Origin of the sequence: Streptomyces sp. A2-16, from assembly GCF_018128905.1 — a bacterium.
Taxonomy (GTDB): domain Bacteria; phylum Actinomycetota; class Actinomycetes; order Streptomycetales; family Streptomycetaceae; genus Streptomyces.
Genome location: NZ_CP063808.1, coordinates 9,000,637 through 9,227,080, shown reverse-complemented (window position 1 = coordinate 9,227,080; position 226,444 = coordinate 9,000,637). Strand labels below are relative to the sequence as shown.

General features: G+C 71.3%; 205 protein-coding genes, 2 tRNA genes and 2 pseudogenes (2 of these 209 running past the window's edge). 120 read left to right on the top strand and 89 right to left on the bottom strand.

The features are described 5' to 3' along the window. The 3 genes from IOD14_RS41335 to IOD14_RS41325 form a co-directional block, all read left to right on the top strand. Nucleotides 1-652, top strand: the final stretch of a protein-coding gene (locus IOD14_RS41335; protein WP_212672951.1) for an FAD-binding and (Fe-S)-binding domain-containing protein. The gene continues 2,243 nt to the left of window position 1, outside the view; 652 of the gene's 2,895 nt are visible here — the last part of the coding sequence; its start codon lies off the left edge, out of view; the stop codon is at nucleotides 650-652. Nucleotides 653-695: 43 nt separating this feature from the next. Continuing rightward, the gene (locus IOD14_RS41330) at nucleotides 696-1,202 is read left to right on the top strand and encodes a GNAT family N-acetyltransferase (protein ID WP_123990019.1); all 507 of its coding nucleotides are present in this window, start codon (nucleotides 696-698) and stop codon (nucleotides 1,200-1,202) included. Nucleotides 1,203-1,311: 109 nt separating this feature from the next. Further along, entirely contained in the window at nucleotides 1,312-2,262 is a 951-nt protein-coding gene (locus tag IOD14_RS41325) for an EamA family transporter (protein WP_212672950.1), read from the top strand. A 9-nt stretch (nucleotides 2,263-2,271) separates the two neighbouring features. Here IOD14_RS41325 and IOD14_RS41320 read toward each other — a convergent pair whose 3' ends face one another. Further along, nucleotides 2,272-3,015, bottom strand: a complete 744-nt coding sequence (locus IOD14_RS41320; protein WP_212672949.1) for a class I SAM-dependent methyltransferase — start codon at nucleotides 3,013-3,015, stop codon at nucleotides 2,272-2,274. Nucleotides 3,016-3,277: 262 nt separating this feature from the next. Next, nucleotides 3,278-3,781 carry a GtrA family protein gene (locus tag IOD14_RS41315; protein WP_123990016.1) on the bottom strand — a complete coding sequence of 168 codons (504 nt, stop codon included), beginning with the start codon at nucleotides 3,779-3,781 and terminating at the stop codon, nucleotides 3,278-3,280. Between the two features lie 253 nt (nucleotides 3,782-4,034). Between IOD14_RS41315 and IOD14_RS41310 the strand changes: the two genes are divergently transcribed. Genes IOD14_RS41310 through IOD14_RS41275 form a run of 8 tightly spaced genes read left to right on the top strand, consistent with a single transcriptional unit; the run spans nucleotide 4,035 to nucleotide 14,010 of the window. Beyond that, nucleotides 4,035-4,829, top strand: a complete 795-nt coding sequence (locus IOD14_RS41310; protein ID WP_212672948.1) for a TIGR03084 family metal-binding protein — start codon at nucleotides 4,035-4,037, stop codon at nucleotides 4,827-4,829. Next, nucleotides 4,826-6,502: an acyclic terpene utilization AtuA family protein gene (locus IOD14_RS41305; RefSeq protein ID WP_212672947.1), complete on the top strand. Its 1,677-nt coding sequence runs from the start codon at nucleotides 4,826-4,828 to the stop codon at nucleotides 6,500-6,502. The genes IOD14_RS41310 and IOD14_RS41305 overlap by 4 nt, the downstream gene beginning before the upstream one ends. Then, complete coding sequence (locus IOD14_RS41300) at nucleotides 6,499-8,097, top strand: carboxyl transferase domain-containing protein (protein ID WP_212672946.1); 1,599 nt, start codon at nucleotides 6,499-6,501, stop codon at nucleotides 8,095-8,097. The genes IOD14_RS41305 and IOD14_RS41300 overlap by 4 nt, the downstream gene beginning before the upstream one ends. 10 nt (nucleotides 8,098-8,107) lie before the next feature. Then, nucleotides 8,108-9,949, top strand: a complete 1,842-nt coding sequence (locus IOD14_RS41295; RefSeq protein WP_212672945.1) for a biotin carboxylase N-terminal domain-containing protein — start codon at nucleotides 8,108-8,110, stop codon at nucleotides 9,947-9,949. Between the two features lie 11 nt (nucleotides 9,950-9,960). Further along, complete coding sequence (locus tag IOD14_RS41290) at nucleotides 9,961-11,091, top strand: acyl-CoA dehydrogenase family protein (protein ID WP_123990011.1); 1,131 nt, start codon at nucleotides 9,961-9,963, stop codon at nucleotides 11,089-11,091. Nucleotides 11,092-11,108: 17 nt separating this feature from the next. Next, nucleotides 11,109-12,677 (top strand): 4-coumarate--CoA ligase family protein, encoded by a 1,569-nt coding sequence (locus tag IOD14_RS41285; RefSeq protein WP_212672944.1) that lies wholly within the window; start codon nucleotides 11,109-11,111, stop codon nucleotides 12,675-12,677. Then, on the top strand, nucleotides 12,674-13,408 hold the full coding sequence (locus IOD14_RS41280) for an enoyl-CoA hydratase family protein (protein WP_212672943.1): 735 nt from the start codon (nucleotides 12,674-12,676) through the stop codon (nucleotides 13,406-13,408). Before IOD14_RS41285 ends, IOD14_RS41280 begins: the two co-directional genes overlap by 4 nt. After that, nucleotides 13,396-14,010 (top strand): TetR/AcrR family transcriptional regulator, encoded by a 615-nt coding sequence (locus IOD14_RS41275; protein ID WP_123990008.1) that lies wholly within the window; start codon nucleotides 13,396-13,398, stop codon nucleotides 14,008-14,010. The genes IOD14_RS41280 and IOD14_RS41275 overlap by 13 nt, the downstream gene beginning before the upstream one ends. Before the next feature lie 31 nt (nucleotides 14,011-14,041). Here IOD14_RS41275 and IOD14_RS41270 read toward each other — a convergent pair whose 3' ends face one another. Next, nucleotides 14,042-15,160, bottom strand: a complete 1,119-nt coding sequence (locus tag IOD14_RS41270) for a citrate synthase 2 (protein WP_123990007.1) — start codon at nucleotides 15,158-15,160, stop codon at nucleotides 14,042-14,044. Nucleotides 15,161-15,287: 127 nt separating this feature from the next. Between IOD14_RS41270 and pdxH the strand changes: the two genes are divergently transcribed. The 3 genes from pdxH (at nucleotide 15,288) to IOD14_RS41255 (ending at nucleotide 18,297) form a co-directional block, all read left to right on the top strand. Continuing rightward, a complete protein-coding gene (gene pdxH, locus IOD14_RS41265) occupies nucleotides 15,288-15,959 on the top strand; it encodes a pyridoxamine 5'-phosphate oxidase (protein ID WP_123990006.1) in 672 nt (223 codons plus the stop codon). A gap of 401 nt (nucleotides 15,960-16,360) precedes the next feature. Next, the gene (locus tag IOD14_RS41260; protein ID WP_249126338.1) at nucleotides 16,361-16,780 is read left to right on the top strand and encodes a GNAT family N-acetyltransferase; all 420 of its coding nucleotides are present in this window, start codon (nucleotides 16,361-16,363) and stop codon (nucleotides 16,778-16,780) included. Nucleotides 16,781-16,896: 116 nt separating this feature from the next. Continuing rightward, a complete protein-coding gene (locus tag IOD14_RS41255; protein ID WP_212672941.1) occupies nucleotides 16,897-18,297 on the top strand; it encodes a PAS domain-containing protein in 1,401 nt (466 codons plus the stop codon). A 24-nt stretch (nucleotides 18,298-18,321) separates the two neighbouring features. Here the strand turns inward: IOD14_RS41255 and IOD14_RS41250 are convergent, their stop codons facing one another. After that, nucleotides 18,322-19,098 (bottom strand): SIS domain-containing protein, encoded by a 777-nt coding sequence (locus IOD14_RS41250; protein WP_123990003.1) that lies wholly within the window; start codon nucleotides 19,096-19,098, stop codon nucleotides 18,322-18,324. Between the two features lie 206 nt (nucleotides 19,099-19,304). Here IOD14_RS41250 and IOD14_RS41245 point away from each other — a divergent pair, with 206 nt between their 5' ends. Both IOD14_RS41245 and IOD14_RS41240 read left to right on the top strand, forming a co-directional pair. After that, on the top strand, nucleotides 19,305-19,997 hold the full coding sequence (locus IOD14_RS41245) for a metal-dependent transcriptional regulator (RefSeq protein WP_057608532.1): 693 nt from the start codon (nucleotides 19,305-19,307) through the stop codon (nucleotides 19,995-19,997). A gap of 556 nt (nucleotides 19,998-20,553) precedes the next feature. Further along, the gene (locus IOD14_RS41240; protein WP_212672940.1) at nucleotides 20,554-21,492 is read left to right on the top strand and encodes an alpha/beta hydrolase; all 939 of its coding nucleotides are present in this window, start codon (nucleotides 20,554-20,556) and stop codon (nucleotides 21,490-21,492) included. Nucleotides 21,493-21,553: 61 nt separating this feature from the next. Here the strand turns inward: IOD14_RS41240 and IOD14_RS41235 are convergent, their stop codons facing one another. From IOD14_RS41235 to IOD14_RS41225, 3 genes are all read right to left on the bottom strand, one after another. Beyond that, nucleotides 21,554-23,143, bottom strand: a complete 1,590-nt coding sequence (locus IOD14_RS41235; RefSeq protein WP_212672939.1) for a transporter — start codon at nucleotides 23,141-23,143, stop codon at nucleotides 21,554-21,556. Next, nucleotides 23,140-23,913: an ABC transporter ATP-binding protein gene (locus IOD14_RS41230; RefSeq protein ID WP_123990000.1), complete on the bottom strand. Its 774-nt coding sequence runs from the start codon at nucleotides 23,911-23,913 to the stop codon at nucleotides 23,140-23,142. Before IOD14_RS41230 ends, IOD14_RS41235 begins: the two co-directional genes overlap by 4 nt. Nucleotides 23,914-23,975: 62 nt before the next feature. Continuing rightward, nucleotides 23,976-24,638, bottom strand: a complete 663-nt coding sequence (locus IOD14_RS41225; protein ID WP_123989999.1) for a bifunctional DNA primase/polymerase — start codon at nucleotides 24,636-24,638, stop codon at nucleotides 23,976-23,978. Between the two features lie 294 nt (nucleotides 24,639-24,932). On the opposite strand from IOD14_RS41225, the gene IOD14_RS41220 reads away from it, so the two are divergent. Next, nucleotides 24,933-26,318: a transcriptional regulator gene (locus IOD14_RS41220; RefSeq protein ID WP_123989998.1), complete on the top strand. Its 1,386-nt coding sequence runs from the start codon at nucleotides 24,933-24,935 to the stop codon at nucleotides 26,316-26,318. A 170-nt stretch (nucleotides 26,319-26,488) separates the two neighbouring features. Further along, complete coding sequence (locus IOD14_RS41215) at nucleotides 26,489-28,330, top strand: hypothetical protein (protein ID WP_212672938.1); 1,842 nt, start codon at nucleotides 26,489-26,491, stop codon at nucleotides 28,328-28,330. Nucleotides 28,331-28,366: 36 nt separating this feature from the next. On the opposite strand, the gene IOD14_RS41210 is transcribed toward IOD14_RS41215, so the two are convergent. Next, nucleotides 28,367-29,707: an ABC transporter substrate-binding protein gene (locus IOD14_RS41210; protein ID WP_212672937.1), complete on the bottom strand. Its 1,341-nt coding sequence runs from the start codon at nucleotides 29,705-29,707 to the stop codon at nucleotides 28,367-28,369. 118 nt (nucleotides 29,708-29,825) lie between these two features. Between IOD14_RS41210 and IOD14_RS41205 the strand changes: the two genes are divergently transcribed. Beyond that, nucleotides 29,826-30,326 carry a hypothetical protein gene (locus IOD14_RS41205; RefSeq protein ID WP_123989995.1) on the top strand — a complete coding sequence of 167 codons (501 nt, stop codon included), beginning with the start codon at nucleotides 29,826-29,828 and terminating at the stop codon, nucleotides 30,324-30,326. A 46-nt stretch (nucleotides 30,327-30,372) separates the two neighbouring features. Then, the gene (gene purU, locus IOD14_RS41200) at nucleotides 30,373-31,242 is read left to right on the top strand and encodes a formyltetrahydrofolate deformylase (RefSeq protein ID WP_123989994.1); all 870 of its coding nucleotides are present in this window, start codon (nucleotides 30,373-30,375) and stop codon (nucleotides 31,240-31,242) included. A gap of 166 nt (nucleotides 31,243-31,408) precedes the next feature. On the opposite strand, the gene IOD14_RS41195 is transcribed toward purU, so the two are convergent. After that, a complete protein-coding gene (locus IOD14_RS41195) occupies nucleotides 31,409-32,716 on the bottom strand; it encodes a maleylpyruvate isomerase N-terminal domain-containing protein (protein ID WP_212672936.1) in 1,308 nt (435 codons plus the stop codon). A 365-nt stretch (nucleotides 32,717-33,081) separates the two neighbouring features. Continuing rightward, entirely contained in the window at nucleotides 33,082-33,663 is a 582-nt protein-coding gene (locus tag IOD14_RS41190) for a sigma factor (RefSeq protein WP_123989993.1), read from the bottom strand. A 315-nt stretch (nucleotides 33,664-33,978) separates the two neighbouring features. On the opposite strand from IOD14_RS41190, the gene IOD14_RS41185 reads away from it, so the two are divergent. Next, nucleotides 33,979-34,359 carry an STAS domain-containing protein gene (locus tag IOD14_RS41185; RefSeq protein ID WP_123992709.1) on the top strand — a complete coding sequence of 127 codons (381 nt, stop codon included), beginning with the start codon at nucleotides 33,979-33,981 and terminating at the stop codon, nucleotides 34,357-34,359. A 185-nt stretch (nucleotides 34,360-34,544) separates the two neighbouring features. Continuing rightward, nucleotides 34,545-35,057 carry an EF-hand domain-containing protein gene (locus IOD14_RS41180; protein WP_212672935.1) on the top strand — a complete coding sequence of 171 codons (513 nt, stop codon included), beginning with the start codon at nucleotides 34,545-34,547 and terminating at the stop codon, nucleotides 35,055-35,057. On the opposite strand, the gene IOD14_RS41175 is transcribed toward IOD14_RS41180, so the two are convergent. Continuing rightward, nucleotides 35,036-36,544 (bottom strand): AMP-binding protein, encoded by a 1,509-nt coding sequence (locus tag IOD14_RS41175; RefSeq protein ID WP_212672934.1) that lies wholly within the window; start codon nucleotides 36,542-36,544, stop codon nucleotides 35,036-35,038. The two genes, IOD14_RS41180 and IOD14_RS41175, sit on opposite strands and share 22 nt — an antisense overlap. 130 nt (nucleotides 36,545-36,674) lie before the next feature. Here IOD14_RS41175 and IOD14_RS41170 point away from each other — a divergent pair, with 130 nt between their 5' ends. The 3 genes from IOD14_RS41170 (at nucleotide 36,675) to IOD14_RS41160 (ending at nucleotide 39,672) form a co-directional block, all read left to right on the top strand. Continuing rightward, nucleotides 36,675-37,808, top strand: coding sequence for an acyl-CoA dehydrogenase family protein (locus IOD14_RS41170; RefSeq protein ID WP_123989990.1), 1,134 nt, complete (start codon nucleotides 36,675-36,677; stop codon nucleotides 37,806-37,808). Nucleotides 37,809-37,829: 21 nt separating this feature from the next. Continuing rightward, nucleotides 37,830-38,702: an acyl-CoA dehydrogenase family protein gene (locus IOD14_RS41165; protein WP_212672933.1), complete on the top strand. Its 873-nt coding sequence runs from the start codon at nucleotides 37,830-37,832 to the stop codon at nucleotides 38,700-38,702. 508 nt (nucleotides 38,703-39,210) lie between these two features. Further along, nucleotides 39,211-39,672 (top strand): ATP-binding protein, encoded by a 462-nt coding sequence (locus IOD14_RS41160; RefSeq protein WP_123992708.1) that lies wholly within the window; start codon nucleotides 39,211-39,213, stop codon nucleotides 39,670-39,672. A 316-nt stretch (nucleotides 39,673-39,988) separates the two neighbouring features. Here the strand turns inward: IOD14_RS41160 and IOD14_RS41155 are convergent, their stop codons facing one another. After that, on the bottom strand, nucleotides 39,989-40,915 hold the full coding sequence (locus tag IOD14_RS41155) for a cyclase family protein (RefSeq protein ID WP_123989987.1): 927 nt from the start codon (nucleotides 40,913-40,915) through the stop codon (nucleotides 39,989-39,991). A gap of 85 nt (nucleotides 40,916-41,000) precedes the next feature. Between IOD14_RS41155 and IOD14_RS41150 the strand changes: the two genes are divergently transcribed. The 3 genes from IOD14_RS41150 (at nucleotide 41,001) to IOD14_RS41140 (ending at nucleotide 44,176) form a co-directional block, all read left to right on the top strand. Beyond that, nucleotides 41,001-41,870, top strand: coding sequence for an SDR family oxidoreductase (locus IOD14_RS41150; RefSeq protein WP_123989986.1), 870 nt, complete (start codon nucleotides 41,001-41,003; stop codon nucleotides 41,868-41,870). A gap of 105 nt (nucleotides 41,871-41,975) precedes the next feature. Next, a complete protein-coding gene (locus IOD14_RS41145) occupies nucleotides 41,976-43,127 on the top strand; it encodes an acyl-CoA dehydrogenase family protein (RefSeq protein ID WP_212672932.1) in 1,152 nt (383 codons plus the stop codon). After that, nucleotides 43,127-44,176: a Zn-dependent alcohol dehydrogenase gene (locus IOD14_RS41140; RefSeq protein ID WP_123989984.1), complete on the top strand. Its 1,050-nt coding sequence runs from the start codon at nucleotides 43,127-43,129 to the stop codon at nucleotides 44,174-44,176. Before IOD14_RS41145 ends, IOD14_RS41140 begins: the two co-directional genes overlap by 1 nt. Here the strand turns inward: IOD14_RS41140 and IOD14_RS41135 are convergent. Continuing rightward, nucleotides 44,173-45,150: a helix-turn-helix domain-containing protein gene (locus tag IOD14_RS41135; protein ID WP_123989983.1), complete on the bottom strand. Its 978-nt coding sequence runs from the start codon at nucleotides 45,148-45,150 to the stop codon at nucleotides 44,173-44,175. The two genes, IOD14_RS41140 and IOD14_RS41135, sit on opposite strands and share 4 nt — an antisense overlap. Before the next feature lie 71 nt (nucleotides 45,151-45,221). Here IOD14_RS41135 and IOD14_RS41130 point away from each other — a divergent pair, with 71 nt between their 5' ends. After that, a complete protein-coding gene (locus tag IOD14_RS41130) occupies nucleotides 45,222-46,553 on the top strand; it encodes an MFS transporter (protein WP_123989982.1) in 1,332 nt (443 codons plus the stop codon). Between the two features lie 49 nt (nucleotides 46,554-46,602). Here IOD14_RS41130 and IOD14_RS41125 read toward each other — a convergent pair whose 3' ends face one another. After that, the gene (locus tag IOD14_RS41125) at nucleotides 46,603-47,181 is read right to left on the bottom strand and encodes a flavin reductase family protein (protein WP_123989981.1); all 579 of its coding nucleotides are present in this window, start codon (nucleotides 47,179-47,181) and stop codon (nucleotides 46,603-46,605) included. An 80-nt stretch (nucleotides 47,182-47,261) separates the two neighbouring features. Between IOD14_RS41125 and IOD14_RS41120 the strand changes: the two genes are divergently transcribed. Next, a complete protein-coding gene (locus IOD14_RS41120) occupies nucleotides 47,262-48,143 on the top strand; it encodes a hypothetical protein (protein WP_249126195.1) in 882 nt (293 codons plus the stop codon). Nucleotides 48,144-48,146: 3 nt separating this feature from the next. Here the strand turns inward: IOD14_RS41120 and IOD14_RS41115 are convergent, their stop codons facing one another. The 5 genes from IOD14_RS41115 to IOD14_RS41095 all read right to left on the bottom strand — a co-directional run bounded on the left by IOD14_RS41115 (nucleotide 48,147) and on the right by IOD14_RS41095 (nucleotide 55,947). After that, complete coding sequence (locus IOD14_RS41115; protein ID WP_123989980.1) at nucleotides 48,147-48,938, bottom strand: enoyl-CoA hydratase-related protein; 792 nt, start codon at nucleotides 48,936-48,938, stop codon at nucleotides 48,147-48,149. Further along, nucleotides 48,929-51,154, bottom strand: a complete 2,226-nt coding sequence (locus IOD14_RS41110; protein WP_212672931.1) for an acetate--CoA ligase family protein — start codon at nucleotides 51,152-51,154, stop codon at nucleotides 48,929-48,931. The genes IOD14_RS41115 and IOD14_RS41110 overlap by 10 nt, the downstream gene beginning before the upstream one ends. Before the next feature lie 105 nt (nucleotides 51,155-51,259). Then, nucleotides 51,260-52,777 (bottom strand): FAD-dependent oxidoreductase, encoded by a 1,518-nt coding sequence (locus tag IOD14_RS41105; protein WP_212672930.1) that lies wholly within the window; start codon nucleotides 52,775-52,777, stop codon nucleotides 51,260-51,262. A 148-nt stretch (nucleotides 52,778-52,925) separates the two neighbouring features. Then, nucleotides 52,926-54,131 (bottom strand): NAD(P)/FAD-dependent oxidoreductase, encoded by a 1,206-nt coding sequence (locus IOD14_RS41100; RefSeq protein ID WP_212672929.1) that lies wholly within the window; start codon nucleotides 54,129-54,131, stop codon nucleotides 52,926-52,928. Nucleotides 54,132-54,354: 223 nt separating this feature from the next. Then, entirely contained in the window at nucleotides 54,355-55,947 is a 1,593-nt protein-coding gene (locus IOD14_RS41095; protein WP_212673506.1) for a subtype B tannase, read from the bottom strand. A 192-nt stretch (nucleotides 55,948-56,139) separates the two neighbouring features. Between IOD14_RS41095 and IOD14_RS41090 the strand changes: the two genes are divergently transcribed. The 4 genes from IOD14_RS41090 to IOD14_RS41075 are packed head-to-tail and all read left to right on the top strand — an operon-like array spanning nucleotide 56,140 to nucleotide 58,510. Then, on the top strand, nucleotides 56,140-56,586 hold the full coding sequence (locus tag IOD14_RS41090) for a DoxX family membrane protein (protein WP_212672928.1): 447 nt from the start codon (nucleotides 56,140-56,142) through the stop codon (nucleotides 56,584-56,586). Further along, nucleotides 56,586-56,993: a Zn-ribbon domain-containing OB-fold protein gene (locus IOD14_RS41085; protein WP_123989975.1), complete on the top strand. Its 408-nt coding sequence runs from the start codon at nucleotides 56,586-56,588 to the stop codon at nucleotides 56,991-56,993. Before IOD14_RS41090 ends, IOD14_RS41085 begins: the two co-directional genes overlap by 1 nt. Nucleotides 56,994-57,001: 8 nt before the next feature. Further along, the gene (locus tag IOD14_RS41080; protein WP_212672927.1) at nucleotides 57,002-57,598 is read left to right on the top strand and encodes a GNAT family N-acetyltransferase; all 597 of its coding nucleotides are present in this window, start codon (nucleotides 57,002-57,004) and stop codon (nucleotides 57,596-57,598) included. Nucleotides 57,599-57,637: 39 nt separating this feature from the next. Further along, complete coding sequence (locus tag IOD14_RS41075) at nucleotides 57,638-58,510, top strand: GNAT family N-acetyltransferase (protein ID WP_212672926.1); 873 nt, start codon at nucleotides 57,638-57,640, stop codon at nucleotides 58,508-58,510. Here the strand turns inward: IOD14_RS41075 and IOD14_RS41070 are convergent. The 5 genes from IOD14_RS41070 to IOD14_RS41050 all read right to left on the bottom strand — a co-directional run bounded on the left by IOD14_RS41070 (nucleotide 58,489) and on the right by IOD14_RS41050 (nucleotide 65,823). After that, entirely contained in the window at nucleotides 58,489-59,154 is a 666-nt protein-coding gene (locus IOD14_RS41070) for a pyridoxal 5'-phosphate synthase (protein ID WP_212672925.1), read from the bottom strand. The genes IOD14_RS41075 and IOD14_RS41070 overlap by 22 nt on opposite strands. 3 nt (nucleotides 59,155-59,157) lie before the next feature. Beyond that, nucleotides 59,158-59,583, bottom strand: coding sequence for a pyridoxamine 5'-phosphate oxidase family protein (locus IOD14_RS41065; RefSeq protein WP_123989971.1), 426 nt, complete (start codon nucleotides 59,581-59,583; stop codon nucleotides 59,158-59,160). Between the two features lie 111 nt (nucleotides 59,584-59,694). After that, nucleotides 59,695-60,696 carry a helix-turn-helix transcriptional regulator gene (locus IOD14_RS41060; protein ID WP_212672924.1) on the bottom strand — a complete coding sequence of 334 codons (1,002 nt, stop codon included), beginning with the start codon at nucleotides 60,694-60,696 and terminating at the stop codon, nucleotides 59,695-59,697. Nucleotides 60,697-60,780: 84 nt separating this feature from the next. Beyond that, nucleotides 60,781-64,458 (bottom strand): S8 family serine peptidase, encoded by a 3,678-nt coding sequence (locus IOD14_RS41055; RefSeq protein ID WP_212672923.1) that lies wholly within the window; start codon nucleotides 64,456-64,458, stop codon nucleotides 60,781-60,783. A gap of 195 nt (nucleotides 64,459-64,653) precedes the next feature. Further along, a complete protein-coding gene (locus IOD14_RS41050; RefSeq protein ID WP_212672922.1) occupies nucleotides 64,654-65,823 on the bottom strand; it encodes an acetyl-CoA acetyltransferase in 1,170 nt (389 codons plus the stop codon). An 81-nt stretch (nucleotides 65,824-65,904) separates the two neighbouring features. Here IOD14_RS41050 and IOD14_RS41045 point away from each other — a divergent pair, with 81 nt between their 5' ends. Then, on the top strand, nucleotides 65,905-67,137 hold the full coding sequence (locus tag IOD14_RS41045; RefSeq protein WP_212672921.1) for an acyl-CoA dehydrogenase family protein: 1,233 nt from the start codon (nucleotides 65,905-65,907) through the stop codon (nucleotides 67,135-67,137). Further along, the gene (locus IOD14_RS41040) at nucleotides 67,134-67,604 is read left to right on the top strand and encodes a nitroreductase/quinone reductase family protein (protein WP_212672920.1); all 471 of its coding nucleotides are present in this window, start codon (nucleotides 67,134-67,136) and stop codon (nucleotides 67,602-67,604) included. The genes IOD14_RS41045 and IOD14_RS41040 overlap by 4 nt, the downstream gene beginning before the upstream one ends. Nucleotides 67,605-67,676: 72 nt before the next feature. On the opposite strand, the gene IOD14_RS41035 is transcribed toward IOD14_RS41040, so the two are convergent. Beyond that, nucleotides 67,677-68,312, bottom strand: coding sequence for a TetR family transcriptional regulator (locus IOD14_RS41035; protein ID WP_123992705.1), 636 nt, complete (start codon nucleotides 68,310-68,312; stop codon nucleotides 67,677-67,679). Between the two features lie 135 nt (nucleotides 68,313-68,447). Between IOD14_RS41035 and IOD14_RS41030 the strand changes: the two genes are divergently transcribed. The 3 genes from IOD14_RS41030 (at nucleotide 68,448) to IOD14_RS41020 (ending at nucleotide 72,228) form a co-directional block, all read left to right on the top strand. Next, entirely contained in the window at nucleotides 68,448-69,191 is a 744-nt protein-coding gene (locus IOD14_RS41030) for a VOC family protein (protein WP_212672919.1), read from the top strand. 171 nt (nucleotides 69,192-69,362) lie between these two features. Next, on the top strand, nucleotides 69,363-71,714 hold the full coding sequence (locus IOD14_RS41025; RefSeq protein ID WP_212672918.1) for a serine/threonine-protein kinase: 2,352 nt from the start codon (nucleotides 69,363-69,365) through the stop codon (nucleotides 71,712-71,714). 73 nt (nucleotides 71,715-71,787) lie between these two features. Beyond that, nucleotides 71,788-72,228, top strand: coding sequence for a hypothetical protein (locus IOD14_RS41020; RefSeq protein ID WP_249126194.1), 441 nt, complete (start codon nucleotides 71,788-71,790; stop codon nucleotides 72,226-72,228). A gap of 3 nt (nucleotides 72,229-72,231) precedes the next feature. Here the strand turns inward: IOD14_RS41020 and IOD14_RS41015 are convergent, their stop codons facing one another. The 4 genes from IOD14_RS41015 to IOD14_RS41000 are packed head-to-tail and all read right to left on the bottom strand — an operon-like array spanning nucleotide 72,232 to nucleotide 75,568. Beyond that, nucleotides 72,232-73,200: an alpha/beta hydrolase gene (locus IOD14_RS41015; protein WP_212672916.1), complete on the bottom strand. Its 969-nt coding sequence runs from the start codon at nucleotides 73,198-73,200 to the stop codon at nucleotides 72,232-72,234. A gap of 37 nt (nucleotides 73,201-73,237) precedes the next feature. Beyond that, entirely contained in the window at nucleotides 73,238-74,023 is a 786-nt protein-coding gene (locus IOD14_RS41010) for an enoyl-CoA hydratase/isomerase family protein (RefSeq protein ID WP_212672915.1), read from the bottom strand. Further along, nucleotides 74,008-74,415: a Zn-ribbon domain-containing OB-fold protein gene (locus tag IOD14_RS41005; protein WP_123989960.1), complete on the bottom strand. Its 408-nt coding sequence runs from the start codon at nucleotides 74,413-74,415 to the stop codon at nucleotides 74,008-74,010. The genes IOD14_RS41010 and IOD14_RS41005 overlap by 16 nt, the downstream gene beginning before the upstream one ends. Before the next feature lies 1 nt (nucleotide 74,416). Continuing rightward, a complete protein-coding gene (locus IOD14_RS41000) occupies nucleotides 74,417-75,568 on the bottom strand; it encodes a lipid-transfer protein (RefSeq protein WP_123989959.1) in 1,152 nt (383 codons plus the stop codon). A 105-nt stretch (nucleotides 75,569-75,673) separates the two neighbouring features. On the opposite strand from IOD14_RS41000, the gene IOD14_RS40995 reads away from it, so the two are divergent. Continuing rightward, complete coding sequence (locus IOD14_RS40995; protein WP_212672914.1) at nucleotides 75,674-77,224, top strand: FadD3 family acyl-CoA ligase; 1,551 nt, start codon at nucleotides 75,674-75,676, stop codon at nucleotides 77,222-77,224. Nucleotides 77,225-77,307: 83 nt separating this feature from the next. Here IOD14_RS40995 and IOD14_RS40990 read toward each other — a convergent pair whose 3' ends face one another. From IOD14_RS40990 to IOD14_RS40980, 3 genes are all read right to left on the bottom strand, one after another. Then, nucleotides 77,308-77,496: a hypothetical protein gene (locus tag IOD14_RS40990; RefSeq protein ID WP_123989957.1), complete on the bottom strand. Its 189-nt coding sequence runs from the start codon at nucleotides 77,494-77,496 to the stop codon at nucleotides 77,308-77,310. A 519-nt stretch (nucleotides 77,497-78,015) separates the two neighbouring features. Then, the gene (locus IOD14_RS40985) at nucleotides 78,016-81,000 is read right to left on the bottom strand and encodes a BTAD domain-containing putative transcriptional regulator (RefSeq protein ID WP_212672913.1); all 2,985 of its coding nucleotides are present in this window, start codon (nucleotides 80,998-81,000) and stop codon (nucleotides 78,016-78,018) included. A gap of 274 nt (nucleotides 81,001-81,274) precedes the next feature. Then, nucleotides 81,275-81,511 (bottom strand): hypothetical protein, encoded by a 237-nt coding sequence (locus IOD14_RS40980; protein WP_212672912.1) that lies wholly within the window; start codon nucleotides 81,509-81,511, stop codon nucleotides 81,275-81,277. A gap of 247 nt (nucleotides 81,512-81,758) precedes the next feature. Between IOD14_RS40980 and IOD14_RS40975 the strand changes: the two genes are divergently transcribed. The 7 genes from IOD14_RS40975 to IOD14_RS40945 all read left to right on the top strand — a co-directional run bounded on the left by IOD14_RS40975 (nucleotide 81,759) and on the right by IOD14_RS40945 (nucleotide 89,837). Further along, complete coding sequence (locus IOD14_RS40975) at nucleotides 81,759-83,000, top strand: amidohydrolase family protein (protein ID WP_123989954.1); 1,242 nt, start codon at nucleotides 81,759-81,761, stop codon at nucleotides 82,998-83,000. Then, a complete protein-coding gene (locus tag IOD14_RS40970) occupies nucleotides 82,997-83,914 on the top strand; it encodes an LLM class F420-dependent oxidoreductase (RefSeq protein WP_249126193.1) in 918 nt (305 codons plus the stop codon). The genes IOD14_RS40975 and IOD14_RS40970 overlap by 4 nt, the downstream gene beginning before the upstream one ends. 11 nt (nucleotides 83,915-83,925) lie before the next feature. Next, on the top strand, nucleotides 83,926-84,696 hold the full coding sequence (locus tag IOD14_RS40965) for an SDR family oxidoreductase (protein ID WP_212672911.1): 771 nt from the start codon (nucleotides 83,926-83,928) through the stop codon (nucleotides 84,694-84,696). Between the two features lie 118 nt (nucleotides 84,697-84,814). Beyond that, the gene (locus IOD14_RS40960) at nucleotides 84,815-85,933 is read left to right on the top strand and encodes an LLM class flavin-dependent oxidoreductase (RefSeq protein ID WP_123989952.1); all 1,119 of its coding nucleotides are present in this window, start codon (nucleotides 84,815-84,817) and stop codon (nucleotides 85,931-85,933) included. A gap of 14 nt (nucleotides 85,934-85,947) precedes the next feature. Next, a complete protein-coding gene (locus IOD14_RS40955) occupies nucleotides 85,948-87,678 on the top strand; it encodes a D-aminoacylase (RefSeq protein WP_212672910.1) in 1,731 nt (576 codons plus the stop codon). Nucleotides 87,679-87,734: 56 nt separating this feature from the next. Beyond that, entirely contained in the window at nucleotides 87,735-89,168 is a 1,434-nt protein-coding gene (locus IOD14_RS40950) for an aldehyde dehydrogenase family protein (RefSeq protein ID WP_123992703.1), read from the top strand. Between the two features lie 132 nt (nucleotides 89,169-89,300). Further along, complete coding sequence (locus IOD14_RS40945) at nucleotides 89,301-89,837, top strand: DUF3455 domain-containing protein (RefSeq protein WP_123989950.1); 537 nt, start codon at nucleotides 89,301-89,303, stop codon at nucleotides 89,835-89,837. Between the two features lie 68 nt (nucleotides 89,838-89,905). Here IOD14_RS40945 and IOD14_RS40940 read toward each other — a convergent pair whose 3' ends face one another. After that, nucleotides 89,906-90,298: a nitroreductase/quinone reductase family protein gene (locus IOD14_RS40940; protein WP_123989949.1), complete on the bottom strand. Its 393-nt coding sequence runs from the start codon at nucleotides 90,296-90,298 to the stop codon at nucleotides 89,906-89,908. Nucleotides 90,299-90,392: 94 nt separating this feature from the next. On the opposite strand from IOD14_RS40940, the gene IOD14_RS40935 reads away from it, so the two are divergent. Continuing rightward, the gene (locus tag IOD14_RS40935) at nucleotides 90,393-91,211 is read left to right on the top strand and encodes an endonuclease/exonuclease/phosphatase family protein (protein WP_174269313.1); all 819 of its coding nucleotides are present in this window, start codon (nucleotides 90,393-90,395) and stop codon (nucleotides 91,209-91,211) included. 98 nt (nucleotides 91,212-91,309) lie between these two features. Then, nucleotides 91,310-91,666: a DoxX family protein gene (locus IOD14_RS40930; protein WP_123989948.1), complete on the top strand. Its 357-nt coding sequence runs from the start codon at nucleotides 91,310-91,312 to the stop codon at nucleotides 91,664-91,666. A gap of 13 nt (nucleotides 91,667-91,679) precedes the next feature. Here IOD14_RS40930 and IOD14_RS40925 read toward each other — a convergent pair whose 3' ends face one another. Both IOD14_RS40925 and IOD14_RS40920 read right to left on the bottom strand, forming a co-directional pair. After that, a complete protein-coding gene (locus tag IOD14_RS40925; protein ID WP_212672909.1) occupies nucleotides 91,680-91,844 on the bottom strand; it encodes a DUF397 domain-containing protein in 165 nt (54 codons plus the stop codon). Nucleotides 91,845-91,854: 10 nt separating this feature from the next. Then, a complete protein-coding gene (locus IOD14_RS40920) occupies nucleotides 91,855-92,706 on the bottom strand; it encodes a helix-turn-helix transcriptional regulator (RefSeq protein WP_212672908.1) in 852 nt (283 codons plus the stop codon). A gap of 207 nt (nucleotides 92,707-92,913) precedes the next feature. Here IOD14_RS40920 and IOD14_RS40915 point away from each other — a divergent pair, with 207 nt between their 5' ends. The 3 genes from IOD14_RS40915 to IOD14_RS40905 are packed head-to-tail and all read left to right on the top strand — an operon-like array spanning nucleotide 92,914 to nucleotide 93,848. Further along, the gene (locus IOD14_RS40915) at nucleotides 92,914-93,345 is read left to right on the top strand and encodes an ATP-binding protein (RefSeq protein WP_212672907.1); all 432 of its coding nucleotides are present in this window, start codon (nucleotides 92,914-92,916) and stop codon (nucleotides 93,343-93,345) included. 50 nt (nucleotides 93,346-93,395) lie between these two features. Beyond that, a complete protein-coding gene (locus tag IOD14_RS40910; protein WP_123989945.1) occupies nucleotides 93,396-93,671 on the top strand; it encodes a hypothetical protein in 276 nt (91 codons plus the stop codon). Further along, complete coding sequence (locus IOD14_RS40905; RefSeq protein ID WP_160160152.1) at nucleotides 93,672-93,848, top strand: hypothetical protein; 177 nt, start codon at nucleotides 93,672-93,674, stop codon at nucleotides 93,846-93,848. A gap of 11 nt (nucleotides 93,849-93,859) precedes the next feature. Here the strand turns inward: IOD14_RS40905 and IOD14_RS40900 are convergent, their stop codons facing one another. Next, a complete protein-coding gene (locus tag IOD14_RS40900; RefSeq protein WP_212672906.1) occupies nucleotides 93,860-94,435 on the bottom strand; it encodes a DUF4352 domain-containing protein in 576 nt (191 codons plus the stop codon). 321 nt (nucleotides 94,436-94,756) lie between these two features. Between IOD14_RS40900 and IOD14_RS44670 the strand changes: the two genes are divergently transcribed. Further along, complete coding sequence (locus tag IOD14_RS44670; protein WP_249126191.1) at nucleotides 94,757-95,239, top strand: excalibur calcium-binding domain-containing protein; 483 nt, start codon at nucleotides 94,757-94,759, stop codon at nucleotides 95,237-95,239. Nucleotides 95,240-95,271: 32 nt separating this feature from the next. On the opposite strand, the gene IOD14_RS40890 is transcribed toward IOD14_RS44670, so the two are convergent. After that, the gene (locus IOD14_RS40890; protein ID WP_212672905.1) at nucleotides 95,272-96,435 is read right to left on the bottom strand and encodes an NAD(P)/FAD-dependent oxidoreductase; all 1,164 of its coding nucleotides are present in this window, start codon (nucleotides 96,433-96,435) and stop codon (nucleotides 95,272-95,274) included. Between the two features lie 248 nt (nucleotides 96,436-96,683). Between IOD14_RS40890 and IOD14_RS40885 the strand changes: the two genes are divergently transcribed. From IOD14_RS40885 to IOD14_RS40875, 3 genes are all read left to right on the top strand, one after another. Then, entirely contained in the window at nucleotides 96,684-97,526 is an 843-nt protein-coding gene (locus tag IOD14_RS40885; RefSeq protein WP_123989943.1) for an LLM class F420-dependent oxidoreductase, read from the top strand. Between the two features lie 58 nt (nucleotides 97,527-97,584). Then, complete coding sequence (locus IOD14_RS40880; RefSeq protein ID WP_123989942.1) at nucleotides 97,585-100,197, top strand: bifunctional FO biosynthesis protein CofGH; 2,613 nt, start codon at nucleotides 97,585-97,587, stop codon at nucleotides 100,195-100,197. 92 nt (nucleotides 100,198-100,289) lie between these two features. After that, nucleotides 100,290-100,853: a hypothetical protein gene (locus IOD14_RS40875; RefSeq protein WP_212672904.1), complete on the top strand. Its 564-nt coding sequence runs from the start codon at nucleotides 100,290-100,292 to the stop codon at nucleotides 100,851-100,853. Here the strand turns inward: IOD14_RS40875 and IOD14_RS40870 are convergent. Then, nucleotides 100,846-101,361: a DUF2165 domain-containing protein gene (locus IOD14_RS40870; RefSeq protein WP_123989940.1), complete on the bottom strand. Its 516-nt coding sequence runs from the start codon at nucleotides 101,359-101,361 to the stop codon at nucleotides 100,846-100,848. The genes IOD14_RS40875 and IOD14_RS40870 overlap by 8 nt on opposite strands. A gap of 89 nt (nucleotides 101,362-101,450) precedes the next feature. Between IOD14_RS40870 and IOD14_RS40865 the strand changes: the two genes are divergently transcribed. Both IOD14_RS40865 and IOD14_RS40860 read left to right on the top strand, forming a co-directional pair. Further along, the gene (locus IOD14_RS40865) at nucleotides 101,451-104,792 is read left to right on the top strand and encodes an ATP-binding protein (protein WP_212672903.1); all 3,342 of its coding nucleotides are present in this window, start codon (nucleotides 101,451-101,453) and stop codon (nucleotides 104,790-104,792) included. 116 nt (nucleotides 104,793-104,908) lie between these two features. Next, nucleotides 104,909-106,027, top strand: coding sequence for an ADP-ribosylglycohydrolase family protein (locus IOD14_RS40860; protein ID WP_123989938.1), 1,119 nt, complete (start codon nucleotides 104,909-104,911; stop codon nucleotides 106,025-106,027). Between the two features lie 38 nt (nucleotides 106,028-106,065). Here IOD14_RS40860 and IOD14_RS40855 read toward each other — a convergent pair whose 3' ends face one another. Continuing rightward, a complete protein-coding gene (locus IOD14_RS40855) occupies nucleotides 106,066-107,643 on the bottom strand; it encodes a sodium:solute symporter family protein (protein ID WP_123989937.1) in 1,578 nt (525 codons plus the stop codon). A 126-nt stretch (nucleotides 107,644-107,769) separates the two neighbouring features. Continuing rightward, complete coding sequence (locus IOD14_RS40850; protein WP_212672902.1) at nucleotides 107,770-108,558, bottom strand: SDR family oxidoreductase; 789 nt, start codon at nucleotides 108,556-108,558, stop codon at nucleotides 107,770-107,772. Between the two features lie 97 nt (nucleotides 108,559-108,655). Between IOD14_RS40850 and IOD14_RS40845 the strand changes: the two genes are divergently transcribed. Beyond that, the gene (locus tag IOD14_RS40845) at nucleotides 108,656-109,483 is read left to right on the top strand and encodes a hypothetical protein (protein WP_212672901.1); all 828 of its coding nucleotides are present in this window, start codon (nucleotides 108,656-108,658) and stop codon (nucleotides 109,481-109,483) included. A gap of 17 nt (nucleotides 109,484-109,500) precedes the next feature. On the opposite strand, the gene IOD14_RS40840 is transcribed toward IOD14_RS40845, so the two are convergent. After that, on the bottom strand, nucleotides 109,501-111,354 hold the full coding sequence (locus IOD14_RS40840) for an MFS transporter (RefSeq protein ID WP_123989934.1): 1,854 nt from the start codon (nucleotides 111,352-111,354) through the stop codon (nucleotides 109,501-109,503). A gap of 155 nt (nucleotides 111,355-111,509) precedes the next feature. After that, nucleotides 111,510-114,041: a D-alanyl-D-alanine carboxypeptidase gene (locus IOD14_RS40835; RefSeq protein ID WP_212672900.1), complete on the bottom strand. Its 2,532-nt coding sequence runs from the start codon at nucleotides 114,039-114,041 to the stop codon at nucleotides 111,510-111,512. Nucleotides 114,042-114,277: 236 nt separating this feature from the next. On the opposite strand from IOD14_RS40835, the gene IOD14_RS40830 reads away from it, so the two are divergent. The 3 genes from IOD14_RS40830 (at nucleotide 114,278) to IOD14_RS40820 (ending at nucleotide 116,659) form a co-directional block, all read left to right on the top strand. Beyond that, on the top strand, nucleotides 114,278-115,033 hold the full coding sequence (locus IOD14_RS40830; RefSeq protein WP_031039640.1) for a GPP34 family phosphoprotein: 756 nt from the start codon (nucleotides 114,278-114,280) through the stop codon (nucleotides 115,031-115,033). A 363-nt stretch (nucleotides 115,034-115,396) separates the two neighbouring features. After that, nucleotides 115,397-116,266 carry a helix-turn-helix transcriptional regulator gene (locus tag IOD14_RS40825; protein ID WP_123989932.1) on the top strand — a complete coding sequence of 290 codons (870 nt, stop codon included), beginning with the start codon at nucleotides 115,397-115,399 and terminating at the stop codon, nucleotides 116,264-116,266. A 201-nt stretch (nucleotides 116,267-116,467) separates the two neighbouring features. Beyond that, a complete protein-coding gene (locus tag IOD14_RS40820; protein WP_123989931.1) occupies nucleotides 116,468-116,659 on the top strand; it encodes a DUF397 domain-containing protein in 192 nt (63 codons plus the stop codon). A 196-nt stretch (nucleotides 116,660-116,855) separates the two neighbouring features. Here the strand turns inward: IOD14_RS40820 and IOD14_RS40815 are convergent, their stop codons facing one another. Both IOD14_RS40815 and IOD14_RS40810 read right to left on the bottom strand, forming a co-directional pair. Further along, a complete protein-coding gene (locus IOD14_RS40815; protein ID WP_123989930.1) occupies nucleotides 116,856-117,359 on the bottom strand; it encodes a glutathione peroxidase in 504 nt (167 codons plus the stop codon). Continuing rightward, entirely contained in the window at nucleotides 117,356-118,360 is a 1,005-nt protein-coding gene (locus IOD14_RS40810) for a helix-turn-helix domain-containing protein (protein ID WP_123989929.1), read from the bottom strand. Before IOD14_RS40810 ends, IOD14_RS40815 begins: the two co-directional genes overlap by 4 nt. A gap of 73 nt (nucleotides 118,361-118,433) precedes the next feature. On the opposite strand from IOD14_RS40810, the gene IOD14_RS40805 reads away from it, so the two are divergent. Beyond that, entirely contained in the window at nucleotides 118,434-119,651 is a 1,218-nt protein-coding gene (locus tag IOD14_RS40805; RefSeq protein ID WP_212672899.1) for an MFS transporter, read from the top strand. Here IOD14_RS40805 and IOD14_RS40800 read toward each other — a convergent pair. Then, the gene (locus IOD14_RS40800; protein WP_212672898.1) at nucleotides 119,623-120,765 is read right to left on the bottom strand and encodes a DUF2235 domain-containing protein; all 1,143 of its coding nucleotides are present in this window, start codon (nucleotides 120,763-120,765) and stop codon (nucleotides 119,623-119,625) included. The genes IOD14_RS40805 and IOD14_RS40800 overlap by 29 nt on opposite strands. Nucleotides 120,766-120,887: 122 nt before the next feature. Further along, nucleotides 120,888-121,805, bottom strand: coding sequence for an N-acetylmuramoyl-L-alanine amidase (locus IOD14_RS40795; protein WP_123989927.1), 918 nt, complete (start codon nucleotides 121,803-121,805; stop codon nucleotides 120,888-120,890). Nucleotides 121,806-122,013: 208 nt separating this feature from the next. On the opposite strand from IOD14_RS40795, the gene IOD14_RS40790 reads away from it, so the two are divergent. Continuing rightward, nucleotides 122,014-122,790, top strand: a complete 777-nt coding sequence (locus IOD14_RS40790) for an SAM-dependent methyltransferase (protein ID WP_123989926.1) — start codon at nucleotides 122,014-122,016, stop codon at nucleotides 122,788-122,790. A gap of 178 nt (nucleotides 122,791-122,968) precedes the next feature. On the opposite strand, the gene IOD14_RS40785 is transcribed toward IOD14_RS40790, so the two are convergent. Together IOD14_RS40785 and IOD14_RS40780 are read right to left on the bottom strand one after the other, a co-directional pair. Further along, nucleotides 122,969-123,643, bottom strand: coding sequence for a polysaccharide deacetylase family protein (locus IOD14_RS40785; RefSeq protein ID WP_123989925.1), 675 nt, complete (start codon nucleotides 123,641-123,643; stop codon nucleotides 122,969-122,971). Continuing rightward, nucleotides 123,643-124,311, bottom strand: a complete 669-nt coding sequence (locus IOD14_RS40780; protein ID WP_123989924.1) for a glycoside hydrolase family 11 protein — start codon at nucleotides 124,309-124,311, stop codon at nucleotides 123,643-123,645. The genes IOD14_RS40785 and IOD14_RS40780 overlap by 1 nt, the downstream gene beginning before the upstream one ends. 306 nt (nucleotides 124,312-124,617) lie before the next feature. On the opposite strand from IOD14_RS40780, the gene helR reads away from it, so the two are divergent. Beyond that, nucleotides 124,618-126,783 (top strand): RNA polymerase recycling motor ATPase HelR, encoded by a 2,166-nt coding sequence (gene helR, locus IOD14_RS40775; protein ID WP_212672897.1) that lies wholly within the window; start codon nucleotides 124,618-124,620, stop codon nucleotides 126,781-126,783. A 20-nt stretch (nucleotides 126,784-126,803) separates the two neighbouring features. Here the strand turns inward: helR and IOD14_RS40770 are convergent, their stop codons facing one another. The 3 genes from IOD14_RS40770 to IOD14_RS40760 form a co-directional block, all read right to left on the bottom strand. Continuing rightward, complete coding sequence (locus IOD14_RS40770) at nucleotides 126,804-128,048, bottom strand: hypothetical protein (RefSeq protein WP_123989922.1); 1,245 nt, start codon at nucleotides 128,046-128,048, stop codon at nucleotides 126,804-126,806. Nucleotides 128,049-128,221: 173 nt separating this feature from the next. Further along, nucleotides 128,222-129,844 (bottom strand): MFS transporter, encoded by a 1,623-nt coding sequence (locus IOD14_RS40765; protein WP_212673504.1) that lies wholly within the window; start codon nucleotides 129,842-129,844, stop codon nucleotides 128,222-128,224. A 297-nt stretch (nucleotides 129,845-130,141) separates the two neighbouring features. Beyond that, complete coding sequence (locus IOD14_RS40760) at nucleotides 130,142-130,360, bottom strand: hypothetical protein (protein ID WP_212672896.1); 219 nt, start codon at nucleotides 130,358-130,360, stop codon at nucleotides 130,142-130,144. 125 nt (nucleotides 130,361-130,485) lie between these two features. Between IOD14_RS40760 and IOD14_RS40755 the strand changes: the two genes are divergently transcribed. Together IOD14_RS40755 and IOD14_RS40750 are read left to right on the top strand one after the other, a co-directional pair. After that, nucleotides 130,486-131,481, top strand: coding sequence for an Lrp/AsnC family transcriptional regulator (locus IOD14_RS40755; RefSeq protein ID WP_212672895.1), 996 nt, complete (start codon nucleotides 130,486-130,488; stop codon nucleotides 131,479-131,481). A gap of 110 nt (nucleotides 131,482-131,591) precedes the next feature. Continuing rightward, nucleotides 131,592-133,010 carry a DUF234 domain-containing protein gene (locus IOD14_RS40750; protein WP_123989919.1) on the top strand — a complete coding sequence of 473 codons (1,419 nt, stop codon included), beginning with the start codon at nucleotides 131,592-131,594 and terminating at the stop codon, nucleotides 133,008-133,010. 943 nt (nucleotides 133,011-133,953) lie between these two features. Here IOD14_RS40750 and IOD14_RS40745 read toward each other — a convergent pair. Beyond that, on the bottom strand, nucleotides 133,954-134,403 hold the full coding sequence (locus IOD14_RS40745; RefSeq protein ID WP_212672894.1) for a hypothetical protein: 450 nt from the start codon (nucleotides 134,401-134,403) through the stop codon (nucleotides 133,954-133,956). A gap of 305 nt (nucleotides 134,404-134,708) precedes the next feature. Here IOD14_RS40745 and IOD14_RS40740 point away from each other — a divergent pair, with 305 nt between their 5' ends. Beyond that, complete coding sequence (locus IOD14_RS40740; protein ID WP_212672893.1) at nucleotides 134,709-135,143, top strand: hypothetical protein; 435 nt, start codon at nucleotides 134,709-134,711, stop codon at nucleotides 135,141-135,143. Nucleotides 135,144-135,233: 90 nt separating this feature from the next. Then, nucleotides 135,234-135,530, top strand: a pseudogene (locus IOD14_RS40735) (tyrosine-type recombinase/integrase); the annotation flags it as partial. A gap of 55 nt (nucleotides 135,531-135,585) precedes the next feature. Here the strand turns inward: IOD14_RS40735 and IOD14_RS40730 are convergent. Further along, nucleotides 135,586-135,661 (bottom strand) — tRNA-Arg (locus IOD14_RS40730). Nucleotides 135,662-136,234: 573 nt separating this feature from the next. On the opposite strand from IOD14_RS40730, the gene IOD14_RS40725 reads away from it, so the two are divergent. After that, nucleotides 136,235-136,873 (top strand): TetR family transcriptional regulator, encoded by a 639-nt coding sequence (locus tag IOD14_RS40725; RefSeq protein ID WP_174269157.1) that lies wholly within the window; start codon nucleotides 136,235-136,237, stop codon nucleotides 136,871-136,873. A 315-nt stretch (nucleotides 136,874-137,188) separates the two neighbouring features. Here IOD14_RS40725 and IOD14_RS40720 read toward each other — a convergent pair. After that, a pseudogene (locus IOD14_RS40720) lies at nucleotides 137,189-137,362 on the bottom strand (MFS transporter); the annotation flags it as partial. Here IOD14_RS40720 and IOD14_RS40715 point away from each other — a divergent pair. Together IOD14_RS40715 and IOD14_RS40710 are read left to right on the top strand one after the other, a co-directional pair. After that, the gene (locus tag IOD14_RS40715) at nucleotides 137,309-137,713 is read left to right on the top strand and encodes a hypothetical protein (RefSeq protein ID WP_212672892.1); all 405 of its coding nucleotides are present in this window, start codon (nucleotides 137,309-137,311) and stop codon (nucleotides 137,711-137,713) included. The pseudogene IOD14_RS40720 and the gene IOD14_RS40715 overlap by 54 nt on opposite strands. 76 nt (nucleotides 137,714-137,789) lie before the next feature. Beyond that, entirely contained in the window at nucleotides 137,790-138,416 is a 627-nt protein-coding gene (locus IOD14_RS40710) for an XRE family transcriptional regulator (protein WP_212672891.1), read from the top strand. Nucleotides 138,417-138,716: 300 nt separating this feature from the next. On the opposite strand, the gene IOD14_RS40705 is transcribed toward IOD14_RS40710, so the two are convergent. Further along, a complete protein-coding gene (locus IOD14_RS40705; protein ID WP_123989888.1) occupies nucleotides 138,717-140,327 on the bottom strand; it encodes an IclR family transcriptional regulator C-terminal domain-containing protein in 1,611 nt (536 codons plus the stop codon). Nucleotides 140,328-140,440: 113 nt separating this feature from the next. Beyond that, nucleotides 140,441-141,718 (bottom strand): M6 family metalloprotease domain-containing protein, encoded by a 1,278-nt coding sequence (locus tag IOD14_RS40700; protein ID WP_212672890.1) that lies wholly within the window; start codon nucleotides 141,716-141,718, stop codon nucleotides 140,441-140,443. A 259-nt stretch (nucleotides 141,719-141,977) separates the two neighbouring features. On the opposite strand from IOD14_RS40700, the gene IOD14_RS40695 reads away from it, so the two are divergent. After that, nucleotides 141,978-142,622, top strand: coding sequence for a TetR/AcrR family transcriptional regulator (locus IOD14_RS40695; RefSeq protein WP_123989886.1), 645 nt, complete (start codon nucleotides 141,978-141,980; stop codon nucleotides 142,620-142,622). 96 nt (nucleotides 142,623-142,718) lie between these two features. Continuing rightward, nucleotides 142,719-144,260 carry an MFS transporter gene (locus tag IOD14_RS40690; protein WP_123989885.1) on the top strand — a complete coding sequence of 514 codons (1,542 nt, stop codon included), beginning with the start codon at nucleotides 142,719-142,721 and terminating at the stop codon, nucleotides 144,258-144,260. 105 nt (nucleotides 144,261-144,365) lie between these two features. Here the strand turns inward: IOD14_RS40690 and IOD14_RS40685 are convergent, their stop codons facing one another. Continuing rightward, on the bottom strand, nucleotides 144,366-144,875 hold the full coding sequence (locus IOD14_RS40685; protein WP_123989884.1) for a MarR family transcriptional regulator: 510 nt from the start codon (nucleotides 144,873-144,875) through the stop codon (nucleotides 144,366-144,368). A 137-nt stretch (nucleotides 144,876-145,012) separates the two neighbouring features. On the opposite strand from IOD14_RS40685, the gene IOD14_RS40680 reads away from it, so the two are divergent. After that, nucleotides 145,013-145,804 (top strand): class III extradiol ring-cleavage dioxygenase, encoded by a 792-nt coding sequence (locus IOD14_RS40680; protein WP_123989883.1) that lies wholly within the window; start codon nucleotides 145,013-145,015, stop codon nucleotides 145,802-145,804. A gap of 16 nt (nucleotides 145,805-145,820) precedes the next feature. Here IOD14_RS40680 and IOD14_RS40675 read toward each other — a convergent pair whose 3' ends face one another. Beyond that, nucleotides 145,821-146,351 (bottom strand): GNAT family N-acetyltransferase, encoded by a 531-nt coding sequence (locus IOD14_RS40675; protein ID WP_123989882.1) that lies wholly within the window; start codon nucleotides 146,349-146,351, stop codon nucleotides 145,821-145,823. Between the two features lie 193 nt (nucleotides 146,352-146,544). Here IOD14_RS40675 and IOD14_RS40670 point away from each other — a divergent pair, with 193 nt between their 5' ends. Beyond that, entirely contained in the window at nucleotides 146,545-147,543 is a 999-nt protein-coding gene (locus IOD14_RS40670) for a sigma-70 family RNA polymerase sigma factor (protein WP_123989881.1), read from the top strand. Nucleotides 147,544-148,008: 465 nt separating this feature from the next. Here the strand turns inward: IOD14_RS40670 and IOD14_RS40665 are convergent, their stop codons facing one another. After that, the gene (locus tag IOD14_RS40665; protein WP_123992697.1) at nucleotides 148,009-148,980 is read right to left on the bottom strand and encodes a YafY family protein; all 972 of its coding nucleotides are present in this window, start codon (nucleotides 148,978-148,980) and stop codon (nucleotides 148,009-148,011) included. Between the two features lie 62 nt (nucleotides 148,981-149,042). Here IOD14_RS40665 and IOD14_RS40660 point away from each other — a divergent pair, with 62 nt between their 5' ends. From IOD14_RS40660 to IOD14_RS40640, 5 genes are all read left to right on the top strand, one after another. Then, the gene (locus IOD14_RS40660) at nucleotides 149,043-150,569 is read left to right on the top strand and encodes an MFS transporter (RefSeq protein ID WP_123989880.1); all 1,527 of its coding nucleotides are present in this window, start codon (nucleotides 149,043-149,045) and stop codon (nucleotides 150,567-150,569) included. A 177-nt stretch (nucleotides 150,570-150,746) separates the two neighbouring features. After that, nucleotides 150,747-151,508 (top strand): DeoR/GlpR family DNA-binding transcription regulator, encoded by a 762-nt coding sequence (locus tag IOD14_RS40655; protein WP_123989879.1) that lies wholly within the window; start codon nucleotides 150,747-150,749, stop codon nucleotides 151,506-151,508. Further along, nucleotides 151,505-152,452, top strand: coding sequence for a 1-phosphofructokinase (gene pfkB / locus IOD14_RS40650; protein ID WP_123989878.1), 948 nt, complete (start codon nucleotides 151,505-151,507; stop codon nucleotides 152,450-152,452). The genes IOD14_RS40655 and pfkB overlap by 4 nt, the downstream gene beginning before the upstream one ends. Before the next feature lie 598 nt (nucleotides 152,453-153,050). Further along, nucleotides 153,051-155,105: a fructose-specific PTS transporter subunit EIIC gene (locus tag IOD14_RS40645; RefSeq protein ID WP_212672889.1), complete on the top strand. Its 2,055-nt coding sequence runs from the start codon at nucleotides 153,051-153,053 to the stop codon at nucleotides 155,103-155,105. A gap of 99 nt (nucleotides 155,106-155,204) precedes the next feature. Further along, complete coding sequence (locus tag IOD14_RS40640) at nucleotides 155,205-155,459, top strand: hypothetical protein (protein ID WP_123989876.1); 255 nt, start codon at nucleotides 155,205-155,207, stop codon at nucleotides 155,457-155,459. An 18-nt stretch (nucleotides 155,460-155,477) separates the two neighbouring features. Here the strand turns inward: IOD14_RS40640 and IOD14_RS40635 are convergent, their stop codons facing one another. The 4 genes from IOD14_RS40635 to IOD14_RS40620 all read right to left on the bottom strand — a co-directional run bounded on the left by IOD14_RS40635 (nucleotide 155,478) and on the right by IOD14_RS40620 (nucleotide 160,430). After that, nucleotides 155,478-156,224, bottom strand: a complete 747-nt coding sequence (locus IOD14_RS40635; protein ID WP_212672888.1) for a DUF6227 family protein — start codon at nucleotides 156,222-156,224, stop codon at nucleotides 155,478-155,480. A 177-nt stretch (nucleotides 156,225-156,401) separates the two neighbouring features. Continuing rightward, on the bottom strand, nucleotides 156,402-157,628 hold the full coding sequence (locus tag IOD14_RS40630) for an Ig-like domain-containing protein (protein ID WP_123989874.1): 1,227 nt from the start codon (nucleotides 157,626-157,628) through the stop codon (nucleotides 156,402-156,404). A gap of 522 nt (nucleotides 157,629-158,150) precedes the next feature. Beyond that, nucleotides 158,151-159,191 (bottom strand): P1 family peptidase, encoded by a 1,041-nt coding sequence (locus tag IOD14_RS40625; protein ID WP_212672887.1) that lies wholly within the window; start codon nucleotides 159,189-159,191, stop codon nucleotides 158,151-158,153. A 39-nt stretch (nucleotides 159,192-159,230) separates the two neighbouring features. Further along, nucleotides 159,231-160,430, bottom strand: coding sequence for a low temperature requirement protein A (locus tag IOD14_RS40620; RefSeq protein ID WP_212672886.1), 1,200 nt, complete (start codon nucleotides 160,428-160,430; stop codon nucleotides 159,231-159,233). A gap of 162 nt (nucleotides 160,431-160,592) precedes the next feature. Here IOD14_RS40620 and IOD14_RS40615 point away from each other — a divergent pair, with 162 nt between their 5' ends. Then, on the top strand, nucleotides 160,593-160,775 hold the full coding sequence (locus tag IOD14_RS40615; protein ID WP_123989871.1) for a hypothetical protein: 183 nt from the start codon (nucleotides 160,593-160,595) through the stop codon (nucleotides 160,773-160,775). A 22-nt stretch (nucleotides 160,776-160,797) separates the two neighbouring features. Here IOD14_RS40615 and mscL read toward each other — a convergent pair whose 3' ends face one another. The 6 genes from mscL to IOD14_RS40585 all read right to left on the bottom strand — a co-directional run bounded on the left by mscL (nucleotide 160,798) and on the right by IOD14_RS40585 (nucleotide 166,402). Beyond that, nucleotides 160,798-161,253, bottom strand: coding sequence for a large conductance mechanosensitive channel protein MscL (gene mscL / locus IOD14_RS40610; protein WP_123989870.1), 456 nt, complete (start codon nucleotides 161,251-161,253; stop codon nucleotides 160,798-160,800). Between the two features lie 138 nt (nucleotides 161,254-161,391). After that, complete coding sequence (locus IOD14_RS40605) at nucleotides 161,392-161,928, bottom strand: hypothetical protein (RefSeq protein ID WP_212673503.1); 537 nt, start codon at nucleotides 161,926-161,928, stop codon at nucleotides 161,392-161,394. Between the two features lie 133 nt (nucleotides 161,929-162,061). Continuing rightward, nucleotides 162,062-162,895, bottom strand: a complete 834-nt coding sequence (locus IOD14_RS40600; protein WP_123989869.1) for an S-methyl-5'-thioadenosine phosphorylase — start codon at nucleotides 162,893-162,895, stop codon at nucleotides 162,062-162,064. Nucleotides 162,896-162,995: 100 nt separating this feature from the next. Then, a complete protein-coding gene (locus IOD14_RS40595) occupies nucleotides 162,996-163,325 on the bottom strand; it encodes an FmdB family zinc ribbon protein (protein ID WP_123989868.1) in 330 nt (109 codons plus the stop codon). 67 nt (nucleotides 163,326-163,392) lie between these two features. Continuing rightward, a complete protein-coding gene (locus IOD14_RS40590) occupies nucleotides 163,393-164,658 on the bottom strand; it encodes an MFS transporter (protein WP_212672885.1) in 1,266 nt (421 codons plus the stop codon). Nucleotides 164,659-164,866: 208 nt separating this feature from the next. Next, nucleotides 164,867-166,402: a potassium/proton antiporter gene (locus IOD14_RS40585; RefSeq protein ID WP_123989866.1), complete on the bottom strand. Its 1,536-nt coding sequence runs from the start codon at nucleotides 166,400-166,402 to the stop codon at nucleotides 164,867-164,869. A gap of 242 nt (nucleotides 166,403-166,644) precedes the next feature. Here IOD14_RS40585 and IOD14_RS40580 point away from each other — a divergent pair, with 242 nt between their 5' ends. Further along, the gene (locus tag IOD14_RS40580; RefSeq protein WP_212672884.1) at nucleotides 166,645-169,482 is read left to right on the top strand and encodes a penicillin acylase family protein; all 2,838 of its coding nucleotides are present in this window, start codon (nucleotides 166,645-166,647) and stop codon (nucleotides 169,480-169,482) included. Nucleotides 169,483-169,526: 44 nt separating this feature from the next. Here the strand turns inward: IOD14_RS40580 and IOD14_RS40575 are convergent, their stop codons facing one another. Next, nucleotides 169,527-170,150, bottom strand: a complete 624-nt coding sequence (locus tag IOD14_RS40575; protein WP_212672883.1) for a 5-formyltetrahydrofolate cyclo-ligase — start codon at nucleotides 170,148-170,150, stop codon at nucleotides 169,527-169,529. Nucleotides 170,151-170,242: 92 nt separating this feature from the next. Between IOD14_RS40575 and galU the strand changes: the two genes are divergently transcribed. The 7 genes from galU (at nucleotide 170,243) to IOD14_RS40540 (ending at nucleotide 175,820) form a co-directional block, all read left to right on the top strand. Further along, nucleotides 170,243-171,145 (top strand): UTP--glucose-1-phosphate uridylyltransferase GalU, encoded by a 903-nt coding sequence (gene galU / locus IOD14_RS40570; RefSeq protein WP_123989863.1) that lies wholly within the window; start codon nucleotides 170,243-170,245, stop codon nucleotides 171,143-171,145. Nucleotides 171,146-171,149: 4 nt separating this feature from the next. Further along, nucleotides 171,150-172,472 (top strand): gephyrin-like molybdotransferase Glp, encoded by a 1,323-nt coding sequence (glp, locus tag IOD14_RS40565; protein WP_123989862.1) that lies wholly within the window; start codon nucleotides 171,150-171,152, stop codon nucleotides 172,470-172,472. A 62-nt stretch (nucleotides 172,473-172,534) separates the two neighbouring features. Then, the gene (moaC, locus tag IOD14_RS40560) at nucleotides 172,535-173,014 is read left to right on the top strand and encodes a cyclic pyranopterin monophosphate synthase MoaC (RefSeq protein WP_020137770.1); all 480 of its coding nucleotides are present in this window, start codon (nucleotides 172,535-172,537) and stop codon (nucleotides 173,012-173,014) included. Next, entirely contained in the window at nucleotides 173,011-173,553 is a 543-nt protein-coding gene (locus IOD14_RS40555; RefSeq protein ID WP_212672882.1) for a MogA/MoaB family molybdenum cofactor biosynthesis protein, read from the top strand. The genes moaC and IOD14_RS40555 overlap by 4 nt, the downstream gene beginning before the upstream one ends. Continuing rightward, on the top strand, nucleotides 173,550-174,188 hold the full coding sequence (locus tag IOD14_RS40550) for a GNAT family protein (RefSeq protein WP_123989860.1): 639 nt from the start codon (nucleotides 173,550-173,552) through the stop codon (nucleotides 174,186-174,188). Before IOD14_RS40555 ends, IOD14_RS40550 begins: the two co-directional genes overlap by 4 nt. 197 nt (nucleotides 174,189-174,385) lie before the next feature. Beyond that, complete coding sequence (glpR, locus tag IOD14_RS40545) at nucleotides 174,386-175,657, top strand: gephyrin-like molybdotransferase receptor GlpR (RefSeq protein ID WP_123989859.1); 1,272 nt, start codon at nucleotides 174,386-174,388, stop codon at nucleotides 175,655-175,657. An 89-nt stretch (nucleotides 175,658-175,746) separates the two neighbouring features. After that, a tRNA-Ala gene (locus IOD14_RS40540) sits at nucleotides 175,747-175,820 on the top strand. Nucleotides 175,821-175,880: 60 nt separating this feature from the next. Here the strand turns inward: IOD14_RS40540 and IOD14_RS40535 are convergent. After that, a complete protein-coding gene (locus IOD14_RS40535; protein ID WP_123989858.1) occupies nucleotides 175,881-176,357 on the bottom strand; it encodes a GNAT family N-acetyltransferase in 477 nt (158 codons plus the stop codon). Nucleotides 176,358-176,386: 29 nt separating this feature from the next. Here IOD14_RS40535 and IOD14_RS40530 point away from each other — a divergent pair, with 29 nt between their 5' ends. Continuing rightward, a complete protein-coding gene (locus IOD14_RS40530; RefSeq protein WP_174269156.1) occupies nucleotides 176,387-177,190 on the top strand; it encodes an exodeoxyribonuclease III in 804 nt (267 codons plus the stop codon). On the opposite strand, the gene IOD14_RS40525 is transcribed toward IOD14_RS40530, so the two are convergent. Next, nucleotides 177,187-177,831 carry a MerR family transcriptional regulator gene (locus IOD14_RS40525; protein WP_123989856.1) on the bottom strand — a complete coding sequence of 215 codons (645 nt, stop codon included), beginning with the start codon at nucleotides 177,829-177,831 and terminating at the stop codon, nucleotides 177,187-177,189. The genes IOD14_RS40530 and IOD14_RS40525 overlap by 4 nt on opposite strands. A 129-nt stretch (nucleotides 177,832-177,960) precedes the next feature. Between IOD14_RS40525 and IOD14_RS40520 the strand changes: the two genes are divergently transcribed. The 4 genes from IOD14_RS40520 (at nucleotide 177,961) to IOD14_RS40505 (ending at nucleotide 181,589) form a co-directional block, all read left to right on the top strand. Continuing rightward, entirely contained in the window at nucleotides 177,961-179,514 is a 1,554-nt protein-coding gene (locus IOD14_RS40520) for an NAD(P)/FAD-dependent oxidoreductase (RefSeq protein ID WP_212672881.1), read from the top strand. Further along, nucleotides 179,511-180,428: an alpha/beta hydrolase gene (locus IOD14_RS40515; protein ID WP_212672880.1), complete on the top strand. Its 918-nt coding sequence runs from the start codon at nucleotides 179,511-179,513 to the stop codon at nucleotides 180,426-180,428. The genes IOD14_RS40520 and IOD14_RS40515 overlap by 4 nt, the downstream gene beginning before the upstream one ends. Continuing rightward, on the top strand, nucleotides 180,425-181,309 hold the full coding sequence (locus IOD14_RS40510; RefSeq protein WP_123989853.1) for an SDR family oxidoreductase: 885 nt from the start codon (nucleotides 180,425-180,427) through the stop codon (nucleotides 181,307-181,309). Before IOD14_RS40515 ends, IOD14_RS40510 begins: the two co-directional genes overlap by 4 nt. Nucleotides 181,310-181,397: 88 nt before the next feature. Further along, the gene (locus tag IOD14_RS40505; RefSeq protein WP_123989852.1) at nucleotides 181,398-181,589 is read left to right on the top strand and encodes a hypothetical protein; all 192 of its coding nucleotides are present in this window, start codon (nucleotides 181,398-181,400) and stop codon (nucleotides 181,587-181,589) included. 118 nt (nucleotides 181,590-181,707) lie between these two features. On the opposite strand, the gene IOD14_RS40500 is transcribed toward IOD14_RS40505, so the two are convergent. Continuing rightward, the gene (locus IOD14_RS40500) at nucleotides 181,708-184,914 is read right to left on the bottom strand and encodes a S41 family peptidase (protein ID WP_123989851.1); all 3,207 of its coding nucleotides are present in this window, start codon (nucleotides 184,912-184,914) and stop codon (nucleotides 181,708-181,710) included. A 185-nt stretch (nucleotides 184,915-185,099) separates the two neighbouring features. On the opposite strand from IOD14_RS40500, the gene IOD14_RS40495 reads away from it, so the two are divergent. Both IOD14_RS40495 and IOD14_RS40490 read left to right on the top strand, forming a co-directional pair. Continuing rightward, on the top strand, nucleotides 185,100-185,705 hold the full coding sequence (locus IOD14_RS40495) for a TetR/AcrR family transcriptional regulator (RefSeq protein ID WP_123989850.1): 606 nt from the start codon (nucleotides 185,100-185,102) through the stop codon (nucleotides 185,703-185,705). Nucleotides 185,706-185,810: 105 nt separating this feature from the next. Beyond that, nucleotides 185,811-188,021 carry an MMPL family transporter gene (locus IOD14_RS40490; protein WP_212672879.1) on the top strand — a complete coding sequence of 737 codons (2,211 nt, stop codon included), beginning with the start codon at nucleotides 185,811-185,813 and terminating at the stop codon, nucleotides 188,019-188,021. A gap of 54 nt (nucleotides 188,022-188,075) precedes the next feature. Here IOD14_RS40490 and IOD14_RS40485 read toward each other — a convergent pair whose 3' ends face one another. Then, the gene (locus IOD14_RS40485; RefSeq protein WP_123989848.1) at nucleotides 188,076-188,705 is read right to left on the bottom strand and encodes a GNAT family N-acetyltransferase; all 630 of its coding nucleotides are present in this window, start codon (nucleotides 188,703-188,705) and stop codon (nucleotides 188,076-188,078) included. An 85-nt stretch (nucleotides 188,706-188,790) separates the two neighbouring features. On the opposite strand from IOD14_RS40485, the gene IOD14_RS40480 reads away from it, so the two are divergent. From IOD14_RS40480 to IOD14_RS40455, 6 genes are all read left to right on the top strand, one after another. Continuing rightward, nucleotides 188,791-189,300, top strand: a complete 510-nt coding sequence (locus IOD14_RS40480; RefSeq protein WP_212672878.1) for a YbaK/EbsC family protein — start codon at nucleotides 188,791-188,793, stop codon at nucleotides 189,298-189,300. Then, the gene (locus tag IOD14_RS40475; RefSeq protein WP_212672877.1) at nucleotides 189,297-190,142 is read left to right on the top strand and encodes a DMT family transporter; all 846 of its coding nucleotides are present in this window, start codon (nucleotides 189,297-189,299) and stop codon (nucleotides 190,140-190,142) included. Before IOD14_RS40480 ends, IOD14_RS40475 begins: the two co-directional genes overlap by 4 nt. Before the next feature lie 183 nt (nucleotides 190,143-190,325). Next, nucleotides 190,326-191,270, top strand: coding sequence for an ABC transporter ATP-binding protein (locus IOD14_RS40470; RefSeq protein ID WP_212672876.1), 945 nt, complete (start codon nucleotides 190,326-190,328; stop codon nucleotides 191,268-191,270). Beyond that, nucleotides 191,267-192,622, top strand: coding sequence for an ABC transporter permease (locus IOD14_RS40465; RefSeq protein ID WP_212672875.1), 1,356 nt, complete (start codon nucleotides 191,267-191,269; stop codon nucleotides 192,620-192,622). The genes IOD14_RS40470 and IOD14_RS40465 overlap by 4 nt, the downstream gene beginning before the upstream one ends. Nucleotides 192,623-192,626: 4 nt before the next feature. Beyond that, the gene (locus IOD14_RS40460; RefSeq protein ID WP_212672874.1) at nucleotides 192,627-195,356 is read left to right on the top strand and encodes an alkaline phosphatase family protein; all 2,730 of its coding nucleotides are present in this window, start codon (nucleotides 192,627-192,629) and stop codon (nucleotides 195,354-195,356) included. Nucleotides 195,357-195,460: 104 nt separating this feature from the next. Then, nucleotides 195,461-195,736 carry a DUF1876 domain-containing protein gene (locus IOD14_RS40455; protein ID WP_123989842.1) on the top strand — a complete coding sequence of 92 codons (276 nt, stop codon included), beginning with the start codon at nucleotides 195,461-195,463 and terminating at the stop codon, nucleotides 195,734-195,736. A gap of 4 nt (nucleotides 195,737-195,740) precedes the next feature. On the opposite strand, the gene IOD14_RS40450 is transcribed toward IOD14_RS40455, so the two are convergent. From IOD14_RS40450 to IOD14_RS40425, 6 genes are all read right to left on the bottom strand, one after another. Further along, nucleotides 195,741-196,901 (bottom strand): serine hydrolase domain-containing protein, encoded by a 1,161-nt coding sequence (locus IOD14_RS40450; RefSeq protein WP_212673502.1) that lies wholly within the window; start codon nucleotides 196,899-196,901, stop codon nucleotides 195,741-195,743. A 34-nt stretch (nucleotides 196,902-196,935) separates the two neighbouring features. Further along, a complete protein-coding gene (locus IOD14_RS40445; RefSeq protein ID WP_123989840.1) occupies nucleotides 196,936-197,382 on the bottom strand; it encodes an organic hydroperoxide resistance protein in 447 nt (148 codons plus the stop codon). Nucleotides 197,383-197,489: 107 nt separating this feature from the next. Beyond that, nucleotides 197,490-197,951, bottom strand: coding sequence for a MarR family transcriptional regulator (locus tag IOD14_RS40440; RefSeq protein ID WP_123989839.1), 462 nt, complete (start codon nucleotides 197,949-197,951; stop codon nucleotides 197,490-197,492). Further along, nucleotides 197,948-198,709 carry an ABC transporter ATP-binding protein gene (locus IOD14_RS40435; protein ID WP_123989838.1) on the bottom strand — a complete coding sequence of 254 codons (762 nt, stop codon included), beginning with the start codon at nucleotides 198,707-198,709 and terminating at the stop codon, nucleotides 197,948-197,950. The genes IOD14_RS40440 and IOD14_RS40435 overlap by 4 nt, the downstream gene beginning before the upstream one ends. Then, nucleotides 198,697-199,458 carry a cobalt ECF transporter T component CbiQ gene (gene cbiQ / locus IOD14_RS40430; RefSeq protein ID WP_123989837.1) on the bottom strand — a complete coding sequence of 254 codons (762 nt, stop codon included), beginning with the start codon at nucleotides 199,456-199,458 and terminating at the stop codon, nucleotides 198,697-198,699. Before cbiQ ends, IOD14_RS40435 begins: the two co-directional genes overlap by 13 nt. Before the next feature lies 1 nt (nucleotide 199,459). Then, on the bottom strand, nucleotides 199,460-200,500 hold the full coding sequence (locus tag IOD14_RS40425) for an energy-coupling factor ABC transporter permease (protein WP_123989836.1): 1,041 nt from the start codon (nucleotides 200,498-200,500) through the stop codon (nucleotides 199,460-199,462). 168 nt (nucleotides 200,501-200,668) lie between these two features. Here IOD14_RS40425 and IOD14_RS40420 point away from each other — a divergent pair, with 168 nt between their 5' ends. Further along, nucleotides 200,669-201,016, top strand: coding sequence for an SsgA family sporulation/cell division regulator (locus IOD14_RS40420; RefSeq protein ID WP_123989835.1), 348 nt, complete (start codon nucleotides 200,669-200,671; stop codon nucleotides 201,014-201,016). 23 nt (nucleotides 201,017-201,039) lie between these two features. Here IOD14_RS40420 and IOD14_RS40415 read toward each other — a convergent pair whose 3' ends face one another. From IOD14_RS40415 to IOD14_RS40405, 3 genes are all read right to left on the bottom strand, one after another. After that, the gene (locus tag IOD14_RS40415; protein ID WP_212672873.1) at nucleotides 201,040-202,725 is read right to left on the bottom strand and encodes a penicillin-binding transpeptidase domain-containing protein; all 1,686 of its coding nucleotides are present in this window, start codon (nucleotides 202,723-202,725) and stop codon (nucleotides 201,040-201,042) included. Between the two features lie 96 nt (nucleotides 202,726-202,821). Continuing rightward, nucleotides 202,822-204,444 carry a penicillin-binding transpeptidase domain-containing protein gene (locus tag IOD14_RS40410; protein ID WP_123989833.1) on the bottom strand — a complete coding sequence of 541 codons (1,623 nt, stop codon included), beginning with the start codon at nucleotides 204,442-204,444 and terminating at the stop codon, nucleotides 202,822-202,824. A gap of 124 nt (nucleotides 204,445-204,568) precedes the next feature. Then, nucleotides 204,569-206,308 carry a phospholipid carrier-dependent glycosyltransferase gene (locus IOD14_RS40405; RefSeq protein WP_123989832.1) on the bottom strand — a complete coding sequence of 580 codons (1,740 nt, stop codon included), beginning with the start codon at nucleotides 206,306-206,308 and terminating at the stop codon, nucleotides 204,569-204,571. Nucleotides 206,309-206,393: 85 nt separating this feature from the next. On the opposite strand from IOD14_RS40405, the gene rsmI reads away from it, so the two are divergent. The 8 genes from rsmI (at nucleotide 206,394) to IOD14_RS40365 (ending at nucleotide 214,878) form a co-directional block, all read left to right on the top strand. Next, nucleotides 206,394-207,242 carry a 16S rRNA (cytidine(1402)-2'-O)-methyltransferase gene (gene rsmI, locus IOD14_RS40400; RefSeq protein ID WP_212672872.1) on the top strand — a complete coding sequence of 283 codons (849 nt, stop codon included), beginning with the start codon at nucleotides 206,394-206,396 and terminating at the stop codon, nucleotides 207,240-207,242. 246 nt (nucleotides 207,243-207,488) lie between these two features. Further along, nucleotides 207,489-207,878 carry a hypothetical protein gene (locus IOD14_RS40395; RefSeq protein ID WP_123989830.1) on the top strand — a complete coding sequence of 130 codons (390 nt, stop codon included), beginning with the start codon at nucleotides 207,489-207,491 and terminating at the stop codon, nucleotides 207,876-207,878. A gap of 44 nt (nucleotides 207,879-207,922) precedes the next feature. Beyond that, complete coding sequence (locus tag IOD14_RS40390; protein ID WP_212672871.1) at nucleotides 207,923-208,807, top strand: TatD family hydrolase; 885 nt, start codon at nucleotides 207,923-207,925, stop codon at nucleotides 208,805-208,807. 118 nt (nucleotides 208,808-208,925) lie between these two features. After that, entirely contained in the window at nucleotides 208,926-210,281 is a 1,356-nt protein-coding gene (locus tag IOD14_RS40385) for a resuscitation-promoting factor (RefSeq protein WP_212672870.1), read from the top strand. A gap of 44 nt (nucleotides 210,282-210,325) precedes the next feature. Next, nucleotides 210,326-211,207, top strand: coding sequence for a 16S rRNA (adenine(1518)-N(6)/adenine(1519)-N(6))-dimethyltransferase RsmA (gene rsmA, locus IOD14_RS40380; RefSeq protein ID WP_212672869.1), 882 nt, complete (start codon nucleotides 210,326-210,328; stop codon nucleotides 211,205-211,207). Next, nucleotides 211,204-212,103, top strand: a complete 900-nt coding sequence (locus IOD14_RS40375) for a 4-(cytidine 5'-diphospho)-2-C-methyl-D-erythritol kinase (protein WP_212672868.1) — start codon at nucleotides 211,204-211,206, stop codon at nucleotides 212,101-212,103. The genes rsmA and IOD14_RS40375 overlap by 4 nt, the downstream gene beginning before the upstream one ends. Nucleotides 212,104-212,152: 49 nt before the next feature. After that, the gene (locus IOD14_RS40370) at nucleotides 212,153-213,955 is read left to right on the top strand and encodes an ABC-F family ATP-binding cassette domain-containing protein (RefSeq protein ID WP_123989825.1); all 1,803 of its coding nucleotides are present in this window, start codon (nucleotides 212,153-212,155) and stop codon (nucleotides 213,953-213,955) included. Nucleotides 213,956-214,173: 218 nt separating this feature from the next. Further along, a complete protein-coding gene (locus IOD14_RS40365) occupies nucleotides 214,174-214,878 on the top strand; it encodes a response regulator transcription factor (RefSeq protein WP_123989824.1) in 705 nt (234 codons plus the stop codon). Between the two features lie 426 nt (nucleotides 214,879-215,304). Here IOD14_RS40365 and IOD14_RS40360 read toward each other — a convergent pair whose 3' ends face one another. Together IOD14_RS40360 and IOD14_RS40355 are read right to left on the bottom strand one after the other, a co-directional pair. After that, nucleotides 215,305-215,622, bottom strand: coding sequence for a hypothetical protein (locus IOD14_RS40360; RefSeq protein WP_212672867.1), 318 nt, complete (start codon nucleotides 215,620-215,622; stop codon nucleotides 215,305-215,307). 21 nt (nucleotides 215,623-215,643) lie between these two features. Then, nucleotides 215,644-217,341, bottom strand: a complete 1,698-nt coding sequence (locus IOD14_RS40355; protein ID WP_123992695.1) for a sodium:solute symporter family protein — start codon at nucleotides 217,339-217,341, stop codon at nucleotides 215,644-215,646. A gap of 111 nt (nucleotides 217,342-217,452) precedes the next feature. Here IOD14_RS40355 and galT point away from each other — a divergent pair, with 111 nt between their 5' ends. From galT to IOD14_RS40335, 4 genes are all read left to right on the top strand, one after another. Continuing rightward, nucleotides 217,453-218,514: a galactose-1-phosphate uridylyltransferase gene (galT, locus tag IOD14_RS40350; protein WP_123989822.1), complete on the top strand. Its 1,062-nt coding sequence runs from the start codon at nucleotides 217,453-217,455 to the stop codon at nucleotides 218,512-218,514. Continuing rightward, a complete protein-coding gene (galE, locus tag IOD14_RS40345; protein ID WP_123989821.1) occupies nucleotides 218,511-219,479 on the top strand; it encodes a UDP-glucose 4-epimerase GalE in 969 nt (322 codons plus the stop codon). The genes galT and galE overlap by 4 nt, the downstream gene beginning before the upstream one ends. Continuing rightward, on the top strand, nucleotides 219,479-220,636 hold the full coding sequence (gene galK / locus IOD14_RS40340; protein WP_123989820.1) for a galactokinase: 1,158 nt from the start codon (nucleotides 219,479-219,481) through the stop codon (nucleotides 220,634-220,636). Before galE ends, galK begins: the two co-directional genes overlap by 1 nt. Before the next feature lie 88 nt (nucleotides 220,637-220,724). Continuing rightward, nucleotides 220,725-221,513 carry a hypothetical protein gene (locus IOD14_RS40335; RefSeq protein ID WP_212672866.1) on the top strand — a complete coding sequence of 263 codons (789 nt, stop codon included), beginning with the start codon at nucleotides 220,725-220,727 and terminating at the stop codon, nucleotides 221,511-221,513. Here IOD14_RS40335 and IOD14_RS40330 read toward each other — a convergent pair. Beyond that, nucleotides 221,503-221,961, bottom strand: coding sequence for a GNAT family N-acetyltransferase (locus tag IOD14_RS40330; protein WP_123989818.1), 459 nt, complete (start codon nucleotides 221,959-221,961; stop codon nucleotides 221,503-221,505). The two genes, IOD14_RS40335 and IOD14_RS40330, sit on opposite strands and share 11 nt — an antisense overlap. Before the next feature lie 273 nt (nucleotides 221,962-222,234). On the opposite strand from IOD14_RS40330, the gene IOD14_RS40325 reads away from it, so the two are divergent. Continuing rightward, nucleotides 222,235-223,002: a response regulator transcription factor gene (locus tag IOD14_RS40325; protein ID WP_031042132.1), complete on the top strand. Its 768-nt coding sequence runs from the start codon at nucleotides 222,235-222,237 to the stop codon at nucleotides 223,000-223,002. Here IOD14_RS40325 and IOD14_RS40320 read toward each other — a convergent pair. Continuing rightward, complete coding sequence (locus IOD14_RS40320; RefSeq protein WP_007382615.1) at nucleotides 222,961-223,458, bottom strand: MarR family transcriptional regulator; 498 nt, start codon at nucleotides 223,456-223,458, stop codon at nucleotides 222,961-222,963. The genes IOD14_RS40325 and IOD14_RS40320 overlap by 42 nt on opposite strands. A gap of 89 nt (nucleotides 223,459-223,547) precedes the next feature. Here IOD14_RS40320 and IOD14_RS40315 point away from each other — a divergent pair, with 89 nt between their 5' ends. The 3 genes from IOD14_RS40315 (at nucleotide 223,548) to IOD14_RS40305 (ending at nucleotide 224,933) form a co-directional block, all read left to right on the top strand. Next, entirely contained in the window at nucleotides 223,548-224,342 is a 795-nt protein-coding gene (locus IOD14_RS40315) for a trans-aconitate 2-methyltransferase (RefSeq protein WP_212672865.1), read from the top strand. Then, nucleotides 224,342-224,695 (top strand): VOC family protein, encoded by a 354-nt coding sequence (locus IOD14_RS40310; RefSeq protein WP_123989816.1) that lies wholly within the window; start codon nucleotides 224,342-224,344, stop codon nucleotides 224,693-224,695. Before IOD14_RS40315 ends, IOD14_RS40310 begins: the two co-directional genes overlap by 1 nt. Before the next feature lie 64 nt (nucleotides 224,696-224,759). Continuing rightward, complete coding sequence (locus IOD14_RS40305) at nucleotides 224,760-224,933, top strand: CsbD family protein (RefSeq protein ID WP_123989815.1); 174 nt, start codon at nucleotides 224,760-224,762, stop codon at nucleotides 224,931-224,933. Between the two features lie 76 nt (nucleotides 224,934-225,009). Here the strand turns inward: IOD14_RS40305 and IOD14_RS40300 are convergent, their stop codons facing one another. Together IOD14_RS40300 and IOD14_RS40295 are read right to left on the bottom strand one after the other, a co-directional pair. Further along, nucleotides 225,010-225,300 (bottom strand): hypothetical protein, encoded by a 291-nt coding sequence (locus IOD14_RS40300; RefSeq protein ID WP_123989814.1) that lies wholly within the window; start codon nucleotides 225,298-225,300, stop codon nucleotides 225,010-225,012. Continuing rightward, nucleotides 225,301-226,444, bottom strand: the 3' end of a protein-coding gene (locus IOD14_RS40295) for a hypothetical protein (RefSeq protein ID WP_249126189.1). 2,453 nt of this gene lie beyond the right edge of the window; 1,144 of the gene's 3,597 nt are visible here — the last part of the coding sequence; the start codon falls outside the window, past its right edge; the stop codon is at nucleotides 225,301-225,303. It abuts the gene before it with no gap.

Below are 226,444 nucleotides of genomic sequence, written 5' to 3'. Positions count from 1 at the left end.
CCCGGTGTCCCTGCTGCGCGGCCGGGGCCGGGTCTGCTGCGGTCTGACGTACGTCTCGACGGGCCAACTCGACCGCGCCCGTACGGTGTTGCGCCGCACCCTCGACCTGATGGGCCCGGTGCTGGAGACCTCGGCCCCGGTCGTCGTCCTGGAACCGAGCTGCGCCGCCGCGCTCCGCAGCGACCTCCCGGAGCTGCTGCACGACGACCCGCGCGCCGCCCTTCTCGCCTCCCGGGTCCTGACCTTCGCGGAGGCCCTCGAGCGACTCGCCCCCGGCTGGCGGCCACCGGTCCTGGGCCGCCCGGTCGTCGGCCAGACGCACTGCCACCAGCACGCGGTCCTCGGCGACGCCCCCGACCGCCGGCTGCGCGAGGCCGCCGGCCTCACCGGCGAACTGACCGGCGGCTGCTGCGGCCTGGCGGGCAACTTCGGCTTCGAGAAAGGGCACTTCGAGGTCTCACGGAGCTGCGCGGAGGAGCAACTGCTCCCGTCGGTGCGCGAGGCCCCCGAGGACGCGGTGCTGCTGGCCGACGGCTTCTCCTGCCGCACCCAGCTGGAACAACTCGCGGGGCTGCGGGGGCGGCATCTGGCGGAGGTGCTGGCGGACGCGTTGCAGGACGCGTTGCCGGAGGGAACCGACCCGGGGCGGTGAGCGGGCGGACTCAGGAGGATCCGTGGCTTGAGAGACTCCGGCCATGGATACCAGCACGTGGACCCTGCGTCCCGCGGAGCAGGACGATGTCGAGCCGATCGCCGAGCTGCGGGCCGTGGTGATGCGCCCGGACCTGGAGCGGCTGGGGCGGTTCGACGAGCACCGGGTGCGGCAGCGGTTCCGGGACTCCTTCGTCGCGGCGCACGCGTCGGTCATCCTGGCCGAGGGCCGCTTCGCGGGGTGTGTCGCGCTGCGCCCCGCCGAGGACGCGCACTGGCTGGAGCACTTCTTCCTCGACCCGGACCTCCAGGGCCGCGGCCTCGGCTCGGCCGTCCTGCGCACGCTGCTGGCCCGCACCGACGCCACCGGCGGGACCGTCCGCCTGAACGTCCTCCAGGGCAGCGCGGCCAGGCGGCTGTACGAGCGGCACGGGTTCACCGTGGAGAGCGAGGACCCGGTGGACGTCTTCATGGTCCGGCGGCCGGGCGCGGGGCCCGTCCGGGCGGGTGGCCCGGGGGCCGATGTCTCATGCCCCGAGACAGTGGCATAAGGAGTTTACGCGCCTGACGTAGTCCATTACTCTGGACTGCTAGGTGCATCCTGGTGGACAGCGGGGTGCATCGCACCGGACCACTCCGAGCCGAGCAACTGGACCGCACGTGACTACGCCCGACACCGCCACCCCGGCCCGCGTCTCCCCGTCCCCGACAGCGGCCGCCGCCGTCGGCACGCCCCGGCGCCGTACCTCCCTGGGTCCCGTCGGGCTGGTGCTGGCCGGCGGGGTCTCCGTGCAGTTCGGGGCCGCGCTGGCGGTCCTGCTGATGCCGAGGGCGGGGGCCCTCGGTGTGGTGACGCTGCGGCTGATGGCCGCCGCGGTCGTTCTGCTGATCGTGTGCCGCCCCCGGCTGCGTGGCCACTCCCGCGCCGACTGGGGCACGGTCGTCGTCTTCGGTCTCACCATGGCCGCGATGAACGGCCTCTTCTATCAGGCCGTCGACCGCATCCCGCTCGGCGCCGCGGTGACCCTGGAGGTCCTGGGCCCTCTCACGCTCTCCGTGCTGGCCTCCCGCCGTGCGGTGAACGCGGTCTGGGCCGGACTCGCGCTCGCCGGGGTCTTCCTCCTCGGCGGCGGGGACTTCGGTGCCCTGGACCCGTGGGGCGTGGTGTTCGCCCTGGCCGCCGGTGCCATGTGGGCGACGTACATCGTCTTCAGCGCGCGCACCGGCCGCCGCTTCCCGCAGGCCGACGGCCTCGCCCTGGCGATGGCGGTCGGCGCGCTGGCCTTCCTGCCGCTGGGCATCGCGGAGTCGGGCGCCAAGCTCCTCGACCCGGTGACCGTGGGTCTGGGAGCGGCGGTGGCCCTGATGTCCTCCGTGCTGCCCTACACCCTCGAACTCCTCGCCCTGCGCACGCTGCCCGCGTCCGCCTTCGCGATCCTCATGAGCCTGGAACCGGCCCTGGCCGCCCTGGCGGGCTTCCTGATCCTCGACCAGGCGCTGTCCGCGGTCCAGGCGCTCGCCATCGCGCTCGTGATCGCGGCGAGCATGGGAGCGGTCCGTACGCAGGTGGGACGCGGTGACCGGGGAACTCCCCGGGAATCCCCGCGGTAGCGGGGCCGATCAGCCGGCGGGCTTCTCCCACACGGAGACGTGCTGCCGGCTGTCGTGGGTGAACGGCGTCCGCCCCCAGTCCTCCCACCGCTCCCGCAGCCGCATGCCCGCCAGCCGGGCCATCAGGTCGAGCTCGGCGGGCCAGACGTACCGGAAGGGGATGGACCAGAAGGAGCCCTGGCCGTCCTCCGTGACCTTGACGTGGTGCGAGGACATGGCCTGGGTCGCGAGGTCGTACGTGTCGAACCCGAGGCGGCTGTCGCCGACGTGGAAGGGGACGGTGTTCTGTCCCGGTGGCAGTTTCCGCAGATCGGGGACCATGACCTCGACGACGAAGGTCCCGCCCGGTGCCAGGTGCCGGGCGGCATTGCGAAAGCAGTCCACCTGGGCGTCCTGGCTGGTCAGATTCATGATCGTGTTGAAGACCAGGTAGGCGAGGGAGAAGCTTCCGGGCGCGGTGGCCGTCGAGAAGTCCCCGAGGGTCACACCGATCGCGTCCCCACCGGGCTTGTCCCGCAACCGGTCCGCCATCGCCCGGGACAGTTCGATCCCGTGCACCTCGACACCCCGCGCGGCCAACGGCAACGCGATGCGCCCGGTGCCGATGCCCAGTTCCAGGGCCCGCCCGGCACCGGCCAGCCCCACGAGCAGATCCACTGCGGGCGCCACCGCGTCCGCGGCGAACATGTCCGCGAGCGACTCGTCGTAGGTCGCGGCAATCGACTCGGGGAAGTAGCCGTCTTGATCGGTCACCGCAGGACGGTACTGCGCGGGAGGGGACGGCCGCGCGCGAATTTCCGCCGACAGGGGCGGGGAGGGGACCGCTCCTGGTGTGTAAGGTTCGTCGGTTGTCGATGGCCCGGTGTCGTCGCGGACGGGCTGGGGCTTGCGGGCCCCGGTCACCGATTCGCGTACCTCGGTCACCCCGGCGAGACCGTCCGCGCGGGGCGGGTGCCGGGGCCCGGCCCGCGCGGACGGGCCGGGCCGACGTGGCCGTGCCGGTTCTCCGGGTGCCCTAGGCCGCGAGCAGGACCGGTGCTGTGGCCGATGCCTGGTCCTGCCGCGGCCCCGCCTCCTCGCGGCGCGCGGCGAAGACGTACACCCGCAGGACCGCGAAGCGCCCCACGCCCGCGAGGCCGGACGCGCCGAGGTAGACAAGCTGTTCCGTCAGCAGGCCGGGGGACGACTGCGCCAGGTGCAGGACGAGCACGGCGATGCTGGTCACCGCGTACGCGGCGGTGGCCGAGCCCGCCGACTGCCAGTGCTCGCGCCAGCCGGCGCGGCGCCCCCCGCCGAAGGTGAAGCGGGCGTGCAGTTCGGTGCACAGCAGGGTCGAGACGACGGTGACGACCGCGTTGGCGAGCGCCCACGGCGCGGCCATGGCCAGCAGGGGTACGGCGAGACCGGAGAGGACTCCGACCCCACCCCCCAGGACCACGAACCGCAGGAATGCGGCGAGGGGGCCCGGCGTGGCCGGTGCCGCCGTCACGGCCTGCTGCTGTGCGAGCGGTGACTTCACCAGGGACTCCTTCCGCGTTGCTGTTTCCGATGTTGGAAAAGCTACGTTGCGTTTATGGAGTTGGCAACTTATTTATCGCGCACAACCTGAATATATGCAGGTGAAAGCAGCAATTTCATTGCAACGGCTGACCGATTAATGCAACGTCGCCCCGGTCGATCATTGCAATGAGCAAGCGGTGAACGCTATGTCCTGGCGAAGAATTAATGCAAGCACGCTTGCTTGTTTTGGGGCCCGCTGCCATCCTCGCCCCATGGCCGACCCCACCCCCGTCATCGACGACCTCTGCGCGGAGAGCGACGAACTCGACCTGCTCGTGGCCGAGTTGAGTGCCGAGCAGTGGGCGCTCGCGACCCCCGCCCCCGGCTGGACCGTCGCCCACCAGATCGCCCACCTCGCCTGGACCGACCACTCCTCCCTGCTGGCCGTGACCGACCCGAAGGCCTTCTCCCGCGAGGTCGAGAAGGCGCTCGCGGCACCCGGGGACTTCGTGGACAACGGCGCGGAGGAGGGCGCGGGAAAGCCCCCCGCCCGGCTGCTCGCGTACTGGCGGGCGGGACGCGAGGACCTGGCGGAGGCCCTGCGGAACGCCCCCGAGGAGGCCCGTTTCCCCTGGTACGGCCCGCCCATGTCGACCGCCTCCATGGCCACCGCCCGTCTCATGGAGACCTGGGCCCACGGCCTGGACGTCGCCGACGCGCTGGGGGTGAGCCGCGCGCCGACCGACCGGATCCGGCACATCGTCCGCCTCGGCGTCCGCACCCGGGACTTCTCCTTCGGCGTGCACGCGCTGACGCCGCCCTTCGAGGAGTTCCGCGTCGAACTGACCGCCCCCTCGGGCGCGTTGTGGGCCTACGGTCCCGAGGACGCCGCCGACCGCGTCACCGGCCCCGCCTTCGACTTCTGCCTCCTGGTCACCCAGCGGGCGCACCGCGCCGACCTCGCCCTGACCGCCGCCGGGGAAAACGCCGACCGCTGGCTCGACATCGCCCAGGCCTTCGCGGGCCCGCCCGGCAAGGGGCGCGCACCCAAGGGGACGGCCGGGTGACCCCCCTCCGCATCGGCAACGCCTCCGGGTTCTACGGCGACCGCTTCGACGCCCTGCGCGAGATGCTCACCGGCGGCGAACTCGACGTCGTCACCGGCGACTACCTCGCCGAGCTGACCATGCTCATCCTCGGCCGGGACCGGCTGAAGGACCCCGAAGGCGGATACGCCCGCACCTTCCTGCGCCAACTCGAGGAATGCCTCGGCCTCGCACACGAGCGGGGTGTCCGGATCGTGGCCAACGCGGGCGGCCTCAATCCCGCCGGACTCGCCGCCCGCACAAGGGAGTTGGCTGACCGGCTCGGCCTGCCGGTCCGGGTCGCCCACGTCGAGGGCGACGACCTGACCCGCGCACACCCCGGTTCCCTCGCGGCCCACGCCTACCTCGGCGGCTTCGGCATCGCCGCCTGTCTCCGGGAGGGCGCCGACGTCGTGGTCACGGGAAGGGTGACGGACGCCGCCCTGGTCACCGGGCCCGCCGCCGCCCACTTCGGCTGGTCGCCGACGGACCACGACCGCCTCGCGGGGGCCGTCGTCGCCGGACACGTCCTGGAGTGCGGCACACAGGCCACCGGCGGCAACTACGCCTTCTTCGCCGAGGACGGGCACGATCTGCGGAGGCCCGGCTTCCCCCTCGCCGAACTCCACGAGGACGGCACCGCCGTCATCACCAAGCACCCCGGCACCGGCGGCTTCGTGGACCTCGGCACGGTCACCGCGCAGCTGCTCTACGAGACCCAGGGCGCCCGGTACGCGGGTCCCGACGTCACCACCCGCCTCGACACCGTCCGGCTCACCCAGGACGGCCCCGACCGTGTCCGCATCTCCGGCACACGCGGCGAACCCCCGCCCCCCACCCTCAAGGTCGGCCTCAACCGGCTGGGCGGCTTCCGCAACGAGGTCGCCTTCGTCCTCACCGGCCTGGACATCGAGGCCAAGGCCGCCCTGGTGCGGGAACAACTGGAACCGGCCCTCGCCAAGGTCGCCGAGGTGCGCTGGGACCTGGTCCGCACCGACCGCCCGGACGCCGGCACCGAGGAGACCGCGAGCGCGCTGCTGCGGCTGGTCGTCCGGGACACGGACCAGGAGTCGGTCGGGCGCGTGCTCAGCGGGGCCGCCGTGGAACTGGCCCTGGCCAGCTACCCCGGGTTCCATGTGCTGGCACCACCCGGAAAGGGCTCGCCCTATGGGGTCTTCGAGGAGGTGTACGTCCCCCATGGGGCCGTGGACCATGTGGCCGTCCTCTACGACGGGCGACGGATCCCGGTGGCGCCGGCCCAGGAGACCGCCGTACTCGAAGACGTCCCCCGGCCGCCCCTGCCGGAGCCGTTCGCCGAAGGGCCCGTGGTCAGGGCTCCGCTCGGGCTGGTCATCGGTGCCCGCAGCGGCGACAAGGGCGGGAACGCCAACGTGGGGGTGTGGGCCCGCACGGACGAGGCGTGGCGGTGGCTCGCCCACACGCTCACCGTCGACCGCCTGCGCGAACTCCTGCCGGAGACAGCGCAGTTGAACATCAGCCGGCACGACCTCCCGCACCTGCGCGCCCTGAACTTCGTGGTCGAGGGGATCCTCGGCGAGGGCGTCGCCGCCCAGCACCGCTTCGACCCGCAGGCCAAGGCCCTCGGCGAATGGCTGCGCTCCCGCCACCTGGACATCCCGGAGGCCCTGCTGTGACGATCCTGCCGACCACCCTCGACACGACCGGCCCCGACTACCGGGCGAACCGCGAGGCCATGCTCGCGAAGCTGGACCAGCTGACCGCCGAACACGCCAAGGCGCTCGCCGGCGGCGGCGAGAAGTACATCCAACGGCACAGAAAGCGCGGCAAGTTGCTCGCCCGCGAGCGCATCGAGCTGCTCCTCGACCCCGACACACCCTTCCTGGAACTGTCCCCGCTGGCCGCCTGGGGCAGCGACTACGCGGTCGGCGCCGCCCTCGTCACCGGGATCGGGGTGGTGGAAGGCGTGGAGTGCCTGATCACCGCCAACGACCCGACCGTGCGCGGGGGCGCGAGCAACCCCTGGTCGCTGAAGAAGGCCCTGCGCGCCAACGACATCGCCCTCGCCAACCGGCTGCCCTGCATCAGCCTGGTGGAGTCGGGAGGAGCCGACCTGCCCTCCCAGAAGGAGATCTTCATCCCGGGCGGTGCCGTCTTCCGGGACCTGACGAGGCTGTCGGCGGCCGGCATCCCCACCGTCGCCGTCGTCTTCGGCAACTCCACCGCGGGCGGCGCGTACGTCCCCGGCATGTCCGACCACGTGATCATGGTCAAGGAGCGGGCCAAGGTGTTCCTCGGCGGCCCGCCCCTGGTCAAGATGGCCACCGGCGAGGAGAGCGACGACGAGTCCCTCGGCGGCGCCGAGATGCACGCGCGCGTGTCGGGCCTCGCGGACTACTTCGCGATCGACGAGCGGGACGCGCTGCGGCAGGCCCGCCGGGTCGTCGCCCGCCTCAACCACCGCAAGGCGTACGGCGATCCGGGCCCCGCCGAACCACCGAAGCACGACCCCGACGAACTGCTGGGGATCGTCCCCGGCGACCTCAAGGTGCCGTTCGACCCCCGCGAGGTGATCGCCCGGATCGTCGACGCCTCCGACTTCGACGAGTTCAAGCCGCTGTACGGGACGAGCCTGACGACCGGCTGGGCCGAGCTGCACGGCTATCCGGTGGGCGTGCTGGCGAACGCCCGAGGGGTCCTGTTCTCCGAGGAGTCCCAGAAGGCGGCCCAGTTCATCCAACTGGCCAACCAGCGCGACATCCCGCTCCTCTTCCTGCACAACACCACCGGCTACATGGTGGGCAAGGAGTACGAGCAGGGCGGCATCATCAAGCACGGCGCGATGATGATCAACGCGGTCTCCAACTCGAAGGTCCCGCACCTCTCCGTCCTGATGGGCGCCTCCTACGGCGCCGGCCACTACGGCATGTGCGGCCGCGCCTACGACCCCCGCTTCCTCTTCGCCTGGCCCAGCGCCAAGTCGGCCGTCATGGGCCCCCAGCAGCTCGCCGGCGTGCTCTCCATCGTCGCCCGCCAGTCGGCCGCGGCGAAGGGACTGCCGTACGACGAGGACGGCGACGCCGCCCTGCGCGCGATGGTGGAGCAGCAGATCGAGTCCGAGTCGCTGCCCATGTTCCTGTCCGGGCGGCTCTACGACGACGGCGTCATCGACCCCCGCGACACCCGGACGGTCCTCGGCATGTGCCTGTCCGCGATCCACACCGCGCCCTACGAGGGTGCGCGCGGCGGCTTCGGCGTCTTCCGGATGTGAGGGAAACCCAGTGATTTCTGCACTCCTCGTGGCCAACCGGGGCGAGATCGCCTGCCGGATCTTCCGCACCTGCCGTGACCTGGGCATCCGGACGGTCGCCGTGCACTCGGACCCGGACGCGGACGCCCTCCACACGCGCGTGGCGGACACGGCCGTACGACTCCCCGGAGCCGCCCCCGCCGACACCTATCTGCGCGCCGACCTGATCGTGAAGGCGGCGCTCGCCTCCGGCGCCGACGCCGTGCACCCCGGCTACGGCTTCCTCTCCGAGAACGCCGACTTCGCGAGGGCGGTCCTGGACGCGGGCCTGGTCTGGATCGGACCGCCGCCGTCCGCGATCGAGGCGATGGCGTCCAAGACCCGCGCGAAGGAACTGATGGGGCTGGCCCCCCTGGGCGAGGTGACGCGGGCCGACCTGCCGGTGCTGGTGAAGGCGGCCGCGGGCGGCGGAGGCCGCGGCATGCGCGTCGTACGCCGTCTCGAGGAGCTGCCCGCCGCCCTGGAGAGCGCCCGCGCGGAGGCCGCGAGCGCCTTCGGCGACGGTGAGGTCTTCTTCGAGCCGTACGTCGAGGACGGCCGCCACGTCGAGGTCCAGATCCTCGCCGACACCCACGGCACGGTGTGGGCCCTGGGCACCCGCGACTGCTCCCTCCAGCGCCGCCACCAGAAGGTGATCGAGGAGGCCCCGGCCCCCGGACTCCCGCAGGACCTCACGGCTCGGCTGCACGAACTCGCCGTACGGGCGGCACGAGCCGTCGACTACGTGGGCGCGGGCACGGTCGAGTTCCTCGTCTCCGGCACCCAGGCGCACTTCCTGGAGATGAACACCCGCCTCCAGGTCGAGCACCCGGTGACGGAGGCGGTGTTCGGCATCGACCTGGTCGCGGAACAGATCCGGGTCGCCGAAGGGCACGAGCTGGGCGACAAGCCCCCACACGCGCGTGGCCACGCGGTCGAGGCCCGCCTCTACGCCGAGGACCCCGCACGGGAGTGGACCCCGCAGACCGGCACCCTGCACCGCCTCTCGGTCCCCCCGTCCGTCCGCCTCGACACGGGCTACGAGGACGGCGACGACATCGGCGTCCACTACGACCCGATGCTCGCCAAGGTCGTCGCCCACGCACCCACCCGTACGGAGGCGGTCCGCAAACTGGCCGGCGCCCTGGAGCGGGCGACGCTCCACGGCCCGACCACGAACAGGGATCTGCTGGTGAACTCCCTGCGCCACAAGGAGTTCACCTCGGCCCGCATGGACACGGGCTTCTACGACCGCCACCTGCCCGAGCTCACCGCGGCCGCCCCCGACCCGCTGGCCCCCCTGGCGGCGGCCCTCGCGGACGCGGTCGGCCGCTCCCGCTTCGGCGGCTGGCGCAACCTGCACTCCGCCCCGCAGACCAAGCGCTACGAGATGGCGGGCGAGGAGCACGAGGTCCACTACCGCCACACGAGCAGGGGCCTGGAGGCGGACGGGGTCAGGGTCGTGCACGCGGACCCGAGCGCGGTCGTCCTCGAAGTGGACGGCGTGCGGCGGACGTTCGAGGTGGCGCGGTACGGCGACGAGCTCCATGTCGGCGGCACGGCCCTGAAGCCCCTGCCCCGCTTCCCCGACCCGACGGCCCAGCACGCCCCGGGCTCCCTCCTGGCCCCCATGCCGGGGACGGTCGTCAGGGTCGCGGACGGCCTGACGGAGGGCTCCGCCGTGGAAGCAGGCCAGCCCCTTCTGTGGCTGGAGGCGATGAAGATGCAGCACAGGATCACGGCACCGCACACAGGAACGCTCAGCGAGCTGAACGCAGTCGTCGGCCAACAGGTGAAGGTCGGCTCCCTGCTGGCAGTAGTCCGGTCCACCTGAAGGAGCCACACATGCCCACGATCGAAACGAACGAGCACAAAGCCCTCCGGACAGCTGTGTCCGCCCTCGGCAAACGGCACGGCCGCGACTACGACCGAGAGGCCCTGTGGGCCGAGGCGGCCAAGCTCGGCTACCTGGGCGTCAACCTCCCCGAGGAGTACGGGGGCGGAGGCGGCGGAATCGCCGAACTCTCCATCGTGCTCGAAGAGCTGGGGGCCGCGGGCTGTCCCCTCCTCATGATGGTCGTCTCCCCGGCGATCTGCGGCACCGTGATCGCCCGCTTCGGCACCGACGCCCAGAAACAGGAGTGGCTGCCCGCCCTGGCGGACGGCACCCGCACCATGGCCTTCGGCATCACGGAACCCGACGCGGGATCCAACAGCCACCGGATCACGACGACAGCCCGCAAGGACGGCTCCGACTGGCTGCTCACCGGCCGCAAGGTCTTCATCTCCGGCGTGGACCTGGCCGACGCCACCCTCGTGGTCGGCCGCACGGAGGACTCCCGCACCGGCCGTCTGAAGCCCGCCCTCTTCATCGTCCCCCGCGAAGCCCCCGGCTTCACCCGCCGCCGGATCGACATGGAACTCCAGGCGGTGGAGAAGCAGTTCGAGCTGACCCTCGACGACGTACGCCTGCCCGCCGAAGCCCTCGTGGGAGACGAGGACGCGGGCCTCCTCCAGCTCTTCGCCGGACTCAACCCCGAACGCATCATGACGGCCGCCTTCGCGATCGGCATGGGCCGCTACGCGCTCTCCCGGGCGATCACCTACGCCAAGGACCGCACGGTGTGGAACACCCCCATCGGCGCCCACCAGGCCATCGCCCACCCCCTCGCCCAGGCGCACATCGACCTCGAACTCGCCCGTCTGATGACGCAGAAGGCCGCCCACCTCTACGACGAGGGCGACGACGCGGGTGCCGGAGAGGCCGCCAACATGGCGAAGTACGCCGCGGGGGAGGCCTGCGTGAAGGCCGTGGACCAGGCCGTCCACACCCTCGGCGGCAACGGCCTCACCCGGGAGTTCGGGATCGCCTCGCTGATAACGGCCGCGCGCGTGGCTCGTATCGCACCGGTCAGCAGGGAGATGATTCTCAACTACGTCTCCCACCAGACCCTGGGCCTGCCCAAGTCGTACTAGGCCGTCATGGAGGAACCGTGTTCCGCAGCGAGTACGCAGACGTCCAGCCCATAGAACTCCCCATCCACGACGCCGTGCTGGCCCGCGCCGCCGAGTACGGTGACGCGCCCGCCCTGATCGACGGCACCGACGGCACCACCCTCACCTACGCCCAGCTCGACCGGTTCCACCGCAGGGTCGCCGCGGGCCTCGCGGAGGCGGGCGTCACCAAGGGGGACGTGCTCGCGCTGCACAGCCCCAACACGATCGCCTTCCCCACCGCGTTCTACGCCGCCACGCGCGCGGGTGCCTCCGTCACGACCGTGCACCCGCTGTCCACGCCGGAGGAGTTCGCCAAGCAGCTCTCCGACTCCGCGGCCCGCTGGATCGTCACCGTCTCCCCGCTCCTCGAGACGGCCCGCCGGGCGGCCGAACTCGCTGGCGGGGTACGGGAGATATTCGTCTGCGACAGCGCTCCCGGCCACCGCTCGCTGATCGACATGCTGGCCTCGACGGCCCCCGAGCCGGACATCGCCATCGACCCGGCGACGGACGTGGCGGCACTGCCGTACTCCTCGGGCACCACCGGCACCCCCAAGGGCGTGATGCTCACGCACCGGCAGATCGCCACCAACCTCGCCCAGCTGGAACAGCTGATGTCGGCGGGCCCCGAGGACCGCGTCCTCGCCGTGCTGCCCTTCTTCCACATCTACGGCCTCACGGCCCTCATGAACGCACCCCTGCGCCTCGGCGCCTCGGTCGTCGTCCTGCCCCGCTTCGACCTGGAGACCTTCCTCGCCGCCATCCAGAACCACCGCATCACCGGCCTGTACGTGGCCCCGCCGATCGTCCTCGCCCTCGCCAAGCACCCGCTGATCGAGCGGTACGACCTCTCGTCCCTGCGCTACATCGTCAGTGCCGCCGCCCCCCTGGACGCCGAGCTCGCCGCCGCCTGCTCGGCCCGGCTCGGTCTGCCGCCCGTCGGCCAGGCGTACGGCATGACGGAACTCTCGCCCGGCACCCACGTCGTCCCCCTGTCGGCCATGCGCGAGGCACCGCCCGGCACCGTCGGCAAGCTCATCGCCGGCACCGAGATGCGGATCGTCTCCCTCGACGACCCCGACAAGGACCTCGACATCGGCGAGCCCGGCGAGATCCTCATCCGCGGCCCGCAGATCATGAAGGGCTACCTCGGCCGCCCCGACGACACCGCCGCGATGATCGACCCCGACGGCTGGCTGCACACCGGGGACGTCGGCCATGTCGACGCCGGCGGCTGGCTGTTCGTCGTCGACCGGGTCAAGGAGCTCATCAAGTACAAGGGCTTCCAGGTGGCCCCCGCCGAACTGGAGGCCCTCCTGCTCACCCACCCCGGCATCGCCGACGCGGCCGTCATCGGCGTGTACAACGACGACGGCAACGAGGTCCCGCGCGCCTACGTCGTCCGCCAGCAGGCCGCGGCCGGACTCTCCGAGAGCGAGGTCATGATGTACGTCGCCGAACGCGTCGCCCCCTACAAACGCGTCCGCCAGGTCACCTTCATCGACCAGGTGCCCCGGGCCGCCTCCGGCAAGATCCTGCGACGGCAGCTCAGGGAGCGCCCATGACACTGATCGCCCGCACGCGCGCGCGTGCCGTTCAGACCCTCACCCTGGACTCCCCGCACAACCGCAACGCCCTGTCGGGGGCGCTGGTGGGGGAGCTGGCGGCCGCGCTGACGGACTGCGCCGAGGAACCGGACGTCCGCGCGGTCGTCCTCACCCACACCGGCAACACCTTCTCGGCGGGCGCCGACCTGAAGGACCCCCCGGACCCGGACGCCCTGGTCGGGCTCCTGCGGCAGATCGTGGAGCTCGGCAAACCGGTCGTCGCCCGCGTCACCGGCCACGTCCGCGCGGGCGGCCTCGGTCTCCTCGCCGCCTGCGACATCGCGGCCGCCTCCACGGAGTCGACCTTCGCCTTCACCGAGGTACGCATCGGAGTCGCCCCCGCGGTCATCTCCCTGACCCTGCTGCCCCGCACCGACCCCCGCGCCCTCGCCCGCCACTACCTCACCGGCGAGCGCTTCGACGCGGCCGAGGCCGCCCGCACCGGCCTGGTGACGGCGGCGGGCGACGACGTGGACGCCGTACTCGAACCGATCCTCGACGGCCTGCGCCGGTCCGCCCCGGAGGCCCTGGCCGAGACGAAACGGCTGCTCACGGCTAGGGTGCTGGAGACCTTCGACCGGGACGCGGCCCACCTGACCGCGCTCTCGGCCCGGCTGTTCGCCTCGCCGCACGCGCGCGAGGGCATGACGGCCTTCATAGAACGACGGGATCCCTCATGGGTGGTGTGACCACGATCGGCGACCGCGCCGACCGCGTGCCCAAGCAGGACCGCAGCCGGGCCACCCGGCAGCGCCTCCTCGAAGCCGCCGTGGCCTGCCTCGCCGAACACGGCTGGGCCGGCTCCACGGTTGCGGTGGTCGCCGAACGCGCCGGTGTCTCCCGGGGCGCCGCCCAGCACCACTTCCCGACCCGCGAGGACCTCTTCACGGCCGCGGTCGAGTACGTGGCGGAGGAACGCTCCACGGCCCTGCGCGCCCTGTTCCCGCAGGGCGCGGCGGATGACCGGCGGGCGGTCATCTCGGCCTTGGTCGACCTCTACACCGGCCCCCTCTTCCGCGCCGCCCTCCACCTCTGGGTCGCCGCCTCCAACGAGGAACAGCTGCGCCCCCAGGTGACGGAGCTGGAGGCGCGGGTGGGCCGGGAGACCCACAGGATCGCGGTCGACCTGCTCGGCGCGGACGAGTCGAAACCGGGCGCCCGCGAAACGGTCCAGGGCCTTCTGGACATGGCGAGGGGCCTGGGCCTGGCGAACCTGCTCACCGACGACCACGCTCGCCGCGAGAGGGTGGTCGCGCAGTGGGCCGTACTGCTGGACGAGGTGCTGCCCTAGGCCTTCCGCCCACGCACCCTGGGCACCCGACTCAGTGGGCGATCCCCTCGTACCCCTCGATGTCCCCGGGATTCCGAGAACTCGGCCCCACATACCGCGCAGAAGGCCGCACCAGCCGCCCCGTCCGCTTCTGCTCCAGAATGTGCGCCGACCACCCCGCCGTCCGCGCGCACGTGAACATCGACGTGAACATGTGCGCCGGCACCTCCGCGAAGTCGAGCACGATCGCCGCCCAGAACTCCACGTTCGTGGCGAGCACCCGGTCCGGCCGTCGCGCGTGCAGCTCCGCCAGCGCCGCCTTCTCCAGCGCCTCCGCGATCTCGAACCGGGGCGCCCCCAGCTCCCGTGCCGTACGGCGCAGCACACGCGCGCGCGGGTCCTCGGCCCGGTACACCCGGTGCCCGAACCCCATCAGCCGCTCACCGCGGTCCAGCGCCTGCCTGACGTACGCCTCGGCGTCCCCGGTCCGTTCGATCTCCTCGATCATCCCGAGCACCCGCGAGGGCGCCCCGCCGTGCAGCGGCCCCGACATCGCGCCCACCGCCCCGGAGAGCGCGGCGGCGACGTCCGCGCCGGTCGAGGCGATCACGCGCGCGGTGAACGTCGACGCGTTCATGCCGTGCTCCGCGGCCGACGTCCAGTACGCGTCCACGGCCGCCACGTGCTTCGGGTCCGGCTCACCGCGCCACCGGATCATGAACCGCTCCACGACCGACTGCGCCTTGTCGATCTCCCGCTGCGGCACCATCGGCAGGCCCTGCCCGCGCGCGGACTGGGCGACGTAGGACAGCGCCATCACGGCCGCCCGGGCGAGGTCGGCACGCGCCTGCCCGGCATCGATGTCGAGCAGCGGTTTGAGCCCCCACACCGGGGCGAGCATGGCCAGCGCCGACTGGACGTCCACCCGGATGTCCCCGGAGTGCACCGGGATCGGGAACGGCTCGGCGGGCGGCAGACCGGGATTGAAGGCGCCGTCGACCAGCAGCCCCCACACGTTGCCGAACGAGACATGGCCGACCAGATCCTCGATGTCGACGCCCCGGTACCGCAGCGCGCCGCCCTCCTTGTCCGGTTCGGCGATCTCCGTCTCGAACGCGACGACTCCTTCGAGGCCGGGTACGAAACCGCGGCCGGGGTCGAGGTCGGACATCAGGCGGCTCCTCATGATGTGTACGACGGATGACGCCACGATATCCCCGAGTGCCACCTTTGGGGAGAGCAAGCGGCACTCAGTGCCACCGTCCGTGGAGAAGCGATCCGTACGGCAGGATGACGACGTGACCGACGCCGCACACGCCGTCTCCCCGGACCCCGCCTCCATGCGCAAGCAGTACCGCGCGGAGGGTCTCGCCGAGGCCGACCTCGCCGCCACGCCCGTCGAACAGTTCGCGCGCTGGTTCAAGCAGGCGGCCACCGAGGCGCACCTCTTCGAGCCGAACGCCATGGTCGTCTCCACCGCGGACGCCGAGGGCCGCCCCAGCTCCCGCACGGTCCTGCTCAAGCAGTTCGACGAAGAGGGCTTCGTCTTCTACACCAACTACGGCTCCCGCAAGGCGACCGACCTCGCCCGGAACCCGTACGTCTCGCTGCTCTTCCCCTGGCACCCCATGGCCCGCCAGGTCATCGTCACCGGCCTCGCCCGCCGCACCGGCCGCGACGAGACCGCGGCCTACTTCCGCAGCCGCCCGCACGGCTCCCAGCTCGGCGCCTGGGCCAGCGCGCAGTCCTCCGTGATCGACACCCGTGAGCGGGTGGACACCGCCTACGCCGAGCTGGCCGCCCGCTACCCGGAGGGCGAGCAGGTTCCGGTCCCGCCGCACTGGGGCGGCTTCCGGGTGGCGCCGGAGACGGTCGAGTTCTGGCAGGGCCGCGAGAACCGCCTCCACGACCGCCTGCGGTACGTGGCGGAGCCCGACGGGAGCTGGCGGGTGGAGCGGCTGAGCCCCTGAGCCGAGGCCCCCTGGAACGCAGGCGACCCGCGAGCTCTGGATCCCTCCGCCTGACGGCGGGGGAGCCGGCCGGACGTACCGGCGAGCTCGCGGGTCGGGTGACTGCTGGGATTGGGCCGGCTGCACACATCCTTCGCGTGCTGGTCCGGCACCGCACTGAGTGTGGTGGCGAGCCGCTAGCCCGCAGTCACCTCACGCGTCCGGTATTCATACATCTGCCGAACCACCTCCCTTCTCGTGTAGCCAACACACTAGGAACCGACGCCCGCCCGATCAACCACTTTTTTCGGGGGCCGAGATCATTTAGCGTGCCGCGCACGAGGAACGACGAGCGGTCCTCGTGCGAAGGGGGAGTGGTGATCGTGACTGACCTGCGGATCGAGCCGGTCGTCGGGGACGACATGGCCGAACAGTGGCGGCACGTGCACAACGTGATCGTTCCGCCGGCCGCCATGAGCACCGAGGACGTGCGTGAGCGCGTCGGGCGGAACCGGCTGGAGAACGCGTATCTCGGGGACACGCTGGTGGGCTGCTCGACCGTCCGGCCCCCGAGCGGGGACGACGCCGTGGCGACCGTCATCGCGCGCGTGCTGCCCGATCACCGGGGACGGGGTTTCGGGACGGCTCTGTACGAGAAGGGTCTTGATCATGCGCGTGTGCTCGGCGCCCGGGTGATCGAGACGTGTGTGCTGGCCGTCAACGGCGACGGAGTGCGGTTCGCGCTGGCGCGCGGGTTCGTGGAGGTCGACCGGTATGTGCTGGACGGCGGGAGCGACGAGTGGATCGACCTGCGGCTGGAGCCGGACAGGTGGACCGCTTAGGGGGATTCGGCACGTTTCCGGCGTACAACGATTCCCTCAATCTTGCAGGAACCCGGTGTGTGCTGCGTCACGTTCGAGTTGAATGATTGTTAGTGAGCGGCTGGCAGGGGGTCCAGGTGAGTGCTTCCCGGCGTAGTGGGACCACCGACGAGCTGGGGCCGGACGGCCCCGGGCCGGAGGGTCCGGGCGGTTCGGATCTGCTCGCCGCGTTGCTGGACGGCATGGACGCGGCACTGTGTGCCTTCGACGCGGACGGCGTGGTCACCCATTGGAACCGCGAGGCCGAGCGGATCCTCGGCTGGACCGCGGCCGAGGCCGTCGGACGGCACGGGTTCGCCGGGTGGGCCGTGCGGCCGGCGGACGCGGAGGAGGTCGAGGGGCGGCTGATGTCCGCCATGCGGGCGCCCGGACGGCAGGTGCACGAGTTCGCACTGCTGACCAAGGAGGGCGGCCGGGTCCTCGTACGCACCCAGTCCGCGGCCGTTCGCGGACCCGACGGCCGGCCCGCCGGGCTGTACTGCGCCTTCAGCGAGGTGCACACGCAGATCGACCTGGAGCGGTCGATCGCGCTCAGCGAGGCCTTGTTCGAGGACGCCTCGTGGGGTGTCGTGCTCGTCGACGCCGACCTGCGGCCCGCCGTGGTGAACGCGCACGCGGCCCGGTCCCTGGGCATCGGCCGCACCTCCGTGCTGGGGCGGCCCCTCGGGGAGCTCCTCGCGCAGGGCGTGGAGGAGCTGGAGAGCGCGCTCACCCATGTACTGGCCGAGGGCGCGCCGCCGGCGCCGGCCGAGATCTGGGTCGGGGTGCGGACCCCGGACGGCGAGAAACGGCGCTGCTGGCGCTGCGGGTTCGTACGGCTGGCCTCGCCGCTGGCGGAGGAGCCGGTGCCGTTGGGCGTCGGCTGGCTGTTCCAGGACGTCACCGAGGCCAAGCAGAGCGAGCAGGAGGCCTCGCTGCTGCGGTTCCGGACCAACCAGCTGCACCGTGCGGCCCGGGCGGCCGCGGAGTGCGAGGACCCGGCCGAGGCCGCCGTCGTCCACCTGGACTTCGCCCTGGCCGGGTTCGCCGACCACGCGCTCATCGACCGAGTGGCCGGGGGCGCGGTGGCCGACGGCGAGGAGACCGGGCCGGTCCGTCTCGTGCGGGTCGCCGCCACGCCCTCCGGGGCGCCCGGACCGAGTCTGCAGGCGTCGGGCGCGGCCGGACTGCCCGTGCGGTACGGGGAGGGCCATCCGGCGTTGCAGTGCGTGGACCGGGTCGGGGCGGTGCGGGCGAGTGTGGGGTCGGTGCCGGGGGACCGGGCCCGCGAGTGGGCGGAGGCCCGCCAGTGGCCCTCGGACGCGGTGCACGCGCTGTGCGCGGTGCTGCGCAGCCGGGGGCGGACGCTGGGCGTCGTGACGTTCCTGCGGGGGTCCGGGAGGGGCCAGTTCGAGCGGGGCGACGCGGTGTACGCGGAGGACGTCGCGGTCCGGATCGCCTCGGCATTGGATCTGGGCGGAGTGGTGAAGCGGGCCTAGGACTGCTGCCGGACCGCTGCCGGACTACTGCCGGTAGAAGATCCGGTCCCCGTACTCCTCGAACACCCGCTCGTTCCACTCCAGCCCGCCGTCCACGTTCCCCGACCGCAGCAGCGGCGGCTCGATCCCCCGGTCGGCCAGGCAGCCCGCCGCGGTCGCCATCACGGCCTGGAGGAGCGCCGAGGTCACGACCGTGGAGGCGGGGGCGAAGGGGGCCGGGACGGTGTCCAGGGAGAGCTCCGCGTCACCCGGGGCGATCTTGGAGTCGAGGACGACGTCGCAGTGGTCCTTGAGGAAGGTGCCCGAGCTGTGGCGGGGCTCGGTCGCCGTGGTGTACGCGACCGAGGTGACACCGATGACCTTCACGCCGAGGGCGCGGGCGCTCATGGCCATCTCCACGGGAAGCGCGTTGCGGCCGGAGAGGGAGATGATCACCAGGGCGTCGCCGGCGCGGAGGGGCGAGCAGCTCAGGACCGTGCTCGCGAGGCCGTCGACCCGTTCCAGGGCGGAGCCCAGGGTCGCCGGCATGACGTCGACGCCCACGACCCCCGGCACGGTCAGCAGGTTCATCAGGGCGAGTCCGCCGGCCCGGTAGACGAGGTCCTGCGCGGCGAGCGAGGAGTGCCCGGCGCCGAAGGCGAAGAGGCGGCCCCCGGCGGCGACGGTGTCGGCGAGGAGCTCGCCGGCCGCCGTGACGGACCCGGCCTCCTCGTCGCGGACCCTTCGCAGCAGCCCGATCGCGGCGTCGAGGAACTGTCCCGACAGCTTGCCTTCACCGCTCGCGGAGCCCGTCTCGCCCATGCGTCGTCCAACCCTTCGTCGCCGTGTCGCGGATCACCGTGCGGTCTGGACCAGTGGGATGTCAATACGGCCGCGCGCCTGCTCGTAACCCCCTGGTTTCAACGGCGCGGCACGCTTGTCAGTGGCATCCGGCAGAATTGATGCCAGGGCCAGCGCACGAGCCGGGAAGCTGTCGTGCTTCCGGCAGATCTCATCAAGGGGCACGTATGTCCGGACTGATCGACACCACGGAGATGTATCTCCGCACCATCCTCGAGCTGGAGGAGGAAGGTGTGGTCCCCATGCGCGCCCGGATCGCCGAGCGACTGGACCAGAGTGGGCCGACGGTCAGCCAGACCGTGGCGAGGATGGAGCGGGACGGACTGGTGTCCGTCGCCAGCGACCGCCACCTGGAGCTCACGGACGAGGGCCGGCGGCTGGCCACGCGCGTGATGCGCAAGCACCGGCTCGCCGAGTGCCTCCTGGTCGACGTGATCGGCCTGGAGTGGGAGCAGGTCCACGCGGAGGCGTGTCGCTGGGAGCACGTGATGAGCGAGGCGGTGGAGCGCCGGGTGCTGGAGCTGCTGCGCCACCCCACCGAGTCGCCGTACGGCAATCCGATCCCCGGCCTCGAGGAGCTGGGCGAGAAGGACGGCGCCGACCCGTTCCTGGACGAGGGCATGGTGTCGCTGGCCGAGCTGGACCCGGGTCTCGACGGCAAGACGGTCGTCGTACGCCGTATCGGCGAGCCGATCCAGACGGACGCGCAGCTGATGTACACGCTGCGCCGGGCGGGCGTGCAGCCCGGTTCGGTGGTGAGCGTGACCGAGTCGGCCGGCGGGGTGCTGGTGGGCAGCGGTGGCGAGGCCGCCGAGCTGGAGTCGGACGTCGCCTCGCACGTGTTCGTCGCCAAGCGCTGAGCTCGCCCGGAGGGTCGATCGCCGGTTCCCGCAGGGCGGTTGGGGTTTCTCGGGGCCTCGTGTCCCGGCCCGCCCGGGGGCTCGTCGATCCGAGATTCCCCGTGCGGAATCGCAGCGCTTCGACGCTTGTCGTGCGAGGCTGTCGCGTGAGGCATATGACCTGAGGGGGGCGGGCGGATGTGCCGTAGACGTATGGATGGCCCCGGCACCCTTCGGTGCCGGGGCCGGTCCTCCCCTGTGCTGACCCGGAGCCCCGAGCTCCCAGGGTCATTCCCCTCGGACCGATTTCCCCGAGCGGTCCGCCTCCCGCTGAAGATCTCCCCTCGGTCGCGGCGATCATTCCTTGAGCGAGGTCACTCGAACGAGGGGTGTTGGCGGCCGAGGACCCATTTTCGAATACGCATTCGATAGCCTGTGGGTGACGGGGCGCGGGGGACGTGCGCTGCAGAGGTGTACGGAAAGCAACGACGGACAGGACAGGCACGGCAGTCAGGACACGGTTCACAGGGCGGCCCGAGCGGGAGCGGACGGCCCGAGCGGAGCTAGGGGGGTGCCAATGGCGCGGCGCATCGACGTGACCGGGGCGGACGGCGTCCGTCTTGCGGCCTGGGAGTTCGGTGACCCTCCCAAGACCGACCCGACGGATCCGGCGCGGGAGACCTCGCACGCCCCGGAGAAACGATCACCCGGGGTGCTGTTACTCCACGGCCTGATGGGCCGTGCCTCGCACTGGGCGTCCACCGCCCGCTGGCTCTCCGAGCGCTACCGGGCCGTCGCGCTCGACCAGCGAGGTCATGGCCAGAGCGACAAGCCCCCACGGGCCGCCTTCACCCGTGACGCGTACGTCGAGGACGCCGAGGCCGCCCTCGAACAGCTCGGCCTCGCCCCGACCGTCCTCATCGGCCACGCGATGGGCGCCCTCACCGCCTGGCAGCTCGCCGCCCGCCGACCCGACCTGGTCCGCGGAGTGATCATCTGCGACATGCGGGCCTCCGCACTCGGCGCAGCCTCGCAGCGGGAGTGGGGCGAGTGGTTCCGCGCCTGGCCCGTCCCCTTCGCCACGCTCGCCGACGTACGCAAGTGGTTCGGCGAGGACGACCCCTGGGTGGAGCGGCCCAACCCGGCGCGCGGCGAGTTCTACGCCGAGGTGATGGCCGAGTCCCCCGACGGCTGGCGTCCCGTCTTCGAGCCCGAGCAGATGCTGTCCTCCCGCGAGACCTGGGTCTACGACGCCCACTGGGAGGAACTGACCCAGGTCAGGTGCCCCGCCCTCGTCGTCCGCGGCCTCGACGGCGAGCTGGGCCGCGCCGAGGCCCAGGAGATGGTCCGCGTCCTGCCCCGCGGCGAGTACGCCGAGGTCGCCGACGCCGGCCACCTCGTCCACTACGACCAGCCGGAGGCATGGCGGGCGGCCATAGAGCCCTTCCTGGACGGACTGGAAGGACTGGACGGCCCGGACGGCCCGGCCACCGAGAACGCCGAGAGCACCGGCTGAGGACCGCCGGGTCCGCGCCCCACCACCCCCTGCCGCGTGGCCCGTGCACCCCGCCCGGGAGTCAGCCCTTGCTGACCGCCATCAGGATCTCCGGCAGTTGCCGGGCCGTGCGGGGGGCCGCCAGTCGTAGCCCCGCGAAAGTGATCGCGGCTCCGTACAGCGTGCCGACGGGCAGCAGGACCCAGCTCCATTCGTCGCCGTTCGCGCTGACGTTGGCCCAGATCGTCAGGGCGATCACGGGGGCGCACAGCAGGGCCGCCGAGACCATCCCGCCGACGACCGCGGCGGCGGCGAGTCCGGACTGCCCCGGGGCCACGTTCTTGTAGCCCTCCTGCGGAATGGAGTACGGAAAGCGCGCCGACGTCCACGCCCCGGTCGCCAGCATCGCCCCGAGCAGCGCGAAGGACACCCCGAGCACCTCGGGCAGCTTCGGCCAGTCGTCGATGAGCGCGGTGGTGACCACGGTGACGAGCGTGGCGTACGGCAGGGTGATCACCAGCAACGCCAGCGCACGCCCGCGCAGTTCGACGTAGGCGTCCCGCGTGGAGGAGATCGTCATCGCGACCATCCAGAACGCGGAGGTGTCCTGCCCGAACTGGTTGTACATCTGCACGCCCAGCATCCCCGCGGCGAAGCACGCGAAGTAGATGGACCCGGTGCCCTGCACCGCGTTGAACACCGGCACGATCAGGCCGATGGCCAGCGACGTCACCCACGCGGCCTTGGTTTTCGGGTCGCGCCACACATAGCGCAGACTCCGCTCCATGACGGTGCCGGTGCGTCCGGCCGGCAGCAGCCGGGCGAGTCCCGTGGAACCCCGCTCCCGGGCGGCCCCCTCCGCGGAGGGGAGCGTCGAGCCGTCGGGCGAGGTCATCAGCCGGGTGAGGTGGCGCGACCACAGGGCCAGCAGGCCCGCCAACGCGAGCACGGACAGGGCGAGTTGCAGCACGGCGATCCCGTACGACCCCTCGCTCGCCGAGTCGACCGCCCCGATCGCCGACGCGGGCGGCACCCACTTCAGCACATCGGCCGGACCGTCCAGCTGCCCCAGGCCGCCCGAACCGAGCCGCTGCGCACCGAAGTTCACGACCTGCGCGCCGACGGCGATGACGAGTCCGCTCAGGACCGCCAGATCGCGGCCCTTGCGGCTGGTCAGCAGCCGGATGTTGGCGACGGCGACGGCCCGCGCGAGGGCCACGCAGACCAGCAGCGCGAGGACCACACCGAGCACGGCGAAGACGTACGCCGTCCCGCCGTGCGCGACCGAGACGACCGACCCGACGAGCATGCAGAGCGTGAACACCGGCCCGATGCCGACCAGCGAGGCCACGAGCAGGGCCCGCACCAGGGGCCGGGGCCGCAGCGGCAGCATCACCAGGCGGGTGGGGTCGAGGGTCTCGTCACCGCCGGGGAAGAACAGCGGCATCACCGCCCAGCCGACCGCCAGCACGGCGACCAGCGGGACGACGACGGAGGCCGCGTGCTCGTTGCCGCGCAGGGCGATGAGACCGAGCAGCTGAAGGGCGGAGAAGAGCAGCACGGCGACGGCCGAGCCGATGTAGGCGGCCCGCCGCCCGCCCGACTGCCGCAGTCCGTTCCTGAGCAGCGACAGCTTCAGCCGTACGACGACCGGGGTGATGTCCGTCGTCATCGGGCCCCGCCGCCGCCCAGCCAGTCGAGGTTCGCCCCGGCGTCCTGCCCCTGCGCCCCCACGAGTTCGAGGAAGGCGCGCTGCAGGGAGGGCGCGGCCCCGCGCACCTCCTCGAGCGGCCCGTGGGCGCGGATGCGGCCGGCCGCCATGACGGCCACCCAGTCGCACAGGGACTCCACGAGCTCCATGACGTGCGAGGAGAAGACGACGGTGGCGCCGGAGGCGGTGTACCGCTCCAGCACTCCCCGGATGGTCTGCGCGGAGACGGGGTCGACGCCCTCGAACGGCTCGTCGAGGAACAGCACTTCGGGATTGTGGAGCAGGGCGGCCGCGAGCCCGATCTTCTTCCGCATCCCGGTCGAGTAGTCGACGACCAGCTTGTGCTGGGCCCCCGCGAGATCGAGTACGTCCAGCAGCTGACCGGCCCGCTTGTCCACCTCGGCACCGGGCAGCCCCCGCAACCGCCCCGAGTAGGCGAGGAGTTCCCGCCCGGAGAGCCGCTCGAACAGCCGTAGTCCTTCGGGCAGGACGCCGATCCGGGCCTTGACGGTGACCGGGTCCCGCCACACGTCGTGCCCGACGACCTCCACGCTGCCCTGATCGGGGCGGAGCAGCCCGGTCACCATGGAGAGGGTGGTGGTCTTCCCCGCCCCGTTGGGCCCCACGAGCCCGATGAACTTACCGGCGGGCAGCTCCAGGTCGATCCCGGCGACAGCGACCTGCTGCCCGAACCGCTTCCAGAGCCCACGCACACTCACAGCCGACGTCATGAACGTCAACCTTAGGGGCGCCTGGCTGTGCTCATGAGCGGCCGCCGCCGCGCGGGCGTCCGCTACCTGTCCCTGCCGCACGCGTAGGCGAGCGGCGAGATCAGCTCCTCCGCGTCCGGCAGCCAGCGGTTCGCGGGCGTCGGACGGCACGCCCACTGGACGGCCCCCGAGGAACCGAACCGCGTGGGAGGCGCCGCGACGTACGCCCCCTCGCCGAGCGCGACCAGATCGAGGGACGAGGGGGCCCAGCCCAGCTTCCGAATGAGGTCCGGCAGCTTCACCGACGCCCCCGGCAGCACGAAGAACTGCATCCGGCGGTCCGGTGTCAACGTCACGGGCCCCAGCGTCAACTCCATCCGCTCCATCCGCGCGAGCGCCAGGAACCCGGCGGTCTCCGGGACGGACACCGCGTCGAAGGTCCGCCCCGTGGGCAGCAGGATCGACGCGGTCGGCTGCTTCTGCCACATCCGGCGCGCAACCGTCGCACTGCCGGTGGCCTGCGTCGCCCAGTCCTCCCGAGCGGGATGCGCCCCCGGCGCGGCGCACGCGGTCTCACCGCAGGAGCACCGCTGGACCCCGTCGTCGGCTTCCAGCCAGGTGCCGGGGAAGACGTCCCAGTGGCGCTCCTCGGCGTATCGTACGGCTGTCTCCAGCAGCGATTCCCCGCGCTGCTTCGGAATCTGAGCGGCTTCGGTACCCGCGATCGTCTCTTCCACGCAGAGCACAACTCCCGCACCCACCTCGGGTTACGGCCAGGCCAGGACCTGCGCGCGCGGGGGAAGCGCATCGATTTCGCATCCGGGGCGCATGGATGCATGTGTGGGGGCGCAGAGGGGGAACCGCGACGTGAGCTGGGTAGCCACGTGTGGGGTCGGTACGAGTCTTTACCCCGGCAATCCTCGCATGCCTCGCATTTTCGACACGTTGGCGGGGCATTGATCTTCACGGCCGGAACTTTTCGGTGGAAGACACGTCAACTCGGTGCGTGGGCAGGCACCGCAGCCACAGGGGGTACGCCAATGGCCGCAAGGCCGCTCGTCGCGCGGCAGCCGAACGAAAGGCTGCAGGCGCTCATCCAGGAGGCGGGATGCTCGAACGCCGGGCTCGCCCGCCGCGTCAACATGTGCGGCGCCGAGCACGGCCTCGACCTGCGCTACGACAAGACGTCCGTGGCCCGTTGGCTGCGCGGACAGCAGCCGCGGGGCCGGGCGCCCGCCATCATCGCGGAGGCCCTCGGACGCAAACTCGGCCGTACGGTCACGATCGACGAGATCGGCATGGCCAACGGCAAGAACCTCGCCTCCGGCGTCGGGCTCCAGTTCTCGCCGACCGTACTGGGCGCCATCGAGCAGGTGTGTGAGCTGTGGCGCAGCGACGTGGGACGCCGGGACTTCCTGTCCGGCTCCTCGGTCGCCGCGTCCGCGCTGGTCGAGCCGAGCCGCGACTGGCTGATCTCCTCGCCCGACTCGCAGGTGGCACGCCAGGCGGGCCCGCGCGTGGGGCAGTCCGACGTGGCCGCCGTGCGCGCGATGACCCAGGCCCTCGTCGACCTGGACCACCAGTACGGCAGCGGGCATGTGCGCCCGGTCGTCGTGCACTACCTCAACAGCGTGGTCTCCGGTCTGCTCGCGGGGTCGTACCGCGAGGCGATCGGGCGGGAACTCTTCGCCGCCGTCGCCCGGTTGACCGAGCTCGCCGGGTACATGGCCATCGACACCGGCCAACCGGGCCTGGCCCAGCGGTACTACATCCAGGCGCTGCGGCTCGCGCAGGCGGCGGGCGACCGCGGGTACGGCGGCTATGTGCTCGCCGCGTCCATGAGCCACCTGGCCGCACAGCTCGGGAACCCGCGCGAGATCGCCCAATTGGCGCGGGCGGCGCAGGAAGGGGCGCGAGGCCGGGTGACACCGCGCGCGGAGGCGATGTTCTACGCGGCGGAGGCCCGCGGGCACGCGCTCATGGGCGACGTGCGGGCCACCCAGGCGGCGTCCGGGCGGGCGGTGCACGCACTGGAGGCGGCCGACCCCTCCTCCGGGGACGACCCGGCGTGGATCGCGCACTTCGACGAGGCCTACCTCGCCGACGAGTTGGCCCACTGCCACCGCGACCTCGGCCAGGCCGACGCGGCGGCGCGGTGCGCGCAGGAGTCGCTGGACGGACTCCCCGAGAACAAGGCGCGCCGGCGGGCCATCGGCCTGGTCCTCCTGGCCTCGGCGCAGGTGCAGCAGCGCGAGATCGAGCAGGCCTGCAACACCGGCCTGAAAGCGGTGGAGTTGTTGGAGACCGTCCGCTCCAACCGGGGCGCGGAGTACCTCGACGACTTCCAGCAGCGCCTGGAGCCGTTCCGGGACGAGGCCGTCGTCCGGGAGTTCGGGGCCCGGCTGGACCTTCAGGCCGCCGCGTAAAGGAGGACATGTACAGCGGACACGGGCCCGGAACTGTCACGTGATCTCCCGGGATTTGTTACTGCGGTCACAGGGACGCAGGTCACGTCCTGTGCTACGTGGCACCGGGCTCGGAGGACCCGGTAGCGTGAGCCGACGATTCCGAAGTTCCCCCATAAGTAGGAGTCCCGGTGACGCAGAGTGGACAGGGCGAGCAGCCCTCGGCGCGCGAAGCGCGCGAAGGCATCGTGCTGCCCTCCGACGGCGGGGAACCCCTGCTGCCGGGACAGACGGGTGGACGCGGCGGTCCGCAGCCCGGATACGGCCCCCCGCAGCAGGGCGGCTACGGCGGCCCCGCGCAGGGCGGCTACGGCAGCCCTCCGCAGACCGGTCAGTCCGGTCCGGTCGCCGACCCCGCCTACGGCCAGCCGCCCGGCGCCCAGTCCTGGGGCACCCCGTGGGGCCCCGACCCGCAGCAGGGCCAGGCGCAGCCGCAGACCCAGGTCTGGTCGCAGCCGCCCGCCCAGGACTGGGGCACACCCCAGCAGCCCGACGCCAGACCGGCCCAGGCCCAGCCCCAGTCGCAGCCGTTGCCGCCGCAGCAGCCCGCGCAGGGCTACGACACCAACGAGCCGACCTCCTACTACCTGCCGCCCGTGGGCCAGTCCGCCCCCCAGGCCCAGCCGCAGTCGCAGCCGCTGCCCCCGCAGCAGGGTCAGGTCGCGTCCTACGAGGCTCCCGGGACCGGCGCGCAGCAGCAGCCCGCGCAGGGCTACGACACCAACGAGCCGACCTCCTACTACCTGCCGCCCGTCGGCCAGCCCCTTCCCTCGGCCCCCGGCACCCCCGCCTCCGCGCCGCTGCCGCCCGCCGACGAAGGCGCCACCCAGTTCATCCCGCCGGTCACGGCCGCCCCCGCCGGTCCCGAGGGAGCCACCCAGTTCATCCCGCCGGTCACGGCCGCTCCCGCCGGCCCGGAGGGAGCCACCCAGTTCCTGCCGCCCGTGCGCCCCGGCGCGCTCCCGCCCGAGGTGTCCGCCGAGGCGGCGCACTTCCCGGGACAGCACCCGCAGGCCCCGTACGGCGGTCGGACCGGCCCCGACGCCGAGGCCACGCAGTTCATAGCGCCCGTGCCCGGACAGGCTCCCGGCGCGCCCTACGGCGGGGAGCGGCAGCCGCCCTCCGACTTCGACAACCTCTTCCGCGGCGGTGACGGCGGGGCCGCGTCCACACAGCAGATGCCGCGGTTCGCCCAGCCCGAGGCCGTACCGCCCGCGTACGGGGCCCAGCAGCCGTCGTACGGGGCCCAACCGTCGTACGGCGCCCAGCAACCTCCGTACGGCGCCCAGCCGCCGTACGGCCCGCAGGGCGGTGACGTCCACGACGAGGGCGACCGGGGCGGCCGCGGACGCTCGCGCGTGCCGGTCATCGCCGCCGTGGGCATCGGCATCGTCGTGCTCGGCATCGGCGCGGGCGCGCTGCTCGCCGGGGGCGGGGGCGGCGACGGGGGCGACAAGAACCAGACCGTGTCGGCGACGGCCCCCGCGACCGAAGGCTCCGCCTCGCCGTCCTCCGACGCCGCGAAGCAGCAGGCCGTCGAGCTGGACAAGCTGCTCGCCGACAGCGGCAACAGCCGTTCCTCGGTGATCAGCGCGGTGGCGAACGTGAAGTCCTGCAAGAACCTCGGCCAGGCGGCCAACGACCTGCGGGACGCGGCCGCCCAGCGCACCGGCCTGGTGACCCGGCTCAAGGCGCTGTCCGTCGGCCAACTGCCGGGCCACGCCGAGCTGACCGACTCCCTCACCAAGGCCTGGCAGGCGTCCGCGTCCGCCGACAACCACTACGCGGCCTGGGCGGACCAGGCGGCCGGCCGCAAGGGCTGCAAGAAGGGCCAGGCCCGCGTCACGGGCCAGACCCAGGCCGGCAACCGGGACAGCGGCACCGCGAGCACCGAGAAGGCCAGGGCGGCCCAGCTGTGGAACGCGATCGCCAGGAAGTACAGCCTGACCGAGCGCGCGGCCACCCAGCTGTGAGCGGTTCGCGGGGGGCGTCGAGGCGCCCCCCGCGGGTCAGTTGACGTCCGCGTTCTGGAGGGTCTTCGTCACGTCGGTGAAGCCCTGGTGCGCCGCCACGAGCTGGCCCTGGCGCACCACCTGGAGCGTCACATGGGCGTTCACCATGCGCGGGAAGCCGACCGAGGCGAGGTCGTCGGCGGAGCTCCAGGTGTCGCGGGTGGTCCACTGGAGGGTCGGCGTCAGACCGCCGGTCGGGATCTTGAGACCGTCGTTGAGGGTGGCGCGCACGCTGTCGGCGGACACCTCGCCGCCGCCGAGCGACTCGACGGCCTTCGTGAACACGGTGTAGGCGATCCAGGTGGTCTGCACCCCCGCGTCCGCCGAGTCGATGCGGTTGTCGCCGAATGCCTCCGCGTTGATGACCTTCTTCATCGCGTCCCAGCGGGCGTCGCTCTCCACCGGGTACCAGCCGGTGATGTACGACCCCTCGTAGGGCCCCGACGCCCCGCCGGAGGCGTCGATCACCGTCTGGTCGACGCTGCCCATCGCCATGGCGGTGCGCACGGCCGGGTAGTCCTCGCGGGCGCGCCGGAAGGAGTCCATGAAGGTGCTGGTGCGGTCGCCGAGGGCGGGTACCACACACCCCTTCTTGGCGGACCCCGAACCGGGGGCACCGGACGTGGAGCCGTCGAGTGCCTTCGTCGACTGCGCCGAGTACTCGGTGGCGTCGTCCGCCGCCGGCACGTCGCTCGCGGCCCGGTGCCCGCCGGTGGTCAGCCCGGAGTCCAGCAGCACGGGCAGTTCGTCGCCCACGATGGTGTCCGGCCGTACCAGGGTGACGTTGCCGCAGGCCGCGGCGAGCTCCTTGCCGAGGCCGGCCAGCAGGGTGGGCTGGCCGCCGTTGACGGGGTAGGACAGCGGGCTGGTGAACTCGTCGTTGGTGACGCCGTAACCGCCGATGTAGGGGATGCCCGCGCCCTCCAGCGGCGGGAAGAAGGAGTCGCCGTACTGGCTGTAGGAGCCGACGACCGCGACGACGTTCTCCTTCACCGCACGCCGGGCGCACTTCGCCGCGGAGACGCCGTCGTTGTGGTCGTTGCAGGTCAGGACGGTGAGCTTGCGGCCGTTGATACCGCCCCTGGAGTTGATCCAGCGCGCGTAGGCCTGGGCGAAGGCGGGCATGCCGGGCTTGTTGGTCGACTTGGTGTCCGACGGGGCCCAGGTCATGACCTTGATCGGGTCGCCCCCGGCACCCCCCGTGGTACCGGGGACGACCCCGCAGCCGACGGCGAGCGAGGCACAGGTCACCAGCGCCCCAGCCGCGAGGAGGGTGGCTCTGACGGGCCGGTGGTGCCTGAGGAGGAAGGTGCTTCGCATGAATCGCCTGCCAGTCATGGGCACACACGCTTCCGTCACATCGCCAACTCGAATGTGACCCTCGGTCAACGGATGGTGACGTGAGAGTGAACAGCGGGGGCCTGCGCGGCACGTATGGGGGAAGAACGTACGATCGGTGACCGTGCAAGGTTCGGAGAACTCTTCCCGTCGCGGCCGTCGCTCCTCCACCATGGGCGGCATGCCACTCAACGACATGCCGTGGTGGCGCTGGCGCAGCAATGTGCGCTCCGCGCTGCACATGCTCTCCGACCCCACCTTCCAGCAGAACGTCTGGCTGGCCGGCGTCGAGGGGTACGGGGACGTCACCGACGCCGTGTACCGCCTCGTCGAGGACACCTGGCTGGACAACTGGTCCGCCGAGAAATACGTCGGCACGATCTTCCGGGACTCCCAGGAAGCGGCCCTCGTCGACACCGCCGTCCTCAGGGTGCTGCGGATCATGCACCAGGTCGGTCCCGACGCCCCCGTCTCCGTGTACATGGAGAACCCGGGGTGGCCGGACGCGGTGCGGGCGGCGCGGGACGCGCACGTACGCATGGCGGTGGCCGACGGGGACGATCCCGACGCGCCGCCCCGCACGCTCCAGGTGCTCCAGATCATGACCCGGTCCGCGTGACGGACGCGGTGTGGGGCGCGCGGGCGGATATGCGACCCTGTCCTGCATGAATGCGCAGTCCGCCCCCGCCGAGCAGTACGTCCTGACCCTGTCCTGCCCCGACAAGCAGGGCATCGTGCACGCCGTGTCGAGCTACCTCTTCATGACCGGCTGCAACATCGAGGACAGCCAGCAGTTCGGCGACCACGACACGGGTCTGTTCTTCATGCGCGTCCACTTCTCGGCGGAGCCGCCGGTCACCGTGGACAAGCTGCGGGCGTCGTTCGCGGCGATCGGTGACTCCTTCCACATGGACTGGCAGATCAACCGGGCCGAGGACCGGATGCGGGTCGTGCTGATGGTCAGCAAGTTCGGGCACTGCCTGAACGACCTGCTCTTCCGCGCGCGCATCGGTGCGTTGCCGGTGGAGATCGCCGCGGTGGTCTCCAACCACACCGACTTCGCCGAGCTCGTGGGGTCGTACGACATTCCCTTCCACCACATTCCGGTGACGCGGGAGAACAAGGCCGAGGCGGAGGCGCGACTCCTCGAGCTGGTGCGGGAGCAGGACGTCGAGCTGGTCGTGCTCGCCCGGTACATGCAGGTGCTCTCCGACGACCTGTGCAAGCAGCTGAGCGGGAAGATCATCAACATCCACCACTCGTTCCTGCCGAGCTTCAAGGGTGCGAAGCCCTATCACCAGGCTCATGCGCGGGGGGTCAAGCTGATCGGGGCCACGGCGCACTACGTCACCGCGGATCTCGACGAGGGGCCGATCATCGAGCAGGAGGTCGAGCGGGTGGGACACGACGTGACGCCGGACCAGCTCGTGGCGATCGGGCGGGACGTGGAGTGCCAGGCGCTGGCGCGGGCCGTGAAGTGGCATGCGGAGCGGCGGATTCTGTTGAACGGGCGGCGGACGGTCGTGTTCGCCTAGGAGCTCGGGGGTGTTCGGCGTCGGGCGGCTGCGGGCGAGTGGGGGCCGGTCGCGCAGTTCCCCGCGCCCCTTGAGCGAGTTCAGCTGAACGTGTTTTTCAGGGGCGCGGGGAACTGCGCGAGCAACCACCCACCATCCGCAGCCGCCGACGAACCGCAACCAGCCCCTACATCCGGCTCAGGCTCGCCGCCGCGTACAGGACGTCCCTGATCGCCTCACGATCACCCCGCTGCCCCGCCGCCGCCTCCGCCGGAGGCACATGGCCCGCCGCCAGCCGGCAGAACTCCACGCCGTCCAGCGCCACATGCGCCACCTCGTGGTCCGCCGAGCCCACCGCCGCGGGGGAGTCCAGGGGGATCAGCCACTCGCCGCCGCCCAGGCCCTCGATCTCCAGGCGCAGTGTGCGGCCGGGATTCCCCGCGCTCACGAGATGCCGGCCGAGGGCCGGTGACGCCAGGCCCCGCCGGCGCCGTTCCGCCAGCACAGCCGGCAGCATCCTCGCCCCCAGGTCGATCATCTTGTTGAGGTGGCGGGGGGACGGGGGGTCGTAGGGGTAGTCGACCGCCTCCGCGATGTCCTCCGCGTGGACCCAGCACTCGAAGGCGCGGTCCAGCATCGCGTCGTGGAGGGGGAGCGTGAAGTCGCCGTAGGCCACCTCGAGTTTGCCTGCGGTGCCGCCGGTGAACGACACCGTGCGGACCAGGTCGTGGCTCTGCTCGCGCCAGGGGGCCCGCACGGAGCGGGTCGGCGGGAAGTGCGAGGCGCGCCAGTACGCCTCGGTGCGGCCGGCCGGCGTGGGCGCGTCCGCGGGGACCTCGCCCATCGGGTCGTCCAGGCCCAGCGCGACCGCCACCAGGCCGTCCACCGACAGCAGGTGGGCGATGACCCCGGCGACCGTCGTACGGCGGCTCGTGGCCTCGTCGGCGTCGAACCAGCGCAGCCTGACCGGGGCGTGCCACTCGGCGTCGCCGAAGTCCTGGAGCAGGGCGTCCAGACGGGCGGTCTCGGCGTCGTACGGCTTCGCCCACGCGGGAATCGGGATGCGCGGCGGGCGCCGGTCGAGGCAGCCGTCGAGGACGCGGGTGCGCAGGCCGGGGTCCAGGTCGAGGCTCTCCGGCCGCTGCAGCAGGCCCACCGCGCCACGCAGCCGCAGCGCCTCGTCGGCGCAGGGGCCGCAGACGCCGAGGTGGTCCTCCACGGCGGCCGTCTCCTGCGCGGAACACGCGGCCAGCGCCCATGCCCCGAGCAGCGACTTCAGCACCCGGTGCTCCAGGACCAGGGGAGCGGGCGGGGGCGGCTCGTCCAGTTCCGGAAGGGGGCGGCCGGTGTCCTCGACGGAGGCGCGGGGGAGGGGTATCCGGGGCGGACGGCCGGGTTCGGCTCCGCCGCCATGGCCGGCACCGGGGTCCCCCGGGCCGTCGTCGCCCGCGCCGGGGCGGTTCGACCCGCCGAGGCCGGCGTCCGTACCGCCCATGCCACCGTCACCGTTCCCGCCACCGCCCTCGTTCCCGAGGCCGCCCGTGTGCCCGGTGTCCCCGGATCCCGGGACTTCCCCGTGCCCTTGGGCTTCTCCGGGTTCTTGGGCTTCCCCGTGTCCTTGGGCTTCCCCGGATCCCTGGGCTTCTCCGGGTCCTCGGCCTTCTCCGGGTTCTTGGGCTTCTCCGGGCCCTCGGCCTTCCCCGAGTCCCCGGCCTTCCTCAGTCCCCCGGGATTGCCCGGTGCCCCGGCCTTCCCCGGTACCCCCGGTGCTCGCGGCACCGTCGGGTTCACCGGTCCCCCCGGGAGAGGTCCCGTGGCCCGCGTACCCGTCCCGCTCCTCGTACGCCTCGAAACGGTCGCTCACGCCGCGCCCCCGTATCCCGGTGGAGCACCGGGCGCTCCGGTGTCGTGGGCCGTGGACAGGAGCTGGAGGCCCAGGCGGAGGCGGCGGCGGGCCTCGTCCTCGGTGATGCTGAGGTCGGTGGCCGCCTGGCGGTAGTCGCGGCGCTGGAAGTAGGCCAGCTCCAGGGCGGCCCGCAGCGGGGTGGGCATGGACTGGACGATGTAGTCGGCGCGGGCGGCGACCGAGGCGTGCCGCACCTTGCGCTCCAGCTCCTCGGCGGAGCCCTCGCCGCCCCGGTCGAGCGCGGCGGCCTCGGTGGCGCGCAGCCGCTGCACGGCCAGGCGGTGGGTCAGGCCCGCGACCCAGGAACGCAGCGGGCCCTGCTTGGGGTCGTAGGCCTCGGGGTGCTCCCAGACATGGGCGAAGACGTCGCGCGTGATGCCGTCGGCGGCGCGCTCGTCTCCGAGCACCCGGTGGGCGAGACCGTGCACCAACGAAGCGAAACGGTCGTAGAGCTCGCCGAGGGCGGCCGCCTCACCGCGTGCGAGCCGCTGCTGCATCTTGCGGTCCCAGCGGGGCGGTGCGTCCTTCTTCGCCATGCGGCCCCCTCACCCCTGGAAGTGTCCGGGTCAAGCCTGCGCCGACCGTCTTCTCGAATGTAGTCGGCACCTCCGACAGCGCACGCCCCTTTGTTCCAATGCGCGCCCCCGGAGGGGCCGCAGGTGGTAGTGGACCTTCCCCTACCCGGTCACTCATTGATCAGACCTGATCGAACAGGATCGAAGCCGACTAAAACAAGCCTCTTTCGAATGGTTTCCGTTTCTCGGTCTGTGTTTCAGGGAACCGCCGCTGGGCAGCCACGCTGCAAGGAAGCGAAAGCAAGGCTTCCGGTTGCTTTCCGGCGAATGAAGGGCATGGTGGTGGCGTTCAATGTGACCGGCGACGAGCAGGGCGACTGGACCGTGCTCAGTGTGTCGGGCGAGCTGGACCTGGTGACCTCGCCGGTGCTCCGCCAGCGGGTGCACGACGCGGTGGCCGAGGGCCGCCACAGTCTCGTCCTCGACCTCTCCGAGGTGTATTTCTGCGATTCCAGCGGTGTCGGCGTCCTCATCGCCTCCCGCCGCCTGATCCGCTCCTGCCGGGGCGACCTGCGACTGATCCTCCCGGCGCAGGGAGCCGCCGACGGCTCCCACGTCAACCGCGTCCTCGGCGCCCTGGGCGTCCGCCGGCTGTTCGAGGTCCATCCGGACCTGGACTCGGCGACCGACGAGGAGGCGGGACCACTGTCCGCCTGAGCCCGGACACCCGTACCCGTTCCACTCCGCACGGCTGTGACCCGGGGCACCCCGACTGCCACATCGTTGTCCCAAAATTCCCCCGGTCCTGGCACAAGCGCCGTCTTCCGGTCCCCGGGGCGTCGCTCGCGTCGTACGCTCCGTGCGAGATGCACCCGACGTGATGTGAGGCGGCCCGAAAAGACATGGTCAGCAGCGAGTACGAGCGCAGGATCGCCGGCCGGTTCGCCACCTTCGACCAGGACGGCAACGGCTACATCGACCGCGAGGACTTCAACGTGGCGGCCAAGGCGCTGCTCACGGAGTTCGGTACGGCGGCACGCTCCGACAAGGGACAGGCGCTGTATCTCGGCGCGGAGGCGTTCTGGCAGGGCATGGCCGGGATCGCCGACCGGGACGGCGACCAGCGGATCACCCGCGACGAGTTCGTGAACGGCGCGCTCAAGCGGCTGCGCGACAACCCGGACCGGTTCGCCGAGATCGCCCGCCCCTTCCTGCACGCGGCGATCGACGTCGCCGACCAGGACGGCGACGGACGCGCCACCGTCGAGGACACCGCGCGCGTGCTGCGCATCCTGGGCGTCAGCGAGGATCTCGCGCGGGCCGCCGCGGCCACCCTGGACGCCGACGGCGACGGCAAGGTCGGCGAGGCCGAGATCGTGCCCGCCTTCGCGCGCTACTTCACCGTCCCCGAATAGCGCTCCCGCAGCTTGTACTTGAGCACCTTGCGCAGGGTCTCGTTGCGCGGGAGGGCGTCCACCACCTCCAGCTGCTCCGGCAGCTTGTGCGGGGACAGCCCTTCCGCGCGCAGATGGTCCGTCACGGCGTCCAGGGTCAACTGTCCGGCCCCTTCGGGCTGTTCCACGACGGCACACACGCGTTCCCCGCGCTCGGCGTCCGGCAGCCCGATCACCGCCACGTCCCCGACATCCGGATGCGCGGCCAGCAGGTCCTCGATCTCCTTGGCCGAGATGTTCTCGCCCTTGCGGATGATCACGTCCTTGAGGCGGCCGGTGAGCACCAGATGGCCGCTGTCCGTGAGATGTCCGAGGTCACCCGTGCGCAGGTACCCCTCCGCGTCGAAGGCCTCGGCCGTCTGCGCCGGATCCAGATACCCCTGACAGACCGCCTCCCCCTTCAGCCGCACCTCACCGTCGACGATCCGCACGGACATCCCCTCCGGCGGCCGGCCCTCGGTCGTCGCCAGGTTCTCCACCGTGTCGTCCGGGGCTCCCATGGTGATCATCGGCACCTCGGTCATGCCGTACCCGTGCGTCAGCTGCACCCCCAACTCCCTGACGACGGCGTGGTAGACCTCCGGGGGCTTGGGCGCCCCGCCGCCGGCGAGCAGTCGCAGCGAGGGGATGACGGGCACGCCGGGCTGCTTGCGCTGCTCGGTGAGGAACATCGAGTAGAACGCCGTCGAACCGCCCGCCACCGTCACCCCGTGCCTGCGGTAGCCCTCCAGCGCGTCCGGCAGCGCGAACTGCTCGAACATCACCGCAGGGAAGCCGTACAGCAGCAGCATCACGGTGTAGTCCGGGCCCGCGATGTGCGCGTACGGGAAGGCCATCGACCCCACGTCGTCCGCCGTCAGGCGCAGCGCGTGCGCGAGGCAGGAGCCGCCCGCGATCAGTGAACGGTCCGTGTGCAGCACGCCCTTGGGGTCGGAGGTGGTGCCCGAGGTCCAGTAGATCCACCGTACGGAGGTGCCGTCGGCGGGCGGGGCGGGCAGCACGGCCGGATCGCCGTCCGGGAGGTCGTCGTACGCCTCGAAGACACCCTTGGCGCCGAGCCGCCGGGCCATCTCCGTGTGGTCGAAGCCGCGCCAGAGGCCCGGTACCGCGAAGAACTCCGCCTTCGACTCCCTGAGGGCGAAGCCGACCTCGCGGTCCCGGTAGAAGGGGATGACCGGCGACTGCACGGCACCGAGGCGGGCGAGCGCGAAGGAGAGCAGGGCCGTCTCGATACGGGTGGGCAGCTGCCAGGCGACCACCGTGCCGGGGCGTACGCCCATGTCGTACAGGCCGGCCGCCACCCGCTCGCCGCGCGTGCGCAGCTCGCCGAAGGTGAGTGTGCGCTCGTCCTGCAGGAGGACCGGGCGGTCGGGGGTCAGGTCGGCACGGCGGGCGACCAGCTCCCAGAGGGTGCGGGACGCGCTGAGCGCGTGGGCGGTGTCGGTCACGGCGGCCCCCTTGTGGAACTGACGGACAGTCAGATCGTGGGCAGAGCGTAGGGCGGGACGCCTTGTCGGTCCAGGGGTGCGGGACTTAGCCTTCCAGAATCTGACGGCTCATCAGATAGGGGCGGCTGTCATGGACCTCGCGTACACGCCGGAGGAGGAGGAGTTCCGCGCGCGGCTGCGCGAGTGGCTCGCCAAGGCGCTCCCCGCGCTGCCGCCGAAGCCGTCCCCGCTGGACTGGCCCGGACGGCGGGCGTACGACCTCGGCTGGCAGCGCATGCTCCACGACGCCGGGTACGCGCACGTGCACTGGGACGCCTCCCCCACCACACGGCTGATCTTCCTGGAGGAGACCGAGACCGCGGGCGCCCCCTATGTGGGCGCAGGGTTCGTGGGACTCCTCCACGCCGGCCCGACGATCGCGGCCGAGGGCACCGCCGAGCAGCGGGCACGCTGGCTGCCCCCGATCCTGCGCGGCGAGGAGGTCTGGTGCCAGGGGTTCAGCGAACCGGACGCCGGCAGCGACCTCGCCTCGCTGCGCACACGCGCGCACCGAGAGGGCGACGACTACGTGGTGAGCGGCTCCAAGATCTGGACCTCGCACGCCGAAGTCGCCGACTGGTGCGAGCTGTTGGTGCGCACCGACCCGGCGGCTCCGAAGCACAGGGGCATCACCTGGCTGGCGATGCCCATGTCCGCGCCGGGGGTCGTGGTGCGGCCTCTGCGCACGCTCGCCGGATCCGCCGAGTTCGCCGAGGTGTTCCTCGACGAGGTGCGGGTGCCGGTGGCGAACCGGGTGGGCGCGGAGAACGACGGCTGGCGCGTGACCATGGTGACGCTGTCCTTCGAGCGCGGGACGGCCTTCGTGGGCGAGGTGGTCGCCTGCCGGCGGGTGCTGGGCGAACTCGCCCGTACGGCGAGGGAGAACGGGCGCTGGGACGATCCGGTGCTGCGGCGCAGGCTCGGGCGGCTGAACGCCGAGTTCCGGGCGCTGTGGCGGCTGACGCAGTGGAACGTGAGCGAGGCGGAGGCCAGTGGCGGGGTGCCGGGGGTGGGGGGTTCGGTCTTCAAGCTCCGGTACTCGCACGCCAGGCAGGAGCTGTACGACGCGGCGGCGGAGGTCCTGGGCGCCGAGTCGCTGGACCTCGAACGGTCCTGGGTGCTGGACCGGCTGTCCTCGCTGTCGTACACGATCGCGGCCGGGACTTCGCAGATTCAGCGGAACATCGTGGCCGAGCGGGTTCTCGGGTTGCCGAAGGGGCGCTAGCGGTCGGGAGGAGGACGTGACGTGCGGTTCCAACTGACTGATGATCAACTGGCGTTGCGGGAGGGAGTGCGTGGGTTGCTCGCGCGTCGGTTCGACGGCGCGGCACTGCGCGCCGCCATGGACGCTCCCGGGCTGGACCGTGCGCTGTGGCGGGAGCTCGGGGCCGCCGGGTTCTTCGCACTGCGGGTGCCCGAGGCGGGCGGCGGCGTCGGACTCGGGCTGCCGGAGGCCGTGTTGGTGTTCGAGGAGGCCGGGCGGACGCTGTTGCCGGGGCCGCTGGTGGCGACCCACCTCGCGGCGGGTGTCGTGGACGGGGCCGCCGAGGGGGAGACCGTCGTGGCGGACGTCGATCCCGGCGGGCTCGTGGAGTGGCTGGAGGAGGCCGATGTCGTCCGGGGGGAGGCCGCCGGGGCCGTGTCCCTGAACTCGGTGGATCCGCTCACCCCGCTGCACCGGGTGCCCGACCCGCCGCCGGCCGCCGTGGACCCGGCCGCCGTGCTCCTGACCGCCGCCGAGCAGCTGGGCACCGCCACGCGCGTGTGTGAGCTCGCCGTGCAACACGCGCGGACGCGAGAGCAGTTCGGGCAGCCGATCGGGGCGTTCCAAGCGGTGAAGCATCTGTGCGCGGGGATGCTGGTGCGGGCGGAGACGGCCCGGGCGGCGGTGTACGCGGCCGCCGTGACCGCCGACCCGGTGGACATCGCCGCGGCCCGGCTGCTGGCCGACGAGGCGGCCGAGCGGGGTGCCCGGGACTGTCTCCAGGTGCACGGCGGGATGGGCTTCACCTGGGAGTGCGAGGTGCACCTGCATCTGAAGCGGGCCTGGGTGCGGGCCCGGCGGGGCGGCGGCGGGGCGGAGAGCGAGGAGTTGCTCGCCGTCGATCTGTCGGCCTGAGGCGCCTCGGCCGGCCCGCTCCGGGGCACGCCCCGAGCGGATGTCGCGGATTGTGGCATACCGGAATCACGGAGCGTTGATATCGGGTTGTGTCCTATGTGTGACTCGTCACGTCCTGGAGTCGGAGTCCGGCTCCGGTACCTTGTGTGGGATGCGAGGGGTTCCGAGCACGAGCCATGCCGGTGTTGCCGATGAGGCGGCCCCGGGTCCGGCGGTGCGCGCCGCTGCTCGCAGGGCGGGAAGGCCTGTGTCCACCGCCTGTTCGACTCCCTGCGGCGAGCGTCGCACAGTATCCCGCACGGGTACTCCTTCGCGCTGGAATATGCCCGAAGCGCTTGTTGGCGTGACTGTACGTCAACCATGCTGTCCCGTAAGGGATTCACGTTCTGTGACCCCGGCTTTGGTCGTTGTTCTGGTCATGCAAAAAATGGCTACGATCGTGGCCCTCGTGAGGCGCGAGGCCATGTGCCCGCCGGTTCGGATGGTGTGAGCGGTGCAGGTGCTTCAAGTGCAGCTGGAGATCCGGCCCGACCCCGCGGAAGTGGGGCGAGCCCGGCGGTGGGCCCGCTCGCGGCTCGCCGTGTCCGGGATAGGGGTGGACGAGCCGCTCGCGGAGACCCTGATCCTGCTCGTGTCCGAACTGGTCACCAACGCCGTGGTGCACACCGGCCGTCCGGCCGTGCTGCGGCTGTCCCTGCCGGGCGCCGAGGCGGAGTCGGCCACCGTCCGCCTGGAGGTCGCCGACCGCAGCGGCCGGGCCCCCGTGCCGCGCTGTGTCGACGGTGACGCCACCGGCGGCCGCGGCCTGGCCCTCGTCGACGGGCTCGCGGACCGCTGGGGCTGGAGCCCCGAGGGCGCGGGCAAGAGCATCTGGTGCGAACTCGACCGCTGCGAGCAGCCGCGGCGGGGCGCACAGGCCTGCGGCATCGACGCCTCGGCCTACGAGGGCCTGGCGTTCGAGGCGGTGTGACCGGCGCACGGTCGCAAGGGTCCCCCGCACCCCGCCTCGGTGAAGGGGCGGTGCGCCGGGATGTGCACCTGTGCGCGGTCGTGACAAAAGGGTCGTAAGCAATAAATCCCCGTAGGGGTGTTGACGCAGCGTGTTCGATTGATGACGCTGGTGGTCAGCGATTCGCCGCGAGGGGACGCCGAGGGGTTCGGTGACGGAAGCCCTCGACGAGTGCGGATCGTGACGCGGTGTCGATTTCCTCAGGGCGGAAGGAAGTCGATGACGGCGGCGCGCGATGCCGGGCTCGGGGCGGCCCTGCGCGCCGCCGGCCGACCTTTCAGAGAACGGCCACCGGGGCCACGGGCGTTCCGGTGCCGCCGACGAAGGGCTCGGGCATCGCCGACAGCAGGAAGGCGTACCGGCCGACTTCTCCACAGGCTGTGGACAACTCTTCGAGGTTCCAGTTCTGGCCCTGCAGCATCCCCATCTCCACCAGGTCCAGCGCGTGCACCGGCAGCCACAGGTCCTCGATCTCGGGCGGGAAGATCTCGAACGTGAGCGTGTCGTTGGCGACCGCGGCCACATCGCGCGCGTGGAACCACTCCGGAGTGCGGACCGACAGACCCGGCGACGGATAGGCGTACGCTTCCTTGTCCCCGGCGAGATACACCTGGACCTGCCCGGTCCGTACGAGCACGACGTCCCCGGCGCGCACCCGTGTGCCGGCGAGTTCCTCGGCCGCCTCCAGGTCCTCCGGGGTCACGGCGTGCCCCCCGTCGAGCCGCTCCACGCCCCGGGCGCGGGCCACGTCGAGCAGCACCCCGCGCGAGACGACGTGCCGCGCCTTGTCGATGCCGCTGAACTCGGCACCGCCGTGCGCGGTGATGGTGCCTGCCGGACGGCCGTTGTAGAGCAGGCCCGAGTGCGAGACATGGGTGAGCGCGTCCCAGTGGGTGGCTGCCTGCAGGCCCATGGTCACCGCGTCGTCGCTGCACGCGACGGTCCCCGGGCCGAAGAGCTCCTGGTTGATCTGCACCATCGTGTGCAGCGGGTTGACCCGGCCCGGCATCATCCCGGTCTGCACGCCGTCCTGCCGCAGGGGCAGGGCGAGCGGGATGCGGCGGCCCGTGCGGACGGTCGCGGCGGCCTCCCGGACGACCTCGTCGGTGATCAGGTTCAGGGTGCCGATCTCGTCGTCCGCTCCCCAACGGCCCCAGTTGTTCACGCGCTTGGCAATGTCGTGGAACGCGGCCGGAAGTGACATCGGGCCCTCCCCGGGGCTTGTGTCCGCACATCTGACGGGTCATAAAATCTAACGGTCCGTCAGAAACCGCGGGAAGGGGCCGGGCGTGGGGAACTTCTTGGCAGGCAGGGTCGTCGCCGTGACGGGCGCGGGACGGGGGATCGGGCGGGCGGTCGCGGTGGCCGCGGCGGCGGAGGGCGCGCGGGTCGTCGTCAACGACTACGGCGTCTCCGTGGACGGGGCCTCTCCCACCAGTGACGTGGCCTCCGGTGTCGTGAAGGAGATCGAGGCGGCCGGCGGCGAGGCCGTCGCCGTGGCCGACGACATCTCCACGATGGCGGGCGGGCAGCGGGTCGTCGATGTCGCGCTGTCCTCCTACGGGCGGCTCGACGGTGTGGTCTGCGTCGCCGGGATCCTGCGCGAGCGCATGTTGTTCAACATGACCGAGGACGAGTGGGACCCGGTCCTCGCGACCCATCTGAAGGGGACGTTCACCGTCTTCCGGGCGGCTTCCGCCGTGATGCGGCAGCAGCGGGCGGGGACACTGATCGGGTTCACCAGCGGCAACCATCAGGGGTCCTACTCGCAGGCCAACTACAGCGCGGCGAAAGGCGGGATCATCTCGCTGGTGCGCAGTGCGGCCCTCGGGCTGCACAAGTACGGGGTGACCGCGAATGCCGTGGCGCCCGTCGCCCGTACGCGGATGTCGGCGAACGTGCCCTTCGACCTGGCGGAGATCGGGGAGCCGGAGGACGTGGCCGCGATGGTGGTCTATCTGCTCTCCGAACGGGCCCGGGAGATCACCGGGCAGGTGTACACGGTGGCGGGCGCGAAGATCGCGGTGTGGGCGCAGCCCCGGGAGTTGCGTGCCGCGTACGCCTCCGGCGGGTGGACCCCCGAGACCATCGCGGAGTTCCTGCCGGGGAGCGTCGGGGTGGATCCGATGCCGTTGCTATCGGGGCCGGGCGCCCCATAGCTCGGCGGTGATTGATGTGGGGCGGCTGCGGGTCGCCCGTGGCTTGTCGCGCAGTTCCCCGCGCCCCTGGGCAGTTCACCGCGACCGGTATGGAGAGGAGAACCCGTGGACTTTGCATTCGCCGCTGAGGATGAGGCGTTTCGGGGGGAAGCTCGGGAATGGCTCGCCGGTCATGCTGACGGGACCCAGGACCGTCGTACCTGGGAGCGCACCCTCGGCAAGTCCGGATGGATCGGGATCGGCTGGCCGGAGGGCGGCTACGGAAACCGCACCGCCACGCTCACCCAACAGGTCGTGTGGGCCGAGGAGTACGCGCGGTCCGGGGCGCCCGCGCGGTCCGGGCACATCGGGGAGAAGCTGCTCGCGCCCACGCTGCTCGCCCATGGCACCGACGAGCAGAAGGCCCGGTTCCTGCCTCCCGTCGCCGCCGGGGAGGAGCTGTGGTGCCAGGGGTACAGCGAGCCCGGCGCCGGGTCCGATCTCGCCGGGGTGCGGACGAAGGCCGCACCTGGCGGGGACGGGACGTACCGGATCAGCGGGCAGAAGATCTGGACGTCCCTCGCGCACGAGGCGGACTGGTGCTTCGTGCTCGCCCGGACCGACCCCGATTCGACCCGGCACCACGGGCTGACCTTTCTCCTCGTTCCGATGGACCAGCCGGGGCGCATCGAGGTGCGGCCGATCCGGCAGATGACCGGGACCAGTGAGTTCAACGAGGTCTTCTTCGACGGGGCGCAGGCACGCGCGGACCATGTCGTCGGGGGCGAGGGGAACGGCTGGCGGGTGGCGATGAGCCTGCTCGGGTTCGAGCGGGGGGTTTCCACGCTGGCCCAACAGATCGGTTTCGCACAGGAGTTGACGCAGGTGGTGCGGGCCGCCGTACAGACCGACGCGGTCGCCGATCCCGTCGTACGCGCCCTGCTCGTGCGACAGTGGGCCGAGTTGCGGGTCATGCGGTGGAACGCCCTGCGGACGCTGGGGGGTTCGGGGGACGCCGGGGCCTCCAGCGCGGCCAAGCTGCTGTGGGCCGGGTGGCACCAGCGGCTCGGGGAGCTGGCGATGCTCGTACGCGGGGAGCGGGCCACGGTCGGGCCCGGGGAGTGGTCGGCCTCCTCGCCGTACGAACTCGACGCGCTTCAGCAGCTGTTCCTGTTCTCGCGGGCCGACACCATCTACGGCGGCTCGGACCAGGTGCAGCGCACCATCATCGCCGAGCGGGTGCTCGGTCTGCCCAGGGAACCCAAGGGGGTCGTCTGATGCGCGGCGTGCTGTTCGACGGGAGGCAGATCCAGGTCGTCGACGATCTGGAGGTGCGGGAACCCGGGCCGGGCGAGGTGCTGGTCGCGATCTCGGCGGCCGGGTTGTGCCACAGCGATCTGTCCGTGGTGGACGGGACGATTCCGTTCCCGGTCCCGGTGGTGCTGGGGCACGAGGGCGCCGGTGTGGTGGAGGCGGTGGGGGAGGGGGTCACGCATGTCGGGCCCGGTGACCACGTGGCCCTGTCCACGCTCGCCAACTGCGGTGCCTGCGCCGACTGCGACCGGGGGCGGCCGACCATGTGCCGCAAGGCCATCGGGCGTCCGCAGCGGCCCTTCTCGCGGGGCGGGGAGAGGGTGTTCCAGTTCGCGTCCAACTCCGCCTTCGCGGAACGGACCGTGGTGAAGGCCGTGCAGGCGGTCCGGATCCCGAAGGGCATCCCGCTGCCGTCCGCCGCGCTCATCGGGTGCGGGGTGCTGACCGGGGTGGGAGCCGTGCTCAACCGCGCCCGGGTGGACCGGGGGGAGAGCGTGCTGGTGATCGGGACCGGCGGGATCGGGCTCAACGTCATCCAGGGCGCGCGGATCGCGGGGGCGTCACGGATCGTGGCGGTGGACGCCAACCCGGCGAAGGAGGCGATGGCCCGGCAGTTCGGGGCGACGGACTTCCTGACCTCGGCCGACGGGGCGCGGGAGGTGCTGCCCACGGGGGCCGACCACGCCTTCGAGTGCGTGGGCCGCGTGGAGCTGATCCGCCAGGCGATCGACCTGCTCGACCGCCACGGCCAGGCGGTGCTGCTCGGCGTGCCCCCGGCGGGGGCCGAGGCCTCCTTCCTCGTCTCCTCCCTCTACCTGGACAAGTCGATCCTGGGCTGCCGCTACGGCTCCTCCCGCCCGCAACGCGACATCCCGCTGTACGCCGAGCTCTACCGGCAGGGCCGCCTCCTCCTCGACGAACTGGTCACCGAGACCTACCCGATCGAGGACTTCGAGAAGGCGGTGGGGGACGCGGAGGCGGGACGGGTGGCCCGGGGCGTGCTGACCTTCTAGCGGAGGACCCCCGCCCGGAACGTGCGCCGGTACGCGGTCGGGGTGACTCCGAGGGCGGTCTGCAGGTGCTGGCGCATCGACTGGGCGGTGCCGAAGCCCGCGTCGTGGGCGACCTGGTCGACCGAGAGGTCGGTGGACTCCAGGAGGTGGCGGGCGCGTTCCACGCGTTGCTGGGTGAGCCACTGGCCGGGGCTGACGCCCACCTCCTCGCGGAAGCGGCGGGTGAAGGTGCGCACGGACATGGCCTCCTGCTCGGCCATGTCCCGCAGCTGGATCGGCTCGTGCAGCCGGCCCAGCGCCCAGGCGCGGGCCGAGGTGGTGGTCGACTGCTGGGGGTCGGGCACCGGACGGTGGATGTACTGCGCCTGACCGCCGTCGCGGTGCGGCGGCACGACGGTGCGGCGGGCCACCTCGTTGGCGACGGCCGTGCCGTGGTCGCGGCGCACCATGTGCAGGCACAGGTCGACGCCCGCGGCGACGCCCGCGGAGGTCAGCACGTCACCGTCGTCGATGAACAGGACCTCCGGGTCGACCCTGATCTGCGGGAAGAGCCGCTGGAGGCGGTCGGAGTCGGCCCAGTGCGTGGTGGCGGGGCGGCCGTCCAGGAACCCTGCGGCGGCCAGGACGTAGACGCCGGTGCAGATGGAGGCGAGCCGGGTGCCGGGGCGGATGTGGGCGAGGGCGGCGGCCAGCTCCCCGGTCAGCACGCCCTGCTCGAAGACCGGGCCGAGTTCGTACGACGCCGGGACGATCACGGTGTCGGCGGTGGCCAACAGCTCCGGGCCGTGCTCGACCTGGATGGCGAAGTCCGCGTCGGTCTGCACCGGGCCCGGCGGGCGGATCGAGCAGGTGAGGACCTCGTACAGCAGACGCCCCTCGGCGTCCCGGGGGCGGCCGAAGATCCGGTGCGGGATGCCCAGCTCGAAGGGCAGGACCCCGTCCATGGCGAGGACGACCACGCGGTGCGGCTTCATGGCCCGATCCTAACGAATGCTGTCCTTCGGGCCAATGGAACCGGGAAGCCGCAGGCTGCACGCTCTATGTCGTGACCCAGACAACCGAAGCCGCCGTGCAGGCAGCCCACCCGGAGAAGCAGCCGACCTCTCGCCCGCGGCGGAGCCGCAGAGTGTCACCGCACCGTGCCTGGTTCGTGGCCGCCGTCACCTTCGTGACGATCATCGGCGCGGCCGCCTTCCGTTCCCTGCCGGGCCTTCTCATCGACCCCCTGCACGAGGACTTCGGCTGGTCGCGCGGCACCATCAGCGCGGCCGTCTCGGTCAATCTCGCCCTCTACGGCCTGACCGCGCCCTTCGCGGCCGCGCTGATGGACCGCTTCGGCATCCGGCGGGTCGTCGCGGTCGCGCTGACCGTGATCGCCGTCGGTTCGGGCCTCACCGTGTGGATGACGGCCGCCTGGCAGCTGATGCTCTACTGGGGCCTGCTCGTCGGCCTCGGCAGCGGCTCCATGGCGCTGGCCTTCGCCGCGACCGTCACCAACCGCTGGTTCACCGAGCGGCGCGGCCTGGTCACCGGCATCCTGACCGCCGCCTCCGCCTCCGGCCAGCTGATCTTCCTGCCGGTGCTGTCCTGGATGGTGGAGAAGCACGACTGGCGCCCGGCGGCGATCACGGTCGCGCTCGCCGCCCTCGCGGTCGTCCCCTTCGTCTGGCTGCTGCTGCGCGACCACCCGGCCGACGTGGGCCTGAAGCCGTACGGCGCCAAGGAGTTCGTGCCGAAGCCGGCGCCGGTCCAGGGCGCCGCGCGCCGAGCGGTCACGGTCCTGTTCAAGGCCGCCCGCACCGGCCCCTTCTGGCTGCTCGCCGGCACCTTCGCGATCTGCGGCGCCTCCACCAACGGCCTGATCCAGACCCACTTCGTGCCCGCCGCCCACGACCACGGCATGCCTGTCACGGCCGCCGCCTCGCTGCTCGCGGTGATCGGCGTGTTCGACGTCGTCGGCACGATCGCCTCCGGCTGGTTCACCGACCGCTTCGAGCCCCGCCGCCTGCTCGCCGTCTACTACGCCCTGCGCGGCATCTCGCTGCTCTTCCTGCCCATGCTGCTGGCCCCCTCCGTCCACCCGCCGATGCTCTTCTTCATCGTCTTCTACGGCCTCGACTGGGTCGCCACCGTCCCGCCCACGGTCGCCCTGTGCCGCGAGCAGTACGGCGACGACAGCGCGATCGTCTTCGGCTGGGTCCTCGCCTCCCACCAGGTCGGCGCGGCCCTGATCGCCTTCCTCGGCGGAGTCGCCCGGGACGTGTTCGGCACGTACGACATGGTCTGGTACGCCTCGGGCGCGCTGTGCGCGGCGGCGGCGCTGATGGCCCTGGTGATCCGGCGCCGGCCCGCCGCCCCCGTGCCCGCGACCGCCTGACGGCGGCTCGGAGGGCCCCCTCCGCGACCGCCCGCGCGGGCCCGGTCCCTCAGACGAAGCGACCCCGGTGGAACAGCAGGGGCTGCCCGTCCTCGCCGGTCCCGAGCGCGTCCACCCGCCCCACGACGATGAGGTGGTCCCCGCCGGTGTGGACCGCGTGGATCGTGCAGTCGATCCAGGCGAGCGTGCCCGCGAGGCGCGGGGAGCCGGAGACCGGGGCCGGGGTGTGGGTCACGCCCGCGAACTTGTCGGCGCCGCTCACCGCGAACGCCCGGCACAGCCCGCCCTGGTCCGCGCCCAGGACGTTCACGCAGAAGACGCCCGCCCGGGCGATGCGCGGCCAGGTCGCCGACGTACGGCCCACCATGAAGGCGACGAGCGGCGGATCGAGGGAGAGGGACGAGAAGGACTGGCAGGCGAAGCCGGCGGGAGGCGTGCCGGGGGCGGTGATCACCGTGACCCCGGTCGCGAAGTTCCCCAGCACGCGCCGGAACTCGGCCGGGTCGAGCGGCGCGCGTTCGTCCTCGCGAACACACCGCAGCTCGGGCCGGGGAAGCGCCTCCACCGGCCGCGTCCCCGTCGACCTCAGGTAACGGACGGCGGCTTCCGCCATTCCTGCTTGTCCCATCACATCCCCATTGAAGCTGACGGTGCGTCAGATGGGAAGGGGTGGGGCACCCCCGCGAAGGCCGCACGTACGCTGCGTCCATGGGGTGGGGGAACAGGCGGCTCAACGAGGCCGCCGCGGTGTGCGCGGTGCAGTTTCCGGCGATCGGGCTGGTCTGGTGGATCAGCGGGCAGCTGGGCGACGACTACGACTACGGGGGCGCCTACGGGGTCTTCGCGGTGTTCGCCCTGGCGTGCCTCCTGGCCGTGGCGCCGCTGGTCCTGCCGGTCCTCGGCCTCGCGCACGCCGTCGTGCAGGTGCTGCCGGCGCAGACGCTCGCCCGCCGGGCCGCCCGTCGCACGCGCGGGCCCGTGTGGGCCTGGCAGTTGTGCTTCACCGCGGTGCTCGGCGCGGCCTGGGCGGCGGTCGCCGTGCTGCTGTGGGACTGGCCGTTCACCACCACGGCACCCCTCTTCGCGGCCCTCGGCGTGCTTCCGGTGCTCGGCCTCGGGTGGCTGCGCAGACGGACGCGCGGCTTCTGGGGAGTGTGGCTGCCCTCCCTGTTCGCCTCCGTCGGGCTGTTCCTGCTGACGTTCCTGGGCGGGGTGCTGGCCACGGTCACGGGACTCGTCGAGGAGTACGAGCCTCCCGTCCTGTCCGCCGGACAGCTCACCGGGGTCTGGCGAGGCGACGAAGGCGCGATCCTGCACCTGCGTCCGGACGGCCGGGCCGAGCTCACCGCCCTGCCCACCGAGTCCGAGTCCGGCGACTGGTACGCCGAGCCGCCCTTCACCGTGTGCGACGGCACCGGATCCTGGGCTCTGCGCAGGGAGGGACGGGACGGCGTCGTCGTACGGCTGGACGGCGGGTGCGGGCAGGAGACGTACTGGAGGATCGGCGGGACGGAGACCGACCCCGAGCTGTTCGTGCCGTTCGGGGACCCCGACGCGCCGGACGTGCGGATCCTGACGCAGGCCCCCTGAGCCTCAGCGTCCCCGGTACTCCGGGCTCCGGCGCTCCACGAAGCTCGCCACGCCCTCCTGTGCGTCCGCCGTCGTCATGTTGATCTCCTGTGCGGCGGCCTCCGCGGCGAAGGCGGTGGCGCGGTCGCTGTCGAGGGACGCGTTGACGAGCTGCTTCGTCAGCGCGAGGGCGCGGGTCGGGCCGGCCGCGAGACGGGCCGCCCATGCGCGGGCCGTCTTGTCCAACTCCCCGTCCGGGACGGTCCGGTTGACCAGACCGAGCCGCTCGGCGTCCGGGGCGGACAGCGCGTCGCCGAAGAACATCAGCTCCTTGGCCCGCCGGGGGCCGACGAGACGCGGCAGGAGGTAGGCGCCGCCGCCGTCGGGGACCAGACCCCGGCGTACGAACACCTCGATGAACCGGGCCGATTCGGCGGCCAGCACGAGATCGCAGGCGAGGGCCAGGTGGGCGCCCAGGCCCGCCGCCGTGCCGTTGACCGCCGCGATCACCGGCTTCTCGCAGTCGAGGACGGCGGCGATCAGCCGCTGCGCGCCGTCACGGATCACACGGGCCACGTCACCGGCCACCCGCTCGCCCGCCGCCGCACCGCCCCGCAGGTCCGCCCCCGCGCAGAAACCGCGCCCGGTGCCGGTGAGGACCACGGCCCGGACGCCGGGGTCCGCGGATGCCTCGCCGAGCAGCTGGATGAGGCGTTCGCGCTGGCCGGGGGTGATGGCGTTCAGCGCCTCGGGCCGGTTGAGGGTGAGATGCGCGACCTGGCCGTCGACGGCGTGCAGCACCTCGCTCACCGGCACACCACCAACGCGTCGAGCGCCACCGCTCCCTGCCCCCTGGGCAGCACCATCAGCGGGTTGATGTCGAGCTCCGCGAGCTCGTCGCCGAGCTCCAGCACCATGCGCTGCACGCGCAGCACGACTTCCACGAGGGCGTCGAGGTCGGCGGGGGGCCGCCCCCTGACCCCGTCCAGCAGAGCCCGTCCGCGCAGGTCCTCCAGCATGTCCCTGGCCTGTTCCTCGCCGAAGGGCGGCACGCGTACGGCCGTGTCCCGCAGCACCTCGACCAGGACCCCGCCGAGACCGACCGTCACCGTCGGCCCGAACAGCTCGTCGTGCGCGGCCCCGACGACCATCTCGACGCCCCGCTCGACCATCTGGCAGACCAGGACACCGTCCAGGGAGACGTCCTCGTAGCGGGCGATGTCGGTCAACTCGCGGTACGCGTCCCGGACCTGGCTCGCGGAGGTCAGGCCGATCTTCACCAGGCCGAGTTCGGTCTTGTGGGCGATCTTCGCGCCGGACGCCTTCATCACCACCGGGTAGCCCACCAGGCCCGCCGCGCGGACGGCCGCCGCGGCGCTCGTCACCAGCTGCTCGCGCGGCACCCGGATCCCGTACGCCCGCAGCAGCTGTTTCGCCGCGTGCTCGCTCAGCTGCTGGCCCGGGCGCATCAGCGCCTGTGCCTTGCGGAAGGAGGGCGAGGGGGTGCGCGGGGCCTCGTCGAAGGGCGAGCGGTAGCCGGTGACGAAGCGGTGGTGGCCGAGGTAGGCGCGCACGGCGGTGATGCAGTTGCCGACCGTGCGGAAGGTGGCCACCCGGGAGGAGCCCAGCAGGGCCTCGCGGTAGGCCGGTTCGGTGCCGACCGGCGAGCCCCACACCACGCACACCAGCTTGTCGGTCTGCTCGGCCGCGTCCACCAGGTCCTGCACCAGCCGGTCGCTCAGGGGCGGGAACGGGCCGGTGACCGGGCAGATCAGCACCCCGACCGACGGGTCGGCGAGGATCGCGTCGATGATCTTCCGGCCGCGCCAGTCGCCGACCGGATGCCCGCCGTTGTCCACGGGGTTGGCCACGCTCAGGAACTCCGGTATCCACTGGTGCAGTTCGGCCTGCTTGGCCTCCGACAGGGCGGGCAGGCTCAGCCCCGCCTCGGTGGCCAGGTCGGCGAAGTGCGCGCCGGTGCCGCCGGAGATCGAGTACACGACGACCCCCTCGGCCTGCGGCGGCCTCGCGCGGGCCAACAGGGCGGCGGTGTCCTGGAGTTCGTCGAGGCCGTCGACGCGGATCACGCCGTACTGCCGCATCGCCGCGTCCACCACGGTGTCCGCGCCGGTGAGTTTGCCGGTGTGGGAGGCGGCCGTACGGGCGCCGGTCTCGGTGCGGCCGACCTTGACCGCGACCACCGGCACCTTGCGGCGGGCGGCCCGGTCGGCGGCGAGCAGGAAGGAGCGGCCGTCCTTGAGGCCCTCCAGATAGCAGGCGATGGCGCCGACCTCGGGACGCTCGGCGAAGTACGAGAGGAAGTCGGCGGTCTCCAGGTCGGCCTCGTTGCCGGTGGGCGCCCAGTGGGTGAGGCGGATGCCGAGTTCCTGGAGGGCGAAGACCGGGCGGCCCTGGTGGCCGGACTGGGTGATCAGGGCGATACCGGGACCGTCGAGGTCGTCGCGGAACGAGGAGAAGGCGTTCAGGTTGGTGTTGGGGCCCAGCAGCCGTATCCCGGACTCCGCCACCGCGGCCGCGAGCCGCTCCTGCGCCTCGGCTCCCTCCTCGCCGGTCTCGGCGAACCCGGAGGCGAAGACGACCGCGAACTTCACCTTGGCCTCGGCCAGTTCCGCGATCAGCGGGAGGGGGTCGGCGACCAGCAGGACGGCGAGATCGACCTGCTCGGGCAGCTCGGCCACGGACGTCGTACAGGGGATGCCGAAGACGGCCTCGCGGGTCGGGTGCACCGGGTGCAGCCGGGCGCCCACCCGGCCCGCCCAGTCGATCAGCTGCCGGGTGACACCGGTGTTCGGGCGGCCCTCGGTGTCCGAGGCGCCGATCACGGCGACCGACTCCGGCCGGAAGAAGCGGTCCAGATCGGGGACGTCGGCATACAGTGGCCGGCCGCCTACGTCGAGATCGTCGACCTCGGCGGGCCTGCCGTGGACGGCGGGCCCGGGTTGCTCGCCGCACGCGATGACCCGGGCCCGGCGGGAGTCGGTGGTGAGGGTGCCGTGGGTTGATCCAAGCATCGGTCCGCCCGCTCCTGTGTGACAGCGTGAATAACTGACGCAGTGTCAGATTACAGAACTGACGCTGTGTCAGGAACGGGCGTGCACGCAAAGTTGACGTGCGGACTACAGCACCGAGAGCACTTCCTTGGCCACCCGCTCACCGGAGCGGACGGCTCCGTCCATGAAGCCCATCCAGTGGATCGACGTCTCCGTCCCGGCCCAGTGGATGCCGCCGACCGGGGCGCGCAGGGCCGGGCCGTACTGCGTGAGGACTCCGGGCGCGCCGATGGAGACGGGGCCGCCGCGGGTGTAGGCCTCGTTGTTCCAGCGTTGCAGGACGAAGGAGGTGGGGGAGGCCGCTTTCGAGCCGAAGTACGTCACGTAGTCCTTGAGGACGGCCGCCTTGACCTCCGCCTCGCTCGCCGCGTCGAACTTGCGGGCCTCGTCGGCCTCGATGAATCCCATCAGGGCGCCGTAGGAGGCGTCGGGCGGGGAGTTGTCGAAGGTCGAGCTGATCACGCCGGTGTCGCTGACAACCTGGCCGTTGAGGCCGTCGGCCCGCCAGAAGGGGGTGTCGTAGATCGCGATCGCCTTGCCGACCGAGGCCATCGGCAGGCGCTGGGTGAGCTGATCGCGGGCGGCGGGCAGCAGCGGGTCGTAGGTGATGCGGGCCGCGAGCGGCGGCGGTACGGCGACGACGACCCGCTTGGCCGTGACGGTGACGCCGTCGGCCGTGACGACGTACTTCGAGCCGGACTTGGCGATCGTGCGCACCGGGGCGTTCAGCACCACGCGGTCGCCCAGGGTGGCGGCGAGCTTGATCGGGACCAGCTGGGAGCCGCCGACGAAGCGCAGTTCCTGGGCGCCGCCCGCGGTCTCGGTGAGGCGTTCCAGGGTGCCGGGGGTGGTCTCGTTGCCGGCGGCCGCGATGTAGAAGAGGACGAACAGCAGGGAGAGTTCACGGGGTTCGGCCGAGAAGATCGACGTGCAGGCCACGTCCAGGAGGAACTTGGCCGACGGGATCACCGCGTTGGCGCGCAGCCAGGTCTCGAAGGTCTGGCGGTCCCACTCCTCGGCCTTGGCGGCCGTCCAGGGCGCGTCGAGGGGGATCGTCTTGGCCATGTCGTCGAGGGAGGCCTGCACGATGGCCGCGTTGGCGAGTCCGGCCGCGTCGATCGGCGGGACCGAACCGAGGATGCCGTCGGTGGCGTAGGCGGTCTTCTTGCCGTCCTTGTAGAGCAGGTTCTTGCCGGTGTTGTAGGTGGCGAAGGTGCCCACGCCGAGCGAGTCGGCGAGCGCCTTGATGCGGTCCTGGGTGGGGCCGATGAACTCGCCGCCGCCCTCGGTGACCCCGCCGTTGGCCAGGGGCAGGTTGAGAACCCGGCCGCCGACGCGGTCACGGGCCTCCAGGACGGCGACCGTCTTCCCGCCCGCGACCAGGTCACGGGCCGCGGTGAGCCCGGCGAGACCGGCACCGACGATCGCGACGTCCACGTCCCGGGTGGTCGCAGCGGAGGCGGGGGAGGCGGCGGTGCCGGTGAGGGCGGCGGCCCCGGCCGCGGCGGCGGCACCGCCGATCAGGGAGCGCCGGGAGAGCCGGGGGAGCGGGGAGAGCGAGGGGAGCTGTCTTTCGCGTGCCACGTGCGTCCTCCGTGGTGGAGAGAGTGTGGAGCTAGAACATGAGAAGTGTTCACATTCTGGCCCCGTGCGAGGGCACACGACAACGCTCCTGCCACATCTCTCACACATGTAACAGGAGCGCTGGTGAAGCGAGTTGGGGCGTTCCGCGTCAGACGGGAAGGCGCGAGAGCCTGCCCGCGCCGTCCTTCTCCACGGCCTTCGCGATCTTCTCCGCGTCGATCGCCACCTCGCGGAAGGTGCCGCTGATGGGCGTGACGTAACCGCTGAAGTAGAGGCCGGGGGCGTTCTCGGGGCAACGGGAGCCGTTGACGACCGGGCCGCCGCGCGCGTCCAGGACGTCGAGGTGGCCGACCAGGTCCTCAAGCGAGCGGGCGTACCCCGTGGCGGCGATCACCGCGTCCGGGGTGATGCGGGTGCCGTCGGCGAGGCGCACCTCGCCGTCCTCGAAGCCCTCCACGGCGGCCACGACCTCGACCTTGCCCGTGCGGATCGCATCGATGAGGCCGACGTCCTGGACCGGGATGGCGCCCTCCTTGACCCGGCTGTAGAGCCCGGTGTCGGGACGGGGCAGTCCGTGCGCGGACAGGTCGGGCACGCTGAGCCTCGCCATGGGGCGGGCCAGCCGGTCCACGAGGCCGACCGGCAGCCGTCGTACGAGGACGCCCGTGTACTGGGCGGCCCAGCCGGCCGTGGAGCGGCGCACGATGTGCGGGGCGGTGCGCACGGACAGCCGGACCCGCGCGGCGCCGCCCTCGACCAGGTCCACGGCGATCTCGGCGCCGGTGTTGCCGACGCCCACGACGAGCACGTCACGGCCGGCGTACGGCTCGGGGTTGCGGTACTCGCCGGCGTGCCGGAGCTCGCCCTTGTACTCCTCGCGGCCCGGCCAGTCCGGCAGCAGCGGGGTGTGGTTGTAGCCGGTGGCGACGACCACCGCGGCGCCGGTCAGCTCGCGGCCGCCGGTGGCGTGCAGCAGCCAGCCGGTGCCGTCGGGGGTGCGTTCGACGCGGGAGACCTCGACTCCGGTGACGGTCTCCAGCTCGTGGAACTCGGCGTACTTCTCCAGATAGCGCACCACGTCGTCGCGGGCGACCCAGCGGCCGAAGCGGCGCGGCATCGGCAGGCCGGGCAGGGCCGACAGCCGGCGGGTGGTGTGCAGGTGGAGTCGGTCGTAGTGGCGCCGCCAGGACGCGCCGACGTGCTCGGACTTCTCCAGGACGACAGCGCGGACACCCCGCGCGCGCAGCGCGTACGCGACGGAGAGGCCGGCCGGGCCGCCGCCGATGACGTACACGGGTCGATCGGGCTGGTCGGGGCGGTCTGCGGGGGCGGGGTCGGGTGCGGAGTCGGCCATGAGCGCGAGCGTAATCAGACAGCGCGTTGATGGGTCTCGGTCAAGACGGGAATTGGTTGCGGATCGATCACGCCTGTAGGAGGGGTGGGTGGGGCCTGTGGCGTAGGTCACCTGGTTGTGCGGGTACGGAAAAGGCCACGGCGCCGGCTCCGCGGGTGCGGAGCCGGCGCCGTGGCGTGCGGCGGCCGGAAGTCGACGGGAAACCGGGCCGCGGGCGTGGGTGCTACTTGGCCTTCTTGGCCTTCTTGTGGCCGGTCACCTTGGCGATCCAGGTGATGAAGTCGCCGGGGTCGGTGTTGGCGCCGTGGCCCTGGTCCCAGTAGTAGAGGTGGTTGACCTCGTCGCCGAGGCCCGCGGCGGCGGCCGCGAGGTTGGCGGAGACGACGTGCGAGGTGTCGGTGTCGTTGGTGCCGAGGCGGATCCACCAGTGCTTGGAGCGGCTGCCGTTGACCTTCTCCACCAGGTGGTACATCGGGTTCATCCGGTCGAGCTTGGCGGGGATGTCGCTCGCGACGCGCTTGGTGGACAGCCCTGTGCTGTCGTTCTTCGCGCCGTACGCGGTGAAGTGGCGGTTCGCCGTGGTGCCCGCGCCGAACAGGTTGTTCTCGCCGGCGGACAGGTCGAAGGCGTCGAAGGCCGGGGCGGTCTTCTTGCGGGCGCCGACGTGGGTGAGGAAGCCGTCCCAGGTGAAGCTCGCCCGGCCGCCGGACCAGGTGATGAAGGTGTTCGCGGCGAGGTAGGTCTCACGGTCGGAGTCCGACAGAGCGGCCAGGTAGGTCGTCGCGGAGGGCTCCAGGTACTGCTTGACCAGGTACTCGTCGTAGTTGCGGGCGGTCAGCGTGCCGAAGCGGTTCAGGCCCCGCAGCTTCAGCCTCGCCTGGTACTCGGCGAACTGGGACCGGAGTTCCTTCGACACCGTCTGGTCGACGGTCTTGCCGGTGGACGCGGTGACGTTGGTGCCCCAGTTCCACTCGTAGGCGCCGTCGGCGTGCTCGAGGTCGGTGATCGGGCACCAGGCGCCGACCGCGAAGATCGCGTCGGAGGCGTCGGCGGCTCCGATCGCCGCGAGGTCCTTGTCGTAGACGGGGCTGTCGCCGGAGGCGCCGAGCAGCGCGGACAGGGCGCCGCCCGCGCTGGTGCCGGCGGAGACGATCCGCTCGACGTCGCCGGGGATGCGGCCCTTGTTGGCCTTGACGTAGCGCACGGCCGCCTTGAGGTCGACGATCGCGGCGGGGGCGGTGCCGTAGTACTCGCCGGCGGAGTTCTTGAGGGTACGGCCGCGGGCGCCGGGCTCGATCACGACGTACCCGGCGGCCAGGGCGAGGAGCTGGTTGCTGCTGGTGGCCCCGCCGTTGGCGTTGGTGTTCTCGTTGGCGCCGGGGGCGGCCGAGGCGCTCGGCGCGGCGCTGCCGGTGGGGGCACCGCTGCCCATGCCGCCGCCCATGCCTCCGGCACCGACGCCGGTGGCGTCCGCCACGGAGGACGGCATGTAGCCGCCGATCGAGTTGGCGAGCAGGATCGGGGCGTTGCTCGCGTCGACCGCGGTGCCGTCGATCTCGACCGGGGCGCTGACGATCAGGGACTGGTAGGTCGCGTCGACCGGCTTGGAGACGTAGGTGACGGCCTTCCAGAAGTGGTAGGTGACCGAGTGCTCGGCGCCCTGCGTGTCGGTGACGGTCGTCGTCAGCTTCGTCCAGGCGTCCGGATCGAAGACGAGGTCGTCGTCCGTGGACGTCGAGGTGCTGCCGGTCGACGCGTTGGCGCTGAGGGCGAGGCCTCCTGCCGCCACGGCACCCGCCGTCGCGCCGATCCCCATGACGACGCTCCTGCGCTTGACTGACCTGTGCTTCACGGTTCGCTCCCTCGGCGGTTTCTGCTGACGTCTGCGAACGTAGCCAGAGTGCAGACAAAATTGCCAACAATCCGTGGTCATTCATGGAGGATGCACAGCTTCACGGCCGGCGTACAGGCTTCCCGGAACCGGTGATCTGACGTACCGTCAGATTTCATGGACACGATCTGGCTCACCGGAGCCGAATGGCTCGCCGTCCTGCGCATAGGCCTCGGGTTGTGGTGGCTGGAGAGCTGGCGGCACAAGGACAAGAGCACGTGGTTCGAGGGCGGCGGCATCACCTGGGCCGCGGACATCGCCGCCAAGCACCGCTGGACCCCGGTCCGCAGCGGCTTCGACGTGGTGGTCGCGCCCCGCCCCAGGACGATGGCGTACGTCGTCGCGTACGCCGAACTCGCCCTCGGCGCGGGCCTGATCCTCGGCTTCCTGACCCCGCTCGCCCTCGTCGGCGGCCTGCTCCTGAACGTCCTCTACTTCACCCTGATGATCCACGACTGGGCCGAGCAGGGGCAGAACTCGATGATGGCCCTCATCTCGGTCGTGGCCCTGTTCGCGATGTCCTGGCAGACCTGGTCGCTGGACGCCGCGCTGGGCTGGTTCTGATGGGCGCGCGGTACGACCTGCCGGAGGCGGACGCCTTCACGCGGACCTACTGGGACGCGGCGGCGCGGGGCGTCCTGCTGCTCAGGCACTGCGGAACCTGCGGCCGAGTCCACCACTACCCGCGGGAGTTCTGCCCGCGCTGCTGGAGCGAGGACGTCTCCTGGTCCGCCGCGACCGGCCGGGCCACGCTCCACACCTGGTCCGTCGTCCACCGCAACGACCTGCCGCCCTTCAAGGACCGCACCCCGTACGTCGCCGCCGTCGTCGACCTCGCCGAGGGGCCCCGGATGATGACGGAGATCGTGGACTGCGCGCACGAGGACCTGCGGGCCGGGCTGGACCTGGAGGCCGTCTTCCCGGACGGGGTGCCGAAATTCAGGCCGCACGGGACGTCCGGGGCGGTTTGAATGGGCGGATGACCGACGTCGACGACCAGCACCTCGCCCGCCCCTTCACCCCGCTGCACGGCCACGGCCTGCGCCTGTGCGCCTGGGACGCGGACTCCGACGCCCAGGTGCGGGACTGGCTGCGCGCCTTCCTGGACCCCGAGTTCGGGCGCTGGAACACCCCCCTCACCCTGATCCACGACCTCGACGGCGCCCGTGCCGCCATGCGACGCAAGGCCGACCAGGCGGCACAGGGCACGAGCGCGTCGTACCGGATCACGGACGAGTCGACCGGTACGACGCTCGGGCACGTCGGCGTCAACATGATCGACCACGTCTTCCGCACCGCCCGCGTCGGCTACTGGGTGCTCCCCGAGGCCCGCGGCCGGGGCGTCGCCACCCGCGCGCTCGGCCTCGCCGCCCACTGGGCCCTCACCGAACTCGGCCTGCACCGACTGGAACTGGGCCACGCCCTCGGCCACGGCGCCTCCTGCACCGTCGCCGAACGCTGCGGCTTCCGCTACGAGGGCACACTGCGCGGCGCGATGTTCGAGGCCGGCCGCCACGACACCTTCCGCGACCTGCACCTGCACGCGCGACTGGCGACCGATCCGGAACCGGCATAATTCGCGGGCGCCCGGCGCGCCCGCGCAGGATCATGAGGCATGCCTCCCACAGCCTGGCACTCCACCGACGACCTCGACGCGTTCCTCGCCCGCGCCGGGGACTTCCTGCACTCCCGGCCGGACCTGCACACCGTCCTGCTCACCGTGACCGAGGGCCTGCGCACCCGCGGGCTCCACGCGTACGGCGACGAGGCCCCCTTCTTCGGGCTGCTGGAGGAGGACGGGAGCGTGCGCGGGGCCTGCTTCCGGACCCCGCCGTACCGGCTGTATCTCACACCCCTGACCCCCGCGCGGGCCGACTCCCTCGCCGCCCATCTGGCGGCCCTGGGCCGGACCCTGCCCGGGGTCAGTGCCGAGGCCGGGACCGCCGCCGAGTTCGCCGAGGCCTGGCGGCGGCACACCGGGGCTACAGCCGTGCCGTACCAGCGGCAGCGGCTGTACCGGCTCGACACGCTCACCGTCCCGCGGCCCGCGCCCGAGGGGCGGGCGCGGATCGCCGAGGAGGGCGACCGGGAGCTTCTGGTGCGCTGGTTCGCCGAGTTCAGCAGGGACATCGGCGAGAGCGACGGCGTGCGCGCCGAGTCCTGGGCCGACGCCCGCCTCGCCTACGGCGGCGTCACCCTCTGGGAGGCCCCCGACGGCAGCCCCGTCTCCATGGCCGGCCTCACCCCGCAGATCGCCGGCCAGATCCGGGTGGCGCCCGTCTACACCCCGGCCCCGCTGCGCGGCCGCGGGTATGCCGGTGCCGCCACCGCCGAGGTCAGCAGGCTCGCCCGGCAGCGGGGCGCCGACGAGGTGCTGCTCTTCACCGACCTGGCCAACTCCACCAGCAACGGCCTCTACCAGCGCATCGGTTACCGGCCGGTGGCGGACTTCGCGGTGTACGACTTTCAGGGCCAGAGCAGCTCCTGAGCCCAACCGCCTTCCGTGCGGCGGTAGGTGAGCCGTACGTGACGTCTGCGCTCGTCGCCCTGGAAGAACTCCACCTCGTCCGGAAGCAGGCGGTACAGCGTCCAGGACGGGACGGGCGCGCCGGGTTCCCGCTGCGCCCGCTCCCAGGCCGCCTCGGACGCCCGCGCCAACTCGTCGAGGGATCCCAGCACCTCGCTCTGCCGGCCGGTGAGCGCTGCGGCCAGCGCGCCGGTCGAGCGGGCGTGCAGATCGGCCTGCCCCTCCCCGGAGGGCGCGGCGGTCACCGGTCCCTTCACCCGCACCTGCCGGCCCAGCACCGGCCAGTAGAAACCGAGGGCGGCGTACGGCCGTTCGGCCAGGTGGGCGCCCTTGCGGCTGTGGGAGTGGCTCGCGAAGGCCCAGCCCTCCTCGTCCGCGCCGTGCAGCATCACGGTGCGGACGTCCGGCCGGCCCTCCGCGTCCGCCGTCGCGAGGGACATGGTGTGCGGCTCGGTCTGCCCGGCCGCCACCGCCTCCGCGAACCAGGCGGTGAACAGCTCCAGCGGGGTCGCGGGAGCCGCGGAGGGGTCGAAGGAGGGCAGGGAGGTGACCTGCGGGTCCCACACCCGCAGCGATCTGAGCAGCTCGTGAAGATCCGTTGCCATGCCTCAGACGGTACCGAGGTCGGAGGTCACCCACCTTTCGGGCCGCATCCGGATGATCACTGATTCGCCGTGGTTCTCGGAGGCGAACTTGACGTACCCCTCGACCTTCTCGGCCGGCAGGTACCGGGCGGAGATCTCCTGGAGGTGGGCCAGGGTGCCCGGGACGGTGTCGAGGACGGGGCCCTCGACGGACACGTACCGGATGGTGGGTTCGACGCGTTCCACCAGCAGGGAGAAGCGGCCGGCCGCCTCGATGAGCCGGTGCTTGCGGGACCCGGCGCCGGTCAGGATCCACAGGTCGCCGCCCGGTGCGTACTGGTACCAGATCGGCACGGCGAGCGGGGCGCGCCCCGCTCCCGCGTCGACCGCCAGCGCGGCGACATGCGGCTCGGCCAGGAACTGTTCACGTTGTTCGCGAGTCAGGGCCATACAGTGCAGGGTACTTCGGCGGCCGGACGGAGGAGATGCGGTGAATCGCTTGTCGGGTAAGGCAGTTGGCGCGGCCGTGGTCCTCCTCCTCGCGTCCCTGGTCGAGCGCCGCTACACCCAGCCCCGTTGGGAGGCCCGCATCCCCAGCTGGAATCTGCTCGCCGCACCCAGCCGCTCCTGGAGCTCGCTCACCCGCCGCCGCAGGGTCCGCAGACTCACCCCCAGATGGCGGGCCACCGCCTCGTCCTTCATTCCAGCCGCCAGCAGCCGGGTCAAGGTCCGCTCGCTCTCGGAGAGCTCACCGTCGTCGACCGCCTGGCCCAGCGGCGCAGCCTGCTGCCAGGCCAGTTCGAAGAGCTTCTGCAGGGCCTCGGTCACCGCCGAGTGCCACACCACGACGGCACAGTAGCCGCCGGCCGAGGAGGCGGTCAGCGGCAGCAACGCCCGGCATCCGTCGACCACCAGCAGCTTGAGCGGCACGGACGGCAACACCCGCGCCTGCTCGCCGAGTTCGACCATCTTGAAGGCGCGGGACAGGGTCTTCGGATCCTCCAGGCCGGTCGCCGAGTAGATCCCACGAGAGACGATCCCGCGGCTGAGGAGATCGGCCTGGAGGTCCACCTGTGGACCGGCCGGGGCGAGATACGGCGGTGTGTCGAAAAGGCACACCTCGTGCTCCGCGCGCGCGTACATCTCCTCCAGGCGGGCCGCGATGGCGCCCTCGCCGGAGGCCACCTCGACCAGCCGGGACGGCTCCTCGCGCAGCAGCCCCGCCTCGTACGCGGTCGCCATCTCCTCGGCGGTCGCGGCCAGCAGCTCGGACTCCGTCTCGCGCCGCCTGATCAGCGCGCGGATCGCCACCCGGGGGTCGACGGCGCGTAACCCGCCCATGGAGTCCGGTGGTTGCAGCAGCCCGAGCGTGAGCAGCCGGTTGCAGGCCTCGCGGACCAGGCCCGGGGAGGCGCCGGTCAGCAGCGCCCAGCCGGCCGCGCCGGCGTCGGGCTGGTTGAGGATGGCCTGGTACAGCACCTCGTCGAACGCGGAGACCCCCACCGCGGCCCAGGGGCTCGCGGCGGGGGTCTGCCCTGCCGTGTCGTACGCCGTGTTCACCATGGCTCGGCACGGTAGGCGACCTTTGTTAAGGCTGTTTGTACTGACCTCCGGCGCGTCGGCTTCGAGCCGTCCCCGTCGGCACCGCTACTTCAGTCCGAACGCCCGCAGCACGGTCTGATCGACCCCGTTGCCGCTCCTGTCGGCTGCCTGCACGCGCAGCGACACGAACCGGGCGCCCTTCGGGTGCTTGAGCTGCAGCTCGCCGTGTTTCACCTTCACCGCCTTCCAGGACGTGCCGTCGTCGTAGGAGACCCACGCCTTCAGGGCACCGGCCTTGACGCTGCCCGACTGGTCTCGTACGGAGACCCGGAGCTGCGACGTGTGCTTGCGGTCGGCGCGGTTGAGGAGGTCGAGCCCGGCCACGCCGTAGTCGACCGAGAGCAGCGGCAGCGCCGTCCGCTGGTCCGTGTGTGCCGAGGCGAAGGACCATTCGGTATGGGTGCCGGAGGAGTACGCGCCCCAGCCGGCCGTGCGCCGTGCGTCGAGCACGAGGCGGTAGGAGGCCTTCGCCGCCGGGACGTCGAAGGTGCCGAGTCCGCCCAGTTTGGTGTCGCCGACCAGCTGTCCGTCCGCGTACAGCTTGCCCTTCGCGGTGTCCTGGGCGTTGTCCACCGACCCGAAGTGCCCCGGCGTGGAGTCGCTCAACTCCGGTATCGCGAGGGTCAGTTTGTCGCCGGTGCGCTGGGAGAGGCCGTACTGCTCACTGGTCGCCGGGCGCACGATCTGGCGCAGCCAGTCCTCGGAGGGCACCTTGCCGGCCTTGTCAAAGGTCTGCACGGAATCCCACTGGGGCTTGGTCGCGTTCGCGTCGGGATGGACGGCGTGCCAGATCCGGCTGTCGGAGACGTTGTAGTACTCGGTGCGCTCCGTGCCGAGTTGCACGTTGTTGCTGGTCTCGATGTCGGCGCTCTGCCAGGGACGGTACCGGTACACGGAGTCCTTGCCGATCCGGCCGGCCCGGTCCCCGTGGTAGCGGACCGTCTGCCTCACGGTGTTGGAGCTGTTCAGGTCGTACGTCTGGTCGGCCGAGACGGCGCCCGGCTGCGGGAACATCACGGAGTACACGTACGGGCTGACCGCGGTGCCCGTCAGCTTCAGCTGGACCTTCTTCCCGCTCTTGAGCAGGGCGCCGAGCTTCGCGCCGTCCTCGCCGGTCGCGGTCATCAACGGGATGGACGCGCTCTTCACCCAGGAGATCCAGTAGCCGGGCGTCTCGTGGTAGGCGAGGACGTAACCGGCCCCGGCCGCGGTCGCGTTGGCCAGCGCCTCGTCCGCCGTCTTTCCGGCGCCCACCCGGACGACCGCCACCTTGCCCTTGACGTCGAGACCGTCGAAGTCGGCCGTGGCGCCGCTGCCCGCGTCCACCGCCCGGACCGTGCGGTCACCGCTGATCCGCACCGGGAAACCGGTGTCCGTCTGCGCGTAGTCGAGGGGCAGCGCGTACTTCTCGGGGCTGATGACGCTCGCCGTCAGCTCCTTGGCGTACAGACGGAACTTCGGGGAGAACTCGAACATGCCCTGGGTGACCTTCTCGGTGGGCGCCACGTAGACGTGGTCGGTCCACCAGCCCTGGCTGTAGGTCAGCCCCCATGCGCTGCCCGGGCCCTCCCGGTGCCAACTGGTGCTGAAGCCCTGGAACTCGGAGTCCTCCTTGGTCCTCGGCTTGATCTCGACCGCCTTGCGGGCGTCGAGGACGACCTCGGTGTTCCTGTCGACCCTGACCTCCGGATCGCCGACGATGGAGGTGTTGACCTCCAGTCCGGCCGCGTCCCGCTGGGAGATCCACGACGCCATGTTGTACGTGCCGGCCGGCACCTTGAACGTGTAGCCGCTGCCGAGGAACCCGTGGACGTCCGGATACGCGCCGTTCAGTTCCGAGAGCATGAAGATCGACGCCGAGGTGGACGGCTTGCCGTCCCGGCCCACCAGCGACACCTTCAGATCGTAGGTCTTGGCCAGCTTCTCGAAGCCGATGGCGGTGGTGACCCGGACGCCGTCGGCGCTCGCGGTGATGTGGCCCGTGTACCGGCCCGTCGCCTCCTCGGCGGGGTCGACCGTCACCCCCACGGTGGCGGTGCCCTTCGCCGGGACGGTCACGGTGTCCGCGTTCAGGGCGGCACCGGGCAGGGACGAGGCAACCTTCAACTCCACCGCCTTGTCGGTGGTGTTGGTGTAGGTGACGTCCTTGCTGTCGGCTTCGGCGTCGCTCTCCTCGTACGTGCCGAAACTCAGCGTCGGTGTCGCGAACACGCCCTGGTCGACGGCCCGTACCGCGTCGACCCGGCCGTCGCCCTGCTCGAACACGGAGTTGACGGTGTTCGTCCTCGCGGTGGTCGCCAGCGCCTGCTTGATCTGCTGTCCCGTCCAGTCCGGATGGGCCTGCGCGACCAGCGCGGCGGCGCCCGCGACATGCGGGGTCGCCATCGACGTACCGTTCGACGTCGTGTAGTAGTCGTCGACCGGCGTGCCCATGGTGGTGCCGGCCGCGCGGGCCGCGGTGATGGCCGCGCCCGGTGCGGTGATCTCCGGCTTGACCGCGTAGTCGCCGATACGGGGGCCCCGGCTGGAGAACGAGGCCAGCTTGTCGGACTTGTCGACCGCGCCGACCGTCAGCGCCGAGTCGGCGATGCCCGGAGTGCCGATGGTCTGCTCGGTCGGGCCGGAGTTGCCCGCCGCGATCACGAAGAGGGTGCCGGTGGACGCGGACAGCTCGTCGACGGTCTCGCTCAGCACGTCCGAGGGGCCGGACGCGTCACCGCCCAACGACATCGACACGATCTTCGCGCCGGAGTGCGCGGCCCACTCCATGCCCGCGATGATCCAGGAGTCCTGGCCGCGGCCGTCGTTGCCCAGCACCTTGCCGACCAGCAGCTCCGCGCCCGGCGCCACACCCTTGCGCCTGCCGTCCGAGGCCGCGCCCGAGCCGACGATCGTGGACGCCACATGGGTGCCGTGACCGTGGCCGTCCTGCACCGCCTGGCCCGGCACGAAGCTCGTCGACCCGGCGATCCTCCCGGCGAGATCCGGATGACCGGCGTCCACGCCCGTGTCCAGGACGGCGACCTTGACGCCCTTGCCGTCGTAGCCCGACTTCCACACCTCGGGCGCGCCGATCTGCGGCACGCTGACGTCGAGGGACGCCTCGACCTTGCCGTCGAGCCAGATCTTGTCGATCCCCTCGCCGAGCGTCTTCGCGGCCTTCGCCGTGGGCTCGGTGCCGAGCGCGGGGGCGATGTCGGCCCAGAAGGCGGGCGACTTCTTCGCGCTCAGCGCGGCGCCGTCGATCGTGGGCAGCGCGAGCGTCCGGCGCGCGCCCTCGGGGGTCGCGCTGCCCTTCGTGTACGTCGCGATCACCGGGGTGTCGCCGGTCCTCGTGTCGGCGTACCCCTGCTTCACCAGCTGGGTGACGTTGAAGAGGGCCGGGTCGAGACGGCCCGCGTTCACGAGCGGGATCGCGTCCGACGGCAGGACACTGACCTCGCCGTCCTTCTCGCTGGACAGGAAGGTGGCGGCCTCGCGGCCCTTGCCGCGCCGGACGTCGACGGCCTGCTTGCCGTCCGGTCCGGTGCTGAGGGACACGGTGTCACCGGTGATGAGGGTGACGGTCTGCGTACTCGTCGCACCGGTCCCGGTGCCGCTCCGCACGGGAGTGGATTCCGGTGCGGTGACCTGCGATCCGGGACCGGCCGCGGCGGGCGTGATCACGCCCGCGAGCAGTCCGGCCGCTCCTGCCACGGCCCAGAAGGCGTGGTGTCTTCGCATGGGTGGCGTCCTCCCCTGAACACTGACGACGCTTCCGGCCTGGTGAGCGGAAGCCAGTGATCAGAGTGGGCGCTGCGCCGAAACCGGCTCAAGGGATTCCTGTGGCCGAGGAGTGCCAATGCCCCCTTCGGCCACGGCAGTTGGCGGTCCACGTGGACCTTGCCGGCAAACGTGGGAGTCCCTCGATGACGGACCCTAACTGCCCAGCACCACCGTCCCCGACGAGCAGAACCAGCCCCCCGTCCCGGACGCCACCGCCAGCCCCGGCGCCGAGCCGTCCCGGCGCCGCACCTGCCGGGCCCCCGCCTCGCCGCGCAGCTGCCGTACGGCCTCCACCAGCAGGAACAGCCCCCGCATGCCGGGGTGCTGGGCGGACAGTCCGCCGCCGTCCGTGTTCACCGGCAGGTCCCCGCCCTCGACCCTGAGCCGCCCCTTCTCCACGAAGGAGCCGCCCTCGCCCTTGGCGCAGAAGCCGAGGTCCTCCAGCGTCACCAGTGTCATGTAGGTGAACGCGTCGTAGATCTCGGCGAGTTCGATCTCCTCGGGGCGCACCCCCGCCCGCTCGAAGGCCAGCCGTCCGCTCACCGCCGCCGGGGAGACCGTGAAGTCGGGCCACTCGGACATGCTGACGTGCGAGACGAACTCCCCGGTGCCGAGCACCCAGACGGGAGCGGTGCGGCAGTCCCGTGCGTACTCCTCGGCCACCAGCAGCACCGCCGCGCCCCCGTCGGAGCGCAGACAGCAGTGCAGCTTGGTGAAGGGGTCCGCGATCATCGGTCCGGACAGGACGTCGTCGACCGTGATCGGGTCCCGGAACATCGCCTCCGGGTTGAGCGCCGCGTTGGCCCGCGCCTGCACCGCGATCTCCGCCAGCTGCTCGATGGTCGTGCCGTGTTCGATCATGTGGCGGCGGGCCGCCATCGCGTACTTGGCGATCAGGGTGTGGCCGTAGGGCACCTCGAACTGGAGCGGGCCGCGGGCGCCGAAGGAGAGGGTTCCGGTGCGGCGGCCCTCCTTGATGTCGGCGCGGGCCGTGGAGCCGTAGACCAGCAGGACGGCGTTCGCGTGTCCGGCGGCGATCGCGTCGGCCGCGTGGGCCGCCATGACCTCCCAGGTGGAGCCGCCCACCGAGGTCGAGTCGACCCAGGTGGGGCGCAGGCCCAGGTACTCGGCGATCTCGGCGGGGGCGAGGGTGCCGGTGCCGGCCGAGGCCAGGCCGTCGACCAGTTCACGGTCCAGGCCCGCGTCGGCGAGGGCGCGGCGGGCGGCCTGGGCGTGCAGGGCGTAGGGGGTCGTGCCGTCCACGCGGCCGCAGTCGGCCAGGGCCACGCCGGTGATCGCGACTTTCCGGCTCCCTGGGGGCATGAAGGGCTCCTGCCTCTGGGCATCTGGTGCGGGCGCTCCTAATATGACGGACCGTCAGATCGGGAGGGAAGAGGAAGAGCCATGGACGCTCGCTTCACCGCCGAACAGGACGAGATCCGAAGCGCGTTGCGGGAACTGCTGCGGAGGCGGTGCGGACCCGAGGCCCTGCGGAGCGCGGTCGACACCCCGGCGGGCCACGACCCGGCACTGTGGACGGCCCTCGCCGAACAGCTGGGCCTGCCGGGGCTCGCGCTTCCCGAGGCGTACGGCGGTGTCGGGTGCTCGGTCACCGAACTGGCGCTGGCCTGCGAGGAGACCGGCCGGGTACTGGCGGGCTCGCCGCTGCTGGGCACGGCGGTACTGGCGGCCCCACTGGTGCTGGCCCTCGGCACGGACACGCAGCGCGCGGACCTGCTGCCCCGGATCGCCTCGGGCACCTTGACCGCGACCTTGGCGGCACCGCCGGGCGCGGCGCTGGGACTGACCGCCGACAACACCGGCGAGTGGGCCGGCGGAGGCCGCGCGGGCGGCGTCCAGGCCCGCCGCATCACCGCGGCCGACAGGGTCGCCGATCCGGGCCCCGGGTCCGCGGGACGGCCCTCCGTCCCCGGCTGGCGGCTCTACGGCCAGGTCGACCAGGTGCTCGACGGGCACAGCGCCGGGCTCCTCCTCGTCGCCGCGCATGCCGGAGGCTTCGCCCGCTCCCGCACCCTGCTCTTCCTCGTCCCCGGTGACGCCCCCGGGCTGGTGCGCACCCGGCAGACCGCCCTCGACGCCACTCGCCCCCAGGCCCGTGTCCAACTCCGGGACGTGGAGGCCGAACTGCTCGGCGACGACGGGGACGCCGTTCCCGGGGCCCTCGCCCGCGTGGGGGACACCGCCGCCGCCGTCCTGGCCTGTGAGGCCGTCGGGGCCGCCGACCGCGCGCTCGAGACGACCGTCGAGTACGTCAAGCAGCGGGAGCAGTTCGGGCGGCCGATCGGGTCCTTCCAGGCCGTCAAGCACCGGCTCGCCGATGTGTACGTCCAGCTCCAGGCGGCGCGCTCCGCGGCCTACTTCGCCGCCTGGGCCGCCGCCGGCGAGGAGCAGCGGGTCGGCGGGCTGGCCCTCGCCCAGGCCCTCGAGGCCCTGCGCACCGCCGCCGCCGAGGCGATCCAGCTGCACGGGGGCATCGGGTTCACCTGGGAGCACCAGGCGCAGCTGTACTTCAAACGGGCCGCCGGAGATGATCTGCTCTTCGGGCCGACGCACCGGCTGCGGGCACACGCCGCCGACACCGCGCGGCTCTTCTCACGGACGGAGGTGTCGGTGTGATCGGCGCGAGAGTGGTCCAGAAGGTGTCGTCCACGCGCGGCTTCGCCAAGGTGGCGCCCCATGTGATCCCGGCCCTGGACCGGGCCGTGCACCGGCTCACCCGGGGGAAGGTCCTGCTCAGCGCGCAGATGCTGCCGGGGGTGGTGCTCACCTCGACGGGTGCGCGGAGCGGGCTGGCCCGGCGGACCCCGCTCGCCTGCATGCCCGAGGAGGAGGGCCGTACCTGGATCCTCATCGGCTCCAACTTCGGCCGCGACGGTCATCCCGCCTGGACCGCCAACCTCCTCGCCCATCCCGAGGCCGAGGTCAGCTGGAAGGGCGCGGACATCCCGGTCACGGCGACCCTGCTGACGGGGGAGGAGCGGGCGGCCGTCTGGAAGACCGCGCTGGCGTTCTGGCCGCCGTACGCCACCTATCAGGCGCGGGTGGAGCGGGAGATCCGGCTCTTCAGGATCGCCCGGAGGTGATCCCGGACGCACGACGGGCGGCCGCCCACCGGTGTGGACAGCCGCCCGTCAGACAGGACTCGAACCGGGCCGTTACTTCGTCGGCTTCTTGCCGGTCACGCCGAGGTGCACCAACAGCGCCAGATTCGGCTTGAGTTCGGCCTGTTTGACGCCCCAGGTCTGGAAGCCCTTCTGGTGCGAGGCCACCGCCGCGAGCATCGCGACCAGCGAACCGGCCACCGCCGCCGGGTTGACGTCCTTGTCGACCCTGCCCTTGGACTGGAGCTCGGCGACCGCGTCCGCGAGGGAGTTGTTCACCGAATTGAGGATCTTCATGCGGATCTTGTAGAAGCGCTTGTCGCCCTCGGCGGCCCCGAGGTCGACCACGCGCAGGATGGCGTCGTTCCTGCGCCAGAACTCCAGGAAACCGTCCACGAGTTCCTGCGCGGTCTGCCAGCCCGCCTTGCCGACCCACGACCGGCCGTCGAGCAACTGTGTCAACTGGCCGCCCTCGGTGGCCATTTGCTCGGCGATCTCCAGTACGGCGCCCTCGACGTCGGGGAAGTACTGGTAGAAGGTCGCGGGTGAAGTGCCCGCCTTCCGGGCGACATCGATGACTTTGACGTCCCGGTAAGGGGAGGAGCTGAGCATCTCGCTGAGGCAGTCGAGCAGCTTCTGCCGGGTCGCCTGCCCACGCCGACCGGCCACACGGCCGTCGACGGTACGCACTTGTCCTGTCATGCCGTCAGCTTACCGAGGGGTGATCGGAGCGCGATTCGGCCGACTGCAAATGGGGTGCACGGGGTCCGGGAGGCGGGTGTGCCTGGTCCTGCGGGGTGCGTGCGTCGCCGTTACTTTGACGGTATGGCCGAAAACAGGGCATCCGCAGACGGAACGGGATACGGCGAGGGCGTCCCCTGCTGGGTGGACGCGCAGCTGCCCGACGTGGCCGCCGGGAAGCGGTTCTACGGTGAGCTCTTCGGGTGGACGTTCAAGGACGCCCACGGCGGTTCCGTGTGGGCCCACCACAAGGGCCGCCCCGTCGCCGCCCTCGCCCACAAGACGGACGGGCGGATGCCCACCGTGTGGACGGTGTACTTCTCCACCCCGGACATCGAGGGCCTCGCGGACCGGATCTGGGCGGCCGGCGGACAGGTCGTCACCGCGCCCGTGCCGGTGGGCGACCTGGGCGTCTCCGCGCTGGTCACCGACCCGGAGGGGGCCGTCTTCGCCCTGTGGGAGCCCGGCAGCCACCAGGGCTTCGGGGTCCGGCACGAGCCCGGCGCCTTCACCTGGGCGGAGCTGTACGCCCGGGACACCGAGGCCGCCAACACCTTCTACGGCGGACTCTTCCACGAGGCCCTGTTCGGCCCCGGTGCCCACCCCGACTTCGGCCGTGCCCCGGTCGCCAACGTCTTCCCCGCCGAGATGCCGCCCCACTTCCTCGTGCACTTCGGTGTCGAGGACTGTGAGGAGGCGCTCGGGACGGTCGGCCGGCTCGGCGGACGGGTCCAGGCGCCGCCATTCGAGACGTCGTACGGAAAAGTGGCCGTCGTCACCGACAATCAAGGGGCGTCGTTCGCCATCATGGAGCGGCCCGGGCGGTAGAAGGTGCCTGCTTTGATGTGAGACACCCCATTTGACCCCGGGTTCGCCACCAGGCCTCCGGCCAGGAAGAATCAGGGTCGCGTGCCGCCATGGCGGTGCGGTGGTGAGACGCTGCACGGGGTCGCGTACATATGTGGGTGGCGCGGCTTGTACGGGGAGGTGGCAGGCAGAGTGGTGGATCAGCTGACGCAGCACGATCCGCGCAGGATCGGGCCGTTCGAGGTACTGGGGCGGCTGGGTGCCGGCGGCATGGGGCTGGTCTATCTCGCGCGCTCGGCGTCGGGCCGGCGGGTGGCGATCAAGACGGTCCGCACGGAGCTCGCCGAGGACCAGCTCTTCCGCGTCCGCTTCACCCGCGAGGTGGAGGCGGCCCGGGCGGTCTCCGGCTTCTACACGGCGGCCGTGGTCGACGCAGACCCGCGCGCGGCCGTGCCGTGGCTGGCCACCGCGTACGTCCCCGCGCCCTCCCTCGAGGAGATAGTGAACGAGTGCGGGCCGCTCCCGGCCCAGGCGGTGCGCTGGTTCGCGGCGGGTGTCGCGGAGGCCCTGCAGTCCATCCATGGCGCCGGTCTCGTCCACCGCGACCTCAAGCCCTCCAACGTCCTCGTCGTGGAGGACGGCCCCCGGGTGATCGACTTCGGCATCGCGTCCGGGGTCTCGAACACCCGTTTGACGATGACCAACGTCGCCGTCGGGACCCCCGCCTACATGTCCCCCGAGCAGGCGAAGGACTCCCGCAGCGTCACCGGCGCCAGCGACGTCTTCTCGCTCGGCTCCATGCTGGTCTTCGCCGCCACCGGCCACCCGCCCTTCCACGGCGCCAACCCGGTCGAGACGGTGTTCATGCTGCTCCGCGAGGGCCCCGACCTCGAAGGCCTCCCGGACGAGCTGCGGCCGCTCATCGAGTCCTGCATGCAGATGGAGGCCACCGCCCGCCCCAACCCGGCCGACCTCCAGGCCCAGCTGGCACCCCACCTCTTCGGCTCCGGCTCCGACGACAGCGGTACGGCCTCGGCGTGGCTGCCCGAGAAGGCCGTGGCCCTCATCGAGACGCGGCGCGGCGGACGCCCGGCGCCCACCCAGACCGGCGGTGCCCGCAGCGGCGGGGGCCGCCCCGCCGCCGTACCGCCGCCGCCCTCCTACGATCCGGCGCCGCCCGCCCCCGCGCCCGTCGGCGCCCCCGACACCGGCCCCGTGCGCCTCGCCGGCGCGCAGGTGCCCATCGGGCCCGGACCGCGCGTCGCCGACGCCCGGGCCGCCGCCGTGAAGGCGCCCCCGCCCGAGGCCGGCCTGGTCGCCTCCTGGTCCCGGCCGCGTCCCGGTGTCAACGGCACCGACGCCGCCGTGGGCCCTGCCGTACCGGCGCCCCCGCCCGCGCCGCCGGAGACCGCGACCGGCTGGCGCCCCTGGCGTTTCCGCATGTCCAACGACGTGTGGGGCACCCCGGCCGTCGCCGGGGACCTCGTCTACGTGACCTCCTTCGAGGTGCACGCCCTGGACGTCGGCACCGGTCGCCGCCGCTTCAAGACACGGGACGTGGCCTGGTCGATGGCGGTCGCGGACGGCCGTATCCACGCCTCCGACGGCCCCACCCTCTTCGCCCTCGACGCCCGCGAGGGCGCCGACCAGTGGCGGCTGAACACCGACGCCTGGGTGTACTCCCTCAAGGCCGAGCGCGGCACCGTCATCACCGGCACGCGCGGCGGCGGCGTCCAGGCGTGGGAGGCCTCCAACGGGCAGAAGCTCTGGGAGATCGCCGGCTGCCAGACCGACTTCGAGTCCCCGGAGGCGGGCCCCGCGCTCCACGAGGGCACCGTCTACGTCTGGCAGGAGGGCCGCCTGCGCGCCCTGGACGCCCGCACCGGCGAGGAGCGCTGGGCGTTCCCCATCGGTGACGCGGCCTCCTGCGGCGGGGTGCCGGTCCGGGTGGCCCAGGCCCACGACGGGTTCGTGTACATCTCGGCCGGGACGCGCGTCATGGCCCTGGACGTGGCGAGCGGACGGGTGCGCTGGCACTTCGAGGCTCCCGCGGTCTTCCTGTGCCCGCCGACCTTCGTGCCGGGCGCGGCCGTGACCGGCGGCGGGGTGTACCTCGCCGACTACCTCGGCACGGTGTACGCCCTCGACGCGACCGACGGCCGCGACCGCTGGCGCATCGCCACCGAGGCCCGGGCCTCGGTCGAGCCGGTGCTGGTGGCCGGGGGCCATGTGCACGTGGGCAGCGGCAAGGGCCTGTACACGCTGGACGCCGTCACCGGCACGCCCAAGTGGCGGTTCCAGGCGGGCGGCGACATCGTGGGGGCGCCGGCGGTCGCCGAGGGCCGTATCCACTTCGGGTCCACCGACCATCTGCTCTACACCCTGAAGGCCGACGACGGCCGTCTGCGGTGGAAGCTCGCGACCGGCGGGGAGATCACCGGCTCACCGGTGGTCAGGGACGGGGTCGTGTACGCGTGCAGCAAGGACCGGTGCGTGTACGCCCTGGACGCGGAGAAGGGGACGGGGACGGCCCGGGCCACCTGAGCCGGGTGTCGGTGCCGCCCATTAGAGTGATCGCATGCATTCACGGGGGCGTGTTCTCAGATTCACTGCGGTCATGGCGACGGTGGTGCTCGCGCTGACGGGCTTCTCCAGCGGCCACAAGAGCAGCGGGCGGCACAAGAGCAGCCACAGGGACAGTGACGGCGGCGGGGGGTGCAGCAGCTCCAGCCAGGACCACGACAGCTACACGCCGTCCCGCACCACCGGCACCCGCCGCGCCTCGGCGCTCCGGGACGGCACAGCGGTGCTGGTGAGCTGTGCGACGAAGGCGACCCCGTACGCGACGGTCGAGGTCACCAACCCGAACAGCCGCCAGGCCGCCTTCGAGGTCGAGTTCGCCTTCGACGACGCGTCCGGCACGGCGCTGAGCTCGCAGACCAGGCAGATCACGGTGCCCGCGAAAGGCACGGCGAACCTCCAGGTGAAGGCGGGCGCCGCCGTCCTGGCGAAGCTCGACCACTGCCGGGTCGCACCGGAAGCCGACGTGACGAACTGACCGTCAGCCCCGCAGCCCCGTCAGGAACTCCACCAGCGCCGCGTTCACCTCGTCCGGCCGTTCCTGCTGGGTCCAGTGGCCGCAGCCCGGCAGGAGGACCGGGTCGCGGACCAGGTTGGGCATCAGCCGCGGGAGCGCCTCGATGAGTTCCGGGGTGCCCGGGAACGCCGGGACCAGGTCGCGGTCGCCGTACACGTAGAGCGCGGGCGGGGTGACCCGCGCGCCGTGCCAGGGCGCCGTCAGTTCCCAGTTGCGGTCCAGGTTGCGGTACCAGTTGAGGGCGCCGGTGAACCCCTTGGCGTAGCTTCCGGCGAGCTCGTCGAGGTCGGCCTCGGTGAGCCAGGCGGGGAGCACCTCGGGGTCGGGCATGTCGGCGAGCCAGCCGCGGTCCGGGTCGGTCACCAGAGCCTGCTCGTAGCGCCCGCCGCCCTCGCCGTCGCCCGAGGCGCCGACCAGCAGCCTGCGCAGGGCGGAGCGGGGGTCCGCGCCGAACTCGGCGTCGGCGACCCCGGGCCGCTCGAAGTAGTTCCAGTAGAAGTGGCCGTCGAACCGTTCGCGCATGGTCACGAGCGGGGGCCGCTCGCCCCGGAACGGCGGCGGCACGCTCAGCCCGGCGACCCCGCGCACCACATCGGGCCGGAACAGCGCGGTGTGCCAGGCGACCGGCGCTCCCCAGTCGTGCCCGACGACGAACGCCGTCTCCTCGCCCAGCGCGTGGACCAGCCCGACGACGTCCCCGACCAGGTGGAGGATGCTGTACGCCGACACGTCCTCGGGGTGGTCGCCGGCGCCGTATCCGCGCTGGTCCGGCGCGACCGCCCGGAACCCGGCGGCGGCCAGCGGGCCGAACTGGTGGCGCCAGGAGTGCCAGGACTCCGGGAAACCGTGCAGCAGCACGACGAGCGGCCCCTCGCCCTCCTCCGCGATGTGCAGCCGTATGCCGTTCACGTCGACCATGCGATGTTCAACCATGGGGGTGAGCATACGCCTGTATAGGGCACCTACATTGCTAACGCAATCGGAACTCGGGCCGGCGTGAACGGAACAGTTCCGTCTGCCGCTCCGGGGGGAGATTCCCGAGCGCGACGAGGTGGGGTGCCTGCGCGAACCCCCGCTGCACGGCCGCCTCCTTGGCCGCCCAGAGCGCGCGCACCGTGCCCTGCACCCCTTGTGCCGGATACCCGGCGATGACCGACGCGGCGGCGGTCGCGGCCGTCAACGCCCCGCCGGGCCCGGTGAGTTCGGTGACCAGCCCGATGGCGTGGGCGCGCTCGGCGGAGAGCCGTTCCGCCGTCCCCATGAGTGCCGTCCGGGCGGCCTCGCCGTGCGGCATGAGCTGTGCCATGAGCACCGACTCGTAGGCGCTGACCATGCCGTACGTGGTGTGCGGGTCGAAGAAGGTCGCGGCCGGGTCGGCGACGAGGAAGTCGCTCTCGCCGAGGAGATAGAAGGCACCCCCGCAGGCCATCCCGTTCACCGCCGCGATGACCGGCTTCCAGAGGTTGCAGGACTTCGGCCCCACGTGCAGCAGCGGATCGTCCGCCATGTAGGGGGAGTCGGGCTGCGGTACGTCCGTGTCCCGGTCCAGGCCGGTGCAGAAGGCCCGCTCCCCGGCCCCGGTCAGCACCACGGCCCGTACGGTGTCGTCGAACCGCAACTCCCGCCAGGCCGACACGAGTTCGTCCCGCAGGGCGAGGTCGATGGCGTTGAGCCGGTGCGGCCGGTCGAGGGTGACGACCGCGACGCCGGTGTCCTTGTCGGCGGCGACCCGCAGCCCGGTCACGACAGCACCCACTGCGGCAGCCCGTCGGAGAACACCACGTGCACCCGGGCACCGATCCGGATCCGGCCCGGATCGAACGAGTCGAGCCGCGCCCCGGCCGCGCCGACCAGGTTCCCGACCAGCCGTATCCGCGGGGCCTCCTCCAGCTCGACCACGATCACGTTGTACGGCGCCTGCGCCGCGTAGTCGGGCAGGAGGGGCGGGTGGGGGACGACGTAGGACCAGACCCGGCCGCGCCCGGAGACCGGGCGCCACTCGGACCCGAAGGACTGGCAGTGCGGGCAGCAGGGTCGGGGCGGGAAGCGGAGTTCGCCGCAGTCGGCGCAGGCCTGGACGCGCAGTTCGCCCCGGGCCGCGTACTGCCAGAAGGGGGCGCCCGTGGCGTCCTTCACCGGTTCGAGCATGTCAGCTCCTGTTGGTCAGCAGCAGGGCGGAGGTGGGGACGCCCTCGCCGGCGGTGACGAGGCAGGTGGCGGCGTCCGGGACCTGGGCGGTGCTGGTCCCGCGCAGTTGCCGCACGCCCTCGTCGATGAGGTTGAAGCCGTGCACGTAGGCCTCGGAGAGCCCGCCCCCGCCGGTGTTGATCGGCAGCCGTCCGCCGATCTCCAGGGCCCCCTGCTCGGTGAACGCGCCGCCCTCGCCGCGCCCGCAGAAGCCGTAGCCCTCCAGGGAGAGCGGGACGAGGGAGGTGAACGCGTCGTAGATCTGGGCCACGTCGACGTCCTGCGGGGTGAAGTCGGCGTGCTTCCACAGGTGCCGGGCGGCGGTCCAGGCGGGGCCGGTGAGCGGGTCGTCGTTCCAGTAGTTGACCATGCCGTGGTGCTGGGCGGGCAGGCCCTGGGCGGCGGAGTGGACGTAGACGGGGGTGGCGGGGCAGTCGCGGGCCCGCTCCCTGCTGACGACCACGCAGGCCAACGCCCCGTCCGTCTCGAGGCAGTTGTCGAAGAGGCACAGCGGCTCGCTGATCCAGCGGGAGGTCATGTACATCTCGCGGGTCAGCGGGCGCTCGTACATGATCGCGGCGGGGTTCTGGTTGGCGCGGTTGCGGCAGGCCAGGGCGACGTTGAAGAGGTGGTCGCGGGTGGCGCCGTACTCGTGCATGTAGCGGCGGGTGAGCATGGCGATCTCGTCGGCGGGCCGGAGCAGGCCGAAGGGTCTCGTCCACTGGGCGGGGGTGGGGAGTTGGACGGTGGTGTTGGTCCAGGGGCGGGGGCCGGAGCCCCGCTTGCGTGAGCGCCAGGCGACCCCGACCGTGGCCTGTCCGCTCGCTATCGCCGCCGCGAGGTGGGCGACCGTCGCGCAGGAACCGCCGCCGCCGTAGCCGATCCTGCTGAAGAAGGTGAGGTCGCCGAAGCCGACGGCCTTCGCGAGCTCGACCTCGTCCGTCTCCTCCATGGTGTACGAGGCCAGGGCGTCGACCTCGCCGGGGGCGATCCCGGCGTCGTCGAGGGCGGCGAGAACGGCCCGGCAGGCCAGGGTCCTCTCGTCCTCGGCGAGGTGTTTGGCGAAGGGGGTCCGTCCGATACCGACGATCGCCGTGGCGTCCTTGAGGGTCACGCTGCACGCACCTCCGCACACTGTGAGGCCTGCTGACAGCCCGTCAGGCTACAGCTAATCTGACGGGTAGTCAGCTAATGCGTTTCCGCTTTCGGGGAGGCCGATGTGAAGTGGCGCAGCATCCCGGAGCTGGTCGGCTGGGCCGCGCGGCGGTACGCCGCCACGGAGGCGGTGGTGGAGGGCCGCAACCGGATCACGTTCGAGGAGCTGGGCGCCCGCGTGGAGCGGGCGGCCGCCGCGTGCGTCGCCAACGACGTACGGCCGGGGGACCGGGTGGCCGTCTGGGCCCCCAACTCCCTGGACTGGATGGTCTCGGCACTGGGAGCGGTGTCGGCGGGGGCGGTCCTGGTGCCCCTCAACACCCGCTTCAAGGGCACCGAGGCCGCGGACGTGCTGCGCCGGAGCGGGACCCGGCTGCTGTTCGTCACCGGCACCTTCCTGGGCACCTCGTACGTGGCGTCCCTGCGCCGGGCGGTCGCGGAGGGGCCGGGACTGCCGGACCTGGAGCAGGTGGTGGTGCTGTCGGACGACGCCCCCGCCGACTACCGCACCTGGAAGGACTTCCTGGCGAGCGGCGACGGGGTGGGGGAGGCCGAGGTGCGGGCGCGGGCCTCGGCCGTCGAGGGGTCCTGGCCGTCCGACATCGTCTTCACGTCCGGCACGACCGGCCGTCCCAAGGGCGCGGTGATCACCCACGAGCAGACGTTACGGGCGTACGAGGTCTGGTGCGAGCTGGCCGGGTTGCGACAGGGCGACCGCTACCTCATCGTCAACCCCTTCTTCCACACCTTCGGTTACAAGGCCGGGGTGATCGCCTGTCTGATGCGCGGGGCGACGATGATCCCGCAGCCGGTGTTCGACGTGGACACCGTGCTGGCGAACATCGCGGCGGAGCGGGTCTCGGTGCTGCCGGGCCCGCCCACCCTCCACCAGTCGCTCCTGGACCACCCGGCGCGGTCCTCCCACGACCTGTCGGCGCTGCGGCTGGTGGTCACGGGCGCGGCCGTGGTTCCACTGAGGCTGGTCGAGCAACTGCACGGCGAGCTGGGTGTGGAGACCGTCCTGACCGCGTACGGCCTCTCGGAGGCGAGCGGCATCGTGACGATGTGCCGGCGCGGCGACCCGCTGCCGGTGATCGCGTCGACGTCCGGGCGGGCGATCCCGGGGACGGAGGTGCGGGTCGAGGCGCCGCCCGGGGAGCCCGGTGAGGTCCTGGTCCGCGGCTTCAACGTGATGCGCGGCTACTACGAGGACGAGGCCGCCACCGCGGAGGCGGTGACGGAGGACGGCTGGCTGCGCACGGGCGACGTCGGAGTCCTGGACGCCGCCGGGAACCTCCGCATCACCGACCGCCTGAAGGACATGTTCATCGTCGGCGGCTTCAACGCGTACCCGGCGGAGATAGAGCAACTCCTCGGGCTGCACCCGGCGGTGGCCGACGTGGCGGTGATCGGCGTGCCCGACGCACGGCTCGGCGAGGTCGGCAAGGCGTACGTGGTCCGGCGCCCGGGCTCGGTCCTGACCGGCGACGACCTGATCGCGTGGGCGCGCCGGGAGATGGCGAACTACAAGGTGCCCAGGACGGTGGAGTTCGTGGCCCGACTGCCCAGGAACGCGAGCGGGAAGGTGGTCAAGGGCGAGCTGCGGCGGCCCTGAACGACCGGCCCCGGACACGCCTCGGCCGCGACGGCTCCCCCTCCGCGCCGCCGCGGCCGATCCCCGTGTCCGGAAAGTCCTTGTCAGGCCTTCTCGTCCGTGGCGTGGTTGTCGAGCGGCTTGACCGTGCCGTCCGTCGTGCCGGCGGCCAGGGTGACGACCTTCTCGGCGCCGGTGGCGTGGTTGTCGAGCGGCTTGACCTCGTCCTCGGTGCCCGTGGCGTGGTTGTCGAGCGGCTTGACCGTGCCGTCCTGCTTCTCGGTTGCACTCATGGGTGGTGACTCTCCCGTTCCGGTGATGGGCGCTGTCCACCCGGCGGCTCCCCCGAGGGCCGCCGGGCGGACTTGTCAGGGTCGGTAACCCTAGCGATGGGGACCACCGCTGACCCGTCTGCCCCCCGACGCGACGGATCGACACCAGGAGCTTCCCGCGCCGCGATAAACGAACGATGAACGCCTGCCCGGTACGTGTGCCGCACGCGGGTGCGGGCCGTGGATCCCGGCATGGGGATCCCGGCATCGGCACCGGCCGGACGACCACCGCCGACAGGGCCGGAAGGCAAGTTGCCCGGGCCCGCCCGTGGTGGTCCGGGCCGTGCCGCACGGCGGTTCGTGGCGGTGCGGACCGTTGCCGTGGGCGACGCCCGCTCGTCCGGACCGTCCCTCGGTCGCCCGTGGTGGTCGGCTGCCGGTGTGGCGCGCCGGTCGACGACGCTCCCCGTCGGTCCGCGCCGGTCGACGACGCTCCCCGTCGGTCCGCGCCCCCGGAGCGGGACCCTGCCGCCGGAGGGGCTACGCGGCGGCCGACGGGGTGAGGAGGTGGCGTACCTGGGTGGCCTCCGGTGAGCCCAGGTGGTCGAAGATGGCGAGGGCCTCCTGCCAGCAGGCCTCCGCCCGGCCGGGCTGGCCGAGACCGCTGAGGGCGCGGCCGAGGACCGTCAGGACGTTGCCGCGCCGCCACTCGCCGCCGATGCCCCGCAGGACGGCCAGGGCCTGCTCGGTGAGCGCGGCGGCCTGCGCGGGACGGCGGCCGGCGAGGTGCGCCTCGGCGAGCCGGAACAGCGTCATGCCCTCCCACAGCCGCTGCCGGCTGTCACGGAAGACCTCCAGCGCCTCCGTCAACCGGTCCACGGCCGCGTCCAGTTGCCCCTGACCCGTGAGCGCGAGCCCCAGCGCGTACCGCCCGTTGGCACCGCGCAGCGCGTGCCCCAGCCGGTCGTAGATGACGATGCCCTGCTGGGCGAGCTCCACCGCGCTCGTGCTCTGCCCCATGGCCAGGTGGATACGGGAGAGGTTGCACAGCGCGCTGGCCTCGCCCGCGAGGTTCCGGTCGAGCCGGAAGCTCTCGATCGCCTCCTTCAGGCATGCCTCGCCCTCAGCGTGCCGCCCCTGGTAGAGCGCGATGATGCCGCGGTCGTTGGCGGCCCAGCAGCTGGGCGCCAGGTCGCCGGCCGCGCGGGCCAGCTCCATGGCCAGCCGGGCCTCCGCGTCCGCCTGCTCGAAGCGGCCGGCGACGAGGTGGACGTTGGTGAGAGTGGTGAGCGCACGCGCGCGTGTGCGCGGGTCGTCGGCCGCGTCGGCCGCGTCCCGCAGGGCGACGGCGGCGACCTCGTACTGCTTCGAGTTGGCCCCCGACTCGGCCAGGTCCTTCGCCACCCACAACAGGTCCACCGCGCGTCGCAGCAGCGCCCCCTTCGCGCACTGCTGGACGAACGCGAGCAGCGCGTTGGCCTCCGCGTACAGCCAGTCCTGGGCGCTGTGGCGGTCCGCGAAGGACAGCCCGGGGTGGCGGATCTCCTCCAGGTGCTCCACCAGCCGGTCCCCGGGCCGCTCGATGGCGTACACGGCCGCCGCGGTCGCCAGATAGAAGTCCAGGAGCCGCGACAGCGCCGCCTCCCGCTCGGACGGCGGCCACTCGTCGCGTTCGGCGCACGCACGCGCGTAGAGGCGTACGAGGTCGTGGAACCGGTAGCGGCCGGGCGCCGCCGACTCCAGGAGCGAGGTGTCGACCAGGGCCTCCAGGAGGTCCTCGGTGTCCTCGACGGGCAGGTCCAGTACGGCGGCCGCCGCGGCGAGGGAGATGTCCGGGCCGTCCGCGAGGCCCAGCAGCCGGAAGGCGCGGGCCTGAGCGGGCTCCAGCTGGCCGTAGCCGAGCTCGAAGGTCGCCTTGACCGCGAGGTCGCCGGCCTGGAGTTCGTCGAGGCGGCGCCGCTCGTCGGCGAGCTTCGCCGCGAGGACCGACACCGTCCAGGTGCGGCGGGCGGCCAGGCGCGAGGCGGCGATACGGATGGCGAGGGGGAGGAAGCCGCAGGCGGCGACCACGTCGAGGGCGGCCTTGCGCTCGGAGGCGACCCGCTCCTCGCCGACGATCTTCGTGAACAGCTGGAGGGCCTCGTCGGGGGACATCACGTCCAGGTCGACCAGGTGCGCCCCGGCGAGATCGACCATCCGGACCCGGGAGGTCACCAGGGCGGCGCAGCCTTCCGTGCCGGGCAGCAGGGGCCGTATCTGGGCCGCGTCGCGCGCGTTGTCGAGCAGGACGAGGACCCGGCGGCCGTCCAGGACCGAGCGGTACAGGGCGGCCCGCTCCTCCAGGGAGTCCGGGATCGCGGAGTCGGCGGTGCCGAGGGCTCTGAGGAAGGCGCCCAGGACCGTCTCCGGCTCGGCCGCCCGGTTGCCGGCGCCCTGGAGGTCGACGTAGAGCTGCCCGTCGGGGAAGGCCGGGCGGGCCTGATGGGCCACGTGCACGGCGAGGGTCGTCTTGCCGACGCCGCCGATGCCGGCCAGCGCGGAGACCGCCATCACGCGGCCCTCGGAGCCGGAGGCGAGCACCTCGCTCAGTTCGGTGACGAAGGACGCGCGGCCGGTGAAGTCCGGGACCGTGGCGGGGAGCTGGGCGGGGCGGACGGGGGCCGCGACCGGTTCGGGCTGCGGGGAGGAGGGGGCCGCGAGGCCGGGGTCGGCCTGGAGGATGCGCTGCTGGAGCTCGCGCAGGCCGGGGCGCGGGTCGACGCCGAGTTCGTCGGCGAGGAGGCGGCGGGTGTCGGCGTAGACCGCGAGGGCCTCCGCCTGGCGGCCGGAGCGGTACAGGGCCAGCATGAGCAGTTCGCGCAGGCGCTCGCGCAGGGGGTGTTCGGCGGTGAGGGCGGTCAGTTCGGAGACCGCCTCCGCGTGGCAGCCCTGCTCCAGGTCCATGTCCAGGCGGGACTCGAGGAGTTGCAGCCGCCATTCCTGCAGGCGCACGCGCTGGGCCTCGGCGTACGGCCCGGGCACGCCCGCGAGCACCTCGCCGTCCCACAGGGCCAGCGCCCGTCCGAGCACGTCACGGGCGTGGCACAGGTCGCCGGCGGTGCGGGCCTTCTCGGCCCGGGTGGCGAGTTCCTGGGCTGCGGCCAGGTCGAGCGCGTCCTCGCCGAGTCCGCGGATCGCGTAACCGCCGGACTCGCTGACCAGGATGCCGGGGTCGAGGATCTTGCGGAGCCGGGAGGCGTAGGTGCGTACGGCGGCCAGGGCCTGCGACGGGGGCTCCTCGCCCCACAGGGCGTCGATCAGCTCGGCGGCGGTGGCGGTACGGCCCTCGCGCAGCAACAGGGCGGCGAGCAGGGCGCGTTGCTGGGGGGAGCCGGTGTTCAGGAGCTCCTCACCGCGCCGGGCACGCACCGGGCCGAGCACACTGAAGTGCAGCGGCGCGGGCTCCGCCGGGTGTCCCGGTTCCTCCCCGGCCTGCGCCGAGAAGCCGGGACGCCTCTGCTCCGGCACCCGCGGTACACCGTCCATCGCCGTCCCCCTAGGGCCTGTCTACAACCCCGTCAGTCTGCCTTGTCCATGGCGGATGCGTCAGCTGTGGAGAGGCTGATCACAGATGGACGCGCGGGACATCACAAGCCCCTCACTCTCTCTCCGCACACTTCCGCACAGGAACACCCGCGACACCCCTGCCCCGGACACGACACCACGCGCCACGCGTACGGTTCCCGCGGAGCCGACTCGACCGGTCCGCGGGGGGTTCGGGAACCGGCGACGTCCCCACTGTCCGCAAGGCGCCGGGTAGTTAAACGCCGAGCACGCCTCGGCCGTCCGGCAGTTCCACGCCGAGCACGCCTCGGCCGTCCGGCGACTGCACGCCGAACATGCCCCGGCCGTCTGGCGGCTGCACGCCGAGCAAGCCCCGCCCGCCGGGCAGTTCCACGCTGAGCAAGCCCCGGCCGTCCGGCGGCTGCACGCCGAACATGCCCCGGCAGCCGGGCAGTTCCACGCCGAGCAAGCCCCGGACGTCCGGCGACTCCACCCCCGAGCAAGCCCCCCGCCCGCCTCGCCCGCCCTGACGCCGAGTCTCACGGCGGCCTCCCGTGCCGCCGATCCTCGGCGACGGCCTGGCCCGACTGATCACCCCGGCGGCGGTCGCCGCCCGCACCCCGTCCGCCTCCGCACCCCATCCACCTCCGCACCCCGTCCACTCCGCCCAGCCACGCCGCAGCCCGCCCGCTGCGCAGCCCCCGTCCACACAGCTGACGGACCGTCAGATCGGCGCTACCGTGGGCGCCATGGAGACCACGACGGCACTTCCGAAGATCATTTCCGTCGACGACCACACGGTGGAGCCCTCCGACGTCTGGCAGAACCGGCTCCCGAAGAAGTACCTCGACACCGGCCCCCGCATAGTCCGCGCCCCGCTCAAGGAGATCAGCTTCCTGGGCGGCCGCTTCAAGCCCGTGATGGGCGCCCCCGGGGACGACGGACCCCTGGGCGACTGGTGGCTGTACGAGGGACTCCAGCGCCCCCTCACCCGTCTCGACACGGCGGTCGGCTACAGCAGGGACGAGATCAAGCTGGAGGTCATCACCTACGAGCAGATGCGCCCCGGCTCCTACGACGTCCCGCAGCGCCTCGCCGACATGGACGTCAACCACGTCCAGTCGGCCGTCTGCTTCCCCACCTTCCCGCGCTTCTGCGGCCAGACCTTCACCGAGGCCAAGGACCACGAACTGGGCCTGCTGTGCGTCCAGGCCTACAACGACTGGATGGTGGAGGAGTGGTGCGGCCCCCAGGCGCAGGGCCGCCTCATACCGCTCACCCTGATCCCGCTCTGGGACGCCGAGCTCGCGGCTGCCGAGGTCCGGCGCAACGCGGCCCGCGGCGTCCGCGCCGTCGCCTTCTCCGAGATACCCCCGCACCTCGGCCTGCCCTCCGTCCACTCCGACGACTGGGACCCCTTCCTCGCCGCCTGCGACGAGACCGGCACGGTCATCGCGATGCACATCGGCTCCAGCAGCCGTATGCCCTCCACCTCCGCCGACGCCCCGCCCGCCGTCGGCTCCACGATCACCTTCGCCAACTGCTGCTTCTCGATGGTCGACTGGCTGATGAGCGGCAAGTTCGAGCGCTTCCCGAACCTGCGGATCATGTACGCCGAGGGGCAGATCGGCTGGATCCCCTACATCCTGGAGCGCGCCGACGTGGTCTGGGAGGAGAACCGCGGCTGGGGCGGCGTCGCCGACAAGGTCCACCGCCCGCCGTCCGAACTCTTCACCGAGCACATCTACGGCTGCTTCTTCGACGACGCCTTCGGGCTCAGGAACCTCGACTCCATCGGCGTCGGCAACGTCCTCTACGAGACCGACTACCCCCACTCCGACTCGACCTGGCCGAAGTCCCGCGAGGTCGGCGAGGCCCAGATGGGGCACCTCGACGCCGACGTGGTGGAGCGGATCGTCCGCGGCAACGCCATCGAGCTGCTCGGTCTCACCCCGGACGGCCTCTGGGGCGGGCCGCGGTGACCGAGTACGGCATCCAGCTGCCCGTCCAGTCCCAGAGCACGATCTACGCCGAGCCCTGGGAGGCCGCCGCCGGGCCGGAGGATCTCGCCGAGGTGGCCCGGGCCGCCGACCGTGCCGGGTTCGCGTACATCGCCGCCTGCGACCACGTGGCGATCCCGCGCCGCCTGGCGCCGGCGATGAGCACGGTCTGGTACGACCCGGTCGCCACCCTCGCCTTCCTCGCGGGCGTGACCGAACGGGTCCGGCTGCTCAGCCATGTGGCGGTGGTCGGGCTGCGGCACCCCCTGCTCACCGCCAAGCAGTACGCCACCCTCGACCATCTGAGCGGCGGGCGGTTGATCCTCGGGGTCGGCGCGGGGCACGTCCAGGAGGAGTTCGAGGTGCTCGGGGTCGACTTCGCCGGCCGCGGAGCCGTCCTCGACGAGTCGGTCGACGCGCTGCGCAAGGCGCTCGGCCCGGAGGAGTTCCCCGAACACCACGGCAAGCTCTACGACTTCGCGGACCTCGGCCAGCGTCCCCGGCCCACCCAGTCCCACGTCCCGCTGTGGGTCGGGGGCTCCTCCCCGGCCGCCGTACGCCGGGCCGCCCTCAAGGGCGACGGCTGGCTGCCCCAGGGCGACCCCCGGGACCGGCTGCCCACGCAGATCGAGCGGATACGGCGGCTGCGGGCACAGGCGGGCCTCGAAGGGCCGTTCACCGTCGGGGCCATCGCCGAGCCGCTCTACGTCGGTACGCCCGCGTGGGACGTCGGCCGCCGGACGCTCAGCGGCCCGCCCGACGAGCTCGCCGAGTCCCTGCGTGCCTACCGCGCGATGGGCGTGGACCAGATCCAGGTGCGGTTCCGCAGCCGCGGCCGGGCCGAACTCATCGACCAGATCTCCGCGTTCGGCGCCGATCTGGCCCCCCACCTCTGAGGAGTCACCGCATGGGCAAGCTGGACGGACGTGTCGTCCTCGTCACCGGCGCGGCACGTGGGCAGGGCGAGCAGGAGGCCCGGCTGTTCCGGGAGGAGGGCGCCGAGGTCGTCGTGGCGGATGTGCTGGACGAGCAGGGGAAGGTGCTCGCCGAGGAGATCGGGGCGCTGTACGTGCACCTCGACGTGGGCCGGGAGGAGGACTGGCGGCGGGCGGTCCAGGCCGCCGTCGAGGAGCACGGGCGCATCGACGGGCTCGTGAACAACGCCGGCATCCTGCGCTTCAACACCCTCCTGGACACACCTCTCGCGGAGTTCATGCAGGTCCTCCAGGTCAACCAGGTCGGCTGCTTCCTCGGTGTCAAGACCGTCGGGCCGGTACTGACCGACGGAGGCACGATCGTCAACACGGCCTCCTACACCGGGGTGACCGGCATGGCGGGCGTGGGGGCGTACGCCGCTTCCAAGCACGCCGTCCTCGGGCTCACCCGGGTCGCCGCGCTGGAGCTGGCACCGCGGGGCATCCGGGTCAACGCCATGTGCCCCGGGGCCGTGGACACCGCGATGTCCAACCCGGCCCTCCTCGACCCGTCCGCCGACGGGGAGCAGGCCTCCCGGGGACTCGACCGGTTCTACCGCAAGATCGTGCCGCTCGGCCGGATCGGACGGCCCGAGGAGGTGGCACGGCTCGCGCTGTTCCTGACCTCCGCGGACTCCTCGTACATCACCGGGCAGCCGTTCGTGATCGACGGCGGCTGGCTCGCCGGGGTCTCCGTCATCTGACCGGCCATCAGGTATTGACCCCTTGTGCGCCCGGTGCCACAGTCGGCGGCAGATCGGCAATCTGACGGAGTGTCAGATAACGGGAGTGTCAGAGACAGACTGGGGACGGTGAACCTCCTTGGAATTCGGGCTCTTTGTACAGGGATACGTGGGCAAGCGCGCCGAGACCGACCCGCTGGCCGAGCACAAGGCGCTGATGGAGGAGACCGAGTACGTCATCCAGGCGGACCGGTCCGGCTTCAAGTACGCCTGGGCGTCCGAGCACCACTTCCTGGAGGAGTACTCGCACCTCTCCGCCAACGACGTCTTTCTCGGGTACCTCGCGCACGCCACCGACCGCATCCACCTCGGCTCCGGGATCTTCAACCCGCTCGCCCAGGTCAACCACCCCGTGAAGGTCGCCGAGAAGGTGGCCATGCTCGACCATCTCAGCGAGAACCGCTTCGAGTTCGGCAGCGGCCGCGGGGCCGGATCGCACGAGATCCTCGGGTTCATACCCGGGGTGACCGACATGAACTACACCAAGGAGATCTGGGAAGAGACCATCGCCGAGTTCCCCAAGATGTGGCTCCAGGACGAGTACCCCGGCTTCCAGGGCAAGCACTGGCAGCTGCCGCCGCGCAAGATCCTGCCCAAGCCGTACGGCAAGTCGCACCCCGCGATGTGGTACGCCGCCGGGTCGCCGCCGTCGTACGCGATGGCCGCCCGCAAGGGGCTCGGGGTGCTCGGCTTCAGCGTGCAGAAGGTCTCCGACATGGAGTGGGTCCTCGAGCAGTACAAGACGGCGGTGGTCGACGCCGAGCCGATCGGGGACTTCGTCAACGACAACGTGATGGTGACGACCACCGCGATCTGCGCGCCGACGCACGCGGAGGCCATCGAGATCGCGGTCAACGGAGGGCTGCACTACCTGCCGTCCCTGGTCTTCCGCTACCACGACACCTTCCCGCGTCCCGAGGGCTTCCCCGTGTGGCCGGAGACGCTGCCCGAGTACACCGCCGAGTTCGTCGAGGTGCTCATCGAGGAGGAGCTGCTGATCTGCGGGGACCCCGACGAGGTCGTCCGCCAGTGCAAGCGCTGGGAGCAGGCCGGGGCCGACCAGCTGAGCTTCGGGCTGCCGGTGGGGGTGCCCAAGGAGGAGACGCTGCAGACGATCCGGCTGATCGGGGAGCACGTGATTCCGAAGATCGACACGGATCCGGTGCATCGCACGACCCGTTTCCGCGAGTCCGCATAAGGGGGTTCGGTTCCATGCTCGACCACCTCATCAAGGGAGCGACCGTCGTCGACGGGACCGGTGCGCCCGCCCGCACCGCCGACGTCGGCATCCGGGACGGCCGTATCGCCGTCGTCGGGCAGGTGACCGAAGAGGCCCGGACCAGCGAGGACGCCGGCGGTCTCGTCCTCGCCCCCGGGTTCGTCGATCCCCACACGCACTACGACGCCCAGCTGTTCTGGGACCCCTACGCGACGCCCTCCCTCAACCACGGGGTCACCACCGTCGCCGCCGGGAACTGCGGCTTCACCCTGGCGCCCCTGAACCCGGACCGCCCGGACGACGCCGACTACACCCGCCGCATGATGTCCAAGGTCGAGGGGATGTCCCTGGTCGCCCTGGAGGAAGGGGCGCCCTGGAACTGGCAGTCCTTCGGGGACTACCTGGACGCCCTGGAGGGCCGTATCGCCGTCAACGCCGGCTTCATGGTCGGGCATTGCGCGCTGCGCCGGTACGTGATGGGACCGGACGCCGTCGGGGGACAGCCCTCCGAGGAGCAACTCGCCCAGATGCTGCGGCTGTTCCACGAGGCCATGGACGCCGGGGCCTGGGGCTTCTCCACCACCCAGTCCTCCACGCACTCCGACGGGGACGGCAAACCCGTCGCCTCCCGGCACGCCCTGCCCGCCGAACTCCTCGCGCTCTCACGGGCCGTCGGGGAGCACGAGGGCACACAGATCGAGGCGATCGTCGCCGGGTGCCTGGACCAGTTCAGCGACGCCGAGATCGACCTGTTCGTGGAGATGAGCGCGGCGGCGGGGCGGCCGCTGAACTGGAACGTGCTGACCATCGACTCGTCCGTGCCGGAGCGGGTGCCCAGGCAACTGTTCGCGAGCGAGCAGGCCCGCAAGGCGGGCGGCCGGGTCGTCGCCCTGACTATGCCGATCCTCACCCCGATGAACATGTCCCTGGGCACCTTCTGCGCGCTGAACCTGATCCCCGGGTGGGGACCGGTCCTCGCCCTGCCCGTGCCCGAACGGATCGAGAAGCTGCGCGACCCGGACGTACAGACCGAGTTGGTGCGGCTCGCCGAGTCCAAGGAGGCGGGCGTCTTCCGGCGGCTGACCAACTTCGGGCGGTACGTCATCGGGGACACCTACAGCGAGGAGAACCGCGGGCTCAGCGGGCGGGTCGTGGAGGACATCGCGGCCGAACGCGGGCAGACGCCGTTCGGCGCCCTGGTCGAGATCTGCGCGGCCGACTCGCTCCGTACGGTCCTGTGGCCCATGCCCACCGACAACGACCCGGCGTCCTGGGCGATGCGGGCCGAGGCCTGGCAGCACGAGGATGTGCTGCTCGGCGGGTCCGACGCCGGCGCGCACCTGGACCGGATGTGCGGGGCGCCGTACACGACCCGGTTCCTCGGGGACTGTCTGCGCGGCCGGAGGCTGACCTCGCTGGAGCAGGCCGTGAAGATGCTCACCGACGACCCGGCCCGGCTGTTCGGACTGCGTGAGCGCGGCCGGATCGAGGAGGGTTTCCATGCGGACCTCGTGCTCTTCGACCCGGAACGGATCGCCGCGGGCACGGCCACCCTGGTGCACGACCTGCCGGGTGACAGTCCGCGGCTGGACTCCAAGGCGATCGGGGTACGGGCCGTGTGGGTCAACGGGGTCGAGGCGATCCGGGACGACGTGGTGAGCGGGGCGGTACCGGGCCGGGTGCTGCGCTCCGGGAGGGACACACGGACGGTGAGCACGAGGTGAGCCCGGCGGATCGTGACGACGAGGTGAGGTCCGCCGGTTCCCCGGTCGAGCAGCGGCTGTTCGTCGGGGGCGAGTGGGTCGAGCCGGTCGGCGGGCACTACGCGGTGGTCGATCCGGCCACCGAGGAGACCGTCGGGTGGGCTCCGGAGGCCTCGCGGGATCAGGTGCACGCGGCCTGCGCCGCGGCCCGCGAGGCCTTCGGGCCGTGGTCGCGCACGGCACCTCAGGAGCGGGCCGCCGTGCTGGCCCGGGCCGGCGACCTCATCCGTTCCCACCTGGTGCCGTACGCCGAACTGGCCCAGGCCGAGACGGGCGCGACCACGGGTGTGGCCCGTGGCATGCAGGTCGGTGTCGCCGCCGCCCGCTTCCGGCGGTACGCGCAGACCGAGCCCGCCGAGTGGGCGATCCCCCCGCAGGTCAACGAGGCCGGACCGATGGGGAGGGCCGCGGTGATGGGCGCGCTGGCCGTCCGCCAGCCCGTCGGGGTCGTCACCTGCATCACGTCGTACAACAACCCGTGGGCGAACCCCGCGGGAAAGATCGCCCCCGCGCTCGCCATGGGCAACACGGTGGTCGTGAAGCCCGCCCCGCAGGACCCCCTCTCCGTGTACCGCATGGCGGAGGCACTGGAGGCCGCCGGTGTGCCGCGCGGAGTCGTGAACGTGGTCAGCGGGCGTTCCGTGGAGGTCGGCGAGGCCGCCGTCGACTCACCCGACGTCGACATGGTCAGCTTCACCGGCTCCACGGCGGTCGGACAGCGCATCGGCGAGGTGTGCGGGCGTTCCATGAAGCGGCAGCTGATGGAACTGGGCGGGAAGGGGGCGGCGGTCGTCTTCGAGGACGCGGATCTCCCCTCTGCCGTGGCGGGCATCGGCACCACCTTCTCCTTCTACAGCGGCCAGATCTGCACGGCACCGACGCGGGTGCTGGTGCAGCGGGGTCTCCACGACCGTCTCGTCGAACAACTGGCGGCCTACGCGGGCCGGTTGAAGGTGGGGGACCCGAGGGAGGCCGGGACGGTCGTCGGACCGGTGATCTCGGCGGCGCACCGGGAGCGCGTGGAGTCGTATGTCGAACTCGGCCGCAAGGAGGGCGCCTCCGTGGTGGCGGGCGGTGAACGGCCCTCTTCGGAAAGGGGGTTCTACGTCCGGCCCACCCTCCTCGCCGACTGCCGCCCCGACATGCGGGTGGTCCGGGAGGAGATCTTCGGCCCGGTCGTGACCGTGACGCCCTTCGACGAGGAGGAGGAGGGGATCGCGCTCGCCAACGACAGCGACTACGGCCTCATCGACTACGTGTGGTCGGCCGACGTGGCCCGTGCCTTCCGCGTGGCACGGCGGCTACGGGCCGGGGGAGTCGGGGTCAACACGGTCGGCCGCAACATGGAGGCACCGTTCGGCGGCTTCCGCAGGAGCGGGGTCGGCCGGGACTGCGGGTCGTACGCGCTGCACGCCTACAGCGAGGTGCAGTCGATCGTCTGGCCGGGGTGAGGGGGTCCGGGGAATGTGTTCGGCCAACTGGCCGGTAACCCGGGGGTGGGCCCGTAGAGTCCCGGAGCGGAGGGCGCGGACATCGATGTCGGCGCTCTGACCATCAGTCAAGAACCGTTCCGGAGAACTGACTTGAAGCTCACCAAGCGTTTCGCCCTGACCACTGCGGGCCTCGCCGCCGCGGCCGCCCTGCTGGGCACGACCACCGGTTACGCCACCCCCTCGGACCCCGCGCCGAAGCCCGTGAAGGCCCCCGCGGCACTCAAGGTGCCGGACGGCAACAAGCTGACCGGCGTGTACGGCGCCCGAGGCGTGCAGACCTACACCTGCACCGACGGGGCCTGGAAGCTCCTGGAGCCGGCCGCCACCCTGTCGGACCGGAGAGGCCGCACCGTCGCCCTGCACTCCCGCGGCCCCGTCTGGGTCTCCACGGTGGACGGCAGCGCGGTGAACGCCGCCGCGATCGCCACCTCCCCGAAGACCGGCACCATCCCCGAGCTCCTGCTCCAGGCCACCGCGACCCGGGGCTCGGGCGTCTTCGCGGGCGTCTCCTACATACAGCGCCTGAACACCACCGGCGGCGTCGCCCCGGCCGGCGCCTGCACCGGCACGGACCAGGTGAGCGTGGCGTACACCGCGACGTACGCCTTCTACAAGCCGGCGAAGTGAGGCGCGTGCGTCTCTGAACAGCGCGGCGGTGGCCCCGCTTCCCGCGGCGGCCACCGCCGTACCGCTCGTCAGCGCTCCAGATCCACCCGCACGGTCAACTGCCCTGTCCCTATGGCCCGTACGGCCGCGCTGTTCATCGAGGGCAGCGAGCGCAGTCGTACGGCGATGTCGTCGTCCGGCATCAGATGCGCGGTCCCGGCGTGCCAGCGCCCCCGGATGCGCACCCTGACCCTCGCGTCGGCCTTGATGTTGCGGACGTACTGCGACCGTTCCCCGAACTCGGAGACCAGCCAGAAGGAGTCGCCGACCCGCCTGCCGCCCACGGGGGTCCGGCGGGGCAGGCCCGAGGTGCGGCCAGTGGTCTCCAGGACGGTCTGGAGGGGCAGGCGGCGCATGACGGGGTTGAGGACTCGTTGGACGGCCCTGGCGACGCGGTACTTGCGTTCGGCGGTGGGGGACATGACGTTGAGACTCCCGTCGCTCGTCTTCCGTATCCTTCCCGGCGGCCTCGATGATCTCAGGGGTGCGGGCCGGGCGGACGAAGGGGTGTCGGCGATGCGTGTGGTGACCTGGAACCTGTGGTGGCGCTTCGGGCCGTGGGAGCAGCGGCAGAAGGCGATCCTGGCGGTGCTGCGGGAGCTGCGGCCGGATGTGGTGGGCCTGCAGGAGGTGTGGGCGACGGGCACCGAGAACCTGGCGGAGTGGCTGGCCGGCGAACTGGGCCTGCACTGGGCGTGGGCGCCCTCGCCGGCCTCCGAGCGCTGGCAGCGGCGGATAGGCGAGACGGGGGTGGAGGTCGGCAACGCGGTACTGAGCCGCTGGCCGGTTCTGGACCAGGCGGTCCTGCGCCTCCCCGTGCCCGCCGACCTGGACGACGGCCGCCTCGCCTTCCACACCCGGCTCGCGGGACCGTCGTACGAGATCCCCTTCTTCACCACCCATCTCACCTCGGCCCCGACCGCCTCGGCGGTCCGCTGCCAACAGGTCACGGCGCTCGCTGAGTTCGTGGCCGCGCACCGCTCCGGCACCGACTTCCCCCCGGTGATCACCGGCGACTTCAACGCCTGGCCCGACTCCGACGAGATCCGCCTCTTCGGCGGTTACAGGACGGCCCCGGCCGCACCGGGCCAACTGTTCCTGGACGCCTGGGAGTACGCGGACCCGACGGCCCCCTCCGCGACCTGGGACCCGGCGAACCCGTACATCCGCGTGGACCCTCCGGTCCGTATCGACTACATCCATGTGGGCCCGCCGGGGCCGTCCGGACTCGGCCACGTGCTGGACGTACGCCGCGCGGGGGACGGCCCCGTGGACGGGGTGTGGCCGTCGGATCACGCGGCGGTGGTGGCGGACCTGGCGTCGACGCGGGCCTGAGCGGCTCCGGGGCGCCGTGGCTGCCGGGCGATGTCACACATCGCGTCGCCCGCTCGTCGTCCTGGCGGCAGTATCACGTCTACAGAACGGGGACCTTAGTGTTCGCCGCCTACCTCACGGTCACCATCCTCGGCGCGGTCTTCAACGGCGCCGCGGCCGTCACCTACCTGATCGGTCACGAATACCCCAAGACCCAGGCGGACATGAAGGGCATACCCCGGAAGTACGTCCCGGTCCTGGGCGCGCTGCTGGCGGCGGGCACCGTGGGACTGCTGGCCGGCCTCGCCGTACCGCTCCTGGGCACCCTCGCCGCCACCGGCCTGGTGCTGTACTTCATCGGCGCGATCATCGCCCACCTGCGGGTCGGCTCCCGCAACATCGTGGGCGGCATCGTGTTCCTGACCACGGCGGCGGCCGTCCTGGTCCTGGGCCTGCTGGACCACGGGCCGTGGTGACCTGACGAAGGGGTCAGAGCGACTTCAGCAGGGCGGCGAAGGCGGCACGGCTGACCGTGACGACGGTCCGGGCGGCATCGGAGTCGGTGATGTGGACTCCGTCGGGGGCGGCGGATATGTGGACGCAGGCGTCGCCTTCCTGGCAGTAGGACGACTTCTGCCAGCGGTTCGTGATCATGTCGGCTCCTTCACAGGTTCTGGGCGATGGAACGGATCAGATCCCGGGACTTCTCGGGACTGAGGGCGGTGCCTTCCACGACGTCGAGCAGATTTCGGTACTTCGTCAGCAGGGCCTCCGCATCGAGCAGCACCGGCCCGTGGAACTGGTCGAGTTGCGCGGTGTCGAGCTGTGGCACGGGCCCGTACAGGTAGTTGATGGACTGGCCCGAACCCGGAAAGGCGCCGACGTCGAACGGGAGCACGCGGATGGTGATGTGCTGCTGTTCGCTCATGTCGATCAGATGCCGCAACTGGGCCCGGGCCACGTCCCGGCCGCCGACCCGCATGTGCAGCGCTGCTTCGTGCACGGTCGTGCGGTAGGGCGTCGGGTCCGCGCCGTGGAGGAGCCCCTGTCGTTTGATCCGGTGCGAGACCCGGTGCTCGATCTCGGGCGGGGCGGGCTCGGGGATTACGTGCCGGAAGATCTCACGCGCGTGGTCAGCGGTCTGGAGCAGGCCAGGCATGTGGGAGGTGTACGCGGTGCGTACGGCGATGGCGTGATGCTCCAGCTCGGCGAGGTCGAGCAGCCCGGACGGCAGCACTTCGCGGTACGACTCCCACCAGCCGAAGGTCCTGTCGGTGGCCATCTCGACCAGGGCCTCGACAAAGCCGGGGTCCGGGCAGGAGTAGATGCCGGCCAGTGAACGGATGCGCTCGGGGCTCACCCCGAAGCGGCCCGACTCCACGTTGCTGAGCTGCCCTTGGCTTGTACCGAGCGTGCGTGCGGCCTCGGTCGCCGTCATGCCCGAGCGCTCCCGCATCTTGCGCAGCTCGACGGCAATCCGGAGGCGGCGGGCGGTCAGCGGGGGTCTGGCAGGCATGCGTGCACTCCTCCCGGACGCGCGTTCCAAAGGTAGGTCACCCACACGAAGGAAAATGAACCGAAGTATCTCCGGGGGCAGCAAATGACATTTGCTGAGCCCTTATCTTCATGTTCAGGCGCCGCACCACCTGGAAGCGCACCGTGGGACGCCACGGCGGAGACACCAGGCACCCGTCCAACTCCCCTCGGTGATCGGAGACTTCCGTTGGCCACCGTATCCCCGTCCTGGAACTACACCCTGCATCTTCCGCACGATCCACGCGCACCGGGTATCGCGAGAGGCGCCCTGCGCCTGATCCTGGCCGCCCACGACCTCCCGGACCTGACCCCCACCGCGGAGCTGCTCGCGGCGGAACTCCTCACGAACGCGCACCTCCATACGAAGGGCCCGTACGCCTTCCGCCTCCTCTCCCCGTCCCCCGGCAGGGTGAGGGTCGCCGTCTGGGACACGGACCCCCGGGTCCCACCCGCCTTCACGACGGACAAGCCCCCCGCCGCACCGGACGCCGAGCACGGCAGGGGCCTGCACCTGGTGAGGGCCTGCGCGGACGCGACGGGCGTGTCGGTACTGCGCGAACTGGGCGCGTCGAGAGGAGGGAAGCTGCTGTGGGCGGAGTGCGGGGTGCCGGGATGGTGAGCCGGGCCATACCGAGAGGTGGAGCGACCGCTGTTCACCAGGAGGCGATCATGAGCGCACAGCCCGAGCACGGCTGGGGAGCGATGCCCCTCCCGGAGATCCGGACCGTGAACGACCTGCGCAGCGCGCTCAGCCGCTACGGCTTTCCCGGTGACCGGGAGCGCTTCGAGGAGGAACTGGCGGCAGCCATAGGAGCCTCTCCGACGAACGACTTCGCGGGCGCCGCAGCCGTGGTCCGCGCGTATCGGCATCGCGTCCTGATCAGGAACTCCTCCGAGATCATGACGGCACTGGAAGACGCCCGTGGCGGAGGCGGCCGTACGTGAATGAGATCCCACCTCGGTGGGCCGAGAGATCCCCGGCTGGCGCCCTCCGTCGAGTACACGTACACCACCCCCCTTGCCTCCGACTCTGCTGAGGCGATCACGGTCGTCTACACCCACACACCGGGCTTGGGGGTCACCGTCGTCTACTACTTCCGTGATCCACAGGTGGTGGACTGAGGCACCCGCCACTACGCCTTGGGGACGGTCCACTCCCTCGGCTCGCCCAAGCCGTCTGGCTTGTACAGCACGGACTCCGGGCGCTTGTCGCCCGGGACGGGGAACACCAGCTTCCCGCGAGCGCACTTGCCGGCGGTCACCGTGACTTCGAACGGGAACTGCGGCTTCGGGAAGTCACCGTAGGTGGTGCCGGACGGGCTGACGCGGCTGCCGTCGCTGTAGTACAGCGTCCAACTGAATGTGTCGTCGGTGTACGAGCCCTTGGTGCCGCACAACTTCAATTCGGCGTACGCCCACACATAGCCGGGCTCACCCGCCTCTTCGTCGGCCTTGCCGACCGAGGTGAAGCCCTGTTCGTAATCGAGCACGGTCAGGCTGCCTTCGAAGGGTTTCGCCGGGTCGATGTTGTCCAGCTTCCAGGTGTCTCCGAAGGCGAAGGATTTCGGCGACGAAGGCGCTGGGGCCGACGCCACGTCAGCTCCGGGGGTGGCGGTGACGGTCTCCGCGCTGGTGACTGTCGTGGTGGCCGTCGCCGAGGGGATCGTCTTGTCGGCACCACCGGAGTCCGCCGTGACACCGATCAGCACACCGGCCAACAAGCCGGCAAGGGCCGCGCCTGCGTGGGTGAGGACGCCTCTACGTGAGCGCGTGGGATGTGGTGACTGAGCGGCGTCGTCACGGACCCGGATGTGCAGTGGCCCGTCAGGGGGCCCTGACGGGGGCGGGGTGTTCATGGCTTCAGCGTGCGACGGTCAGGCAGTTGGCGCACTCCGGGCCCGGTGGACGGTGGTGGTCCAAAGGCCGTGTGGGGTCCGTCCCTACGTCAGCTGTCCCAGCTGTTCCGACGTGCGGTGCACCTGACCAGGTGCTGAACTGGAGACTGGATCTGATCGAGCAAGGACGTTGCGATGATCGGCAACGGCAGACGACGCGGCCCCCTATGGCGACTGCGACGGAAGTGGGCATCCCTGGGCCTGCTGGGACGGATCCTGACCGTAGCCCTTGGGTTGCTCGCCACCTTTGTGCTCCTAGGGGGCATTCTCAGCGCCGTCGACTCATCTGACAGCGAGCCCGGCTCGCCCGCGACCTCCGACACTCCGGCAGTCGGCGCTTCGACCGCCCTGCCGTCGCACCCCGTCGAAATGCCGACCGTCGCGGTTACCGAGACCGTGACCGTCGCCCCCTCTCCCCCTCCGACGAAGACCGTGACGAAGACGGCCGAAGACCCCGAACCGAGGACGACGGCCCCAGCCCCTGATGTGTACTACGAGAACTGTGACGAGGCTCGGGCCGCCGGCGCTGCACCCCTCCACCGCGGCGACCCCGGATATGGGCCGCATCTCGACAGGGACGGTGACGGCGTGGCCTGCGAGCCGTACGCGGGGCCTTGACGGCAAGGGGAGAAGGGGTTGGGCGCAAGCAGTCAGCCCTGGTCCTCCCCCGTGAACATCCTGATCAGCCCATGCGGTGTGTCGTCGCCGAACATGAGGGCGTAGAGCTCGGTGCCCTCGTCGGCGGTTTCCGTGCTGCGGGGGAACATGGGCTGTTCGTATGCGGTGAGCGCGGTTTCGATGTCGTCGGGGTGGGACGCGAGGGCCTGGGCGAGTTCGGCGGCGTCGAGCATGGCGAGGTTGGCGCCCTCGCCGTTGGGGGCGGCGACGTGGGCGGCGTCGCCGATCAGGGTCACTCCCGGCACCCGCTCCCACCGGTGCCCGGCGGGCAGGGCGGCGAAGCGACGCAGCACCGGTGCGGTGTCGGCGTCGGTGATCAGCGCGGTCAGTTCCGGCGCCCAGCCGTCGAACTCCCGCGCGATCCTCGCGACGGCCGCCGCCGAGTCGGTGAAGTCGATGTCCGCGAACCAGTCCTGCGGCCGCGCGAGCATCACGTAGGTGTGCAGGTTGCCGCCCCTCTCCCGGTGCGTCACAAAACCCTTCCCCGGCGCCAGCACGTACAGCGCCCCGCCTCCGACCACCTTCGCGCTGGCCGGATGCCGGGTGTCGGAGTCGTGCAGGTACACCTCGACGCACGACATACCGGTGTACTCCGGCACCGCCGCCGAGAGCAGCGGCCGGACGCGGGACCAGGCGCCGTCCGCTCCGACCAGGAGGTCGGTGGTGACCACGGAGCCGTCCGCGAAGGTCACCTCATGACGGCCCCCGCCGAGCGCACGCGTGCCGCTGACCTTGTGGCCCCAGCGGACCGTACCGGCCGGCAGCGAGTCCAGCAGGAGCTGTCGCAGTTCGCCGCGCTGCACCTCGGGGCGGCCGCCGGTGCCGTCGTCGGGCTGGTCGAACAGGACCGTCCCGTCCCGGTCGACCAGCCGCGCGGCCTCCCGGCCCGCCAGGACGAGGCCGTCGAACTCGTCCGTCAGACCGGCCGCCTCCAGGGCGAGCCGGCCGTTGTAGTCGTGTATGTCGAGCATCCCGCCCTGCGCCCGGGCCGTCGGCGAGGCCTCGGCCTCGTAGACGGTGGACGCGATGCCGTTCACGTGCAGGACACGGGCGAGCGTGAGGCCGCCGAGTCCGGCGCCGATGATCGTGACGGGGCTCTTCAGGACATGGTTGTTCGTGACAGGGCTGGTCGTCATGGTGGGTGGCTCCTTCGGGAGGGGGCCTCCCGGTGGACTCCGGTCGGCCGTCTCCAGCAAGGCTCCGGGCCCCCGTCGACAGACCGCCGACAGCGGACCTACAGCCCCGACAGCGGACCTACAGCCCTGACACGCGATAGACCCCACAGCCCCGACAGGCGACCTACAGCCCCGCAGACCACCCTCCCGCCAACGATGCCGACCAGTCGGTATGGACATCCCCGCCCCGGCCCGGTAGAGATGCACCCATGCGAATCTCCGTGACCATCTTCCTCACCGACGAGACCATCACCCCGACCCGGCTCGCCCGTGAGCTGGAGGCGCGGGGCTTCGCCGGGCTGTACCTGCCCGAGCACACCCACATCCCCGTCGAGCGGGTCACCCCGTACCCCGCGGGAGGCGACCTGCCGCGTGAGTACGGCCGTACCCTCGACCCCTTCGTCGCGCTCGGCCAGGCCGCCGCCGTCACCGAGCGGCTCGGTCTCGGCACCGGCATCACGCTCGTCGCCCAGCACGACCCGATCGACCTCGCCAAGCAGATCGCGACCCTCGACCACCTCTCCGGCGGGCGGTTCACGCTCGGGCTCGGGTTCGGGTGGAACGTCGAGGAGGCCGCCGACCACGGCGTCGAGTGGCGCACCCGGCGCGAGCTGGTCCGCGACCGGATGGCCCTCATGCAGGCGCTCTGGGCGGACGAACCGACCGCCTACGAAGGGGAGTTCGGGAGCGTCCGGGCCAGCCACGCCTTCCCCAAGCCGGTCCGGCGGCGGACCCTGGTCGGTGGCGCCGCCGGGCCCAAGCTGTTCTCCCACATCGTCGAGTACGCCGATGGCTGGCTGCCCATCGGCGGACGCGGCCTCACCGAGTCCCTGCCCGTGCTGCGCGCCGCCTGGGCCGATGCGGGCCGCGACCCGAACGCGTTGCAGGTGGTGCCGTACGCCGTCTTCCCGAACCCCGGCAAGCTCGCGCACTACGCCGACCTCGGCATCGAGGAGGTCGTGGTGCAGCTGCCTCCGGCGGGTGAGGGGGAGGTCCTGAAGGTGCTCGACGAGTATGCCGGTTATGTCCAGGGTGGCGGCGGTGATGTGTGACCTCACCCACCTTCGTGCAGCCCCTCGGCCCTGATCACACCGCTCGTATGCTCGAAGGATGACGACTTCCGCGACCTCCGGAACCGGCCCCACCGACCGCCCTGGCGGTACCGGCCCCACCGAGAACTCCCTGCGTCGCGCTCTCAAACGCGCCCGGGACGGCGTCGCCCTGGACGTGGCAGAGGCGGCGGTGCTGCTCCAGGCCCGCGGTGAGGCCCTCGTCGACCTCACCGCGTCCGCCGCCCGGGTCAGGGACGCCGGACTCGAACAGGCGGGTCGCCCCGGTGTCATCACGTACTCGAAGAGCGTCTTCATCCCCCTGACCCGGCTGTGCCGGGACAAGTGCCACTACTGCACCTTCGTGACCGTGCCCGGCAAGCTCCGCCGGGCCGGCCACGGCATGTTCATGTCCCCCGACGAGGTCCTGGACGTGGCCCGCAAGGGCGCCGCGCTCGGCTGCAAGGAAGCCCTGATCACCCTCGGCGACAAGCCCGAGGACCGCTGGCCGGAGGCCCGGGAGTGGCTGGACGCGCACGGCTACGACGACACCATCGCCTACGTCCGGGCCATCTCCATCCGGATCCTGGAGGAGACGGGCCTGCTGCCCCACCTCAACCCGGGCGTGCTCTCCTGGACCGACTTCCAGCGGCTGAAGCCGGTCGCCCCGAGCATGGGCATGATGCTGGAGACGACCGCGACCCGGCTGTGGTCCGAGCCCGGGGGCCCGCACCACGGTTCCCCGGACAAGGAACCCGCCGTGCGCCTGCGGGTCCTGGAGGACGCCGGCCGCTCCTCCGTCCCCTTCACCTCCGGCATCCTCATCGGCATCGGCGAGACGTACGAGGAGCGCGCCGAGTCCCTCTTCGCACTTCGGCGCACAGCGCGGTCGTACCACAGCGTCCAGGAACTGATCATCCAGAACTTCCGCGCCAAGCCGGACACCGCGATGCGCGGCATGCCCGACGCGGAACTGGACGAGCTGGTCGCCGCGGTGGCCGTCGCCCGCCTCATCATGGGCCCGGCCGCCAACATCCAGGCCCCGCCGAACCTCGTCGACAGCGAGTACGAGCGGCTGATCGGGGCGGGCATCGACGACTGGGGCGGGGTCAGCCCGCTCACCATCGACCACGTCAACCCCGAGCGCCCGTGGCCGCAGATCGAGGAGCTCACCGAGCGGTCCCGGGCCGCGGGCTTCGAGCTGCGCGAACGCCTGTGCGTGTACCCCGAGTTCGTCCAGCGCGGTGAGCCCTGGCTGGACCCGAGGCTGCGGCCGCACGTGGCGGCCCTCGCCGACCCGGCCACCGGACTGGCGCGCCCCGACGCCCTTCCGCAGGGGCTGCCCTGGCAGGAGCCCGAGGAGGTCTTCGTCCCGTCCGGCCGCACGGATCTGCACGCCACGATCGACACCGAGGGCCGTACGTCGGATCGCCGCGACGACTTCGACGAGGTCTACGGCGACTGGGGCGCCCTGCGCGAGGCGGCCGCCCCCGGCATGGTCCCGGAGCGCATCGACACCGACGTACGCGACGCGCTGCGGACCGCCGCCGACGACCCCACGAAGCTGACCGACGACGAGGCCCTCGCGCTGCTGCACGCCGACGGGCCTGCCCTGGACGCGCTCACCCGGATCGCCGACGACGTCCGCAAGTCGGTGGTCGGCGACGACGTCACGTATATCGTCACCCGGAACATCAACTTCACCAACGTCTGCTACACGGGCTGCCGTTTCTGCGCCTTCGCCCAGCGGCGCACCGACGCCGACGCCTACACGCTCTCCCTCGACCAGGTGGCCGACCGTGCCCAACAGGCCTGGGAGGTGGGCGCGGTGGAGGTCTGCATGCAGGGCGGCATCCATCCGGACCTGCCCGGGACGGCGTACTTCGACATCGCGAAGGCGGTCAAGTCCCGTGTCCCCGGCATGCATGTGCACGCCTTCTCGCCGATGGAGGTCGTCAACGGCGCGACCCGCACCGGCATGTCCATCCGCGAGTGGCTGACCGCCGCCAAGGAGGCCGGCCTCGACTCCATACCCGGCACGGCCGCCGAGATCCTCGACGACGAGGTCCGATGGGTCCTGACCAAGGGCAAGCTGCCCACGGCGACCTGGATCGAGGTGATCGAGACCGCGCACGAGGTCGGCATCCGCTCCAGCTCGACGATGATGTACGGCCATGTCGACCAGCCCCGCCACTGGCTGGGCCACCTGCGCACCCTGGCCGGCATCCAGCAACGCACAGGCGGCTTCACGGAGTTCGTGACGCTCCCCTTCATCCACACCAACGCCCCCGTGTACCTGGCCGGCATCGCCCGCCCCGGCCCGTCGATGCGGGACAACCGGGCGGTCACCGCGATGGCCCGCCTGCTGCTCCACCCCTGGGTGCCGAACATCCAGACCAGCTGGGTCAAGCTGGGCACCGAGGGCGCGGCGGAGATGCTCCGCTCCGGGGCGAACGACCTGGGCGGCACGCTGATGGAGGAGACGATCTCGCGGATGGCGGGCTCGTCGTACGGCTCCTACAAGTCGGTGAAGGACCTGATCGCGGTGGCCGAGGCGGCGGGCCGGCCCGCCCGTCCGCGCACGACCCTGTACGGGGAGGTGTCGCAGGAGCGGCAGAAGGCGGCGCAGGTCTCCGACGGGCACCTGCCGGAGCTGCTGCCGGTGCTGGACTGAGACGGTCCGAGGGGAATCTGGGAGGAAGGTGTCTCGGCGGGGGCCGGTACGATGATCCGACCCCCGTTCGACGGGGATCCTTAGCCGAGGAGATGCGTGTCGTGCCAGCCCCGAAGGTCTGGGTGACGGGTCTGACCGTGGGGGCGGTCGCCGCTGTCGTCGTCCTGGCCGTACAGGCCGACAACGGAAAGAAGCCGACCGCGGCCCACGTCAGCGACCGGCCCAGCGTGTCGGCGTCCCCGAGGGCGTCCGCGCAGCCCGAACCGTCCGCGACCGCCGTCCCCGACAGCTCCGGCACCGGCCGCCGGATCGTCTACTCGCTCGGCGACAAGAGGGTGTGGCTGGTCGACGCGAGCGAGGCGGCCCGGCGCACCTTCGCCGTCTGGCCGGGGACGGTCGATCCCGCCCCCGGCACCTACTCGGTCTCGCTGCGCCGGGGCGATCCGACGACCGGATCCGACGGGGTGCGGATCGAGCACATCGTGTACTTCACCGCCGTGGACGGGGTGAACGTCGCCTTCTCCAACGCGGTGGACGGCTCCTCGCCCCCGCCCGCCGCAGGCGCCCGGACCGGCGGCATCCGCATGAGGACGGCGGACGGGTCGGCACTGTGGACGTTCGGCGAGACGGGGACGAAGGTCGTCGTCGTCAACTAGCCGGCTTCTCCGTGGTGCCGGGCAGGTTGACCACCAGCAGGACGATCCCGCTCAGCACGAACACCCGCAGCGCCGCGTCCAGCCCGTTCCAGGTGTCCGACTGCCACATGGAGAACCACTCCCCGCCGATCGCGATGAACCCGGCGCCGAACAGCAGCATCAGCATGAGCAGACCGTAGGTGGAGAACCGCCGGGCGGCCCGGTCGTCCCGGCGCACCCACAGATACGTGCCGTAGATCAGCACGAGCGCCGCGAGCGTCTCCCAGACGATGATCGCGACGTACGCCGTGTTCTGAAGTCCCTTGCTGGTGATGGCTCTCCACATCAGATCGTCGTCCTTGAACGTCGTGTCCATCGCGAGCACGTGCTGCACGAACGCCTGGTTCGTCCCGAAATCCGTGATGTTCCCGAACGCGACGAGCGCGATGTACAGCGCGACACTCGCGGTGAGCAGGGTGGCGGAGAGGTGAAGTGCGCTTCGAGTGGTGCGTGGGGGTGTCGATGCCATGGAGGCCATCTTCCCCGGGCGGGGCGGTGTGTTCCAGATCGACTGCGCCAGAATGAGAGGCCGACGGACCGCGACGAGGGGACGGACGCATGGCGCAGGCGGAGCCGTCGCTGCAGGAGTTGATCCTGCAGCGCACACGGGCGGGTTTCGTGGGCCGCGAGGCCGAACGGGTCGCGTTCCTGCGCAACTTCGACATCCCGCCCGGCGACGCACGGCACCGCTTCCGCTTCCATGTGCACGGCAGTGCGGGCGTCGGAAAGACCTCCCTCGTCGAGGAGTTGGCCCATCTCGCCCGCGAACGCGGTGCCTTGACGGCCTACGTCGACGACGGAGTGGGCAGCGTGCCGGAGGCCATGGAGGCCCTGTGCCGTGAATTCGCCGACCGGCGAAGGCGGTTCAAGGATCTGGAGCGGCGCCTGGCGACCTGGCGGGACCGGCGGCGCGAGGCGGAGGCCGCCCTCGCCGCGCTCGCGCCGGAGTCCTCGACGGAGACGGCCCCGGCAGCGGCCTCGGCCGGAAGCAGGATGGCGGTGGACCTCGGCCTCGGCGCCCTGGAGACCGCGCTTCCCGGAGCCGGTCTCGTCACCCGCGCCCTGCCCGCCGACCGGCTCGCCCAGGCGGCCGACCGGCTGCGGGCCGGCCTCGGCGCCCGCTTCCGCAACCCCGACGACGTCGACCTGGTCCTCGCCCCGGAACGGGTCCTCACCCCGGTGCTGCTCGACGAACTGCGAGCCGCCGCGACCGCCGTACCGTGGATCGTCCTGTTCTTCGACACGTACGAGCGGACCGGCCCCTTCCTCGACCCGTGGCTCCACGACGTCCTCACCAGGCCCCGGGAGCAGGGCCGGCTGCCTGCCGGACTCGTCGTGGTCACCGCAGGTCAGCGCCCCCTGGACGGCTCCCGCTGGGGTGGCCTGGACGCGGTGGCGGAGCTGCCGCTCGTCCCGTTCACCGAGGTGGAGGCGCGCCGACTGCTCGCGGCGCGGGGCATCGTGGCGGAGCCGGTCGTCGAGGAGGTGCTGCGCCTGACGGGCGGCCTCCCGGTCCTCGTGTCGACCCTCGCGGCCAAGCGGCCCGACGGCCCCGACAACGTGATCGACCCGAGCGCGACGGCGGTGGAACGGTTCCTGAAGCCGGAACCGGAGGCCCGCCGCAAGGTCGCCAGGGCCTGCGCGCTGCCGAGGCGGCTGGACGCGGACGTCTTCAGGCTGCTCGTCCCCGCCCCGGATTCCCCGGAGGCCTTGGAATCCCCGGTTTCTCCAGATGAACTGGACGCGCTGTACGCGTGGTTGACGGGGCTGCCGTTCGTCGGACAGCGCGGCGAGCGGCTCCAGTACCACGACGTCGTACGCGCGCAGATGCTGCGGCTGGAGCGGCGCCGGTCGCGCACCGACTGGACGACCCGGCACCGAAGGCTGGCGCAGGCGTACGCCGAGTGGCGCGAGGACGTCGAATTCGGGCGCCGCGCCGAGGAGTTGTGGACGGACGAGGAGTGGTGGGACCTGCGCCTCGAGGAGGTGTACCACCTGCTGTGCGCCCGCCCGCCCGCGGCGCTCGCCGAGGCGCTGCGCGGCTTCGTCGTGGCCTGCCGCGAGGACGAGGTCGTCGCCCGCCGCTGGGCACGCATGCTGGAGGAGGCGGGGGAAGCGGCGGACCACGACGTACTGCGCGAGTGGGGACGCTCCTCGGGCGCGGCACTTGCCGACGAGGAGACCGGGGTGAGCGCGGCCCTCGACCTGCTGCTGACCCGCCCCGGCCTCGACCCGGCCGGCCGGGCGGAGGCGCACGCGCTGCGCGGCAGGGAACTGCGCAGGCACCAGGAGTACGGGCGGGCCCTCCAGGAGTACGACCGCGCGATCGAGCTGGATCCGCTCCAGCCCCTGGCCCACTACGGCCGGGGTCTCACCCACCAGTTGCTGGAGGACTACCCGGCGGCCCTGACCGCCCTCGACCGCGCCGTCGAACTCGCCCCCGACGCGGCGTGGATCCTCTCCGAGCGGGCCGAGACCTACCGCCTGGCGTCCCGCTTCGAGGAAGCGGACGCCGACTACACCCGTGCCCTCGCCCTCGACCCCACCGACGACATCGCCCTGGCCGGGCGGGCGGCATGCCGGCACGGCCTGGTCAGGCTCGACGAGTCCCTCGCCGACTTCGACCGCGCGCTCGCCATCGATCCGGAGTACCTCTGGGCGCTGGTGCGCAGGGCCCGGTTGCACCGTACGCGCGGCGACCTGGACAAGGCGTTCGCCGACCTCGACCGGGCCGCCGCGCTCGCGCCCGACCGGGCCTGGATCGCGTCGGAACGCGGTGACACGTACCGGATCGAGGGGCGGTACGAGGAGGCCGTGGCGGAGTTGGCGCGCGCCGTCGAGCTGGAGCCGGGCTACGTGTCGGCGCTGGCGAGCCGCGGGCAGGCGCTGAGTGAACTCGGCCGCAACGAGGAGGCGTTGGCCGACCTCGACCGGGCCATGGAGCTGATCCCCGACTACGCCTGGGCGCTGGTGATGAGATCCCGGGTGAAGCGCGGACTGGGCGACCGGGACGGCGTGCTCGAGGACCTGCGGCGGGCGGTCGCGGCGGAACCGGAGACCTACTGGATCCAGGCCGAGCTGGCTTCGGCGTACCGGTTCGAGGGCCGCCACGAGGAGGCGCTGCCCCTCTTCCACGCCGTCCTGGCACAGGACCCGGCCGACGCGACCTGTCTGGCGGGCCTGGGCGCGATCCACCACGCCCGCAGGTCCTACGAGGAGGCCCTGGACCACCTGGACCGCGCCCTGACGTCCGACCCGGAGTACGCCTGGGCCCACGGCCGGCGGGGCCGGGTGAACCTGGCGATCGGCCGCACCGAGCAGGCCCTTGCCGACCTGGACCGCTGTGCGGCGCTGGATCCCGAGATGCCGTGGGAGCGACGGACGGCGATCGAACTGCTGCTGTTCCACGAGCGGTGGGAGGAGGCGGGGGAGCGGTTGGCGGCGAACCCCGACCCGGACCTCGACGACCTGCGCGCCGAACTCCACCGCCACCTCGGCCGGTGGGCGCAGGCCCGCGCTCTCGCCGAGCAGCTGCGCACCACGGATCCCGTCGTCGGCACCTTCCAGCTGGCCATGACGGTGCACCGCTCCGAGGGACCGGCCGCCGCCGAACCCCTCTGGCACGACCTGTCCCTCCTGGCCGAGCGGGACCCCGACATGACTCCCCTGACGCGCGCCCAGGCCCACTGCTTCCTGGGCTGCGCGCTGACCGACTGGGCCGGGGCGGACCGGGGGCTGTCCGAGCTCCTCGCCCTGGACCCGGAATGGGACGACCTCGCCGTCCTGGCGGAGATCCTCACCGAGCTCCGGGCGGGCCCCGACGCGGACCGCCCCCGCCTCGACGCCCGCCTGACGGCGGTGGTCGCCGCCCGGGACGCGATCAGCTCCCGGCACGCGTAGGGCCCCCCAGGACCGGAGAAAGGGGCGCATACCCACTCGCCCCCTGAACCCCGCACCCCCCGTCGATTACAGTGCTGAGCGTCGTACATACGGACGGTCGCCACGGGGAGGTCTTGGTGGGTGCGACAGCCGGGGCCGTCGTCTGGGGGCGTGCCGAGCAGCAGGACTTTCGTAGCCGGGTGCGCGGGACGCTTCTCGGGGTGGCCGTGGGCGACGCACTGGGCGCGCCCGTGGACGGGCTCGGACTGGACGAGATCCGCGAGGCGTACGGCGCCGAAGGGCTCGTGGACCTCGGATTCGGGTACGGCCGGCGCGGCGCCGTCACCCATCTCACCCAGCTCAGCCTCTTCACCGTGGACGGGCTCATACGGGCCCAGGTGCGGCGGGACACCGGGGCCTGGCATCCGCCGACGGATCTGCACCGGGCGTATCTGCGGTGGGCCGCCACCCAGCGCGACTGGGGGCCCGACGAGCGGCGCAAGGACGACGGCTGGCTGGCCCGGGAGGAGTGGCTGTACGCCCGCCGCGACCCGACCCGGTCCCTGCTCATCGGGTTCGGCGACGACACCATGGGGACGCTGGAGTCGCCCAAGAACCCGAACGAACTCGGGCCCGAGGCCACGGCCCGCTCCGCGCCCTTCGGGCTGCTCGTCGGGTGGGAGCCGCAGCTCGTCGTACAGCTGGCCGTGGAGTGCGCCGCGCAGACCCACGGGCACCCCGTCGCCTATCTGTCGGCGGGCGCGTACGCCGTGATCGTGCATGCGCTGGCCCTGGGCGAAAGCCTGGACGGGGCGGTGCAGCGGGCGCTCGCGCTGCTGGCCGCGCGGCCCGGGCACGAGCCCGTGTCGGACGCGCTCCAGCACGCGCTGGGCGCGGTACGGCAGGGGATGCCGACCCCGGCGCGGGTGGAGGAACTCGCGGCCGACGGTTCGGCGGACGGGCTGCTGTCCGCCGCCGTGTACTGCGCGCTGGTCGGGGAGGACGTACGGCACGGTCTGTGCCTGGCCGTGAACCACGACGGCCCCTCCGCCGCGGCCGGCGCCCTCACCGGCGGCCTGCTGGGCGCCCTGCACGGCGAGACGGCCCTCCCGCCGGCCTGGCTGGCCGAACTGGAGGGCCGTCCCACGTTGCTCGAACTCGCCGACGACTTCGCGATGGAGATGACCCAGGGCCCGGCCCTGCACGGGCCGGCCGGGGCCTCCCCGGGGTGGCTCGCCCGCTACCCGAGGGGCTGAGGCGCAGGCAGGTCCTTCCGCCGCCGGTCCTTCGCCCGCTAGTCCTTCGCCCTCGTACCGATCACGTCGTCCACCCCGCCCGCCGGAACCGGGATCGCCGCGGCCGCCGAGTCGTCGTCGCCGTCCGTGTTGATCTTCTCGATGATCGCCAGGCGCTCCGGGGTGTCCTCGGGCTTGATGAAGCCGACCAGGATGTAGAGGACCAGGGAGACGGCCAGCGGGATGGAGACCTGGTACTGGAGCGGGACCCCGCCCTCGACGTTCCAGCTGATCGGGTAGTTGACCAGCCAGAAGGCCAGCAGACCCATCGACCAGCTGGTGAGCGCAGCCGTGGGGCCGGAGCGGCGGAAGGGGCGGAGCAGGCCGAGCATCATCGGGATCGCCATCGGTCCCATGAGGCCGGCGACCCACCGGATGACCACCGTGATGATGTCCTTGAAGGTGGGCGAGTTGACCTGGGTCGCCGCCGCCATGGACAGACCGAGGAAGACCACGGTGGTGATGCGGGCCACCCGCAGGCCCTGCCCCTGGCTCCAACTGCGCGCCCTGCGCCACACCACCGGTGCGCAGTCACGGGTGAAGACCGCCGCGATCGCATTGGCGTCGGAGGAGCACATGGCCATGGTGTGCGAGAAGAAGCCGACGATGACCAGACCCAACAGGCCGTGCGGGAGCAGCTGTTCGGTCATCAGACCGTAGGAGTCGGACCCGTCCGGCTTCTGCGCGTCGACCAGCAGCGGTGACATCCACATCGGGAAGAACAGCACGACCGGCCACACCAGCCACAGGATCGCCGACAGCCGCGCCGAGCGCTCGGCCTCGTACGCGTTCGCCGTGGCCATGTAGCGCTGGGCCTGGTTGAGCATGCCGCCGTTGTACTCGAAGAGCTTGATGAAGAGGAAGGCGAGCAGGAAGACCGTTCCGTACGGCCCCACCAGCGGCTCTCCGTGGCCCTGCAGCTCCGGCTCGTCCCAGGCGCCGAAGAAGCCGATGCCCTTGTCGTTGAGCTTGAGGACCACCGCGATGAACATCGCGATGCCCGCGAGGAGTTGGATGACGAACTGTCCCAACTCCGTGAGGGCGTCGGCCCACAGGCCGCCGATCGTGCAGTAGACGGCCGTGATGGCGCCGGTGATCAGGATGCCCTGGTTGAGCGAGATGCCCGTGAACACCGACAACAGGGTCGCGATCGCGGCCCACTTGGCGCCCACGTCCACGATCTTCAGCAGCATGCCCGACCAGGCCAGCGCCTGCTGGGTCTTGAGGTCGTAACGGTTCTTCAGATACTCCAGCGGGGACGCCACATGGAGCCGTGAGCGCAGCCGGTTGATGCGCGGCGCGAACAGCTTCGAGCCGATCGCGATGCCGAGGGCGATGGGGAAGGACCAGGTGATGAAAGAGGTGACGCCGTAGGTGTAGGCGATGCCCGCGTACCCGGTGAACATCACCGCGCTGTAGCCCGACATGTGGTGCGAGATGCCGGACAGCCACCAGGGCATCTTGCCGCCCGCGGTGAAGAAGTCGCTGACGTCGTCCACGCGCTTGTGCGACCAGATGCCGATCGCGACCATCACACCGAAATAGCCGATGAGCACGGCCCAGTCGAGACCGTTCATATGCGCCCTCCCAGGGATCAGCCCGGCGCTCATCGTGGGCGCCACCGCGTGGACACGACAAGCTGGTGTCGGGTCAAGGGGAGGTAAAGATATTCGAGATGATGGCCTGCGTTCACCTACATGAACTCATCGCATCAGCTCCCCGGCGTTGACCAGCAACGACTGTCCGGTGATCGCCCGGGCCCGATCCGAGGCCAGGAACACGGTCGCGTCCGCCACGTCCCCGTCGGTCGCGAGATCGGGCAGCGCCATCCGATCGGTGAGCCGCTTCAGGACCTCGCCCTCCGTCACCTTCTCCGTGTGCGCCGTGAACTGCACGTACGCCTGCACCGGCGGCCCCCACATCCAGCCCGGCAGCACGGTGTTGACGCGGATCCGGTCCGGGCCGAGCTCCCGCGCCATCGAGTACATCGCGCTGGTCAGCGCCCCCTTCGAGGCGGCGTACGCGGCCTGCCGCACCTGCGAGGGGGCGGCCACCGCCGACTGCGTCCCGACGAACACCACCGAACCGCCGCCGGCCGCCCGCAGTCCCGGCAGACAGGCCCGAGTCATCCGCAGCGACCCGAGCAGGTTCACGTCGATGACCGACTGCCAGGTCGCGAAGTCCGCGTCCTCGAGGCCGCCGAAGTAGCTGTCCCACGCGGCCACCTGCACCACCGCGTCCAGCCGTCCGAACCGCTCCACGGCCAGCTCCGCGAGCGCCGCGCACTGCCGCTCGTCGGTGATGTCCGCCGAGCGGTACGCCGTGTGCGCCCCGTCCGGATCGATCTCGGCGGCGCTCTTCGCGAGGTTCGCCTCGGTCCGCGCCCCCAGCACGGCGTTCCCGCCGTCCCGCACGACGGCGGCCGCGACCTGGTGACCGAGCCCGGCCCCGACTCCCGACACCACGACGGTCTTCCCGGAGAGAAGTGACATACCGGCGGCCTCCCTGATTCCTGCCTGGTTCCTGGCTCTGGCGCATTATCTGACGGGGCGTCAGAGTATGGGCGAGTGCTGGAGGAGGGAAGGTCCCATGTCAGAAGAGACCCGCAGCGAGACGTACGCCGAGCTGGCCGCCACCGGACCCTACGGAGTCCGCCCCGGTCACGCGCTGATCACCATGGTCGAACCGCATCCCGGCCACGAGTACGCCTACAACCGCTGGTACGAGGACGACCACTACTACGCGGGCGCGATGGCCATGCCGTGGATGTTCGCCGGCCGCCGCTGGGTGGCCACCCGGGACCTCCAACTCCTGCGCGTGCCGGAGAAGTCGGCGGTGGCCCAGCCGGTGACCGCGGGCTGCTACCTCTCCACCTACTGGGTCACCGACGGCCGCTACGACGACCACATGAGGTGGACGGTGGCCATCAACAAGCGTCTCAACCGCGACGCTCGCGTCTACCGCGACCGCACCCATGTCTTCACGGCGTTCCAGGACCACGAGGCGACGGTGTACCGGGACGGAGCCGCCGGCCCGAGGGACTTCCACGCCCTGGACCACCCTTACGCCGGGCTGGTGCTGGAGGTCGTCGACGCCGAATCACCCGAGCAGCGGGGGGAGTTGCTGGAGTGGCTGGTCTCCCGCCACCTGCCGAAGCGCGTGGCGGGCTCCCCGGCGGCCATGGTGACGGTCTTCCGCCCGACCCCCCTGCCCGGCGACCGCATGACCTACGTGAAGCAGGTCGAGGGCGTCGACACCCGGCTCACCCTGCTGTGGTTCCTGGAAACGGACCCGAGGGAGTGCTGGGACCCGTACTTCACGACTTCGGAGGACCCGCCCATGGGCCGCCGAGAACTACTGGCGCCCTTCATCCCGACGGTCCCGGGCACGGACAAGTACGTGGACCGGCTGCGCTGACCCGGGCAGCCGGCCGGCTACTTCAGCTCGTCAGGACAGGGCGTTCCCCGAGGCACCGTGTAAGGCGCCGCCAACCGGTACGTCCCCGCATGCGGCGCCAGCAGCATCGTCCATTTGTCCCCGTCCGCGTCCTCGGGCGTCTCCATCAGACACCCGTTGACGTTGTCGAAGACCTTCGGCTCCCCGTCCCCCCGCTCCTTCGACTCGTCCGTCTCCTGCGGCGGCTTCAGCTTCTTGCCCTCCGCGTCGACGATCGACAGCCAGGGCGAGTACGGGATCCGGATCAGGATCCGACCGGCCTTCTTCACCCGCATGGTCATCTCACCCTGCGCCGCCCGGTCGACCACCGTGTCGGGGGAGGCCAGCGGCGCCGGGTCGGTCACCTGGAACAGCTGCCAGTTCGCGTCGCCCCAGATCTGCTTCAGATACGGCATCCCGCGCTGGACCAGCTCCCGCTCCCGCTCGCCCCCGTCCCCGTCCGGCTCGTCCTTCGGCACCACCACGAAGTGCACGGCCCAGCGCTGGAGCCACTCGTGGTAGTTCGCGGAGTTCAGGGTGTCGTCGTAGAAGAGCGGGTTGCGCTCCATGTCGGCCTGCCGGTTCCAGCCCCGGGCGAGGTTGACGTACGGCGCGAGCGCGGACGCCTCACGGTGGGAGGCGGCCGGCACGACCTCGACGCGGCCCTTCTCGGCGCCGACCTCCTGGAGCTCGTTGACGAGGGGGGCCAGCTCGCGGGCCCAGGACGCCGTGGGGGTCGTGTGGACGACGTCGTCGACGGACTTGAAGCCGATCCACACGGTGAAGCCGACAAAGGTGATGACGACGGCGTACCACTTGCGGGTGCGCGGCACCGTGAACGGCAGCGCCGCCGCCAGGGCCACCCCCGCGAACAGCATCGACAGCCGCGAGATGTTGGAGCCGATCTGGGAGCTCACCAGCCAGACCAGGACGACCGACAGGCTGTACACCCCGGCGGTGATCCGGACCGTCGACCACTCGCGCGGGACGAGCAGGAAGACGAGGACGCCGTACGCCAGCGGCAGGAGCACCGAGGCGATCTTCATCGGCTGGGTGCCGGCGAACGGGAAGAGCCAGGCGGACAGGGCGACCACGGCCGTGGGCGCGAGACCCAGCGCCCAGGCGCCCGGACGCCGTTTCTGCAGGAAGAGGGCGACCGCCACCAGGCCCACGAACAGGCCGGCGACCGGTGAGGCCATGGTCGCGAGCGCGGCGAGCGGGGCCGCGCACAGGGCCTTCGCCCAGCGTTTGTAGCGCCAGCGGTGCGGCCAGCAGAAGACGACGGCGACCGCGCCGAGCGCGAAGACCGTGCCGAGGCCGAAGGTCACCCGGCCCGAGGCCGCGTTGCACAGAAAGGCGTACACGCCCGCCAGCGAGGCCCACAGCGGGTTCTTCACCGACCGGCTGCGGATGAGGATCAGCGTCAGCAGCCCGGCCGAGACGGTGCCGGCCAGCATCATCGTCGTACGGACGCCGAGGACCGACATCAGATACGGCGAGACGATGCTGTACGACACCGGATGCATGCCGCCGTACCACGCCAGGTTGTACGCGGAGTCCGGGTGCCGGCCGACGAACTCGGCCCACGCGTCCTGCGCCGCGAGGTCCCCGCCACTGTTCGCGAACGTGAAGAACCAGACGATGTGCAGGGCGCCGGAGAGCGCGGTCATGGAGAGGACGGGGTGGCGCAGCAGCCGCTCACGCAGCGCGAGGAGGGCGGCCCAGGTCCTGGCCCTGAGGCCGCTCGGGGGACCGCCGTTCTCGCTCCCGGGTTCCGCGGGCACGCGTATTCGCGGGCCGGTACCCGGGCCCGGGTCGGTCTCGTCGGCGCGTGTCGGCTCCGCAGTGGCCACCTGAAGGCACTCCCCGTGGTGTCCCGTCTTCTTTTCTCGGCCGCGCCCCAGCGTCGACCTGCCCCGGTTCGTGACGCTAGCACGCGGCCCGCCGTCCGGAACCCCGGGCGGGGTCCGGGCGGCGGGCCGCGTGAGGCGTCCGTGCCGTTTCCGGATCAGCCGAGGCGGGTCAGCTTGTCGGTCAGACCCGGTTCGGCCAGATCCTTCTGGAGGGTTACCGGGACCTTGACCGCGCCGCCCTCGCCGTCTCCGACGGTGAGGGTGCCGACCTTGGTGCCGGCCTTCGCGGTGTGCGGTACGTCGTCGGCGGCGAAGGACAGCTTCACCTCGAAGCCGGCCCAGCCGACGGCGGTGACGTCCTTGGTCAGCACGACGGGGGTGTGGCCGCCGAGGCCGTCGTCCACGTATCCGACGACATCGCCCTTCTTCAGGATCTTCGCCGAGGTCAGCTCGTCCTGGGCCGCGAGCATGGCGACCCGGCTGACGTCATTGACGGTCTTGATGATCGGCGACTTGTGCTGGCCGAGGATCGCGCCGACCAGGGTGACGGTCTCGCCGCCCACCTCCTTGCGGGCGGCGAAGAGGAGATTGCCGCCGGCCGCGGTGGTGGTGCCGGTCTTGATGCCGATGGCACCGTTGTAGGGGACCAGATAGTTGTAGTTGTACCACTTCTGTCCGGACGGATCGATCCACTGGCCCATGGACGTGATCTCCATCAGCGCCGGGATCTTGACGAGCTCGTTGCCCAGTTTCACCTGGTCCTCGGCGGTGGAGACGGTGCTCTCCTTCAGGCCCGAGGCGTCGGTGTACTTCGTGTTCTTCATGCCGAGTTCCTTGGCGGTGTCGTTCATCTTCTTGATGAACGCCGCCTCGGAACCGGCGTCCCAGCGGGCGAGCAGCCGGGCGATGTTGTTGGCGGACGGGATCATGATCGCCGCGATCGCCTGCCTCTGGGTGAGGACGTCGCCCTGCTTGACGGTGGTGAGGGTGGACTCGCCCTGCTTGTTGTAGCCGGCCTCCTTCTCGGCGAGCGCGTCGACGGTGATCTTCGCGCCCTCCTCGCCGGACTTGAGGGGGTGGTCCTTCAGGACGATGTAGGCGGTCATGGCCTTGGCCACGGAGCCGATCGCGACGGGGGTCTGCTTGCCGAAGTCGCCCATGGTGCCGACGCCTTCGACGTCCATCCAGCCCTGGCCCTGCTCGGGCCACGGGAGGGCCGCCTTGCTGCCGTCGAAGGTGTAGGAGTCCTTGGCGGTCAGGCTGAGGGTGGGCTCCGGCAGCGGGCGCAGGGCCTGCACGATCGCAAACACGACGACCAGCAGGATGAGGAGCGGGGTCCAGATCTTGACCCGGCGGCCGAAGGTGCGCAGCGGGCTGGGCGGGGGCGGCGGAGTGTTGGTGAGCTCCGCGAGCAGGTCCAGGGGCGGCTTCGGCGGCAGGGGCTGCTGCGTGGTGCGCTCCGGGCCGACCTGGGGGACGGCGGCGGTCACGTCGGCCTTCGGCCGCGACTCGCGGGGCTCGTCGAGGGCCTTCAGCGCGACGAACCTGCTCGTCCGCTCGGCCTCGGCCTCCGGCTTGCGCGTCGCGGGCTTCGCTTCCGCGGGCTTCGCTTCCGCGGGTTCCGCCGGCTTCGACTCCGCGGCCTTGCCGAGCTTCAGCATGGTGGTGGGCTGGTCCACGGGGGGCCGGGGGGCCTTGAAGACGGCGGTGGGCTGGTCGACGGGGGGCGCGTCATCGACGTCCGCGTCCTCGGGCACGGCGTCTTCGGGAGCCTTCCCGGGCACGGCGTCCTCGGGAGCCTCGTCGGGCTCGTCGTCCGTCCGCGGGTCGGTGGGGGCGGGTCGCGCAGTTCCCCGCGCCCCTGGGGTGTCGGGGTCGGTGGTGTCGGGACGGGGGGCCTCTTCGGCTACGGCCGTCTCGGCGGCGTCGGTGGCCGGTGCCGGTTCGCTGTCGGGCTCCGGGTCGGTCTCCGGGTCGGTCTTCGCCTCGGTGTCCCGGACGGGCTCGTCCTCGGGGGTCTCGTCGGCGGGCTCGGTGCCCTTGTCCTCGGGCTGCTCCGCGGGCTCCGCCTTGCCGGGACCGTCCTCGGAATCGGCCCGGCTCGCGTCCCCCTTGGACACCCAGGCCGCCACCACGTCCCGCAGCCGCGCGTCACGCTCCGCGGCCGACTCGTCCCGCTCGCCGGAGCCGTCGGCGTCAGCGGAGTCGCCCTCGGAGTCGTCCGAACCCTCGGCCGTGCCGGTGTCCTCGGAGCCGCTGTCGGCCTCACCGGAGCCCTCGACCGTGCAGGCGTCGCCGGAGTCGCCCTCGGCGTCGTCCGAGACCTCGGCCGTGCCGGGCTCGTCCGCGGGCTCCGGGCCGGCGGCGTCCTCAGGGCGCTTCTCCGTGGCCGCGGGTGCGTCCTCGGGGTCCGATGTCCCGGAACCGGCCGCTCCTGCCTCTGCGGGGCTCTCGTCGGCGTTCTCGGGGGTCTCGGGGGTCTTCGGGAGGTCGCGCACCGAGAAGACCCTCGTGGCCGTGTCGAGGCCTCCGAGGGAGATCGACTCCCGTGCCACCGCGAGCCGGGGATCGCGGGCGGAACTCCTCGCCTCGGGAACCGGACTCCCGCTCCCCGACGTCGGTTCTGCCGACGACTCGCGCTGCTTCGACCTGTCGGGGGACTCGCCCGCCACCGATGCCTCCTCCATGTGTCGCGGGTGATCGGGATTCCGTCACCCTGCGTCTGCCGAACCGTTGAACCGCCGCCCGGGCAGCCGCCGCACCCCGCTGTCCGAACCATGTACCAGTGTCCTGTGTGCGGCCTTGCCCCAAGCGGTAGACGAGAACGACATACCTACCGGTTCCACTACAAACAGGTCACGCACCCTCGACAGACCAATGTGAGAGGGGTCACCCTGTCTTTCATCCACGCGGGGAGGCATGGATGGGCAGGAGCCGCAGAACACTTCCGGAGGAGCTTCTGCTGCTGGCGTTGGACCCGGCCACGGGTACCACCGCACAGCCGCAGTCGCTCGACCTCGGTCTGGCCGGAGCACAGCTAGTGGAGCTGGCGCTGGCCGGACGGATAGCCCCAGACGGGGATCGTATCGCCGTGGTAGCCCCACGGCCGACTGGAGATCCGACTTTGGACTGCGCGTTGGAGTTGCTGCGAAGGCGTGGCGCTCCCGTGCGGGCAGTGAACTGGATCGGCGGGCCGCGCCTTGGGCTCCGCCAGACCTACCTCTCGCATCTGGAGCGGTGCGGCATGGTGCATGCCGTGGCGGGTCAGATGTGCGGAGTGCTGCCGACGACCCGTTACCAGGCGACCGACAACGAGATCAGCCGGGAGATCAGGTCCCGACTGGACTCGGCGATCCGCACCGGCGTACCGCCGGACCCGCGGACCGCGGCGCTCGCCGCCCTGGCACACGCGGTCGGCCTCGGCAAGCACCTGTATCCGGGCAACGAGGGCCGTTCCTCGCGCTCCCGGCTGCGGGACCTCATCAGGCACGACCCGATGGGCGGACTCGTGGCGCACGCCGTGATGGACGTCCAGAACGGTGTGGCAGCACAGCCACGTCGTAGCCCGGCACCGGCCGGCCGTCAGGCCGCCCCCGGAGCCAGGCCCGCGCCGGAACCCGCCCGCGGCGTTCCGATGCAACCGCGCCGAGGACCGATGGCGCGCGCCGTGGCTCACTGAGCCGCAGTCCCACGGCACGCACCGCCGACAGCACGACCGCACCACCCGCACGACCGCACCACCCGCACGACCGCACCACCCGCACCACTGAGCCGCCGCACCGTCAGTCCCCAGAGACCGGTTCGGGAGCCGCTGGCCGCGCGGGGTGACGGAACCGCGACGTCCGTACATCGGGCGTCGCATGGTTCCGGCGCCCCGCGCGGCCGCATGTCCGGGCCCGGGAGGCCGAGTTGCCGGCCCGACCGATGTGCACGCGGCGCATATACACCGTTTCCCAGCGGTAATAAGCACCTTGGTGGCAGTCTGCTCAACAGCAGATACGCAAAGTCAAGAACGAGGCACGCAGCCGGAGGTGCACGTCCCGTGGCGTCCAATGTCAATCCCACCGTCAGGCGACGCCGGCTGGGCCAGGAGCTGCGCAGGCTCCGCGAGCTCAAGGGCATGACGGCCGAAGAGGTGGCGGAGCGGCTGCTCGTGTCGCAGTCGAAGATCAGCCGGCTGGAGAACGGCCGGCGCAGCATCAGCCAGCGCGACGTCCGCGACCTGTGCGGCGTGTACGAGGTCGAGGACCAGCGCATCGTCGACTCCCTGATGCAGATGGCCAAGGACTCGCGCCAGCAAGGCTGGTGGCATGCCTTCGGGGACATCCCGTACAGCGTCTACATCGGTCTGGAGACCGACGCCGAGTCGCTGCGGGTGTACGAACCCCAGATCATCACCGGCCTGTTGCAGACCCGGCCGTACGCCGAGGCCATCGTGCGCGGCGGCGCGCCGGAGGCGACGGAGACGGAGAACGACAAGCGTGTGGAGGTGCGGCTGCGCCGGCAGAGCCGGGTCGCGGCCGAACGGGAGCCGCTGCGCCTGTGGGTGGTTCTGGACGAGGCGGCCCTGCGCCGCGTCGTGGGCAACCGGCAGGTGATGCGCGAGCAGCTGGAGTACCTCGTGGAGATGTCCCAGCAGCCCCATATCACCGTGCAGGTACTGCCGTTCGACGTCGGCGCCCACCCCGGGCTCAGCGGGCAGTACTCCATCCTGGAGTTCTCGGACGCGGCCGACTCCAGCGTCGTCTACATCGAGGGCGTCACCAGCGACCTGTACCTGGAGAAGGCGCACGACGTGCAGAAGTACACCGTGATGTACGAGCACTTGAGGGCGCAGGCGCTCAACGTCGACCAGTCGCGTCAGCTGATCGAGGACATCGCCAAGGAGTACGCCCGGGAGTACGCCCGTTGAACCGCTTCTGAGCCTCTTCCCGACAGGGCGGGCCGGATAGTACACCCCGGACACGTCCGTCTGGAAGAGTCCCTTGGAATATGCCGCCATAAGAGTGAATGACTGCTCCGAAAGAGGAAGTCGGCGAGTAGCGTCGATCACGCCAACGATCAGTAAAGGTTGGCGTAATCCGAACACTGCGCATCTGGCTACGGAGCGAATATGGCAATTCGTCTGGGCAACCTCGACACATGGACGACCTCCACCTACACCAACGCCAACGGGGCGTGCCTGATGGTGAGGTCGACCGAAGAGGAGGCACTCGAACTCGGCGACACCAAGATTCCCGACGGTCCCAAGCTGGCCTTCCCCGCCGAGGCGTGGAGCGCCTTCGTGACCTCGGTCAAGGTGTGAGACCACGCCACACCACTACAACTGCACAAGCACCACCACAGAGCCCTCTCGACCAGATCGCCGTCCTTGCCGAGGGGGCCTGCGGCGCTTTTGGGCGTGGGAAGGCGGGTATGGCCAGGCGCGTTTCCACCGCACCCACTCAGCGGCGCGGGGAACTGCGCGACCAGCCCCCACCGGCCCGCACTCGACCGACGGCCTAGCCCAGGGCGCTCTCCACGGCCGTCACGACCTCGTCGGACTCCGGCTCGGTCTGCGGCGAGAAGCGGGCGACGATCTTCCCGTCCCGGCCGATCAGGAACTTCTCGAAATTCCAGCGGATGTCCCCGGCGTGCCCCTCCGCGTCGGCGAAGTCCACCAACCGCTCGTACAGCGCGTGCCGGCCCTCCCCGTTCACCTCGACCTTCTCGGTCAGCGGGAAGGTCACGCCGTACGTCGCCGAGCAGAACTCCGCGATCTCCTCGGCGCTGCCGGGCTCCTGCCCGAGGAACTGGTTGCAGGGCACGCCGAGCACCGTGAAGCCCCGCTCCGCGTACCGCTCCTGGAGCTTCTCCAGCCCGTTGTACTGCGGGGTCAGCCCGCACTTGGAAGCCACGTTCACGATCAGGACCGCCTTGCCGGCGTACTGGGCGAGCTCGGCGGAACCGCCCGTGAGGGCCCCGATCTCGACGGCCAGGGGAGAGGAAGCATCTGTAGTCGTCATGAGCGGATGCTAACTCCGCTCGGTGAATCCCCGGCCCCGGCCCCCGATGCCTCCATGAGCACCTGGCCGGCCGCCGTCCGCACATACAGCACCGACCGCCCCGCCCGCCGCCGCTCCACCAGCCCCGCGTCCAGCAGCACCCGCAGATGCCGCCCCACCGACCCCAGGCCCTGCCCGGTCACGGCGACCAGCTGGCTGGTGCTCAGCGGGGAGTCCAGCAGGACGAACACCTTGGCCCGCCCGGTGCCGAGCAGCGTGCCGAGGCTCGCGGGCACGCTCCGGGCACCCGGGTCGGCGAGGGCGCCCGCACAGCCGTAGACGATGGCGTACCGGCCCGGCTCCTCCCACGTCGCCCAGCCGCGCCCCGGCGTGACCGGCAGGAAGACGAGTTCGGCGCCGCGGATGTCGCGGGGCGGGCGCTCGTGCCGGTTCACCTGGAGCCGGTTGTCGCCGAGCCAGCGCGTCTGGCCCGGCAGCAGGGAGTCGATGACGGCCGCCCAGCCGCCCCGGCTCACCTGCGCGGTCCGGGCCACCACGTCCGCCTCCAGGATGCGCCGCCGGCGGTCCCAGTACGGCTCCACGGTCCGCGTCCAGACGTGGGCGAGGAGCGCGGCGGCGCGCTCCGGGAGGTCGTCCCGCTCCAGGGCGGCCGGGAGCGGGCCGCGCAGGGAGACCCGGACGTCGGCGCGGGCCTCGGCGGGGTCGGTCGCCCGGATCCGCGCGAGCGTCTCCTCCAGGGGTGTGCCGTCACGCGGCAGGGGCGCGAGGAAGTCGGCGATCCAGGACGTGCCCATCCCGGAGCGCACGAGCAGCGCGGTCACCGGGTCGGCCGCGAGGAGCGCGCGGTAGCCGGGCAGGTGGGCGCGCAGCCAGGCCTCCTCGCCGGGATGCGCGGCGGTGCCGGTGTGCAGCAGTCGCAGGGTCGCGAAGGTCTCGGTGAACGGGCAGACCACGAACCGGCTGCGGACGAGGGTGTCGGCGCTCAGCTGCCACCAACCCATGCGCACCCCCGGAGCTTTCGCGGACGCGCGAAACAATAACCGTCACGTGCGGAGCGCTCTCAGACTCCTGCGCATGCGCAGCTATCGAACCCTGTTCCGCATCCCGGAGTTCACCCCGTTCCTGCTCTCCTTCGCCGCCCACGCGGCGGCCCAGACGATCGGCGGCCTGGCCCTGGCCACGCTGGTCTACCGGGCCACCGGCTCCCCGCTCCTGTCGGCGGTGAGCATGTTCGGACCGCAGCTAGCGCAGCTGCTGGGGGCCGCGTTCCTGCTCTCGGGTGCCGACCGGCTGCCCCCGCGTGCCCTCCTGACCGTCATCTCCCTCGCCTTCGCGGCGGGTACGGCGGTGCTGGCGCTGCCCGGTCTGCCGGTCGGGGCGGTCTTCGTCGTCCTGCTCCTGCAGGGCCTGGTCGCGTCGCTGGGCGGGGGAGTGCGCGGCGGCCTGATGAACGAGATCCTGCCCAAGGACGGCTACGTCCTGGGCCGTTCGGTCTTCAACATGCTCTGGGGCCTGGTCCAGATCACCGGGTTCGCGGCCGGCGGCGCTCTGCTGGCGCTCCTGTCCCCACGGACGTGTCTGCTCCTCGCGACGGCGATGTACGTGCTGTCGGCCCTCGTCACCCGCCTCGGCCTCACAGCCCGCCCGCCGCGCTCCGCAGGCCGCCCCTCCTTCTCCGCGACCTGGGCCACCAACGCCCTCCTGTGGTCCTCCCGCCCCCGCCGTCTGGTGTTCCTCGGCCTGTGGGTCCCCAACGGCCTGGTGGTGGGCGGCGATTCGCTCTATGTCTCCTACGCCCCCGCGGCCGCCGGCACGATGTACGCCTGCGGGGCGCTGGGCATGTTCCTGGGCGACCTGGCGGTCGGCCGCCTGGTGCCGCCCGCCCTGCGCCCCCGTCTCGCGACCCCGCTGCGCCTGCTGCTGGCGGTGCCGTACCTGTTCTTCTTCCTACGGCCGTCGGTGCCCCTGTCGGTCCTGGCCGCCACGGTGGCCTCGGTGGGCTTCGCCGCCTCGCTGGTCCTCCAGGAACGCCTGATGGCCCTGACCCCCGACGAACTCGCGGGCCAGGCGCTGGGTCTCCACACCACCGGCATGGTGGCCCTCCAGGGCATCGGCGCGCTCCTCGCCGGCTCCCTGGCCCAACTCACCTCCCCGGCCACCGCGATGACCCTGATGGCGATCGCGTCGCTCGCGGTGACCCTGACGCTCCACGTGCTGGAGAGGCGTGCGGCCCGTCGGCCCGGCGGGGTGAGCTCCGCGGACCCTACGGAGTACCGACCGGCTCCTCGGTGAAGGCGAGGGGGACCGTCCTGACGAACCGTTCCCCGACGTCCTCCAGGTACGTCTCGAGGGCCGGCGGGCGGTAGCGGGGGTCGCCCGCGCGGCGGCGCAGGACCGTGTCGGCCAGGTACTCGTGCCCGACGAGACGGCCCTCCTTGTCCCTCTCCTGCCCGATGGGGCGGTGCAGGGGCTTGAAGACCCGGTAGAAGCCCTTGCGGGAGGGGACCCACGGGCCCAGCGGGTTCGGCTGGACGGCGAAGTCGACGCACTTGTCGGGGTCCATGACGTCCGGTCCCTGAGCGCTGAGGACCTTGGGATCGAACTCCAGGCCGTACCGGATGGCCTGCCTGACCATCCACAGCAGGGTGATGTCGGACAGACCCGAGTCCTTCTCGCCGCCCCCGACGGAGAGATGCACCCCGGAGAACCACACCTGCAGCAGCTCCTGGTCCCGGTCGGCGCCTTCCTCCTGCTGCCACAGCGTCGGCGGGAACGCCGAGCGCTCCTCGTCGACGGCCAGGGCCTGGAAGGCGCCGTTCACCGACTTGCTGAGGGTGGTGTCGTGGAAGGCCCAGCGGTGGTTGAAGCGGTCGACCAGCGGCTGGAGGAACCAGGGCGCCGGAACCGGGATGCCCAGGGAACCGACCGTGTCCCACACGCCCACGAAACGGATCTCCGTCTCGTACGAGTACGCCCTGCGGAACAGGGTCGCGGCCACGCTGGTCGGCTTGTCGGCGCGACTGCGGTACAGCGCCCACGCCTCACCGATCCGATCGACCTGCTCCGGGCGCAGGATGCCGCAGTTGCGCACCAGCCCCGCCAGGCTGCGCGCGGTGAACGCGCCCCGGCTGAAGCCGAACAGGTACAGGCTGTCCCCGGGCTCGAAGGTGTGGACCAGGAAGCGGTAGGCGTCGAGCACATTGCGCGAGAGCCCCACTCCGAACGCCCCGCCCCGCAGCCGTTCCCGCCGGTTCGTGCCGACCCCGCTGTGGTAGTACACCCGCTGTTCCGTTCCGGCAGCGGAGCGTCGCCGTACGGCCAGGGCCACCTTGGCGACATTTGTCTTGCTCGGCTGGTCGGCGAGATTCCACGTCCCGTCGCAGCAGACCACCAGACGCTTGGCCATTTCCTGCCTCCTCTCCCTGTAGAGAGGACCCCGCGACTGCTCGGTAGATACAGCCAGTACCTCAAGGACCGCGCCGACCCGCAACTCGGCGCCCGGTGGCGGGTCGGCGGCGGGCCCGGCGGTCAGGCCACGACCGTGAACAGTCCCGTCTTCTCGCCCAGCCGGGACAGGGAGATCTTGCCCGGGACGCCGTTGGCGTCGGCGCCCGTGTAGCCCAGGTGGCGTTGCCACTTGGCGTAGGCGGCGATCGTCGTGGTGCCGAACGAGCCGTCGCCCGCGTAGGACCGGGAGAGATAGCCGAGTTCGACGAGGGCCGCCTCGGTGAGATTGGTTCCGGCCATGTAGCTGACGTGGCCCTGCTTGGCCCCGGGGTCGGTCCTCGCGGCCTTCACCAGCCGGGACAGGTCGACGCGCGGCTTGCCCGCCGGCTTCGTCGACTCCGACTTGCCGGGCCCCGCGGCCAGTTGCTTCTTCACGGCGGCCCGGAAGTCGTCCATGTCGAAACTCGGGTCGATCTTCCCCGGCTGGCACTCCTTGTGCCCGGCGACGGACTTCTCGCTCCACCCGTGCGCCCGGCAGATCGCCGCCGCCCACAGCACGGCCTGCCGGTACTGCGCCTGCGGGTAGGGGTCCCCGCCCTTGCCGCGGTTCTCGATCTCCAGGCCGTAAAGGCAGTCGTTGCCGTCGGCCCCGGCCGCGTCGTCGTGCGGGAGCGGCTTCTCCTCACGGAGCGCGTTCAGGACATCGATGTCGGCGTAACCGGCGTGGTTGGTACGGCCGTTGCCGATCATCCACAGGCCCGCGGTCTTGCCGAGCCAGGCGTGGCACAGCGGTCCCGGAAGGTCGGATCTGCCCTTGAAGCAGAGCTCCTTGTCGTCGTGCCCGCCGGTGTGGTGGATCAGCACCCCGATGACGGGACCGAAGGACTTGCCGGACGCCGCGTCGCGGTTGTGGGTCTTCCAGCCGGCGTGCTCGTGCACGGTGAGGCCCTCGGCCTTCAGTGCGGCGAGCATCTTCGCGGCGGACAGAGGAGTGGCCATGGCTGCGTCTTCCCTCCGGAGCGACACGTCGAAAACGCGTCAAGTCGGCTGTGGATCTTGTGAGTTGTGGTGCGAATGGCATTCAGTGGGACGTGGCTGACCCACTTGCCGCTCATGATTGCGGCAAAGCCGCGCCCCCGGCCGGGGAATCGCGGCATTCACAGCCGAACGGAGTCACCCGTCCCACCACGCCCCGGGAGTTCTCGCCGTGCCGCACACCCCGATCGACACCAGCAAGCCGCACTCCGCCCGCTTCTGGAACTACTTCGTCGGCGGCAAGGACAACTACGAGGTGGACCGCGAGATCGGCGACCACATCAAGGAGATCTTCCCCGGGCTCGTCGACGTGGCGGTCACCAGCCGGCGCTTCCTGGGCCGCGCGGTCCGCCATCTCGCGGGCGAGCAGGGGGTACGGCAGTTCCTGGACATCGGGACCGGCCTGCCCACCGCCGACAACACCCACGAGGTGGCCCAGCGGGTCGCCCCGGACGCCCGGATCGTCTACGTCGACAACGACCCCATCGTGCTGGCCCACGCCAACGCCCTGCTCACCAGCGCCCCCGAGGGCAGGACGGCCTACCTGCAGGCCGATCTGTACGACCCCGAGTCCATCCTCCGGGCCGCCGCCGACACCCTCGACCTCGACCGGCCGGTCGCCCTGATGATCCTCAACACCCTCGGCCACGTCGCCGACCACGACCGGGCCCTCGACCTGGTCCGGCGACTCATGTCGGGCCTGGCGCCCGGCAGTTACCTGGTGATCAGCGACAGCACGGCCACGAGCGAGGGGATGATCGCGGCGTCGGAGGCGTACAACTCCAGCGGGGCGGTGCCGTACCACGTGCGGGCGGTCGAGGAGATCGCCGCGTTCTTCGACGGCCTGGAACCGGTCGCGCCGGGCGTGGTGCGGGTGACGGAGTGGCGCCCCGAGGAAGCCGGCCCGGCCGGGGTGGACGCGTATTGCGGGGTCGGCCGCAAACTCTGATCGCCGCCGGGAGACGCCGCGTGTGCGGTCCTCGTACGGACGAGTACGCCTCGTACGGGTCGGTACCGCTCGCTTCCCGGTGCCCGGCACGGTGGTGTGCGGGTGTGACCGCCGTGCCGGGACCGGGTTGCCGCGGTACCTGATGGTGGCGCTGCCGGGGTGCCCGAGAGGCCGGGGCTCAGCCGGGGGCCACCGCCCGCCCCGTCTGCGGCGAGATCATGCCCGCGCACAGCCCCTTGGCGGCCAGGGTCTGCGCGATGCGCGGAATCGCCGCGCGGGTGTTGGCGGGCCAGTCGTGCAGGAGGACGACCTGCCCGTTGGTGAGCCGCCCGACCGCCGCGACGATCGCGTCGGTACTGGCGTTGTTCCAGTCCTGCGAGTCGACCTGCCACAGGACCTCGGTCAGCCCGTATCTGGCCTCCACGGCCTTCACCGTCGCGTTGGTCTCGCCGTACGGCGGCCGGAACAGCTTCGGTGTGCCACCGCCGCCGTTCGCGATCGCCTGCTGCGTGCGGGAGATCTCCGAGTCGATCGTGGCCTGGCTCTGCTGGGTCAGATGCGGGTGCGTGTAGCTGTGGTTGCCGACCCACATTCCGGCGCTGACCTGGGCCCTGACGAGTGCCGGGCTCGCGGCGGCGTTCTGGCCCGTGTTGAACATGGTGGCCCTGAGGCCGTACTGCTTCAGGGAGTTGAGCAGGGCGGTGGTGCCGCTGCCGGGGCCGTCGTCGAAGGTGAGGCCGACGTACCCGGTGCAGGCCGCGGGCTGCGCGGGAGCAGCGGCGGCGGGGACGGCGAGGGTGCCGGCGGCGGCCAGGGCCGCGGCCAGTAACGGGAGGTGCGCCCGGGCCCTCATCACGCCACCGTGATGTTGGAGCTGCCGCTGCTCTGGTATCCCTCGGTCGCGAGGATCATGTAGTACTTGAAGCTGCCCATCGGCATGCCGGCGCGGGCCCACGCGTCGAAGTGGTTGCCGGTGGTGATGGTGCCGCCGGTCCGCCTCGACTGCCGGACGCTCCAGTACTGGTTGAAGGTCTTGGTGCCTTCCACGGACGGGGCGTTGTAGCGGGTGGTCTGGTAGATGTCGTACGTCCCGCCGTCGCTGGAGACGGTGCCCTTGTACGTCCCGGTGGGCCGGTAGGTGCCCCAGTTGTCGACGACGTAGTACTCGACGAGCGGATTCGACGTCCAGCCGTAGAGGGCGAGGTAGGCGTTGCCGGACGGGTTGAAGCTGCCGGAGTAGCTCACGGTCCTGCGGGAGCCGTTGCTCCAGCCCTTGCCGGCCACGAAGTTGCCGGTGTTGCGCCAGGAAGTGCTGTAGTTGCCGCCGGAGTTGAGGGTCATGGAGACCGTGCCCTGGGCGTCGGTCCAGAACGAGTAGTAGTAGCCGCCGTTGGTCCCGGTCTGGTTCGTGGTGACGACCGTGGCCGCCTCGGCGGTGCCGGGCAGGGCCAGCGTGGCCCCGGTGGCCAGCAGGAGGCCGCAGACGCTGCGGCGCGTCGGGTGTGCGGGTGTGTCAGTCATGCCCCACAGTTTTGGTCTGCCCCTGTCAAGCGTCAACAGTTTCGGCAGATGTTTCGAATGCTTCGAGATCCCTCTCACCTGAGGAAATCGCCGAAATCTTTCGGAAGATCGCAGAGGGTGAGGGCTGCTAAGGTCATCGGATCTTCGAATGTTTCGAAGGCTTTCCGGAGGTCCAGGGCAAAAGAAAAAGGCAGGGAGGACACCACCTCCTTGCCATGTTCAACCTATAGCGCACTGGGGGGCTTGCGGCAAGGCCCCCGGGTGGGCGCACACTTACCGGCCGTACCCGAAACCGGAGCTGCTGACTTGAATTCCCTGCCCGCCAGCGTGTTCGACCTCCCCGACCGCCTCGCCGCCAAGGCCGACCCGGCACTCGTCGCCGCCGACGAGCGGCACTTCGCGGCCATCGCGGAGTGCCTCGAGCAGACGATCGCCGAACTGTCCGCCACCCTCGACGCCACCCTCAGGGCACCCGGCGGCATCGGCCAGGAGGCGATGGACCGGGACACGGAGATCCACCGCCTCAGCGCCCGGCTGCGCACCCTGCGCCGCTTCGGCCTGGACCTGTGCCTCGGCCACATGGTCGCCGCCGACGAGTCCGAGCCGGTGTACGTCGGGCGGCTCGGCCTCACCGACAGCACGGGCCGCAGGCTGCTCGTCGACTGGCGTTCCCCCGCCGCCGAGCCCTTCTTCGGCGCCACCCACGCCAACCCGATGGGGCTGGCCAGCCGCCGCAGGTACCGCTGGGCGAACGGCCGTATCGGCGACTACTGGGACGAGGTGTTCGCCGCCGACGGCTTCGCCGGGCACCACGCCTCCCTCGACGACCAGTCGGCCTTCATCGCCAGCCTGGGCAGCGACCGCTCGGAGCGGATGCGGGACGTCCTCGGCACCATCCAGGCCGACCAGGACGCCATCATCCGCGCGGGCTCTCGCGGCGCGCTCGTCGTCGACGGCGGCCCCGGCACCGGCAAGACCGTCGTCGCCCTGCACCGCTCCGCCTACCTCCTGCACTCCGACCCGCGCCTCGGCCACCGGCGCGGCGGCGTCCTGTTCGTCGGCCCGCACCGGCCGTATCTGGCCTACGTCTCCGATGTCCTGCCGAGCCTCGGTGAGGAGGGCGTACAGACCTGCGTCCTGCGGGACCTGGTGGCCGAGGGCGCCACGGCCGGGGTGGAGAGCGACCCGGAGGTGGCCCGCCTGAAGTCGTCGGCGGACCTGGTGAAATCGATCGAGAAGGCCGTCCGCTTCTACGAGGAGCCCCCCACCGAGGGCATGACCGTCACCACCCACTGGTCCGACATCCGGCTGACCGCCGCCGACTGGGCCGAGGCGTTCGACGCGGCGGAGGGCGCCCCGCACAACGACGCGCGCGACCAGGTCTGGAACGAACTGCTCACCATCCTGGTGGACAAGCACGAGGGCGACGCCCCGGAGGCGCTGCTGCGCAGGTCCCTGCGCCAGAACAGGGAGCTGCTCACCGCCTTCAACCGCGCGTGGCCGCTGCTGGAGGCCGCCGACCTGGTCTCGGACCTGTGGACGGTACCGGCCTACCTCCGCATGTGCGCACCCTGGCTGAACCGTGACGAGACGGCGGCCCTGCAGCGTGCGGACGGGCAGGCCTGGACGGTGTCCGACCTGCCGCTCCTGGACGCGGCCCGGCAGCGGCTCGGCGACCCGAAGGCCTCCCTCCGCAAGCGCCGCAACGAGGCCACCGTCGCCGCCGAACGCGAACGCATGGCCACGGTCGTGGAGAACCTGAGCGCGGTCGCCGACGACGAGTACGGCATGGGTCTGGTGACCATGCTCAAGGGCGAGGACTTCCACCACGCCCTGGTCGACGAGAGCGCGCTGCAGGTGACCGACCCCGACCTGCTCGCCGGCCCCTTCGCGCACGTCGTCGTGGACGAGGCGCAGGAACTGACCGACGCGGAGTGGCAGATGCTGCTGCTGCGCTGTCCCTCCCGCAGCTTCACCATCGTCGGCGACCGCGCCCAGGCCAGGCACGGCTTCACGGAGTCCTGGCAGGAAAGGCTTCGACGCGTGGGCCTCGACCGCGTCGAGATGGCCTCCCTGAGCATCAACTACCGCACCCCGGAAGAGATCATGAAGGAGGCCGAGCCGGTCATCCGCGCCGCCCTCCCCGACGCCAACGTCCCCACGTCGATCCGCAGCACGGGCACACCGGTGACGTACGGCCCGCTGACGGACCTGCCCGCACTGCTGGACACCTGGCTCACCACCCACCCGGAAGGCGTCGCCTGCGTCATCGGCTCCCCGTCGTTCCGCCCGACCCCCCGGGTCCGCTCCCTGACCCCGTCCCTCTCCAAGGGCCTCGAGTTCGACCTGGTGATCCTGGTGGACCCGCAGGACTTCGGCGACGGTGTCGAGGGGGCGGTGGACCGCTATGTGGCGATGACCAGGGCGACGCAGCGGCTGGTGGTCCTGACGAGTGCGGGTGGGAAGGGCTGACGGCCGTGGTGAAAGGCCGTTCATAGTCGTTGGATCACCTCCGGGACGAGCGCGACGACAGCGGGCACGAGCAGATAGAGGGTGAGCCCGGTGATGGCTTTGCGGGTGGCCACGGGCAGCACCGGCACCGACCACACCTGGGCTATCGCCGCGTCACGGTCGGCGGAGGACAGCTCCGTCGGCCGCAGCGACCTGACATAGGACTCCTTGACGGCCAGCGCGGAGTGGTAGCCGATCGAGGAGGGATAGATGATCACGACCGTGTCGACCACCATCACTCCCACCACCACGAAGAGCATCCACGGCGAGGCCGGCAGCCAGACCAGCGAGAGGGCCAGCAGACCGATCATGTGGGCCAGGGCGGAGCCGTAGGTCCACAGCATGAACTGACGCAGGGTGCGCAGCCCGCGGAACCCGTCGCTGTCGAACGTCATGTTCGGCGTCACCCCGAAGCCCAGCGCCGCGGACCGCTTCAGATAGATCGTGAAGACCACGCCCATGGCCAGCTGCTTGGTCAGGAAGTAGAAGGCGTACGTCCCGGACGCGCACAGCGTCAGAGCCAGCTCGGGGTGGGTGTGCAGGTTGGCCCACCAGCCGGCGTACACCTCGGAGCGCCAGACCGCGTCCGGGAGCATGGTGGAGTTCCAGGTCTCCATGAGGCCGTACGCGTTGACGAAGGCGAACAGCAGGACCGTCCCCACCGCGACGACCGCCATGATGGCCACCGAGACGGCCCGGCGGCCGAGCGTGGTGAACGACCGGTTGGTCCTGGCGACCAGCCGGTTGTGCTGCTGTATCTGCCGCGCGGACAGGTGGGCCGCGCCGCCGTTGCGCTCGTTCATCGGCACGAAGTCGGCGATGGCCCGGACCTGCTGGCAGTAGAAGATCGGGGTGACGAAGACCACGGCCAGCACGATCAGGCCGGCCGGGTCCTGGAGCAACGGCAGGCTGACCGCGCTCGGCCGCGCATGGTCGGAGAAGAGATAGGCGAGCGCCGGCCGCGCGTCCCCGTCCGTGGGCGCCACGAGCACGTCGCCGGCCTCGGCCAGCCCCAGCAGGGTCATCGAGGCGAACAGGCTGATCAGCAGGAACTTCGTCTTGGGCGTCAGCGGCGAGTACCAGAGCCGGACCAGCAGCCGGGCCGCACCCCGTAACGGCAGCGGCACCCTGCGCAGCAGCCTCGTCACCCGGCGGATCCCGAGCGGCCTGGGCACGCGGAAGACGGCACCGATCAGTTGTGGCTGCAGGGGTCTGAGCTGCGTCATCCGTCCCCCGATCGCGACATCGCACTCCCTGGCTTTATAGCCGGTGCGACGCCGTCCAACCCCACCCGAATCGGACGCACGGAACACCCCCTCCGGAAACCGCTCCGGAGGGGGTGCGGGACGCCCACGGCGTGTTCGGACCGCCGGGTGATGCCCTTTGCTGCGCCGCCCGGTCAGCCGCGCCGCTGTCCCGAGGGCTCGGCGGTGCCGGGCGCCTGGGCGGTCTCGGCGGAGGCGACCGGGGTGCGGTGTTGTGCCCTGTCGGCGGAGGATGCCGGGTTGCCGTGCTGTGTCGTGTCGGCGGTCCGTGCCGCGCCGGTGCCGGTCCGATGCTTGGGGCGCAGCAGGACGACCGCGCAGACCGCGGCTGTCAGGGCGAGGGCGGCTGCCACGACGAGGCACAGGCGCATGCCGTCGAGGAGGGAGTCGCCCAGGGCGCCGTAGACCTGGTGGGCCGTGGAGCCGAGGTTCATCCCGGCGACCGCGCCCAGGCCGCCTTCCTTCGCGGTGGCCACGACGGTGTGGGCCTGGGTTCCGGTCACGCCGGCGTCGGCGAGGTGGCCGGGCAGGCTGTGGACGGCGCGGGTGGAGAGCAGGGCGCCGAGGACGGCCGGGCCGAGCGCGCCGCCGACCTGGCGGAAGGCGTTGTTGGCGGCCGAGGCCATGCCCGCCAGGTGGTGCGGCACGGCGGCGACCGCGGTGGCCGTCATCGGCGTGGTGACCAGGCCCAGGCCGACGCCCAGCACGATCAGCCGCCAGGCGATCGAGCCGTAGGAGGTGTCGGCGTCGAGGTTGGTCATCGCCAGCAGGGACCCGGCGATCAGGAGCAGGCCGCCGCTGATCATCCAGCGGGTCGGGACGCGGTGCATGAGCCGTCCGGCCGGGGCTCCGGCCACGATCGCGGCGACCGGGACCAGCAGCAGCCGCGCGCCCGCCTCCAGCGTGCCGAGCTGCTGCACCATGCCGAAGTACAGGCTGAGGACGAAGAAGAAGCCGATCAGCCCGAGGAAGGTGATCAGGGCGACCAGCGCGGTGGCGGTGAAGGCCGCGCTGCGGAACACCGCCAGGTCCAGCATCGGGCTGGCGCTGCGCTTCTCCGCCACGACGAACGCGATCAGCGCGACGATGCCCAGCGCCAGGGCGGCGATCACCTTGGTCGCGGTGAAGGAGTCGGCGCCGCCCTCGATCACGCCGTAGACCAGGGCGGTGACGGCGACGGCCGCGGTGATCTGGCCGGGCCAGTCGAGCCTGCGGCCGTGCGGGGCGCGCGAGTCGGTCAGCAGCGGGGCGGCGACGGCCATCGCGATCAGCGCGAGGGGGACGGACAGCAGGTAGATCCAGCGCCAGGAGAAGTGGTCGAGGATGACACCGGCGATGACCGGGCCCACGGCCAGGGCGGCGAGCATGGCCATGGCCCACATGCCGATGAACTTGCCGCGCTCGCGGAAGTCGGGCACCGCGTGGCTGATCAGCGCCAGCGTGGTGGGCAGCAGCGCGGCCGAGCCCAGACCGGCCAGGGCCTGCCCCGCCCACAGGGTCTGGATGTCGTGTGCGCACAGGGCGACCGCCGCCCCCGCGGCACAGCAGAACAGGCCCGCCTGGAAGACCTTCTTGCGGCCGTGGACGTCACCGAAGACGCCGGCGGTCAGGATGAAGGCGGCCATGGGCAGGACGAACGCGTCCTGGACCCAGGAGAGTTGGGCGGTCGAGGTGCTCAGTGCCCGCTGGATGGCGGGCAGGCTGACGGCGACCGTGGTGATCGGCAGGTAGGCGACGAACACGCCGAGGCAGGCCATGACGATGGTGGCCGCCCGCCGGTCGGTCGGCCTGATCGCCGTTGTGGTGGCGTTCACGGAAATTCCGCTTTCTCCCGTGCGGCGTGGTGGGCCGCGGTCGGTTGGGTGGGGCAGGGGTTCGTGCACGGGGGCTGCCGTGCCGGGGGCGGGCAGCCCTGACCTGCGGGATGTCGCCGGTGGCGGCCCGCAGACGTCGGTGGGTGGGGTTCGGTGAGTGGGGATCTCCGCATGACGGGCTCGCGTCGAGCCAGTCGGTGTGTTCCGGCTGTCCGAAGGGCCAGGAGCGCTCCGGGCCGGTCAGGGAGCGGCAGCGACACCCCGCCGCGCAGCCCACCCGCAGAAGCTCCCGAGCACAGCCACCGGTGCCGGGGCCACGTCGGCGACCACCCGCTGGACGCGGGAGGCACCGGTGAGGGACGCCACCTGGTGGGGGCGCCCGACACCCGCCGTGGTCAGGGACATCAGCAGGACGAACGTGCCGAGGCAGACCACCGCCGGTACCAACCGCGTGCTCATGGGAGTCACGTCCTTTCCTCGAGGACACGCCCCAGCATCCGCCTCACCGCCTCCGACCATGAACTGTGCAGCCCGAGACGTACAAAAACCTCTACCTGGATGGCACCGGCTGGCAGAATCACCCCGTGAACGACGAAGTGGACAGAAAAATCCTCCACGCACTCCAATGTGCGCCCCGCGCCCCCTTCCGGCGCATCGGGGAGGTGGCGAACGTGTCGGAGCAGACCGTCGCCCGCCGCTACCACGCCCTGCGCCGCAGCGGGGTGATACGGGTGATCGGCCAGGTCGACCCGGCGGTGTACGGGCAGGCCCATTGGGTGGCCCGCATCCGGTCCCGCCCCGACCGGGTCGGGCCCCTGGCGGACTCGCTGGCCAAGCGGCCGGACATCGCCTACGCCAACCTCGCTTCCGGCGGCTCGGAGATCATCTGCATGATCCGCTCCGCCGTCGAGGCCCACCGCGACGACGTCCTGCTGCGCCAGCTGCCCCGCTCGGCCTCCGTCCTCGACGTCAGCATCGACCTGGTCCTGCACCCCTTCGGCGAGACCGGCACCAGCGAATGGACCGGCTACGGCGCCGGCCTCACCCCCGACCAGGTACGCCGGCTCACCGGCGACCGACCGCCCACCCCCGCCGGGCCGCCGCGGCCCCCTACGGACGAGGACACCCCGCTGCTGGACGCCCTCGCCGAGGACGGCCGCACCACCCACACCCGCCTCGCCGAGCTCACCGGCTGGTCCAACGCGCGCGTCGCCCGTCGACTGGAGGCTCTGGAGGCTTCCGGCACGCTCTCCTACGACGTGGAGCTGCTGCCCGAGCGCCTGGGCCACACCCTCAACGCCACCCTCTGGCTGCGCGTCGCCCCCGCCCACCTCAAACAGGCCGGCGAGGAACTCGCCCGGCACGCCGAGGTCGCCTTCGCCGGCGCCATCAGCGGTCGGCACAACCTGATGGCCAGCGTCATCTGCCGTGACGCCGAGGACTTCTACCGCTACCTCACCACCGACGTCGCAGCCATCGACGGCATCGACGGCTACGAGGTCAGCATCCGCGTCCGCCGCCTGAAACAGGCTGCGTCACTCATCTTCCACGGCCGCCTTGTACATCCGACGCCTGTGTAGGAGCCGCACGGGGGCGGAGCCGCCCTCCTGACAGGCGCCGTAGCTAACATGAATGTTGCTAACCTGAATGTCAGTATCTGCATCCTTGGGAGCACTGGGAAGGCGGCGACATGGCGGATTTCGTGGGCAGGCGGCACGAGCTCGAGACGCTGGACCGCGAGCTGGCCAAGGTGACGGCCGCGGTGGGCGGGGAGCGGCCCGGACGCTGCGTGATGCTTCGAGGGCGTCGCAGGGTGGGCAAGTCGCGGCTGGTCGAGCGGTTCGCCGAGAGGTCCGGTGCGCCGTTCCTCTTCTACGCCGCCACGGGGGCGTCGCCGGAGGCGGACCTGGCGCGGCTCAGCCAGGATGCGCAGTCGTCCAGCCTTCCGCTGGCGAACCTGCTGTCCGCGGCCCGCCCGGCGACCTGGGATGCCGCCTTCGACGTACTGGCGGCGGCACTGCCGCACGACCGGGTGAGCGTGGTCGTCATGGACGAGGTGCCCTACCTGATGGACGCGCGGGGTGCCTTCGAAGGCGTGCTGCAGCGGGCCTGGGACCGAGTGCTGGAGAAGAAGCCGGTTCTGCTGATCCTGATCGGCTCCGACCTGTCGATGATGGAGGCGCTCAACAGCTATGGACGCCCGTTCCACCAGCGCGGAAGAGAGATGGTGCTGGGTCCGCTCAACCCCGCGGAAGTGGGCGGGATGCTCGGCCTCGATCCCGCCTCGGCCTTCGACGCGGCCTTGATCACCGGTGGACTTCCGCTGATCTGCGCGGAGTGGCCGCACGGCGCCGGGATGTGGGAGTTCCTGCAGGCGGCACTCAGCGACCCGGTCTCCGCTCTGCTGGTGTCGGCGGAGCGCTCGCTCGCCGCGGAGTTCCCCCAGCAGGTCCAGGCCCGCACCGTCCTCTCGGCGATCGGCAGCGGTGAGCGGACGTTCTCCAACATCGCCCGCGCCGCCGGCGGGATCGGAGCGACCCCGCTGCAGCGGTCGCTGGGGACCCTTGCGGAGAAGCGGGTGATCGCGGCGGAGCTTCCCGTGTCCACACGGCCTTCGAGGGATCGGCGCTACCGGGTCGCGGATCCCTACCTCCGCTTCTGGCTGAAGCTGCTGGGCCCGGCGATGGAAGAGATCGAGCGGGGCCGGAGCGATCTGACGCTGCAGCGCATCCGTGAGAACTGGACCAGCTGGCGTGGCAAGGCCGTCGAACCCCTGGTCCGCGAGGCGCTGGCACGACTGCTGCCCGACGCGAACCTTCCCGCGGCTCCCGCCATCGGCGGTTACTGGACCCGCACCAACGATGTGGAGATCGACATCGTCGGAGCGGACCGCGCACCGATCGCCAAGGAGTTGCTGTTCGTCGGCTCGGTGAAGTGGCTGGAGAACTCCCCGTTCGACCGACACGACCTCGCAGCCCTGCACCGACACCGCGCCGCACTCACACCTGCTCCCGTACCCGTCCTTGCTGTCTCCCGCAGCGGAACCGACTGCACGGGCCTCGACGCCGCGTACGGCCCGGAGGAACTCCTCGCGGCGTGGTCATCCTGAGGAGGCCGAGGCCGATGGAGCGCCTCCTGAGGGAACCCAGGTCAGCCCTGTACCGCGTTGTGTGCCCGGCAGGATTCGAACCTGCGACACCCGCTTTGGAGGCTCGACATACGTCCGGCCCCCGTGCCTTCGTCGGCTGGCCCGACGTTCACCCAAGGCTGCTGTTGTACGCCGCCGTCTGGTCTGTTGATGTCAGCCTCGGATGTCAACGGAACAGCTCCGGAAGTGGGCAGACTTCCAACGGTTCCTCAGGCCGATCCGCCCACCGCCACCAGGTGTGCCGACCAGCACACCGCCACAGAGAGCGGCAGATCCTCCCGCCGTCGTCGTCTCGTCCGGACAGCACGAGACCGCCGGACGCCAGGGGTTGGCTGCACTCAGGGCAAGCGGGGACGTCGCCGGTCATGCGGCGCACCCTAGCGGAGTGGTGTGGCCTTCACCTGCACTGATGGTTCGCAGACGTTCGCGCTCTGCTGGCGAAACTGCTGTGCCAGAGTCTGCATAGCCGTCAGGACCTCGGCTTCAGCAACCACCCGCCAGGTCTCGGCGAAACCGTAAGAAGCCACACGCTTTCCCACTGTGGTAGTGAGGTGGCGGATCGGGTACAGGGGTGTTCACCTGCGTTCATGGAGAGCCGGGCCCCGTGCGTTACACGGCTCATGGTCTTGCCTCAACGGATGTGAACGCCGATGAATGAGACGGAAACTGAGACGGGGCCGCCTTCGGCCTCACGGGTTGTGACATGCGGAGTCGGCAGGCACGTGGTGCGGAAGGGGGCCCTCTTGCGCCTCGCCTCGCACCCAGTCGGTGAGCCACTGTGCGAGTGATTGTCCGAGTGGTGCAAGAGCGTGCCGGATGCAGCACACGTTGGGGTCCCAGTCCCACATCTGGCCGTCGGGCGTACGAAAGTCGATCAGTGCCCACATCGCGCAGCCTCGGTCCATCAGCGGGACGAGTCCCGACGGGAGGGCATCCTCATCGGGGCCGCCGAACGCGTGGTAGGCCATGGTGTGTCCGCGCAGTCGCTGAACCAGTCGTCGGTCTCGGTCAGCGAGACCACCTGCCGGGGCCCGAAGCCGCCGTTGGCGACTTCGAGATACATCCGCTTCAACAAGTCGGGCATCGGATTGCCTACTACCCGCTCAAAGGCGGTGACGTCCTCCGCAGATGCGGGCCTGGGCAGCCCCCGGCCGGCCACATGCGAACGGACCGCCAGGACGAGTTCGTCATCAGTCACCCCAGGATCCTCAGCGACGCGGTTCCTCTTGTCGATGCCGCGACTCAGCGGGGTCTGCACAACGAGCTTGGGAAGCTGGGGGCACTCAGAGACGATTGGGGCGCTGAGCTGGGCGAACAGCATCGCGGTGGTCTCGCCGAGCGAGACTGCTTTCACCGTGATTCCCCGCTCTTCCCTGCATAATCTGGTGCGCTTGTGGTGCGGGGCCGTAGCGGCCCGTATCGGCACATCAGTCCTGCCGCTACGGCCGCCTCAGCGATCCTTCGGGCTTCAGCGATCTATCGAGTTCCCTCAAGTACTTCCTTTGCGAAGATCCCGAAATCTTCAAGTGCTGGCACCCTTGGATTTGTGGCGGCTACTGCTTCCAAAATGCCGCCCCCTGTTGGGGCGGTTCTCATGGTTTGGTGTTGAGCGGCCTGGGGGCTCTTGGGTCGTAGGGGCAATGGAGACGGGGCAGTGACTTGAGCGCAGAGGCTGGCTATGGGACTCAGCCTGATGTCCTCGCGGCGCTTCTCGCGGTCGTTGGGGATGCAGGGTCGGTGCTGTCGTATGACGAGGACAGGTCGTTCGCCGCGCTGAGCCTGGGCCGTTTTGGCTCTGTGGGGTCGTCACGGCTGGACTGGAGCGGTGTTGAGGTACTCCATCGCTCTCCAGTGTTCGATGGGGATGGGCTGCGGGCGCTGTTGCGCGGGCTTTCTCGTCCGGATGAGCTGGCCGTCGTGTTCTGGAGCAATCTGGCGGTGCCCTCCCTCGCCCTGGGAGTCGGCCTGGTCGCGAGGCACGCCGAGGCGATATTGGAGTGCTGCTTCGCGTGCTGGGTCTACCTCGCAGACAGCGGGTCATTGATCGAGTTCCAGGATGGTGAAGGGTTCACTGCCGGGCGGGTGCCCGAGTGACCTCCTCGGTGGAGCCTTATAGGGACCGATGGGAAAGTTGAAGCTGTATGCGCAGGTAGGGAGCTGCCTTTCGCTCCCGGCCATTACGGCGGCTGGCTCTTCGCCACTCGGAACGGCCGCCCGGTCGAGTCGCGCAACGTGTACCGCTCCTTCACGCGCGTCGCCCAGTCCGCCGGCCTCCGCGTGATCCGGTTGCACGACGCCCGGCACGGCACCGCCACCCTCCTCACCGCATCCGGGGTGGCTCCCCGCGTCGTGATGGAGATCCTCGGGCACAGCCAGATCAGCATCACCATGGACGTGTACACGCACGTCGTGCAGGACACCCAGCGGGAGGCCATCAGTCACATGGATCGGCTGCTCAAGAGGCGTCCCGGTCGTCAGTGACCGCACCCGTTGATGTCAAAGGCCCCGGACCATGTTCGGTCCGGGGCCTTTTGGCTGGTGCCCCCGGCAGGATTCGAACCTGCGACACCCGCTTTAGGAGAGCGGTGCTCTATCCCCTGAGCTACGAAGGCGGGGAACTGTCGGAGAACGTGTCTGAGATGAGTGCCCTGATGGCACGGGCTCAGACGTGTTCCCGGCAGTGGTGCGGTGGCATGACTGGCGTGCAGTTGTGCCACCGCCCACAGTGTAGCGGCTGGCGTGGTGGCGGCCGGAGGGTTGGTCATCTTGGGCGCCGGCCCCCGCTCTGGCTGGGCGGCACGGGCGGTGGTCTGTGGGGGACGGGGCAGTCGCGAGACCGGGTGGCTCTTGTTCGAGGGCGTGGGTGATGGAGTTGTTGACCCGGGCGTGGCCGATGCAGATCGGCAGGCCGACGTTGGCGTCGTAGTCGGGGACACGTTGCCATCGACGCGTAAGTCTGACGTGATCGGCCGCAGGTGTTCGGGCCTTCTTGAAACGCGGACTCCAGCGGGCTTCGCCACCGGTTCCACATCATCGAGACGCCGGAGTCTTCCGACGCCGAGGGGCTTCCCGTCTGGCCGGAGCCCCTCCCGATCCCAGCTCGCGGTCGCGGATCGGGCCGGTCCCGTCCGCGTGCCAGAATGGAGAAGTCCGTTCTCCGTACTGGCTTCCTCGAGGTTTCTTCCGTGTCCCAGTCCGTCGGCCGTGTGCCTCAGCGACGCAACGCACGGTCCAACCGGGCGCGCATCCTGGCCACCGCGCGTCAGGAGCTGGGGCGGAACCCCGACATCACGCTGGAGGAGCTCGCCCGCGCCTCCGGTGTCGTACGGCGCACGCTGTTCGGGCACTTTCCCGGGCGGGCGGCGCTCCTGGACGCACTGGCCGAGGAGGCCGCCGAGGCGCTTCAGGCCGCGGTGGATCTCGGTGCGGAGGCGGCGGAGCCCGCGGATCGGGCGCTCGCACAGTTTTCGTTGTCGCTCTGGCCCGTGGGCGACCGGTACCGGATGCTCCTGGCGCTGGCCCGGCGGGACCTCGGCATGGAGCGTGTCGCCGGGATTCTGGAGCCCGCTCGGGTCAGGGTGACGGCCATCGTGGAGCGGGGGCAGCGGGACGGAGTGTTTCATTCCCACCTTCCGGCCTCGGTGCTGAGCGCCGGTCTGGAGGCGATGACGGTCGCCCTGCTGGAAGAGGTCAACTCCGGGGCTCTGGAGGACGACGGCTCCCGGGTCGCCGTGACCACGCTCATCGCGGCCGGTGTTCCGGAGCAGCAGGCGCGGTCCGTGGTCCACGACGTGGTCGCGACGCAGGACGTCCCCGGCGACTGAGCCTCGACTCTGCCGTTCACCCCGAACATCGAAAAGACCCCGGTGCCCAAGGCGCCGGGGTCTTCTCATGCGCGCCTCCGCTTTCGCCCAGCGCACGGCTTCTTGCCCAGCGCACGGCGGACATGCCGAGCTCGCGCTCACTGTCACCAAGAAGGAACCCAGCGGACAAGAAGGAAAGGGGGCCGTGCGCCGCTCAACGCACGGCCCGTCCTGGGGGTGGAGGAGGTCGGAATCGGGGTTTCGGCCTCCGGTGTGAGGGCGGGCTCAGACGCCCGCGTTCTCGGTCTGCTCCTCGGCCGTCCGCACCGCTTCGTCCTAGCCGTGCTCGGCTGTGTGCTTGCGGCCGGGCAGGACGGCGATGACGATCAAGGTTCCGGCGGCCATGATGATGCCGCCGATGAGGCTGGTGTGGGCGATGGCGTGGGCGAAGGACTCGTGCACCGCTCCCAGCAGCGTCTGGGCATGCTCGGCGCCGCCCTGCGGGTTCTTGACGGCTCGACCACCACTTGGAGGGTCAGCTCAGCCGTCGTGACTGCCGCGATCACGGACCTTTGGCCGGAGGTCGAAGTCGACCCGACGCGACGTAGCGAGGCATGTGCCTTCAGCTGGGGCTTCTGCACGGATGAAGGTCCGTGTGAGGTATCTATGCCGGAAGATGAAACGGGCCTCTATTTGGATGCGGCCATGGCGGACTCTGCGCAGTTCGCGTGCTTGCTTCGCCAGTGGATGCCGGACTCCGTCGACTTGGTGTTCTGCGATCAGGGCTACAACTTCGATGTTCGAGTAAGCCCGGGTGCCACCGTGGCGGAGCTCATCGAAGAGGTGGACGATCAGCCCTGATGAGACTCGTGCCGCGGTAGAGAACCTTCGCCTGGTCAGGAGAGATGGCCCTGTCGACTGGTGGGAGAGTGTGGCCATGGAGATTGCCGACCGCACGCTGACGGTGGACGTGATCGCGGCACTGAGGTACTGGCCCGGTGTCATCTGGGGAGGTCAGAAAAACCCTCCGGAGCCGGTGGATCTCACGGTTCTGCCTCCCTTCTTCAACGAGGTGTTGCAGGAACTTCCCTGGTGGAACCGCGACTGGAAGGTCCGCGATGTCGAGCCGGGTCTTCCCCTGGAGATCGAGAGTGATCACCACGGCCACCCTTCAAGGTTCACGGAGGTGTCAGTGCCGGGCACGGTCGGTTCCAGCGGTGGTGAGAGCCTGGCTTTCGTCGCGAAGGTCGGGTTTGCGGGCGACCGGCTGATCCGCTTCCAGGCCAAGATCGGCGACGTGGTTCTCGGTCCTGCCGTTGCCCCTGCTGGGCGACTGGAGCCACATCAGTTCGCAAGAGTGCTCACCGGGTTGATGGACCTGCGCGGGATTCCGGTCAAGGGGATGGCAAGGGAGACCGCACGATCGATGTCCACCATCCACATGCTCCGCAGCGGCAGCCACAACCCGGAACCGCTTCTCGCCCAGGAGATTGCCAAGGTTCTGGGCATGTCCGAAGGGGACATCAGAGTCATCGCTGGACTCGACGACGGCAGCACGCGGTAGCTGACAGGCGAGGCGTCACGATGCGGCGTTGTTGCTGCGTCAAGCGACTCGCTCACTCGAGTCGCCGCCCTGGACCACATCAAAGACAACGGGTGCATCAACGCGGTGAGCCCCGGCACCACGGACACCGTCGAGCTTCGTCGTCGGCCACGACCTCGTCGTCGACGGCGGCGTCACCACCTGATCCGTCTGAACGCCACGCGGCGGTCGTGGCCACCGACGGCCGTACGCCCGAAGAAAGTCGCCCAAGTCGGCCAAGTAGCCCTGGACGCAAGGAGTCGAAGGAAACGTGCGCCGGCGTCAGAACAGCGGAACCCGGGTGAAGTGGCCCGCCGCGTGGAGTTCCTCCTCGATGCGGGTCGCCGTGCGGCGCAGTTCCGGGAGGATCTCCTCGACGCACTCCCGCTCCGTGCGGCCCGCCGCGTGCAGGGCCACGTTCACGGCGGCGACCACCCGTCCCGTACGGTCGCGCAGCGGGACGGCGAGGGTGCGCAGGCCGTCCTCCCAGCCCTCGTCGAGCAGGGCGTAGCCCTGGGTGCGGACGCGGTCCAGGTCGGCCGAGCTCTCCGTGTCCGCGAGCAGCACCCGGCCCAGCGAGGTCGCCGAGGCCGGCAGCCGGGTGCCGACCCGGATGTCCACGCCCATGATCCGCGGGGACACCGCCCGTGCCGTGTACTGGATCTCCGTGCTCGACCCCGAGGACACCAGGACCGCCAGCGCCGTCGACTCCTTCACCCGTGCCGAGAGGTCCGCCAGGTGCGGGGCGGCGATGCGGGGGAGGGTCGTACGGGACAGGGGCGGGAAGCCCAGGGACAGGACCCGGGGGGTGAGGGTGAAGGTGCGGGACTCCGGTTGCTGGCGGACCAGGCCCAGGTGTTCGTAGGTGATCAGGGCCCGGCGGGCGGTGGCCCGTGCCAGCCCGGTCGCCCGCGCCACGTCCGTCAGCGTCAGGGCGGCCCGGCCCGCGCCGAACGCCGTCAGGACCGTCAGGCCCCGCGCGAGGGACTCGATGAAGTCCCTGCCCAGTTCGTGCTTGGACGCGCCGATCCAGGAGGCCAGGTCCGAGGGGGGCGGGCCCGGGTCCGGCTCGGGGGCGGTCGCCAGCTCGTGCTCCATCTCGGCCACCGTCGCCCGCAGCCGCGGCAGCAGCGTGTCGCGCAGGTCGGTGGCCGAGTGCCGGCTGGTGTGGCTCACGACGTTCGCCACGCACGCGATCCGGGCGGTGCGCGGGTCCCGTACCGGGACGGAGACCGCCACCAGGCCCGGCTCGATCAATTGGTCGTCCAGCGCCCAGCCGTTCCGGCCCGCCGCTTCCGCCCGGCGCTCGAACTCCCCGTCCGGGAAAGGCAGTTCCCGGGGAGGTACGGCGGTGAAGGCCAGGTCCTGAGGATCCGCCGCCCGGCGCGCACGCCAGGCCCGCCACTCGGCGTCGGTCCACTCGGAGGCGAACAGGGGCCCCGGCGCGGTGCGTTCGGCGGGGAGCAGGTCGCCGATGCGGAAGCTGAGGGACATGGCGCGGCGGCGGGTGGCCTGGTGGATGAAGCGGATGCCGTCGCGGTCGGCGACCGCCAGGGACACCGACTCGTCCAGCTCGTCGGCGAGGGCGTCGGCCCGTGGGGAGAGCAGGGCGGGCAGACGCAGGGCGGCGAGATAGGCGTTGCCGAGTTCCATGAGGCGGGGGGTCGCCACCGCGTCCCGGCCGTCCAGGCGGACGTATCCCATGCGGGCCAGCGTGGACGTGATGCGGTCGACCGTGGAACGTGCCAGGCCCGTCGCCCGCTCCAGGCCGCTCAGGCTCAGCGTCCCGCCCGCCTCGGTCAGTTCCCGCACCACCGCGACCCCCCGGATCAGCGGTGCGACCGCCTCGTCCGGCACGACGGCGGACAGCGGCGTGGTCGTCTCAGCGGGCATCGGTTCTCCGGTACGGCGATCGCGGCACGCCTGCGGTTCTCCGGTACGGGGATCGCGGCACGCCTACGGTAATCCGTCCGGCGGTGGAGGCACGCCCACGGCGCCCGCCCCCGCTACCTCCGCGTCACCCACACCCGCTGGTTCCCGTCCCCGTCCGGCCCCAGTACCCGCACCCGGATTCCCCGGCCCGGGTCCCGGAACTCCTCTCCGGTCGTGAACGGCGCGTCCGAGAGTTCCGCGTGGACGTTGGGGCTGCGGGTGCAGCCCCCGCTGTTGCGCCGCGCGTCGTACACGCGCACCGGACCCCGGCCGGTGTCCACGTCCGCGTCGACCCGGTAGACGAGGACGCCCGGCCGGCAGACGGTCTCGTCGTTGCCCTCGCGGGTGCGGAGTTCGACCGCGTAGCCGCTGCGGCTGCCGAGGGGCAGGAAGAGGAGTTTGGCGCCGGAGCCCGCCCGGGCCAGCGGGGTCAGCGTGTACTCCGAAGTCCCGGGCTCCGTCACGCAGTTGACCTGCGTCGCGTCCAGCCAGCCCAGCTTCCACTTGTGCCAGCCGAGGAGGTCGTTGTCGGCGCCCCAGTCCTCGCTCATGATGTCCCAGTGGCCGACCGCGCCTCCGCCGTTCTGGGTGTACAGGTCGGGCAGGCCGAAGACATGGCCGTTCTCGTGGGGCAGCACCCGGTAGCCGGTCTTCGGGAACGAGCCGGAGCCGTCGTCCTGGCGGGAGTACACGAAGGAGGCGTTGGCGACGGGGACGCCGTCGGCGACCGGGGCGTCCGGGTTGCCGGCGAAGGTCACCGACAGGACCGTGTCGAGGGCGGAGGGTCCGGCGTTCGGGGTCACCAGGACGTTCAGGAAGTCGTACGACCGGAAGTCCACCCTGGGATCGGCGGCCGTCACGATGTCCTGGACCAGTCGGCGGTAGCCCGGGTCGAAGGGGGCGCCGCGCTCTATGCCGTAGGCCCGGAAGGACTTCGGCATGCGCAGCCAGTCGGTGATCGGGGTCTCGGGGCGGTAGTCGAGGCGGCCGTAGGAACTGGTGCGGAACCAGTCCTGGGTCTGCGGGAAGAACTCGCGGAAGCGGTCGAGTGCGCTGCCGGAGCCGGGCGCGTCGGAGAAGTCGATCATCAGGGTGAGGGCGCGGACCGTGCCGGTGGAGCGGGAGTATCCGTCGGGTGTGGGCAGGCCCTCGGACATCTGGACGGCCGGGCCGCCGCTGATCAGGCAGGCCCCGTGGGTGCCGGAGCGGGCCAGGGAGATCGGGCCGGCGGTCGTGGCCCCGGGGGCGGCGGGTTCGGTGCCGGCCGAGGTGCTGACCGCGAGGGTCAGCGCGGTCACGGAGGCCAGGGCGGCGATGCGGCGCGGTCGTATGCGACGTCTGGTCCACGGCATGCGGGCACCCTCCGGAGCGCGGCAGCCGCTGGTCCGAAGGCTGCACCTTTTCGATCACCCTCTGCCGGGGGAGGGGTGGACGCGCGCTGGAGGAGACCGAACGTGGGTATCCGGAAGCCTGTGACTCAGGTCACAACATATTTTCTCCTCAACCCGAAATAACCGGGGAGCGTCTCCCCGTTTAGACCTGTGTCCGAGCGAAGCGGGGAACGGCTCCCCGGATCGTGAAGTCTCAAGTCTTCGACCAGAGGAGTGCACCGTGACCGCCACGACGACCGCGCAGCGCAAGGCGCCCCGGCCCCGCGCCGACGCCCTGCGCAACCGCGAGCGGATCGTCACCGCCGCCCGGGAGATGTTCACCGAGTTCGGCCCTGACGTGCCGCTCGACGAGATCGCCCGCCGGGCCGGCGTCGGCAATGCCACGGTGTACCGCAACTTCCCCGACCGCGACGCGCTCGTCCGTGAGGTGGTGTGCTCGGTCATGGACCGCACCACCGAGGCGGCCGAGATCGCGCTCACGGAGACCGGGGACGCCTTCGAGGCCCTGGAGCGTTTCGTGCACACCGCCGCCGACGAGCGGCTCAGCGCGCTGTGCCCGATGATCCAGAGCACCTTCGACCAGAACCATCCGGACCTGGAGGCCGCGCGCGTGCGGTGCGAGGAGCTCGTCGTCGAGCTCATGAACCGCGCGAAGGCGGCCGGCCAGCTCCGTACCGACGTGGACTCGGGTGACCTGCTGATCGTGGTCGCCCAGCTCAGCCGGCCGCCGGCGGGCACCGCCTGCTTCCAGATCGACCGGTTCGTCCACCGCCATCTCCAGCTGTTCCTGGACGGACTGCGGGCCCCGGCCCGCTCCATCCTCCCGGGCACGGCCTCGACCCTGGAGGACCTGCGCCAGGCCTGACCTGATCCGGCGCCGATGAGTTCAGAACACCAGACCAGTCCCTAGTACGTCCTCGAAGACCTTTTTCCGAACCGAAGTCCCGAAGTGGGTACCCCCATGTCTGAAACAGCCGCAAAGGCTCCGAGCGCACCGGCACCGTCCGGTGACGCCAACCGCTGGAAAGCGCTCGTCTTCATCGCGCTCGCCCAGCTGATGGTCGTCCTCGACGCCACCATCGTGAACATCGCCCTGCCGTCGGCCCAGACCGACCTCGGCATCTCCGACGGCAACCGGCAGTGGGTCGTCACGGCCTACGCCCTCGCCTTCGGCGGACTCCTGCTCTTCGGCGGCCGCATAGCCGACCTGTGGGGCCGCAAGAACGCCTTCGTCGTCGGCCTGATCGGCTTCGCCGCGGCCTCCGCGCTCGGCGGTGCCGCCACCTCCGGCGCCATGATGTTCGGCGCCCGCGCCCTCCAGGGCGTCTTCGGTGCACTGCTCGCGCCCGCCGCGCTCTCCCTGCTCGCCGTGATGTTCACGGACGCCAAGGAGCGCGCCAAGGCCTTCGGCATCTACGGCGCGATCGCCGGTGGTGGCGGTGCCGTGGGCTTCATCCTCGGCGGTGTGCTGACCGAGTACATGGACTGGCGCTGGACCTTCTTCGTGAACATCCCGTTCGCGATCGTCGCCGCGCTCGGCGCGTACTTCGTCATCCGTGAGCCCGAGGGCGGCCGCAACCGCAACCCGCTCGACATCCCCGGCGTCCTGCTGTCCACCCTGGGCCTGGTCGCGCTGGTCTACGGCTTCACCCGCGCCGAGTCCGACGGCTGGGGCGACTCCGTGACCGTCGCCATGTTCGTCGCGTCGGCCGTGCTGCTGATCGCCTTCGTCGTCACCGAGGCCAGGGTCAAGGCCCCGCTGCTGCCGCTGCGCGTGATCACCGACCGCAACCGCGGCGGTATCTACCTCTCCCTCGGCATCGCGATCATCGCGATGTTCGGCACCTTCCTGTTCCTCACCTACTACCTGCAGATCGTGAAGGGCTTCACGCCGATCAAGACCGGCTTCGCCTTCATGCCGATGATCGTCGGCATGATGGTCGGCTCGACCCAGATCGGCACCCGTCTGATGACCCGGCTGCCGGCCCGCATGCTGATGGGCCCCGGCTTCCTGGTCGCCGCGGTCGGCATGCTGCTGATGACGCAGCTGGAGATCGGCTCGTCGTACGCCTCGATCATCCTGCCCGCGATGCTCCTGCTCGGTCTCGGCATGGGTACGGCGTTCATGCCCGCCATGTCCCTGGCCACCCTGGGCGTCGAGCCCCGTGACGCCGGTGTCGCCTCCGCGATGGTCAACACCTCGCAGCAGGTCGGCGGCGCGATCGGTACGGCCCTGCTGAACACGATCGCCGCCTCGGCCACCACCTCCTACATCGCCGACCACATCGGCTCCGCGACCTCCAAGTCGCAGCAGCAGCTGGTGGCGCTGGAGGGCCAGGTGCACGGCTACACCAACGCGATCTGGTTCGCCGTGGGCATGCTGGTGCTCGCCGCGGTGATCGTGGTGACCCTCGTCAACGCCGGCCGTCCGGACACGACCGCCGTGGCCGGGTCCGCCGAGGGCGCCGAGGACGAGCTGGCGGTGCCGGTCGTCGCCCACTGACGGCGACCGCCCCGCGGTACCCCTTCGAGAACCTCGTACGTACGGGGAGGGGACGCTCCGTACGTACGACCCCAGGAACTGCCCTGGTTGCGCTGAGTGAGCGGCTCAGCGGAGCCAGGGCAGATCCGCGCCGGCCTCGTCCGGCTGAAGTCCCTCGGCGACGATCTGCATGATCTCGCCGAGGGACTTCTGCTGTTCCGGGGTGAGCCGGTCGAAGACGGCGTTGCGCACGGCCCGCACATGGCCCGGCGCGGCGCCCCGCAGCATCTCCCGGCCCTCGTCCGTGAGCACCGCGAACTGGCCCCGCTTGTCGTCCGGGCAGTCCTCCCGGCGCACCCAGCCGTTGCGCTCCAGACGGGCGATCGCGTGCGAGAGCCGGGACCGGGTGATCTTCGACTTCATGGCCAGCTCGGTCATCCGCAGCCGCCGGTGGGGCGCGTCGGCGAGTCCGACGAGCAGCCCGTAGTAGATGTGCGGCATGCCCGCGTCCCGCTGCAGCTGGCGGTCGAGGTGATCCTCGAGCAGGGTCGTGGCGTGCACGTACGAGCGCCAGATGCGCTGCTCTTCGTCGTCGAGCCACTGGGGCTCCCCGTCGGGGACCGATGCCGTGTTCATGTATCCCACTCTACGAGCTCTCTCCTTGAAGCTTAAACAAATGAGGCGTACAGTCAGTGCAAGCAGAAGCTTTAAATTTGAAGCACATTGCCGAAGTGTCCATGAAGTACCCCTGACGCACCGGAGGAACCGCCGCCATGTCCGCCGACACGCTGGAGCGCATGCCCGCCCTCTATCTGAGCCACGGCGCCCCGCCACTCGCGGACGACCCGATCTGGCCCGGCGAGCTCGCCGCCTGGTCCGCTGACCTGCCCCGCCCCAAGGCGATCCTCATGGTCTCCGCCCACTGGGAGGAGGCCCCCCTCGCCCTCGGCGCGGTGCGGACCGTCCCGCTCGTCTACGACTTCTGGGGCTTCCCCGAGCACTACTACAAGGTGACGTACGGCGCCCCCGGCGCCCCCGAACTCGCCGACTCGGTGCGCAAGTTGCTGCGCGCCCCCGGCATCCCCGTGCAGGACATCCCGGACCGCGGGCTGGACCACGGCGCCTACGTCCCCCTCGTCGAGATGTTCCCCGAGGCCGACATCCCGGTCCTCCAGATCTCCATGCCGACCCTCGACCCGGTCCGGCTCATGGAGATCGGCCGCAAGCTCGCCCCGCTGCGCGACGAGGGCGTCCTGATCGTCGGCTCCGGCTTCTTCACCCACAACCTCGCCGCCCTGCGTCACGTCGGCTCCGGAGTGCCCACCTGGTCCTCCGAGTTCGACGACTGGGGCCGGCGGGCACTGGAGGCGCGGGACGTGGACTCCCTGCTCGACTTCCTCCACAAGGCCCCCGCCGGGCGTTACGCCCATCCGCGCACCGAACACTTCGCGCCGCTCTTCGTCACCATGGGCGCGGCGGACGTGAGCGGTGAGCTGGACGCGCAGAAGTCGGTGATCGACGGATTCTGGATGGGAATGGCCAAGCGGTCGGTGCAGTTCGGCTGAGCCTTCCCGCGCAGGCCTACAGGTCCTTCTCGTACCAGGCCACGTCCCAGTAGCGACCGAACTTCCGGCCCACCTCCCGGTAGGTGCCGACGTGCCGGAACCCGAAGCGTTCATGAAGCCGCGTGGACGCTTCGTTCGGCTGGGCGATGCCCGCGTAGGCCCGATGCAGGTCCTCACCGGACAGCGCCTCGAAGAGCGCCTTGTACAGGAGGGTGCCGACACCGCGGCCCCCCGCGTCCGGGGCGAGGTAGACGGTGACCTCCACGGAGGTCGCGTACGCGGGCTTCACGCGAAACGGGCTGGATGTGGCGTACCCGAGGATCCGCTGTGAGGTTCCTGTCGGGTCCGTGTCGCTGGCAACCATCAGACGGTACGGGCCGTCTTCAGGGTGGGAGAGCAGCCAAGGGCGGCGCTCTTCCGGGGTGAAGACAGCGGTGTCGAATGTGATGGGCGTCTCACGAACGTAGTGGTTGTAGATATCGGTGAGCGGTCCGAGGTCGCTGTCGACTCCCGGCCTGACCTGCACCTCTGTACGTTCCGACGACATCACGCCTCCCCATGTGGCCGGACAGGGTACTGCAAGATCAGAAAAATAGCGGCACGCCTTGGGAATTCTGTCCGGTTTCCAGTCGTTGTTTCCATCGGATGCAGGGCACCCGAGGAGAGTCCGGAGAGCAACCGGAGCCGGGACCCAGCGTCCGAAGGACCACCCGCTGACCCAACATCGCAAGGGAGCACGCATGGCAACCCGTGCCGTCGCCCGTCGTAAGTCCGCCACCGGCGGGTCGACCGACGCGGCCCGCAGTGTTCGCGCCAATGGCGGCGAGATCGCCGACCGCGACCTGGTCGGCATGTACCTCGACGAGATCGCGCGTACGCCGCTGCTCGACGCCGCCAAGGAAGTCGAGCTGTCCCAGATCATCGAGGCGGGTGTGTTCGCCCGACAGGTCCTCGACGGGTTCGAGGAGGCCAAGGCGGACGCCACCCGCGAGGAGCTGGAGGCGTTGGTGGAGGAGAGCGAGCGCGCCAAGGACGTGTTCATCCGCTCCAACCTCCGCCTGGTCGTCGCCGTGGCCCGCCGCTACCCCCGCAGCGGACTGCCCCTGCTCGACCTGATCCAGGAGGGCAACGCCGGTCTGGTCCGCGCGGTCGAGAAGTTCGACTACCGCAAGGGCTTCAAGTTCTCGACGTACGCGACCTGGTGGATCCGTCAGGCCATCACCCGCTCCATCGCCGACCAGTCCCGCACCATCCGGCTGCCCGTCCACCTCGTGGAGGAGCTGGGCCGCATCCGCCGTGTGCAGCGCGAGTTCAACCGCGAGCACGGCCGCGACCCGGAGCCCGCGGAGATCGCCGCCGAGCTCGGCTCCAACGCGGAGCGCGTGACGGACGTCCTGGACTGGGCCCGCGACCCGGTCTCGCTGAACATGTCGGTGGACGACGACGGCGACACCCAGTTCGGTGACCTCCTGGAGGACACCTCGGCGGTCTCGCCGGAGCAGTCGGTGCTGACGCTGCTGCGCAGCGAGGAACTGGACGACCTCATCGGCCGCCTCGACCAGCGCACCGCCTCCATCATCAAGATGCGGTACGGCATCGAGGACGGACGCGAGCGCACCCTGACCGAGGTCGGCAAGGAGCACGGACTCACGCGTGAGCGGATCCGGCAGATCGAGAAGCACGCTCTGCTGGAGCTGAAGAAGCTGGCGCGCAGCACCGGGTTCGACGCGGCGGCGTAGGCGGGCATGTGCCCGCGTACGCCGGGTGGCGAAAGACCGCGTAAACATGGCTGTACTAGGCCGCTTCAAACGGCCGGACCCTGGGAACAAGACTTCAGGGTCCAGGTGTTCGGGTCCCGGAGGTCCTGCCTCCGGACCCACCTGAACCAAGTCCCGACGCAATCCCCCCCCGGCGCCGGGACTCTCCCAGAGCCGGATCTCGGCGCCCCTCCCCCCGGGCGCCGGGGTCCGGCTCTTTTTCGTCCCCGGACGTGCAACGGTGGGTCACCCCGTACCTGAACCACGGGGTGACCCACCGAAGGGGAGATTCTGTCACACCGGCGGAGGTGCCTCCGGCGGTCGAACAGGCGGTCCCTGGGCGGGCGCGCGTGCGGCGGGGCGGGTGTTTCGAGCCGTTCCCCGTGCCCCTGAGGGCCTGCGGCGGCGGCACCCGCGGTCGCTCCGCATCCCGAACCCCGCACCCCCTCAGACGACTTGCCCTGACGCCCGCATCAGACGGCCCCCCAACTCCCGCACCGCTGCCACGAGTTCCGGTGGCTCCTCCACCCGGAACTCCACCTCGGTCATCGCCAGGCGCACCGCCATCCACTCCATGGGGTCCCCTACGGCCGCCCGCAACCGGCACCGGCCCTCGCCGAGGGACTCGGGCACCCCCATCCACGCCGGAATCCGGGCCCCCACCACCGACACATCGCCCTCGAAGGTGACGACCAGTTCGTACGTCTCCTGGCGGCGCTGCATCGACTGCCGCAGATACTCCGCCGCACCTCCCGTCGGCAGCTCCCGCGGTGCGAAGCGGGCCCCCGTGGCGAAGGGGTCGTTCACCCGGTCGACCCGGAAGGTCCGCCAGTCGCCGCGGTCGAGGTCGTAGGCGATGAGGTACCAGCGCCGGCCGGTGGAGACCAGGCGGTGCGGCTCCACCACCCGCCGGGACTCGGCGCCGTCCTTCGCGCGGTAGGCGAAGCGGAGCCGTTCGTGCCCTGCGACCGTGGACGCCATCACCGTCAGGGTCTCGGTCGGGATGGTCGCCCCGTCCCCACTGGTCAGGGCGGTCGTCGCGGCCTGGAAGGTGGAAACGCGGTGCCGCAGGCGGGACGGCAGGACCTGTTCCAGTTTCGCCAGGGCCCGCACCGAGGCCTCGTCCATCCCCTCGACCGCGTGCCCCGCCCCCGCCCGCAGCCCGACCGCGATGGCCACCGCCTCCTCGTCGTCGAGGACGAGCGGAGGCAGGGCCTTGCCCGCGACGAGCCGGTAGCCGCCGTCGGAACCCTTGGTCGCCTGGACGGGGTAGCCCAGTTCGCGGAGGCGGTCGATGTCCCGCCGGACCGTGCGCCGGGAGACCTGGAGGCGGTCGGCGAGCTCGCCGCCGGGCCATTCGCGGGGCGTCTGGAGGAGGGAGAGGAGCGTCAGGAGCCGTGCCGGGGTGTCCGTCGTCATGAGTTCGAGAATGCCGCAGAAGTAGGACACGATCTGACCTAATGGGCTCATAGGTTGATGACATGACCTCCACCGAGACCTCTCTTTCGGACAGCTCCGACGTACAGCCGGCCGCGGGCGACCGGCGTCGCTGGTTCGCTCTCGCCATCGTGATGACCGCGGCCTTCATGGACCTGGTCGACGTCACCATCGTCAACATCGCCATCCCGTCCATCCGGCAGGACGCCGGCGCCTCCGTCAGCCAGATCCAGTGGATCACCGCCGGTTACGCCCTCGCCTTCGCGGCCGGACTGATCACCGGAGGGCGGCTCGGGGACATCCACGGGCGCAAGCGGCTGTTCCTCGTCGGCATCGGCGGGTTCACGCTCGCGTCGGCACTGTGCGGCTTCGCCGCCAACCCGGAGATGCTGGTCGCGGCCCGGATCCTGCAGGGCGCCATGGCGGCGATGATGGTGCCGCAGGTCCTGTCGATCGTGCACGCGACCTTCCCCGCGCACGAGCGGGGCAAGGTGTTCGGGCTGTTCGGCGCAGTCGTCGGACTGGGTGCCGTGTCCGGTCCGCTGCTCGGGGCCCTGCTGACCGAGTGGAACCTCTTCGGGCTCGAGTGGCGGCCGATCTTCCTCATCAACCTGCCGGTCGGGATCATGGGGCTCGTGCTCGGCAGCCGTTTCATCACCGAGTCCAAGGCCCCGCGAGCCCTGAAGCTGGACCTGGTGGGCGTCGGCATGGTCGTCCTCGGACTGCTGATGCTGCTCTACCCGCTGACCCGCGGCGAGGAGCTGGACTGGCCGCTGTGGGGGTACGTGTCGATGGCCGGCGCGCCCCTCGTGTTCGCGGCGCTGGTGGCGTACGAGAGGCGCAAGGCCGCGCGGGACGGCTCGCCGCTGGTCGAGCTGTCGCTGTTCAGGGTGAAGAGCTTCGCGGCCGGGATCGCGGTGCAGACCGTGTTCGGTGTCGGCCTCGGCATCTTCTTCCTGGTGTGGACGCTGTACATGCAGACCGGCCTCGGCTGGAGCCCGCTGCGGGCGGGGCTGACCGGGGTGCCGTTCTCGATCGCCGTCTCCACCGCCGCCGGTCTCTCCGTGCAGCAGCTCGTGCCCCGCTTCGGGCGCAAGGTCCTCCAGGCCGGCGCGCTGCTGATGGCGCTGGGCGTGCTGCTCTACCTCTGGGAGGCCGGGCGGTACGGCATGTCGATCAGCTCGTGGCAGATGGCGCTGCCGCTGGTCGTGATGGGCGTGGGCATGGGCCTGATCGTCGCGCCGCTCACCGACGCGGTGCTGTCGGAGGTGCCGAAGGAGCACGCCGGGTCGGCGTCCGGACTCATCAACACCGTGCAGCAGATGGGCAACGCGCTGGGGCTCGGGCTGGTGTCGGTCGTCTTCTTCGGCGTCATCGGCGACAACCTGCGGCCGGAGCAGCTCGGCCCGGCCTTCGTGGACGCCTTCCAGCACGCGCTCGGGTGGGTCGCGGCCGTGATGGGGGTCATCTTCCTGCTGATGTTCGCGCTGCCGAAGCGGCCCGCGCAGCATGTGGAGGGAGCCGCCGAGCTTCCCGCGGTGGAGGAGAAGGAGCCCGAGCTGGTCTCCTGAACAGTGAGGTGAGGGGCCCGGTACCTGCTGAGGTACCGGGCCTTCTTGTCGTACTCGGACACAAGCGGAAGTCCGTTCATGCCCGGATCACGCCCGAACCTGTTTACTTTCCCGAAATCCCGGCGTAGCCTCCGACCTGAAACCACACGTTCGGGCATCAGTCGGAGGCGAGCGGACATGTACGCACCGGAGCGGCAGCAGGAGATCCTCCGGCTCGCCCGTGACGGCGGGCGGGTGGACGTCGTCTCCCTGGCCGAGGAGTTCCAGGTCACCGCCGAGACCATCCGGCGCGACCTGAAGGCCCTCGACCGCGCGGGGCTGCTGCGCCGGGTGCACGGCGGGGCGATCCCGGCCGGGCGCCTCGACTTCGAGCCGGACCTCGCCGAGCGCGAGACGACCGCGGCCGACGAGAAGGACCACATCGCCAAGGCGGCCCTCGCCGAACTGCCGACCGAGGGCACCCTGATCCTCGACGCCGGCACGACCGTGGCCCGTCTCGCCGCCGCCGTCCCGCTGGAGGCCTCGCTCACCGTCGTCACCCACAGCCTGCCCATCGCGGCCCGCCTCGCGGACCACCCCGGCATCCAGCTCCACCTCGTCGGAGGGCGCGTACGGCACCGTACGCGCGCCGCCGTCGACGCCTGGGCGCTGCGGGCGTACGGCGAGATCCGGGCCGACGTCCTCTTCGTCGCGGCCAACGGCTTCTCCGCCGACCACGGCCTCACCACCCCCGACCTCGCCGAGGCCGCGGTCAAGCGCGCGGCGATCGCCGCCGCCCGCCGCGTGGTGCTGCTCGCCGACTCCGCCAAGCACGGCCAGGAGCACTTCGCCCGCTTCGGTGACCTGAGCGATGTGGACCTGCTGATCACCGACAGCGGGCTGAGCCCCGAAGACGCCGTCGCCATCGAGCGTGGCGGCACGGAAGTAGTGCGCGCATGATCCTCACCGTCACCCCGAACCCGTCCCTGGACCGTACGTACGAGGTCCCGGCCCTGGAGCGCGGCGAGGTCATCCGCGCCACCGGGGAACGCATGGACCCCGGCGGCAAGGGCGTCAACGTCTCACGCGCGGTGGCGGCCGCCGGGCAGCGCACGGTCGCGGTCCTGCCCCTGGGAGGTGCGCCGGGGGCGCTCGTCGCCGATCTGCTCGACGCGCAGGGCATCGAGGTCGCGCCGGTGCCGGTCGCCGGAGCGACCCGGTCGAACATCGCGCTCGCCGAGGCGGACGGGGTGCTCACGAAGATCAACGCGCCGGGTCCCGAACTGTCGGCCGCCGAGCAGGAGTCGCTGCTGGAGACGGTCCGCACGCAGTCGCACGACGCCTCGTGGATCGCGTGCTGCGGAAGCCTGCCCAGGGGGCTCGCGCCGTCCTGGTACGCCGAGGTGGTCGCGCGGGCGCACGCCGGTGGTGCCCGGATCGCGCTGGACACCTCGGGGCGCGCGCTCCTGGAGGCACTGCGTGAACGGCCCGACGTGGTGAAGCCGAACGCGGAGGAGCTCGCGGAGGCCGTCGGGCGCCCCCTGTCCACGGTGGGCGACGCCGTGAAGGCGGCCGAGGAACTGCGGGAGATGGGCGCACGGGCCGTACTCGCGAGCCTGGGCGCCGACGGGCAGCTGCTGGTGGACGGCTCGGGCACCTGGTTCGGCAGTGCGCGCGTAGAGGCCGTACGCAGCAATGTCGGCGCCGGCGACTCGTCACTGGCCGGCTTCCTGATCGCCGGCGGCAACGGCCCCGAGGCCCTCGCCTCCGCGGTCGCACACGGCGCCGCGGCCGTCCAACTGCCCGGCAGCGTCATGCCGACCCCGGCCGACCTGAACCCGACCGCGGTGACGGTCACGTCCGAGGTACCGGTGGACCGCGTACTGACGGAGCCGGTGTCATGACGGCTACTGGAGGGGCCGGTGCGATGGCGGTCTCGGAAGGGGTCGGTGCGGTGGCGGGTTCTGAGCGAGCCGGTGTCGTGGTGGCCTCGGAAGGGGCCGGTGCGATGGCGGATGCCGCGGGAGCCGGTGTCGTGACGGCGTCCGAGGGAGTCCGTGCCGTAGTGGCCTCGGAAGGGGTCGGTGCGGTGGCGGGTGCTGCGGGAGCCGGTGTTGTGCCGGCGTCCGAGGCTCGTGCCGCGGCGGTCTTGGAAGGGGCCGGTGTCATGACGGCGTTCGAAGGAGCCCGAGCCGCGGTGGCCTCGGAAGGGGTCGGTGCGGTGGCTGATTCTGCGGGAGTCCGTGCCGTGGTGGCCTCGGAAGTGGCCGGTGTCGTGGCGGAGTCCCTGTTGTGCCGGACGGCGTCGATGCGGCGGCGAGGCTCCCTGTTACTCGCCGCGGCCCATGGGTGGCGGGGCCACCTGAGCCGCCCTGCCGCCCGGTGGGGGCGGAGCTTCCCCGGTCCCGCCCCCACCACCCCCGAAATCCCACACCGCTGCACCCCCGTCCCCACCCTCGCCCACCCCATTCCCCGGGCGATACGCGTGCGAAGGAGCCCGCGATGAGCGACATGATCACCGCGGACCTGGTCGACCTCGACCTGTCCGCCGATACCAAGGAAGCGGCGGCGCGTGCCCTCGCCGAGCGCATGGTCGCCCTGGGCCGGGTGACCGACCTGGAGGGCTTCCTCGCCGACGTGGCCGCCCGCGAGGCACAGATGCCGACCGGCCTCGACGGCGGCATCGGCATCCCGCACTGCCGCAGCGAACACGTCACCGAGCCGACCCTCGCCTTCGGACGCAGCGCAGCCGGCATCGACTTCGGCGCGCCGGACGGACCCGCCGACCTGATCTTCCTGATCGCCGCACCGGCCGGCGCGGACGACGCCCACCTCACGATCCTGTCCTCCCTGGCCCGGCAGCTGATGAACACCGAGTTCACCGACGCGCTGCGGTCGGCCGGGGACGCGGCGGGCGCCGCGGCGCTGATCCGCGGCGACGAGGCACCGGCGGCCGCAGAGGCCACCGCGGGTGCCACCGAGGACTCCGTTGCGGCATCGGCGGCGGCCTCCGCCGATGCCGCAACGGCCGGCTCCACTCCCGACGCTCCCGAAGCCCCCTTCCGGATCGTCGCCGTCACCTCCTGCCCGACCGGCATCGCCCACACCTACATGGCGGCCGAGTCCCTGGAGAACGCGGGCCGCGAGGCGGGCGTCGAACTCGTCGTGGAGACACAGGGCTCGGCCGGCTTCGAACGGCTCGACCCGGCGGTCATCGCGGCCGCGGACGGCGTGATCTTCGCGCACGACGTCCCCGTACGCGACAAGGACCGCTTCGCCGGCAAGCCCACCGTCGACGTCGGCGTGAAAGCGGGCATCAACCGGCCCGCCGAACTCATCACCGAAGTGCGCGGGAAGGCCGCGCGCGGCGAGGTGACGGCGGGCGCCGCCGGAGGCGGTACGCCGGTCGAGCGGGCCGGCGAGCCCGGCGACGGCTACGGCACCAAGCTCCGCAAGTGGCTGATGACCGGCGTGAGTTACATGGTCCCGTTCGTCGCCGCGGGCGGTCTGCTGCTCGCCCTCGGGTTCGCCATCGGCGGCTGGCAGATCGCGAGCGCGCCCTCGGTCATGAAGCACTTCTCCTGGACCGAGATCGACAGCTGGGGCGCCCTGCTGTTCCAGATCGGCCAGGTCGCCTTCGGCTTCCTCATCCCGGTCCTCGCCGGCTACATCGCGTACGGCATGGCGGACCGCCCCGGTCTCGTCCCCGGATTCGTCGGCGGAATGATCGCCTCCAACATTGCCGCGGGCTTCCTCGGCGGCCTGGTCGCCGGTCTGCTGGCGGGTGGTGTGGTCCTCTCGATCCAGCGGATCAAGATCCCGCCGGTGCTGCGCGGCATCATGCCGGTGGTGGTGATCCCACTCATCTCCTCGCTGATCGTCGGATTCCTGATGTTCGTCGTGATCGGCAAGCCCATCGCCGAGGCCCAGAAGGGCATGACGGACTGGCTCAACGGCCTCTCCGGCACCAACGCCATCCTGCTCGGCGTCCTCCTCGGCCTGATGATGTGCTTCGACCTCGGCGGCCCCGTCAACAAGGTCGCCTACGCCTTCGCCACCGCGGGCATCGCCGTCCAGGACCCCAGCGACTCCGCGATGAAGGTCATGGCCGCCGTGATGGCCGCGGGCATGGTCCCGCCGCTCGGCATGGCGCTCGCGACCACCGTCCGCAAGAAGCTCTTCACCCAGACCGAGCGCGAGAACGGCAAGGCCGCCTGGGTCCTCGGCGCGTCCTTCATCTCCGAGGGCGCGATTCCGTTCGCGGCGGCCGACCCGCTGCGTGTCATCCCGGCCTCCATGGCGGGCGGCGCGGTCACCGGCGCCCTGTCGATGGCCTTCGGCGCCACCCTGCGTGCCCCGCACGGCGGCATCTTCGTGGTCCCGCTGATCGGCAGCCCGTTCCTCTACCTGATCGCCATCGCGGCGGGCGTCTGCGTCACGACCGCACTGGTGATCGTCCTGAAGAGCATGCGCAAGCCGGCGCAGGGCACCACGGCCGCCGCGGCGACGGACGCCGCCGTCCCGGAGGCAGAGCGGAAGCAGCCGGTCGCCGCATGATCCCTGCCCCTTTGGGGCGGCCGTGAGGTGTTCACGGCACCTGCGAGATACGTCACGGTCCGGGGCCAAAGTCCCGGACCGTGGTGTCTACTGGACCGCATGCCTGAGCACGTCTCCGTCTACCAGTTGCTTGGTGTGACCCTGCTCGTCCTGGTGGTTGCCGCCTGGACAGCGGGACTGGCCTACATGTTGCGCCACGGCCGCCACGAGGCCGTCACATGGCGCGTCGACCACGGCCTGCCCGCCTTCCCCCGCCAGCGCCTGGCCGCCCCCGGCCATGAGTGCGTCCAGCTGACACCGGCGGAGGAGGACGCGTTCGCGGGTCTGGTACGACAGCTCAGCGGCGGCCGCTGAGCCGGACCGCCGACCGGTTCAGGACAGGTGCGCCGCGCGCCGCTCCATGGCGTCGCGGGCCGCGTCCTCGGTGACGTACACCTCGCACATGTGCCGCCCGTCGGGCGTCGCCGTGTGCTCGACCTCCCACAGGGAGACCTCCGCGCCGTCGCGCAGCAGGAACGCGTGCTCGTACAGCGAGAAGCCCAGCCCGGCGCGCCCCGCACGGCACGGGCGCCCGAACGCCTGCGTGATCTGGTGGGCGAACGCCTCCGTCAGCAGCGTGGCCGTCTCCTGGCCCGGCCGGTCCGTGTTCTCCGCACGGCGCAGCAGCCGGCGCGCGTGGTCCGCCGAGTCGTCCGGCACGTAGGCGTGCCGCGGCGCCTGCACGGGCGCGAGATGCACCGTCACCGGCAGCTCGAAGTCCGGGGTGTCGGGCGGCAGCGGCAACCGGCCGGTCGCCGCGCGCAGTTCCTCCTCGTCGACGTACACCTCGTGCTGCGGCACGCTGTCCCGCGCGGTGTTGTGGACGAGCTCCCACAGAGTGAGCGCCGAGCCGTCGGCGAGCAGCCACGTGTGCCGGTACGTCTCCCGGTGCAGCCCCGCGCTGTGGTGCGCGGAGTGCAGCGAACTGTCGTGCGCCAGCGCGCAGTCCAGACGCCGTATCGTCTCGTCGGGCAGCTCGAAGGAGTTCAGGGCACGACCGAGGAGCCGCGCGAGATGCTCCTCCGGAGACTCGGGCGACTCGGGTGGTTCGTACGCTGCCGTCTCGTACGGAACGCTCAAGGTTTCTCCCGGCGTTGCTGCATGTCACCTTGTGGGTGCATACCGTAGCCCCTCGGTCGGACATCATGTCCGGGAACCGAGAAAACGTACGCCCGGAAAACGCCCGGGCCGCGCAGGAAGTTCCCACGCGACCCGATGATCCGTCAAAAACCCCCGGTCAGAGGCGCCTTGCGGCGATCAGGACGTACCGACGGCACTCCCCGCGACCCACTCGCCCCAGGACATGTTCCAGCCGTTCAGTCCGTTGTCGGGCTTCACCGTCTTGTCGGGGGAGTTCTTGACGATCACCACGTCCCCGATCATCGAGTTGTCGTAGAACCACTTCGCCGGAGTGTTCGCTCGACCACCCTTGACGTCCTGCAGTCCCACGCATCCGTGGCTGGTGGCGGTGCGCCCGAAGGGCGGGTTGCCCTTGTTGTACCAGTAGTTGCCGTGGATGAAGGTCCCCGACTGCGTCAGCCGCATCGCGTCCGGAACATCGGGGATGTCGTACGCGTTGGCCAGCGCGACCGTCCGGCTGTCCATGCGGATCTTCTTGTACTTCTCGGAGATCACCATCTGCCCGTTGTAGGTGGTGAACTCCGGGCTCCCCGTGGAGATCGGCACGGTCCTGACGGTCGTCCCGTCCCGCACGACCTTCATGGTCTGCGTGTCCGCGTCCACGGTGGACACCTGCGAGCGCCCCACGGTGAAGCTGACGGTCTTCTCCTGCACACCGGTGATCCCGTTGGCCCCCTGGACGCCGTCCAGGTCGATCTTCATCGTGACCTTGGAGCCGGCCTTCCAGTACTCCTCGGGGCGGAAGTCGAGCCGCTGCTCCCCGAACCAGTGCCCCACCACCTGCTGGCCGCTGCTGGAGCTGACGGTGATGTGCGACTGCACGGCCTTCTTGTCGCTGATGGCCTTGTCGAAGTTGAACGACACCGGCATCCCCACGCCGACCGTCGTCCCGTTGTCCGGCGTGTAGGTCCCTATGAAGCTGTTGGCCTTCGAGACGGTCGTGAAGACGGACTTCGCGGTCACGGCCTTCCCGTCCGAGTCCTTCGCCGTGGCGGCGATCTCGTACTTCGTCCCCCGCTCCAGCTGCTCCCCGGGCTTCCAGCTCGTCCCGCCCGCGGCCAGCGACCCCGGCACGTCCTGCCCCGTGCCCGCCACCTTCATCTTCACGCCGGTCAGCGTGCCGTCGCTGACCTTCACACCGGTCGAGTTGATCGACGCGCCCGTGGAACCGTTCTTCGCGGAGATGACGATCTCCGCCTCGGACGCCGTCGAGGACTCCTTGCCGCCCTTGCCCTCGCTCTTGCCGTCGGATCCGCCTCCGCACGCGGTGAGGGTGAGGGCGCCGACCATCAGGACGGCACAGGCCCCCAGTGCGCGCCGTGCTGCTATGTCCGGCGTTGTCAAGGTCTGCTCCACTCTCGTGTGATGTGCGTAGTCCGCTCCACTCCGTGAAGAAAGAGGGACCCGGTCCCCGCCCGGGTTCCCCGCCAGCCCAACGAATGCCATGCGGTAACAGAACCAGGACAATCCGCTGCGCTGGGCTTTGGCCGGGCGCCTATGGGGGTGCCGGGTTCGGTGGTCGGGCGGCTACCGGCCGGTGGGGGCTGGTCGCGCAGTTCCCCGCGCCCCTGGGGGGTTGCAGTGACCCGGCGCCAGGACGGGCCGTTGGCCGGACCGTGCGGCACCACGAGCCGGTGGCCGGACCGTGCGGCACGACGGGCCGCAAGCCGCGTACGGCGGCAAGGGGACGGGGTGGGGGGTGTCCGCCCGCAGCGGCCGGCGTCCGTTGCCGAGCACATCTCAAGGCACAGCAACCGCCGGACCGAGGACGGACACCCCCCACCCCGGCCCCGACCCACAACGCACCCGCACGCGCTACGCACGCCCCCACCGAACCGAAACAGGCCGCCGCAGGCACCACCCGCATCAGCCCTCACCACCGCGCCCCCCGTACAGCGCCTCATACGCCGGCCACGCACCCCCCACCCCCTCCACCGACCCCGCCGCCCGCACCGCCCGCACAATCGCGCGCATCACCACATCCGCCCCCGCGGCCAGCACAGGGTTGAGCGCGAGCGGATCCCCGGCGTCCAGCGCAACCGCCCCCGTGGCCAGCGCGAACACCGTGTCGCCGTCGTGCAGCAGATGCACCGGCCGCACGGCCCGCGCGATGCCGTCGTGCGCCGTCCCGGCCACCTTCTGGGCCTGCGCCTTCGACAGCTCCGCATCCGTGGCCACCACCGCGAGCGTCGTGTTCAACGGGGCCGGCGCATTCCCCGCCCCGGCCTCGGCGAGCCGTCGGCGCGCAGCGTCATGCACCTGCTCCTGCGGATACCGCACCCGCCCCTGGAACAGCTCCCCGTACAACGCCCCCGTCTCCGGATCCGCCACCTCCCCCACCGCGTTGGCCACCACCAGCGCCGCCACGGTGATCCCCGAGGGGAGCACGACACTCGCCGTCCCCACCCCGCCCTTCATCCCCCCGACCACGGCCCCCGTCCCCGCCCCCACACACCCTTCCGCCACCCTCGCACCGAACGCGCTCGCCGCGGCCGCCTCGACCGCGGCCCGCCCGGTGCCCGCGTCCGGCCGGGCCCGGAAATCCCCACCCCGCCCCAGGTCGAAGACGCACGCGGCCGGCACGACCGGTACCACCTGCGAGGGGTCCGGCCCGACCCGCACCCCGCGCCCCCGCTCCTCCAGCCAGGCCATCACCCCGGAGGCCGCGTCCAGCCCGTACGCACTGCCCCCGGTCAGCACGATCGCCTCGACCTTCTGCACCAGGTTGCGCGGATCGAGCGCGTCGGTCTCCTTGGTGCCGGGCCCTCCGCCACGCACGTCCACCGCCGCGACCGCCCCGCCCTCTGGGGCCAGCACCACCGTGGTCCCGGTGAGCCAACCACCGCCGGTGCGCGTCGCGTGCCCCACGCGCACTCCCGCCACGTCCGTCAGAGCGTCAACTGTCATGTCCCCAGTCTTGTCCAGCCACCCCCGGACCCGTGGCCGTCACGCCGCCCGAACCGCCTCCTCCCGCTCCCGCACCGCCATCCGCGCGGTCAGCGTCGTCCCGGTCACCACGGCCAGCGCCGCCACGATGCCCGCCGCGAACACCGCCCAGTCGCCCAGGAAGGTGCAGCAGATCACCAGCAACGCCGTGACCGGCAGCACCAGTTGCTGGGCGATGCCCACCTTGAAGTAGCGCGAGTGCAGCAGCCAGACGGTGAGCAGGTAGAGCGCGGTCGGCAGGGTCACCGAGGCCGATGCGGCCAGTGTCGAGATGTGCGCCTTGCCGACGGCCTGCTCCACGGCCACCTCCAGGCCCGCCCCGATCGCGGCGGCCGAGGCGAAGACCAGGTAGTGGCCGTATCCCCACAGGAACGCCTGTCTGTTGGAGCGGAGATGGCCGTGGATGGGCACCACGAAGTAGATCCACCACGCGGCGAAGATGATCAGCAGTCCACCCGCGGCGATCGGCAACAGCTCGTCCAGCGCGTCGTTCTCGTCGATGCCGGACTTCACCGCGACCGTGGCGGCGGCGATCGTCTCGCCGAGCACGATGATCGTGAACAGGCCGTAGCGTTCCGCGATGTGGTGCGGGTGCCACGACGTCGGATGGTCCCGCTCGGCGAACGGCGGCACACACATCTCCAGCACCGCCATCACCAGGAAGACCCAGGGCCGCCCGCCCTCCGGCAGCACCAGCAGTCCCAGCCAGCCGACCTGGCACAGCAGCACGCCGAACACGTATCGCAGGGCCATCGTCCGCTCCGCGCCCTCCGTCGAGCGCGCCACTCGCAGCCATTGCGCGATCAGCGCCAGCCGCATGATCACGTAGCCCAGCCACACGGCCAGGAACTCGTGGTCGTCGAACGCCCGGGACACCCCGGCCGCCAGCACCAGGACACCGGCCATCTGCAGCAGGGTCACGACCCGGTAGAGCGCGTCGTCGTTGTCGTACGCCGAGGCGAACCACGTGAAGTTCATCCAGGCCCACCAGATGGCGAAGAAGAGCATCGCGTAGTTGAGGATGCCCTCGCCGGCGTGCCCCTCGGCGACGGCGTGCACAAGGCCCACGCCCGCCTGGGCGATGGCCACGACGAAGCACAGGTCGAAGAAGAGCTCCAGCGGCGAGGCGACCCGGTGGGCCTCGTCGCGGCCACGGGCGGTGAGTCTGCGCAGTGGACTGCGCGTGGGACGGGACGTCATGGGGCCAAGCACAGCAGATACCGTCCGGAAACGCTTGCGGACGTGTTCACCGGCACCGGTTCACCCGCACCGGGACCGGCACCGGGACCGGCACCGGGACCGGGATGCGGGGGCGGCCGCCGGCCGCACGGCGTGCGTCGGACGGGGCCGTACCCTGGATCCATGAGTAGCGCCCGCCACCCCGAGCCCCGAGAGCCGAAGCCCGCGCTGGTCTTCGACGATCCGCTGGACCAGCAGTCCGCGGACGACACCGACCGGGGCTGGGGCGACCGGCCGCGCACCGAAGGCGACAGCGCGGCCGACCTGAAGCGCTTCCTCGACGAGAAGCCGCCCCACCACCTCTGAGCGAGGTGCCGGGCCCGGCTCGCTAGCGCCCGTCGTGGCCCGAGCCCCGCTGTGCGACCAGGGCGTCGCGGATCTCCTTGAGGACCTCCAGCTCGGTCACCTCGATGACCTCGTGGGTGCTCTCCTTCGCCTTCCGGCGAGCCTCCGCCCGGGCGAGGTACTTCGCCATCGGCAGCACCATCAGGAAGTACACGACGGCCGCGGTGATCACGAAGCTGAGGGTGGCGCCGAGCACCGAGCCCCACAGGATCGTGATGCCCTGCTCGCCCTTGCACGAGGAGCTCAGACAAGAGCTGTAGTGGTCGAGGTTCTTGGTGCCGATCGCCCCCACCAGCGGGTTGATGATCCCCTTCACCACCGAGTTCACGATGTTGGTGAAGGCCGCGCCGATGACCACCGCGACTGCCAGATCGACGACGTTCCCGCGCATCAGGAAGGCCTTGAAGCCCTCCCAGACGCTCGGCTTCTTCTCGCTCACCTAGAGGCCTCTTCTCGCACGCACAGGTTGTGGAACAAACAGCTCCGCAACCTACGTCAACGCGAGGTGACCCTGTCCAATTGGGTAGCTCGAAAGGGGGACTTGACGCAAGAGTGCGCAACAGAGGGGCGCCGCTGATCAACACAGCGTCACCGCCAACCGGGCCGTGGAACTCGCTCCGACGAGGCGTGCCGCCGTGGAGCGCGGCACCGACAGGACGACCAGGGCCCCGCTGTCGCCCGCGCCGTCCGGCGCTGCGGGAACCTTCGACACACGTGCCCCGCGCGCGACCACCTGCGCGCCGCCGCCCGCCGCCGGCCCCTCCGCGGCGATCACGTCGACCCGGTCGCCGGGCCGCAGCAGCCGCACGGTCTCCCCGTCGGCGATCCGCACCGGTGCCGACACCGTGGCGGCCTTCCGGTGCTCCCGCACGGACTCGGCCACCGGATGGCCACGCGCCCCGTCGCCGTACCGCGGGGCCGCCGCCACCAGCGCGGCCGCGGTGACGACCAGGCCGACGGCCACGGCACGTCGGCGATGCCGTACGAGCCGCCGCAGGTGATATCGCCCGCCGCGCACCCGCACCGGTGCGAAGTGCGGGACCTCGCGGGTCGGGGGAGCGTCCGCACCGGGCGGGTACGGAGCGAGGGGAGAGAGGGAGGGAGCGAAGGGCACGAGGACCACCACCAGCGACGAGAGATCGGCTTGCGATGCCACGATGAGGCTTCGCGCCGGATCCCGCCGACACCGGTGGACCACCCACGGGTTGTGGAGAACTCCCCCACCCGAACGAGGACTTCCGCAGCCGCTACGGCAGTTCGAACCCCGGATCCATCCCGCCCAGCGCGTTCACGCACAGGCACTCCCGCTCCCCGCTGGAAGGCAGCGCCGCCACCGCGTCGAACAGCACGCCGCGCAGCCGGTCCACGTTCGCCGCGAACACCCGCAGCACCTCGTCGTGCGAGACGCCCTCACCGGTCTCGGCACCCGCGTCGAGATCGGTGACCAGGGTCAACGACGTGTAGCAGAGCTCCAGTTCACGGGCGAGGGACGCCTCGGGATGGCCGGTCATGCCCACCACCGACCAGCCCTGCGCCTGGTGCCACAACGATTCGGCGCGGGTGGAGAACCGCGGACCCTCGACCACGACGAGCGTGCCGCCGTCCACCGCCTCCCAGTCGCGTCCGCGGGCCGCCTTCAGCGCGGCCGCCCGCCCGACGGGGCAGTACGGGTCGGCCAGGGACACGTGCACCACGTTGGGCACGGTGCCGTCCGGCAGCGGCAGCCCGTCGAAGTAGGTCGCGGCCCGGGACTTCGTACGGTCGACCAGCTGGTCCGGCACGAGCAGCGTGCCCGGCCCGTACTCGGGACGCAGCCCGCCCACCGCGCACGGGCCGAGGATCTGCCGTGCCCCCACCGACCTGAGCGCCCACAGGTTGGCCCGGTAGTTGATCCGGTGGGGCGGCAGATGGTGGCCGCGTCCGTGCCGGGGCAGGAAGGCGACCCGCCGGCCGGCGACCTCGCCGAGGAACAGGGAGTCGCTGGGCGGCCCGTAGGGGGTGTCCACCTGTACCTCGGTCACGTCGTCGAGGAACGAGTAGAAGCCCGAACCGCCGATTACGCCGATCTCTGCGTTCGCCATGAGCAGCACAGTATCCGGCCCCGAAATGCCGCGGCGAGCGGCTCCGGGTACACCAAGAACCCTGCCGTCCGGTACGACGGCAGGGTTTCGGAAGTGAGACCTATGCGGCGGAGCTGCTGCTCGACGAGGTGCCCGAGCTCGACGACTTCGAGCTCGACGACTTCGCGTCCGAGGAGGACGACTTCGAGTCGGTCGACGAGGTGGACGTCGACGGCTTCGAGGACGACGACGCCGGCGAGCTGCTCGACGAGGAGCCGCGGCTGTCGTTGCGGTAGAAGCCGGAGCCCTTGAAGACGATGCCCACCGCGGAGAACACCTTCTTGAGGCGACCCTGGCAGTTGGGGCACTCGGTCAGAGCGTCGTCGGTGAACTTCTGCACCGCCTCGAGGCCCTCGCCGCACTCGGTGCACTGGTACTGGTAGGTGGGCACTGTCTTCCTCCTGGCACTCTCACTCAATGAGTGCTAACGAGGGTCCATAGTGACGTATTCCCGAGGATCAGTCCACTGCCACCGGCACTCGGTGACCGATGCCACGTGCGACGGTCCGGCCGCGGGGCCGCGCCACCAGGTGGGACCGCAGGGCCACCAAGGTCGCCAGCGCGAGCAGAGTGCCACCCATCGGGACCAGGAATCCGGCCCCGCCCCAGAAGCGGTCCTCCAGCTGCCCGGCGACCGTGACGGCGGCCGCCTGGCCGAGGGCCACCGCTCCGGTCAGCCAGGTGAAGGCCTCGGTGCGGGCGCCGGCCGGGACCAGGTTCTCCACCAGGGTGTATCCGGTGATCAGGGCGGGCGCGATGCACATGCCGACCAGGAGGCCGAGGCCGGCCAGGACCAGCACCGAGTGCGCGGCCCACAGGCCGGAGGCCGTCAGCGCGAGGGCGCCGTAGCCGACGAGCAGGCGCCGGTGGGGGGCCACCTTCCAGGCGATGGCCCCGCAGACCAGCCCGGAGAGCATGTTGCCCGCGGCGAAGACGCCGTACAGGACACCGTTCAGACCGGGCTCGCCGATCGACTCGCTGAACGCGGCCAGGGAGACCTGCATGCCCCCGAAGACGGAACCGATGCCCAGGAAGGTCACGATCAGGACGCGCACGCCGGGGACGCGCAGCGCCGAGGTGCGCTCCACGCGCATGTGCTCCGCGAGAGCGACGGAGGGCTGCGTGCTCTTCTGCGCGGCGAACAGCAGGCCGCCGAACAGCGTCAGCGACGCCTCCGTCAACAGGCCGGCGGCGGGGTGGACGGCGGTGCACAGGGCGGTGGCCAGCAGCGGGCCGAAGACGAAGGTCAGCTCGTCCGTGACGGACTCGAAGGCCGCCGCCGTGGTCATCAGGGGCGAGTCCTGGAGCTTCACGCCCCAGCGGGCACGCACCATGGGCCCGATCTGCGGCACCGAGGCGCCCGTGGGCACGGCCGCCGCGAACAGGGCCCACAAGGGCGCGTGCGCGAGGGCGAGGGCGGTCAGGGACAGGCCCGCCAGGGTGTGCAGCAGGACACCGGGGACCAGCACGGCACGCTGCCCGTGGCGGTCCGCGAGACGGCCGCTCCAGGGCGCGAACAGCGCCATGGAGACGCCGGTGACGGCCGCGACGGCGCCCGCCGCGCCGTAGGAGCCGGTGGTGTGCTGCACGAGCAGCACGAGGGAGAGGGTGAGCATCGCGAACGGCTGGCGTGCCGCGAAGCCGGGGAGCAGGAACGTCCAGGCGCCGCGGGTACGCAGCAGCTGCCCGTATCCCGGGCGGGAGGAGGTGACCGTGGATGCCACGGCCCGTGCCTTTCTGCCGCCTGGTAGCGCGGCCCCTTGGCATGAAGGGGGCGCCGAGAGCTGTCCTCTTGCGCGGACTGCGGTAGATGCCGAAGACCACGTCACGAGGGACGTCCCGGCCGCCATACGGTCGCGCCAGCTCTGCGTCAGGCAGAGTTGGTTCGATCAGGAGTGCGCCCCCATCGTACAGGGGGCGCGAAACACGCTCTTAACGTGCGCCGCCGTTGCCGCCCGTGCCCAGCCAGTCGGCCAGCTTGCCGCCGTGGCCCACCGCGCGCAGCCGTCGTTCGGCGGCGTCGCGGACCGGGTCGGTGGCGACGACGAGCAGTTCGTCCCCGCGCCGCAGCACCGTCGTGGGCAGCGGAACGAACGATTTTTCGTCGCGGACGACCAGGGTGACCGCGGCTCCGGCGGGCAGCCGCAGCTCGTTGACCTCGACGCCGTGCATCCGGGAGCCCTCGGGGATCGCGACGGACAGCAGGTGCCCGCGCAGCCGCTCCAGGGGCGCCGACTCGATGCCGAGGTCGGCGGCCTCGGAGTCCCCGCCCAGGCGCAGCTTGCGCGCCAGCCAGGGCAGCGTCGGACCCTGCACCAGGGTGTAGACGACGACCAGGACGAAGACGATGTTGAAGACGCGACGGCTGCCCTCGACACCGCTCACCATGGGGATGGTCGCCAGGATGATGGGCACGGCGCCCCGTAGTCCGGCCCAGGACATGAGGGTCTGCTCCTGCCACGGCACCCGGAACGGCGTCAGGCACAGGAAGACGCTCAGCGGCCGCGCCACCATGGTCAGCACCAGCCCGATGACGAGCCCGGGCAGGACGTCGTCGCCCAGCTCGTGCGGGGTGACCAGCAGGCCGAGCAGGACGAACATGCCGATCTGGGCGATCCAGCCGAGCCCGTCGGCGAAACCGCGGGTGGCCGGCCAGTGCGGCAGCTTGGCGTTGCCCATCGCCATGGAGGCGAGATAGACGGCGAGGAACCCGCTGCCGTGCGCCAGCGCGCCCGCCGCGTACGCGGTGACGGCGATCGCCATGACCGCGATCGGGTAGAGGCCGGAGGCGGGCAGGGCGACGTGCCTGAGCCCCCAGGAGCCCAGCCAGCCCACCGCGATGCCGATGGCGGCACCGATGGCCAGCTCGAGGGTTATCTCGGCGATCAGCGTGTACCAGTGCTCGACCGGGCCGGTCTGGGAGAAGGCGACCACCAGGATGACCACGGGGGCGTCGTTGAAGCCGGACTCGGCCTCCAGCGTGCCCGTCACGCGCGCGGGCAGGGGGATCTTGCGCAGCACCGAGAAGACCGCCGCCGCGTCCGTCGAGGAGACGACCGCGCCGATGATGAGGGCCTGGCGCCATTCGAGGCCGATCAGGTAGTGCGCGGCCGTCGCCGTGACCCCGACGCTCACCGCGACCCCGCCCAGCGCCAGCACCGTGGCCGCCGGCAGGGCCGGCTTGATCTCCTTCCACTTCGTGCCGAGGCCGCCCTCGGCCAGGATCACGACCAGGGCCGCGTACCCGATGACCTGGGTCAGTTCGGCGTTGTCGAAGTGGATGTCGCCGATGCCGTCCTGGCCCATGGCGATGCCGATCCCCAGGTACACGAGCAGGCTGGGGAGCCCGCTGCGCGAGGAGATCCGGACCGCTGCCACGGCGACGAGCAGGACGAGCGAGCAGACGAGCAGGAGCTGGTTGAGGTGGTGGACAGTCAGCGGCCGTTCCCTTCCCTGGCTCACCCGCATCACGCGCGCGTGAGCTCACGTACATAGGACACGAAGTGAGGGAGCTCCGCATCCAAGTACTTCGTTACCTTACCTAACTCTTGACGATTTCTTGACGCTTCGCGAGGTGAGATCGAACGCTCGTCCGCGTTCGTTCCCCACTCCGCGTCAAGTCCGCCTAGGCCCTGCGCCTATGGTTGCTCCAGCGCTCAGTCGCCAGCACAGCCCGCCCTGCCGCTCGCGTTAGGACAGCAAGGACAGCGATGCCCCCCACCACCACCGCCTCATCGGGTCAGAAGCCCGGCAAGTCCGGCAGGAAGAAGGGGCGCAGAGCCCGCCTGGTCGTTCTCGTGCTCGTACTGGCCGTCATCGGCGGTCTCGCCTTCGGCGGGTACTGGTCGGTGAGCACGGTCCGCGCGTCCTTCCCGCAGACCAAGGGTTCGATCGAGCTCGAAGGACTGTCGGGCCCCGTGGACGTCAAGCGCGACGGTTACGGCATCCCGCAGATCTATGCCTCCACCGACGCGGACCTGTTCATGGCGCAGGGCTATGTGCAGGCGCAGGACCGGTTCTACGAGATGGACGTGCGCCGGCACATGACCTCCGGTCGACTGTCGGAGATGTTCGGCAAGGGCCAGGTCGAGGACGACGAGTTCCTGCGCACGCTGGGCTGGGACCGGGTCGCGAAGAAGGAGTACGACACCAAGCTGTCGGCCTCCACCAAGAAGTATCTCCAGGCCTACGCCAAGGGGGTCAACGCCTACCTCCAGGGCAGGAGCGGCAAGGACATCTCCCTGGAGTACGCGGCGCTCGGCTTCGAGAACGACTACAAGCCCGAGAAGTGGACCCCGGTCGACTCGCTCGCGTGGCTGAAGGCGATGGCCTGGGACCTGCGCGGCAACATGCAGGACGAGATCGACCGCGCCCTGATGACCAGCCGCCTCGGCCCGAAGCAGATCGCCGACCTGTACCCGGACTACCCGTACAGCCGTAACCAGGCGATCGTCCAGGAGGGCCAGTACAACGAGCTGACCCAGACCTTCGAGCAGAACGGCAGCTCCGAGGACAACGGCCTGTCCGGCACGGGAACGTCCACCAGCGGCTCGGGAACGTCCACCGGCGGCACCGGCACCTCCACGAGCGGCTCGGGAACGTCCACGAGCGGCACCGCGACGGGCACGTCGGCCTCGACCGCCTCGGCCCTCCAGAGCCAGCTCTCGGGCCTCTACAACGTCCTGGACGACGTCCCCACGGCCGTCGGGGTCAACGGCCAGGGCATCGGCTCCAACTCCTGGGTCGTGGCCGGCTCGCACACCATCACCGGCAAGCCCCTGCTCGCCAACGACCCGCACCTGTCCGCCTCGCTGCCGTCCGTCTGGTACCAGATGGGCCTGCACTGCCGGACCGTCTCCAGCAAGTGCCAGTACGACGTCTCCGGCTACACCTTCGCGGGCATGCCCGGCGTGATCATCGGCCACAACGCGAAGATCGCCTGGGGCATGACGAACTCCGGCGTCGACGTCACCGACCTCTACCTGGAGAAGCTCTCCGGCGACGGCTACCTCTACGACGGCAAGACCAAGCCCTTCATCACGCGCGAGGAGACCATCAAGGTCGCCGGCGGCGCGTCCAAGAAGATCGTCGTCCGGGAGACGAACAACGGCCCCCTGCTCTCCGACCGCTACGACGAACTCGTGAAGGTCGGCAAGAAGGCCACCGTCGACAACGCGGCCCCCGACCGCGGCGACGGCTACGGCGTCGCCCTGCGCTGGACCGCGCTCGACCCCGGCACCTCCATGGACGCCGTGTTCGCGATGGACAGGGCGTCGAACTGGAGCGAGTTCCGCGAGGCGGCGGCCCTGTTCGACGTGCCCTCGCAGAACCTCGTCTACGCCGACTCCGAGAACATCGGCTACACGCTGCCCGGCCGTATCCCGATCCGCGCGAAGGGCGACACCGGCGCCATCCCGGCCCCGGGCTGGGACCCCAAGTACCGCTGGACCGGCAAGTACATCGAGCAGGACGAACTGCCCTACGAGTACAACCCGGAGCGCGGCTACATCGTCACCGCCAACCAGGCCGTGATCGACAAGGACAAGTACCCCTACACGCTCACCACGGACTGGGGCTACGGCACCCGCAGCCAGCGCATCACCGACCTGATCGAGCAGAAGATCAAGGGCGGCGGCAAGATCTCCACCGACGACATGCGCCAGATGCAGCTCGACAACAGCAGCGAGATCGCCAAGCTGCTGGTGCCCAAGCTGCTGAAGATCGACGTCGCCGACAAGGACGTCCGTCAGGCCCAGGAGCTCCTGGAGGGCTGGGACTACACCCAGGACGCCGACTCGGCCGCGGCCGCCTACTTCAACGCCGTTTGGCGCAACATCCTCAAGCTCGCCTTCGGCAACAAGCTGCCCAAGGAGCTGCGGGTCAAGGGCCAGTGCCTGTGGGTGGACCCCGTCAACACCACCGGGCCCGCCGACCAGACGGACAAGGTCCGCGAGTGCGGCCAGCGCGACGCCGACCAGGCGCAGCCCGACGGCGGCGACCGCTGGTTCGAGGTCGTGCGCAAGCTCATGGACGACCCCAACAGCGACTGGTGGCAGACCCCGAAGGGCATCGGCGACCGTCCCGCGGCCACCAACCGCGACGAGCTGTTCAAGCGCGCCATGATCGACGCCCGCTGGGAGCTGACCGCCAAGCTCGGCAAGGACATCGACACCTGGAGCTGGGGCCGGCTGCACCGCCTGTTCCTGAAGAACCAGACGCTGGGCGTCGAGGGCCCCGGCTTCCTCCAGTACATGCTCAACCGCGGCCCCTGGAAGCTGAGCGGCGGTGAGGCGACGGTCAACGCGACCGGCTGGAACGCCGCGGGCGGCTACGGCGTCGTCTGGGTGCCGTCGATGCGCATGGTGGTCAACCTCGGTGACCTCGACAAGTCGAAGTGGATCAACCTCACCGGCGCCTCGGGGCACGCCTACAGCGCGCACTACACCGACCAGACCGGCAAGTGGGCCAAGGGCGAACTGCTGGACTGGGCGTTCTCCGACCAGGCCGTCGACAAGAGCACATCCGACACCCTGGTCCTGAAGCCGTAGCGCTCAGGAAGGGCCCCTCCACACGCGTGTGGAGGGGCCCTTCCTCATTCCGGGCCCTGGAAGCGGCGCACGCCCGACGGCGTCACCACGGCGTGCACCGGCCGGTCGTGCGCCTCCTCCGGCACATGCGCGACGACCTCGGCGTCGTACAGGAGCACCACCAGCGCCGGTCGTGCGCCCGCGCGCTCCAGGCGCGCGAGCACCCGGTCGTACGACCCCCCGCCGCGCCCCAGGCGCATCCCTCGCCCGTCCACCGCCAGGCCCGGCAGCAGCACGACGTCGGCACCGGTCACCGCGTCCGGGCCCAGATGCTCGCCGGAGGGTTCGAAGAGGGTCATTTTTCCGCCGTGTTGGACGCGCGTGAGGGAGCCCTCGCCGGTGTAGGCGGCCCAGTCCAGATCGTTGTCCGGCAGCAGCGCGGGCAGCAGGACGCGCACGCCCCGCTCGCGCAGCGCGTCCAGGAGCGTGAGCGTGCCGGGTTCGCTCCCGACGGAGACGTACGCCGCCACCGTGCGCGCACGCGCCAGTTCGGGCAGCCCAAGAGCACGGCCGGCCAGCGCGGAAGCCGCTTCCCGCACGTCATCGGCCGTCAACCTGTTCCTCACCGCCAGGTACTCTCGGCGCAACGTTCGCTTGTCAGGCTCGCTGGGACGTCCGACGTGACTCAAATCTGCACCCGTACCCTTCCAATACGCTCATATAAGAGCTTATTAACCGGAGCCCCAGATTCCAGGCAAAGGCACCGGATAGGGTTGCGGACATGACTCAGTCGCACCCTCGGATCAGCAAGGCTGTCATTCCGGCAGCCGGGCTCGGTACCCGCTTCCTGCCGGCAACCAAGGCCACTCCCAAGGAGATGCTGCCGGTGGTCGACAAGCCGGCGATCCAGTACGTGGTCGAGGAGGCCGTCTCGGCGGGCCTCGACGACGTCCTCATGATCACGGGACGCAACAAGCGCCCCCTGGAGGACCACTTCGACCGCAACTACGAGCTCGAGTCCGCTCTTCAGAAGAAGGGCGACGCCGGCCGGCTCGCCAAGGTCCAGGAGTCCAGCGACCTCGCCACCATGCACTACGTGCGCCAGGGCGACCCCCGCGGCCTCGGTCACGCCGTCCTGTGCGCGGCCCCCCACGTGGGCCACGAGCCCTTCGCCGTCCTCCTCGGCGACGACCTGATCGACGCCCGCGACCCGCTCCTCAAGCGGATGATCGAGGTCCAGGAGCAGCACGGCGGCAGCGTCATCGCGCTCATGGAGGTCGCGCCCGAGCAGATCCACCTCTACGGCTGTGCCGTCGTCGAGGAGACCGAGGACAGCGACGTCGTCAAGGTCAGCGGCCTCGTCGAGAAGCCGGACGCGGCCGACGCCCCGTCGAACTACGCGGTCATCGGCCGCTACGTCCTCGACCCGCACATCTTCGACATACTCCGCAAGACCGAGCCGGGCCGGGGCAACGAGATCCAGCTCACCGACGCCCTCCAGCAGCTCGCCCAGGACGAGAAGGTCGGCGGCCCGGTGCACGGCGTCGTCTTCAAGGGCCGCCGCTATGACACCGGCGACCGCGGCGACTATCTGCGTGCCATTGTCAGACTCGCGTGCGAACGTGAAGACCTGGGCCCGGACTTCCGGACCTGGCTTCGCAGTTACGTAGCCGAGGAGATGTAGGCATTTGAGCAGCGCCGCGCCCCGCCCCGCCGACCAGGACCACCTCTGGTCGGTGGACGAACACCTGGAGGACATCCTCGCGACCGTCCGCCCCCTGGAACCCATCGAGCTGCAACTGCTCGACGCCCAGGGCTGCGTCCTGGTCGAGGACGTCACGGTCCCGGTGTCCCTGCCCCCGTTCGACAACAGCTCCATGGACGGGTACGCGGTGCGGGTCGCGGACGTGGCGGGCGCGAGCGAGGAGTTCCCGGCCGTCCTCGACGTCGTCGGGGACGTCGCGGCCGGCGAGGCGCAGCTGCTGCACGTCGGCCCGGGGCAGGCCGCCCGCATCATGACCGGTGCCCCGCTGCCGCCCGGCGCCGAGACCGTCGTCCCCGTCGAATGGACCGACGGAGGCCTCGGCGAGGGCCCGGTCAGCGGGATGCGCGCCCGCAGCCTCGCCCCCGAGGGCGCCGAGGGACACGTCCATGTGTACCGGCCCGCCGAGGCACGCGCGCATGTGCGCGCCAAGGGCAGCGACGTACGGGCAGGCGACCGCGCCCTGGACGCCGGCACCGTCCTCGGCCCACCGCAGATCGCCCTGCTCGCCGCGATCGGCCGCGGCACCGTACGCGTACGCCCGCGCCCGCGCGTGGTCGTCATGTCCACCGGCAGCGAACTCGTCCAGCCCGACGAGAGCCTCGGCACCGGCCAGATCTACGACTCCAACAGCTTCGCCCTCACCGCGGCCGCCCGGGACGCCGGCGCCATCGCCTACCGTGTGGGCGCCGTGGCCGACGACGCCGAGACCCTGCGCTCCACCATCGAGGACCAGCTCGTCCGCGCCGACCTCATGGTCACCACGGGCGGTGTGAGCGTCGGCGCGTACGACGTCGTCAAGGAGGCGCTGTCCTCCGTCGCCGACGAGGACGAACCGGGCAGCGGCGTCGACTTCCGCAAGCTCGCCATGCAACCCGGCAAGCCCCAGGGCTTCGGCTCCGTCGGCCCCGACCACACCCCGCTGCTGGCCCTGCCGGGCAACCCCGTGTCGTCGTACGTCTCCTTCGAGCTGTTCGTGCGCCCCGCCATCCGCACCCTCATGGGACTCGACGACATCCACCGGCCGCGGACCCGCGCCACCCTGACCGCGGACAAGGCACTGACCTCGCCCAAGGGCCGCAGGCAGTTCCTGCGCGGTGCGTACGCCGACGGCTCGGTCAGCCCGGTCGGCGGCGCCGGTTCCCATCTGGTGGCCGCCCTCGCGCAGGCGGACGCACTGATCGTCGTACCGGAGGACGTGGAGTCCGTCGAGCCCGGCGCCGAGGTCGAAGTGGTCCTGCTCGGCTGAGCACCTCTGGTTGGCGGTACCGTGTCGCGCACAACAGGCCGGACCGGGAGCGCCGCACAACCATGAGTACGCAGGACCGACTGACACACATCGACGAGGCGGGAGCCGCCCGCATGGTCGATGTCTCCGGCAAGGACGTCACCGCCCGCACCGCGCGCGCGAGTGGACGTGTCCTCGTGTCGCCCCGGGTGATCGAGCTGCTGCGCGGCGAGGGCGTCCCCAAGGGCGACGCCCTGGCCACCGCGCGGATCGCGGGCATCATGGGCGCCAAACGCACCCCGGACCTGATCCCGCTGTGCCACCCCTTGTCGGTGTCGGGTGTGAAACTGGATCTGTCGGTCGCGGACGACGCCGTGGAGATCCTGGCCACCGTGAAGACCACGGACCGCACGGGTGTCGAGATGGAGGCCCTCACGGCGGTCTCCGTCGCCGCGCTCACCGTGATCGACATGGTCAAGGCGGTCGACAAGGGAGCGGTCATCACGGACGTACGGGTGGAGGAGAAGACGGGCGGCAAGTCGGGCGACTGGAGCCGGTCGTGACGGCCGACGGATCGACCGGCGGCGCGCTCCTCGCGCCGTACAGCGCCCTGGTCGTCACCGCCTCCAACCGGGCCGCCGCCGGTGTCTACGAGGACAAGGGCGGCCCGATGGTCGCCGACGGCCTCAAGCGCTTCGGCTTCGCGGTCGACGGGCCGCAGGTCGTGCCCGACGGCGACCCCGTGGAAGCCGCCCTGCGCGCGGGCGCGCGAGCCGGGTACGACGTCATCGTCACCACCGGCGGCACCGGCATCTCGCCCACCGACCGCACCCCCGAGGCGACCCGCGCGGTGATCGACCACGAGGTGCCGGGCATCGCGGAGGCCATCCGGGCGTTCGGACGGGAGAAGGTGCCTACCGCCGTGCTCTCCCGGGGCCTGGCCGGGGTGGCGGGACGCACGCTGATCGTCAACCTGCCGGGTTCCAGTGGCGGGGTGAAGGACGGACTGGCCGTCCTGGAGCCCCTGTTGACCCACGCCGTCGACCAGCTCCGCGGCGGCGACCACCCAAGACCCGGCGCCGGCACTGGGGGTGCGAGCTGAACAGCCCGTCCTGGCCCGTCGTACTGGCGGACGGCGATGTCGTCCTGAGGCCGATAAAGATGCGTGACCAGCGGGTGTGGCGCGAGGTCAACCGGCGCAACCGGGACTGGCTGCGCCCCTGGGAGGCGACCATCCCGCCGCCCACCCCGAGCGGCCCGATCGCACACCGGCCGACCTACCGCCAGATGGTCCGCCACCTCAGGTCCGAGGCGAACGCGGGCCGGATGCTGCCGTTCGTCATCGAGTACCGGGGCCAGCTGGTCGGGCAGTTGACGGTCGCCGGGATCACCTGGGGCTCGATGTGCTCGGGACATGTCGGCTACTGGGTGGACCAGTCGGTCGCCGGGCGCGGAGTCATGCCGACCGCTGTGGCCCTTGTCGTGGACCACTGTTTCCGAACCGTGGGGCTGCACCGCATCGAGGTCTGCATTCGCCCCGAGAACGGACCCAGCCGACGGGTCGTGGAGAAACTCGGATTCCGCGAGGAGGGGCTGCGGCCCCGCTATCTCCACATCGACGGGGCCTGGCGGGACCATCTCGTGTTCGCGCTCACCGCGGAAGAGGTGCCCGACGGGTTGCTGAGGCGCTGGCAGCGGGCACGCTCCAGTGGTACGCCGCACGACAATCCCGCATAGCCGATGACCGAGACCCGGAAATTGAATAAGTGTTCGAAAATGATCGGTGCATGACCGTCTCAGGGCATTGAATTCGCGACTGAGGCGGCCTGCTGATCGGATCGGTCACAAAAAAAGCTCGAAATATCAGCCAGATCGTGCGACACACCGGCGCAATTGGCAGATGGCCTCACGCAAACCCCTCTACCGTGTGAGGCGTGAGCAGCAGCGGCCTCATCTACGCAGTCATTGTCGGGGCCTGGGCCGCCTACTTGGTGCCGATGTGGCTCCGTAGGCAGGACGAGCTGAACGAGGCCCGTCCGACGGAACGCTTCAGCACCGCCATCCGGTTGCTGTCCGGACGGGCGGGCATGGAGCGTCGTTACGCCAAGGACCTGCGCGCGCGCTCCACCGACGAGGGGGAGCACGGCGCCGACGAACCGGATGCCGTCACCGACTCGGTGGACGTCCGGGCCTTCGCCATGCCTCCGACCCGTCCGCAGACCCAGGCGACGGTCCAGCCGTCGGCTTCGGAACGCCGGGAGGCGACCCGCGAGCCCGCGCGGGAAGCAGGGCACGGCGACCCGGCACGCGCGAAAACGAGCACGCCCGCCGCCGAACACGGCGGCGCGCCGACGCGCAAGCAGACACCCGCGTCCACCGGCCAGGCACACGCCCCCGCCCCGCGGCGCACGGCCGCCGCCGAGGCGGCCGCGGCCCGCGCCCGGCGTACCAAGGTGCTCGCGCGCCGACGGCGTACGACGGTGATGCTCTTCCTGGCCTTCACGCTCGGCGCGATCGTCGCCGCCGTCGGTGGACTGGCCTTCCTGTGGGCGCCCGGCGTGCCCGCCGTGATGCTCAGCGCGTACATCGCCTACCTGCGCTCCCAGGAACGCCGACGCTTCGCCTACCAGATGGACCGACGCCGGGCCGAGGCCGCCGCGCAGCACCTGCGGGAGCGTGCCCGCCAGCCGCGCCGGCGCGCCTCCGTGAGCACCGGCGCGGACGCCGACGAACCGGACGAGGGACCAGGGACCGAGACCGATCCCGGGCTCTCGGCACTCGCCGCCGACCGGCGCGCCCTCGTCGAGCAGACCGATCACGCCGAGTGGGTCGACCAGCAGCGCGAGCGGCAGCGCAGGCCGGGGCACGGGGACAGCTGGGACCCGGTTCCGGTGCCGTTGCCGACGTACGTGACCGCGCCGGTCGCTCCGCGGGCCACCGCGGACGTGGACCTCGGGGCGCCGGACGCGTGGAGCTCGGCCCGGTCCAGTGCCGTGGCCCCCGAGCAGACCGGCCACGAGGCGACGCCCGTCGCGGAGGACGGGGGATCGGAGGACGGGTCCGCCGACGCGGAGGACAGGCCCGCGGCGGACGGCCGCACCGACGCCCGTCGCGCCGCCTCCGCACGCCGGGCACGCGAGCGCGGCCGTACGCCGCTCTTCGACCAGTACGAGGAAGGCGACCGGCCGCGCGCGGCCAACGAGTGAGCAACGGCGCCGGGATCACCGCGCCCTGACCAGCCGGGAACGGATTTCCAAGCACCCGGACGGGGATGCTAGAGTTTCACTCGTTGCAAGGGCCTGTGGCGCAGTCCGGTAGCGCACCTCGTTCGCATCGAGGGGGCCAGGGGTTCAAATCCCCTCAGGTCCACGCATCATGAAGACCCGCTCCTGATTCAGGAGCGGGTCTTCTGCCATGTGGAGGGCCCTCTCACAGCGCCTTGGCGTAGCAGCGGCTGTCCTCGTGGAAGCGGTAGTAGCCGAACTTCACGCAGGGTTCGTAGCCGCTGGACGTGTAGAGGGCGATGGCCTCCGGCTGCTTGATGCCGGTCTCCAGGACCATGCGCAGGCGGCCGGCCGCGCGGGCGTCGTCCTCCAGGGCGGACAGGACACGGCGGGCGAGACCGCGGCCGCGCATCTCCTCGATCACGTACATGCGCTTGAGCTCGGCGTCACCGTCCAGGTTGCCCTCGCCGTTGGTGTCCCGGGCGCGCCAGCCGCCCGTGGCGACGGGGCTGTCCCTCGCGTCGTACGCGATCAGATACACGCCGTTCGGGTGCTCGAAGTCCGTCGGGGCCAGCTCGGTGGCGTCGCCGCCGTCGCCGTAGCGGACGTGGTACTCGGCCTGGACCTGGTCGTTGAGCTTCACGGCGTCGGGGTGGTCGAAGGGGACACGGCGGATCATCATGCCCTCCAGTGTGCCGGTATCGTGCCGGGGTGCTCACTGTGACCTCCGCCAATGTGAACGGGCTGCGTGCCGCCGCGAAGAAGGGCTTCGTGGAGTGGCTCGCGGACACCTCCGCCGATGTGCTGTGCCTGCAGGAGGTGCGTGCCGAGCCGCAGCAGCTGCCCGAGAGCGTCCGGGCTCCCGAGGGCTGGCACGTCGTGCACGCGCCCGCCGCCGCCAAGGGGCGGGCCGGTGTCTCCCTCTACACCCGCCGTGAGCCCGACCGCGTCCGGATCGGCTTCGGGTCGGCCGAGTTCGACACCAGCGGGCGCTACGTCGAGGCCGACCTGCCCGGCGTCACCGTCGCCTCCCTCTACCTGCCCTCCGGCGAGGTGGGCACCGCGAGGCAGGACGAGAAGGTCCGCTTCATGGACGAGTTCCTCGCGTACCTGAAGGACCTGCGGGCGCGCTCCGCCGCCGACGGCCGTGAAGTCGTCGTCTGCGGCGACTGGAACATCGCCCACCAGCAGGCCGACCTCAAGAACTGGCGCGCCAACCAGAAGAGCTCCGGCTTCCTGCCGGAGGAGCGGGCCTGGCTGAGCCGTGTCCTGGACCCCACCGACGGCGGCTACGTCGACGTCGTACGGTCTCTGCATCCGGACGTGGCGGGGCCGTACTCGTGGTGGTCGTACCGGGGGCGGGCGTTCGACAACGACTCGGGATGGCGCATCGACTACGAGCTCGCCACGCCCGGGCTGGCCGCCAAGGCCGTCAAGGGGTACGTCGAGCGCGCGGCCACGCACGCCGAGCGCTGGTCGGACCACGCGCCCGTGACGGTCGTCTACGACCTCTAGTCCCGCTTCCGCAACCGCCGGTCCAGTGCCAGTGAGAGTTCCGCCTCCACCACGCTGCGGGCCAGGGGGCGCAGGCGGTGGAGGTCGTTCTCGCTTGCGTGACGGAGGACCAGTTCGGCGAACATCTCGGCCAGGGCGTCGACGTGTTCGCGGACCTGTTCGCCGGCTGCGAGGACCTCGGCGAGAGGGATGCCCTCGCGGACCAGGGCGGAGGAGACGTCCAGGAGGCGGCGGCTGATGTGGACGATCTCGTCGCCGTCGGTGCCCAGGTAGCCGAGGTCGAGGGCGGCCGCGAGGTTCTCCGCGGTGACTTCGCCCTCGAAGCGGGCGGCGAGTTCCTCGGGGGTGAGGCGGACCGGTTCCTCCTCTGTCGGAGGTGTCACCCCCAGGACGTCGGCGACATCGCGCCCGTGGTCGAGGGCCTCGGCGAGTTCCGCGATGCCGGTGAGGGTGTGGCCGCGCTCCAGGAGAGCCGCGATGGTGCGCAGACGGGCCAGGTGGTGGTCGTCGTACCAGGCGATACGGCCCTCGCGGCGGGGCGGCGGGATGAGCTTGCGTTCGCGGTAGAAGCGCAGGGTGCGCACTGTGATGCCGGCCAGGCGGGCCAGTTCCTCCATGCGGTACTCGCGCTTCTCCGTCACGCCCGAACTTTATGTCGTACCCCGGGTAAGTTTCCTTCCCCCCGACCCCTACCCATCGGTACGGAGCCTGCTCTACCCTCCCATTGCGCCAGTGTTCACTGGCGGAGTCGTGGAGGGAAGGGCTTCGGCATGGCCGAACACGAGCATGTGCGGGTGGCGGTGGTCGGGTCCGGGTTCGGTGGGCTGGGGGCCGCCGTCCGGCTGCGGCGGGAGGGCGTCACCGACTTCGTCGTGCTGGAGCGGGCCGACAGCGTCGGCGGCACCTGGCGGGACAACAGTTATCCGGGCTGTGCGTGCGACGTGCCGTCCCATCTGTATTCCTTCTCCTTCGCGCCGAACCCCGACTGGCCGCGCACCTTCTCCGGGCAGGAGCACATCCGCGCCTATCTGGAGCATGTGACGGACGTCTTCGGCCTCCGCCCGCACATCCGCCTCAACTCCGAGGTGCGGCGGATGACCTGGGACAGCGAGAAGCTGCGGTGGGACATCGAGACCGCGAGCGGCTCCCTGACGGCCGACCTCGTCGTCTCCGCCACCGGGCCGCTGTCCGATCCGAAGATCCCCGACATTCCGGGGCTGGACTCCTTCCCGGGCAAGGTCTTCCACTCCGCCCGCTGGGACCACGACTACGACCTGCGCGACAAGCGCGTCGCCATGATCGGGACGGGGGCCTCGGCCATCCAGATCGTCCCGGCCATCCAGCCGCTGGCCCGGAACGTCACGCTCTTCCAGCGCACCCCGCCCTGGGTGATGCCCCGCATGGACCGGGCGATCAGCGGCGCCGAGCGCTGGCTGCACCGGCAGCTGCCCTTCACCGCCCAGGCCCGGCGCGGACTGCTGTGGGGCATCAGGGAGTTGCAGGTCCAGGCGTTCACCAAGCACCCCAATGAGCTCGGCGCGGTGGAGCAGCTGGCCAAGCGCAACATGGCCCGCGCCATCAAGGACCCGGCGCTGCGCGCCAGGCTCACCCCCGACTACCGCATCGGCTGCAAGCGGATCCTGCTGAGCAGCACCTACTACCCGGCGCTCGCCCAGCCGAACGTGGACGTCGTCGCCAGCGGGCTCAGCCGTGTCGAGGGGTCGACGCTCGTCGCCGCCGACGGCACCGAGGCCCAGGTCGACGCGATCGTCTTCGGCACGGGCTTCCACGTCACCGACATGCCCATCGCCGACCGGGTCGTCGGCGCGGACGGGCGGACGCTCGCCGAGGCGTGGAAGGGCGGGATGGAGGCGCTGCGCGGTGCCTCCGCCGCCGGCTTCCCGAACTGGATGAGCATCATCGGGCCCAACACCGGCCTCGGGAACTCCTCGATGATCCTGATGATCGAGTCCCAGCTGAACTACCTGGCCGACTACGTACGGCAGCTCGACGTCCTCGGCGGCCGCGTGGCCCTCGACGCCCGGCCCTCCGCCGTGCGGGACTGGAACCACCGGGTGCAGGAGCGCATGAAGCGCACGGTGTGGAACACCGGCGGCTGCACCAGCTGGTACCTGGACGCGAACGGGCGCAACAGCACGGTCTGGCCCGGTACGACGAGCGAGTTCCGGAGCGCGACCCGGCGGGTGGACCTCGCCGAGTACGAGGTGCTGCGGCCCGCCGAGCGGGACAGCGGCAGCAGCGGCAGTAGTGGCAGCAGCAAGGGCAGCAAGGTCGCCGACGAGAGCGCGGAGGCCGCCGTATGAGCCGCACCGCGCATGTCGTCTCCGGGCCGTACGCCCCGCCCGCCCCGGCGCGTGAACTCACCGCCCTCTCCGCCGACGGAGCGTCCCTGCACGTGGAGGTGCACGGGGCCGAGGGCGCGCCGCCCGTCGTGCTCGCCCACGGCTGGACCTGTTCCACCGCCTTCTGGGCCGCCCAGATCCGCGAACTCTCCGTCGACCACCGGGTCATCGCCTACGACCAGCGCGGCCACGGACGCAGTCCGGCGAGCCCGGCGTGCAGTGCGGACGGGCTCGCCGACGACCTCGAAACCGTACTGGAAGCGACCCTCGCGGCCGACGAGAAGGCGGTGGTCGTCGGTCACTCCATGGGCGGGATGACGGTCATGGCCGCGGCCGGGCGCCCGGGGTTCCGCAGACACGCGGCGGCCGTCCTGCTGTGCAGCACCGGTTCGTCGCGGCTGGTCGCCGAGTCGACCGTCGTGCCGATCCGGGCCGGCCGGCTGCGGACCTGGCTGACCCGGCACGTCCTCGGGGCGCGCGCGCCGCTCGGGCCGGTCACACCGCTGGCCCGGCGCATCCTCAAGTACGGGACGATGGGCCCCGGTTCGGCCCCGCACATGGTGGAGGCGTGCGCGCGGATCGTGCATGCGTGCCCGCGCAAGGTGCGCCACGCCTGGTCGCAGGTCCTCGATCTGCTCGATCTCGACCACGGCGTACGGCAGCTCACCGTGCCCACGGCCGTCGTCGTCGGTACCGCGGACCGGCTCACCCCGCCCGTGCACGCACACCAGTTGGCCGCCGCGCTGCCCCACTGCCTCGGGGTCACCGAACTGCCGGGTCTCGGCCACATGACACCGGTCGAGGCGCCCGAACTGGTCAGCGCGCGGATCCGGGAACTCGTCACCACCTACGTCCAGGTCAAGGAGGGCGCATGAGCAGGGTCGGACTCGAAGGACAGGTGGCGGTCGTCACGGGGGCCGCGCGGGGCGTGGGCGAGCTGCTCGCCCGCAAGCTGTCGGCGCGCGGGGCGAAGGTCGCGCTGGTCGGCCTGGAGGCGGACGCGCTCAAGCAGCTGTCCGGGCGGCTGCACGGCGACAGCGACCACTGGTACGCCGACGTGACGGACCACGAGGCGATGGCACGGGTGGCGGGGGAGGTGAAGGAGCGGTTCGGGAAGGTCGACATCGTGGTCGCCAACGCGGGGGTCGCGACCGGCGGACCCTTCGTCGACTCCGATCCCGAGGCGTGGCGGCGGGTGATCGAGGTCAACCTCATCGGATCGGCCGTCACCGCCCGGGCGTTCCTTCCGGTGCTGATGGAGAGCCGGGGCTATCTGCTCCAGATCGCCTCCCTCGCCGCGATCACCCCGGCGCCGATGATGACCGCGTACTGCGCGTCCAAGTCCGGTGTGGAGGCGTTCGCGCACAGCCTGCGGGCCGAGGTCGGGCACAAGGGCGTGCGGGTCGGGGTCGGGTATCTGTCGTGGACCGACACCGACATGGTGCGCGGGGCCGACCAGGACGACGTCATGCGGGAGCTCAGGCAGCGGCTGCCGTGGCCGGCCAACAAGACCTATCCGCTGGGGCCCGCGGTGGAGCGGATCGTGGCCGGGATCGAGCGGCGGTCGAGCCATGTGTACGGGCAGGGGTGGCTGCGCGGGATGCAGGGGATGCGCGGGTATCTGCCGGGGCTCATCGGGACCGTCGGGCAGCGGGAGATGCGGCGGTTCGGGGAGCGGTTGGAGGGCATGCGGGTGGGACTCGTCGGTGCAGGTGGGGCGGCGGATGAGGAAGCGCGCGCTACGCACCGTAGTTGATCGAAATGCGTTCTTTGTCCGGGCGTGTGAATCTGGTCGAGGCCCCGGCCAGGGGCTCTTCCCCTCACCCCCACGGGAGTGAACCCACATGGGTATGAAGGACCAGTTCCAGGACAAGTCCGAGCAGTGGCAGCAGCAGGCCAAGCAGAAGGCCCAGGAGGGCCGGGAGCAGGCCCAGCGCGGTCGCCGCGGCGAGCAGGACGAGCGCATGCGGGACGAGGAGTCCGAGCGGCTCCGTCGCGAGGAGCAGGAGCGGCTCGACCCCGACTACGACATGTAGTCACTGCTCGAAGCGCAGGGTGCCCTCTGTTTGTTGGGGGGCACCCTGCGTTTTGTGTCTGGCGCCGGCCGGTGGGGGCTTGTCGCGCAGTTCGCCGCGCCCCTGAGAACAAAAGCCCTTACCTGGGCGGCAACTTCGGCCTCGACCGGTCCGGTACGTCCCGGTAGTCCGGTGGGGTTGCCGGGGGGTTCGTCTCCAGCAGGCTCAGCGCCAGCGTCACCGCGTCGTCCAGTTGGGCGTGGCGGCCCTCCGCCCAGTCCAGCGGGGTGCGGAGGATCTCCAGGTCGGGGGTGACGCCCTGGTTCTCGATGGACCAGCCGTAGGCGTCGAACCAGGCCGCGTTCATCGGGACCGTGATCACCGTGCCGTCGCCCAGCTGGTGGCGGCCGGTCATGCCGACCACTCCGCCCCAGGTGCGCTGGCCCACCACCGGGCCCAGTTTCAGGAGTTTGAAGGCCGCCGTGATCATGTCGCCGTCCGAGGAGGTCGCCTCGTCGGCGAGGGCGACCACCGGGCCGCGGGGGGCGTTGGAGGCGTACGACACCGGCTGGGCGTTGCGCGTGAGGTCCCAGCCCAGGATCGTGCGGGTCAGTTTCTCCACCACCAGCTCGCTGATGTGGCCGCCCGCGTTGCCGCGTACGTCGACGATCAGGGCGGGGCGGGAGACCTCCATCCGCAGGTCCCTGTTGAACTGGGCCCAGCCCGATCCGCCCATGTCGGGGATGTGCAGATAGCCGCAGCGGCCGCCGCTCAACTCCCGGACCACCGCACGGCGTTTGGCCACCCAGTCCTGGTAGCGGAGCGGCCTCTCGTCGAGGAGGGGGACCACCGCGACCCGCCGGGACCTGCCCTCGCCCGCCGGGGTGAAGGTCAGCTCCACCGTCGTACCGCCCGCCGCCGCGAGGAGGGGGTACGGGCCCGTGACCGGATCGACCGGGCGGCCGTCCACGTGGGTGAGGACCGCGCCCTCGCGGATGCCCGTGCCGGCGAGCGGGGAGCGGGCCTTGGAGTCCGAGGAGTCGCCGGGCAGGATCCGCCGGACCGTCCAGCCGCCGTCCCTGAGGACGAAGTTGGCGCCCAGCAGGCCCTGGCGGCGCTGGTAGTGCGGTGGGCCCTCGTTGCGGCGGGCGGCGGTGACGTAGGCGTGGGAGGTGCCCAGTTCGCCGAGGACCTCGCGCAGGAGGTCGGCGAACTCGTCGGGGGAGGCGACCCCTTCGAGCAGCGGGCGGTACTGGTCGAGCACCGCGTCCCAGTCGATGCCGCACATCCCCGGGTCCCAGAAGTACGCCCGGATCAGCCGGCCCGCCTCCTCGTAGGACTGGCGCCACTCGGCGGGCGGGTCCACCTCGTGGAGGATGCGGCGCAGGTCGATCCAGACGTTCGAGTCGCTGTCGCCGGACTCGGTGGCGGGCGTGGCGCGCAGCTCGCCCTCGTCGACCACGACCAGCCTCGAACCGTCGCCGCTGACCGCGAACCAGTCCAGGTGCTCGACGAGTTCGGTCTTCTTCGCCTTGCCGACGGCGAAGTGTTCGAGGGTGGGGCGCTCGGAGGTGTCGTCCGGGTTGACGAAGGTCTCGCCGAGCGCGCCCGAGATCGGCCAGCGCAGCCAGACCAGGCCACCGCCCGCGACCGGGTGCAGCGCCGAGTACTTGGAGGCGGGGACCGGGAAGGGGGTCACCCGGCTCTCCAGCCCTTCGAGTTCGACCGTCACCGCCCCGCCGTCGCCGCTCTCGTCCTCGACCGGGTCCAGGCCCCCGGCGGCCGGGCGGCCCTCCGGGTTCAGGGCGAAGGGGGAGGGAGTGGCCGAGGACAGCGGGACGAGGTAGGGGCGGCAGCCGAGCGGGAAGGACAGGTCGCCTGTGTGGACGTCGTACACCGGGTCGAAGCCCCGCCAGGACAGGAAGGCCAGATAGCGGCCGTCCCTGGTGAAGACCGGGTTCTCGTCCTCGAAGCGGCCGTTGGTGACGTCGACGATCGAACGGTCCTTCATGCGGGCGATCTTGATCTGGCGCAGGGAGCGGCCGATGCCCGGATGCGACCAGGTGAGCCAGGAGCCGTCCGGGGCGAAGGCCAGGTCCCGGACCGGGCCGTTGACCGAGCGGACGAGTTCCGTGACCTCGCCGTCGGAGTCCTCCGCGGTGTCGAGCAGCAGCAGGCGTCCGTCGTGCGAGGCGATGGCCAGGCGCTCGCCCCGCGGGTCCGCGACCAGCTCCAGGACCCGGCCCAGCTTCCCGGATGCCAGGCGACGGGGTGCCCGGTCCCCGGTCGCCCGGGGCAGGTAGGCGATCTCGATCGCGTCCTCGCCCTCCGCGTCCGTCACATAGGCGACCTGGCCGACGGAGCCGAGCATCTCCGGGAGCCGGACCCGTACCCCCGGGGTGTCGGTGATCGTGCGGGCCGGGCCGTCGCGGTGGGTCAGCCAGTACAGGCTGCCGCGGACGACGACGGCGCTGGCGCGGCCCGTCTCGTCGACCGAGATGCCGTCCACGTGCTGGGCGGCCGGCACCTGGTGGGTACGGCGTCCCGCGCGCGGCCCGCTCAGCCGTACGTCGAGCTTGCGCGGCTCGGCGGACGCGAGGTCGTCGACGATCCACAGGTCGCCCGCGCACTGGTACACGACCCGGGTGCCGTCGCTGGCGGCGTGCCGGGCGTAGAAGGCGTCGTGGTCGGTGTGGCGGCGCAGGTCGGAGCCGTCGGGGGCGCAGGAGTAGAGGTTGCCGACGCCCTCGTGGTCGGAGAGGAAGGCGATCCGGTCGCCGACGAACATGGGGGAGTGGAGATGGCCGCCCAGGTCGGGCAGCAGGCGTTCGCCGTGCAGCCAGAGGCGGCCCGTGGCGCCGCCCCGGTAGCGCTTCCAGGCGGCAGGTTCGTGCGGTGGGGTGCCGGTGAGCAGGAGGGTCTTGCGGTCGGCGACCTGGATGTCGGAGACCGGGCCCCAGGGGAGCTTGCGGCCGGGGGAGCCGTCGGTGGGGACCTTGTACGCCCAGGTGAAGTAGGAGAAGGGCTCGCCGTGGGAGGCGACGGCGAGGATGGTGCCCTGCGGGGTCCAGCCGGTGACCTGGGTGTCCGTGGAACCCCAGTAGGTGAGCCGGCGGCCCGGTCCGCCGTCCACGTCCGCGAGGTGGATCTCGGGCGCGAGACTGCGCCAGCTCGTGTACGCGATGTGGCGGCCGTCGGGCGAGAAGCGGGGGTGGCCGACCTTGGTGCGGTCCACGGTCAGGCGCCAGGCGCGGCCCGGGCCGTCGAGGGGGGCCAGCCAGAGGTCGTCCTCGGCCACGAAACACAGCAGGTCGCCGCTCAGGTGCGGAAGGCGCAGATAGCTCACCTCCCCATGCTTTTCCGGGGGATGGACCGGAGCAACTTATGAAAAATCGGCCGGGAGTGACCCGGGCGCAAACCGAGGTGACCCATAACACGAACGAAACCGTTTCGTTTCGATCGAGGATGCGCTACATTCGTGTCGTACGAAACAGTGTCGTTCGGAGTTCCGGAGCGGAAAGGGTGAGTGTCATGACCGAGGTCTCGACCGCGCGTCGCAGCCGCATCACCCCCGAGCGCGAGGCCGAGCTCTACGAGGCCGTGCTCGAACTGCTCCGCGAGGTCGGCTACGACGCCCTCACCATGGACGCCGTTGCCGCCCGCACCCGCTCCAGCAAGGCCACGCTCTACCGCCAGTGGGGCGGCAAGGCCGAACTGGTGGCGAAGGCGGTGCGGCACACCAAGCCGGGCGGTATCGGTCTCGACGAGATCGACACCGGGTCGCTCAAGGGCGACCTGCACGCGCTCACCCTGCGCTCGGACGACTGCACGATGGAGCAGAACTCCGCGCTCATGCGGGGCCTGGCCATGGCGGTCCACGGCAACCCGGACCTCCTGAAGGCGTTCCGCGCGCATCTCATCGAACCCGAGACGGCGGAGTTCCGCCGACTGGTGCAGCGGGCCATCGACCGGGGCGAGGTACGCCCCGACAACCCGGCGATCGACTTCATGATCCACATGATGCTCGGCGGGTTCGCGGCTCGCACGATGATCGACGAGCTGCCGCCGACCCAGGAATTCCTCCTTTCGTACATCGACGCCGTGGTCCTCCCCGCCCTCGGCGTCTCGAACGACTGACCCGCAGTCTCCCCAGCAAGCCCTCCACCTGACGTAACCGCTCACGTCGTCGGGCTGATCACCCCTGCCCTGAAGACCCCACGACCTGACCGGGAGTACGCCTTCGTGGCCACTTTCCTCTACAAGCTCGGCCGGCTCGCCTTCCGGCGACGGCACTTCGTCGCCCTGCTGTGGGTGGCCCTGCTGACGCTCGCCGGCGTCGGCGCGGCCACTGCCCCCGCCGCCGGATCGACCTCCTTCTCCATTCCGGGCACGGAGGCGCAGAAGGCCTTCGACCTGCTGGAACAGCGCTTCCCCGGGGCCAGCGCCGACGGCGCGACCGGACGCGTGGTCTTCAAGGCGCCCGAGGGCGAGAAGATGACCGACGCCGCCCACCGCGCGACCGTCGCGAAGACCGTCAAGGAACTCGGCGACGGCTCCGAGGTCGTCTCCGTCACCGACCCGTTCACCACGAACGCGGTGAGCAAGGACGGCACGGTCGCCTACGCGTCGGTGCGCTACGACGCCCCCGCCATGGAGCTCAAGGACGCGACCAGGGACGCCCTGGAGAAGACCGCCGACGAGGCCCGGGACACCGGGCTGACCGTCGACGTCGGCGGTGACGTGCTCCAGGCCGAGCCGGAGACGGGAGCGATCGGTGAGGCCATCGGTCTCGCCATCGCCGCGGTCGTCCTGGTCATCACCCTGGGCTCGCTGGTCGCGGCGGGGCTGCCGCTGCTGACGGCGATCATCGGCGTCGCGATCGGCGTCTCCACCATCGCCACCCTCGCCAAGGCGCTCGACCTCGGCGACACCACCTCCACCCTCGCGGGGATGATCGGCCTCGCGGTCGGCATCGACTACGCGCTGTTCATCGTCTCCCGCTACCGCGCCGAGCTGGCCGAGGGCCGTGACCGCGAGGAGGCGGCGGGCCGGGCCACCGGCACCGCGGGTTCGGCGGTGGTCTTCGCGGGCCTGACCGTCGTGATCGCGCTGGCCGGTCTCGCGGTCGTCAACGTGCCGATGCTGACCAAGATGGGCCTCGCCGCGGCCGGCACCGTCGTCATCGCCGTCCTCATCGCGCTGACCATGATCCCGGCGCTGCTCGGGTACGCGGGCCGCAAGGTCCGTCCGGCCGGCGAGAAGCGCGGGAGGACCGCGGCCCCGGGCACGTCGGTGAAGCCCAACCTCGGCACCCGCTGGGCCAGCTTCGTCATCCGCCGCCCGGCCGCCGTGCTGCTGCTCGGCGTGCTCGGTCTCGGTGCCGTCGCGCTGCCGGTCAGCCAGCTCGAACTGGGCCTGCCCGACGACGGCTCGCAGCCGACGTCCACGACCCAGCGCCGCGCCTACGACCTCCTCTCGGAGGGCTTCGGGCCCGGCTTCAACGGACCCCTGATGATCGTGGTCGACGCCAGGAACAGCGACGACCCCAAGGCCGCGGCCACCACGGTGACCGACGGGATCAAGGGCCTCAAGGACGTCGTCACGGTCACCCCGGCGGCCTTCAACAAGGCCGGCGACACCGCGACCATCACGGTCGTCCCCGGCTCCAAGCCGTCCTCGGCCCAGACCGAGGACCTGGTGCACGCCATCCGCGACCAGGGCGCCGGGGTCAGGTCCGACACCGGCGCGAACGTCCTGGTCACCGGCACCACCGCGATGAACATCGACTTCTCGCAGAAGCTGAGCGACGCCCTCATCCCGTATCTGGCCCTGGTGGTCGGCCTCGCCTTCCTCCTGCTGATCGTGGTCTTCCGCTCGATCCTCGTCCCGCTGAAGGCGGCCCTCGGCTTCCTGCTCTCGGTGCTCGCCGCGCTCGGCGCCGTCGTCGCGGTCTTCCAGTGGGGCTGGCTGGGCGGGCTGCTCGGCGTCGAGGAGACCGGCCCGATCATGTCGATGATGCCGATCTTCATGGTCGGCGTTGTCTTCGGGCTCGCGATGGACTACGAGGTCTTCCTCGTGACCCGCATGCGCGAGGCCTACGTCCACGGCGAGTCCCCGAGTCAGGCCATCGTGACCGGGTTCAAGCACAGCGCCCGGGTCGTGGTCGCCGCCGCGGTCATCATGATGGCCGTCTTCGGAGGCTTCATCAGCTCCGGCGAGTCGATGATCAAGATGATCGGCTTCGGCCTCGCGATCGCCGTCTTCTTCGACGCGTTCGTGGTCCGCATGGCGATCGTCCCCGCGGTTCTCGCCCTGCTCGGCCGCCGCGCCTGGTGGCTGCCGAAGTGGCTGGACCGCGCGCTGCCCAACGTCGACGTCGAGGGTGAGGGACTGCGCACACAGGCCGAGAAGGACGCGGACCCGGACGAGGACCGGGAGCTGGTACGCGTCTGACGCACGCCAAGTGAGAAGGACCGCCGGTGAGGGCTCCGTGGGGACGGGGTGTCCTCACCGGCTCTCTTCTGCCGTGGACCGCCCGAGATAGGTGACGGGCCCGGCATCCGGCACGGCGATCTCATGGAAGCCGAGACGGTCGTAGAAGGCACGGGCGGGGGTGTTCGCGGTCAGCATGCACAGATGCACGGCGGCAACGCCCCGCTCGTGCAGGGCATCCAGCAGGGCCTTCATGAGCGCCCGCCCGTACCCGCGCCCCTGCCACCCGGGGAGCAGGTCGATGTGCAGGTGGGCGGGGTAGGCGGCGACCTCCGGCACCAGCATCCGCTCGGGGCGGTGCAGGAGCGCGACGATCTCCTCGTCGGGAGTGCGCGGCTCGTGGCGGGGCTCCGGGTAGCGGTCGGCCACGAGGGGGAGCCACTTCGCCCGGTAGTCCTCGACGAACCGGGGCGTGTCCGCGGCGCCGACGACGTACCCGACGGCCCGGCCCTCCCCGTCGTCCAGCACGAAGGCCAGCTCCGGTTCGAGATGGACGTACGGCGTCGCGAAGGCGGCCGGGAAGACACCGGGGTCCTGGTAGTGCGGCCGGCTGTCCTGGCCCACGTGGGCGGTGCGGACGCAGATCTCCTCGAGGGCGTCACGGTCCTCGGGGCGGTAGGGGCGTACGGCGGGAGACGGGGTCATCCCAGCATCCTGCCCGACCTAAGGGCAGTCGGGACCGTCGAAACAGGGTCGCGTGCCCCGTACACCCACCGCTAGCGTGCCGTGCATGACGACCACCGACGCCGACGGCTCCCAGGCCGCCCACCCCCGTTTCGCCGAGGCGCTGCGGGAACGCGGTCTCGATGAACTCACCGGCAGGATCCGCCGTTTCCCGGACGCCACCCGTACCGCCGCCGAGGCCGCCGCGGCCGTCGGGTGCGAGCTGAGCCAGATCTGCAAGTCGCTGATCTTCGCGGCGGACGGGGTGCCCGTGCTGGTGCTGATGGACGGGGCCTCACGCGTCGACCTCGAACGGGTCCGGGAGGAACTCGGCGCGGGCAAGGTCACCCGGGCGAGGGCCGATGTCGTACGGGAGACGACCGGGTACGCCATCGGGGGCGTGCCGCCCTTCGGGCACCGGACGAGGACCCGGGTGCTGGCCGATCGTTCGCTGCTCGCCCACGACCTCGTGTGGGCCGCCGCCGGCAACCCGCACGCCGTGTTCCCCATCGCGCCCCAGGACCTGGTCGCCCACGCCGGAGCCACCCTCGTGGACGTCCGCGAGCGCACCACGTGACGCCGCTCGTCACCGCGGCCGTTCTCCTCGCCGCCTTCACCCACGCCAGCTGGAACGCCATCGCGCACCGGATCACCGACAAGCTGGTCGGGTTCACGCTGATCTCGGGCGGCGGCATGCTCATCGGGCTGATGATGATCCCGTTCACGGCGCTTCCCGCGGCGGCCGCGTGGCCGTATCTGCTCGTCTCGTCCGGTATCCACATCGCCTACTACGCGCTGCTGATGACGTCCTTCAGGCTCGGTGACTTCGGGCAGGCCTATCCGATCGCCCGCGGCACCGCGCCCCTGGTCGTCACCGTGCTCGCCGCCCTCTTCGCGCACGAGGTGCCGGACCGGTGGGCCGCCGCCGGAATCGCCCTGTCCTGCGCGGGACTCACCGGTGTCGCCCTGTGGGGGCTGCGCGGCCGCCGGCCCAACTGGGCCGCGATCGGGGCGGCGTTGGCGACCGGGCTGACCATCGCCGCGTACACCGTCGTCGACGGGCTCGGCGTGCGCGCCTCCGGCTCCTCCCTCGGGTACATCGCCTGGCTGATGGCGGTGCAGGGGGTCGTGATCCCGGCGTACGCGCTGACGCGGTGGCGCGGCGGTTTCGTCGCGGTCCTCAGGCCGTTCGCCCGGATCGGGCTCGTCGGCGCCGCCCTCTCCGTGGCCGCCTACGCGCTCGTCCTGTGGGCCCAGACCAAGGCCGAGCTCGCCCCCATCGCCGCCCTGCGCGAATCCTCGATCATCGTCGGCGCGGCCATCGGCGCCGTGTTCTTCAAGGAGCGCTTCGGGGCGCCGAGGATCCTCGCGGCGGGGCTGCTGGTCGCGGGCATCGGGCTGATGCTGCACGCCAGTTAGCCGTCCGCCCCGCGGGTCTGTCCCAAGCGCTGCCCAAGTCCCGCCCAACAGCGGTCCTTTGTTTGCCTACTTGCCGAGGCCTTGACGGTTCGTTCCCTGGGCGTTCAGGCGGACGTCCGGGGCCGGGTCGGGTGTCGTCCCTAAGGTCCCTGCGGACCGCGAGAGAAGGGACGCAAGGGACTCATGGACGCACTCCACGCCGTCCGGGCCCGCGGGATCACCAAGTGCTTCGGCGAGGTCGTGGCGCTCGACGGCGTCGACCTCGATGTGACGCGGGGACAGATCCACGGCCTGGTCGGGCCGAACGGCGCCGGCAAGACCACACTGCTCGGGCTCCTGCTGGGCCTGTCCGTCGCCGACGGCGGCAGCCTGGAGATCCTGGGGACGCCGGTCGGCCGGGCGTTCGCCGTCCCCGGCTCGGTCGCCGGATTCGTGGACGGACCCGGCCTCTACCCTTCGCTCACCGCCCGGCAGAACCTCGCCGCGCTGGCCGAACTCCGCGGCCGGGACGCGCGTACGGCCGGCATCGACGACGTGCTCGACGAGGTCGGGCTCACCGACGTCGCCGACGACAGGACCCGCGGCTTCTCCCTCGGCATGCGCCAACGGCTCGGGCTCGCCGCCGCACTGCTGACCCGGCCGCGGCTGCTCGTGCTGGACGAACCCTCCAACGGCCTCGACCCGGCGGGAAAACGCCATGTGCACGGCGTCCTGGAACGGCTCGCCGCGAACGGCACCGCCATCGTGCTCTCCAGCCACCGCATGGACGACCTGGAGGCCCTGTGCTCCGAGGTCACCATCCTCGCCACCGGCCGGGTCGTGTTCTCGGGCCCGCTCGGCAAACTGGCCGCCGAGAGCCGTGAACTCGACTACCGGGTACGGACGTCCGACCCGGAGGCCGCGCGGCGACTGGCCGACGCGACGGACGGGATCCGGATCGTCGACGACGGCGGACGGCGGACACGGGACGCCGGTGTGCTCGTCGTCCGCGCCCTGGTGCCCGCCCTCGACGAACTGGTCGCGGGGCTGGTGACGTCTGGTGTCGCGGTGCGTGAACTCGCGCCGGTGGTCTCGCCCCTGGAGGCCGCGTTCCTGGCCCTCACCGAGGGACAGGAGGCCGGTAGATGACCACCACGGTCACCGCGCCCCCCGCCCCCGCCGCCGCCCGGCCCGTCTCGGTCCCGCGCGGCTACCGCTTCGAGCTCGTCAAGCTCGTCTCCCAGTGGCGCGTCCGTCTCCTCGTCCTCGCCTGCTGGATCGCGCCGGGACTCTTCGTCGCCGGGGTCGGCCAGCAGAGCACCCTTCCCTCCGACACCCTCTTCGGCCGCTGGATGCACGCCACCGGATGGGCCGGACCGCTGGTGATGCTGGGCTTCGCGGGCACCTGGGCGCTGCCGCTGCTGACCTCGGTGGTCGCCGGTGACGTGTTCGCCGCCGAGGACCGGCTCGGCACCTGGCGGCACCTGCTGGTGGCGGTCCGCTCACCGCGGCGGATCTTCGCGGCGAAGGTGCTGGCCGGCCTCACCGTGATCCTGGTGCTCGTGGCCGGGCTCGCCTGCTCCAGTGCCCTCGGCGGGCTCGCGTCCGTCGGCAGTCAGCCGCTTGTCGGCCTCGACGGCCACCTTCTGGCGCCCGGTGACGCGGCGGAGAAGGTCCTGCTCGCCTGGGTCGCGGCCCTGGCCCCCACCCTGGCCCTCGCCGCGATCGGCCTGCTCGGGTCGGTCGCGCTGGGCCGCTCCCCGACGGGGCTGCTGCTGCCCCCGCTGGTCGCGCTCGGCACGCAGGTCGCCCAGATGCTGCCGCTGCCCGTCGCCGTACGCCTCGCCCTGCCCGGCTACGCCTTCATCTCCTGGAACGGCCTGTTCACCGCACCGCTCCAGCTCGCCCCGCTCCTCATCGGGGTCGCCGTCAGCCTGGCGTGGGCCGTGCTCGCGACCGCGATGGCCCATCTGCTGTTCCTCCGGCGGGACTTCACCAATCCCGCCTACGACGGTGCCGGGCGCCGTGCCTTCACGGTGGGCGTGCTGCCGCTCGCCGCGCTGACCGCTGTCACCGTCGCGGTGCTCGCGGTGGCCGCTCCCTCGACGGGCATCACGCAGGCCAAAGTGGAGCGATCGCTCGCCACCGCCTTCGCCCACCTGTACCGCACACAGACCGAACAACTGCACCGCCCCGCCGTCACCGAGGCCCGGCTCAGGGCGTCGGCGGCGTGCACCAAGAGCGACGGCCAGGCCGCTCAACAGGGAGCGGGCAACGACTGGCGGTGTGTCGTGACCTGGCACCTGCCCGGTACCGCGGTCACGGGGACCGCGATCTACCAACTCGACGTCGGATCGGACGGCCGGTTCGTGGCCGACGGGGACGGTCCGAAGGAAGTGAACGGCTACTTCCTGGTGCGGACCGAGACCGGGGACGCCCCGAACCCGCTGTGGCAGTTCGACGGAAACGTCGAGCTGCTCGACACCACCTCGAAGGGATAGGTCCATGCATGTGACACGGCGTATCAGAGAGAAGAAGCCGGTCGGACGCCGGACCCTGTTGGTGGCCGCCGGCATCGCCGTCGCCCTCGGCGTCACCGGCACCGCGGTCGCCTCGACCTACCGGTTCGGCACCCAGCAGGTCGCGCAGAACACCGCCGACGGCGAGGTCATCTCCAGCGACCAGTTCCTCAAGCCGTACGGCAGCCGGACCGTCATCGACGACGGCAAGATCATGTCGTCGACGGTCAGCCCGGACGGCACCCACCTCGCGGCCGCGGTCACCGACGGCGACGCCGCACTGGTGATCATGGACCTCGCGACCGGGCAGGTGAAGCAGAGGATCGGCGCCAACGCGGCGGACGACCTCCGCATCGCCGCCGCCTCGGTCGGCCAGGAGGGCCCCACCTACTCGCCCGACGGCAAGCAGCTGTGGCTCGGACAGGCCACCGGCTACACGAAGTTCACGGTCGCAGCGGACGGGACCCTCGCCGATCCGGTGGCCGTCCCGATCCCGACCGTCGGCACCCAGCAGGCCCTGGTCGGCGCGGCCGTGTTCTCCGCCGACGGCTCCACCGTGTACGCGGCGGTCAACGGCCAGAACAAGGTCGTGGCCCTCGACGCGGCCACCGGTACCGTCGAGCAGAGCTGGGCCGTCGGCACCGCGCCCCGCGGTCTCGCCCTGGTCGACGGCAAGCTGTACGTCAGCAACGAGGGCGGCCGCCCGGCCAGGGCCGGTGAGACCACGATGAACTCGTACGGCACACAGGTGCCTGCCGACCCCGAGACGGGCGCCTCGACCACCGGCACGGTCAGTGTCATCGACACCGCGCACCCGGCCGCGGCCGTCGGCACCCTCACCGTCGGCCTCCATCCGACCGCCGTCTACGCAGAGAACGGCACGGTGTTCGTCACCAACACCGCCGACAACAGCGTCTCCGTCATCGACACCCGCAGGAACAAGGTCGTCCAGACCATCGCCACCCAGCCCTGGCCCGAGGCGAAGGTCGGCTACGAGCCCGACGCGGTCACCCTCACCGACGACGGCCGGCTGTTGGTGACGCTGGGCCGCGCGAACGCGGTTGCCGTCTACCGGTACAAGTCCGCGCAGGAACCGGCGAGTTACGTCGGTCTGCTCCCCACCGACTACTTCCCCGCCGAGATCACCACCGTGGGCGGGAAGGTCGTCGTCTCCAACACCCGCGGCATCGACGCCCGCCGCCCCACCACGGCCGCCGGTCACGGAACCCACGACACCACGTCGAGCCTCACGCAGTTCACGCTGCCGAGCGACCTCGTGATCAGGGCGCAGACGGCGACGGTCTTCCGGCAGAACGGCTGGACGCCCGGCTCGGTCACGACGGCCAAGGGCACCCGTCACGCCAGGCCGGTGCCGGTCCCCGCCCGCCTCGGCGACCCCTCGACGATCAAGCACGTCTTCCTGCTGGTCAAGGAGAACCGCACCTACGACCAGGTCTACGGCGACATGGCACAGGGCGACGGCGACGCGGCGCTCGCCACCTTCGGCGCCAACGTCACACCCAACCAGCACGCCCTGGCCCAGCAGTTCGGCCTCTACGACAACTTCTACGACATCGGCACGAACTCGGCCGAGGGCCACAACTGGCTGATGCAGTCGGACAACCCGGAGTACACCGAGTCCTCCGCCGGTGAGTACACGCGCAGTTACGACACCGAGAACGACGTCCTCGGCCACCAGAAGTCAGGGTTCCTGTGGACCGGGGCGCAGGCGGCCGGCAAGTCGGTCAAGGACTTCGGCGAGTTCCAGTCGATCGAGTCCAAGCCCTCCGGCGCGACCTGGCAGAACCTGTACTGCGACTCGAAGACCATGGCCGCGACCGGGGCGCCGACCCAGTACCCCATCCGGACCGGCTCGGCGATCCCCTCGCTCAACGAGGTCTCCGTGCAGGGCTTCCCGATGTTCGACCTCGATGTCCCGGACATCTACAAGGAACAGATCTGGAAGCAGGACTTCGAGAAGAACGGCCCGGCGAACCTGAACATGTTCTGGTTCTCCGACGACCACACCGGCGGCCCGGCCAACGCCTCCGCCGAGGTCGCCGACAACGACCTCGCGGTCGGCCGGATGGTCGACGAGATCTCCCACAGCACGTACTGGAAGGACTCGGCGATCTTCGTCGTCGAGGACGACTCCCAGAACGGCCTCGACCACGTCGACGGCCACCGGGCGCCGGTCCAGATCATCAGCCCCTACGCCCAGCACGGCACCGTCGACAGCCACTACTACACGCAGATCACGATGATCCGCACGGTCGAGCAGATCCTCGGGATCCACCCGATGAACCAGAAGGACAGCGCGGCCACACCGATGTACGGGGCGTTCACGGGGAAGCCGGACGACACCCCGTTCACCGCGGTGCCCAACCGCACCTCGCTGACCCTCGGCGTGAGCCCCACGCCCTCGTGCGGCGCGGACACCCCGGCCGCCCAGGACGCCGACGCGGCCCCCGCGCCGACGACCGCCGCGGTGCCCGAGGCCCGGCGGAACCTCGCCGCGCAGTGGAAGACATGGGCCTCGCACCAGCGCCTGACCGGTGCGCACGCGGTGCCGGACTACGCCAACGCCGAGCAGATGAACCGCTACACCTGGTACCAGACGCACGCCTGGACCGAGCCGTACCCCGGCGACAGGAAGGTGTACGCGCCGAACGACGTGCCCGGCGCCTACCTCCCGTCACCGGAGTCCGACGGCTGACCGGCGACCGGGAATCAGTGGCCGGTGTGCTGCCGGTCCAGCGCCCCGTGCGCCGCGGCTCTCCGAGGAGCACCCTGGAAGCACACGCTTCGGAGGTGATCGTCATGACGCACACCACTGTGGGATGGCACATCGAGTTGGAGTTCCAGGAGGACGACCAGCACACGCGGGCGGCCGCGATGGTACGGCTGCCGGACGGCACCGAGGTGCGCACGCACGGGCATGCCACCCGCCACCGGTCCGACAGCAATCAGCCGAGGGTGGGAGAGGAGGTCGCCGGCGCCCGTGCGCTGAACGAACTCGCGATGCAACTGCTCACCAAGGCCCACGACGAGATCGACGCGGCGTCCGGTCGGACGTCCCACTCGATCAACGTGTGAGCCGCTACAGCGCCGCCCGCACCGCCCTCACCAGGGCCTGCGCCCTGGGGTCCGCCGTCACCGTCCTGCGGAAGCCGTTGGTGACATAGCCGAAGGCGATGCCGCTCTCCGGGTCGGCGAAGCCGAGGGAGCCGCCGCGGCCGGGGTGCCCGAAGGAGCCCGCGCCGAGGAACGGCGAGGCGCTGCCGTGCAGCATGTGGCCGAGGCCGAACCGGGTGTTCACGACGAGCACCCGGTCCGGGCCCGCCGACTCCTCGGCGCGGGCGAGTTCGACCGTGGCCGGGTCGAGGAGGCGCACCCCGTCGACCTCGCCGATCATCGCCGCGTAGATCCGCGCCAGGCCGTCGGCCGTGGCGATCCCGTTGGTCGCGGGCAGGGCGCTCGCCCGGTACGCCGGGGTGTTCTGATCGGGGAAGGGGGTGATCGCGGCGAAGGCGCGACGGGTGAGGGAGCCGGGGTCCTCGTAGGCCTCGGTGACGGAGCGCCTGGGCCGGGCGCGCAGGCCGCCGGCGGGCTCCGGTCCCTCGACCCGCCCGACCCGTCCGGCCCGTCCGGCCGCTTCCTCCTCGGGCGGCAGCCCGAGCCAGAACTCGGCCCCCAGCGGCCCGGCGATCTCCCGCGCGATCCACGCACCGGCGCCGAGCCCGGTCACCCTGCGCACCAGTTCGTCCAGCATCCAGCCGTACGTCAGCGCGTGATACCCGTGGTCCGTGCCGGGCTCCCAGACGGGTGCCTGGGCGGCGGCCGCCTCGGGGCCCTTCAGCGGGTCCAGGGCCTCCTCGGGGGTGAGCGGCCGGTCGATCACCGGCAGCCCGGCCCGGTGGTTCAGCACCTGCCGGACCAGCACCCGCTCCTTGCCGCGCGCCTTGAACTCGGGCCAGTACTCGGCGACCGGCGCGTCCAGGTCCAGTTCCCCGCGCTGGTGCAGCAGCAGGACTGCGGCGGCAGCGACGCCCTTGGTGGCCGAGCGCACGACCTGCGCGGTGCCGCGCTCCCAGGGCTCGGTGCCGTCGATGTCCCGGGTGCCGGCCCACAGGTCGACCACCTTGCGGCCGTCCCGGTACACGGCGACGGCCGCGCCCCGGTCCCCGAGAGCCTCGAAGTTGCGCGCGAACACGTCCCTGACCGGCTCGAAGCCGTCGGCGACCGTGCCGTTCACGTCCACGTGCATGCCCTTCCTGCGTGCGGGTGTTCCTGTGTCACCCAAGCAGGATCGTCACGTCGATGTTCCCGCGGGTCGCGTTCGAGTACGGGCAGACCTCGTGGGCCGCGTCCACGAGCTTCGCCGCGAGGTCCGCGTCGAGGACCGGCAGGGAGACGCTCAGGGCGACCGCGAGGCCGTAGCCGCGGTGCTTGTTGGGGCCGATGCCGACCTTCGCGGCGACCGTGGAACCGGTCAGGTCGTAGCCCTCGCGGTTGCCGACGAGGATCAGCGCGTTGTGGAAGCAGGAGCTGTATCCGGCGGCGAACAACTGCTCCGGGTTGGTGCCGTTTCCGTCCCCGCCCAGCGCCGGGGGCATCGCGACCTTGAGCTCGATCTGGCCGTCCTGGCTGGTGACATAGCCGTCCCGGCCGCCGTGCGCGGTGGCCTCGGCGACATACATGATCTTCGTCGGCCGGGTGTCGACGGCTGTTTCCTCAGGCATGGCTGATCTCCCCCCGGAGAAGTGCGCGCAAGTACATCGTGCACAAGGTACCGGCCGGTAGGTCGGGGTCGGGTTACCAGGGGGTAGTGACTTCGGGTAACAGAAGGTCAGCGGGGGCGTTCGGCCGCGGCGTCCGCCCGTTGCGCGAGCCGGTGCAGCTCCTCGCGCAACCGCGCGGCCTCCGTGCTGTCGAGGGCCGTCGCCGCGAGCAGGGCGCCGGGGACGGCTGCCGCGCGCTCCTTGAGGTCCTGTGCGCGTCCCGTGCACGCCACCCGCACGGAACGCTCGTCGCTCGCCGCGCGCTCCCGGCTCACCAGCCCCGCGCTCTCCAGCCGCTTGAGCAGCGGCGAGACCGTGCCGTAGTCGAGGCGCAGGGCGCCGGCCAGCTCCTTCACCGTCGTCTCGCCGCGCTCCCACAGCACCAGCAGCACGAGGTACTGCGGGTAGGTGAGCCCCAGCTCGTCGAGGAGGGGCCGGTACGCGGCGGTCACCGCGCGCTGGGCGGCGTACAGCGCGAAGCACAACTGGTCGTCGAGCAGCAGCGAGCCGGCGTCCTCTTCGTTCGTCACGCGCCCATTGTCACGGACCGCGGATCGAATCCGAAGGGCAACTCCAGCCGGTGGGCCCGCATCAGCTCGTCGTCGGCGAGGAGTTCGCCGGTCCTCCCGTCCGCGGCGATGGTGCCCTCGCTCAGGATCAGCGAGCGCGGGCACAGCTCAAGCGCGTACGGCAGATCGTGCGTGACCATCAGGACCGTCACGTCCAACGAGCGCAGGATGTCGGCGAGTTCGCGGCGGGAAGCCGGGTCGAGATTGGAGGAGGGCTCGTCCAGGACGAGGATCTCCGGCTCCATCGCGAGCACGGTCGCCACCGCCACCCGGCGCCGCTGCCCGAAGGAGAGGTGGTGCGGGGGCCTTTGCGCGTAGTCCGCCATGCCGACCCGCTCCAGAGCGGTCCGCACGCGTGCCTCCAGCTCGGGCCCCTTCAGCCCGGCCGCCGCCGGCCCGAACGCCACGTCCTCGCGCACGGTCGGCATGAAGAGCTGGTCGTCGGGGTCCTGGAACACGATCCCGACCCTGCGCCGGATCTCCGCCATGTGCTGTCGGCCCACGGGCAGTCCGGCGACCCTGACCGTGCCCACCCCGCCGCTCAGGATGCCGTTGAGGTGCAGCACGAGGGTCGTCTTGCCGGCGCCGTTCGGTCCGAGCAGCGCGACCCGCTCGCCGCGCGCGATCGAGAAGTCCACGCCGAACAGGGCCTGGTGCCCGTCCGGGTAGGCGAAGGCGAGGCCGGAGACCTCCAGGGAAGCAGTGCTCACAGGGCCCATCCCAACACACAGACGACAAGGGCGGCGACGGGGAGCGCGAGGGCGTACGACCACTGCGCCCGGGACGCGGTCACCTCGTCGATGACGGGCATCGAACCGGCGTAACCGCGGCTCACCATGGCCAGATGCACCCGCTCGCCGCGCTCGTAGGAGCGGATGAACAGCGCGCCGGCCGACTTCGCGAGGACGCCCCAGTGCCTGACGCCGCTCGCCTCGAACCCCCGCGACTCCCGCGCGATCCGCATCCGCCGCATCTCGTCGGTGATGACGTCGCCGTAGCGGATCATGAAGGACGCGATCTGGACGAGGAGCGGCGGCAGCCGGAGCCGTTGCAGTCCGAGCAGCACGGAGCGCAGTTCGGTGGTGGACGCCAGCAGCACCGACGCGGCGACGCCCAGCGTGCCCTTGGCGAGCACGTTCCACGCCCCCCACAGCCCGCTCACGCTCAGGGACATCCCGAGCACCTCGACCCGCTCGCCCTCCGCGACGAACGGCATGAGCACCGCGAACGCCACGAACGGCACCTCGATCAGCAGCCGCTTCAGCAGGAAACCGGCGGGCACGCGCGCGAGGTACGCGACGACGCCCAGCAGGACGGCGTACAGGCCGAACGCCCACATCGCCTCGCGCGGGGTCGACACGACGACCACCACGAAGGCGAAGGCCGCCGCGAGTTTCGTGTGCGGCGGCAGGCCGTGCACGGGCGAGTGCCCGTGCCGGTAGAGCCGGTGCGCGTGCCCCGCCCCCATCTCAGACGCCGCTCGTGCTCGCCGGCGAGACGTCGGCCGTACGACGCCTGCGGACCGCCCAGAACACCGTGCTGCCCGCGACGACGGTCACGCCGACGCCGATCACGCCCGCCAGCCCCCCGGACAGGCGGGCGTTCTCGACGTCCTTCACGCCGTAGTCGGCGAGCGGCGAGTCCGCCGTGGCGTGCTCCTCGGTTTTGGCGTCGATGCCCTTGTCGGCGGCGACCTTCTCCAGCCCGTCGGGGTTCGCGGAGGCGTAGAAGCTCACGAATCCGGCGAGCACCAGGGAGGCGACGAGGCCCGTGATCCAGACCTTGCGGTGGGAGCGGGCGGCGACGGGCGCGGTGTCCGGCACGTCGACCAGTTCGCCGCCGACCCGCAGCTTGAGCTTCTGCCGGAGGCCCCGCGCGCCGTACACCAGGTCGGGGCGTACGGCGACGACGGCACCGACGGTCAGCGCGGTGATGACCGCCTCGCCGATGCCGATCAGGACGTGGACGCCGACCATGGCGGTGGCCACCTTCTCGATGGAGACGTCGGTGGTGCCGCCGACCGCGTAGATCAGGGTGAACGCGACGGCCGCGGCGGGCACGGAGAGCACGGCGGCCACGAAGGAGGCCGCGGTGATCGAACCGCGCCTGCGCGGGAGCACCTTCACCAGCCCGCGGAAGACGGCGTACGCCACGACCGTCGTCACCACGGCCATGTCGGTGATGTTCACGCCGAGCGCGGTCAGGCCGCCGTCCGCGAAGAGGATGCCCTGCATGAGAAGGACGACCGAGACGCACAGGACACCCGTGTACGGGCCCACGAGGATCGCGGCCAGCGCCCCGCCGAGCAGGTGTCCGCTGGTGCCCGCGGCGACGGGGAAGTTGAGCATCTGCACGGCGAAGATGAACGCCGCGACGAGGCCGGCCAGCGGCGCGGTGCGTTCGTCCAGCTCACGGCGGGCGCCGCGCAGGCTCACCGCGACGGCGGCCGCGGCGACCGCTCCGGTCGCTGCCGAGAGGGGGGCGTCTATGAATCCGTCAGGCACATGCACCGTTCGATGATAGTGGCTTGTTGCGAACTCTTTGCAAGAGAGCTGCGCCACGAACAGCAAGTGACAAGCTTTCGGCCCGGGGAGCGGAACGCACGAAATGTGCGACGCTGGGTAGGGAATGGACGCACAGCTTCCGCACAGGTTACGCAGCGTGAGAGGGCCGTCACGATGTCTGTAGTCGAACAGTACGCACGAGCCCACATCGTTTCGGACGCGGACATCGCGGAGGACGAGGCGATCCCGGTGGTCCTGCGCTACGACCCGGACATCGACCCGCGCTCGGTACGGGTCGGACTGCCGGGCACCCACGAGTGGACCTTCTCCCGGGCACTGCTCGAGCAGGGGCTCAGGGCCCCGGTCGGCACCGGTGAGGTACGGGTGTGGCCGTGCGGGCGGGTGCAGGCCGTGGTGGAGTTCCACTCGCCGCAAGGGGTGTCGGTGGTGCAGTTCGAGCAGAAGGCACTGCTCAGGTTCCTGCGGCGCACCTACACGGCCACCGCCGCGGTGCGCGGCTAGCGGGGGAGGGCCGGCCGGAGAGGCTAGCCGCCCATCTTCAGCAGGGCCGCCACGATCGGGCCCGCGGTGTCGCCGCCGTGGCCGCCCGCCTGGACGACGCCCGCGGCCGCGAGGTCGCCCCGGTACGCGGTGAACCAGCCGTTCGGCTTCTTCTGGCCGTCGACCTCCGCGGAACCGGTCTTCGCGCCGACGTTGCCGGTGACCCCGGACATCGCCTCGGCCGCCGTGCCGTAGCCCGCCGTGTACGCCATCAGCTCACGCAGCTGCGACAGAGTGCCCGAGGACAGCGAGCGCGAGGCGGTGGCCAGGGTGCGGTGATCGACCGAGGGGGACACCAGGTAGGGCTGCTTGAAGGTGCCGGACTCGACGGTGGCGGAGACCGACGCCATGTTCAGCGGATTCATCCGGACCCCGCCCTGACCGATCAGCGAGGCCGCCTTCTGGGCCGCGCTCTGCACCGGCACCGCGCCGTCGAAGGACGGGACGCCGATCGCCCAGTTGTTCATGGACAGACCGAAGACCTGCTGGGCCTGCTTGGTCAGGCTGTCGTTGTCCAGCTTGCCCGCCTGGCTGATGAAGGCGGTGTTGCAGGAGCGGGCGAAGCTCGCCTTGAAGGTGCCGCCCTTGATCTCGAACTTGTCGTCGTTCTGGAACTTCCAGCCGCCGTACGTGAAGTACTTCGGGCAGGGGTGCGTCTTGTCCGCAGACGCGAGGCCCTTCTCGATCAGCAGCGAGGAGGTGACGACCTTCATCGTGGAGCCCGGGGCGAGGGAGCCCTGGAAGGCGGTGTTGAAGCCGTGGCCCGCGTTCGCCACCGCGAGGATCTCGCCGGTCGAGGGGCGCAGGACGACGACGGAGGACCGCGCCTGCTTCTCCACCTGGGCCTCGGCCGCCGCCTGGAGCGTGGGGCTGAGGGTCGTCCGCACGGTGCCCGGGGTGCCCTTGCTGAGCTCCACCAGGGTCTTGTCGGAGTCCTTGGGCTCGGAGGAGTCGGCGTCCTTGGCGCGGATCACCCGCAGCTCGATGCCCGCCTTGCCGCCGGCCTTCTTGCCGTACTTGTCGCGCAGCCCGTCCAGCACGGTGCCCAGCGACGGGTACTTGGCCTCGGTGATCTCGCCGCCGTCCCGGTCGACCGCCTTGATGGGCGGGGTCCCGGACTCGCCGGTGACCAGGGTGTCGCCGTCCTTGAGGTCGGGGTGGACGACCGAGGCGGTCCAGTCGACCTGGGGCTTGCCGGTGGTGGTGTTGCGGACGACGGTCAGCGAACTCCCGTACGCCAGCGGCTTGCTGAGGCCCTTGTACGTCACCGTCGCCTTGACGGAGAAGGGCACCTTGTCGCCGGTGGGGGTGCCCGGGGTGAGGGTGACGCCGGTGAGGTGGGCGTCCTTGGTGTAGCCGGTGAGGAGGGCGGTCGCCGCCTTGGCGTCGCTGGTCGCGGCGGCGGCCGTGCTCACCCTGCCCTGCTGCCAGGAGGTCAGGAAGGTGGTCGCGGTGGTGGTGACCTCGGCCGCCGAGAGCGGTCCGGTCTTGACCTTCGGCTTGTGGTCGGCGGCCGCGGACGTGTTCTGCGTCCGGTCGTCGGCCGCCGCTCCGGCGCCGTACAGCGCGTAGACGCCGAGGCCGGCGCCGCCGACGACGACGGCGATCATCCCGCCGACCACGGCGGGCTTGGTCTTCCGTCGCTCGGCGACGCGCCTTCTGCTACCCACGGCTTCCGATTCCTCCGCCAGTTCCCAGGGTCCCCGTTGCCCTCATCCATCCCAACGACGGCAACAGACTAGAGTCCCTGCCCTGCGCGGGTGACGTCAGCCTGCGGCTCGTAGCACAGCTGCGACAATCGGGCCCGCCGCGTCGCCGCCGTGGCCGCCCTCCTCGGTCATGGCCGCCGCCGACACGTCGTTGCGGAAACCGGTGAACCAGCTGTTGGACACCTGCTGTCCGTCGACCTCCGCGGAACCGGTCTTCGCGCCGATGTCCCCGCCGAGGCCGGCCATCGCCTTGGCCCCGGTGCCCTGCGTCGCGGTCAGCCGCATCATCTGCCTCAGCTGGGAGGCCGTGTTGTACGGCAGTCCCTTGGCGGTGGCCAGTTCGCGGTCGTCGAGCTTCGGCGAGACGAGGTAGGGCTGGCGGAAGGTGCCGGTGATGGCGGTGGCCGTCACCGAGGCCATGTTCAGCGGGTTCATCTGGACCTGGCCCTGGCCGATCGCGTTCGCCGCCCGGTCCGGACCGCTGACCGCGGGGACCTTGCCGTCGAAGGAGACGATGCCGGTCTTCCAGTCCTCGCCGATCCCGAAGCGGTTCTGGGCCTCCAGGGTCAGCGACTCGTCGGTGAGCGGCTTCTCGTCGATCAGCTTGATGAAGGCGGTGTTGCAGGACCGCATGAAGCTGTTGGCGAGCGTGGCGTTCTCGTTGGGCTCCATGCCGGTGAGGTTCTTGAAGGTCTGCCCCTGCCACACGGCGTCGGGCGGGCAGGGCGCCGGGCCGTTCATCGAGGTCACGCCGTTGTCGATGAGCATCGCGGCGGTGATGATCTTCATCGTGGAGCCGGGGGCCTTGGTGCCCTCGAAGGCCGCGTTGAAGGAGTCCGTACGGTTGTTGGCCACGGCCAGCACCTCGCCGGTGCTGGGCTTGACGGCCACGACCGAGGACTGCTTGTACAGCTTCACGGCCTTCTCGGCGGCCGCCTGCGCGGTCGCGCTGATCGTGGTCTCCAGCTTGCCCGGCTTGCCCTCGGCGAGGGTCAGCAGGGAGGTGTCGGGGCTCTGGTCGGGGTGCTTGACGACCAGTTCGACACCGGGGGTGCCGCCCGCCTCGCTGCCGTACTTCTCGCGCAGGGCGTCCAGGACCGGGCCCAGCGACGGGTACTTCTCCTTGGTGAGCACCTTGCCGCCGCGGTCCACCGCCTCGATGGCCGGGTTCGCGGACTCGCCGGTGACGAGCCGGTCGTCCCGCTGGAGCTTCGGGTAGACCAGGGAGGGCTGCCAGTCGACGAGCGCCTTCCCGGTGGTCACCCCGCGCACGACGGTCAGCTTGCTCCGGTACGCCAGCGGCTTCGACTTCCCGCCGTAGGAGACGGTCGCCTGCACGCTGTACGGCACGGTCGTGCCGGTCGCCTTGCCGGGCGTGATCCTCACGTCACCGATGTGCGCGTCCGCCTTGTAGTCCGTCAGCAGGACCTCGGCCGTCGTGCTGTTGTTGGTGAGGGCGGCCGCGATCGCCGCGTCGCCCTTCTCCCAGGCCGCGAAGAACTTCTCGGAGGTCTCCTTGACCTCGTCGGCACTGGGCGGCCCGCTCCGCTTGGCGTCCCCGACCCCACCGCTGCCGTCGTCGCTCATCGCCGACACGAAGTTGTACGCCCCGTATCCGGCCCCGCCGACCATCACGGCGAACACCGCGCTGACGACAGCGACCTTCACCCCCTTGGCCATGATCTGGCCCCCTCCCCGATTCCCCGTTGTTGTGGGAACTCTAAGCGGGAGGTGTGGCAAGCGGGGTAAGAGTTTTCTGATTCCTCGGGGCGGGTGCTCAATCACATAGGTGAACTCCAGCCCGCTAGACCCAGGTGTCCAGCCACATCCGCGACCGCCAGTCGTCGATCGGGATGGTGGTCCCGGTGTACAGGGGCCAGAAGTAGATGAAGTTCCAGGCGATCAGGAGGACCAGGACGCCCGCTGCCGTGGCGCCCGCCACCCGGCGGGTCTCGGAGGCGCGCGGGGGGCCGAGGAGGGCGCCGATGAGCATGGCGACGGCCAGGCAGAGGAAGGGGAGGAAGACGATCGTGTAGAAGAAGAAGATCGTGCGTTCCTGGTAGTTGAACCAGGGCAGGTAGCCCGCCGCGATGCCGCAGGCGATGGCACCCGCCCGCCAGTCGCGGCGGAAGAACCAGCGCCACAGGACGTAGAGGATCGCGAAGCAGGCGGCCCACCACAGAAGGGGCGTGCCGATCGCCAGCACCTCGCGCGCGCACTTCTCGCCCGCGTTCACCGGGCAGCCGTCGGTGCCGGGCGAGGGGGACTCGTAGAAGTACGAGACCGGGCGGCCGTCGACGATCCAGCTCCACGGGTTGGACATGTACGTGTGCGGCGAGGACAGGCCGACGTTGAACTTGTAGACCTCGTGCTCGTAGTGGATCAGGCTGCGCCACCAGTCGGGCAGGAAGGTCCAGCTGCCGCCCTTGCCGTCGGTCGCGGCCCAGTTGCGGTAGTAGCCGCCGGTGCCGTCAGCGGGCGAGAGGATCCAGCCGATCCACGAGGTGAAGTAGGTGACGACCGCGACCGGGACCATGGCGAGGAACGCGATGCCGAGGTCGTGCTTGAGGACCGCCTCGTAGGGGTGCCGCGCGCCCGCGACCCGGCGCGAGCCGACGTCCCACAGGACCGTCATGATGCCGAACGCGACGAGGAAGAACAGGCCGTTCCACTTGGTGCCGATGGCCAGGCCCAGGAGCAGACCGGCCAGCCAGCGGTAGGGGCGCCACCCCAGGCGCAGGGTGTCCGCGATGTGCGCCTCGGGGCGCACGAGGCCGTGGGAGTCGGCCGGCAGCGCTGCCGCGAGCTTCTCCCGGGCCCTGTCACGGTCGATGACCAGGCACGCGAACGCGGACAGCACGAAGAACATCAGCACGCCGTCGAGCAGCGCGGTCCGCGCCATCACGAAGGCCAGGCCGTCCACGGTCATCAGCGCGCCCGCCAGACAGCCCAGGAAGGTGGAGCGGAAGATCCGGCGGCCCACCCGGCACACGATCAGCACCGACAGCGTCCCCAGCAGCGCCGTCATGAACCGCCAGCCGAACGGGTCGAACCCGAACATCAGCTCGCCGAGCCCGATGACGTACTTGCCGACCGGCGGATGCACGACATAGGCGGCGTCCGTCGGCAGCGGGACGTGCCCGTTCGAGGACAGGATCTGGCTGTCGACGTTCTTGCCCCAGCTGAGCTCGAAGCCCCGGTGCACGAGCGCCCACGCGTCCTTCGCGTAGTACGTCTCGTCGAATATCACCTTCTTCGGGCTGCCCAGGTTCCAGAACCGCATCAGCCCCGCCACCAGCGTCACCAGCAGCGGCCCGAGCCAGCCCGACCAGCGCGTGATCCGCTCGGCGAGCACCCGGGGCACGCCCAGGACCTGCCACATCCGTGGGCTCGGCACGACGTAGGGCGGCACCAGGCGGTCACGCACATCGGTTCCGGTCTCGGCCGTGTAGCCGAATCGGCGGAGCCTCTGCTGCCACGACGGCCGCCGGTCCTGGGGGGCCTGGTCCTGCCGGGTGTCCGTGGAGGACGTGGTACTGGTCACCGCGCCATCGTAGGGAACCGTGCTGTGTGAGTCCCGTGCATGGGCGGATGCGTCCGGTTCGGGGCGCCCCTGGGAGGATGGGGACGTGACTGGAACCCTTGTCTTGGCGGGCACCCCCATCGGCGACATCGCGGACGCTCCTCCCCGGCTCGCGGAGGAACTGGCCGGGGCCGACGTGGTCGCGGCCGAGGACACCCGGCGGCTGCGGCGCCTGACCCAGGGCCTCGGCGTGACGCCCAAGGGGCGGATCGTGTCGTACTTCGAGGGCAACGAGGCCGCCCGTACGCCCGAACTGGTCGAGGAACTCCTCGGTGGCGCACGTGTGCTGCTCGTCACCGACGCGGGGATGCCGTCGGTGTCCGACCCCGGGTACCGGCTGGTCGCCGCGGCCGTGGAGAAGGACGTCCGCGTCACCGCCGTACCGGGGCCGTCCGCGGTGCTCACTGCGCTCGCGCTGTCCGGGCTGCCCGTCGACCGGTTCTGCTTCGAGGGGTTCCTGCCGCGCAAGAGCGGTGAACGGCTGTCCCGGCTGCGGGAGGTCGCCGACGAGCGGCGCACCCTCGTGTACTTCGAGGCCCCCCACCGGCTCGACGACACGCTGGCGGCCATGGCCGAGGTGTTCGGGGCCGAGCGGCGGGCGGCGGTCTGCCGGGAGCTGACGAAGACGTACGAGGAGGTCAAGCGGGGGGCGCTCGGTCCGCTCGCCGAGTGGGCCGCCGAGGGGGTCCGGGGGGAGATCACCGTCGTCGTCGAGGGGGCGCCAGAGAAGGGCGCCGAGGAGGTCGACGACGCGGAGCTGGTGCGCAGAGTGCGGGTGCGCGAGGAGGCGGGGGAGCGGCGCAAGGAGGCGATCGCGGCGGTCGCCGTCGAGGTGGGAGTGCCCAAGAGGGTCGTTTTCGATGCGGTCGTGGCCGCGAAGAACACCTCTTCCTGAAGTGCCGCATGAGGTGGGTCACACCCCCTCTGAGCAGGGCGCATGACGTGTGAGCGTGCGCCCCATGTGTCGGCAAAGCGGTGTCTCGGAATGCAAAGCTCCGCGTGGTCCCGCAGGGCGTTTCGGCAAGGAACGTCCAAGTCGGAGCCAACACTCGACAGGGCTGTCGCCATCGTGTCCCCGGAGGCGTCCACTGGGGTGAGGGACGTACCCGTCCTTCGAACCAGCGGACACACAGGAGCTGGCATGAGCGAGATCGCAGGGCACCCTGGTGCGACGGCAGTCGTCAACGAGTCCTACTCCTTCGCCTGCATGCGCTGCGGGCACGGGTGGGAGCAGTCGTACGAGATAGAGCACCACATCGACGGCGACGGCCGGGAGTTCGTGCAGTACGTGGTGGACGGACGGGTCGTGCCCTCGCCGCTCTCCAAGCCCACATGCGCGAACTGCGACCACCACGTCGTACGGATCATGCGGCCCGGCCGGGTCGCGTCCGCCCGTGACGCGGCACACCGCACGCCTCCCGCCGGGCCCGTGGCGGCACCGACGGCCGGGGACCCGGCGCGGGAGCCGGGCCAGGAGCACCACTGGCACCTCGCCGACCTGCTGCACGTCTTCCAGCGCAAGGCGAGCTGAGCTCCGGAACCCGGACGGGCATGCCCCTTTCGTAGGATCGGGGCATGCCTTCGAACAGCCCCCGCGAGAAGAACGCGGCACCCCCGCTCCCGGCGCCCCTGCGGGTTCCGGTCGCCGACTCCCACACCCACCTGGACATGCAGGACGGGACTGTGGAGGAGGGGCTCGCGAAAGCCGCGTCGGTCGGGGTGACCACGGTCGTCCAGGTCGGCTGCGACCTGCGCGGCTCGCGGTGGGCGGCCGAGACGGCGGCCCGGTACGACGCCGTCCACGCCACCGTCGCCCTGCACCCCAACGAGGCGCCGCGGATCGTCCACGGCGACCCCGACGGCTGGTCCCGCCAGGGGGCGCGCGAGGCCGGGGGCACTCCGGCGCTCGACGAGGCGCTCTCCGAGATCGACCGCCTGGCCGGGCTCCCGCAGGTCAAGGGCGTCGGCGAGACCGGCCTCGACCACTTCCGCACCGGGCCCGAGGGCAAGGAGGCGCAGGAGGCGTCCTTCCGCGCCCACATCGAGATGGCCAAGCGGCACGGCAAGGCGCTCGTCATCCACGACCGCGACGCCCACGCGGACGTCCTGCGCGTGCTCAAGGAGGAGGGCGCCCCCGAGCGCACCGTCTTCCACTGCTACTCCGGTGACGCCGAGATGGCGGAGATCTGCGCCCGCGCCGGATACTTCATGTCCTTCGCCGGCAACGTCACCTTCAAGAACGCCCAGAACCTGCGGGACGCGGTGGCCGTGGCCCCGCTGGAGCTCCTCCTCGTGGAGACCGACGCGCCCTTCCTGACGCCGGTGCCGTACCGCGGACGGCCCAACGCCCCCTATCTCATTCCGGTCACGGTCCGCGCCATGGCCGCCGTGCGGGGCATCGACGAGGACGCGCTGGCCACGGCACTCGCCGCCAACACCGCACGCGCCTTCGGGTACTGACCCTCTCGAACGTAACTCCGGGTAGCCGCGTCGCTTTGGAGAGTGACGATCGCTCCGCTAGGTTCTGTGGGCCCGATCCGGACCCCTCTGGACCCCTCGGCCCCTGGAGCGTGTCGGCGTGAGCAACTCGCAGTACGAGACGTATCAGGCGTACGAGCCGTACGAACCCCTGCCGTACGGCGGTTTCGACACGCCCCCCACCGATCCGCACACCACGCAGACCCTCGCGTACGGGGTCCACGGGGCTCCGGAGACGGCGCTGACCCTGCCGTACGAGGACACCTACCGGCCCGCGTACGAGGTGCCGGAGTCGATGCTTCCGCGGCAGACGGCCGGGCGGCGGGCCGCCCGCCGGCGCCGGACGCGGTCCGCGGAGCGGCCGGACAGCGCGATGCGCCGGCTGCTTCCGCAGGCGCTGGTGGTCGCCTTCCTGGCGGGCGGGACCACCGCCTTCGTCGCCAAGGACAAGGCGATCGAGCTCACCGTCGACGGCAGACCGCGCACCCTGCACACCTTCGCGGACGACGTGACCGAACTGCTCGCGGAAGAGGGAGTCGAGGTCGGGGCGCACGACATGGTCGCGCCCGCGCCCGGCGAGGAACTCGCCAGCGGGGACGAGGTCGCGGTGCGTTACGGGCGTCCCCTGCGGCTCACCCTCGACGGCCACCGGCGTGAGGTGTGGACCACGGCACGGACGGTGGACGGGGCCCTCGAACAGCTCGGGGTGCGTGCGGAGGGCGCGTATCTGTCCACCTCGCGCTCCCGGCCCATCGGGCGGGAGGGGCTCGCGCTGGACGTGCGCACCGAGCGGTCCGTGACGATCATGGCCGACGGCCGGGCGCGGACGATCCGGACGAACGCGGCGACCGTGGGGGAGGCCGTCCAGGAGGCCGGGGTCACCCTGAGCGGGATGGACACCACCTCGGTGGCGCCCGGGAGCTTCCCGCGCGACGGCCAGACCGTCACCGTGCTGCGGATCACCGGGACCAGGGAGGTCCGCGAGGAGCGGATCCCCTTCCGTGAGGAGCGGAGCGCGGACGCCTCCCTGTTCAAGGGCACCGAGGTCATCGACCAGGTGGGGACACCGGGGGTGCGACGGGTCACGTACTCCCTGCGGACCGTCAACGGGGTCAGGCAGAAGCCCCGGCGGATCAGGGTCGAGACGGTGCGGGAGCCCCGGACGCAGGTCGTGCGGGTCGGCACGAGGCCGATGCCCACGTCCGTGCAGGGCGCGGACCATCTGAACTGGCAGGGCCTCGCGCACTGCGAGTCCGGCGGCCGCCCCGACGCGGTGGACCCCTCGGGGACGTACGGCGGCCTGTACCAGTTCGACACGAGGACCTGGCAGGGGCTCGGAGGCTCCGGCCGCCCGCAGGACGCCCCCGCGGCGGAACAGACCTTCCGCGCGAAGAAGCTGTACGTACGACGGGGAGCGAGCCCGTGGCCGCACTGCGGCGGCCGGTTGCACGGATGAGTGGGCGCGACCGGCCCCCACCGGCCCGCGGCTAGGCTGTCCACGTGAGCAGCCCCTCCTCAGACGCCCTCCTCGGTCCCGCCGACATCCGCGAACTCGCGGCCGTGCTCGGCGTGCGCCCCACCAAACAGCGCGGCCAGAACTTCGTGATCGACGCGAACACGGTCCGCCGGATCGTCCGCACCGCCGGCGTCCGGGACGGCGATGTGGTCGTCGAGGTCGGCCCGGGGCTCGGCTCGCTCACGCTCGCGCTGCTGGAGGCGGCGGACCGGGTCACCGCCGTCGAGATCGACGACGTACTCGCCGGAGCCCTGCCCGCCACCATCGCGGCCCGCATGCCCGAGCGCGCGGACCGGTTCGCCCTCGTGCACTCGGACGCCATGCACGTCACCGAGTTGCCGGGCCCCGCGCCCACCGCACTCGTCGCGAACCTCCCCTACAACGTCGCCGTACCCGTGCTGCTGCACATGCTCGACACCTTCCCGAGCATCGAGCGCACCCTCGTCATGGTGCAGGCGGAGGTCGCCGACCGGCTCGCCGCGCCGCCCGGTTCCAAGGTGTACGGCGTCCCGTCCGTGAAGGCCAACTGGTACGCCGAGGTCAAGCGGGCCGGATCGATCGGCCGCAACGTCTTCTGGCCCGCCCCGAACGTCGACAGCGGGCTCGTCGCGCTCACCCGCAGGACCGAGCCGATCAAGACCACCGCGTCCAAGCGCGAGGTCTTCGCCGTCGTCGACGCGGCCTTCGCCCAGCGCCGCAAGACCCTGCGGGCCGCGCTCGCCGGGTGGGCCGGGTCTGCCGCCGCGGCCGAGACGGCCCTCGTGGCGGCCGGGATCTCGCCCCAGGCCCGCGGCGAGGCGCTCACCGTCGAGGAGTTCGCGCGGATCGCCGAGCACGCGCAGCAGAAGGGGCCGGTCCAGCAGTGAGCGTCACCGTCCGCGTCCCCGCCAAGGTCAACGTCCAGCTCGCCGTGGGCGCCGCCCGCCCCGACGGCTTCCACGACCTCGCCAACGTCTTCCTCGCGGTCGGCCTCCACGACGAGGTGACCGTGACACCCGCCGAGGAGCTCCGGGTCACCTGCGAGGGCCCGGACGCCGCCCAGGTCCCCCTCGACCGTACGAACCTCGCCGCCCGGGCCGCGATCGCCCTCGCCGAGCGGCGCGGGATCGAGCCCGCCGTGCACGTCCACATCGCCAAGGACATCCCCGTCGCCGGCGGCATGGCGGGCGGCAGCGCGGACGGCGCCGGCGCGCTGCTGGCCTGCGACGCGCTGTGGGGCACGGGCGCCTCCCGCGAGGAACTCCTCGACATCTGCGCCGAGCTGGGCAGCGACGTGCCGTTCAGCCTGGTCGGCGGGGCCGCGCTCGGGACGGGACGCGGGGAGAAGCTGCGCACCCTCGACGTCGGGGGCACCTTCTCGTGGGTGTTCGCGATGGCGGAGCGCGGTCTTTCGACCCCGGCCGTCTTCCGCGAGTTCGACCGGCTCGCCGAGGGCCTCGACGTCCCCGAGCCCGTCGCCTCCGAGGCACTCCTCGACGCGCTCGCCGAGGGCGACCCGGAGGCGCTCGCCGCCGCCGTCTCCAACGACCTCCAGCCCGCCGCCCTCTCGCTCTTCCCGGAACTCTCCGACACCCTCGCGGCCGGCAGCTCGGCCGGTGCTCTCGCCGGGCTCGTCTCGGGTTCGGGCCCCACCACGGCCTTCCTCGCCCGCGACCCGGAGTCGGCGGCGAAGATCGCGGACGCACTGCGTGCCTCCGGCACCTGCCGGGCGGTGCGTACGGCCTCGGGGCCGGTGCCGGGTGCGACGGTGATCCGGGCGTAGCGGTCGGACTACCCTGGAGGGTCGATCGATCCCCCTGGGCAGGAGAGAAATGGCCGTCAATCTGGTCAATGTCGAGAACGTCAGCAAGGTGTACGGCACCCGTGCCCTGCTGGACGGTGTCTCGCTCGGCGTCTCCGAGGGCGATCGCATCGGCGTCGTGGGCCGCAACGGCGACGGCAAGACCACCCTGATCCGCATGCTCGCCAAGCTGGAGGACGCCGACACCGGACGCGTCACGCACTCCGGCGGACTGCGCCTCGGCGTCCTCACCCAGCACGACTCCCTGGACCCCACGGCGACCGTCCGGCACGAGGTCATCCGGGACATGGCCGACCACGAGTGGGCCGGCAACGCCAAGATCCGGGACGTGCTCACGGGACTCTTCGGCGGACTCGACCTGCCCGGCTTCCCGCAGGGCCTCGACACCGTCATCGCGCCGCTCTCCGGCGGCGAGCGCCGCCGTATCGCCCTCGCCAAGCTGCTCATCGAGGAACAGGACCTGATCGTCCTCGACGAGCCCACCAACCACCTCGACGTCGAGGGCATCGCCTGGCTGGCCAAGCACCTGCGCGAGCGGCGCTCGGCACTCGTCTGCGTCACCCACGACCGGTGGTTCCTCGACCAGGTCTGCACCCGCATGTGGGACGTGCAGAAGGGCGACGTCTTCGAGTACGAGGGCGGCTACTCCGACTACGTCTTCGCCCGCGCCGAGCGGGAGCGGATCGCCGCCACCGAGGAGACCAAGCGGCAGAACCTCGTCCGCAAGGAGCTGGCCTGGCTGCGCCGGGGTGCCCCCGCCCGGACGTCCAAGCCGCGCTTCCGCGTCGAGGCCGCCAACGAGCTCATCAAGGACGTGCCGCCGCCGCGGGACAGCAGCGAGCTGATGAAGTTCGCGTCCTCGCGGCTGGGCAAGACCGTCTTCGAGCTGGAGGACGTGACCGTCCAGGCCGGGCCCAAGGTGCTGCTCAAGCATGTGACCTGGCAGCTCGGTCCCGGCGACCGGATCGGTCTCGTCGGCGTCAACGGCGCGGGCAAGACCTCGCTGCTGCGGGCCATGGCCGAGGCCGCGCGGACCGAGGGCGAGACCCAGCCGGTGGGCGGGCGGGTCGTGGTCGGCAGGACCGTCAAGCTCGCCTACCTCTCCCAGGAGGTCGCCGAGCTCAACCCCGCGCTGCGGGTGCTGGAGGCCGTCCAGCAGGTGCGGGAGCGCGTCGACCTCGGCAAGGGGCGCGAGATGACCGCCGGGCAGCTGTGCGAGACCTTCGGCTTCAACAAGGAGAAGCAGTGGACGCCGGTGGGGGACCTGTCCGGTGGTGAGCGGCGGCGGCTGCAGCTGCTGCGGCTGCTGATGGACGAGCCGAACGTGCTGTTCCTGGACGAGCCGACGAATGATCTGGACATCGAGACGCTGACCCAGCTGGAGGACGTTCTCGACGGGTGGCCCGGCTCGATGGTCGTCATCTCCCACGACCGGTTCTTCCTCGAGCGGACGACCGACCGGGTCTTCGCGCTGCTCGGCGACGCCACACTGCGGATGCTGCCGCGGGGCATCGACGAGTACCTGGAGCGACGGCAGCGGATGGAGGAGGCGGCCGCCGCCTCGGTGCCCGTGGTGTCGAAGCCCGCCGTGGAGAAGAGCTCCGCCGATCAGCGTGTCGCGAAGAAGGAGCTCCAGAAGATCGAGCGGCAGCTCGACAAGATCTCCGAGCGGGAGACGAAGCTGCACGCTCAGATCGCGGACAACGCGACCGACTTCGCGAAGGTGGCCTCCCTCGACGCCGAACTGCGGGATCTTGCCGGGGAGCGCGAGGAGCTGGAGATGCGGTGGCTGGAGCTCGCCGAGGACGCGTGAAGGTGCGGCACATCGTCCTCGAACGACAGGAAAGCCAGGAATTCAGCACTTCCGGGACACTTCTCACCGGTAGGGGGAGCGCAACGTCGAACTAGCGTGTAGCTTCCGGGGGCATGAAGGGCGGGAGTGCCGGGAGAGGGCCTCTGCCCGTGCGGATCAGTGGGCATCCATAGTGGGGCATTCACGCGGATCCATTGGGGGGACTGGGGGGTTGCTCGATGGGAGTTCGGCTCATGGTGGTCGACGACCACCGATTGCTCGCCGAGGCGTTGGCCTCGGCATTGAAACTGCGCGGGCACCGGGTGCTCGCGGCGGCGGCGCCGGCGGCGGGGGCGGCGGAGCTGGTGATCAGCCGGGCGCCTGAGGTGTGCCTGCTGGGGACGGCGACTCCGGCCGAGCCGGGGATGTTCGACCCGGTCGTGAAGATCAAGCGGGAGCGGCCGCAGGTGGCGGTGCTGGTGCTGGGGCCGGTGCCGAGTCCTCGGGGGATCGCTGCGGCGTTCGCGGCGGGGGCGTCGGGGTACGTCCGGCACGACGAGCGCATCGAGGGGGTCGAGCGGGCGATCATGAAGGCGCGGGCGGGGGAGGCGGCGGTTGCTCCGCAGTTGCTGCAGGGGGCGTTCAGTGAGCTGCTGAATCCCGCGGCCCAGCCGGACGACGAGGGGCAGCGGTTGCTGCAGATGCTGACGCCTCGGGAGGTGGAGGTGCTGGTGCGGGTGGCCGACGGGGAGGACACGCGGCTGATCGCGGCGGGGATGGGGATAGCGCCGTCCACTGCTCGGACGCATGTGCAGCGGGTGCTGATGAAACTGGGGGTGGGGTCGAGGTTGGAGGCGGCGGCGTTGGCTGCGCGGACGGGGTTGCTGGATCGGGCGGGGCCGGTGGCACAGGCCCAGCTTCAGCCTCCGGCGGCGGGGCCGTGATGCCTGCGGCGCAGCTGCGGGTTCGGTGGGGGTTGTTGTAGCGCGTCGGGTTCGGTGGGTGGGTCGGGGCCGGGGTGGGGGGTGTCCGTCCTCGGTCCGGCGGTTGCTGTGCCTTGAGATGTGCTCGGTGACGGACGCCGGCCGCTGCGGGCGGACACCCCCCACCCCGTCCCCTTGCCGCCGTACGCGGCCAACCGCCCGCGGCACCGCACGGTCCGGCGAGCGGCTCGCGGTGGCGCGAGTGGCCCTCGGTCCGTCGTGCCGGGCGGTCGGGCGAACGGCCCGTCCTGGCGCCGGGTCACTGCAACTCCCCAGGGGCGCGGGGAACTGCGCGACCGGCCACGACGGACCCGCACCCGCCCGACCACCTGATCCGGCACCCCACTAGGCGCCCGGTCCAAGCCCAGCGCAGCTGCCCGGCACCGCCTAGGCGCCGTCACCCTCCTCCTCGTCCACCCGCACAGGCACCGCAGGCTTCAGCTTCAGCCAGGTCAGGAAGAAGATGCCCAGGGCCAGCATGCCGAGGCCGGTCCAGAGGTTGATGTTGATGCCCTCCGACTTGTCGAGGGAGGAGTCGGAGGGGTTGATTCCGGCGATCGTGACGATGATGCCGTAGAGGACGAACAGGCCGCCGATGATGCGGCGCAGGTCGAAGATGCGGGCCGCCGTGGCGGACTTGGCCTGGAGGTCGGTGACCTCCCGCTGGACGTCGTGTTCGGAGTAGTCGTGGTGCTCCGCGGACATGGTTCCTCGATTCTTCCGCGATCAGAACGAGAAGGGGATGTAGCAGGCGGCGGCCAGGACGACCGCACCCCAGCCCAGCAGGGCCGGCCTGCGGTACCACGCGTCGTCCCCGGCGGCGGGCGGCTCGGACATGCCGGGGGACGTCGTGCCGTAGACCAGGCCCTGGAGTTCCTCGGCCGGCTTCGGGGCCGTGAACAGGGACACGACGACCATGACCACTCCACCGGCGACGAAGCCGACGATCGCGGAGACGAAGTTGGCGCCCTGGTCGGAGGGGATGTCGATGATGCCCTGCTTGTAGATCCAGAAGTAGTTCACCATCGCCGCGACCGTGCCGGCGAGCAGGCCCCAGAAGCCGGACTTCACGGACGCGCGCTTCCAGAACATGCCGACGATGAAGACGACGAACATCGGCACGTTGAAGAAGGAGAACAGCGTCTGGAGGTAGCTCATGATGTTCGAGAAGGACGAGGCGAGGAAGGCCGTGCCCACGGAGGCGCAGACGCCGATCACCGTGATCAGGCGGCCGAAGCGGACGTAGTACTCGTCCTCGCGGCCCCGTACGACGTAGCGGCCCCAGATGTCGTTCGTGAACACCGTGTTGAAGGACGAGACGTTCGCCGCCATGCCTGCCATGAAGGCCGCCAGGAGGCCCGTGACCGCGATGCCGAGGACGCCGTTCGGCAGGAGCTGTTCCATCAGGTACGGGATGGCGTCGTTGTACTGGTAGCCCGATTTCGTGGTGCCGAAGCCGGGGATCAGGGCGGCTGCCACCAGGCCCGGGATCATCACCAGGAACACGATGAAGATCTTCGGGTACGCGGCGATCAGAGGGGTGCGCTGGGCCGCTGACAGGTTCTTCGCCGACAGTGCGCGCTGGACCTCCGCGAAGTTCGTCGTCCAGTAGCCGAAGGACAGCACGAAGCCGAGGCCCAGGACGATCGTCAGCCAGTTCGCGCCCAGCGGGTTCGCGCTGCCGATGCCCGTGCCGCCCCAGGCGGTCGTGAAGTTCTCGCCGTGCTGCGCCGTCAGTTTGTCCGTGAGGCCGCCCCAGCCGCCGACCTTCTTCAGGCCCAGGACGACCAGCGGGATCAGGGCCGCCAGGATCACGAAGAACTGGAGGACCTCGTTGTAGATCGCGGAGGACAGGCCGCCGAGCGTGATGTAGGCGAGGACGAAGGCGCCGGCGACGACGATGGCCACCCACTGCGGCCAGCCCAGCAGGGCCTCGACCACGATCGCGAGGGCGTAGAGGTTCACGCCCGCGATCAGGATCGCCGCGAAGGCGAACAGGGCCGAGCTGAACAGGTGGGCCCACTTGTCGAAGCGCAGGAGGAGCATCTCGGGGACCGAGCGCACCTTGCTGCCGTAGTAGAAGGGCATCATCACCAGGCCGAGGAAGACCATGGCCGGGATGGCGCCGATCCAGTACCAGTGGACCGTGTACGCGCCGTACTGCGCGCTGTTGGCGGCCATGCCGAGGATCTCCGTCGCGGCCAGGTTGGCCGAGATGAAGGCGAGGCCCGTGATCCAGGCCGGCAGCGAGCGGCCCGAGAGGAAGAAGTCGAGGCTCGTCTTGACCGAGCGGCGGGCCGCGAAGCCGATGCCCAGGACGACGACGAAGTAGATGCCGAGGATCGTGTAGTCGAGCCAGTTGGTCGGGAGCCTCAGCTCGGCCGCGAGGTATGCGGCTTCTGCGCCTTTTGTGGGGTTTTGCATAGTCAGCAATTGAACACCTCGACTGATGCGCTTTGTTTGATTCCGATGTTGACGCGGGTGGGTGGTTATGGTTACTTGTGTTTAGTTATGTTTGGGTGAAGGAGTTCAGCGGTGAAGAAGACCTCGACCCGGCTGGCCGACGGTCGCGAGCTCATCTACTACGACCTGCGCGACGACACCGTCCGCGAGGCCGTGGACCGGCGTCCGCTGGAGCGGACCGTCACCACGTCCGAGGTTCGTCGGGATCCGCTGCTCGGCGACTCCGTGGCCATTGCCTCGCACCGACAGGGGCGCACCTATCACCCGCCCAAGGACGAGTGCCCGCTGTGCCCCTCGCAGGGGGACCGGCTGAGCGAGATCCCGGACTCGTCGTACGACGTCGTGGTCTTCGAGAACCGTTTTCCCTCGCTGGCCGGCGACTCGGGCCGCTGTGAGGTTGTGTGCTTCACCTCGGACCACAACGCCTCCTTCGCGGATCTGAGCGAGGAACAGGCGCGGCTGGTTCTCGACGCCTGGACCGACCGGACTTCGGAGCTGTCGCATCTGCCCTCCGTCGAGCAGGTGTTCTGTTTCGAGAACCGGGGTGCGGAGATCGGTGTGACTCTGGGTCACCCGCATGGCCAGATCTACGCCTACCCCTTCACCACGCCCCGCACCGCCCTCATGCTGCGTTCCCTCGCGGCGCACAAGGAGGCGACCGGCGGGGAGAACCTCTTCGACGCCGTCCTGGAGCGCGAGCTCGCCGACGAGCGGGTCGTCCTGGAGGGGGAGCACTGGGTCGCCTTCGTGCCCTACGCGGCGCACTGGCCGTACGAGGTGCACCTCTACCCCAAGCGCCGGGTGCCCGACCTGCTCGGGCTCGACGAGGAGGCCCGCACAGAGTTTCCCAAGGTCTACCTGGAACTGTTGAGGCGCTTCGACCGGATCTTCGGTGAGAGCGAGTCTCCGACGCCCTACATCTCCGCCTGGCACCAGGCGCCGTTCGGGCAGCTGGAGGAGTTCGAGGGCGTCAGCCGTGACGACTTCGCGCTGCATCTCGAGCTTTTCACCATTCGCCGTACGTCCGGCAAGCTGAAGTTCCTCGCGGGCTCCGAATCCGGCATGAACGTCTTCATCAACGACATCCGGCCGGAGGCCGCGGCACAGCGACTGCGAGAGGTAGCGAGTCAATGAAGTACCTGGTGACAGGTGGCGCGGGTTATGTCGGCGGGGTCGTGGCCCAGCACCTTCTCGAGGCGGGGCACGAGGTGGTCGTCCTCGACAACCTCTCCACCGGCTTCCGCGAGGGCGTCCCGGCCGGCGCCGCCTTCATCGAGGGCGACATCCGCGACGCCGCCAAGTGGCTCGACTCCTCCTTCGACGGCGTGCTCCACTTCGCCGCGTTCTCGCAGGTCGGCGAGTCGGTCGTGAAGCCCGAGAAGTACTGGGACAACAACGTCGGCGGCACCATGGCCCTGCTCGGCGCCATGCGCGAGGCCGGAGTGCGCCGGCTGGTCTTCTCCTCCACGGCCGCCACCTACGGGGAGCCCGAGGAGGTGCCGATCGTCGAGTCGGCGCCCACGAGGCCGACCAACCCGTACGGCGCCTCCAAGCTCGCCGTCGACTTCATGATCACCAGCGAGGCGAACGCCCACGGGCTGGGTGCCGTGTCCCTGCGCTACTTCAATGTCGCGGGCGCCTACGGCAAGCAGGGCGAGCGCCACGACCCCGAGTCGCACCTCATCCCGCTGATCCTCCAGGTCGCCCAGGGCAAGCGTGAGGCCATCTCCGTCTTCGGCGAGGACTACCCGACCCCGGACGGCACCTGCGTCCGCGACTACATCCACGTCGCGGACCTGGCCGACGCCCACCTCCTCGCGCTGAAGGCGGCCCAGCCGGGCGAGCACCTGATCTGCAACCTCGGCAACGGCGAGGGCTTCTCCGTCCGCCAGGTCATCGAGACGGTCCGCCAGGTGACCGGCCACCCGATCCCCGAGGTCGTGGCCCCGCGCCGGGGCGGCGACCCGGCCACCCTGGTCGCCTCGGCCGCCACCGCCCGCGAGAAGCTGGGCTGGAACCCGTCCCGCGCGGATCTCGCGGGGATCGTCGCGGACGCCTGGGAGTTCGCGCAGACCATCAGCGCAGCAAGGGAGCAGTAGTGGCGGCACAGCAGGTCCGGGACGGTTTCACCGAGCTCTACGGAACCGAGCCCGAGGGTGTCTGGTCGGCGCCGGGCCGCGTCAACCTCATCGGTGAGCACACCGACTACAACGACGGCTTCGTGATGCCCTTCGCGCTGCCGCACACCGCCGTCGCGGCCGTCTCACGGCGCGAGGACGGCGTCCTGCGCCTCCACTCGGCCGACGTCGAGGGCGGTGTCGTCGAACTGCGCCTGGACGACCTGGCCCCGGAGAGCGACCGGAACTGGACCGCCTACCCGGCCGGTGTCGTCTGGGCCCTGCGCGAGGCCGGGCACCCCGTCACCGGCGCGGACGTCCACCTCGCCTCGACGGTCCCGGCGGGCGCGGGCCTGTCCTCGTCGGCGGCCCTGGAGGTCGTGATCGCGCTCGCGCTCAACGACCTGTTCGAGCTGGGCCTCCAGCGCTGGCAGCTGGCCCGGCTGTGCCAGCGCGCCGAGAACGTCTACGTCGGCGCCCCCACCGGGATCATGGACCAGACCGCGTCCGCCTGCTGCGAGAGCGGCCACGCCCTGTTCCTCGACACCCGGGACCTCGCCCAGAAGCAGATCCCCTTCGACCTCGCCGCCGAGGGCATGGTCCTGCTGGTCGTCGACACCCGCGTCAAGCACTCCCACAGCGAGGGCGAGTACGGCAAGCGCCGCGCGGGCTGCGAGCGGGGCGCGGCCCTGCTCGGCGTCGACGCCCTGCGGGACATCCCCTACGGCGAGCTCGACGCGGCCCTCGAACGGCTCGGTGACGACGAGGAGGCCGTACGTCTGGTCCGGCACGTGGTCACCGAGGACGAGCGGGTCGAGAAGGTCGTCGCCCTGCTGGAGTCCGGCGGCGACACCCGCGCGATCGGCCCGATCCTTGTGGCGGGCCACGCCTCGCTGCGGGACGACTTCCGGATCTCCTGCCCGGAGCTGGACCTGGTCGTCGACACCGCCCTCGCCTCCGGCGCCCTGGGCGCCCGGATGACCGGCGGCGGCTTCGGCGGCTCGGCGATCGTGCTGGCGGAGGCGGCGGACGTGGAGACCATCGCCAAGGCGGTCCAAGAGGCCTTCGCAGCAGCGGAGTTCACCGCTCCGCGGGTGTTCGAGGCAGTGCCCTCGGCGGGGGCGCGGCGCCTGGTCTGAGACCGACTGACCGCTGTTTTGCCCGGCTTGATCCGAACTTGGGGAAAGCCGGGCCTCTCCCTGACGTACCTCCCAGTAGCGTCGGAGCGTGAGTCGAGGGCACCTTCGCATCCTGTCGGCGATCGGCATCGGCTGCTACGCGCTCGCCGTGATCGTCGGCTTCTTCCTCCTGGCCGACCATCACGGCAGCGGTCTCCTGGTGCCCCTGTGGATCGCGCACGGCGTGCTGCTCGCCGTCCTGCTGACGAAGCTGTGCGCGGACGAGACGGGCCTGTCCGCCGCGCTGCTGGTGGTGGGGGCCTCCCTGGTGGCCGTGTACATCGCCGACCTGGCCCGCGACGACCTCACCCTGGAGCGGCGCGGCGAACGCGTCACCGCCACCGTCCTGCGCGACTGGCCCGCCCCGGACCAGGGCCACCGGACGGACACCTACGACTACGCCCTCGCCCGCCGCGACGGCACCAGGCTCCCGGGCCCCGCCCTCCGCGCGAAGTCCGGCAGCCTGGCCGTCGGCCAGACCGTCACCGTGCTCGCGGACCCCGACGGCGTCCTGCGCCCCCGGACCCCGGGCGACGCGGACGCGACCGGTGACGTCCTCGGTGTGGGGGCGTTCGCGCTGATCGCGCTCGGCGTCGTCGCGGCCACGGCCCGCCGGGGCGCGGCCGTCGCCCGCCGTACCAGGGAACGCGCCCGGCTGGACGAGCAGGAACACATGCTCCGCGAGGCGCTCCGCACGGCCCTGGCCGACGACCACGGCTTCGTCGAGGTCCACCCCGCGCACTACCCCGACGTCTCCCACCGCCGCGCGGCCGGCATCGCGGGGGAGCTGGGTCTGGAACCCGGGGACGAGCCGGGTTCCTGGCGCTTCAGGCAGTGAGCCGCTTGGTCAGCGTGTACTCCGTGATCCCCGGCGGATAGTCCGGGATCACGCACACCACGTCGTACCCCTGCTTCTTGTAGAACTCCGGCGCCTGGAAGTCCCACGTCTCCAGGCGCGCGAAGGCGCAGCCCCGCTCGCCGCGCGCCGTTCGCTCCGCCTGTGCGAGCAACTGCGAACCCAGGCCCGTCCCGCGGTGCCGTCCGTCCACCCACAGATAGGTCACGTGCAGCCAGCTGGTCCAGGTGTGGCCGACCAGTCCGCCGGCGAGGGCGCCGGAGTCGTCCAACGCCCATACGTGGAGCGGAAGTTCTCGTTCACCTGGGGTTCCGCGCAGTGCGCGCAGGATCGGGGAGGCGGCGGTATTGGTGTCCCGCAGCTGTTTGCGGAGCAGATCTTGCCGGGCTTTGTCGACTTCTGTCTCCAGACGAAACATGCGGCCCACCATAAACGCCCCGGACAGCCAGTTCTGCAAATAACCTTCCGCTCCTGCCCCCCGGCCGTACCCTGATGAACAGCACCGGTGGGGGCCGGTGCTGATCAGGGGGCGAGACAGTCGGGTACGGCGCCCGAAGTGGGGGTAGCAGTTCTTGCGCGGCGGCGGCCGTGCGGCCATCGTGCTTCGGGCGTCGTACCCGCGGCGGTGTCGTCTCCCGAGTCGTCCTCAGACGAAGACGATGGGGTATCCCCTGCTCTTCGAGAGCTTGGGGAAGGGGGTTTCGTGGTTCGCATCCGAGTCCTGGTCGTCGACGACCATCGCATCTTCGCCGAGTCGCTCGCCGCCGCGCTGGCGGCCGAGCCCGACGTGGAGGTCTCCGCGGCCGGCAGCGGTCCCGCCGCGCTGCGCTCGCTGGAGCGCGCGGCCGCCGAGGGCCGCCGTTTCGACGTGCTGCTCGTCGACGCCGACCTGGGCGGCAACGTCCAGGGCATCAGGCCCGCCGTGTCCGTGCCGGACGGCGGCGAGGAGGGTCTCGTCGACGGCATATCGCTGGTCGCCGGGGTCCGTACCGGACAGCCGGCGGTCCGGATCGTCGTGCTCGCCGAGAAGGACGATCCGCGCCGTGCCGCGCTCGCCCTGCAGGCCGGCGCCTCGGGCTGGGTCGCCAAGGACTGCTCGCTGTCCCGGCTGCTCACCGTCATCCGGGGGGTGCTGCGCGACGAGACCCATCTGCCTCCCGCCCTGCTCACCGGCGTGCTCAGGGAGCTCACCGCCGCCCGCAAGCACCGCACCGAGAGCGAGCGGCTGGTGGAGTCCCTCACTCCGCGCGAGCGGGAGGTGCTGCGCTGCATGGTGGCCGGGCTCGGCCGCAAGGCGGTCGCGGAGAGACTGTTCCTCTCCCCGCACACCGTGCGCACCCACATGCAGAACGTCCTCGGCAAGCTGGGCGTCCACTCCACCCTGGCCGCCGTCGCTCTCGCGCGGCGCGCGGGTGTGGGGCCGGTCGACCTAGCCGGGGATGTTGTCGAACGGGGCGGTCAGCTGGCGTAGCAGCCCGGCCAGTTCCCCGCGCTGGGCGCGCGACAGCTCGGCGAGGATCGCGCGTTCCTGTTCCAGCAGACCGGCGAGGGCCTGGTCCGCGCGGTCCTTGCCGTCCTCGGTGAGCCTGACCAGCACCCCGCGTCGGTCGCTCGGGTCGGGCAGCCGCTCCACCAGGCCCTTCTTGGCCAGCCGGTCGATGCGGTTGGTCATGGTGCCCGAGGTGACCAGAGTCTGCGTCAGCAGCTGTCCGGGGGAGAGCTGATACGGCGTCCCCGCGCGCCTGAGCGCGGTCAGCACGTCGAACTCCCAGGGCTCCAGACTGTGCTCGGCGAAGGCCAGCCGGCGTGCCCGGTCCAGGTGCCGGGCCAGTCTGCTCACCCGGCTGAGCACCTCGAGCGGTTCCACGTCGAGGTCAGGGCGCTCCCGGCGCCACGCAGCGACCAGCCGATCGACCTCGTCCTCCATGACGATCAGTGTAGTGGTTGTGTCGACGTGAAGTCTCTTGACGTGAAGTCTCTTGACATCAAGATAAAAACGGGGGAACAGTGAGTCCCATGACGACTTGGGACCCCGCTCAGTACCTCCGCCACGCCGACCACCGCGCCCGCCCCTTCGCGGACCTCCTCGCCCGCGTCCCGGACCTGCCCGGCGCCCCGCCCCTGATCGCCGACCTCGGCTGCGGCCCCGGCAACGTGACGGCGCTGCTCGCCGCACGCTGGCCCACGGCCCGCATCACCGGCTACGACAACTCGCCCGAGATGCTCGACAAGGCGCGGGTCGAGTACGCCGGGCCCACGTCCGGCGGCGGCCGGCTGGACTTCGCCCACGCCGACGTCCGCACCTGGACGCCCGCACAGCCGTACGACCTCATCGTCAGCAACGCCACGCTGCAGTGGGTCCCCGGGCACGTGGACCGGTTCGCCGACTGGATCGACGGGCTCGCCCCCGGCGGCACCTTCGCCTTCCAGGTGCCCGGCAACTTCGGTTCCCCGAGCCACCGGCTGATGCGCGAACTCGCCGAGTCCCTGGGCCTCGCGGAGACCCTCCGCCACGAGGACGCCGTCCTCGCCCCCCAGGACTATCTGGCGCGGCTGACCGGCCTGGACTGCGAGGTGGACGCGTGGGAGACGACGTACGTCCACCTGTTGCCGGGTGAGGACCCGGTCCTGGACTGGGTCAAGGGCACCGGCCTGCGCCCCGTCCTGACCGCGCTCGCCGACGACCCGGAGACCAGGGAGAAGTTCCTGACCGCGTACCGGGCGGCGCTGCGCGAGGCGTACCCGGCGGGCCCGCACGGCACGCCCTTCCCGTTCCGCCGCATCTTCGCGGTGGCCCGGAAGCAGGGGTGATGCTCGTCGCCGTCGACCATGTGCAGCTCGCCGCGCCTCCCGGCTCCGAGGACCTGCTGCGCGCCTTCTACGTCGACGTCCTCGGCATGACCGAGATCCCCAAGCCGCCGGTGCTCGCGGTGCGGGGCGGGTGCTGGTTCCGGGCGGGAGCCGTGGAGCTGCACCTCGGGATCGAGGAGGGGTTCCGGCCGTCCGGGAAGGCCCATCCCGGGCTCAGGGTCACGGACATCTCGGCGTGCGCCGCGCGGCTCCAGGCGCACGGGGCGCCGGTGCGCTGGGACGACGGTGTGCCGGGGCGCCGGCGCTTCCACTCGTGCGACCCCGTGGGCAACCGGCTGGAGTTCCTGGTTTGACCTCGGCTGTCCGGGTCACCCGCAGTGATGACAGCGCAATCGTCCATCGCTGGGAGTGAGAACGGTGTCAGGAGACCAGAAGGCCAAGGCCAAGATGGAACAGGCCAAGGGCAAGGCCAAGGAGACCGTGGGCCGCGCCGTCGGCAACGAGCGCATGGAAGCCGAGGGCCGCGCGGGGCAGTCCAAGGGGGACGCGCGTCAGGCCAAGGAGAAGGCGAAGGACACCTTCAAGCACTGACGGTACTGACCGTACGCAAACGCGTCGGCCCGTGCACCGCATAGGTGCACGGGCCGACGTACGTCCGGGTGAGCGGTCAGCGCCACTCGGCCGGGATGTGGGACAACTGCTCCAGGACGTCCCAGCCCGCGGGGCGGTTCGCGGGTACGTCCCAGGGGGCGCCCTGAGCCACCCAGTAACCCCGGGTCTCACGGACCTTGGACAGATGGTCGTCGCCGAGACCGGACTCGACGCCGCAGCAGTCGCAGATCACGTACTGCGGCACGCCGTGGCGGTCCCACAGGAGCGAGCCGTCATCGCGGCCGCAGACCCGGCAGACCGTCTCCGACAGGTCCTTGGCCGGCTGTCCGGTGTCCTCCGTGTGCATCTACCTGAGCTCCGATCCACGTGCGGGTTCCCGCAGCCAGTCTTCCAGCGTGCCCCGGTAACCGTTGGGGTTGGTCGCCGCGTCGTACGGGCGCGGCTTGTACAGGGTCTGCGGAATACCGTCAGGGGTGAACGCCGACCACGCCCCCCTCGCCTCGTCGAAGACCGCGACGGATCCGCCGTTCTGCTGGTAGATCCGGTAACCGGGCACCGACTGGCCGTTCTTGATCGCGTTGCGGCCGAGTGCGCTGTAGCGGTGGGCGAGTTCGACGTACTCCGACAGGGAGGACAGTTCGGGGAACTCCGCCTTGTGCTTGCCCCAGTGCGTCGCCGCGTTCTGGGCGTTCGACAGACCCCTGCGCGGGTTCGCGGTCCAGATGTGCGGGATCTTCCCCTCGGCGCGCATCGACTTCGCGAACGCCTCAGCCGCCGCCATGCCGGTCTTGCCCCACTTGCCCGCTGTCGCGCCCCACCCGACGATCGGGATCGCCGCGGCGCACGACAGCGAGGAGTTGAGGGCATCGCCCTCGGCCCCGTACCAGCCGCAGTTGATCAGGTCGAAGGCCTCACCGAAGCCGGGGACCAGGCCGGCGGTGTCCAGGACGAGGTGCCCGGCGCCGGAGACGTAGTCCCACCAGTCGCCCTCCTCGGCCGCCAGGTCGGCCAGCGCGTCCTCCAGGGCCTGGGCCTCCGCCTTGTCCTTGCGGAACTCCTCGTCCTTGCGCTTGGCCTCGGCCTCCTCCCAGATCTTGATCGCCGTGGCGACGATCGCCTCGGTGTACGCCTTCTGCGCCTCCTCCGCCGACTTTCCGGCCGCGTTCGCCGAGGCCCGTGCCTCGTCGGCCGCCTGCCATGCGGCACCCGCCGACCCCTGCGCCGCCGCAGCCGAAGCCGTGGCCTGCGCCGCGGAGTTGGAGGCGCGGCGGGCAGCCGCGTGGGCGTCCGCCTCTGCCGCGCGGGCCGTGCGGGCCGAGGCCGCCGCGTCCGCCGCCGACTTCTCGGCCGCCGCGGCCGAGGTGCGTGCCTGGTCCGCGTACACGTTCGCCTGCGCGGCCGAGTCCTTCGCCTGCTGGGAGTACTCGGCGGCCTTCTCGGCGGCCTTGCGGGCCTCGGCGGCGACCTTCTGGGCGAGGGCCGCGTTCTCC

What these genes read in the sequence shown, in the direction of transcription:
- IOD14_RS41330 (WP_123990019.1), top strand. Translation starts at nt 696, where the DNA reads ATGGATACCAGCACGTGGACCCTGCGTCCCGCGGAGCAGGACGATGTC.
- IOD14_RS41310 (WP_212672948.1), top strand. Translation starts at nt 4,035, where the DNA reads ATGGCCGACCCCACCCCCGTCATCGACGACCTCTGCGCGGAGAGCGAC.
- IOD14_RS41290 (WP_123990011.1), top strand. Translation starts at nt 9,961, where the DNA reads ATGCCCACGATCGAAACGAACGAGCACAAAGCCCTCCGGACAGCTGTG.
- IOD14_RS41280 (WP_212672943.1), top strand. Translation starts at nt 12,674, where the DNA reads ATGACACTGATCGCCCGCACGCGCGCGCGTGCCGTTCAGACCCTCACC.
- IOD14_RS41275 (WP_123990008.1), top strand. Translation starts at nt 13,396, where the DNA reads ATGGGTGGTGTGACCACGATCGGCGACCGCGCCGACCGCGTGCCCAAG.
- IOD14_RS41270 (WP_123990007.1), bottom strand. Translation starts at nt 15,160, where the DNA reads ATGTCCGACCTCGACCCCGGCCGCGGTTTCGTACCCGGCCTCGAAGGA.
- IOD14_RS41260 (WP_249126338.1), top strand. Translation starts at nt 16,361, where the DNA reads ATGGCCGAACAGTGGCGGCACGTGCACAACGTGATCGTTCCGCCGGCC.
- IOD14_RS41250 (WP_123990003.1), bottom strand. Translation starts at nt 19,098, where the DNA reads ATGGGCGAGACGGGCTCCGCGAGCGGTGAAGGCAAGCTGTCGGGACAG.
- IOD14_RS41245 (WP_057608532.1), top strand. Translation starts at nt 19,305, where the DNA reads ATGTCCGGACTGATCGACACCACGGAGATGTATCTCCGCACCATCCTC.
- IOD14_RS41240 (WP_212672940.1), top strand. Translation starts at nt 20,554, where the DNA reads ATGGCGCGGCGCATCGACGTGACCGGGGCGGACGGCGTCCGTCTTGCG.
- IOD14_RS41235 (WP_212672939.1), bottom strand. Translation starts at nt 23,143, where the DNA reads ATGACGACGGACATCACCCCGGTCGTCGTACGGCTGAAGCTGTCGCTG.
- IOD14_RS41230 (WP_123990000.1), bottom strand. Translation starts at nt 23,913, where the DNA reads ATGACGTCGGCTGTGAGTGTGCGTGGGCTCTGGAAGCGGTTCGGGCAG.
- IOD14_RS41220 (WP_123989998.1), top strand. Translation starts at nt 24,933, where the DNA reads ATGGCCGCAAGGCCGCTCGTCGCGCGGCAGCCGAACGAAAGGCTGCAG.
- IOD14_RS41210 (WP_212672937.1), bottom strand. Translation starts at nt 29,707, where the DNA reads ATGACTGGCAGGCGATTCATGCGAAGCACCTTCCTCCTCAGGCACCAC.
- purU (WP_123989994.1), top strand. Translation starts at nt 30,373, where the DNA reads ATGAATGCGCAGTCCGCCCCCGCCGAGCAGTACGTCCTGACCCTGTCC.
- IOD14_RS41195 (WP_212672936.1), bottom strand. Translation starts at nt 32,716, where the DNA reads ATGGGCGGTACGGACGCCGGCCTCGGCGGGTCGAACCGCCCCGGCGCG.
- IOD14_RS41190 (WP_123989993.1), bottom strand. Translation starts at nt 33,663, where the DNA reads ATGGCGAAGAAGGACGCACCGCCCCGCTGGGACCGCAAGATGCAGCAG.
- IOD14_RS41185 (WP_123992709.1), top strand. Translation starts at nt 33,979, where the DNA reads ATGGTGGTGGCGTTCAATGTGACCGGCGACGAGCAGGGCGACTGGACC.
- IOD14_RS41180 (WP_212672935.1), top strand. Translation starts at nt 34,545, where the DNA reads ATGGTCAGCAGCGAGTACGAGCGCAGGATCGCCGGCCGGTTCGCCACC.
- IOD14_RS41170 (WP_123989990.1), top strand. Translation starts at nt 36,675, where the DNA reads ATGGACCTCGCGTACACGCCGGAGGAGGAGGAGTTCCGCGCGCGGCTG.
- IOD14_RS41155 (WP_123989987.1), bottom strand. Translation starts at nt 40,915, where the DNA reads ATGTCACTTCCGGCCGCGTTCCACGACATTGCCAAGCGCGTGAACAAC.
- IOD14_RS41140 (WP_123989984.1), top strand. Translation starts at nt 43,127, where the DNA reads ATGCGCGGCGTGCTGTTCGACGGGAGGCAGATCCAGGTCGTCGACGAT.
- IOD14_RS41135 (WP_123989983.1), bottom strand. Translation starts at nt 45,150, where the DNA reads ATGAAGCCGCACCGCGTGGTCGTCCTCGCCATGGACGGGGTCCTGCCC.
- IOD14_RS41125 (WP_123989981.1), bottom strand. Translation starts at nt 47,181, where the DNA reads ATGGGACAAGCAGGAATGGCGGAAGCCGCCGTCCGTTACCTGAGGTCG.
- IOD14_RS41120 (WP_249126195.1), top strand. Translation starts at nt 47,262, where the DNA reads ATGGGGTGGGGGAACAGGCGGCTCAACGAGGCCGCCGCGGTGTGCGCG.
- IOD14_RS41110 (WP_212672931.1), bottom strand. Translation starts at nt 51,154, where the DNA reads ATGCTTGGATCAACCCACGGCACCCTCACCACCGACTCCCGCCGGGCC.
- IOD14_RS41100 (WP_212672929.1), bottom strand. Translation starts at nt 54,131, where the DNA reads ATGGCCGACTCCGCACCCGACCCCGCCCCCGCAGACCGCCCCGACCAG.
- IOD14_RS41095 (WP_212673506.1), bottom strand. Translation starts at nt 55,947, where the DNA reads ATGGGGATCGGCGCGACGGCGGGTGCCGTGGCGGCAGGAGGCCTCGCC.
- IOD14_RS41090 (WP_212672928.1), top strand. Translation starts at nt 56,140, where the DNA reads ATGGACACGATCTGGCTCACCGGAGCCGAATGGCTCGCCGTCCTGCGC.
- IOD14_RS41085 (WP_123989975.1), top strand. Translation starts at nt 56,586, where the DNA reads ATGGGCGCGCGGTACGACCTGCCGGAGGCGGACGCCTTCACGCGGACC.
- IOD14_RS41080 (WP_212672927.1), top strand. Translation starts at nt 57,002, where the DNA reads ATGACCGACGTCGACGACCAGCACCTCGCCCGCCCCTTCACCCCGCTG.
- IOD14_RS41075 (WP_212672926.1), top strand. Translation starts at nt 57,638, where the DNA reads ATGCCTCCCACAGCCTGGCACTCCACCGACGACCTCGACGCGTTCCTC.
- IOD14_RS41070 (WP_212672925.1), bottom strand. Translation starts at nt 59,154, where the DNA reads ATGGCAACGGATCTTCACGAGCTGCTCAGATCGCTGCGGGTGTGGGAC.
- IOD14_RS41065 (WP_123989971.1), bottom strand. Translation starts at nt 59,583, where the DNA reads ATGGCCCTGACTCGCGAACAACGTGAACAGTTCCTGGCCGAGCCGCAT.
- IOD14_RS41060 (WP_212672924.1), bottom strand. Translation starts at nt 60,696, where the DNA reads ATGGTGAACACGGCGTACGACACGGCAGGGCAGACCCCCGCCGCGAGC.
- IOD14_RS41055 (WP_212672923.1), bottom strand. Translation starts at nt 64,458, where the DNA reads ATGCGAAGACACCACGCCTTCTGGGCCGTGGCAGGAGCGGCCGGACTG.
- IOD14_RS41050 (WP_212672922.1), bottom strand. Translation starts at nt 65,823, where the DNA reads ATGCCCCCAGGGAGCCGGAAAGTCGCGATCACCGGCGTGGCCCTGGCC.
- IOD14_RS41045 (WP_212672921.1), top strand. Translation starts at nt 65,905, where the DNA reads ATGGACGCTCGCTTCACCGCCGAACAGGACGAGATCCGAAGCGCGTTG.
- IOD14_RS41030 (WP_212672919.1), top strand. Translation starts at nt 68,448, where the DNA reads ATGGCCGAAAACAGGGCATCCGCAGACGGAACGGGATACGGCGAGGGC.
- IOD14_RS41020 (WP_249126194.1), top strand. Translation starts at nt 71,788, where the DNA reads ATGGCGACGGTGGTGCTCGCGCTGACGGGCTTCTCCAGCGGCCACAAG.
- IOD14_RS41015 (WP_212672916.1), bottom strand. Translation starts at nt 73,200, where the DNA reads ATGGTTGAACATCGCATGGTCGACGTGAACGGCATACGGCTGCACATC.
- IOD14_RS41005 (WP_123989960.1), bottom strand. Translation starts at nt 74,415, where the DNA reads ATGCTCGAACCGGTGAAGGACGCCACGGGCGCCCCCTTCTGGCAGTAC.
- IOD14_RS40990 (WP_123989957.1), bottom strand. Translation starts at nt 77,496, where the DNA reads ATGAGTGCAACCGAGAAGCAGGACGGCACGGTCAAGCCGCTCGACAAC.
- IOD14_RS40985 (WP_212672913.1), bottom strand. Translation starts at nt 81,000, where the DNA reads ATGGACGGTGTACCGCGGGTGCCGGAGCAGAGGCGTCCCGGCTTCTCG.
- IOD14_RS40965 (WP_212672911.1), top strand. Translation starts at nt 83,926, where the DNA reads ATGGGCAAGCTGGACGGACGTGTCGTCCTCGTCACCGGCGCGGCACGT.
- IOD14_RS40955 (WP_212672910.1), top strand. Translation starts at nt 85,948, where the DNA reads ATGCTCGACCACCTCATCAAGGGAGCGACCGTCGTCGACGGGACCGGT.
- IOD14_RS40940 (WP_123989949.1), bottom strand. Translation starts at nt 90,298, where the DNA reads ATGTCCCCCACCGCCGAACGCAAGTACCGCGTCGCCAGGGCCGTCCAA.
- IOD14_RS40935 (WP_174269313.1), top strand. Translation starts at nt 90,393, where the DNA reads ATGCGTGTGGTGACCTGGAACCTGTGGTGGCGCTTCGGGCCGTGGGAG.
- IOD14_RS40925 (WP_212672909.1), bottom strand. Translation starts at nt 91,844, where the DNA reads ATGATCACGAACCGCTGGCAGAAGTCGTCCTACTGCCAGGAAGGCGAC.
- IOD14_RS40920 (WP_212672908.1), bottom strand. Translation starts at nt 92,706, where the DNA reads ATGCCTGCCAGACCCCCGCTGACCGCCCGCCGCCTCCGGATTGCCGTC.
- IOD14_RS40910 (WP_123989945.1), top strand. Translation starts at nt 93,396, where the DNA reads ATGAGCGCACAGCCCGAGCACGGCTGGGGAGCGATGCCCCTCCCGGAG.
- IOD14_RS40905 (WP_160160152.1), top strand. Translation starts at nt 93,672, where the DNA reads ATGAGATCCCACCTCGGTGGGCCGAGAGATCCCCGGCTGGCGCCCTCC.
- IOD14_RS44670 (WP_249126191.1), top strand. Translation starts at nt 94,757, where the DNA reads ATGATCGGCAACGGCAGACGACGCGGCCCCCTATGGCGACTGCGACGG.
- IOD14_RS40890 (WP_212672905.1), bottom strand. Translation starts at nt 96,435, where the DNA reads ATGACGACCAGCCCTGTCACGAACAACCATGTCCTGAAGAGCCCCGTC.
- IOD14_RS40885 (WP_123989943.1), top strand. Translation starts at nt 96,684, where the DNA reads ATGCGAATCTCCGTGACCATCTTCCTCACCGACGAGACCATCACCCCG.
- IOD14_RS40880 (WP_123989942.1), top strand. Translation starts at nt 97,585, where the DNA reads ATGACGACTTCCGCGACCTCCGGAACCGGCCCCACCGACCGCCCTGGC.
- IOD14_RS40875 (WP_212672904.1), top strand. Translation starts at nt 100,290, where the DNA reads ATGCGTGTCGTGCCAGCCCCGAAGGTCTGGGTGACGGGTCTGACCGTG.
- IOD14_RS40870 (WP_123989940.1), bottom strand. Translation starts at nt 101,361, where the DNA reads ATGGCATCGACACCCCCACGCACCACTCGAAGCGCACTTCACCTCTCC.
- IOD14_RS40865 (WP_212672903.1), top strand. Translation starts at nt 101,451, where the DNA reads ATGGCGCAGGCGGAGCCGTCGCTGCAGGAGTTGATCCTGCAGCGCACA.
- IOD14_RS40855 (WP_123989937.1), bottom strand. Translation starts at nt 107,643, where the DNA reads ATGAACGGTCTCGACTGGGCCGTGCTCATCGGCTATTTCGGTGTGATG.
- IOD14_RS40850 (WP_212672902.1), bottom strand. Translation starts at nt 108,558, where the DNA reads ATGTCACTTCTCTCCGGGAAGACCGTCGTGGTGTCGGGAGTCGGGGCC.
- IOD14_RS40845 (WP_212672901.1), top strand. Translation starts at nt 108,656, where the DNA reads ATGTCAGAAGAGACCCGCAGCGAGACGTACGCCGAGCTGGCCGCCACC.
- IOD14_RS40835 (WP_212672900.1), bottom strand. Translation starts at nt 114,041, where the DNA reads ATGGAGGAGGCATCGGTGGCGGGCGAGTCCCCCGACAGGTCGAAGCAG.
- IOD14_RS40830 (WP_031039640.1), top strand. Translation starts at nt 114,278, where the DNA reads ATGGGCAGGAGCCGCAGAACACTTCCGGAGGAGCTTCTGCTGCTGGCG.
- IOD14_RS40820 (WP_123989931.1), top strand. Translation starts at nt 116,468, where the DNA reads ATGGCAATTCGTCTGGGCAACCTCGACACATGGACGACCTCCACCTAC.
- IOD14_RS40815 (WP_123989930.1), bottom strand. Translation starts at nt 117,359, where the DNA reads ATGACGACTACAGATGCTTCCTCTCCCCTGGCCGTCGAGATCGGGGCC.
- IOD14_RS40810 (WP_123989929.1), bottom strand. Translation starts at nt 118,360, where the DNA reads ATGGGTTGGTGGCAGCTGAGCGCCGACACCCTCGTCCGCAGCCGGTTC.
- IOD14_RS40805 (WP_212672899.1), top strand. Translation starts at nt 118,434, where the DNA reads ATGCGCAGCTATCGAACCCTGTTCCGCATCCCGGAGTTCACCCCGTTC.
- IOD14_RS40800 (WP_212672898.1), bottom strand. Translation starts at nt 120,765, where the DNA reads ATGGCCAAGCGTCTGGTGGTCTGCTGCGACGGGACGTGGAATCTCGCC.
- IOD14_RS40795 (WP_123989927.1), bottom strand. Translation starts at nt 121,805, where the DNA reads ATGGCCACTCCTCTGTCCGCCGCGAAGATGCTCGCCGCACTGAAGGCC.
- IOD14_RS40785 (WP_123989925.1), bottom strand. Translation starts at nt 123,643, where the DNA reads ATGAGGGCCCGGGCGCACCTCCCGTTACTGGCCGCGGCCCTGGCCGCC.
- IOD14_RS40780 (WP_123989924.1), bottom strand. Translation starts at nt 124,311, where the DNA reads ATGACTGACACACCCGCACACCCGACGCGCCGCAGCGTCTGCGGCCTC.
- IOD14_RS40770 (WP_123989922.1), bottom strand. Translation starts at nt 128,048, where the DNA reads ATGACGCAGCTCAGACCCCTGCAGCCACAACTGATCGGTGCCGTCTTC.
- IOD14_RS40765 (WP_212673504.1), bottom strand. Translation starts at nt 129,844, where the DNA reads ATGGCCTGCCTCGGCGTGTTCGTCGCCTACCTGCCGATCACCACGGTC.
- IOD14_RS40760 (WP_212672896.1), bottom strand. Translation starts at nt 130,360, where the DNA reads ATGAGCACGCGGTTGGTACCGGCGGTGGTCTGCCTCGGCACGTTCGTC.
- IOD14_RS40750 (WP_123989919.1), top strand. Translation starts at nt 131,592, where the DNA reads ATGGCGGATTTCGTGGGCAGGCGGCACGAGCTCGAGACGCTGGACCGC.
- IOD14_RS40710 (WP_212672891.1), top strand. Translation starts at nt 137,790, where the DNA reads ATGGAGATTGCCGACCGCACGCTGACGGTGGACGTGATCGCGGCACTG.
- IOD14_RS40705 (WP_123989888.1), bottom strand. Translation starts at nt 140,327, where the DNA reads ATGCCCGCTGAGACGACCACGCCGCTGTCCGCCGTCGTGCCGGACGAG.
- IOD14_RS40700 (WP_212672890.1), bottom strand. Translation starts at nt 141,718, where the DNA reads ATGCCGTGGACCAGACGTCGCATACGACCGCGCCGCATCGCCGCCCTG.
- IOD14_RS40690 (WP_123989885.1), top strand. Translation starts at nt 142,719, where the DNA reads ATGTCTGAAACAGCCGCAAAGGCTCCGAGCGCACCGGCACCGTCCGGT.
- IOD14_RS40685 (WP_123989884.1), bottom strand. Translation starts at nt 144,875, where the DNA reads ATGAACACGGCATCGGTCCCCGACGGGGAGCCCCAGTGGCTCGACGAC.
- IOD14_RS40680 (WP_123989883.1), top strand. Translation starts at nt 145,013, where the DNA reads ATGTCCGCCGACACGCTGGAGCGCATGCCCGCCCTCTATCTGAGCCAC.
- IOD14_RS40675 (WP_123989882.1), bottom strand. Translation starts at nt 146,351, where the DNA reads ATGTCGTCGGAACGTACAGAGGTGCAGGTCAGGCCGGGAGTCGACAGC.
- IOD14_RS40670 (WP_123989881.1), top strand. Translation starts at nt 146,545, where the DNA reads ATGGCAACCCGTGCCGTCGCCCGTCGTAAGTCCGCCACCGGCGGGTCG.
- IOD14_RS40665 (WP_123992697.1), bottom strand. Translation starts at nt 148,980, where the DNA reads ATGACGACGGACACCCCGGCACGGCTCCTGACGCTCCTCTCCCTCCTC.
- IOD14_RS40660 (WP_123989880.1), top strand. Translation starts at nt 149,043, where the DNA reads ATGACCTCCACCGAGACCTCTCTTTCGGACAGCTCCGACGTACAGCCG.
- IOD14_RS40655 (WP_123989879.1), top strand. Translation starts at nt 150,747, where the DNA reads ATGTACGCACCGGAGCGGCAGCAGGAGATCCTCCGGCTCGCCCGTGAC.
- pfkB (WP_123989878.1), top strand. Translation starts at nt 151,505, where the DNA reads ATGATCCTCACCGTCACCCCGAACCCGTCCCTGGACCGTACGTACGAG.
- IOD14_RS40645 (WP_212672889.1), top strand. Translation starts at nt 153,051, where the DNA reads ATGAGCGACATGATCACCGCGGACCTGGTCGACCTCGACCTGTCCGCC.
- IOD14_RS40640 (WP_123989876.1), top strand. Translation starts at nt 155,205, where the DNA reads ATGCCTGAGCACGTCTCCGTCTACCAGTTGCTTGGTGTGACCCTGCTC.
- IOD14_RS40625 (WP_212672887.1), bottom strand. Translation starts at nt 159,191, where the DNA reads ATGACAGTTGACGCTCTGACGGACGTGGCGGGAGTGCGCGTGGGGCAC.
- IOD14_RS40620 (WP_212672886.1), bottom strand. Translation starts at nt 160,430, where the DNA reads ATGACGTCCCGTCCCACGCGCAGTCCACTGCGCAGACTCACCGCCCGT.
- IOD14_RS40615 (WP_123989871.1), top strand. Translation starts at nt 160,593, where the DNA reads ATGAGTAGCGCCCGCCACCCCGAGCCCCGAGAGCCGAAGCCCGCGCTG.
- IOD14_RS40600 (WP_123989869.1), bottom strand. Translation starts at nt 162,895, where the DNA reads ATGGCGAACGCAGAGATCGGCGTAATCGGCGGTTCGGGCTTCTACTCG.
- IOD14_RS40585 (WP_123989866.1), bottom strand. Translation starts at nt 166,402, where the DNA reads ATGCGGGTGAGCCAGGGAAGGGAACGGCCGCTGACTGTCCACCACCTC.
- IOD14_RS40580 (WP_212672884.1), top strand. Translation starts at nt 166,645, where the DNA reads ATGCCCCCCACCACCACCGCCTCATCGGGTCAGAAGCCCGGCAAGTCC.
- galU (WP_123989863.1), top strand. Translation starts at nt 170,243, where the DNA reads ATGACTCAGTCGCACCCTCGGATCAGCAAGGCTGTCATTCCGGCAGCC.
- moaC (WP_020137770.1), top strand. Translation starts at nt 172,535, where the DNA reads ATGAGTACGCAGGACCGACTGACACACATCGACGAGGCGGGAGCCGCC.
- IOD14_RS40535 (WP_123989858.1), bottom strand. Translation starts at nt 176,357, where the DNA reads ATGATGATCCGCCGTGTCCCCTTCGACCACCCCGACGCCGTGAAGCTC.
- IOD14_RS40520 (WP_212672881.1), top strand. Translation starts at nt 177,961, where the DNA reads ATGGCCGAACACGAGCATGTGCGGGTGGCGGTGGTCGGGTCCGGGTTC.
- IOD14_RS40515 (WP_212672880.1), top strand. Translation starts at nt 179,511, where the DNA reads ATGAGCCGCACCGCGCATGTCGTCTCCGGGCCGTACGCCCCGCCCGCC.
- IOD14_RS40510 (WP_123989853.1), top strand. Translation starts at nt 180,425, where the DNA reads ATGAGCAGGGTCGGACTCGAAGGACAGGTGGCGGTCGTCACGGGGGCC.
- IOD14_RS40505 (WP_123989852.1), top strand. Translation starts at nt 181,398, where the DNA reads ATGGGTATGAAGGACCAGTTCCAGGACAAGTCCGAGCAGTGGCAGCAG.
- IOD14_RS40495 (WP_123989850.1), top strand. Translation starts at nt 185,100, where the DNA reads ATGACCGAGGTCTCGACCGCGCGTCGCAGCCGCATCACCCCCGAGCGC.
- IOD14_RS40485 (WP_123989848.1), bottom strand. Translation starts at nt 188,705, where the DNA reads ATGACCCCGTCTCCCGCCGTACGCCCCTACCGCCCCGAGGACCGTGAC.
- IOD14_RS40480 (WP_212672878.1), top strand. Translation starts at nt 188,791, where the DNA reads ATGACGACCACCGACGCCGACGGCTCCCAGGCCGCCCACCCCCGTTTC.
- IOD14_RS40470 (WP_212672876.1), top strand. Translation starts at nt 190,326, where the DNA reads ATGGACGCACTCCACGCCGTCCGGGCCCGCGGGATCACCAAGTGCTTC.
- IOD14_RS40465 (WP_212672875.1), top strand. Translation starts at nt 191,267, where the DNA reads ATGACCACCACGGTCACCGCGCCCCCCGCCCCCGCCGCCGCCCGGCCC.
- IOD14_RS40460 (WP_212672874.1), top strand. Translation starts at nt 192,627, where the DNA reads ATGCATGTGACACGGCGTATCAGAGAGAAGAAGCCGGTCGGACGCCGG.
- IOD14_RS40455 (WP_123989842.1), top strand. Translation starts at nt 195,461, where the DNA reads ATGACGCACACCACTGTGGGATGGCACATCGAGTTGGAGTTCCAGGAG.
- IOD14_RS40445 (WP_123989840.1), bottom strand. Translation starts at nt 197,382, where the DNA reads ATGCCTGAGGAAACAGCCGTCGACACCCGGCCGACGAAGATCATGTAT.
- IOD14_RS40435 (WP_123989838.1), bottom strand. Translation starts at nt 198,709, where the DNA reads ATGGGCCCTGTGAGCACTGCTTCCCTGGAGGTCTCCGGCCTCGCCTTC.
- cbiQ (WP_123989837.1), bottom strand. Translation starts at nt 199,458, where the DNA reads ATGGGGGCGGGGCACGCGCACCGGCTCTACCGGCACGGGCACTCGCCC.
- IOD14_RS40420 (WP_123989835.1), top strand. Translation starts at nt 200,669, where the DNA reads ATGTCTGTAGTCGAACAGTACGCACGAGCCCACATCGTTTCGGACGCG.
- IOD14_RS40410 (WP_123989833.1), bottom strand. Translation starts at nt 204,444, where the DNA reads ATGGCCAAGGGGGTGAAGGTCGCTGTCGTCAGCGCGGTGTTCGCCGTG.
- IOD14_RS40395 (WP_123989830.1), top strand. Translation starts at nt 207,489, where the DNA reads ATGAGCGAGATCGCAGGGCACCCTGGTGCGACGGCAGTCGTCAACGAG.
- IOD14_RS40390 (WP_212672871.1), top strand. Translation starts at nt 207,923, where the DNA reads ATGCCTTCGAACAGCCCCCGCGAGAAGAACGCGGCACCCCCGCTCCCG.
- IOD14_RS40370 (WP_123989825.1), top strand. Translation starts at nt 212,153, where the DNA reads ATGGCCGTCAATCTGGTCAATGTCGAGAACGTCAGCAAGGTGTACGGC.
- IOD14_RS40365 (WP_123989824.1), top strand. Translation starts at nt 214,174, where the DNA reads ATGGGAGTTCGGCTCATGGTGGTCGACGACCACCGATTGCTCGCCGAG.
- IOD14_RS40360 (WP_212672867.1), bottom strand. Translation starts at nt 215,622, where the DNA reads ATGTCCGCGGAGCACCACGACTACTCCGAACACGACGTCCAGCGGGAG.
- IOD14_RS40355 (WP_123992695.1), bottom strand. Translation starts at nt 217,341, where the DNA reads ATGCAAAACCCCACAAAAGGCGCAGAAGCCGCATACCTCGCGGCCGAG.
- galE (WP_123989821.1), top strand. Translation starts at nt 218,511, where the DNA reads ATGAAGTACCTGGTGACAGGTGGCGCGGGTTATGTCGGCGGGGTCGTG.
- IOD14_RS40330 (WP_123989818.1), bottom strand. Translation starts at nt 221,961, where the DNA reads ATGGTGGGCCGCATGTTTCGTCTGGAGACAGAAGTCGACAAAGCCCGG.
- IOD14_RS40320 (WP_007382615.1), bottom strand. Translation starts at nt 223,458, where the DNA reads ATGGAGGACGAGGTCGATCGGCTGGTCGCTGCGTGGCGCCGGGAGCGC.
- IOD14_RS40315 (WP_212672865.1), top strand. Translation starts at nt 223,548, where the DNA reads ATGACGACTTGGGACCCCGCTCAGTACCTCCGCCACGCCGACCACCGC.
- IOD14_RS40310 (WP_123989816.1), top strand. Translation starts at nt 224,342, where the DNA reads ATGCTCGTCGCCGTCGACCATGTGCAGCTCGCCGCGCCTCCCGGCTCC.
- IOD14_RS40300 (WP_123989814.1), bottom strand. Translation starts at nt 225,300, where the DNA reads ATGCACACGGAGGACACCGGACAGCCGGCCAAGGACCTGTCGGAGACG.